This window comes from Mesorhizobium bavaricum, from assembly GCF_056781655.1.
This window is the reverse complement of the sequence record NZ_CM165566.1, coordinates 1,073,483-1,292,692: the sequence shown is the minus strand read 5'-3', so window position 1 is coordinate 1,292,692 and position 219,210 is coordinate 1,073,483. Positions and strand designations below refer to the sequence as shown.

Here is a 219,210-nt window from a genome sequence, read left to right as displayed (position 1 = left end):
CAGCATCGGCCCGGCGATGACATCGCCGATGGCGTAGATGCCGGGCACGTTGGTCTTGAGATGGCCATCGGTCTTGACCCGGCCGCGCTCGTCGACCTCGACGCCGGCCTCCTTCAGCCCGAGACTGTCGGCATAGGCGCGGCGTCCGGTGGCGATCAGCACCGCGTCCGCCTCGATGGTCTCGGCGGCGCCGCCCTTGACCGGCTCGAAGGTGACGGTCGCGCCCTTCCTGGCCTTGGCGACGCCGGTGACCTTGGCACCAAGCTTGAACTCGAAACCCTGTTTCGACAGCAGCCGCTGGAACTGTTTGGAGACCTCGCCATCCATGCCGCCGAGGATGGTGTCGAGGAATTCGACGACGGTAACCTTGGCGCCGAGCCGCGCCCAGACAGAGCCGAGCTCAAGGCCGATGACACCCCCGCCGACCACCACCAGATGGCCAGGCACTTTCTCCAGCGACAGCGCGCCGGTCGACGACACGATGACCTTCTCGTCGATGTCGACCTTGACGCCGGGAATGCCGGCAACGTCCGAGCCGGTGGCGATGACGATGTTTTTGGTCTCGATCTCCTCGACCTTGCCGTCTTCGCCGGTCACCGACAGCTTGCCGGCAGCGATCACCTTGCCCGTGCCGCGAAAGCTATCGATCTTGTTCTTCTTGAACAGGAAGGCGACGCCGTTGACGTTCGACGACACCGTCGCATCCTTGTGCGCCATCATCTTCTTCAGGTTCAATTTCGGCGCTGATACCTCGACGCCGAGCGTATCGAAGGAATGGCCGGCCTCGGCGAACATCTCGGAGGCGTAGAGCAGCGCCTTGGACGGGATGCAGCCGATGTTGAGGCAGGTGCCCCCGAAGGTCGCGTTCTTCTCGACCACCGCCGTCTTCAGTCCGAGCTGCGCCGCCTTGATGGCGCAGACATAGCCGCCCGGTCCCGATCCGATGATAACGACGTCATAAGCCATGATACTGTCCTTCTTCACTGGGGCTCAGCGGCCGCCGCTTACATTCAGGATGGCGCCCGTCGTATAGGACGCCGCGTCGGATAGAAGATAGAGAACCGCGCCGGCGACTTCATCAGCCGTGCCGGCTCTTTTCATCGGCAGCATATCCCGGAACCGCTCCACCCGGTCCGGCTGTCCGCCGGAGGCATGGATGTCCGTGTCGATGATGCCCGGCCGCACCGCATTGACGCGGATGCCTTCCATCGCCACCTCGCGGGCGAGCCCGATGGTGAACGTGTCGATGGCACCCTTGGAAGCGGCGTAGTCGACATATTCGCCTGGCGAACCCAATGTCGCTGCGGCCGACGAGATGTTGACGATCGATCCGCCCTTGCCGCCATGGCGGGTCGACATGCGCTTGACCGCCTCGCGGGCGCAGACAAAGGAACCCACGACATTGATGCGCATCATGCGCTCCAGACGCGAAACGTCCATCTCGTCGACGCGCGCCTTGACGTCGACGATGCCGGCATTGTTGACCAAGGCATCGAGCCGGCCATAGGCGCGATCGACGGCGTCGAACATGGCAACAATATCGGCCTCAACGCCGACATCGCCCTTGACGGCAAAGGCTTCGCCGCCGGCGGCCTTGATCTCGGCGACCAGCACATCGGCGGCGTCCTGATTCGCAGCGTAGTTGACCGCGACGCGGTAGCCGGACTTCGAGCCGAGCCGGCAGATCGCGGCACCGATGCCGCGGCTGCCGCCGGTGACCAGCAGCACCTTCCCGCTCATTCCTGGCATCCCTTCAAGGCAAACACATCCCACGGCACTTTCGAAAATCCGCTGCCGCCATAGGCCGTCGACTGACGCAACCACGATCCAAGATCCGGCAGGATCAGCGTCTTCGGCGCGTCGACACCTTCGGCTGGCAGCAGCCCGATGCTGCCCTTGTCATCCGACGTGTAGACGACACCGTGCCAGGACGTGCAGGCGGCAAGCTCCTCGCCGGTGACGTCGCCCTCCGGGCATTTGTACATCAGCGCGCCGTTCGGCCGCGACACGCCCTCGTTCCACATGACGATGCCATTCAGCACCACATTGTTGTCGAGGATCATCCGGAACGAATTGGTGACGGTCGCCGAGCCGCCGGTCGGGGTAAAATCGATCTCGCTACCGCTCTGGGCCTCGCCATAGACGGCAAGCTCGATCGGGCAGGCGGCGGTCGCGCCCAAGCCAGTGAACAAAGCTGCCAGAGACCCGGCTAGGCATGCGATTGCGGACGGCAACGGGCTTTGCATCGCGGCGACCTAACGGCTCTTGCGGCCATCGGCGTTTTCAAGCACTCCAAAATCGGTCATCAGGAGGAGCGGCTCGCCAGCGGCGCTGAGTCCCCAGAACGATGGATAGATTCCATCACCCCAGCCGCTCGAGAACATCGCAATGTTGGGGGGATTGCCGGCAACGGGGTGATGCATCACGAACCGATCCTGGTTGGGCGCAAACTCGGCTGCCAGCACGTCGTCATAGTAATTCTGCCCGGCTTCAAGCTTGTCCTGCTGCGCAGACATCAACGCCAGTGCCATCTTGTCCATGAACGAACCAAGACCGGCATCGACGGGATAGCCGAATACCTCGTCGCCTTTCAGGGTCGATGCATCCTGATCGGGCAAGGTTGCCAGTTCCCAGCGAAACGGCCTGCCGGGCCGGAAACGCAGGACTGCTGCGGCAACGCCGCCTTGTGCCTCAAGCAACGAAACAGGGTAGTGCCCTGGTTTGACCTTGCGGCTTAACGCTGGCCAGCCGGTTCCGGTAATCAGCGGATCGCAGGCGATAATTTCGCCTGTCGGCAAATCCAGCTCGCCGATCACCGTGACGGTTATCTCACGCTCCGCCATTTGCGCTTCGCTCAGGTCGAAGAGGCCGAGATTGCTGCTCGCCTGCGCCGGATCCCATTCGGCCGACACCACCGCCGGCGTGGACATAGAGGTCCAAGGCTCACGCCGTAAAATCCGTAGCGCACGGCCCAGCCTGAACCCTAACTGCTCCACCCAGCCGCTCATTGCGGATCAGCTCCGATCACAGGTCGAGAACCAGCCGCTCCGGATCCTCCAGGCTTTCCTTGACGCGCACCAAGAAGGTCACCGCTTCCTTGCCGTCGACGATGCGGTGATCGTAGCTGAGCGCCAGATACATCATCGGCCGGATCACGATCTGGCCGCCGACCACCACCGGCCGGTCCTGGATCTTGTGCATGCCCAAAATGCCCGACTGCGGCGCATTGAGGATCGGCGTCGACATCAGCGACCCATAAACGCCACCGTTGGAAATCGTAAACGTGCCGCCCTGCATGTCGGCAACAGACAGCTTGCCGTCGCGCGCCGCGATGCCCAGCCGGCCGATTTCCTTTTCGATCTCGGCGATCGACATCTGGTCGGCATTGCGCACGACTGGCACAACGAGGCCCTTTTCGGTGCCGACGGCAACGCCGATATGGGCATAGTTCTTGAAGATGATGTCGGTGGCGTCGATCTCGGCATTGACCGAGGGGATTTCTTTCAAGGCGTGGGTGACGGCCTTGGTGAAGAAGCCCATGAAGCCGAGCTTCACGCCATGCTTCTTCTCGAACACGTCCTTGTACTTCGTCCTCAGCGCCATCACCGCGCTCATGTCGACCTCGTTGAAAGTGGTCAGCATGGCGGCTGTCGACTGCGCTTCCTTGAGGCGGCGCGCGATGGTCTGGCGCAGCTTGGTCATGCGCACGCGCTCCTCGCGCGATGCATCGTCGCCCGAGGACGGCGCCCGCACCGCAACCGGCGCCGGGGCCGGCGCTGCCTTCGGCGTCTCGGCCGGCTGCGACGGCGCGCCCTTGGAGATCACGTCGAGCACGTCGCCCTTCAGCACCTGGCCGCGCTTGCCCGAGCCGGAGACCTGATCGACCGCCAGATTGTTCTCGGCGATCAATTTTGCCGCAGCCGGCGCCGGCGGCATGGAGCGCGGCTCGACCGCGCCGGCGTCGCCGGCGATCTTGGCGGTTTCGGCCGCCGCCTGCTTGCCGGTCGATGCCGCATCCGGCGACGAGGCCTGCGACACCGCCTGTGGCTTGGTCGCCGGAGCCGCGGCCCCGCCACCCGCCGAAATCGAACCCAGCAACGCGCCGACGCCGACCGTTTCACCTTCCTTGACGGTGATCTCACCCAGCGTGCCGGCGGCGGCGGCAGGCACCTCCACCGTCACCTTGTCGGTCTCGAGCTCGAGCAGTGGCTCATCGGCGGCGATGGTGTCGCCGACCTTCTTGAACCATTTGCCGACGGTCGCTTCGGTGACGGATTCGCCGAGAGTGGGAACGCGGATTTCGGTAGCCATTGTGCCTGTCCGTTTCTTTCGGTTCTGTTTTATTCGCCCGGATCTGTTCTATTCACCGAGCGCGTCTTCGAGCAAGGCGGCGAGCTGGGCAAGGTGCTTCGACATCAGTCCGGTCGCCGGCGAGGCGGCCGCCGGGCGGCCGGTGTAGCGCACCCGCTGATGCTTGGCGTCGATATGCGCCAGCACCCATTCCAGATACGGATCGATGAACGACCAGGCGCCCATGTTCTTGGGCTCCTCCTGGCACCACACCATCTCGGCGTTGCGGAAGCGCGACAGCTCGGTGATCAGCGCCTTGGCCGGGAACGGATAGAGCTGTTCGACGCGCAGCAGATAGATGTCGTTGATACCGCGCTTCTCGCGCTCCTCGTAGAGGTCGTAATAGACCTTGCCCGAGCACAGCACGACACGGCGGATCTTCGAATCCTTGGTGAGCTTGATCGCCTGGTTGGGCAGCAGCTGGGCATCGTCCCACAGCAGCCGGTGGAACGAGCTTTCGCCGGAAATTTCCGGCAGCGTCGACACCGCCCGCTTGTGGCGCAGCAGCGACTTCGGCGTCATCAGGATCAGCGGCTTGCGGAAGTCCCGCTTCAGCTGCCGGCGCAGGATGTGGAAGTAGTTGGCCGGCGTCGTGCAGTTCGCCACTTGCATGTTGTCTTCGGCGCAAAGCTGCAGGAAGCGCTCGAGCCGGGCCGAGGAATGTTCCGGACCCTGGCCTTCATAGCCATGCGGCAAGAGACACACGAGGCCCGACATTCTAAGCCACTTGCGCTCGCCCGAGGAGATGAACTGATCGAACACCACCTGGGCGCCGTTGGCGAAGTCGCCGAACTGCGCTTCCCACAAAGTCAGCGCCTTCGGCTCGGCCAGGCTGTAGCCATATTCGAAGCCCAGCACCGCCTCTTCCGACAGCATCGAGTTGATGACTTCGTAGCCGGCCTGTGCCGCCGACAGGTTGTTGAGCGGGATGTAGCGGGTCTCGTCGCGCTGGTCGTAGAGCACGGAATGGCGCTGCGAAAAGGTGCCGCGCTCGGAATCCTGCCCCGACAGGCGGATCGGATTGCCGTCGAGCAGGATGGCGCCGAAGGCCAGCGCCTCGGCCGTCGACCAGTCGATGCCTTCGCCGGATTCGATCGCCTGGCGGCGGTTCTCGAGGAAGCGGATAATCGTCTTGTGCGCCTCGAAATCCTTCGGCACCTCGGTCAGCTTCTTGCCGATTTCCTTCAGCGTCTTGACCGGCACGGCGGTCTTGCCGCGCCGCTGTTCGTCCTGGTTGTCGGCGGTGCGCAGGCCCGACCAGGCGCCGTCGAGCCAGTCGGCCTTGTTGGGCTTGTAGTGCTGGCCGACCTCCCACTCGGATTCCAGATGTGCCCGCCAGTCGGCCTTCAGCTGGTCGAATTCGGCCTGGGTGATGTGACCTTCAGCGATCAGCCGGTCGGCATAGATCTGCACCGTCGTCTGGTGGGTGCGGATGTTGCGATACATGATCGGCTGGGTGAAGGCCGGCTCATCGCCCTCATTGTGGCCGAAGCGGCGGTAACAGAACATGTCGACCACAACGGGCTTGTGGAACTTCATCCGGAATTCGATCGCCACCTTGGTGGCATGGACCACCGCTTCCGGGTCGTCGCCATTGACGTGGAAGATCGGCGCCTCGATCATCTTGGCCACGTCAGACGGATAGGGCGACGAGCGCGAGAAACGCGGATTGGTGGTGAAGCCGATCTGGTTGTTGATGATGAAATGCAGCGTGCCGGCGACGCGGTGGCCGCGCAGGCCGGACAGGCCGAGGATTTCGGCAATGACGCCCTGGCCGGCGAAGGCCGCATCACCGTGCAGCAACAGCGGCAGCACCTTGGCGCGCTCTTCCAGAGGCACGATCTCCTCGCGGCTGCGGCCGAACAGGTAGTCCTGCTTGGCGCGCGCCTTGCCCATCACCACCGGGTCGACGATTTCCAGATGCGAGGGATTGGCGGTCAGCGACAGGTGCACCTTGTTGCCGTCGAACTCGCGGTCCGACGAGGCGCCGAGATGGTACTTGACGTCGCCCGAACCTTCGACCTCGTCGGGTGCGGCCGAGCCGCCCTTGAACTCGTGGAAGATGGCGCGGTGCGGCTTGGCCATCACCTGGGAGAGCACATTCAGCCGGCCGCGATGCGCCATGCCGAGCACGATCTCCTTCATGCCGAGCTGGCCGCCGCGCTTGACGATCTGCTCCAGCGCCGGGATCAGCGCTTCGCTGCCATCGAGGCCGAAGCGCTTGGTGCCCTTGTACTTGACGTCGATGAACTGCTCGAAGCCTTCGGCCTCGACCAGCTTCTGCAGGATCGCCTTCTTGCCGGTGGCGGTGAAGGTGATCTCCTTGTCGGCACCCTCGATGCGCGCCTGGATCCAGGCCTTTTCCTCAGGATCGGAAATATGCATGAACTCGACGCCGAGCGTCGAGCAATAGGTGCGCGTCAGGATCTCCAGCATCTGCCGTATGGTGCCGAATTCGAGCCCGAGCACATTGTCGAGGAAGATCGGCCGGTCGTAGTCGGCTGACGTGAAGCCGTAATTCTCCGGCGACAATTCATTGTAGTCCTCGAGCGGCTTGGCGATGCCGAGCGGATCGAGATTGGCGTGCAGATGGCCGCGCATGCGGTAGGCGCGGATCATCATGATGGCGCGCACCGAATCGCGCGTCGCCTGGTGCACGTCGGCATCGGAAAGCGCGACACCGTTGACGACGGCCTTGTCCTTGACCTTCTTTTCGATGTGCTTCTCGACGATGCCCCAGTTGCCGTCGAGCGCCGACACCAGTTCGCCATTGGCCTGCAGCGGCCAGGAGGGCTTTGCCCAGGAGGCGCCCTTGGCATTCTTGCGCACATCCCCTGAATCGTCCTTCAGCCCGGCGAAGAACTCCTGCCATTCGGGATTGACCGAAGCTGGATCGTCCTCATAGGCGGCGTAGAGCGCGTCGATATAGTCGGCGTTGCCGCCATAGAGGAATGAGGTGAGCGAAAATTGGTCGTTGGCCTGATCTTGTCTTGCCATGTCTCTATCGAAGCCTTGGCTTCGTCTCCTTGTCAGAGCGAATAGGGAGTAGCGAATAGCGAGCAGGTTCCCCTGAGTCGCGCCGTTACTCTGTTTTCTCTATTCGCTATTCACTACTCACTTAACCCTTGATCGCCTCGACCAGCGTCGTGCCGAGCCTAGCCGGCGAGGGCGAAACTTTTATCCCGGCCGATTCCATCGCCGCGATCTTGTCCTCGGCGCCGCCCTTGCCGCCGGAGATGACCGCGCCCGCATGACCCATGGTGCGGCCGGCCGGCGCCGTGCGCCCGGCGATGAAGCCGGCCATCGGCTTCTTGCGGCCACGCTTGGCTTCGTCCTTGAGGAACTGCGCGGCGTCTTCCTCGGCCGAACCGCCGATCTCGCCGATCATGATGATCGACTTGGTCTCGTCATCGGCGAGGAACATCTCGAGCACGTCGATGAATTCGGTGCCCTTGACGGGGTCGCCGCCAATGCCGACGGCGGTGGTCTGGCCGAGGCCGACATTGGTGGTCTGGAACACAGCCTCATAGGTAAGCGTTCCCGAGCGCGAAACAACGCCGACCGAACCCTTGCGGAAGATGTTTCCCGGCATGATGCCGATCTTGCATTCGTTGGGGGTGAGCACGCCCGGGCAGTTCGGCCCGATCAGCCTCGAGGTCGAACGGTCGAGCCGCGCCTTGACCCTGATCATGTCCATCACCGGAATGCCTTCGGTGATGCAGATGATCAGCGGGATCTCGGCCTCGATCGCTTCCAGGATGGCTTCGGCGGCACCCGCCGGCGGCACATAGACGACGGACGCGTTGGCGCCGGTCTTTTCCTTGCCCTCGGCGACGGTGGCGAAGATCGGCAGGCTTTCGCCCTTCGAGCCGGTCCAGGTCTCGCCACCCTTCTTGGGATGGATCCCGCCGACCATTTTTGTCCCGTGATAGGCCAGCGCCTGTTCGGTGTGGAACGTGCCGGTCTTGCCGGTCAGGCCCTGCACCAGCACCTTGGTGTTCTTGTCGACGAGAATGGACATGGTGGCCCTTTTCTTAGAAATCGTTGATCGAGGAAGGTGAGACACGGCTGTAGACGCCGCTCACCATGTCTTGCCAGGAATTGCCGCCGGCGGGCTGGAACTCCAGCCGCATGCGGTAGCGGTCATTGCTGTCGAAATCGTAGGTCACCCGGGCCGACCCGCGCGGCGATGAGCGGAGCAGCATCAGCCTATTGCCATCCCACGTGCCCGTTGCCGGTGTCGCTGGCACCAAGCCCATCGAATCGAACTGATGCATGGTTACGGCACTGGTTTGTTGGTCGAAGCCGAACACGCTGTGCGCGCCGAACGAAACCGTGCCATCGCGGCGCTGGCGATAGCGCTGCACTACGAACAGGCCGCCAAATTCAGCCACGGCAACCGCTTCGGCCGTCGCTGTGCCGGCATCGGTCCATTGCGTGGCCGCCACCTGTTCTTCGCCACGCCACGTGCCGACCAGCGCCTGCAGGCGCTGGTGATCGGCCGAGAGCGAAGAAAAGGAGGCTGCGGTCATGGTCAGAGCCGCTTCAGATCGGCGACGGTGAGGTCGCTCTTGGCGTTGCCAGTGTTGAGCGTCGTCGCCGGTTCGAACATCAGCACGACAGGCTGTTCGCTCAGCGACCGCGGCCGATGCTCGACGGCGCGCGGCACGACGATGAACTCGCCGCTGGCAAGCTCCACCGTGCCATCGCGAAAATCGATGGCGATGCGGCCGCGCAGCACCAGGAAGGCCTCATCCTCGTTCTCATGCGCGTGCCAGTCGAAGACATCGCCAAACTTGGCGATCTTGACCTGCGATTCGTTGACGTCGCCGGCGATATGCGGATCGAAGACCTTCTTGATCTTTTGATCCGCCGCCTCGATGAGGTTTATCTTGTGCGGAGGCACCAGATCAGCCCTTCACCGCCGCCACGATCTTCTTGGCTGCGTCGTCGAGATCGTCGGCTGACACCACGTTGAGGCCGCTGTCGTTGATGATCTTCTTGCCGAGCTCGGCATTGGTGCCTTCCAGACGCACCACCAGCGGCACTTCCAGGCCGACTTCCTTGACCGCGGCAATCACGCCCTCGGCGATGATGTCGCACTTCATGATGCCGCCGAAGATGTTGATCAGGATACCCTTGACCGCCGGATCCTTGGTTATGATCTTGAACGCCGCCGTCACCTTCTCCTTCGATGCGCCACCGCCGACATCGAGGAAGTTGGCGGGTTCGGCGCCATAGAGTTTGATGATGTCCATCGTCGCCATGGCGAGGCCGGCGCCGTTGACCATGCAGCCGATATTGCCGTCGAGCGCGACATAGGCGAGGTCGTATTTCGACGCCTCGATTTCCTTCTCGTCCTCTTCGGTGGTGTCGCGCAGTTCGAGCACGTCGGGATGACGGAACAGCGCGTTGTTGTCGAACGACACTTTGGCGTCGAGCACGCGCAGCCGGCCGTTCTTCATGACGATCAGCGGATTGACCTCGAGCAGGCTCATGTCCTTCTCGACAAAGGCCTTGTAGAGGATCGGGAACAGCGTATCGCCATCCCGGCCCGCGTCGCCGTCGAGCTTCAGCGCGCCGTTGAGCGCCTTCAGATCGGCTGATGTGACGCCCTTTTCCGGGTCGATGGCGACGGTGATGATCTTTTCCGGCGTGTCATGCGCGACCGCCTCGATGTCCATGCCGCCTTCGGTTGAGACGACGAAGGCAACGCGGCCGACCGAACGGTCGACCAGGATCGACAGATAGAGCTCGCGCTCGATGTCGGCGCCGTCCTCGATATAGAGGCGGTTCACTTGCTTGCCGGCCGGGCCGGTCTGCTTGGTCACCAGAGTATGCCCAAGCATCTCGTTGGCGTTGGTGACCACGTCGGCCACCGACGTCGCCAGGCGCACGCCACCCTTGGCGTCGGGGCCGAGTTCCTTGAACTTGCCCTTGCCGCGGCCGCCGGCATGGATCTGGCTCTTCACCACATAGAGCGGGCCGGGCAGCGCCTTGGCCGCGGCTTCTGCCTCGCTCGCCTTGAACACCGGCACGCCTTCGGCCACCGGCGCGCCGAACGTCTTCAGCAGCGCCTTGCCCTGATACTCATGGATGTTCATCTTCGATATCTCCGGGTCGACTGCTGGGGGGTCACTTCGAGGCGAGATGCGGCGCGATCTTGACGCAGGCCTCGGTCAGGCCCTGCACCGTCGCCACCGAACTGTCGAACATCTTCTGCTCGCTCTTGTTGAGGTCGATCTCGATGATGCGCTCGACACCGCCGGCGCCGATCACCACGGGAACGCCGACATAGGTGTTCTTGACGCCATACTGGCCGGAGAGATGCGCGGCACACGGCAGCACGCGCTTCTTGTCCTTGAGATAGGCTTCCGCCATCGAGATCGCCGAAGCGGCCGGCGCGTAATAGGCCGAGCCGGTCTTGAGCAGGCCGACGATCTCGGCGCCACCGTCGCGGGTGCGCTGGACGATCTGGTCGAGCTTTTCCTTCGAGGTCCAGCCCATCTTGACGAGGTCGGGCAGCGGAATGCCGGCAACCGTCGAATAGCGGATCATCGGCACCATGGAATCGCCGTGGCCACCGAGCACGAAAGCGGTGACGTCCTCGACCGAGACCTTGAACTCCTCGGCAAGGAAATAGCGGAAACGCGCGCTGTCGAGCACGCCGGCCATGCCCACGACATGGCTGTTCGGAAGGCCCGAGAACTTCTGCAGGGCCCAGACCATGGCGTCGAGCGGGTTGGTGATGCAGATGACGAAGGCCTTCGGCGCATATTTCTTCAGGCCGGCGCCGACCTGCTCCATGACCTTCAAATTGATGCCGAGCAAATCGTCGCGGCTCATGCCAGGCTTGCGCGGCACGCCGGCGGTGACGATGCAGACGTCCGCGCCCTCGATGCCCGCATAGTCGTTGATACCGGTGAGGCGGCTGTCGAAGCCATCGACCGGCGACGACTGCGCGATATCGAGCCCCTTGCCCTGCGGGATACCCTCGGCGATATCGAACAACACCACGTCGCCGAGATCCTTGAGGCCGATCATGTGGGCGAGCGTGCCGCCGATCATGCCAGAGCCGATGAGCGCTATCTTGTTGCGTGCCATGTCAGGATGTTTTCCCTTTGTCAGTGACGGCGCCATACGGCGTCGAGGAAGAGGCCGGAATGCTGCGAGGAAACCGCGGAATTCGCCGCACCCAATAGCCCCAGCACGAAATAAATTCAAACGATTATTTCGGAGCTAGCGTTTTCAATCGGTTAGATAGATTGGGATTTACGTAAACGTCAAAGTTTGTGAGCTGACTTGGGAGAATTTAAACAGTGAAGATGGAAATCAGAAGGCTATTCCCAGGCGATGACGCCCTTGTGATGCAGGTCGCTGAGGACGTCTTCGACGAGCCGGTCAGGCCGGATCGGCTGCCAGCCTATCTCCGTGAACCCGGCCATTTCATGATCGTGGCGCTCGCTGATGGCCTGGTCGTCGGGCAATGCGCCGCGGTCGTCCATCGCCATCCCGACAAGGTCAGTGAACTCTATATCGACGAGGTCGGCGTATCGCCCGCCTTCCGGCGCCAGGGCATCGCGCGGAAAATGCTCGACGCGATGTTCGCGATCGGCAGAGAGCATGGTTGCGAGCAGGCCTGGGTCGGCACCGAGCCGGACAATGTGGCTGCCCGCGCGCTTTATGAGTCGCGCAGGGAGCCACATGCGCCGGCGGAGAGCTTCGTCATGTATGTGTATGAATTATAGGCGTCGGCGGGACAGCGCCCCCTCTGTCCTGCCGGACATCTCGATTGGCAGCTGCAGCGCCTCGCACACCCTGAAGACTATCTAGGCCTGCGCCTGTTGCGCCTCGGATAGATGCGCCTTCGGCTTCCGCCGCTCCGCCCAATCCTCCAGCCAGTCGCGGCTTTGCATCTCGATCAGGCGTGATGCGGTGCGTTCGAACTCGAAGACCTCGACGCCTCGCTTGGCCACGTAGAGCTGCGGCGGCGCAGCCTCGGCGCTGACCACCAGCCGCACATGATGGTCGTACAGCGTGTCGATCAAAAGGATGAAGCGTTTGGCCTCGTTGCGCTTGCCTTCGGCGAGCACCGGGATGTGATCGATGAAGACGGTCGAGAAGCGCCCGGCAATCGCCAGGAAATCGCGGGCGCCGAGCGGCTTTTCGCAGAGATCGGCGAAGGAAAACCGCGCCGCATCGCCGGCAGCACGCGGCACGACCACTTGCCGTCCCTTGAGGGTCAGCGAGGTCTCGGCTGTCGGCACGCCACGCGTCATGGTCTGCCAGGCGTCGTCGAGCATATGGTCGGCCGCCGCATCTGCCGGCGTGACGTAGACCGGTGTGCGGGCAAGCTTTTCCAGCCGGTAGTCCTTGTCGGCGTCAAGTGACAGCACCTGCGCGTGCCGCTCCAAAATGCCGATGAACGGCAGGAAAAGCTGGCGGTTCAGGCCGTCGCCATAAAGATTTTCCGGCGCCACGTTCGAGGTGGCGACCAGCACTACGCCGCTGGCAAACAGCGCCGAGAAGAGCCGCGACAGGATCATCGCGTCGGCAATGTCGGTGACCGAGAACTCGTCGAAGCACAGCACCCACGCCTGCTCGGCAAGCGCCTTGGCGACCGGCGGGATCGGGTCGTCCTCCTTGACCGTACCGTCCTTGCGCGCCTGCCGGTGCTTCTGGATACGGTCCTGCACATCGGCCATGAAGTCGTTGAAGTGGACGCGGCGCTTGCGCCGCACCGGCAGCAATTCGAAGAACATGTCCATCAGCATGGTCTTGCCGCGGCCGACGCCGCCATGGATGTAGAGGCCCTTGACGGGCTCATGCGTCTCGCGCTTGCGGGCAAACAGCCAGCCCAGCGCACTGGACTTGTGTGCCAGCCGCTTGGCCGAGATCTCGTCGGTCAGCCGGTCGAGCGCGGCGGCGATCCGTTCCTGCGCCGGATCGCGTTCGATCGCGCCGGTTTCCACCAGATGGTCATAGCGCTGCCTGACGGTCGCATGGGTCTGGAGGCCGTCACGCAGATGCATCGGTCACGTCGTTCTGGAGCAATTCCAGGAAAAGTGTGTAGCGGTTTTCCATCCGGAATTGCGTAAAAAACAAATGAGGGGCAGGTCAGCCTATCTTGTAAGGGAAATCGCCTGGCCGTTGGAAGTCTGGCCGTCGAATTTCGAGCCGCCCGACGAATAGAGCCGCGCTAGCGTGCCGCCATTTTCGTCATAGAGCGTCAACTGCTTGCCGGCGACGTTCCACGACTTGATGCCGTCGATCGGCGCCGGGCAGTGCAGCGGTCCGGCGCGGAAGCCGGCGCCGAACTTGGTCTGCGGCGTCGCCACCTTGCAGGTCTGGCCGGAAACGCTGGCGTTCCAGACACCGGCAACGGCGGCCGCGGTCAGATCCGCGGCACCGGCGGGCGCCGACCCGTCCGGCGGCAAGGATGCAACCTGCGTATTGGCCGGTGCGGTCGGGAATTGCGAGGGGTCGGTGGCGCCAGGTGCTGCCGGTGGCGGCAGCTGATTGGCGGTCACCTGGCCTGCCGGGGCCGGCTGCAACGGCGCCGGCTGCTGGTCATCCATCGACGAGAAGCGTGAGGTCGAACAGCCACTCGCAACGAGCGCCGCCAGCGATACGGCCATCAGGCCACTTTTCGAAAAAATCATTCCAACCTCCGTCGGATCCGGCTGGGGGGACGCCGTCCGCGCAATCTCACCCCCACCAAGATGGAGAAGGTGGCGAAATTTCAACCCGATATGGTTAAAATACGGTTTGCAGCAAAATCTGTTGCAAATTTATCGCAATCACGACGGCACTGGCCGCCCGGCTCGCCGGGATCCGGTCAACGCCGTGTTGCTCCTGGGCACTCGGCAAGCCGGAAGCCAAGCTTATGGTCTTCCAAATGCTTGCGCCGACCGGCATTGGTCCTATCTCTTGGAAACTGAAACCTGCCGGAGCCGCAAAATTGGCCGCGAGAAAGAGAGCTGCCAATCCCTACTACAGCGGCCCGCCAAGCGATCATTTCGACGGCACCTTGTTCTTCAATCCCGACGGCCAGCCACCTGGCCGTTTCGCCGACCTGCTGAAATGGCAGTTGAGCGGCAAGCGCTCGAAATGGCCGTCGACCACTCCAAGCCCCTTTCCGCAGGCAAAACCGGCGATACGGGTCGAGGGCGCCGCGCTGAACGTGACCATGGTCGGCCATTCCACCTTGCTGATCCAGACGGCCGGCCTGAACATCCTCACCGATCCGGTCTGGGCGCCGCGTGCTTCGCCGCTCTCCTTTGCCGGGCCGAAACGGATCAACCCGCCGGGCATCGCCTTCGCCGACCTGCCGCCGATCGACCTTGTTCTGGTCAGCCACAACCATTACGACCATCTCGACCTCGCCACGCTGAAGCGGCTGAAGGCCAGCCACGACCCGCTGGTGATCACCCCGCTCGGCAACGATGTCCTGATTGGCGATGCGGTTCCAGCGATGCGGCTGTCGGCGCATGACTGGGGCAACAAGGTCGAGGTCGGCAACGGCGTTGCTGTCCATGTCGAGCCGGTGCACCACTGGTCGGCGCGCGGCGCCCGCGACCGGCGCATGGCGCTGTGGGCTGGCTTCGTCATCGAAACGCAGGGTGGCAAGGTCTATTTCGCCGGCGACACCGGCTTCCACGATGGCATCAACTACCGGCTGATGGCTGAAAAGCATGGCGGCTTCCGTTTCGCCATCCTGCCGATCGGCGCCTATGAGCCGCGCTGGTTCATGGCGCCGCAGCACCAGAATCCGGAGGAGGCCGTACATGGCATGCAACTGTGCAAGGCCGCCTTCGCCGCCGGCTGCCACTGGGGCACCTTCCAGCTCACCGACGAACCGATCGACGAGCCGGCCCGGAAATTGACCGAGGCGCTGGAGGCGCAAGGCCTGCCGCAGGAACGCTTTCGCGCCCTGCGGCCCGGCGAGGTCTGGGACGTGCCAGCCATCTAGCCAGGCAGCTCACCAAGGAACCCAAATTGCTGAAACGCGTTGCTTCCCAACGCAATTTGGCTGGGAGCCTCTCCATGATCAAATGGATCATCATTCTGCTGATCGTCGCCGCGGCGGCGAGCCTGCTCGGCATGCCGGCGCTGGCAGGTGCCGCCGCCACCGGCGCGCGCATCCTCATCGGCATTGTCCTGGTCATCTTCCTGCTGGTGGTGCTCGGCATCTTCGCAGTGACGTGAGAGACCGTTTGGAAACTCTACTCTGGCGGCTATCTGAAGGCGTCTTTTTGCGCTTCCGGTGCTCACGGACCAAACGTCCGCTGTGCACCGGTTCTCGAAACCATCATCATATGGCTGCCAGAGCGAATTTCGAAACGGTCTCTAAGCCGCCTGCGCACTGGTAATTCCCGCCCGTTTCCGCCATATAGCGCCAAACGGACACGGAATTCGCGGAGCAATGGCCAGCACTGCCCCTTTCGCCAAGATGAACGGCATCGGCAACGAGATCATCGTTGCCGACATGCGTAGCCGTGCCGATCGGGTGACGGCGGCAGCGGCAATCGCGCTCAACGCCGATGCCGCGACCAGGTTCGACCAAATCATGGCGATCCACGACGCCAGGACGCCGGGCACCGCCTTTTTCATCGACATCTTGAATTCCGACGGCTCCAAGGCACAGGCCTGCGGCAACGGCATGCGCTGTGTCGTCCAGGCGCTCGCCGCCGAGACCGGCCAGAAGACCTTCACCTTCGAGACCGTGGCCGGCATCCTGAACGCACGCGAACATGCCGACGGGTCGATCTCGGTCGACATGGGCACGCCGCGTTTCGGCTGGCAGGACATCCCGCTGGCCGAGGAATTCCATGACACCCGCATGATCGAGCTGCAGATCGGCCCGATCGACGCGCCGGTGCTGCACTCGCCCTCGGCCGTCTCGATGGGCAACCCGCACGCCATCTTCTGGGTCGACCGCGACGTCTGGTCCTATGAGCTCGACCGCTTCGGTCCGCTGCTCGAAAACCACCCGATGTTTCCCGAGCGCGCCAACATTACCATTGCCCAGGTCACTTCGCCCGACACCATGGTCATCCGCACCTGGGAGCGCGGCGCCGGCCTGACCAAGGCCTGCGGCTCGGCCGCATGTGCATCGGTGGTCGCCGCGGCCCGCACCAACCGGACCGGCCGCAGCGTCAGCCTGTTGACCCCCGGCGGCGGCTCGCTGCATGTCGAATGGCGCGGCGACGACCACGTCATCCTCACCGGTGCCGCCGAATGGGAATTTTCGGGCAGCTTCGATCCGTCGACCGGCACCTGGGCCCGCGATACCGAAAGCGCGGCCTGATGACGTCCCTCTCCAAGGGTATCGATGTCGTCACCTTCGGCTGCCGGCTGAACACCTATGAATCCGAGGTGATGCGGCGCGAGGCGGAAAGCGCCGGCCTCGGCGCGCTTGAAGGCGGCGCCGTGATCTTCAATACCTGCGCCGTCACCGGCGAAGCGGTGCGCCAGGCCAGGCAGGCGATCCGCAAGGCGCGCCGCGACAACCCTGAGGCGCGCATCATCGTCACCGGCTGCGCCGCGCAGACCGAGCCGCAGAATTTCGCCGCCATGGACGAGGTCGATCTCGTGCTTGGCAATGAGGAGAAGCTGAAGGCGAACTCCTATCGCGCCCTGCCGGATTTCGGCGTCAACGACACCGAGAAGGCACGCGTCAACGACATCTTTTCGGTGCGCGAGACCGCCGGCCACATGGTCGACGCCATCGAGGGCCGGGCGCGCGCCTTCGTCCAGGTGCAGAATGGCTGCGATCACCGCTGCACCTTCTGCATCATCCCCTACGGCCGCGGCAATTCGCGCTCGGTGCCGATGGGCGCCGTGGTCGAGCAGGTCAAGCGGCTTGCCGGCAATGGCTATGCCGAGATCGTGCTGACCGGCGTCGACATGACCAGTTTTGGCGCCGACCTGCCGGGCGCCCCCAAGCTTGGCAGACTTGTAAAAACCATTCTCAAGCAGGTGCCCGATGTGAAGCGCCTGCGGCTGTCGTCGATCGATTCGATCGAGGCTGACGACGACTTGCTCGACGCCATCGCCACCGAACCGCGGCTGATGCCGCATCTGCACCTGTCGCTGCAGTCGGGCGACGACATGATCCTGAAGCGCATGAAACGTCGGCATCTGCGCGATCAGTCGATCCGCTTCTGCGAGGATGTTCGCAAGCTGCGCCCCGGCATCGTCTTCGGTGCCGACATCATTGCCGGCTTCCCGACCGAAACGGATGACATGTTCAAAAACTCGGAAAAAATCGTCGAGGAATGCGGGCTGACGCATCTGCATGTCTTTCCGTTCAGCCCACGCGAAGGCACGCCCGCCGCGCGCATGCCGCAGGTCCGCCGCGAGGTGGTCAAGCAGCGCGCCGCCCGGTTGCGCGCCGCCGGCGAAGCTGCGTACCGGCGCCATCTGTCGTCGCTTTCCGGAACGCGTCAGTCGATCCTGATCGAGCGTGACGGCCTTGGTCGCACCGAAGGGTTCACGCTTGCGGCACTCGGCGCGGGCGTGCCGGGTGAGATCGTCGAGGCCGATGTCACCGGCCACGATGGCGCCCGGCTGATCGCGGCGCCCCTTGCCGCCCGCGCCGCCTGAGAAACGCAAATCATGGCTGGTTTTTTCAAGAAGATATTTTCGTTCGGCAAGAAGGAAGTGGTCGAGGAGCGCGTCGACGAGACCGCCCCGCTGCCGCCGATCAAATGGGAAGCGCTCGATGCGTTGAAGCCGGCGGCCGAACAGGTTGTTCCGGAATTTTTGAAGCGCGACGAGCCGCAGCCCGAGGCGGAAATTGTGCCGACACCGCCGGCCGAGCCGGAAGTGCCGTCGCAGCCGGGGCCTGTCGAGGAACCAGCGCCCGAGCCGGCACCGATCGTTCCGCCCGAACCTGAAATCCAGCCCGAGCCTGCCCCGGTCGAAGAGCCGCAGCCGGTTGAACCGGAAGCGCCCGCCGAGGAGCCTGCGCCCGAGGAAATCCCACCCGCGCCTGTGGTGCCCGAGCCGGTTCCTGCACCGCAGCCGCAGGAAATTCCCGAGCCAAAGCGGCCGGAGGTCGTCCCGCCGCAACCGGAGAGACAGCCCGAGCCAGCGCCGGTCGAAGTGCCGGCACCGCCGGTCGAAGCTCCAGCCGAAACGCCGGCACCCGAAATCCCGCCGGCCGAAATCTCGCCACCCATTCGCCAGCCGGCTCCGTTCGAGCAGCAGCCGGTGCGCGCCGAGAGCGCGCCGGAGATCGAGATTGCACGGGCGCCCCGCACCCCCATCGAGGGGGAGGTACAGCCCGCGCCAGCGCCGGTCGAGGCTCCAGTCGAAACGCCGGCACCCGAAATCCCGCCGGTCGAAATCTCGCCACCCATTCGCCAGCCGGCTCTGTTCGAGCAGCAGCCGGTGCGCGCCGAGAGCGCGCCGGAGATCGAGATTGCACCGGCACCGCGCACCCCCATCGAGGGGGAGGTACAGCCCGCGCCCGAACCGCAGGCCGCCCCGCCACCTGGGCCAAAGCCCGTTCCCGCCCCCGGCAAGGTGACCGTCACCAAAAAGGTCGAGCAGAAAGCCGAACCGCTGAAGGCGCCGGAACCGGCACCGAGGCGTTCATGGTTCCAGCGCATGAGGGACGGGCTTGCCCGTTCGTCGCGCGAACTCACCGGCAACATCGCCGGCGTCTTCACCAAGCGCAAGCTCGACGAAGAGACCCTGCAGGACCTCGAGGACGTGCTGATCCGCGCCGACCTCGGCATGGAAACGGCGCTGCGCGTCACCGATGCGCTGGCTTCCAGCCGCTACGGCAAGGATGTCTCCGACACCGAAGTGCGCGCCATCATGGCGGCCGAAGTGGAAAAGGTGCTGACCCACGTCGCCATGCCGCTCGAGCTCGATCTCTCGCACAAGCCGCATGTCATTCTGGTGGTCGGCGTCAACGGCACCGGCAAGACCACCACCATCGGCAAGCTGGCGGCAAAACTGACCGATGGCGGCCTGTCGGTGATGCTTGCGGCGGGCGACACTTTCCGCGCCGCCGCGATCGAGCAATTGAAGATCTGGGGCGAGCGGACGAAATCGCCGGTCATTGCCTCCAAGATCGGCGCCGATGCCGCGGGCCTCGCCTATGACGCCTTCGAGAAGGCCAGGGAAGCCGGCTCCGACGTGCTGATCATCGACACTGCCGGCCGCCTGCAGAACAAGACCGAGCTGATGGCCGAGCTCGAAAAGATCGTCCGCGTGCTGGGCAAGCTCGACCCGGAAGCGCCGCACACGGTGCTGCAGACGGTCGATGCCACCACCGGCCAGAACGCGCTCAACCAGGTCGAGATCTTTCGCAATGTCGCCGGCGTCAACGGCCTGGTGATGACCAAGCTGGACGGCACGGCGCGTGGCGGTATTCTGGTGGCGATCGCGGCAAAGCACAAACTGCCGGTCTATTTCATCGGCGTCGGCGAACAGGTCGACGACCTCGAACCTTTTTCAGCCAGCGAATTCGCCAGGGCGATCGCTGGTGTGGCTTAACAAGCATATCCCAAAAAGTTGCAGACTTTTTGGATCAGATCATGCGCAAGAAAGAAACTCCATGAACCCACCCATTCTCGAACGCGATCCGTCCGACCCGCAAAAAGAGAAGAAGGAAGGCGTCAATCCGCTGCTCAAGCTGGTGCTGGAGCTGGGGCCTTTGATGGTGTTCTTCTTCGCCAATGCGCGCGGCGAATGGCTGGTGCGGAAATTCCCCGTCCTGGCCGAATTCGGCGGGCCGATCTTCGTCGCCACCGGCCTGTTCATGGCCGCCACGGCCATCGCGCTGATCGCCTCATGGCTGCTGATGCGCACCTTGCCGATCATGCCGATGGTGTCGGGCGTCGTCGTCTTCATATTCGGCGCGCTGACGCTCTATCTGCAGGACGACATCTTCATCAAGATGAAGCCGACCATCGTGAACACCCTGTTCGGCGGCGTGCTGCTCGGCGGCCTCTATTTCGGCAGATCGCTGCTCGGCTATGTCTTCGATTCCGCCTTCAGCCTCGACGCCGAAGGCTGGAGGAAGCTGACCTTCCGCTGGGGCTTGTTCTTCCTGTTCCTGGCCCTTGCCAACGAGGTGGTGTGGCGGAATTTTTCCACCGACGCCTGGGTTACCTTCAAGGTTTGGGGCATCATGCCGATCACGCTTCTGTTCACCTTCAGCCAGATGCCGCTGATCCTTCGCCATTCGCTCGAGGACAAGACCGGGAAGGAAGAGAGCGCCGGGAAATAGAGCAATTCCAGGAAAAGTGTGAAACGGTTTTCCGTCCGGAATTGTGCCAAACAAAGAGAAAGAGCGGCTCTGCGTTTTTGTGGAACGATGAACCGCTCTGGGGAGAGGGGCATGGAATTCGTCACCACGCGCGATGAGCTGCGGGCGATCTACAAGACGCCGCGCCCGACCGACGGCTCGATCCGCAAGGAATTGAAGGCGCTCGACGGCCATTGCCGCTCCTTCATCGGCAAGAGCCCGTTCGTGCTGATTGGCTCGTCCGACGGTGCCGGCAATGCCGACGTGACGCCGAAGGGCGACAGGCCAGGCTTCGCCGCCGTGCTCGACGACACAACCATCGCCATTCCAGACCGGCCCGGCAACAACCGGCTCGACACGCTGGAAAACATCCTCCTTAATCCGTCGGTCGGCCTGCTCTTCCTCATCCCCGGCATGAACGAGACGCTGCGCGTCAATGGCGACGCCCGCATCACCGTCGACGCGACCTTGCGCGAACGGCTCGCCGTCGACGGCAAGGAACCGCAAAGCGTCGTCGTGGTCACCGTCAAGGCCGCCTACATGCATTGCGCCAAGGCCTTCATGCGCTCGGATCTGTGGAAGCCGGAAACCTGGTACGACCGCGCGACGCTGCCGACGCTCGGCCAGATCCTGCACGACCAGCTGGCGCTGGCCGAGACTGCCGGCAGCATCGACCGCGAGCTGGACCAGGATTACCGCAAGACCTTGTGGTAGTTTTTCGCGTCACGATTCACCTGTATCCGGCCGCTCTCCCTTGATCGAAATCCTAGCCATTTCCGGCAGCCTGCGGGCGGCCTCCACCAATTCCGCACTGGTCTCGGCATTGGCGCGCAACGCCCCGCCCGGCTGTCGCGTCACCGTCCATGACCGGCTTGGCCGCCTGCCGATCTTCAATCCCGACGATGAGGGCGACCGGACGCCGCAAGAAGCCTCCGCGCTGATCGACGCCGTCACTCAAGCCGATGGCGTCATCATCTCCTGTCCGGAGTATGCCCATGGCGTGCCCGGCGGGCTGAAGAACGCCCTCGACTGGCTGGTGTCGCGCGACGCCGCCGTCGCCAAGCCGGCCATGCTGGTGCACGCCTCGCCGCGCTCGCTGTTCGCCCGCGCCGCATTGGCCGAGATCATGCGCACCATGTCGTTTGCGCTTTGCGAAGATGTGCTGGAGATCGCCCTGCTTGGCAGGAAGCCGCCGGAAGTGGAGGGCATCCTGGCTGAGCCGGAAAACCAGCTGGTGATGCGCAACACGCTATCAGCCTTCGCGGACTTTATCCGCTCGCATTGAGCGGCGGCCACATGCCCTCGTCGTTCCAGGAGCAGACGGGGCGCTGTCCCGCCACCCTGCGTCGAGGAATTAGCCCTTCCGTCTCAGCGTCTCGACATCGGTCTTGCCGACATACCAGTCGCGGGCGTTGACCTCCTCGAAGACCACCCAGACATCGTCATTGCCCAGTCCGGTGGCGTCCATGATGGCCGCAGTGACCCTTTTGGCAATGTCCGCCTTCTTGCCCGCCGGATCGGCGGCGATCACTTCCTTGACGATGCGGATGTTGACGAATGGCATTTGTGTCCTCCCAGGATGTTCCTATTCGCGATCGTTTGACCAAACCACCTGCGCCGTAATCGAGACAGTCTCAATAGGTCTTGGCGCCGTTGACCATCAGCCGCACCATGTAGAGCGAAGTGGTGCCGGCGATGTAGAGGCAATTCAGCTTGTTGCCGCCGAACACGCAATTGGCGGTCACCTCCGGCACCTTGACCTTGCCGATCAGCGTGCCGTCCGGATCGTAGCAGTGGATGCCGTCGGCCGCACTGGTCCAGATGCGGCCGTCCTCATCAAGCCTGAAGCCGTCGAACAGGCCGGCCGTGCAGTCGGCGAAGACCTTTTCGCCCGACACCTTCTTGCCGCCCTTGCCGACATTGAACACCCGCATATGGGCCGGATTCTGCGCGCCATGCGTACGGCCGGTGTCGACGACATAGAGCTTGCTCTCGTCGAGAGAGAAGGCAAGCCCGTTGGGCCTGACCATGTCGGTGATGACGGCTTCGACCTCACCGGTGCCGGGATCGACCCGGTAGACATTGCAGGCACCGATCTCGCTTTCCGCCTTGTCGCCCTCATAGTCGGTGTCGATGCCGTAGCTCGGATCGGTGAACCAGATCGAGCCATCGGATTTCACCACCGTGTCATTGGGTGAATTCAGCCGCTTGCCGCGCCATTTATCGGCGATGGTGGTGACCGAGCCGTCAAACTCGGTGCGGCTGACACGGCGGCCCGAATGCTCGCAGGTCACCAGACGGCCCTGCCGGTCGACCGTATTGCCATTGGAATTGCCGGATGGCTGGCGGAAGACGCTGACATTGCCGTCGGTCTCGTCGTAGCGCAGCATGCGGTTGTTGGGGATGTCGGACCAGACGACATAGCGGCCGGCGGCGAACCAGGCTGGCCCCTCCGCCCACTGGCATCCGGTGAAAAGCTTTTCCACTTGCGCGTTGGAACTGAAGAGCCGCGCGAAACGCGGATCGAGAATTTCATAATAGTCTGCGGCGGCCATGCTTTTCCTCCCGGCGTTCAGGCTAGCGCATGACCCCGAAAATCGATTCCGATTTTCGGAACGGATCCTGCGCAAAGTGAAAGTGCTACAGCGTTCCTTGCGCGTCCGGAAGGACGTGGCGCTGCAGGCTCGATCAAGCCAGCCGGAGATCGATCTGGCAAGATCGATGATGAGTGCTTCACCGCATCTTGAGGTCTCGCGACAGGCGGAAGTGATGCCACCTCGTCAGAACTGCCGGTAAGGGCCGGTTAACCGGCTATGCGCTGGGCGCAATGGTGCATTGCAACATCTTCTTTTTGCAACGCAGCATTACTATGTCATGCTTCGTATCGATCAAGGGAGGAAGAAACGTCCGCGAAAATGCGGCACCAAAAGGAACACCTTGCTATGATCATCGACAGCCTCATGACCCGCGCTCGTGCCAGCATTGCCAAGCGCAAGCACTACAACCGCCTGGTCGCCGAAATCGACAGCTTCACCAGCCGCGATCTGGCCGACATGCGCGCCGACCGCTCAGAAATGCTCTACCAGGTCCACAAGCAGATCTACGGTTGATCCTAAAATCCATCGACTCGGCGCCACCTGGGCGCGTTGAGATTCAGGTCAGGCCGAGCCGAAAACTGTGGCTTCCGAGAACCGGAGCGGAGCGTACTTTTCGTACGTGAGCACCTGAAGCGTAGGAAGCCGCCGTTTGCAGGCCGGCATCACCTGAATATCAATGCGCCGCCAGTGCCTTGTCGATCTGCGGCAACAGCAGCGTCTGCACCGCTTCGGCCGTCAACGGGCCGACATGTTTGTAGGCGATCTTGCCGTCCTTGCCGACGACGAAGGTCTCCGGCACGCCATAGACGCCCCAGTCGATCGCCGTACGGCCGGCTTCATCGACACCGATCGCCTGGAACGGATTGCCGAGATCGCCGAGGAAACGCCGGGCGTTTTCCGGTTGGTCCTTGTAGTTCAGCGCCGCCATGACGAAACGCTTGTCCTGCGCCAGCGCCAGCAGCACCGGATGCTCTTCGCGGCACGGCGCGCACCACGACGCAAAGACGTTGACCAGCGTGACCTTGCCGGCGAACGTTTTCGAATCGAGCCCGGGCAGGTTGATGCCATCCAGCGCCGGCAGGTTGGTCTGCGGCGCCGGCAGGCCGATCAAGGCCGACGGCACTTCCGAAACGTCGCGCCCCGACAACAGCTGCGCCAGGAACAGTCCGGCCAGGCCGAGGAAGATCAACAGCGGCAAGAGCACGAACAGGCGGCGACGGGGCGTCGGCGTTTCCGTCTCTGTACTCATGGCTTGGCGCCCTTGTCGGAACGACGCCGCACCCCGGCCGCCTCCAGCTCCGCGAGTTCCCGCTTGCGCGCCCGTTGGTCGAGCAGGATCCAGCCGACCAGCCCGGACAGCACCACGGCGGTGATCGTATAGGCGGCGGTCACATAGAGTGCGTGCGCGCTCATGCGGCAAGCCCCGCCAAAGCGCCACTTTCCAAACCGATCGTTTCGCCCAATTCGAACATGCCTTCCCTTAGCCCCGCGCCATCGGCTTCGCAATCGGTCGCCGCGCCGCAGCCTTTGACGTTGCGCAAACCACGACTGACGTCACTCAATCCGTGCCGTGGCGCAGGGCCAGCGCCGCCGAGACCGGCCCCAGCACAGCAAGAAACAAGGTCAGCGCGGCAAGAATGAGGAAGGGCTGCAGAAACGGATCGGGATTGGCTGTCGCGCCATAGCTCGCCGAAACGCCGAAGATCAGCACCGGAATTGTCAGCGGCAGCACCAGCACCGAGATCAGCAGTCCGCCACGCGGCAGCGCCACCGCCACCGCCGCACCCGCGGCGCCGATGAAGGTGATCGCCGGGGTGCCGACCAGCAGCGTCAGCGCCGTGGCGCCGATGGCCAGCGGCTCCATGTTCATGAACAGGCCGAGCAAGGGAGCGGCGATGACCAGCGGCAGCACGCTGCCCGCCCAATGCGCGAGGCATTTGGTCAGCACCGTCAAGGCCAGCATGTGGCGGTCGTTGCCGAGAACTAGCAGATCGAGCGAGCCGTCCTCGCGGTCGGCCTGGAACAGCCGGTCGAGACCAAGCAGGCAAGACAGCAACGCACCAATCCACAGGATCGCCGGGCCGATGCGGGCAAGCAGCTTGAGATCCGGCCCGACCCCGAACGGGATGGTGGCGATGACGGCGAGGAAGAAGATGACCCCGGTCAACGCTCCGCCGCCGGCGCGGATGTTGAGGCGGATGTCGCGCAGGAAGAGCGCTAGCATCTTACCCTCCCCCTCGTGGGGAGGGTGAGGCTCCCATCCTCAACGCTTCCGCCCCATCCAGCCCAAGCGGCAAATGCGTTGCCGCAACGATCATTCCGCCCGCTCCACAATGCTTCGTCATCAGCTCCGCGAAGCGCGCCTCCGAAGCCTTGTCCAGTCCCGCCGTCGGCTCATCCAGCAGCCACAGCGGCCGCTGGCTGACCAAAAGCTTGGCGATCGCCGCCCGCCGTCGTTGCCCGGTCGAGAGATAGCCGAATGGCAGATGGCCGATGCCCCCCAGGCCGACCGTTTCCAGCGCCTCTTCGACGCCGGCATCTCCATCGCCGTTGAAGTCGCGCCAGAAGCGCAGGTTTTCCGCAACGCTGAGCGCCGGCTTCATCGCGTTCTGGTGACCAAGATAGTGACAGGCTGAAGCGATCGACGGAAATGCCTCGCCCCCGTCTTCAATCTTCATAACGCCTTCGATTCGCACGCTGCCTTCCGCCACCGGCAGCAGCCCGGCGATGACCCGCAGCAAGGTCGATTTGCCCGCGCCGTTCGGCCCGGTGACGACCAGCGCCTGGCCGTCCTGCAGGGCAAAGCCGATGCCGGAAAACACCGTGTCGCCGCCGCGTTCGCCGCCCAGATTTTCGGCGATCAGCCGCATCCCTCGCCTGCCCTGAAAACCATCCGCCGCGGCAGCTGCCGCATCGCACAAATTTGCTTTGCAACTGTCTAGAACTATTCCAGAAAATTCTCTATATGCGGTGCATCCGTGCCAGCGGTCGGCGCGGGAACAGAATTAGCGCCGAACCAGCGCACGCGCCGCCTTGAACGGCTCGGGTTGCTTGGGAACGGACAGCGGAAATGGCCGTACCCGCACCTTTGCGCGTGATTGCATGCCATCGGCGTCCGTTCCCTTTCAGGCTGAACAGACAAGGATCGCACGTGTCAAAATCCCTCGATAGTTTCAATTGCCGCCGCACGCTGACCGCAAGCGGCACGGAGTATGTCTATTTCGATCTGATCGAGGCCGAGAAGAACGGCCTCACCGGCATCGCCCAGCTGCCCTATTCGATGAAGGTGCTGCTGGAGAACCTGCTGCGCAACGAGGACGGCCGCTCCGTCACCAAGGAATCGATCCAGGCGGTCGCCGGCTGGCTGACCGACAAGGGCACGGCGGGCGTCGAGATCGCCTATCGTCCGGCGCGCGTGCTGATGCAGGACTTCACCGGTGTTCCGGCCGTGGTCGACCTTGCCGCCATGCGCGACGCCATGGCCTCGCTCGGCGGTGACCCGCAGAAGATCAACCCGCTGGTGCCCGTCGACCTCGTCATCGACCATTCCGTCATCGTCGATGAGTTCGGCACGCCGATGGCCTTCGCCCGCAATGTCGAGCTCGAATACGAGCGCAACGAGGAACGCTACAAATTCCTGAAATGGGGCCAGCAGGCGTTCCGCAACTTCCGCGTCGTGCCGCCCGGCACCGGCATCTGCCATCAGGTCAACCTCGAATATCTCGGCCAGGTTGTGTGGACCAACACCGAGGACGGCGAAACCACCGCCTATCCCGACACCTGCGTCGGCACTGATTCGCACACCACGATGATCAACGGCCTTGGCGTGCTGGGCTGGGGCGTCGGCGGCATCGAGGCCGAGGCGGCCATGCTCGGCCAGCCCGTCTCCATGCTGTTGCCCGAGGTCATCGGCTTCCGGCTCACCGGCAGGCTGAAAGAAGGCGTCACCGCCACCGACCTCGTGCTCACCGTCACCCAGATGCTGCGCAAGAAGGGCGTCGTCGGCAAGTTCGTCGAGTTCTTCGGACCGGGCCTCTCCAACATGACGCTGGCCGACCGCGCCACCATCGGCAACATGGCGCCCGAATACGGCGCCACCTGCGGCTTCTTCCCGGTCGACAGCGAGACCATCCGCTATCTCACCATGTCCGGCCGCAGCGAGGATCGCATCGCGCTGGTCGAGGCCTATGCGAAGGCGCAAGGGTTGTGGCGCGACACCGGTTCGGCCGACCCCGTGTTCACCGACCTGCTCGAGCTGGAACTTGGTTCCGTCGTGCCGTCTATGGCCGGTCCCAAGCGTCCTGAAGGCCGAGTCGCGCTGGAAGGCATTCCGGAAGGCTTCGCCAAGGCGATGGAGACCGAATACAAAAAGGCGGCCGAGATCCACAAGCGCTACGCCGTCGAAGGCACCAGCCACGATCTCGGTCATGGCGACGTCGTCATCGCCGCTATCACCTCCTGCACCAACACCTCGAACCCGAGCGTGCTGATCGGTGCCGGCCTCCTGGCCCGCAATGCCAACCGCCTCGGTTTGAAGCAGAAGCCTTGGGTCAAGACCTCGCTGGCGCCAGGCAGCCAGGTGGTGGCCGAATATCTGGAGAAATCCGGCCTGCAGAAGGAACTCGACCAGATCGGCTTCAACCTGGTCGGCTTCGGCTGCACCACCTGCATCGGCAATTCCGGTCCGCTGCCGGCGCCGATCTCGAAAACCATCAACGAAAAAGGCTTGATTGCCGCCGCTGTCCTGTCCGGCAACCGCAATTTCGAAGGCCGCGTCTCACCTGACGTGCAGGCGAACTATCTCGCCTCGCCGCCACTGGTCGTCGCCCACGCGCTGGCTGGAACCGTCACCAAGGACCTCACCACCGAGCCGCTCGGCGAGGACAAGAACGGCAACCCGGTCTACCTCAAGGATATCTGGCCGAGCTCGGCCGAGATCCAGGAGTTCATCGAGAAGAACGTCACCCGCGAGCTGTTCGCCCGCAAATATGCCGACGTCTTCAAGGGCGACGAATACTGGCAGAACGTCAAGGCGCCGGAAGGCCAGACCTATGCCTGGGACGACAATTCGACCTATGTCCAGAACCCGCCCTATTTCGCCGGCATGACCGCTGGTTTCGGCAAGATCGGCGACATCAAGGGCGCCCGCGTGCTTGGCCTGTTCGGCGACAAGATCACGACAGACCACATCTCGCCGGCGGGTTCGATCAAGGCGGCCTCACCGGCCGGCAAATACCTCACCGACCATGGTGTCGGCGTCGCCGACTTCAACCAGTATGGCACGCGCCGCGGCAACCACGAGGTGATGATGCGCGGCACCTTCGCCAACATCCGCATCCGCAACCACATGCTGGGCGAGAACGGCCGCGAGGGCGGCTACACCATCCACTACCCGTCGAAGGAAGAGGAATCGATCTACGACGCGGCGATGGAATACAAGAAGGAAGGCGTGCCGCTGGTCGTCTTCGCCGGTGTCGAATACGGCAATGGCTCGTCGCGCGACTGGGCGGCCAAGGGCACCAATCTGCTCGGCGTGCGCGCTGTCATCGCCCAGTCCTTCGAGCGCATCCACCGCTCGAACCTGGTCGGCATGGGCGTCATCCCCTTCGTCTTCGAGGAGGGCACGTCCTGGGCCTCGCTCAATCTGAAGGGTGACGAGCTGGTCGAGATCGACGGGCTGAGCACCATCAAGCCGCGCCAGACGATGACAGCCAAGGTCACTTATGGCGACGGCACGGTGAAGAACGTGCCGATCATCTGCCGCATCGATACGCTGGACGAGCTTGACTACCTCAAGAACGGCGGCATCCTGCAATACGTGCTGCGCGATCTTGCGGCCTAATGCATGTCGCCCATAAGTGCGTAGCGGTTTTGGGACAACGATAAAAACAAAGACTTAAATGCCGAGCCGCCGGAGGAAACTCCGGCGGTTTTTCTTTGGCCGGACCTATCTGTATTCCGTGCGTGGCGCACCAAACCGCGCCGTTGCCGCCAGCAGCACGCCGAGCATCAGCCCGTTGAAAATATGCCAGAGGAAGTGCGTGCCGAGCGGGAAGCTGCCGCAGACCAGCGGGTCGATCATGCGGCAGATGACGGACACGACGAAGATCGCCGATCCCGCCAGATTGTACCAGCCGGCGCGATTGCCGCTCGCCGCCACCAGGGCGCCGAAGAAGGCGAGCGCCAGGAACGGCGGCAGATAGCCCGTCGTGCCGTTCGAGGCCTGGCGCAGCCAGTCCGGCACTGCGAAGGTTATCGCCCCGGCAATCACGTAGAAGATAAGGAAGATGGCAATCGCCTTGCCCCATCGCATGCCGAGGAAGCGGCGCAGGTTGAACAGCGTATAGGCCAGCGTGAAGCCGGCAATCGGCAGCACGTCGGCCCAGATCATGCCCCTCGTGGCGAAGGTATGGAAGATCGTCGAGCCGATGCCGATCGCCACCACCCACCAGGCCAGCACCTCGGCGAAGGTGCCGGTGCCCAGTCTTCGCACCTCGCGCACGCCCCACAGACCTGCGGCGATGAAGACAAGGTTTGTCAGCGCGTTAACAGGTTCGGACCAGAATTCCGGCCCGGTCCGCTCGCAATAGAGATCGACCGGCGCCAAAAGAGATTGCCACATCGTGATTGCCGCCCGAATCGATTTCTACCCTTAAGTGCAAGCCTTTTTCCTATTGCGCCGCCACAGTCGGTTGCAATGGCAAAATTTCACCGCAACGTGACTTCCCGTTGACTTCCGGTTCTGCCACATATTTTAGCAACCAAAATAAAGCCGGCGCCACCGGCGGGAATCGGAATGGCCATGGCATCGCGAAAATCATTGTGGCTGGCAGCCTTTGCGCTGGCCTTCTCGGCGTTTGCCGGCGCCGGGCAAACCGCCGAGCCCGACAAACCCTTGGGCGTGGTCGAGCTGTTCACCAGCCAGGGCTGCAATTCCTGCCCGCCGGCCGATGCGCTGTTCGCCGAGCTTGCCGCCAAGGAAGACATCATCGCGCTCGCCTATCATGTCGACTACTGGGACTATCTCGGCTGGCAGGACACGCTGAGCCGCAAGGAGAACACCGAGCGGCAATACGACTATATGCGCGCCTTCGGCAGCCGCTCGGTCTATACGCCACAGGCGGTCATCAACGGTCGCGTCCATGTCAACGGCGCCAGCCGCGGCGAGGTCGATGGGGCGCTTGCCCGCATGGCCAGGAGCGGCGAAGGTATGCGCGTCGCCGTCAAGGTCAGCCGCACCAGCGACCGCGTGATGATCGACGCTGGCGATGCCGGGGCCGGCCCCAGCGATGCTCATGTCGTCATCGTCTATTTCGACCCGCCGCAGACGATCAAGATCGCCGAGGGCGAGAACACCGGCCGCAAGATGACCTACTGGAACGCGGTCTCGGGCATCCAGACCGCCGGCATGTGGCACGGCAAGGCGCAGCGCTACGAATTGCCGATGAGCGAGATTTCCAAGAAGGGCGGCTGCGCCGTGCTGCTGCAGTCGGTCGGTAAGGACGGCCTGCCCGGCCCGATTCTGGGCGCCGCCTTCATTCACAAGCCTTAGAGCAATTCCAGGAAAAGTGTGAAACGGTTTTCCCCGGAAAAGCGCATAGCGCTTTCCCTTGGGAATTGCGTCAAAACAAAGAGATAGAGCGGTTCGGCGTTTCCGTGAAACGATAAACCGCTCTGGAAGCTTTCACATCTCGATCGAGGCGCTCCATTGAGATGTCGGCGGCGCAGCGCCTCCCTCTGTCCTGCCGGACATTTCCCCCACGTGGGGGAGATCGGCAGCTTGGCCGTCCAGCCCGTCCTTCCGCGTTGAAGATTGGCGAAGGTGGAGATGACGGCCAGATGTCCGGCAGGACAGAGGGGCGCGAAGGAGCGCCTGTGTTGGATAGAACAACCGAATGCGGGGTACTTCCGCCTCGCGCTCCACCCTGAAAACAAAAAACCGACGTCAGCTTGCTTCTGACGTCGGTCATTTAGGTTTTGGGATCGTCGCACCCGATCCTTCCGAAGAAAGACCGAGGTTGGTTCGATCCGACGCAGACCCGTGGGCGGGGGGCTTGGGGTTTACGAGCCGGTGCCGGACCGAACCGTCTCAGGCAACGCCGGTAAACTCGTCGGACATTGGGGCATGAGCGCGGATAAATAATGGCGAGAATGTGGCGAAGCATCACCAATTCCAACAGGGCGTTTCATAAAAGTGACTGGACGTTGCCAAAACAGCGCGGCGCCGCCCTCGCTTTGCCGGGTCTTGCAATTCAGCCGCGAACGCGCCAACTTTGGTTGGCAAAGATTCATTTTGAAGGATCGAGGCATGACTGATGACGGCAGCGGGACGGGGGATGGGGACGCATCCGCAATATTGATCCCGCTGCACGAGGCACGACGCGAGCGCCTCGATCAGCCGGTGCGCTTCGAGCGGCGTGAACTGGACCAGATCCTCAGGCTCTACGGACGCATGGTCGCCGCCAATGAATGGCGCGACTACGCCATCGACCATCTCACCGACAGGGCGGTGTTTTCCGTGTTCCGCCGCGCCAGCGAAGTGCCGCTGTTCCAGATCGTCAAGGATCCCAAACTGGCCCGCAAGCAGGGCGCCTTTGCCGTCATCGCCGCGGGCGGCCGCATCCTGAAGCGTGGCCAGGAACTCGGCCGCGTGCTGGGCATCTTCGACGGCAAGCTGAAGCTCGTCGAGGCTTAACTCTTTATTTTTGCTGGCGAAATTTTCGCTCCGGCAGCGAGTCGGGATCAGGCGGAGCGAGCGCCCCGCCATTCAGCGACAGCTGCATGAACACCGTGTCCAGCCAGCGTCCATGCTTGTAACCGGAGCCTTCGAGGCGTCCCGAATGGCGAAAGCCGAGCTTTTCGTGCAGCCGCACCGAAGCGCTGTCCGGCCGCCCGTCGCCGATCACCGCGATGATCTGGCGAAAGCCCGCAGCTCGGCATGCCTCGATCAGGCTTTGCATCAGCATCAGCCCGACGCCCTGGCCCTTGGCCTCGGGCGCGACATAGACGGAATCCTCGACGATGAAGCGGTAGGCCGGGCGCGGCCGGAAGGCGCCGGCATAGGCATAGCCGAGCATGGCGCCGTCCTTTTCCGCCACCAGATAGGGAAATCCGCCAGCCATCAAACTGTCGAATCGCGCGCCCATCTCGACGCGGCTGGGCGGCTCCAGCTCGTAGCTCGCCGTTCCTTGAGTGACCGCATCGGCATAGATTTCCGTGATTCGGTCGAGGTCGGCCGCAATTGCCGGCCGGATGATGATGCTGCTCATTATTTATGCATGCCATTGTTCTGCCCGCGATAACAGCAAAACTCGGCGCAAAAGAAAAGGGCGGCCGTTGGGCCGCCCTTCAAGAACCAGATGGTCCACCGCTGCTGATTAGCGGCGGTCGCCCATGAACTGCAGCAGGAACATGAACAGGTTGATGAAGTCGAGATAGAGCGTCAGCGCGCCCATGATCGCCTTGCGGCCGGCGACATCCGAAGCGTCGCCCTCGAAATACATCTCCTTGATCTTCTGCGTGTCATAGGCGGTGAGGCCCGAAAAGATCAGCACGCCGAGCGCCGAGACGGCGAAGGACAGCGCCGACGACTGCAGGAAGATATTGATCACCGACGCGATGATGATGCCGAACACGCCCATGATCAGGAACGAGCCGAAAGCGGTCAGGTCGCGCTTGGTGGTGTAGCCGTAGAGCGACAGCGCGCCGAAGGCCGCGGCGGTAGCGAAGAAGGTCTGCGAAATGCTGGCCGTGGTGTAGACCAGGAAGATCGACGACAGCGACAGGCCGACGAGGCCGGCATAGACCCAGAACGTCGTCTGCGCCGCCGAAACGCTCATCGACTGGACGCGGAACGACAGGAACAGCACGGCGGCCAACGGAGCCAGCATCACCACCCAGCGCAGCGGCGACCCGAAGATCGCGTAGCCGAAGGAGGTCAGCATCTCGCCGCTCGGCAGCGTAGCAACAGCCGAGGCCGGATCGGTAGTGGTGGCAAGCATGATCGTGCCAACGGCGGCAAGGCCGGTGATGAGGAGGCCAAGCCCCATCAGATTGTAGACCTTGATCATGTAGGCGCGCAGGCCCTGATCGATGCCTGCATCAACGCCGGCGCCGGGCACGGCGCGCGTCTGATAGTTGCGAATGGGTTCAGCCATGGGAGTCCTCTATTGCTTCTGCCCCGTCGGGTGTCAGGTCCATCGGACCCAGGCGCCGCTGGCGGGGCTCCAGCATGCCTGTGGCGAAATATGATGGTTATTCGCGTCAAGAACAAGTCCGTAACCGGGTGTAATGCTTCGTGAGGCACACACCATCGGGTTTTCCGGCCTTTGGCGGGGCAACATTACGCCGATTTAACCAAATCCCGGTCCCGACAGACGGGTTTCACAGGTTGCGCAGCACCGGCGCGGCCTTGTGGCCGAGCACCCGCCAGGTGCCGGCAAGTCCAATGCCGACCGTGATCACCAGCGCAAAGACGATGGTCGCCACCGCCACCTCGGGCATGAAATGCGATGGCAATGTCATGATGCGCGCGACGACGAACCAGGCAGCCGCACTGCCCGCCGCCAGGGCAAAGATCGCGGTGGCGAGCCCGATCAGCATGTATTCGAGCGAGAAGGCGGCAATCAGCGTCGTGCGTGTCGCGCCCAGCGTCTTCAGCACCACCGCGTCATGGATGCGCGCCCGGTTGCCGGCGGCAAGCGCGCCGGCCAGCACCAGCACGGAAGCGATCAGCGCCACGCCTGCCGCCGCCCGGATCGCCGTGCCGAGTTGCCCGACCAGCCGGTTGACGACATCGAGCGCATCCTTGACCCGGACCGTCGTCACCGCCGGGAAGGCGCGGGTGACGGCATTGAGGATGCGCGCGTCGTCGGCCGTCGAGGCATTCTTTTCGGTCAGGGTCGCCATCCAGCCATGCGGCGCGCCGGCAAATGTGTTGGGCGAGAACACCATGACGAAATTGATGCCCATCGTCTCCCATTCGACCTGGCGGAAATTGGCGATCCTGGCCGTCACGTTGCGGCCGAGCACGTTGATGGTGATGGTGTCGCCGAGCTTCAGGCCAATCTGTTTGCCTTCCTCGGCCGAAAACGAGACCAGCGGCTCGCCGGCATAATTGTCCGGCCACCAGCTGCCCTCGGTCAGCGTTGCGTTGTCCGGCTGCTTCGCGTCATAGGTCAGGCCGCGATCGCCCTTCAGCACCCAGGCGCCTTCCGCCGGCACCTTCACCTTGTCGACATCGACGCCGTTGAGCGCCATCACCCGGCCGCGCAGCATCGGCACCTTGGCCAGTGTTCCCTGCGGCGCTTGCCTGCCGATCAGGGCGGAGAACGCATCGACATCGCTGCTCTGGATGTCGACGAAGAAGAAGTTCGGCGCCCGCTCAGGCAGGCTGCCGGAAATCTGTTGCCTGAGATTGCCGTCGATCAGCGCCAGCGTCACCAGCAGCGTCAGGCCGAGCCCCAGCGACAGCACCACCGACGGCGTCAAGGCGCCGGGCCGGTGGATGTTGCCGACGGCGAGGCGCAGCGCCACGAAGCGCACGCGCGGGCTCTTCCTGGCCGCCCATTGCACCAGCGCGCCGACCAGCCGCAGCACCAGGAAGGCGAAGATGGTGGCACCGACGAAGATCGAGGCGATGCGGCGGTCGCCCGAAAACAGGATCGCCAGCGCCGCCAGCAGCAGCGTTATGCCGACGGCCGCCGCAACATAGACAGGGCGCGGAAAGCCGCGGCCCTCGAGCCCCATCTCGCGAAACAATGCGGTCGCCGGCACGTCGCGGGCGCGGCCGAGCGGCAGAAGCGCGAAGGCCAGCGTCACCAACAAGCCGAACAGCGCCGCCATGCCGAGCGCGCCGGGATAGAAGCCGCCTTCCGCCGGGACCGGAATAACAGACTGAAGTGCTGCACTGGCAGCGAACGGCATCAGCGCCCCGAGCACCAGGCCGAGAACAATGCCCAAGGCGGCGATGATCAGGATCTGCACCAGATACACGGCAAAGACGAAGCCACCCGAAGCGCCCAGGCTCTTGAAGGTGGCGATGACGCCGCGCTTGCCGTCGAGATACGCGCGCACCGCGTTGGCAACGCCAACGCCGCCGACCACCAGCGCCGTCAACCCGACCAGCGTCAGGAACTGCGAGAAGCGTTCGATGTTGGACGACAGCGCCGGCGCGGCATTGCTGCGCGTGCGGATCGACCAGCCGGCTTGCGGAAAATCCCTGGCCGCCTGATCCTGGATGGCCTTGAGCCGCGCCTCATCGGCATCAATGGGCAGCCGGATCTTGTAGGCATTTTCGACCAGGCTACCCGGTTGGACGAGACCGGAAGCGGCCAGGCCTTCGGTCGAGATCATCAGCCGCGGCGCGAAGCCGAACCCGTCGGACACGGCGTCCGGCTCGGTGACCAGCCTGGCGCGCAGTTCGAAGGTCGCGGTGCCGAGCTTCAGCCGGTCGCCGATCTGAAGATGCAGCCGCTCGAACAGCAGATCGGGGGCTGCGGCGCCGAAAACGCCGAACTCTTCGCCGAACAGTTCCTGCTTCGACAGTGCCGGCTCCGTCTCCAGCGCGCCATAGAGCGGATAAGCATGGTCGACCGCCTTGGCCTCGACCAGCGCCTGGTCGCTTCCGTCGGCAAGACGCGCCATCGAGCGCATGCTGGCGGTTCTGGAAATGACGCCCAACCCGTCAAGGAAGCCACCTTCGGCCTGGCTGGCGGCGCGCTGGTTGATCTGGAAGCGAAGATCGCCGCCGAGCAGCGTCTGGCCCTGATTGACGACACCGGCGGTGATCGAACGCGCCACCGAGTTGACGCCGCCGATGGCCGCGACGCCGAGCGCGATGCAGGCAAGGAAGATGAGGAAGCCCGACAGGCCGCCACGCATTTCGCGCAGCGAGAAACGGACGGCAAGCCTCAGCGTCCGTGACAACGGCATCAGGCGGTGACCTTGACGGCTGCCGGCGCCTCGATCCGCCCCGACCGCATCGAAACCTGGCGCGAGCAGCGCGCCGCAAGTGCCGGATCATGGGTGACCAGCACAAGAGTCATGCCGCGCTCGGCCGCCTTGGCGAACAGCAGGTCGGCAACCTGCCGCCCTGTCGCCTGGTCGAGATTGCCGGTCGGCTCGTCGGCGATCAGAATGCGCGGCGACGGCGCCAGCGCCCGGGCGATCGCCACACGCTGCTGTTCGCCGCCCGACAATTCGCCGGGATAATGGGTGACGCGGTCGCTGAGGCCAACGGCTGCCAGTTCGCGCGCCGCCACCGAAAACGGATCGGCGTGGCCGGCCAGCTCCAGCGGCACAGCGACATTTTCGAGCGCCGTCATGTTGGGAATGAGGTGGAAGGACTGGAACACGATGCCAATGTTTCGGCCGCGAAACGAAGCAATCTGGTCCTCGCTTTTGCCGTTGAGCAACTCGCCAGCGATTCGTACCGTTCCCGAATCGACCTTTTCCAGGCCTGCCAGAACCATCAGCAATGTCGACTTGCCCGAACCTGAAGGACCGACGATGCCGGTCGCCTCGCCTGGTGCCACATCGAGGCTGACACCCTTCAGCACATGCACGGACGACGCCCCTTCGCCAAGTGTCAGCGATACGTCTTTCAGCGCGATGACGGCTTCTGTCAAAATGAAAGCGTCCTATATGGGAGAATGAAGGCTCTGCTTGCCGGATGCCGTCGGAAGAATTCCTTGGTCATATGGGGCCTGCCGCATGTCTTTCAAACGCCTGATTGCCGCAGGCTTCGTCGTTTTCCTCGCCATTTGCGGCGCCATTTCGTCGACGCGTGCCGAACCGTTCAAGATCGTCGGCTTCGGCGACAGCCTGACGGCGGGTTATGGCCTTGGGCCGGACCAGGGCTTTACCGACAAACTGCAGGCTGCCCTTCGCGCCAAGGGCCATGATGTGACGGTCGCCAATGCCGGTGTTTCCGGCGACACGACGAGCGGCGGCCTGGCGCGGCTAGACTGGTCGGTGCCGGACGGCACGCGGCTGGTCATTCTCGAACTCGGCGCCAACGACATGCTGCGCGGCGTCTCGCCCGACATCGCCAGAAAGAACCTGGATGAGATGCTGGGCAAGCTCAAAGAGCGCGGGATTGCCGTGCTCCTGGCCGGCATGCGCGCCGCGCCCAATCTCGGCCCCGACTACCAGAACGCCTTCGACGCCATCTTTCCGGACCTTGCCAAGAAATACAGTGTTCCGCTCTATCCGTTCTTTCTCGACGGCGTCGCCGGCCAGCCTGGCATGCAGCTCGAGGACGGCTTGCATCCCAGCGTGCAAGGCGTCGGCCAGATAGTCGAACGCATCTTGCCGACGGTCGAAAAGGCGATCGCGGCAGTGCCGGGAGGTTCGTGAGATCAGACCGATTGCTTCCGTTAGGGAAGCTTTTAGCAAAGCCTGCGACCAACAAACCTCTTGCTCCGTTTGATTTTCGATGATTCGCTAGGGCTAATGTTTCGATTCGAGGAAGGGAGGCTCTTCATGCCGCGTCTTTTCACCGCCCTCGAAATACCGCGTGACGCCGCACTTTCGCTGTCCCTGTTGCGGGGCGGCCTGCCCGGTGCCCGCTGGATCGACGTCGAGAACTACCATCTGACGCTGCGCTTCATCGGCGATGTACCGGGTCACGTCGCCGACGAGATCGCCAACGCGCTCGACCGCGTCCATCGCCCCTCCTTCTCGCTAACGCTGTCCGGCGTTGGCGCTTTCGGCCAGAAGAAACCGCACGCGGTGTGGGCGGGCGCATCCGCCTCGCCCGATCTTGCCGCCCTTCAGGGCGAGATCGACCGCATCTGCCAGCGGCTCGGCATCCCCGCCGACCCGCGCAAGTTCATGCCGCATGTGACGCTGGCGCGCCTGCGCAATTCGACCCCCCTGGACGTCGCCCAGTATCTGTCGGCACGCGGCAATTTCTCGACGCTGCCGTTTCGCATCGGTCGTTTCGTGCTGATGTCGTCGCGCGATTCGGTCGGCGGTGGCCCCTATATCGTCGAGGAAGCCTGGCCGCTGTCGGGCACGGATGCCCGCGCCTCCAGCCTTGCCGCCAGCGCCTCCGACGCCTCGCGGATCATGCGGTAGACCGACGCAAAGGCATCCGCCCCGTCATAATAGGGGTCCGGCACGTCGCGCGCCTTCGCCGCGGCGAATTCCAGGAACAGATGGATACGGTCGTGCATGGCCGCCGGCGCCAGCGCTTTCAGGTCGCGAACATTCGCCCGGTCCATGCCGAGGATCAGGTCGAAGCGATGAAAATCCTGCGGCGTGACCTTGCGCGCCCGCTGCCGGGAAATGTCGATGCCGTGACGAACCGCAACCGCGATCGAGCGTGGATCGGGGGCAGAGCCGACCTCCCAGCCGCTGGTTGCGGCTGAATCGAGCAGCATATCGCGGCCCAATCCGCGCTCCGCCCAAACGGCGCGAAAAACGCCCTCGGCCAGCGGCGACCGGCAGATGTTGCCGAGGCAGACGAAAAGAATGGAATTTATGGGCTTCGCGCTCATCGATCCAGAATTGTTTTTGTGCATGTCGTTATCCCAAAACCGCAACGCACTTTTTGGCGACATGCATTATGGTGAGGGTCATTTTTCGATTAGCACAGGAAATGGATATGACGAGAGAGAAACTGGGCAAGGAAGCAGTCGCCGCGGCGTTGACCGGGCTCGAAGGCTGGGCGCCGGCCGCGGACGGGGCCTCCATCAAGCGTACATTCACCTTCGCGAATTTCTCCGAAGCCTTCGCCTTCATGACCCGCGTCGCGCTCGCCGCCGAAAAGATGGACCATCATCCCGACTGGTCGAATGTCTACAAGACCGTCGACGTGACGCTGAACACCCACGATGCCGGCGGCGTGACCGCGCTCGACATCGATCTGGCCAAGAAGATGAACCGCTATTTCGGTGGCTGAGCGCCTCCTGTCCGTGCTGCAATCGAGCAGCAAGACCCAAATCGGCGCCGGCATCTTGCAGCGGGGGTCGGGTTTCACCACATTTTCCCTCGCGGGCATGCGCCGGGATGCGCATGAGCCCTGCTAGGAGACATTGATGGCGCAACAATCCGGTTTTGATTTCTTCGGCTTTGGCGGCAAGCTGGGCGGCGAGAACGAAGTGCGCGAGAAATTCTGGCGGACGGTGAAGAAGGCCGCGCGGCAGATCCCCTTCATGGAAGAGGTCGTGGCCGCCTATTACTGCGCCATGGACAAGAACACGCCGATGCGCGCCAAGGGCATTCTGCTGGCTGCGCTCGGCTATTTCGTGCTGCCGGTGGACGTCATCCCCGACTTCGTCCTGGGGCTTGGCTTCACCGACGACATCGCCGTGCTCACCGCCGCGATCACCGCCGTCAGCGCCCACATCACGCCGGCGCACCGCCAAGCCGCCAAGGATGCCATCGCCGACAAGGGCTGAGCATCCCGTCGCGCGCCAAACGCCTTTGAAGCCGGCATTTGGCGGCAAAACAAAAAGTCAAACTCTTGCCGCTTTCGTGGCCTCCAAGTCGCCAAAGGGACGTCGCGCCACCCGCTCGCAAGGCGGCGGCGCGGGAATGGCGGCGGTTTCCTGGGGTGAGGATCCTTTTCTCAAAGGAAATTCACCGTTTGGTAACCCAGATTAAATCAAAATGAAGCGACGGGCAGGACGCCGAGCCGGCCTGCCTCCGCACCTTTGGAATACGGGAAAAGCGATGCGCGGATTGATTGCTATAGTTTCGAGCCTGGTCCTGGTGGCCGCGGCAGCGCCGGCACTGGCGCAGTCGGCAACCAAGATCGGCCAGCACAATGCCTGGGGCACCTACAGCTACCAGGCATCGGGCGGCAAGGTCTGCTATGTCCTAACCGTGCCGACCGACAAGCAGCCGCCGACGCTCGACCATGGCGACATGTTCTTCTTCGTCAGCCAGCGGCCCGGCCAGCAAGTGTCCTACGAGCCGCAATTCATCGCCGGCTACAATTTCCAGGAAGGCTCGAAGGCCACCGTCACCATCGACAAGAAGTCGTTCTCGATGTTCACGCGCGGCAAGTCGGCCTGGGTCGAGAATGCCGCCGAGGAGCCGGTGCTGATCGCCGCCATGAAGACCGGCACCGACATGAAGGTGACGGCAAAGTCCGGCCGCGGCAACCCGACCTCCTATGTCTTCTCGCTGAAGGGGATTTCGGCGGCTCTGTCATCGATCGCCAAGTGCAAATAGGCAAAGCTTTGTCCTGACCGACAGGCCGGGCCGCAAAGCCGGCCTTTTGCTTTTTGGGCCGATCAGTGGATCTCTGAAGAGGGTGCGTCACCGCACAGCGCATGACTCCGCCCTCAACCTGTGCTATGCGCCGCGCTCCATTTCCGGCACGATGAGTGAAATCGGCCGCAAACCGCTTATATCAGTGCAACCATGACCCTTTCATTCGATCTCACCACCGAGGGCGCCCGCGACGCGTTGCGCGCCCGCGCAGCACAGCCGGAAAAGCAGTCGCTGATCGGCCTGACGCGGGCCGAGCTCGGCGAGGCGCTGGTTGCTTCGGGCACCGTGCCGGAGCGCCAGGCCAAGATGCGCGCCCAGCAGCTGTGGCACTGGATGTATGGGCGCGGCGTTTCCGACTTCGCCGGCATGTTCAACATTTCGAAGGATCTGCGCGCCGAACTCGACAAGCACTTCACCGTCGCCAGGCCAGAGATCGTCGAGGAACAGATTTCCTCCGACGGCACGCGAAAGTGGCTGTTTCGCTTTCCGCCGCGCGGCGCCGGCCGGCCGGTCGAGATCGAGACCGTCTATATCCCGGAGGAAGGCCGTGGCACGCTCTGCATTTCCTCGCAGGTCGGCTGCACGCTGACCTGTTCGTTCTGCCACACCGGCACGCAGAAGCTGGTGCGCAATTTGACGGCCGAGGAGATCCTCGCCCAGTTGCTCACCGCCCGCGACCGGCTTGGCGATTTCCCCGACCGAGACACGCCCGACGGCGCCATCGTGCCGGCCGAGGGCCGCAAGGTGTCCAACATCGTCATGATGGGCATGGGCGAGCCGCTCTACAATTTCGAGGCGGTGAAGAAGGCGTTGCTGATCGCCTCCGACGGCGACGGCCTGTCCTTGTCGAAGCGCCGCATCACGCTGTCGACCTCCGGTGTCGTGCCGGAAATCTTCCGCACCGGCGAGGAGATCGGCGTCATGCTGGCAATCTCGCTGCACGCCACCAATGACGATCTGCGCGACCTTTTGGTGCCGATCAACAAGAAGTATCCGCTCAAGGAGCTGATCGCCGCCTGCCGCGCCTATCCCGGCCTGTCGAACGCCAAGCGCATCACGTTCGAATACGTGATGCTGAAGGACGTCAACGATTCCATCGAGGACGCCAAGGGCTTGATCAAGCTGCTCAAGGGCATTCCGGCCAAGATCAATTTGATCCCGTTCAACCCGTGGCCGGGCACCAACTACCAGTGCTCGGACTGGGAGACGATCGAGAAATTCGCCGACTACATCAACAATGCCGGCTATGCCTCGCCGATCCGCACGCCCCGCGGCCGCGACATCCTCGCCGCCTGCGGCCAGCTGAAATCCGACTCCGAGCGCATGCGCAAGGTCGACCGGCTGGCGCTGGAAGCAATGATGATTGCGGGGCACGGCGAGGCGTGAATCGCCTCTTCGCCTGGCCGAAGCGCCTCGCCATGATCGCTGTCGGCTATATCGCCGGTGTGCTGACCTCGATCCTGGTCCCCGTGCTGTTGATCGCTCTTTTGGAAGGCATAGAAGACGGCAACTGGTCGATCATTTTCGCCTTCGACTGGCTGGGCTCGTTCCCGCTCGCCGTGTTGACCGTGATGGTCGCCGCGCTGTTGATCGTCGGCCCGGCAATCCTTGTCGCCGAACGCTTCTCGCTTCGAGGATGGCTCTATTTTGCCATCACCGGTGCGGTCACGTCCACCGCCTTTGGTGTCTCCATGCCGCGCTCGGCCGGAGGCTTTGTCTTCAATCCGGGCTACCTCGGGTTTCTGGCCACGGCCGGCATTGCCGCCGGTTCGGTCTACTGGCTTCTGGCCGGGCGCAAGTCCGGCATGCGCCGAGATTTGCAATGAGCCGCCTCATTGCCTACCTCATCCGTTTTGCCGTCATCCTGTTCGGCTACACGGTCGCCTCGCTGGCGACGAGCGCCTTCCTCAACATCCTGTTCCTGGCCTCGCTCGCGCCGGAGCACGCGCATCCGACGGCGACCGCTTCGCTGTATTTTTCAATTCCCTTCGTCGCCCTGTTCGTCGCCTATTTCGCCCTGATGCCGGCCTGCGTCGTCATTCTGGTTGCCGAAATCCTCGGCCGGCGCGACTGGCTGTTCTACGCGCTGGCGGGTGCGGTGGTCTCGGCCGTTTTCCTGGGCCTGGTCGACCACGCCGGCGATGCCACCTTTGCGGTCAGGGAGACCAGCGCGATCATGGCGGTGATTGGCGGCGGCATGGTCGGCGGCATCTTCTACTGGCTCAGCGCCGGACGCTGGGCCGGAAGCTGGTGGTTGAAGAACGAAAAAACGCCTATTTCGCCTGGGCCGTCAGGATCTTGAGCGCAAAAGCCGAAAACACCCCGGCGAAGAGATAGTCGACCACCCGCGTGACGCGGGGGCTGGCCTTCATCGCAGCCGAGAATTTTTCCGCCGCCAGCACCATCGGCACGGTCACAGGGATCGACAGCACGATGAACATCGAGCCGAGGAAAAACAGCTTTCCCGGCGCATTCGGGTCATGCGCGGAAACGAACTGCGGCAGGAAGGTCATGAAGAACAGGATGATCTTCGGGTTGAGCAGATTGACGCCGAGCCCCGCCGCCCAGCTGCGCAACAGCGAAATCTCGGGTCCCGTCTTCTTCTCCGGCGAAAAGGCCGAGCCCTTGGTGATCGCCTGCCAGGCCAGGAAGACGAGATAGCCGGCACCAAAGATCTTCAACACGAAGAAGGCCATCGGCGAGGCGACGATCAGCGCCGAGATACCGACCACCACCAGCGTGGTGTGGATCAGCGTGCCGCACAGCGCGCCGGCCATCGAGGCGAAGCCGGTGGCGCGGCCCTGGCTCAGCGTGCGTGAGACGAACAAGGTCATGTCCGGCCCCGGCGTGATCGCCAGGATCACGGTGGCGATGGCGAACTGGATCAGCGTGGTGGTGTCAGGAATGAACGACATGAGCGGCCCCAGCGGAATGAAAGCGCCTATACAGGATGCGCCGTGCCGGTTCCAGATGCAGGGGCGCTTCGACGGTCGATCCAGCGGGCACGCAACGAGGGCGCCGACGGGCGGCCACCCGCCACAATCCTATGCCAGCCTGCTCAGGCGCATCCTGGCGGGTTCCTCGGCGACGGGCCGATCGTTCGGGACATCGAGGCCTGCCGCGCTGGGGAGCAGGATCTGATCGATCGGCTTGGGTCGGCCGAGGAAATAGCCTTGCGCCTCGTTGCAACCTTCGACCTGCAGGATGGTCAGCTGGACATCAGTCTCGACGCCCTCGGCGAGCACCGGAATGTCGAGGCTTCGGCCCAGCGTCAGCACCGCCCGGACGATCGCCTTGGCCTGCGGGCTTCGCTCGACATCGGCCATGAAGGAGCGGTCGAGCTTGATCTTGTCGAAGGGAAACGAGCGCAGCGTGTCGAGCGACGAATAGCCGGTACCGAAATCGTCGATCGCGATCGTCACCCCCAGCGCCTTGATCTGGCGCAGGACATGCAGCGTCCGCACCTTGTCGGCAACGATCGTCGATTCGGTCAGTTCCAGCTCCAGGCGCTTCGGCGACAGCCCGGTCTCGACCAGGATCTGGTGGACGAGCTTGGCCAGGTCGGCATGGGCGAACTGCACCGGCGACAGGTTGACCGCGATCTTGTGGCCATTGTCCCAGGAGGCCGCCTGGCGGCATGCGGTCCGCAGCACCCATTCGCCGATCGCCATGATGGAGCCGTTCTCCTCGGCAATCGGGATGAATTCAGCTGGCGGGATCATGCCATGTATGGGATGCGTCCAGCGCAGCAACGCCTCGTAGCCGCAGGTGGCGCCGGTCGGAACCGAGGTCTGCACCTGATAGTGGAGCGAAAGCTCGCCGCGCTCGATCGCCTGCCGAAGGTCGGTGGCCAGCGCGCGGCGCGCCCGAGCCGTCTCGTCCATGGCGGATTCGTAAAAGCAGACGGCCCGCGACACGTCGTTCTTTGCCCGGTACATGGCGAGGTCGGCGTTGCTGACCAGTCGCTCGCGGTCGGCCCCGTCGCGCGGATAGACGGCGACGCCGATGCTGGCGCCAGCGGCGATTTCGAAATCGTCGAGCAGCAAGGGCTGGAACAGCGACTTCTCCAGCCTCGAGACCAGGCCGAGAAGCTCGTTCTGGTCCTTGAAGCGCTTGATCGCGGCGAACTCGTCACCGCCGAGCCGTGCGACGAATTCGCCGTCACTGGTGAGTTTCCCCAGCCGGCGGGCGACGATCTTGAGAGCCTGGTCGCCGGCCGCATGTCCCCTGAGATCGTTGATCTCCTTGAAGCGGTCGAGATCGATGACGATAACGGCCGTCATCGTGACCTCGTCCTCCCGCGCCCGATCGATCTCATGGTCGAGGCGGTCGTTGAAGGAGACCCGGTTGGGAAGACCGGTGAGGGCGTCGTTGAGGGCGAGATGCTGAAGCCGCTCGAAGCTTTCCAGGCGGCCGCGCTCATCGATCAGATAGCTGGCGAAGCCGGTGGCGGCGACGATCAGGCCGACGACGGCGACGGCGACCGCCATTGCCACGAGAATGTCGGGATTGGTGCCGGTGGTGATGAAGGACAGCGGCGTTACCGCCACCGCCGCCATCGCCGTGAAATGCAGCCCGACGATTGCCAGCACCAGCAGCCCGATGGCGAGATATTGCGACCAGCGGTATGGCCGGCGCACGGCATGGCCGACAGCCACGGCGGAGAACACCGCCGAGATGAGCAGCGAGGCGACAACATAGGAACCGTCCCACTCGACGATGCCGGCAACGTGATAGGCCATCATGCCGGTGTAGTGCATGGCCGAGATTGCCAGTCCGACGACGCATCCGCCCCACTCCGGCGCAATACGCCGGCACTTGTCGGATGCAAGGGTGAAGCCCACTCCGGTTCCGGCGATGGCGATGACCAGCGACACCATGGTCAGGACCGGATCGAAGGTGATCGGCGCGCCGGGCTGGTAGGCCAGCATGGCGATGAAGTGCGTGCACCAGATCGACGAGCCGGCGGCGACCGCGGTCAGGAACAGCCAGCCTCTCATCTGCACGCCGGCGGTTTTCCTGGCACGGTCGAAGAGGCCGATCGTCACCCAGCAGCCGGTGACACACATCAGCGCCGCCAGCAGGACAAGCCACAGATTATGCTCCGTGGCGATACATGATATGACGCGCATCAAGAACGGTCCAAGCCGGAGGGTGCCCGTAACGAAGCAGGCAAGAGCCGCCCGGCAGGTGGCCAAGGCGGATTTGTCCGCATTGTTAGCGCCGGGGCGTGAAAACTTGATTAAATGCTGCAAGTAAATGCAGCCTTTGATTGCAGCAGGTTGTTTCCCTTGCCGGCACCACCCCTCGCCATGCGCTGGACCAGAAACCATGCGCGCACGCCTGCTTGCTCGCTCTGCCTTTCCTGCTAAAAGGCCCTCCGACAATCCGTGACGCTCGGTGAGGGCGTCCGCCATCGACGGGGTAAAAATGTCCAGCGCCAAAGACGTCAAGAAAGTCGTGCTCGCCTATTCCGGCGGCCTCGACACATCCATCATCCTGAAATGGCTGCAGACCGAACTCGGCGCCGAAGTCGTCACCTTCACCGCCGATCTCGGCCAGGGCGGCGAACTCGAGCCGGCCCGCCGCAAGGCCGAGATGATGGGCATCAAGGACATCCGCGTCGTCGACGTGCGCGAGGAATTCGTCTCCGACTTCGTCTTCCCGATGTTCCGCGCCAACGCCGTCTACGAAGGCACCTACCTGCTCGGCACCTCGATCGCGCGGCCGCTGATCTCCAAGCATCTGGTCGAGATCGCCAGGGAGACCGGCGCCGACGCGATCGCGCACGGCGCCACCGGCAAGGGCAACGACCAGGTCCGCTTCGAGCTTTCCGCCTATGCGCTGAACCCCGACATCAAGGTCATCGCGCCATGGCGCGACTGGTCGTTCAAGTCGCGCACCGACCTGATCAACTTCGCCGAGCAGCATCAGATCCCGGTGCCGAAGGACAAGAAGGGCGACGCGCCGTTCTCGGTCGACGCCAATCTGCTGCATTCGTCCTCCGAGGGCAAAGTGCTGGAAGACCCGTGGAGCGAGCCGCCGGAATTCGTCCACCAGCGCACCGTTTCGCCGATGGACGCGCCGGACGCCGTCACTGAGATCGAGATCGAATTCCTCAAGGGCGATCCGATCGCGCTCAACGGCAAGAAACTGTCGCCGGCGACGATGCTGGCGGCACTCAACGATCTCGGCCGCGACAACGGCATCGGCCGGCTCGATCTGGTCGAGAACCGCTTCGTCGGCATGAAATCGCGCGGCGTCTATGAGACGCCGGGCGGCACCATCCTGATATCAGCCCACCGCGCCATCGAATCGATCACGCTCGACCGCGGAGCCGCCCACCTCAAGGACGAGTTCATGCCGCGCTACGCCGAGCTGATCTACAACGGCTTCTGGTTCGCGCCCGAACGCCTGATGCTGCAGGCGATGATCGACAAGAGCCAGGAAGACGTCGAAGGCACGGTGCGCCTCAAGCTCTACAAGGGCAACGTCATCGTCACCGGCCGCAAGTCGAAGAAGACACTCTATTCCGATGCGCTGGTCACCTTCGAGGACGACCGCGGCGCCTACGACCAGAAGGACGCCGCCGGCTTCATCCGCCTCAATGCGCTGAGGCTGCGTACGCTGGCGGCACGCAGCCGCAACAAGTAATCCGGATGCGCGGGCTCGGTCGATGCCTGGCGCCGCTGGTTTTTCTGGCGACGCCAGCGGTGGCCGAGGATTTCGACCCGGCCTCCCTCGACCTTGCCGCGCTGATCGAATGCCGGGCCGACGTGCCGGCCTATAACGGTTTTGGCTTTTGGCTGGCCGGCGAGCCCGGCGCCGCGGAGAGGCTGGGCTGGAAAGAGGTCGCGGCCGGCAATCCGTTCCTCATTCAATACGAGTTGCCGACCAAGATTCGTGTCTTCGGGCGTGAGACGGCATCCATTGTCTTGACCGCAACCGGGCCGATGGCCGTGTTCGAAGGCGTTGCCGCGCCGGACCTGGCCAGAGAGCTCGATGTCCCGGCGACAGTCTCGACACCGGACAAATTCCTTGGCGAGAAAATTATTGTCGAAAGCACAGAGGACGCCAGCGGCGTCAACCTCGCCACGCGCATCACGCTCAACGTCTCGACCGTCGAGTCACACCCCGGCAAGACGCTGGCCGGCTGCTCCTACGCGCTCGACGTGAAATGAAAAGCCCGGCGCATGGCCGGGCTTTCTGTCGAAAAAACAAAGAGATAGAGAATCCTATCAGTCGCCGTCGATCGCCGTGGCAATGCGAGCGATGGCCTGCTGATAGACGCTGGCGGAATTCCAGCCGGCAATGGCGCCGAGATTCGACTGCGCACTCGCGCCGGCCCGCCAGCCATGACCCTTGAGGAAGTTGGCGGTGGAAGCCAACGCGGTGGCCTTGTCGCGCAGGTTTCCGCTGCCGACGCCATACTTCAAGACATTTCCGGGCAGGAACTGCGTGTGGCCGATCTCGCCATGCGCGGCGCCGACCGACGAGGCGGTCAACGCTCCACGATCGACCAGCTTCAGGGCTGCAATGGCATGCGGGTAAAAGAACTCCGGGCGGCGGCAATCATAGGCAAGCGTCAAAATGGCAGAAACCGTATTCTGGTTGCCCATGGCCGAACCGAAGCCGGTCTCCATTCCCCAGATGGCGAGCAACACACCTGGCGACACGCCGTAGTTGCTTTCGATTTTGCTGAACAGCGCCGCGTTCGATTTCTTCAGCGAACGACCCTTGGAAATGATCGCGGCGCCGCCACGGCGCTTCATGAAATCATCCACCGAGCCGCTGAACGCCTTGTGAATGCCGCGGTCGACGCTAATCGTCTTCGTCGCGTAGGTCGCGCCAGCCAGCGCGGCCAGACCTTTCGGGCCGACACCTTCGGACTTGGCCTCTGCGGCGAACTCCGGCTTCCAGGCTTCGAAACCGGCGCCGGTCTTGCCACAGCTGGCCGCCGCCTCCGCGCCCGTCGCCAGCGCAAGCACCGCCACCACCGAAGCCACAAAAATCTTTCCCTTGGCAAGTAATGCCATGCTTTTCTCTCCTGATTGCCTGAATCACGTCCCGGTTGCGAATTTGCCAGCGAAACCCGCACTTGTCACTGTCTCTGCTGCAGTGCTGGCGAATGCCGGGGAATTTGCCTACGATCAAGTGAATATTGTGGCGGGGTCGAAATAACCATGGAAGACGTTGATGTTGTGATCATCGGCGCCGGTTCGGCGGGTCTGGCTGCGGCCAGGACCTTGCAGGCAGCCGGCCTCTCCTTCAAGCTGCTCGAAGCGATGGGCCGCATCGGCGGCCGCGCATGGACCAGCGACCAGCATTTCGGCGTGCCCTTCGATATCGGCTGCGCCTGGCTGCATGCCGCCGACCGCAACCCGTATTTTCCCGAAGCCCGGGCTGCCGGCTGGACGCTGCATCATCACGACATGAATGTCGACCATCTCTACTATCGCCAGCGCAAGGCAAGCGAGGACGAGGAAGCGGAGATGAAGGCCGCCGACGCGCGGTTGTTCGAACTGCTGGCCGGGCATGAAGTGAAGGAGGGCGACGACGACCGGCTTTCGGCGCTGCTCGCAAAGGGCCACGCGCCGCGCGCCGCGGCCACCTTCGCCGGACCGATGGATTTCGGCGCCGATGAGGACGAAATCTCGATCCGCGACTTCCAGGCCGCCGCCGATCTCGACCCCAACTACTTCAGCAAGGAGGGCTTTGGCGCGCTGGTCGCCCGCTTCGGCGCCGACCTGCCGGTCGAATTGTCGACGCCGGTGCGCAAGATCCTCTGGGACGTGCCTGGTGTCGCCTGCGTCACCGATCGCGGCACCGTTCGCGCCAAGGCGGTCATCGTCACAGCCTCGCCGGCGGTGCTCGCCTTCGAGGAGATCGAATTCTCGCCGGCACTTCCCGACACGCATTTTGGAGCCTTCTTCGACCTGCCGATGGGCATGCTGACCAAATTGCCGGTCGAGATCCGGGGCACGCGGCTTGGGCTGCAGCCCTTCGACGACCTTCTGATCGAACGGATGGCCAGGCATGACATCTATTTCCTGTGCTTTCCCTTCGATCTCGACCTGATGGTCGGTTTCGTCGGCGGCGATTTCGCCTGGGAAATGTCGGCGGCGGGCGAGGCGGCGGGCATCGATTTCGTCGTCGACCGGCTGTGCGGCATTTTCGGCGGCGACACACGAAAGCACGTGGCGCGCGCCATGATGACCAATTGGGGTGGCGAGCGCTTCGTGCGCGGCGCCTATGCGGCGGCCCGCCCGGGGCGTTCGGCTGCGCGCGCCGCGCTGATGCAGCCGGTGGCCGACAGGATCTTCTTTGCCGGCGAGCACCTCGCCGGTCCGCTGATCCAGACTTGCGGCGGCGCACGGCTGTCAGGCGAAGCGGTGGCCAGACAGGTCGCCGCGCAGCTTGCGGCAAAATAGCCCCGATCGAAGACGGAACGCCGGCCGGCGGTTGGCCGTTGGGCACCTGCCGCCGCGCACCTATATGCTGGCTCTGAAGGTTCGAGACCGACATGAAACTCTTCGACTGCCCGCATTGCGGCCACCGTCTCTATTTCGAGAACGCCCAGTGCCTGAATTGCTCGAGCCTCGTGCTCTACGATCCCGAGCATGCGCGTTTTGCCTTGTCGGGTGTCGACGGCATCTTCCAGTGCATCAACGCCGACGAATGCGCCTGCAACTGGATGGCCGAGCCGGGACAGGCCTTTTGCCGCGCTTGCGTGCTGAACCAGCTGATCCCGGATCTCTCCGTCGACGGCAACCGCCGCCGCTGGATCCGCGTCGAGGCGGCGAAGAAGCGCGCCATCTATTCGCTGCTCGCCTCAGGGCTGCCGGTCGCGCCCAAGCAGAACCCTGCCGACGAGATCGGCCTTGCCTTCGACTTCCTGGCCGATCCGATCGGCGGCGGCCCCGGCGGCGAGCGCATCCTGACCGGCCACGACAATGGTCTGATCACGCTCAACGTCGCCGAGGCCGATTCCGCCGAGCGTGAAAAACGGCGCGTCGAAATGGGCGAGAACTATCGTACCTTGCTCGGCCATTTTCGCCACGAACTCGGCCATTACTACTGGGATCGCCTGATCCGCGACGATCCGCAAAGGCTGGAGGCTTTTCGCACCTTGTTCGGCGACGATCGCGCCGACTACGAACAGGCGCTGAAGACCTATTACGCCAATGGCGCGCCACCCGACTGGCAGCAAAGCCACATCTCGGCCTATGCGACCTCCCATCCATGGGAAGACTGGGCGGAAACCTGGGCCCACCATTTGCACATCACCGACACGCTGGAAATGGTCCACGCGCTGAACTTTCCGCTCGGCCGGCTGGAGACCGTGGAGGCCAACGACTTGCCGCAAGGCGACACCGGCGGTGGACTGCAGGCGGCGCCATCGGAACCGGCCGCAGCACCCGAGCCTTTCGAAAAGATCCTCGCCCGCTGGCTGGTGCTGTCGGAGGCCTCCAATTCGATCAACCGCTGCATGGGCCTGCCCGACCTGTACCCCTTCGTCATTTCGGACGTCACGGCGCGGAAATTGGCCTTCGTTCACGACCTTCTGACCGGTTTGCCGCAAGTTGCCGGAACAAATCGTGAGTTGGCGGGGGCATTTTAGCGGGAACGCATGCGCCGCTGCTCCGTTTTCGTGGCGAGGGATCATGAAAACGGAGAGAAACCATGAAATCCGTATTGTTTCCCGCGGTCGCCGGAATGCTGACGATCATGTCGGGCGCCGCGTTTGCCGACACCGCCGTATCCGCCGTCACCGATCTCAACGTGCGTGCCGGCCCCGGTCCGCAATATCCTGTGATCGGCGTGCTCGCCGCCGGTCAGTCGGCGACGCTCAATGGCTGCATCGAAAACAGCAAATGGTGCACCATCGCCGAAGCCGGTGGCCAGGGCTGGGTCTATTCCGACTATGTGACGGCTGATTTCGGCGGCAGCCGGGTGGTGCTGACGCAGCGCCCGCACGGATCCAGCATTGCCGTCGTCGCGCCGCCGGACGGCTACTCGACCGACTACACCGGAGCGATCATCGCCAGCGATCCGCTCAACGACGCCTTCCCGCCACCTCCGACCGAAGTCAGAACCTATGTCGACACGCATCGGCTCGACCCCGTCTATCTCGACGGCGAGGTGGTGACCGGCGCGACCTTGCCCGACACCGTCGAGCTGCGCGAAATCCCGGACTACAACTACCGCTATGTCTATGTGAACGGCCAGCCGGCGCTGATCGATCCGCAGACGCGGCGCATCATGTACGTGGTACGCTGACGCTGACGGGCTGACCGCTGCCAAGCGCAGCGGCGGTCGCCCTTCTCGCCGTGTCGCCACATCGGATCGGTCGGTGCGAATCGTCGAAGTCGGCGCTGCCTCTCATTGCCCTGGCCGGGCATTTCTTCCCGTAGAGCGGGAGAAAGACGCTCGCCGGCACGTCCGCGCCCTTTTTTGCAACTCTGGTAGGGCGCCAACGGTCTCCGACCAGGCACGATTGCGCCCAGGACGGCGATCCCCTAGATCATGCGACCTGAAGCACTTGCCCGGGAATTCGTGTGATCGACCCTGCCGCCTTCGAACGCTACCGGCATTCGCCGAACGCCAGGACGACAGTGCCGCGCCTGTTCCTGGGAGCGGCGATCGTGATCCTGCTCTGGGCCGCAACGACCGTGGCCGTGCTGATCGGCGGCACCTACCTCTTCCTTACCTGGCAGGCATCGGCGGCTCCGCCACCCGAAGGAGCGATGCAGGGGTTCCTCGCCTCGCCCATCGGCATCCTCACCGCGCTTACCTCTTTTGCCGGCATCTGGATTGGCCTTTGGATGGCCATGCGCTGGGTGCATGGCGAGCCCCTTTCGGCGCTCTTCGGTGTCAGCCGTCGCGTGTCGCTGTCAGGCTTCGTCAAGGGGCTGATCGCGGTGCTGATAACCTCGCTCGTGTCGGAGATCCTGCTCTATCTGCTGCAGCCCGAGATCGCCCGTGGCCCGATCAGCCTGTCGTCCTGGCTGCTGTTCCTGATCCCGATCGTCGCCCTCACCTTGCTGCAGACGTCTTCGGAGGAGGTGCTGTTCCGAGGCTATCTGCTGCGCGGTTTGGCCAACCGGTTCAGGAGCCCGTTCATCTGGGCGCTGCTGCCGGCCCTGCTGTTCACTTCGCTGCATTGGAGCAACAGCGCGTCGCCCGCCATCAGCGCCTGCGTACTGGCCTCGATCGTCGCTTTCGCGCTGCTGCTGACGGTTGTGGTCTTTGCCACCGGCAATCTCGGAGCTGCCTTCGGCGCCCATCTCGGCAACAATCTGACCGGATTCCTGCTCATCTCGCATCAGCAGAGCTACAATTCCTTCGCCTTGTTCGGCGCCAGGCCGCTCGAAGGACCGGGCTGGACGACGTCGGATGCCGCTCTCATTGCCTTCATCGGCATCGCCTGCAGCCTGCTGACGGTTGTACTGCTCCTGCATCCGCGCTCACCGCTGAACGTCGCGGCCAACAGATCGGAAGCGAGCAGCGCGAACTGATTCTGGCTCGGCGCGACACGATTGGCACGGGCATCACCCAGGCCTTGTCTTGACTCTGCCGCCGATTTCCTGTCTACACGCCCCGAATTCCGCGACGAGTATCCCTCCGAGCAAGCCGACCAGGACGCCGAAACCTCTAGGGGTGGAGTGCTGTAAATCGATCCTGGAGGCCAACACCCGGCAGCGCTGAGCGCCCCCGGGTGCTTTTTGGTTTTGGCTTTTGCTCGCCATGAGACTTGGACACCTGGCGCGAACGCATTACCTCTCCGGCACCATACGGGTGCCAGGGAAAAGGAAAACGAATGTTTGAATCGCTACAGGAACGTCTTGGTTCGATCCTGAACGGCCTGACCGGTCGCGGCGCGCTGTCGGAGGCGGATGTCTCGGCAGCACTTCGCGAGGTGCGCCGTGCGCTGCTCGAGGCCGACGTGGCGCTGGAAGTGGTGCGCTCGTTTACCGACAAGGTGCGCGAGAAGGCCGTCGGCGCTGCCGTCGTCAAGTCGATCAAACCCGGCCAGATGGTCGTCAAGATCGTCCATGACGAGCTGGTAGAGATGCTCGGCGCCGAAGGCGTCGCCGTCGACCTCAATGCGCCGGCGCCGGTCGTCATCATGATGGTCGGCCTGCAGGGCTCCGGCAAGACGACCACTTCGGCCAAGATCGCCAAGCGCCTTTCCGAGCGTCAGAACAAGAAGGTCCTGATGGCCTCGCTCGACACGCGGCGCCCGGCCGCGCAGGAGCAGCTCCGCCAGCTCGGCGAGCAGGTCAAGGTGGCGACGCTGCCGATCATCGACGGCCAGTCGCCAGTCGACATCGCCCGGCGCGCCGTGCAGGCGGCCAAGCTCGGCGGCCACGACGTCGTCATCCTCGACACCGCCGGCCGCACCCATATCGACGAACCGCTGATGGTCGAGATGGCCGACATCAAGAAGGTGTCGAGCCCGCACGAAATCCTGCTGGTCGCCGACTCGCTCACCGGCCAGGACGCCGTCAACCTGGCCAAGAGCTTCGACGAGCGCGTCGGCATCACCGGCCTTGTGCTGACCCGCATGGACGGCGACGGCCGCGGCGGCGCCGCTCTCTCCATGCGCGCCGTCACCGGCAAGCCGATCAAGCTGATCGGCACCGGCGAAAAGATGGACGGGCTGGAGGAATTCCACCCCAAGCGCATCGCCGACCGCATCCTCGGCATGGGCGATATTGTCAGCCTGGTCGAAAAGGCCGCCGAAAACATCGACGCCGAGCAGGCGGCGGCGATGGCCAGGAAGATGCAGTCGGGCAAGTTCGATTTGAACGACCTCGCCGGCCAGCTTCAGCAGATGTCGAAGATGGGCGGCATGGGCGGCATCATGGGCATGATGCCCGGCATGGGCAAGATGAAGGACCAGATGGCCGCCGCCGGTCTCGACGACAAGATGTTCGGCCGCCAGCTCGCCATCATCTCGTCGATGACCAAGGCCGAGCGCGCCAATCCCGATATTCTCAAACACTCGCGCAAGAAGCGCATCGCCGCCGGTTCCGGCACCGACGCTGCCGAGATCAACAAGCTGTTGAAGATGCATCGCGGCATGGCCGACATGATGAAGGCGATGGGCGGCAAGGGCAAAGGCGGTGGCCTGATGCGCGGCATGATGGGCGGCCTTGCCTCCAAGATGGGCCTCGGCGGCATGATGCCGGGCATGGGCGGCATGGGCGGCGGTATGCCCGACCTGTCGAAGATGGATCCCAAGCAGCTCGAAGCGCTGCAGAAGCAGGCACAGGCGGCCGGCCTCGGCGGCATGAAGGGCCTGCCCGGCGGTCTTCCAGGCGGCGGTGGCCTGCCCGGTCTGCCTGGCGGCATGAAACTTCCGGGGCTTCCCGGTCTGGGCGGCGGCGGGCTGCCCGGCCTTGGCAAGAAGAAGTGAGGACGCGATGAACGAAGAAAAGGACATGGCCGACGCACGTACCATCCTGGCCGACTATCGCGCCTCGATCGACAACATCGACGCAGCCCTCATCCACATGCTGGCCGAGCGCTTCCGCTGCACCAAGGCGGTTGGCGTGCTGAAGGCGACGCATGGGCTGCCGCCGGCCGACCCGGCGCGCGAGCAGCAGCAGATCGCCCGCCTTCGCCAGTTGGCGAAGGATGCACATCTCGACCCGGATTTCGCGGAAAAATTCCTCAACTTCGTCGTCCGTGAAGTGATCCGCCACCACGAACAGATCGCCGCTTCCAACGGCGTGATGAAAGCCGGCTGAGTAACCAGCCACAACCAACTAACGAAATCAGAGTTTTTAGGAGAAAAGAAATGCCCTTGAAGATCAGACTGGCCCGTGCGGGCTCGAAGAAGCGTCCTTACTACCACGTCGTCGTCGCCGACGCCCGTTCGCCGCGCGACGGCCGTTTCATCGAGTCGCTCGGCTCGTGGAACCCGCTGCTGCCCAAGGACGGCGAGCGCGTCAAGGTTGACGCCGACCGCGTCAAGCACTGGCTGTCGCACGGCGCCCAGCCGACCGACCGCGTGCTGCGCTTCCTCGACGAGGCCGGCATTGCCAAGCGCGACGCCCGCTCCAACCCGAAGAAGGCCGAGCCGGGCAAGAAGGCGCAGGAACGCGCCGCCCTTTTGAAGAAGGCGCAGGAAGACGCCGCCGCTGCCGTCGCGGCCGCCGCAGCTGCACCGGCCGAGGCGGAAGCCGCCACCGCCGAATAAGCATTGCCTTATCGCATCCAGGAAACGGCGGGCCCAGGCCCGCCGTTTTGCTATTTCGACGTCTTTTTAGGACGCGATCAATAGCCCTGAGGGCAGCGCGCGACATAGACCCGTCCATAGCGGTCGCGGTAACGGCAGCGATCCGGTTCGCTGGCTCTGCCAATCAAAGCGCCTGCCACGGCACCAACCGCGCCACCGACGACGGCGCCTTCCACCGGGTCGTTTGCTACGGCCGCGCCAATCGCAGCGCCGCCAAGGCCGCCGACAGCAGCGCCTTTTTCCGTTTGCGAGCATGCGGCAAGCGGCACCAACAGGGCCATTACAAGCATCGTTTTCTTCATTGTCGTTCCTCTCCTAGCAAGACAGACCTCCGCCGCCAGTGAGTCTCTAACTCCCGACCCGGCGATTTGATCCAAGGAGAGGAAAAGGATTGCCGGCTCAGGGATTGACCACGATCGTTTGCCAATGATCCCAATCACTGCCGTGCTGCCAAAATCCTGGCAGGGCACGTCACTTTTCGCCGAGGCGCTTCAGATTGGCGAGGCCGGCCTCGAAATCCTTGCCGATCAGCGTGTCGAAGTTCATGAACAGGCCCATCAGCTTGGCGATGAAGGGCCGGCTGCCACGCATCGCCCAGCTAACGCCGGTGTTATCGCCGGACGGCGTCAGGATGAAGTCGACGCTGTTGTTGGCCCTGAACGGCTTCTCGAAATCGAGCTTGAGCGACACCCGCGAGGACGGCACCGAATTGGTGATTTCCATGCGCCCCTTGCCGGCCTTGGCATTGCCATCCCAGGCATAGGCCGCGCCCTTGCCGCTTGTCGCGCCGGACAGCGTGCGCTTCATCTCAGGGTCGAGCTTTTCGTATGGCGACCATGTCGGCCAGCGGTTGAAATCGTTTATCAGCGGAAAGATCGCTTCCGGCGGCGCCTCGATGCTGGCCGAGCGGGTGACGACGAAATCATCAGGCCGTGTCGCGGCGTAGATGAGCACGGCGGCAATCAGGACCAGCAGGACGATGGCAATGGTGGTGAACATCTTCTTTTCCTTTGCAAATCTTAACGAGAAAACGGGATCAGCCCGCGCACCCGGGGGTCGCGCAGGTACAGGCCGCCCCAAAGGATGACACCGAGATAGACGCCGAACAGCGTGTGCGAGAACAGCGGATTGTCGACACGCACATTGGTGGCGATGGCGCCGCCCATATAGGCGGTGAGCAGGATGGCGCCGAGCACCGCTGTGCGCGGCAAGGCGTAGAGCGCGGTCGAGACCAGGCCGATGACGCCGAGCATGCGCGCGACATTCGCGTCGGCCGGCCAGCCAAGCGGCACCATGGTCTGGGTGACGATGTCGAGCGGCGGCAATTTGATGACGCCGTCGAAGATCATGAATAGGACGATGACGGCGCTGAGCGCGCGGCCGGTCCACAGGGCGCCTGATGAGACGGGCGCGGTTTCGGAAATGCTCATGGTGTTCCCTCCTGATGTTTCGAGCCCTTTTCACTGGGTCGAACCAAGGACGCGGCATGGGGTGGCAATCCTACAGGGTCCGGATTTTTTTGGCGCCGTAACGGCAAAAGAAGGCAGCGATGCAGATTGAGCCATGTAGCGATACTTCGCGCCAGCGTTCGCGCTTCACATTGCGGCGGCAGACAGAACGCCGTGTCGAACACCTACGAAAAATAGAACTTCTCGGGCGGCAGCATTTTCGGTGGCGTCTCGCCGAGCGCCTCGAACACCGAGATCTCGCAGACACGGCACAGACCGTCGAGGGCGAGGTCGTTAGCCTCGGTGCCGAACGGATCCTCCAGCTCTTCCGACAGCGCATCGAGGCCGAAGAAGGTGTAGGCGATCAGCGCCGTGAACAGTGGCGTCGCCCAGCCGGTGCTCGAGATCAGGCCGATGGGCAGAAGCAGGCAGACGATGTAGGCCGTGCGATGCACCAAAAGCGTATAGGCGAACGGCAAGGGCGTGCCGGCGATCCGCTCGCAGCCGGCCTGGATAGCGGTGAGCGATGCCAACCTTTCATCGAGAATGCGGAAGCCGATCGGATCGACCTCGCAGGCCCGGCGCTGCGCGTTGGCGCGGCGGCCCATGCGCCTGACCATCTCGTCCGCGGGGTTGGCGAAATTGGCGGCCGTGTCGGCCTCGGCGGCAATGAAGGCGCGAGCGTCCTTCATGCTGTCGATCTTGCGCAACTGGCCGCGCAGGAAATGACAGAAGGCAAGCGCCTCCATCAGCAGCGCACGCTGTTCGGCCGGATCGGCGATGAGGCTGGTGGTGGCGCGCGACAGATTGCGGATTTCGAAGACCAGCGTGCCCCACAGCTTGCGCGCCTCCCACCAGCGGTCGTAGGCGGCGTTGTTGCGGAACGACAGATAGATCGACAATGTCACGCCCACCAACCCGAACGGCGTGATGTTGAAGACACTGAAATCGAGACGGAACTGGCGCGCCACGGCAAGAATGACCGCGGAATAAAGCGCAAAACCCAGGATCTGCGGCAGGATGCGTGGCACCACCGAGCCGCGCATGACGAAGAACAGCTGCAGGAACGTCGGGCGCGGGCGAACGATCATGGGGAGGCCTTTCACGGACCGGCACTGGTCTCAGCCTTTCTATTGTGCGAGGCAACAGACGGGCAAGCTCAGCCGTCAGCGACATCGCCATGTCGCCCGTGCAGCGCGTGTCGGCTTTCGGCACCCGCCGGTCGCGGATATGAGAAGCATGTGGGCTGCGGCCCGTTCCTGCATCGGACGAGAGAAGACAAATGACCGGCGAGACCGATCTGAAAAAGCTGCTGGCGACAATGACGCCGGAACTGCTGGCCGGCACCTATGTCTTCGTCACGCTGGCGCCTGGCGTCGCCCAGCCGGAAGGCCTCGAACCGGTGATGGTGTTTCGCGAACGCGAGGGTGTGACGCTGATCTTGCATGAGGATGCCGCGAGGAAAGCGGGGCTGACCGCTTCCTTCCGCAGTCGCATGGTGACACTGAACATCCATTCGTCGCTGGAAGCCGTCGGCTTCCTCGCCGCCATCACCACGCGGCTGGCTGCTGCCGGCATGGGCGTCAACCCGGTCTCGGCTTTCTACCACGACCATCTGTTCGTCCCCGCCGAGCGGGCGGAAGAGGCGCTGGAACTGCTGCGCCGGCTGGCCAAGGACAACGCCGGCTGAATCAGCGCCTGCGGACATAGAGGAGGTCCGGCAGGCCTTCCTCGTTGTTGGTGCCGTCGCCAAAACCCTCGGCAATGAACCCATGCCGCTCATAGAAGCGCCGGGCGCCGGTGTTGGCTTGGAAGCAATGCAGCTTGACCACCGGCAGGGCGGCGGTCGCGTCCGTCAGCAACCGGCTGCCGATGCCGTGTCCCGTCCGGGCCGGCTCGAGATAGAGCTGCTCCACCCATTCATTGCTGACGGCGATGAAGCCGACAGTCTCCTTGCCGGCCTCGGCGACCGTCACCTGCTGCCCTGGCAGCACAATGTCGCGGATGAAGGCAAGATCCTCGTCCGGCGTATGCAGCACCGGCATCCAGTCGAACGCGCCAAGCGCCGCCCGCAAAAGCCGTGCAATGTCAGCTGCATCCGAGCCGATGGCCGGACGCAGCACGACTTTAGCGCTATCGCTCACAATTGATCACCAATCGGCCAAAGGCCGAGCCCGCGGGCCACCGGTCGTCCGGCGCCCCCGCGGAGGGCCCGCCGCGGCAGCGGCGATACGGCCCGTGAGCGAAAACTAAGCCGCCTTCTTCTTCGGCTGGATCAGGCCGCGCTCGACCAGCAGCTCGGCGATCTGCACCGCGTTGAGTGCCGCGCCCTTGCGCAGATTGTCGGAGACGATCCACATCGACAGGCCGTTGTCGATGGTTGAATCCTCGCGGATGCGCGAGATGAAGGTGGCGTCCTCGCCGGCCGATTCCAGCGGCGTGATATAGCCGCCGTCCTCGCGCTTGTCCAAGACCTGGCAGCCCGGCGCCTCACGCAGGATATCGCGCGCCTCGTCGGCGGTGATCGGCTTCTCGAACTCGATGTTGACCGCTTCCGAATGGCCGATGAACACCGGCACTCGCACGCAGGTCGCAGTCAGCTTGATCTTGGGGTCGAGCATCTTCTTGGTCTCGGCGACCATCTTCCACTCTTCCTTGGTGAAGCCGTCGTCGAGGAAGACGTCGATATGCGGAATGACGTTGAAGGCGATGCGCTTGGTGAACTTCTTGACGTCGACGCTGTCGGCGACGAACACGGCGCGCGTCTGCGTGAACAGCTCGTCCATGCCTTCCTTGCCGGCGCCCGACACCGACTGGTAGGTGGCGACAACGACGCGCTTGATGGTGGCGAAATCATGCAGCGGCTTCAGCGCCACCACCAGCTGCGCCGTCGAGCAGTTCGGGTTGGCGATGATGTTCTTGCGCGTGAACAGCGAGATCGCGTCCGGGTTCACTTCCGGCACGATCAACGGCACGTCCTGGTCGTAGCGGAAGGCCGACGAATTATCGATGACAACGCAGCCCTGCTTGCCGATCTTCGGCGACCATTCCTTGGAGACATTGCCGCCGGCCGACATGATGCAAATGTCGGTGTCGGAGAAATCATACTGGTCGAGCGTCCTGACCTTCAGCGTGCGATCGCCGAACGACACTTCGGTGCCCTGGCTGCGCCGCGACGCCAGCGCCACGACTTCACTCACTGGAAAGCCGCGCTCTTCCAGTATGTTGAGCATTTCCCGGCCTACATTGCCCGTGGCGCCGACGACTGCAACCTTGAAACTCATAAAGATCTCCTGTCCCTCTCCGCTCGGTTTTTGGAGAAACCCCGCCGGCCGATGCGGGTTTCAACCCCCGGGCCGGACCCGGGAGAGGGTGGTTAGGCCAAGGGAATCAGACCGTTTTGGTGGTCGTTTTGCCAGTTTTGGCCAAGAACATGGTTTTGCTGGAACGAGGAGACGCGCCGACGCGCCCGGCCCAATGATTTGCATTGTGGCCAGGGAAATCGAATGCAAGAACCGCCATCAAAAGGCCGCGCATCGAAAACTGTCCTGTTCGGTGCCGGCTTTTACGCGGTTTGCGTCAAGAGTCAATCACTGCCAGCCGCCCGCTTTCCCGCGTGCCCTGTACAATAGCGGCTGCGCGAAGTACGAACGGCAAGATCGTTCGGCTCGTGGCGCTGTCAGATGGCGCTCGCCGACGGATGACCCATTGCCGGGCATACAAGAATCCGAATTCCGAAAGAGTAAGATGTCCAACTTCGAAGCTATTGTTCCAGCGCTTGCCAGGGCGCTGGAAAAACGCGGCTATTCCGAACTGACGCCGGTGCAGAAGGCGGTTCTGGCTCCCGAGCTCGGTGAGGCGGATGCGCTGGTGTCGGCACAGACCGGCTCCGGCAAGACCGTGGCCTTCGGCCTCGCCTTGGCGCCAACCCTGCTGGGCGGCGCGGAGCGCTTTGCCCATGCTTCGGCGCCGCTGGCGCTGGCGGTGGCGCCGACGCGCGAGCTGGCCTTGCAGGTGACGCGCGAGCTGGAATGGCTCTACGAGCTGACCGGCGCCACGGTGGCGTCCTGCGTCGGCGGCATGGACATGCGCAGCGAGCGGCGTGTGCTGGAGCGCGGAGCCCATATTGTCGTCGGCACGCCCGGCCGCCTGCGCGATCACATCACGCGGCACTCGCTCGACATGTCGGCGCTCAAGGCCGTCGTGCTCGACGAAGCCGACGAGATGCTCGATCTCGGCTTTCGCGAAGACCTCGAATTCATCCTCGACGCCGCGCCGGCCGAGCGCCGCACGCTGATGTTCTCGGCCACCGTGCCGCGCTCGATCGCGACGCTCGCCCAGGGCTACCAGCGCAATGCCGTGCGCATTTCGGCCGCCGGCGAGGAAAAGCAGCATCTCGACATCGAATACCGGGCGCTGAGCGTTGCCCAGGCCGACCGCGAGAACGCCATCATCAACGTGCTGCGTTTTTATGAGGCGAAGAACGCACTGGTGTTCTGCAACACGCGTGCCGCCGTCAACCATCTGACCGCGCGCTTCAACAACCGCAACTTTTCCGTCGTGGCGCTGTCGGGCGAACTCAGCCAGAACGAGCGCAGCCATGCGCTGCAGGCGATGCGCGACGGCCGTGCCAAGGTCTGCATCGCCACCGACGTCGCGGCGCGCGGCATCGACCTGCCCAATCTCGAGCTGGTGATCCACGCCGACCTGCCGACCAACCCGGAGACGCTGCTGCATCGCAGCGGCCGAACCGGCCGCGCCGGGCGCAAGGGCGTCAGCGCGCTGATCGTACCCAACAGTGCCCGCAAGCGCACCGAGCGGCTGCTGCAGAATGCCGGTCTCAAGGCGACATGGGCCAGCCCGCCTTCGGCCGACGACGTTATCCAGCGCGACGACGAGCGCATCCTTGCCGATCCGGCTTTCGGCGAGCCTGTGAAGGACGACGAGCGCGGTTTCATCGACGCGCTTCTCGCCCGGCATGGCGCCGAACAGGTCGCCGCCGCTTTCGTGCGCCAGTGCCGCGCCAGCCGCTCTGCACCTGAGGATCTCATGGAGATCGCGCCGTTCACGCCATCGCGTGAAAAACTGGCGGGCGAAAACGTCGCGCGCCGGGACGAAGCGCCCAGCCGCCGCGAGGATTTCGGCGCCAGCGTCTGGTTCTCGCTGTCGATCGGACGCCGGCAGAATGCCGAGCCGCGCTGGCTGATCCCGATGCTGTGCCGCGCCGGCAGCATCAGCAAGCGCGAGATCGGCGCCATCAAGATGCAGCCGGAAGAGACCTTCGTGCAGATCGCTGCCGATTGGGCCGACCGCTTCCTGGCGGCGATCGGTCCCGATCTCAAATTGCAGAACAACATCGTGGTGAAGCGGTTGGACGGCACGCCCGACCTGTCGCGGGCCGGCTATCAGCCGCCAAGCCCTGACAAGAAACCGCATCGCGGCAAGGCGCCGTTCGACCCCAACGCACCGAAGCGCAAATTCGAGAAGCGTGCGCCGGCACCCGCATCGGCCGACCAGCGCCCCGCCGGCGCCTTCGCGGCAAAGCCCTGGGCCAAGAAGCCGGGCAAGCCGAAGTTCGAAAACACCGGCGCGCCGAAGCACAAGAAGGCGAAGAAGCGGCCCTCGTAGGATCCGGAAGCTGCTTCATCCGCCGCAGTGACGGCAGCCACGGCCTTGCCGATGGGCTCGGCCCTGTGCCACATCTTGGCCGGGACGTGGCGAGAGGGGTGGCAAATGCGCGGCGAAGTGCTTCACTATGACGAGGATCAGGGCTTCGGCTTCATCACCGGAGCCGACGGCAACCGCTACACCTTCACCCGCGAGAGCCTGCGCCGGAAAACCGCCATGCCCAAGGGCACGGCCGTCGAGTTCCAGCCGGGCGGCGGGCAGGCGCGAGACGTCTTTTCGATCGCCGTCCAGTCCGCAGCCCCGGCCGTCGACGCCGGCACGAGCGCTGCACAGCCTCAAGCCGGCCATAAAGCTGCCGCCGCTGCATCCCAGGCACAGCATTTCGGCCGTTCCTCCGAGCCTGCCGAACCCACCGATTTGTGGGGCTATTTCTGGCGCGGCGTGACGCGGAACTACTTCAACTTCGCCGGCCGCGCCCGGCGCAAGGAATATTGGGGCTACTGCCTTTTCTGGACGGTTTGCCTGCTGATCATTGGCGGCATCGGCCTGTTCACCGATATGGATATGGGCGATTTCGACAGCGATGTGTCGGCAGCGGTAACGGTTGGGCTTTGCGGCACCTTCATTTTGGCGACGTTCTTGCCCAGCCTCGGCATGATCGTGCGCCGGCTGCACGATATTGGCGTGACGGGCTGGCTCTGCCTGGTGATCCTCATTCCGACCATCGGCAGCCTGATCATCCTGGTCTGCGCGCTGATTCCGACGCAGGCCAGGGAAAACAAGTGGGGACCGGTACCGGCGGGCGTCAGGCTTTTACCATAACGTGTATATTGCAATCATCGGCAATCCTGAGTAGTATTTGTACGACGCAATGTGAGAGGGGCGGCGCATGCGCGGCACGGTGTTCCACTACGACCAAGACCAGGACTTCGGCTACATCAACGGAATCGACGCCAAGCGCTATACCTTCGCTCGTAGCGATCTGCGCCAGGACGTGGCCCTCGTCAGGGGCGCTCTTGTCGAGTTCGAACCGGGCGACGGTACGGCGCACAACATAGTCGCCGTGGCCTCAACCGCACCGTCGTCAAGCACCGCTCGGCCACGGCAGACAGGACGTTCTGCCCGAAGCCGGCCCGCCTACTCCACAGGGCTGTGGGCTTACTTCTGGCGCGCGGTGATTGCGGATTATAGCAATTTCAACGGACGCGCCCGCCGCAGGGAATTCTGGGCTTTTTGGCTGTTCTATATTCTCGGGATGTTCGCGCTTTTCGGCTTCGGGATACTTGTTGACCTGGCGATCAACGGCTTCGAAACCAATGCGGACAGGACGCCGATGGGGGTCATAGGGTTCATACCCGTCCTGGCTTTCTTTTCGGGATTGATCCTGCCATCGATTGCGCTCGTCGTGCGGCGTGTGCATGACGCCGGTCAGAGCGGCTGGTTTGCCCTGCTCTGCTTCATCCCACCCATTGGCAGCGTTGCGTTGCTGGTCTTCGGATTCATACCGTCTCAGGTGGGCGACAATCCCTGGGGGCCAGTGCCGGCGGGCGTCAAAATCTAGCCGCCTTCAGCGCTTCGCCTGAAAGCCTGAGAAAGACCTTTTGGCCGTGGCGCTCGGCGCCAAGCCGGTCATAGAAACGCAGCGCGCCCTCGTTCCAGTCCTCGGTGGTCAGGTCGATGCGGCCGATGCCTTCGCGCATGCAGTGGCCGGCGAGAAAGCCGATCAGCGCCCGGCCGACACCGGCGTTACGGGCACCGTCCCGCACGAACAGGTCCTTGAGGAACAGCAATCGCTCGAGATCGATGCCGGGATGCGCGATCGCCACCGAGGCCAAGCCGCTGACCTCACCCTCGACGAAGGCCAGCGCGAAATGCGGATAGGCCGGGCTTTCCTCGCCGAGCCATTTCCGCGCCGCGGACAAGGCGCGGTCGGCAGCAAGAGGCGGCTGCCGGTAGTGAACAGCCATCTCGCACAGCATATCGGCGAGCGCCGTCGCGTCCCCGGTCGTCGCCCAGCGGACGTCGACCGCCACGGTATCAGCCGAGGAACTTGGCGATGATCGCGTCGCCCATCTGAACGGTGCCGACCTCGGTCATGCCCTCGGACAGGATGTCCTTTGTCCGTAGGCCTTCGTCGAGCACGGCGGCGATCGCGGCCTCGACACGGTCGGCTTCATCAACCATGCCGAAGGAATAGCGCAAGCACATGGCGAAGGAGGCGATCATGGCGATCGGGTTGGCAATGCCCTTGCCGGCAATATCCGGCGCCGAGCCGTGCACCGGCTCGTACAGCGCCTTGCGCTTCTTGGTCTTCACATCCGGCGCACCGAGCGAGGCCGACGGCAGCATGCCGATCGAGCCGGTCAGCATGGCGGCGATGTCGGACAGCATGTCGCCGAACAGATTGTCGGTGACGATGACGTCGAACTGCTTCGGCCAGCGCACCAGCTGCATACCGCCGGCGTCGGCCAGCATGTGGTCGAGCTTGACGTCTGAATAGCGCGCCTTGTGGGTCTGGGTGACGACCTCGTTCCACAGCACGCCCGACTTCATGACGTTGCGCTTTTCCATCGAGGTGACGTGGTTCTTGCGCGTGCGCGCCAGTTCGAACGCGACACCCGAAATGCGCTCGATCTCGAACGTGTCGTAGACCTGGGTGTCGATGCCGCGCTTCTGGCCATTGCCGAGATCGATGATCTGCTTCGGCTCGCCGAAATAGACGCCGCCGGTCAATTCGCGCACGATCAGGATGTCGAGGCCCTCGACCACCTCCTGCTTGAGCGAGGAGGACGCGGCGAGTGCCGGATAGCAGATGGCGGGGCGCAGATTGGCGAACAGCTCCATGTCCTTGCGCAGGCGCAGCAAGCCGGCTTCCGGGCGCACCTCGTAAGGCACGGCATCCCATTTCGGGCCGCCGACGGCGCCGAAAAGCACCGCATCCGCGGCCATAGCCTTTGCCATGTCGGCATCGGAGATCGCCGCGCCATGCGCGTCATAGGCGCAGCCGCCGACCAGGCCGTCCTCGGTGGTAAAACCGCTGCCGAGCTTGTCGTTCATGGCGGCGATCAGCTTCTTGACCTCGGCCATCGCCTCTGGACCGATGCCGTCACCGGCGAGCAGGAAAAGATGCTTCGTTGCCATGGAGAACCGTCCCGGGAAAGAATTTGAACCGCGGCCTTGCTAAACGCCAAGCGACCGGCGCGCAAGCCTGCAGGTCACAACCGCAATCACCGATGCGAGAGAATGTTGACCAGCCTGCCGAACGGATCGCGGACATAGAAGCGCCGCACGCCCCAGGGCTCGTCCGCCGGGCCGTATTCGATGGCAAAGCAGGCGGTCTTCATCGCATCGAGCGCCGCATCGACATCGTCGACCTCGATCGAGAGATCCGGCACCGGCGAGCCGGAGCCGCCCTCGACGGCAAAGCTGATCTGGACGTCCATTTTTGCTTGCGAGCCGAAGGTCGCGATCCAGCCATGGTCCATGAGCACGTCGAGGCCAAGCACGTCCTGGTAGAAGGACTTCGCCGCCGCGATATCTGGTGTCTCGATGTTGGCAACGATCCGCCGGACTTTCATCGTCTGCCCGCCTTTCATGCCGTGCGCCGCAGCGCCGTCACTTCGATCTCGATCTTCATTTCCGGCTTGTTGAGCTGGCAGACGATCATTGTCGCAGCCGGCCTGACGTCACCGAACGTCTCGCCCAGGATCGGGAAGACGATATCCACGAAAGCGGCATCGGTGATGTAGTAATGCGCCCGCACCACGTCGGCGATCTCGAAGCCGCCATCCAGCAACGCCTTGCGGATGGTCGCCAGGCAATTGCGCGTCTGCGCCTCGACCGTGGCCGGCATCGTCATTGTCGCATAGTCATAGCCGGTCGTTCCGGACACGAAGCACCAGTCGCCCTGCACCACCGCGCGCGAATAGCCGGCTGTCTTTTCGAACGGCGAGCCGGTGGAGATAAGTTTTCGCATGGATCTCCTCGCAGGATGTGGCGCCCATTTTGAAAGGAAGGAGACTTTCCGACCATAGGCCACGCAGAGTTGACTGTTGTCCCGACGCTGGGTCAAGCCGAGGGTAATGACGGCGCGATAGGCATGCCGTGCAAAGGCCTAATTCGCCCACCCCAGCGCCCTGTCCATGGCTTCCGCCACATCAACCGGCCAAGTCTCTACCGCAGGCCACGCGTCCGGCTTTGGCTCGCCGCTCATTTGGGCAAAAAATAGCTTTTGATTGGTTGGATCGACCGCCATGAACGTATCGACCCCGCAATTGTGCGGTGCACAGCCGCTGGCAAAGAAGACTCCTGACCCCGTCTTTTTGATGCCATCGCTGACAATCATGTGGGTCGCTATCTCGGTAATTTTCTTGCCGAGCAGACTTTCGGCCTCCCTGTAAACCCCTTCGTTACGGAAAATTTCAATCATATCGATCTTGGATGAATCGATATCTTTCCACCCTGTGCCGGGTTCAGGCGTGTAGGTTACATTGCCCAAGGTGACGAGCCCCTCGACCGGTGACCATCGCAGCAGAGCGCTCGAAGCCCCCGGCAGCAGGTAAGGTACGAAATAGATCACACCATCGGATATCGCGGCCTCCGGCGCGCCGCATCGGTTCTGATCTACCGTCGTGCTCCGGATCATGCCGCCTTTCGGCTTCCATACAATCACCTTGGCCGGGCTGCACAGATTGCCGCCGTCGAAGACGTTGACAAGCGCCACCTTGACATTCCCAAGGTCGACGATCTTGTCGATGTCGACCACATAGTTGCGGGCCAACTCCTTGCCGTCGAAGGCCAGTAATTTTTCTCCGTATTGCTTCTGCTGGGTGATGGTCAGCTGACCGCCTTCGAACGGAACCGACGTCGGCTCGTCGGCAACGCCCAGCGCCTGCGTTTGCGAAAACGCACTCGCGACCAATATCAGCACAACAGCCAGCCCGCAGGTACCCGAGAGAAGTGTCCGCACCATCACATTCCTCCAAAGCGGCAGACACGCGCGCAAGAGATGCAATCAGTTCGCCGACCCCAGCGCCTTGTCCAGCGCCTCCTTCACATCCGCCGGCCACGTCGCCACCGCCGGCCAGGCGTCGGGCTCGGGCTTGTCGCCGCGGCGAGCGAAATAGAGCTTGTGGTTGGCTGGGTCGACCGCCATGAAGCCGTCATTGCCGCCGCAGTCATGCGGCACGCAGCCGCTGGCGTAGAAGGCGCCTGAGGCGGTCTTTTCCGTGCCGCCGCCGACCAGCAGGCTGGTCGCCATGTCGGGCATGTCCTTGCCGAGCAGCTTTTGCGCTTCCTTGTAGACGGCCTCGTTGTGGAAGGCGTCGATGATGTTCTGGTACTTTTCCGGATTGATGTCTTTCCAGTTCGTGCCGGGTTCCGGCATGTAGGACAGATTGCCGGCAGTCGTCAGCCCCTCGGTCGGCGACCATCGCAAAGCCGGCTTCTCATCACCCGGCAACAGATAGGGCACGAAATAGATGGCGTTGTCGGACACCGCCGACGGCGGCGCGCCGCACTCGTCCTGTTCGACCGTCGTGCTCTGGATGGTGCCGCCTTCCGGCTTCCAGACGATCACGGTGGCCGGGCCGCATTGGTTGCCGCCATCGCCGACATCGAACAGCGCCACCTTGACGCCGCCGACCTCGACTATTCTATCGAAGAATACGTCGTAATTGGTGGCCAGCTGCTGGCCATCATAGGCAAGCACTTTCTCACCGTCCTGTTCCGGCTGGGTGATGGTCAGCTGGCCGCCCTCGAACGGCACAGGCGCCTGCTTGTCATCGTCGGAAGCATCGGCGGCGCCCGTACCCTGATCGGCGGCAGGCTTCTCGGCCGATGGCGCCAGCTGCGCCGCGGGCGTCTGCGTCTGGGCCTGGCCTACAGCTGCCGTCAGCAGAAGAAACGCCAGCCCACAGGCGCCGGCAAGAAGCGAGCGAGTCATGATGATCCTCCGTTTCCTGAGATCATAGCCGGTCATCATGGAAACGAAACATCAGTCCGCACCGCAGCGCAGGAAAAGGCGCGCGGGGCGAAAACCTGGTCAGGCTGTGTGTTTCAAGCCCAAGGGCGCTGTTCAGCGTTGCGCTTCTCGAACGATGCGATGGCGCCGGCCTTCTCCATGGTCAGGCCGATATCGTCGAGGCCGTTGAGCATGCAGTGCCGTTTGAAGTCGTCGAGATCGAACGCGACCACGCCGCCATCGGGGCCGCGGATTTCCTTGGCCTCGAGGTCGATCGACAGGGTGGCGTTCGAGCCGCGCGAGGCGTCATCCATCAACTTTTCGAGATCCTCGGGGCTGACGGTGATCGGCAGCACGCCGTTCTTGAAGCAGTTGTTGTAGAAGATGTCGGCGAACGAGGTCGAGATGACGCAGCGAATGCCGAAATCGAGCAGCGCCCACGGCGCATGCTCGCGGCTCGAACCGCAGCCGAAATTGTCGCCGGCGACCAGGATCTGCGCCTTGCGGTAGGCCGGCTTGTTGAGCACGAAATCCGGATTTTCCGAACCGTCGTCATTGTAGCGCATTTCGGCGAACAGGCCGGTGCCGAGCCCGGTGCGCTTGATCGTCTTGAGATAATCCTTGGGGATGATCATGTCGGTGTCGACATTGACGATCGGCATCGGAGCGGCGACGCCGGTGAGCTTGGTGAATTTTTCCATGGCTTTTGCCCGTGTTTTCGTTGCGGGGGGATTGCTGACGCACCGTTTACACAAAGCCGCAGGCAAATAAAAGGCAACTGTTTGTGCATGGCGGCCAAGCCAGCCGCGCGAAACGACTTCGAATTCGCCGATCGATGGTACAGTCTGGCGGTCATGGCAGAAAACTCCCATGTGCTCTATGCACGCGAGCCCGCGCTCGACCTCGCCGAATTCCGCCGTGTGCTGGTGGAATCCGGCCTCGGCGAGACACGCCCCGTCGATGACGGCGCCCGCCTGCAGGAGATGCTTTCGAGTGCCAATCTGGTGCTGACCGCGCGTCTCGACGTGGAGGGCAAGCCGCTGATCGGCGTTATCAGGGCCCTCACCGACTTTTCCTGGGTCTGCTACATCTCGGAGCTCGCCGTCTCCCAATCGGCGCAGGGGCTCGGCATTGGCAAGGGCCTGATGGACGAGGCGCGGCGGCAGCTCGGGCCATCCGTCGCCATCAGCCTGATCTCGATGCCCGACGCCGTCGGCTTTTACGAGCGGATCGGCATGAAGCGCATGCCTGACGCCTTCTGGTTCTCCCGCAAGGGCTGATATTTTTTTCCCCTGTGCCCGCATCCAGCCGTCAAACGGCGTGGAAACTGTGCCTTGACATGCAACCAAATGGTTGCATATTAAAGCCATGAGCATGGATGCAGTCTTTCGCGCCTTGGCCGACCCGACACGCCGGCAATTGCTGGACAGCCTCCATGCCAGGAACGGGCAGACGCTGAACGCGCTGTGCGGTGAGATGGACATGACGCGCCAGGCGGTGACCAAGCACTTGGTGATCCTGGAGGAAGCCAACCTCGTCACCACCATTCGCAAGGGGCGCGAGAAGGAGCACTACCTCAACCCGGTTCCGATCAACGAGATCGCCGAACGCTGGATCGGCAAGTTCGAGCGCCATCGGCTGGATGCATTGAGTGACCTGAAGAAACGCCTCGAAAGGGAAGACTGATGAGCAACAGCTTCGTTTACGTGACCTACATCCGCACCACGCCCGAAAAACTCTGGGAGGCGCTGACCGATCCGGAGTTCAACCGGCAGTTCTTCCTCTGCTCCCATCAGGAGAGCGAGTGGAAGGTCGGCTCCAGCTGGAAACTCATCTTCCCCGACGGCAGCGTCGCCGACAGCGGCGAGATCCTCGAAATCGACCCGCCGCGACGCCTGGTCATCAAATGGCGCAATGAATGGATGCCGGAGGTCAAGGAAGATGGCTACACGCGCTGCACCTTCGCCATCGAACAGGACGGCGAGTTGATGAAGCTTGCCGTCACCCACGAGGCCGACGGCCCGCACCGGCTGATCCCGAATGTCACCAAGGGCTGGCCGCTGGTGCTGGCGAGCCTCAAGAGCCTACTCGAGACCGGCAAGGGTTTCGAGCGTCCGCCATCAAAAGGGTGAAGACTCGTTTCGATACCGAAACAAAACGGAGAGGCACCGATGATGCACGTCCTCGAGGTACAGAGCATGACGAATGGCGAGACGATCATGGCGTCAGCCGAGATCGAAGCGCCTGTGGAACGCATCTTCCGCGCGCTGGTCACGAGAGAAATCGAGCAATGGTGGGGGTCCGCCGACACCTTTAGCATGGCCGACTGGTCGGCCGACCTTCGCGTCGGCGGCCGCTGGACGGTTGTCGTCCGCACGGCCGACGGCAGGGACTTGCCGGTCGGCGGCGAATTCCTCGAGATCGAAGCGCCGCGCTGGATCGTGCAGACGCGAGCCTATGCCTGGGACCATCCGACGCTTGGCCGGCGGCAAACCACGGTCGCCTGGCTGCTGCAGCCGATCGCCACCGGCACGCGCCTCACCATCTGCCATGGCGGCTTTGCCGGGCTGGAGCAAGCGGCGGCTGAACATGCCGAAGGCTGGGGACGGGTGCTGAGCTGGCTGCAGGCTTATTTCGGGGCGGGTAGACGGGCGGCGGCTTAGCCGCGCGGCTCTCTCAAATCACATTCAATTCCCTAAACGCCCGCCCCTCCGCAACCCGGCCATACCCGAACGCCGAGCAGTCCACCGTGCGGTAGCCGCCATGCACGATCAGCTCGGCCAGCGCCTTGCCGACCGCCGGCGCCTGCTGCAGGCCGTGGCCGGAAAAACCGTTGGCGAACAGGAAATTGCCGGCTTGCGGGTGCGGGCCGATCACCGCGTTCTGGTCGAGCGTGTTGTAGTCGTAATGGCCGGCCCAGGCGCGCGTCGGCTTGATCGCCTCGAAGGCCGGGATGCGGGTCGCCAGCACTGGCCAGATGACCTCTTCGAACAGCGGCCAGTCGGGCTCGAAATCGGCGGGGTCGGCGGGACCGTCGCCCTCTTCCGGCTCGGCGCCGCCGGTGATGTAGACCGAGCCTTCCGGCCGCACATAGATGCCCGAAGGGTCGACCAGCAGCGGCATGTCGGCATATTTCTCGCGCGCCTCGAAGACGAAGACGTTGCGCTTGCGCGGCTCGACCGGCAGCACCAGCCCGGCCATCGCTGCCACCTTGCCGGCATTCGGCCCGGCGGCGTTGATGACGGTACCGGCTTCGAGCGTCTCGCCATTGTCGAGGCTGACGCTGGTGACGCGGTCGCCCTGCCGCTCGATGCCGGTGACATCGGCGGTGATGAAATCGATCTTCTTGCTGCGCAGTGCCTTGCGGAACAGCATCAGCATCGCGTGCGCATCGAACCAGCCCTCACCAGTTCGGCCATAGGCGCCAGCGGTGATGCCTTCGGCCGACAGCCACGGGAAGCGGCGCACCAGCGCATCCGCATCCTCGAGCACGATGTCGGCGCCCTCGGCCATCTGCGCCTCGTGATTGGCTTTCAGGATCGGCAATCCGTTTTCGCCGGCGAGGATGAGATAGCCGCCCTCGCGAAAGCCGATATCGGCATCGGTGCCGAACTCTTCCGTCAACCGCCGGAACAGTTTTAGCGTAAACTGCGACAGGCGGATGTTTTCGGGGATGGAGAACTGCTGGCGAATGGAGGCGCAGGACAGTGTCGTTGCCGCGTGCGCGAATTGCGGATCGCGCTCGATCAGCGCGATCGAGCCCGAAAACCCTTCCTCGCGCAGATAATAGGCGATCGAGGACCCGACGATGGCCCCGCCGATGATGACGATGTCGTAGCGCACGCTTTTATGCCCTTTCCGGTTCGAGCCGCTGATAGAAGATCACGCGACCGGCAAAACAATCTCGAAGCGCGTGCCGCGTTCGGAGTCAACCAGCCGGATCATACCATCATGCGCTTTCAGGAGGGCCAGCACGATGCCGAGGCCCATGCCGGTGCCACCGGAATCACGCCGAGTGGTGAAGAACGGCTCGAAGATGCGGCCCCGGTTGCTCGGCGAAATGCCGGCGCCATCGTCGCTGACCAGCACCGTCGCCTTGCCGCTTGCGCTCGCCGCAGCAATCGAAACCAGCGTTGCGCCGTGCCTGGCGGAATTGTCGATGAGATTGGCAAGCACGATTGCCGCGTTCTCGGCCGACATGCGCAGGCCGATCTCGCCGCCGGCCTCGACGCGAACCGCCAGCCTGATATCGGCGGGCAGCAGTGCCAGTGCGGCGCCAAGCGAGGTGCTCTCGCCGCTCGGCGCGAGATTTTCGGCCCGCGCCAGGTCGAGCAGCCGGCGCACCAGCAGGTTGAGCCGCCCCGCATCGGTGACGATATTGTTGGAGAAGCGCCGCCGCTCCGTCTCGTCCATCGCTGAACCGGAATCGCGCAGCAGCTCGGCCGCGCCCTGGATCGCCGTCAGCGGCGATTTGAGCTCGTGCGAGACATGGGTGGCAAAGGTCTGGATGCTGTCCGAGCGCGCCTGCAGCTTTTCGGCCATGTCGAGGAAGGCGGCGGACAGCTCCGCCATTTCGTAGGTGCCATGGTGGTCGAGCGGCCGGATCGCCGCGCGATCGCCGGCAGCGATACGCTCTGTGCGGTCGATCAGCGCATAGATCGGCCCGCTGACGGTGCGCAGGAAGACCAGCCCGATGAGCAGCGTGCCGCCAAGGATGGCGATTGCCGCCAGGGTCACCTTGCCGCGCTCGCCATAGAGATGCTTGACGATGTTGTTGGGCGTCCGTGACACATAGACCACGCCGGCGACCTGGCCGTCGACGGCCACCGGCAGGGCGACGAAGACACGCACCTTGGTGCCGCGGCTGACCGAATAGAGCGGCGGCGCCGGCTGGTCGGGGATGCGCAGCCTGAGGGCGCTGGCATAGCGGCCGGCAAGCGCCTCCCGCACCTCTTCGACCCCGCCCAGCGACTGCCCGACCTCGTTGCGCCCGGCAATGACGACGCCCCTGGGGTCGAGCAGCCGGAAGCCGGCCAGCGTGGTTTTCTGCGTCGCATCGAGAATGCCCGACAGGCGCGCGCCGATCGCCGCGAAGGCGGGATCGATGGTCGCGGTTTGTGCCGCCGGCCGGGTCGGGAGAACGTAGTCCGAGGCGAGATCGAGGCGGGGTTCGATCGGCCTGTACAAAGGATCCGGATTGACGCTGCGGCTCGCATCCTTGTGTGCCTCGGGCATCGGTGCGCCGAGCTTGGCGGCGGCAATGCCGGCGTCACGCACATCCTGCGCATAGATGGCGGCAATGGCAGCACCTTGCGCGATCAGCTCCGCCTCGGTCTGGCGGATCAGCTGGTTCTCGTAGAGCCGGAAGAAGAACAGGCCGACCAGCGGCAGCGCCATCACCAGGATCAGGATGGCGACGACAACCGTGGCGAGGCGAGGCCTCCATTTGCGGCCGATCCATTTGCGAGAGGCCGTCAGCCGCATCGGCCGAGCCGGAAGCCGACGCCATGCACGGTCTCGATGGCATCCAGGCAACCCGCCGCCGCCAGCTTGGCGCGGATGTTGCGGATATGGCTGTCGACGGTGCGGTCGGCGACGTGGATGTTCGCCGCATAGGCGTTTGCCATCACCGCGTCGCGGTCGAGCACATGCGTCGGCCGCGCCAAAAACCCCTTCAGGATCGAGAACTCTATGCCCGTCAGCGCAAGCGGCTTGCCGTCGAAGCTGGCGCTATGGCTGGCCGGCGCCAAGGCGAGCTTGCCCTGCGCGAATTGCCTGTCGTCGGCCGGTTCGGCCGGCGCCGGGCGGGCGCGCCGCAGGATGACGTTGACGCGGGCGACCAGCTCGCGCGGGCTGAACGGTTTTGTCACATAGTCGTCGCCGCCCATTTCGAGCCCGAGGATGCGGTCGATCTCCTCGTCGCGCGCCGACAGGAACAGCACCGGCACATCGGACGTGTGACGCAGCCGCCGGCAGACCTCCAGCCCGTCCATCTCCGGCATGCCGATGTCGAGCACGACGAGATCTGGCGCCCGGCGTCCGATCGCTTGCAAGGCGGCGGCACCATCGGCCACCGCCTGCGTTTTCATGCCGGCCTTCTCCAGCGCGAAGCAGATCACCTCGCGGATATGCGGATCATCGTCGGCGACGAGGATGTGATGCGGCATGGATCAGCGGCCCGGCCCTAAAGATTTGCTGGCGTCAGGAACCACGAGCGGCCCCCTCGTGTCGAGATAGGCAAGCAAACGCCAGTCACGAAAGCTCCAGGCCCGCCAGTTCTGCTGGAGGGTGCGATACCAGCCTTCGTCACTGCCGCGCCGCCCTGCCAGTTCGCGCAAGACGGGGTTGTTGGCGGCAGACGTCCGGCTTTGATGATCGAGGAAGCGATCCAGCGCCGGAAACGCGCCCGGGCCGAGCGAGCGTACATACCAGGCGTCGAGAGAAATGCCCTGGCCGGTCATTTCGAGGGAATGGTCGACATTGTAATTGGCGATCGTTGCTGCGAAATTGATGAAACAGCCGGCATAAAGCGTCAGAGATAACGTCAGAAGATTGGCGGACAGCAGCCATTCATTGGATTTTCCAAGCGCGATGCGGGCGATGATCAGGGCAAGGCCGGCCGCCACCAGCCCCATCCAGACGAAAGCGGCGACCCGCCAGTAGGTCAGCGCATAGATGCCGATATAGAGGTCGAGCCGCAGGATCGACGAGATGACCAGCATGATGTTCTGCGCCACCCAGGCATAGACCAGCCGGCGGATGAGCGGATCGGCCGATGTCGCGCTGCCCGGCCGCAGCGCCGCCAGCACAAAGCCGGCGGCAAGCAGCGCGGTGACGATCAAGGGATAGGCGCCGCGATGCGCATAGGCGGCGTAGCTCAGCCCGTCGGGAAGTGCTGCCCCGCCCCACAGATACGCGGCGTCGAGCCCGGTCTGCAGTGCAAACAGCATGTTGAAGATAACAAGCGCGCGCAGGATGGCGGCTTTGCCGAAGAGGATGTCCTCGATGGTGGTGGTTTTCTCTGCTTGAGTGCTGACCACCGCTGGTGCCGCGCGCGGGATGCGACGAACCAGGCGCGGCAGGCGTGGCCGCAGAAAGGCCCAGACACAGACCAGCACGAACAGCCAGAAGACAATCCGCGTGAGCTGGACGAGATCGAGCAGCTTCAGAAGGTCGATCAGCGACAGCCAGTAGTCGATGACCGGATTGGCGGCGCCGAACAGCGCCAGGAAGACCGCGCCCAGGGTCAGCGGCATCACCCAGACGGCGAGCGCCGCCAACCGGACGCGGCGGCGGCCGAATCGGCGCGCCGTCTTGCGCCAGCGGATGAAATCACCAATGAACCGGAACGGCGCCGCCAGCCCGAACAGCGCGATCTGGCCGGCGATGCGGGCGATCCGGTGCCGCAGCCGCCCGCTGAGCGAAAGCGCGAAGACGATCATGGCCGCAAGCGCGATCGACACCGACAAGGCGCTGACGTTTTCGGCGAGCGGCAGCAACGCGACAAGCAGCACGGCGGGCTTGATCCACAGCCGGCCGTCGCTGAAGGCAGCGGGATGCACGGCCACGACCGCGGCGGCAATCAGGATGGCGAACAGGAAAATCGTGATGCCGGCGGGCTGGCCGTAGAAGAGAAAATCCGCCAGTGCGACCAGCAGCACGGCAACGCCGAGGCGGGCGCAATAGCTCGGCGCGGCGGAGAAGAACGCTGTCATGATCGGGCCTTCCTGATGGCTTCCAGCCGGACGGTCGGCGGGCAATTGCGGGCAAAAGGGATGAGGATCTCCACGGGATTCGCGCGCTGCGGATCGACCAGCCACCAGCCTTCGCTGCGCAGCCTGCCGGGCAGGGACCAACGGGGTTTTGCTCGCTGTTGCATGCCGCCTTTCTCGCAGGCTGGCAGGGAGACGGCGCGGCGCATCCGAGGAGGTTTTCCGCAAGCGTGTGCAGTTTTCGTGCAGGGGCCGCCCCGTCATCCTCCCGGGCGTCTGCGCTGCCCCTCACCTGCCGGCATCCTCTCCCCGTAAACGGGGCGAGGGACGCTGTTGTCGATGGTTTCGCCAAGCTGCGGCCGGCCTCTTTCTCCCCGTTCTGCGGGGAGAAATGGCCGGCAGGGCAATGAGGGCTGCGCCAACTCTGACAATTGGTGGACTCAAAAGTGATGCCCTGCGCCGACTTGCCTCGACCACCTGCAGACGGCATAGATCACTCATGGAAACCTATCACCCGCGCCGTTCGGTGCTTTACGTCCCGGCCTCCAACGACAAGGCGCTGGCCAAGATCGCGCAGCTTGCCTGCGACACCGTTATCATCGACCTGGAGGACGCAGTCGCTCCGGCCGACAAGATTGCGACACGCGAAAAACTGTCCGGCATTCTCGCCAACCGCCCGGTTGCCAACCACCTTGGCCGCCGCTGCGAGATGGTGGTGCGCATCAATGTGCTGGCCAGCGAATGGGGCGCCGACGACCTGCTGGCCGCTGCGGGCTGCGAGCCCGACGGCATCCTGCTGCCCAAGGTCGACACGCCGCGTGACCTGCTCGAAGCCGGCGATGTGCTCGACGACAATTTTGCTCCCGACAGCGTCAAACTGTGGGCGATGATCGAGACGCCCAAGGCCATGCTCAACATCGGCGCCATCGCCGAGCTTGGCCGCGACCCGGCTTCGCGATTGGCTTGTTTCGTTGCCGGAACGAATGATCTGCTCAACGACACCGGCGTTCTGGCGACGCCCGACCGGCGCTATCTGGTGCCGTGGCTGATGCAGATGGTGCTGGCCGCGCGCGCTGGCGGCCTCGACATGCTCGACGGCGTCTTCAATGATTTCCGCGATCTTGACACTTTCGGCCGTGAATGCACGGAAGCGGCCGCCATGGGGTTCGACGGCAAGACCCTCATCCACCCGGCCCAGATCGAAGCCGCGAACCGCGCCTTCGCGCCGTCCACGCAGGCATTGGCCGAGGCGCGCCTGGTGAAAGATGCCTTCGCGCTTCCGGAGAACGCCGGCAAGGGCGTGATCGCGCTGAACGGCAGGATGGTCGAGCGGCTGCATCTGGCGCAGGCTGAAAAACTACTGGCGAAGGCGACCGCCATCGGCGCATGATATCGGCCCTATGCTCTCGGGCTATGGGCGCACATACGACAGGACTTGAGACATGAAACTCTACCGCTTTCTCACTGGCCCGGACGATGCCAGCTTCTGCCACAAGGTGACGGCGGCGCTGAACAAGGGCTGGCACCTGTTCGGCTCGCCGACCTATGCCTACGACAAGAAAGCCAAAACGATGCGCTGCGGCCAGGCCGTGGTCAAGGATATCGACGGTCAGGAATACGGGCCCGACACCAAGCTCAGCGACTGGTAGGCGCTCGCATCCACAACCACCCCGCCAGCCAGGCGATCGCTGCCGCAAGCGTTACCAAGCCCAGGTCAAGAGCCCACTCCGGCACGAACGCACGGAGCGCGATAGGCGCCGCGCCAATGAAATAGAGGGCGAGAGGAATGCGCGGCACGCCTCTTGCAACGACAAGAGAGATTACAAACGCGAGCGTTCCAAGCAGAAAAAGAACCGAACTGACGACCAGAGCCAGTCCGAGCGGCCCGGCTCGCAGGTCGATGATGGTCGTCAGCGGAAGTTTCGAAAATATGAGATTGATCACCACTTCCACGCCTACCAAGCTTGCCAATGCAACGAAGTTGATGACAAACGCGATAGTGCCGAACAAGCCCGCGCGCCGGCCAAACGCAAGAAACAAGCCTATGACAAGACCAAGCGCCAATATCTCGGCGACTGGTGCGAGAAGTTGCGTCAGATCGGTGGTCGCGATGAGCGAGCTGCGTTTAGCCGCGTTGACCAGAAGAATAAGCGCGCTTCCCATCCCTGCGACGGAGGCAAGCCGATAAAGCGTGACGCTGGGCACAGCCGCGCTCGACTGAACAATCGCGAAATTCTCCTCGTGCTGAGGTTCTTCGGCTGGACTCTTCGAAATGACCGATTGCGGACGGCGGGGTTCGGCGGTTCTGGCGAGCATGTTCATCTCCTCATCGGGAATTCGGGAGCCGCGAAGACCGCAGGCCTGTTCCGATCCCATCTGTAATCACTGCTTACATGGTCTCCTCAGAGATGTAAACAATGATTACATAAATCGCGAAATCATGCTACAGACGCGTGAAGTCAACGGAACGAAGGGAATGAGATGGCAAAAGCCAAGACGACTGGCCGCCCCAGCTACCACCATGGCAATTTGCGCGACACGCTGATCGATGCCGCGGTTCAACTAGTCGAGGAAGGTGGCCCCGACAATGTGAGCGTGCGCGAAGCCGCGAAGCGTGCCGGCGTTTCCCCCGGCGCCCCATTCCGCCACTTCAGCAACAAGACCGCATTGATGACGGCTGTCGCAGAGCAGGCAATGAGCCGATTCCGCTCGGAGATTACGAATGCAGTCGAGAACGTTGCGACGGACGACCCGATTGAGCGCTTTGCCGCTGTTGGAATCGCCTATTTGCGCTGGGCAATTCGAAACCCCACCCATTTCCAGATCATCTCGACACGCAGTCTTATTGATTGGGATAGTTCGGAGTCGCTGCGTCACGATAACGAAGCGGTACGTTCGCTAATGGAAGGGTCGATGGCAGAAGCGCAGCGACGAAACATGCTCCGGTCAGACGACATAACAGAGACCCAGATTGCCGCGAGGGCGCTCGTCTACGGGCTCGCACGCATGTACATTGATGGACACTTTGCGCAATGGGCAGTGGCCGGACATACTGAAGAGCAGACTGCGCAGAACGTACTAAAGCATTTCGTGACACTCATTGGGAAATGATGGCCCGACGTAGGAATTAGTTTACTCGGCCGCCTCTTCGATCTTCTCCATATCGTCATCCGAGAGACCGAAATGGTGGCCGATCTCGTGGATCAGCACGTGGGTGACGATGTCGCCCAGCGTCTCCTCGTTCTCGGACCAGTAGTCGAGGATGGCGCGGCGGTAGAGCGTGATGCGGTTCGGACCTTCGCCGGTCTGCGGATTCCAGCGTTCGGCAATGCCGCGTCCCTCGAACAGGCCGAGCAGGTCGAACGGCGTTTCCAGCGACAGGTCGTCCATGATTTCGTCGGTCGGGAATTCGGCGATCTGGATGACGATCTCGCCGGTCAGCTTGCGAAAATCCTCCGGCAGATGCGCGTAAGCCTCCAGCGCAAGGAACTCCATCTCCTCCATCGAAGGCGAGAGTTCGTCGTGCCAGGTGCGGGTCTTGTAGATGCGGGCCATGCTTTGTCCTTTGATCCCGGCATATAGGCTTTCGCACCGGAATCGGCAAATGATGCCGGCAATTCCGGCTTCGGGTGCTTTGCCGCCGCGGAGGAATCGCGTAGGGGTCAGTTCCGGCCATGTAACAGGAGTTCTCATGCCGGACCTTTCCATCATTGGACTTTTCGCCATTGCTTGCCTCGCTCTGACCGCGACGCCGGGGCCGGACATGCTGTTGATCGCATCCCGCAGCGCCAGCCAGGGGCGCGCCTCGGGCCTTGCGACCTATGCCGGCATCGCCACCGGCACCTATTGCCATGCGCTGGCCGCCGCCTTCGGCCTGTCGCAACTGTTCCTTGCCGCGCCCATCGCTTACGACATCGTCCGCTATGCCGGAGCGGCCTACCTCGCCTATCTCGCCTGGAAGGCGTTCCGCTCCGATGGAACAGCGCTTGCACCGGTCACTGGCCTGCCGCGCTACTCGCAAGGCCGCATCTTCCGGCAGGGATTGTTGACCAATCTGCTCAACCCGAAGATGGCGCTGTTCGTGCTGGCGCTTTTCCCGCAGTTCGTGCAGCCGCAGGCCGGTTCGGTGGCGGCACAGATCCTGGTGCTTGCGACCGTGCTCAACCTGATCGGGCTGGTGGTCAATGGCCTGGTCATCCTGACCGCAAGCCGGATCGGTGCGGCCTTGTCGAGGCGCATGCGGTTTCGGCGGGCGCCGCAGATTCTGCTGGGAACCGTCTTTGCAGGGCTTGCGGCACGACTGGCCTTGGGCGGCCAGCGCTAGATCAAACGACTGTAGAGGAATAAATTCCCCATGACTCTGCTTGACTCTTGGGGTCCCCTCTGGAATCTATAGGAACATAACAGGAACAATTGTGAGTGGAAGCTGACCGTCATGGCGATGACCGCCGTGGCGCAGGAGACTGTTTTTGCCCTGCGCCGCCAGATCGCGAAGATCGAGGGAACGCTACCCGAGCGCCTGCAGGCGCCGGTCGGCGCGACCCCTGATGCCGATGTCAGCGCCGATCTCACCATCATCCGGCGCGGCGTTGCCGCGGCTTTGCCGGATGCGTTCCTGCCCACCGGCGTCGAGCGGCTCGATGCCGCCCTGAGCGGCGGCCTGCCGAAAGCCGCCTTGAGCGAAATCCATGGCATTGAAACCCGCGATGCCGGAGCCGTCGCCGGCTTCGCTTTGTCGCTGACAAGCCTGATCCTCAAGCGGACACAAGGGCTGCCGGTGCTGTGGATCGGCACATCGGAGATTTTCCGCGAGGCGGGCTTTCCCTATGCCAGGGGGCTTCATGCCTCGTTCGGCATCGAGCCCGAGCAATTGCTGTTTTCCGAGGCGCCAAAACTTATCGATGCGCTGTGGGTCGCCGAAGAGGCTGCAAAGATGACGGCGCTCGCCGCCGTCATCCTCGAGATCCGCGGCAATCCGCAGCGGCTCGACCTGACCGCAACCCGCCGGCTGCATGCAAGGGCACAGAGTGCCGGCCGGCCGGTGTTCCTGCTGCGGCAGGCCGCCGGGCCCGAACCGACGGCGGCACCGGTTCGTCTCATTGTCGCGTCGGCGCCGGCTGTGCCGCGCGACACCATCGCCGGGCCACTGGCCGGCTCGATCGGCCGCCCGGCCTTCACCATCACCATCGGCAAGAGCCGCACGGCCCTGCCTGGACAATTCACACTGGAGTGGAACCCCGATGAACGCGGATTCGATGAAAGAAGGGGCGAGGAAAGAGCAAAGAATCCTGTCCCTGTGGTTTCCCTATCTGGCAGTGGAAAGGATCCTGCGGCAGCGTCTGGGGCGGTCCTGGCGTTCCCGGCCGTCGGATCACCTGCCGCTGGTGATCAGCCATCGCCGTGGGAACGCGCAGCGCATCTCGGCCCTCGACGAGCGGGCTAAAGCACTGCACCTGAAGCGCGACATGGGCATTGCCGACGCGCGCGCCATGCACCCCTCGATCGACATCGTCGAGGCCGATCCGCAGGCCGACCGTCGCCTGCTCGAAGGCCTTGCCGACTGGTGCGACCGCTACACACCGCTGGTGGCGCTGGACGCAACGGACGGCCTGTTTCTCGACGTCACCGGCTGCACCCATCTTTTCGGTGGCGAACGCGCCATGCTGGACGACATCCTGTCGCGCTTCTTCCATCAGGGTTTCGATGTCCGCGCCGGGCTTGCCGCGACACCGGGCGCGGCCTGGGCGGCGGCACGGTTTTCCGGCGACCGCATCGTCGCTGGCGGCGAGGAGGAAGCGCTGCTCGCGCCCTTGCCGCTGACAGCACTGCGCATCGAACCGGCGACCCGCACCAGCCTGGAAAGCGTCGGCCTGCGCACGGCGGGCGCCGTCATGGCGGCACCGCGCGCGCCGCTCGCCCGCCGCTTCGGCGCCTCGCTGCTTTTGCGCCTCGACCAGGCGCTTGGTCGTCTCGACGAGGCGGTCTCGCCGCGCCTTCCCGTCGCGCCGCTTTCGGTCGAACGCCATCTCAGCGAGCCCGTCACCCTGACCGAGGACATCGAACGGCTGGTCGGCATGCTGGCGACGGCATTGAAGACCGACCTCGAGCGTCGCGGCGAGGGTGCCAGGACGCTGGCGCTGCTCTTGTTTCGTGTCGACGGCGCCGTCAGCCGCATTGCCATCGGCACCTCGCGGCCGATGCGTGAACCCTCGCTGATCCAGAAATTGTTCCATGAAAGGCTGGCCGCGCTCGAGCAGGATATCGATGCCGGCTATGGCTTCGATCTGGTGCGGCTCTCGGTGCTGACGGCCGCCGCCTTCGACATGCAGCAGGCCGACCTTGCCGGCGAGGTAACCGACGACGGGGCCGATATCGCGCTGTTCGCCGACCGCATCCGCGCCCGGCTCGGCGAGGGCGCGGTCCTGCAGCCGGTCGTCGTCGAAAGCCATCTGCCGGAGCGCGCCGTCGCCACGATCCCCTTCACCGAGGCCCCGCGCCGGACCACGCCGCCGAAGAAGCCGGACAGGATGCAGGCGCCGACGACCATCTTCCCGCCGGAACGGCCGATCCGGCTTTTCCGCGCGCCCGAACCCATCGATGTGCCGGCCACCGAAATGCCGGAGGGACCGCCGCTGAACTTCCGCTGGCGCCGCGCGCTCTACCGGGTGACGCGTGCAGAGGGGCCGGAACGCATCGCCGCGGAATGGTGGCGCGAGGCCGCGAGCGACGAGGCGGCATCGACGCGTGACTATTACCGCATCGAGGATGCCGACGGCCGCCGCTACTGGCTCTACCGGCAAGGTCTTTATGGCGGCGCTCAAATCCCGCCGCGCTGGTTCATGCATGGGGTCTTCGCATGAACGCGCTGACCGTCATTCCCTATGCAGAATTCGGCATCCAGTCGAATTTCTCCTTCCTGCGCGGCGCCTCCAAGCCGGAGGAGCTGGTGGTCGCGGCCAAGCTGATGGGCTTCTCGGCGATCGGGCTTGCCGACCGCAACACGGTGGCCGGCGTGGTGCGCGCCTGGCAGCAGGCCAGGGTCGAGACGCTCTCCTATCACCCCGGTTGCCGGCTGGTTTTTGGTGACGGCACGCCGGACATTCTCGCCTATCCGCAGGACCGCAAGGGCTGGGGGCATCTCTGCCGCATGCTGACGCAAGCCAATCTGCGCGACGAAAACGAAAAGGGCGCCACCCTTCTCCGGCGCAGCGACCTGCTCGAATGGGGAGACCTGATGTCGCTCGCGGTCCTGCCCGATCTGTCGGCGGGCGTGGAAGACAGTCTCGCTTTGCTTCGCCGGCTCAAGGATCGTTTCGGAAGAAACCTCCGTCTGGCCGTTTCGCCGGACTATGCGGGCAATGACCGTTTCCGGATCGAGCAGGCAGCGGCGATGGCGGAAAGTGCCGGCATCCCGCTGATGGCGACCAACGACGTTCTCTACCACACGGCCGAACGGCGCCCGTTGCAGGACGTGCTGACCGCGATCCGCCTCAACACGCCCGTCGCCGAGGTCGGACTGCAGCTGGCCGCCAATGCCGAGCGCCATTTGAAGCCGCCGATGGAAATGGCGCGCCTGTTCCGCAGGCATCCACAGGCGCTGGCCGAGACCTTGCGCTTTGCGCAGGAGCTGACCTTCTCGCTCAGTGACCTCCAGTACAACTACCCCGACGAGCCGACGCAATCGGGTCTCGGGCCGCAGGCCGAGCTGGAACGGCTGGCGCGGGAAGGGGCGGCCAACCGCTATCCGGCGGGCGTGCCTGCATCCGTGACCGGGCGCATCGAGGAGGAACTCGCTCTGATCGAACGCCTCAACTACGCCCGCTATTTCCTGACGGTCCATGACATCGTCCAATTCGCCCGCAGCCAGGACATCCTCTGCCAGGGACGTGGTTCGGCCGCCAATTCGATCGTCTGCTTCTGCATCGGCATCACCGAAGTCGGACCGGAGCGGATCGACACGCTGTTCGAGCGCTTCATTTCCGAGGAGAGGAACGAGCCGCCCGACATCGACGTCGACTTCGAGCATGAAAAACGCGAAATCGTCATCCAGTACATCTACGAGAAATACAGCGCCAAGCGCACCGCACTGGCCGCCGCCGTCATCAGCTATCGCGGCCGCTCGGCGCTGCGCGAAGTGTCGAAGGCAATGGGCCTGTCCGAGGATGTCAGGGGGTCGTTGTCCGGCTCGATCTGGGGCTGGTCGACCTCGGAGCTCGGCGAGAAGGAAGCCCGCGCCGGCGGCCTCGACCGCACCGACCCGGTGTCGCGGCACGTGATCGAACGCGCCAACGAGATCATGGGCTTTCCCCGTCATTTGTCGCAGCATGTCGGCGGCTTCGTCATCACCAGGGACCGGCTCGACGAGATCGTGCCCATCGTCAAGACGGCGATGGACGAGCGCAAGATGGTCGAATGGGACAAGGACGATCTCGACGCGGTGAAGATCCTGAAAGTGGACGTGCTGGCGCTCGGCATGCTGACCTGCCTGAAGCGCGCCTTCACCTTGCTTACGGATCACTATCCAGATGCGCGGGATGCGTATGGGCAGCCCTATGTGCTGGCCACCCTGCCGCCGGAGGATAAGCAGGTCTACAAAATGATCTGCCGCGCCGACACGCTCGGCGTCTTCCAGATCGAATCCCGCGCCCAGATGTCGATGCTGCCGCGTCTCAAGCCAGAGAATTTTTACGATCTCGTCATCGAGGTGGCGATCGTCCGGCCGGGCCCGATCCAGGGCGATATGGTTCATCCCTACCTGCGCCGACGGCAAGGCAAGGAGGCAGCCGAGTATCAAAAGCCGGAGCTGGAGGCGATCCTTAGCAAGACGCTTGGTGTACCGCTGTTCCAGGAACAGGCGATGAAGATCGCCATCGTCGCCGGCGGCTTCAGGCCGGGCGAAGCCGACGAACTGCGCCGCGCCATGGCCACCTTCAAGCGCACCGGCACGATCGGCAATTATCGCCAGCGCATGATCGACGGCATGATCGGCAAAGGCTACACGAAGGACTTCGCCGAGCGCTGCTTCAAGCAGATCGAGGGCTTTGGCGAATATGGCTTTCCCGAAAGCCATGCCGCTTCCTTCGCGCTGCTCGTCTATGCCTCCTGCTGGTTCAAGACCTTCTATCCCGACGTGTTCTGCGCCGCGATCCTGAATTCGCAGCCGATGGGGTTTTACCAGCCGGCCCAGCTCGTCCGTGACGCGCGTGACCATGGTGTCGACGTCCGCGACGTCGACGTCAATTTCTCCGTCTGGGACTGCACTTTGGAAAAAGCGCCCTTCGACCCGGCCCGCATCCTCGAACGCCACGCCACGATGCGTGGTGTCATCGACACAGACCATGCGCTGCGGCTCGGCTTCAGGCAGATCAAGGGCCTGTCGGAGGAGCGCATGGACCTGTTCGTCGAGCGGCGCGGTTCAGGCTACGAGTCGGTCAGGGATGTCTGGCTGCGCTCCGGCCTCGATGTCGACGAGATCGAGAAGCTGGCGCAGGCCGACGCCTTCCGCTCGCTTGGCCTTGATCGTCGTGAAGCCTTGTGGGCGGTGCGCGCGCTCGACGGCAAGAGCGCTGCTGAAAAGCTGCCGCTGTTCGACCAGAAGGATATCCGCCTGCGCGAGCTGGAGCCCGAGACGAAGCTGCCCAAAATGCCGCTCGGCGAACATGTCATCCACGACTACCGCTCGCTCGGCCTGTCGCTGAAGGCGCATCCGGTCGCCTTCCTGCGCGAGCGGCTCGACCGGGCCGGCGTCACGCCCAATGCCCGATTGCCATCCGTGCGCGATGGCAGGCGTGTCTCCGTCGCCGGCCTCGTGCTGGTGCGCCAGCGCCCGGGCAAGGGCAACGCGATCTTCCTGACGCTGGAGGACGACAAGGCCGTCGCCAACATCATCATCTGGCAGAGAACCTTCGACCGCTATCGGCCCGTCATCATGGGCGCCAGGTTCGTCCGCGTCACCGGCAAACTGCAATCGGAATCGGATGTCATACATATCGTCGCGGAGAAGATCGAGGACCTGACGCCCTGGCTGACCGTGCTGCTGGAGAAGGTCAGCCAGGCCAGCCTGCCGGTCGCCGGTTCGCCGGACGCCAGGGGTCCGGATCGCGACAGCCGGCCCCCGCTAAGCAACGCGCCGATTAGACAGGACCTCGCAACGCTGTCGGAAGAGGCGGAAAAGGTCATGCCCAAGGGACGCAATTTTCAGTAGGGCACGGCCTCCGGGGTGAACGCCGGCGATCCTTCCGCCAGCCTCCGGCAACCTTTTGCGCCGCCGGCAAAGACGCCCTCGTTCAAGCCGGCCCACCCAAACGCGGCGGCGACAGCACGTCCTCCACGGAGAGCGTCCGCGCTTCGGAAGGCAGCATGATCGGGATGCCGTCACGCACCGGGTAGGCGAGCTTGGCGACCCTGGAGATCAGTTCGCCGCGCTCCGGATCCCAGCTCAGCGGCCCCTTGGTCAGCGGGCAGGCCAGCAGCTCCAGCAGCTTGGGGTCGACATTGATCTTCTTCCCGTCACGTCCATCCGCCGCCATGTGGTCACTCTCCCCCGGCCCCTATTGCAGGCTCGAACCAAAATCCTCATTCTCGCGCGCCAGCGCCATTTCGGTGATGGCGATCAGCGTTTCGGCCCGGGTCTTCAAATCCGCCGCTTCGAGCAGCGCCTGTTTCTCGGCCGGCCCGTAGGGCGCCATCATCGACAGCGCGTTGACCAGCATGGCGTTTTCGGCCCGGCTGACGCTTTCCCAGTCGGCCTCCAGGTCATTGGCCTGCAGATAGGCGCGAAATGCCTTGAGCAGCGATGGCCTGTCGATCTCGTTCGCCGCCTGGTCCTCGTCGAGATCGGCAAGGAAGGGCGCCAGCTTGCACTGGCGAAACGGGGTCTTGACCGTTAGCTCGTGGGCGATGCGGAACCGGCATACGCCTTGCAGCGAAATCAGGTAGCGGCCGTCGCCGGACTCGGACAGGGCGATGATGCGCCCGGCGCATCCGACATTGCAGAGCTCCGGCTCGCCGTCGTCGCGCAGCGCGCCGTCGAGACGGGGCTGGATGATGCCGATGAGCCGCGAGCCGGCGATGGCCTCGTCCACCATCTGCAGGTAGCGCGGCTCGAAGACGTTGAGCGGCATGCGGCCTCCCGGCAACAAAAGCGCACCCTCGAGCGGAAAGATCGGTATCGTCGACGGCAAATCCTTGGCGAGCCGGTAATGCGCGTTTCCCGCTTGCACCTCATTCCTCCGATCGCTTCCATAGGGAAGCGGGTGTTGTTCTGTGCATGTCGCTCTCACAAAACCGTGACCACTTTTGCGCGACATGCATTGAGGTCTGGTAATCTGGCGCAATCATCGCCCGCCGCAAGCCCGTACGGCAAAAACAACCCTCAGGAAAACAGCAGGGCCGACAATTTGCGGCGCGCCGCAAGCGTCGCCTCGTCGGTCATGCCCCAGGCCTCGAACAGCTGCAGCAATTGCGTCCTGGCGCCGTCCTCGTTCCAGCTCCGGTCAGCCTTGATGATGGCCAGCAGATTGTCGGCGGCGGCCGTGCGGTCGCCGTTGGCGTTCTGGATCATGGCCAGATCGAAACGCGCCTGATGGTCTTTGGGATTTTCCGCCAGGCGGCGCTCGAACTCGGCCGGGTTGCCGAGCGCTGCCGCTTGCGCCGCAAGCGCCATCTTGGCGCGCAGGGCCGCCAGCGGCGGCGCATCCTTCTTCGCCTCCGGCGCTGTTGCCAACAGGGCCTCGGCACCCTCGGTGTCGCCGGCCTCGAACAACAGGTCGCCCAGCCCGCCAATCGCCTCGATCGTCTCCGGCGCCTGCGCCAGGATGGCATCGTAGATATCGGCCGCCGTCTGCATGTCGCCGGCCTCGCGCGCTTCGGCCGCCGCGGCCAAGGCCTCGGCCACCGGCGGCGCGCCATTGCCCTTGCCGCCGACCTTGGTGATGAATTCAGCGATCTGGCTCTCGGGGATGGCGCCCATGAAGCCATCGACGGGCTGGCCGTCCTTGAAGGCGATGACCGCGGGAATCGACTGGATGCCGAGTTGGCCGGCGATCGAGGGATGGTCGTCGATGTTCATCTTGACCAGCTTGACCCGGCCGCCGGCGGCCTTGACCGCCTTTTCCAGCTGCGGCGTCAGCTGCTTGCAAGGTCCGCACCACGGCGCCCAGAAATCCACCAGCACCGGCTGGCGGCGCGATTCCTGGATGACGTCGGCGGCAAAGGCGGCGGTCGTCGTGTCCTTGATGACATCGCCTGTGGGGGCGCCAGCGGGGGCCAACGCCGTATCACTAGGCGCGGCCTTCTCGCGCGCAGCCGCGGCTCCGCCATACTGCACGGTGGTGGCATACTGGCCGCCAGTGCCGCCAAAGGGGCCGCCAAACGGATTGTTGTCGCTCATCTCTTTACCCTTCCGTGGCGCGGCCGCCACATCCTCTCAGACAATCGGTTTCAAGCCATCCATGTGGCGATCACGCGGAGACTTTCAAGATAGCAGCATCGTGCCCGGTTGCCTCGACGAATCTGATCAGGTCCGCCGCTGCGACCGACGTCGTCGCCTCATTGGTCAGCGGATGCGCGTTGATCACCGCATGCTGCATCAGCGCGCTGTCGAGCACGACCTTGACCCGGCCCGCCGTGTCGTTGATCAGGCCGAAGATCGTGACCGCGCCCGGCGTCACGCCGAGCAGCTCCATCAGCATCTCCGGCCTGCCGAAGGAAACGCGGCTCGCGGCGCCGATCAGCTGGTGGATCTGCTTCAGGTCGACGACGGCGTCCTCGCCGACGGTGACCAGGAAGAAATTGTCCTTCTTGTCCTTCAGGAACAGGTTTTTCGTGTGCCCGCCGGCGATTTCGCCACGCAGCGCCTGCGAATCGGCGACCGTGAACAGCGGCGGATGGCGCCGCGTCGAGGCAGCGATCCGGAGTTCGGCGAGAAATTCCATCAGGTCGGCTTCGGTCTTCGGCATCGGTTTTGTCTTCGTCCCGTTTCCTGCCAAGCCGTTTACGGCCAACAGGGCGGCCGACACAAGACCGTCATGCGACATCGCGGCGAACGCGCCGGTCGCCTAAAGCGCGTCGCGTTTGAACGGATTAGGGCGACGCGCTTTAGCCTCTTTGTCTTTATACATGTCGTTCTCCCAAAACCGGAGCCACTTTTGGGCGATATGCATTGGTGCCGGCGGCTTGCCGGCGCCGCCTGCCACCTTACAAAAAGCCTGACATTTCCCTGTTGCAATCGCCGCGCTCTTCAGCCATATAGGCCCGGCTTGCGGCCAAGACGCCGTGTGAGCGGGTGTAGCTCAGGGGTAGAGCACAACCTTGCCAAGGTTGGGGTCGAGCGTTCGAATCGCTTCACCCGCTCCAGTTTCCTCCTAGGGAATCAAGCATCGAAAAGCCGCGGTCCGCCGCGGCTTTTTCGTTTTTGAGACTGCCGGTCAGGCACGCGGATCATTGGTTTTGACATCGGACGACTGCAGGCTCCTGCGATAGCGGCCAGGCGCCCGGCCAGTGAGGCGGCTGAAAGCCTGCGAGAACGAACGCGCCGACTCACAGCCGAAGGCGCGGCCGATCTCGTCGATGGTCCGGTTGGTTTGCCGCAAGGCCCTGGCCCGCGATTGATCCGCCAGCGCGCGACTGCCGCCGGGCGTGGGGTTTCGCTAGAGAAGCGGGGCTTCCGGTGGTACCCTCCAGGGAAACCCGACGTCTTTGGGTAGGGAGGCAGAGTGGCGCGGCCGGAACGGAAGCTCGTGGCGGTCCTGGCTGCGGACGTTGTCGGGTACTCGCGTCTGATGGGGGCCGACGAGGCCGGAACCCTTTTGCACCTAAAGACACTGCGCGCCGAGGTGATCGATCCGAAGATTGCGCAATTCAATGGTCGGCTGGTCGGCACGGCGGGTGACAGCTTGCTGATCGAGTTTCGCAGCGCCGTCGATGCATTGCAGTGTGCAGTCGAGACTCAAGTGCGGATTGCGGCACGCAATGATGACCTTCCCGAAGAAAAGCGCATGGCCTTCAGAATGGGCGTCAACGCCGGCGAGGTTATCCTGGATGATACGACCATCCACGGTGACTGCGTAAACGTCGCTGCCAGGCTGGAAAAAGTCAGCGAGGCCGGAGGCGTTGTCATTGGCCGCAGTGTCTACGAGCACGTGAAAGGAAAGCTTGCCTACGAGCTCGTCGATCTCGGTGAGCAGGCGATGAAGAACATCGCTGGGGCTGTTCGTGCTTACCAGGTCCAAATGGGACAACGGGGACCGGAAGCTCCTCGCTCTATCGATTCGGCGGAGGATTTGCCGCTCCCGTTCAAACCGTCGGTGGCCGTGCTTCCCTTCACCAATATGTCGGCGGACCCTGAGCAGGAATACTTCTCGGATGGAATAACCGAGGACCTCATCACGGAACTTAGCCGTAGCCAGACCCTGTTCGTAATCGCTCGCAATTCCTCGTTCGTTTTCAAGGGGCAGTCCGTAAGCATTACCGAGGTCGGGAGGAAGCTCGGCGTACGCTACGTCGTCGAAGGAAGCGTTCGGAAGGCCGGAGCACGGGTGAGGATCACGGCGCAGCTGATAGAAGCATCATCCGGCAATCACGTCTGGGCTGAGCGATATGATCGAAGCATCGATGACCTCTTTGCCGTGCAAGACGAGGTGACAGAACGGATCGCTTGGGCGTTGGTCGGCAAGGTTGGAGCTGCCGAGATCGGCCGGACCCGACAGGCGAAAACGAGCCTTGGTGCCTATGACGCATTCTTGCGCGGACTCGAGGCTACGCACCGTTTACGGAAGACGACACCGTCGCTGCTGTCGAGTTCTTCAAGCGAGCTCTTGGCTGGGAGCCTGATTCGGCGCGGGTGCATGCATGCCTCGCGGACGCCTACGCGACGCTCTCTGCCTTCAGGGCTGACGGAGGTCTGAAAGCGCTGGCGATGCAGTCGGCCTTGCGGGCGATTGAGCTCGGCGATGCCAGCGGACTCGCAGAGGCAGTAGTTGCCGCTCTCCATGCATGGAAAGGCGACTTCGAGACGGCTGAGACCCATTGGCAACGCGCGCTCGTGCTCGGACCCACAAATGCGATGGCACTCAACTGGGTTGGCTACATCTCCCTTTGGGACGGTCAACTCGTCAAGGCCCGCGAGATAGGCGAGCGGCTGCGACGGCTCAATCCACTGGAAGACCGCGATATCCACGAGCTGCTCGCATTTACGCATTATCTGCTCGGCGACTATGAGGCGTCACTGCAGTCGTTCCGCCGCTGGGATAACAACAACTATGATCGGGGATTCGCCAATCTGGCTGCGTGTTTGGGCCAGCTGGGACGCGCCGAAGAGGCACGATTGGCCTGGGGCAGATGCCTTGAACGGACGCCAGGTTTCACTCTGTCTGATTACAGGCGCGACTCTCCATATCGTCGGCAAGGGGACGTAGAGCACTGGCTCGACGGGCTGCGGAAAGCAGGCATTTCGGACTGACGTGCTCACCTGAGCCGCTTCGACAGCATGTTGCGAGCCTTCCCTCGGAGAAGAACGGGCTCGTAGACGATCGCTCCATTCCCACAAGATCTGACATTGACGCGCGCGTGGGCACCTCGCCGCCTTCGAGTGTTACCTTGCTCTGGCGCGGCCGGAACAGGCCCGTGCGCGTCGATCCTTTCGTCCCTCGCGCGGGTGGCGTTGGCGCTGGGCAGGTAAATCAGATAGAACTAAATCAGGCAGAACCATTGTCCTGCGATTTCAGGAGACGACATGTCTGAGGAGCATGTTGAGCGTCGGCTGGCGGCGATCCTGGCCGCGGATGTGGTCGGCTATAGCCGTCTCATGGAGGTCGACGAAGAGCACACGCTCAATCTCCTTCGGCAGCATCGGCGGGAGTTCTTCGATCCGACCGTCACCAAGCACGGTGGGCGCATCTTCAAGGTGATGGGTGACGGCTTCCTGGTGGAGTTCGGCAGCGTAATCAATGCGGCGCGCTGCGCGGTCGAGATCCAACGCGGCATGTCCGAGCGGAATGCCGGCATCCCCGAGGACCGGCATTTCAAGTTTCGCATGGGCATCAACCTTGGCGACATCATCGTCGACGGCGATGATTTCCATGGCGACGGCGTCAACCTTGCAGTGCGGCTGCAGGGCCTCGCGATACCCGGCGGCATCGCCTGCTCGGAAGCGGTTCGCCAAGCGGTCGGCAACAAGCTGGGCGTCGACTTCGCCGATCAGGGCGCCAGGACCGTCAAGAACATTGCTCAGCCGGTGCACGTCTATTTCGCCAACTGGGACCAGGGCGTCCCGCATGTCGAGACGCATATTGCGGCCAGGAGCGCCCAGACGCTGGTGCGGTCCGACAAGCCGTCGGTGGCGATCCTACCCTTCGCCAATCTGAGCAATGATCCCGACCAGCAGTATTTCAGCGACGGCATCACTGAAGATATCATAACCGATCTCTCGAACGTCTCCGGCCTGTTCGTGCTTAGCCGCAACACAGTCTTCGCCTTCAAGGGCAGGACCGACAAGATGGAACGCATCGCCAGGGAGCTTGGCGTCGGCTACATTGTCGAGGGCAGCGTCCGCAAGGCGGGAAACCGGGTCAGGATCAATGCCGAGCTGATCGAGGGCGCCACAGACGGACACGTCTGGGCTGCCCGCTACGACCGCGACCTCACCGACATCTTCGCCGTGCAGGACGAAATCGCCAAGGCGGTCGTGGCGCAGCTCAAGGTCAGCCTCCTGCCCGCGGAGAAGAAGGCTATTGAGAAGGCGCCGACGGACAACGTGGAAGCCTATACGCATTATCTTCGAGGCCGCGATTACAGCCACATCGCGACCAGGGCGAACCACCTGATGGCCAGACAAAGTTATATCAGGGCCATCGAGCTTGATCCGGGATATGCCCGCGCCTATGCAGGCTTGGCGGTCAGCGACATACGCCTTCAGTCGATGTACGGCTCACCGATCCAGGTGGACAACATTCTCGCGACCGCCGACAAGGCCCTGGCTCTGGACGCGAATTTGGCCGAGGCGCATTCAGCCAGGGGCTTTGCCCTGTCCCTCGCCGACCGCCGTTCCGAGGCCGAGGCGGCGTTCGAACAGGCCCTCGCGCTCGACCCCAATTGCCACGAGGCCAACCGCTACTATGCCGAGTTCTGCGTAACCGGCGGCCAGTTCGAGCTCGCCGCGACGTACTTCATACGCGCGATGGAGATCAAACCGACCGACTACGGCGGACCGGTCATGCTGGTGAACGTCTTCAGCACTCTCGGCCGACAGAACGACGCCGAGCTTTATGCGCGGATCGCATTGGAGAGAGCTGAGGAGGAACTCCGTCTGCATCCGGAGAACGCCAATTGTGCCTGCCTGGGGGCGATCGTGCTGGCCTTCCTTGGAGAACGCGATAAGGCTGCGAAATGGCTTGACCGGGCTCTGGCGATAGACCCCAGCGATATCAACGTCCAATACAACGCCGCTTGTACCTATGCGTTGCTGGGGGAGTTCGAACGCTCGATCGACCTTTTGGAAGCGTGGCTGCCGCAGGCTGGCGCCGAGATGAGACTCTGGTTCCAGAACGATTCCGATTTCGCCTCTGTTCGCAGTCATCCTCGCTACCAAAAGTTGCTCCAGCTCCTGCAGTAGCGATACGCATTGTTCTTGAGGCAATTGCCGATAATCAAGAACGGCCTTCAGGATGATTTACCCGACAAACCAACGGCCTCGCCATTCCACGGATATTATGTTATGTTACTAATATAACCGAGAGGTGGGGAATGGGTACCCGGTTCAGGTTGTTCGTTCAGCCTCCGTTCGAAGACCCTACGTCAAGCCCTGAGATCATTACGGTTTCGTCCCCGCCAGGCAGCGTCGGACCTGGCCCATCCGACGATCGTATGTACGTCGTCGAGCCGGTCGACAAGACGCGGCCCTATGGCGTCAACCACGGCCCGTTGGGCACGCCCTTGATCTCCCTGCCGCCCTGGAAGCGAGCGATCCTCGATCCGGCCGTTCCCGACGAGGAAGGCAATTTCGATCACTATCAGCCCTCGACGCCCGGCTTCGAAGCGGCGCACGCGTTCGGTTGCGTGCGCTTCACGCTCGACGTTTGGGAGCGTTACATCGGCCAGCCGCTCACCTGGCATTTCGGCGATCACTACGACCGTCTGGAAATCTCGATCCTGCCGGGTTGGGATAACGCCCAATACGGCTATGGCTTCCTCGAGCTCGGCAGCCAAATCCTGAAAGACGGACGCGCGCTCCCCTTCAGCCTCGACTTCGATATCATCGCGCACGAGGTTGGCCATGCGTTTGTCTACAGCGTCCTCGGGATACCGGACTCGGGAGCTGAGTTCCCCGAATATCTGGGCTTTCAGGAGGCCTTTTCCGACTGCGTTTCGTTGATCGCGGCCATGCATTTTCCCTCCGTGATCGACAACGTTCTGATGGAGACGCGTGGGAATCTCTACATTGCCAACCAACTCTCCCGCTTCTCGGAATTCTCCCCGCACCGCCAGATACGCGAAGCCAACAACAAACTGACGATGGCCGATTTTGCGGATGGCTGGAGCGACGAGCATGCACTGTCGCAACCTCTCACGGGCGCAGTCTTCGACATTCTGGTCGATGTCTTTCACGAGAGCTTGGTGGCTCGAGGCCTGATCTCGCCGGAGGCCGAAGATCTTGCCGACCTCGCCGAGATCGACCCAGCTGCCGAGCTGCCGGTCCAGAAAGTCTTCGACCGCGATTTCGCCCGCAATCCGGAAGGTTTCGTCGAAGCGCTGCTCGACGCGCGGGATATCGTGGGTACCTATCTTGCCGAGACGCTGTGGGCTCTCGCCCCGGATTTCCTGGACTACGGCGACGTGGCGAGAGCGATGCTCGCGGTCGACGACAATATGACCGGAGGAGAACTATCAAGCATCATCTTCCGGGATTTCGACCGGAGAGAGATTTTTCGCTACCGTGCCGGGCCTCGCCTGACGAAGTCAGGCCGAAAGAGCCATGTCCATGAGGGCCGAATCGTTCGTCCACGGGACCAGGCGCGTCTGCCGGATATGAGCTATTTCGAGAAATACTGGATGTCCAGAAGTGGCGCCGATCTTTGATCGGCATGCAGAAGATGGGGTGATCCATGGTAACTGAAACCATCCTAAGTAGCTCGGCCATACATTTGTTCGGTCGAGTTCTTGAAGATTTGCAGCTTACGAAGAGGGTCGATGGGGGACGGCCTCCAAGGCTTGGTGACAACAGATTCCTGCAGAACCAGATCGACGCCTCCGGTAGCCTGCTGGCAAGGATTTATGCGTTCACCTTCGAAGCGCAGTTCTACGAGCTGGCCCGACCGACCATACTTCTTGTCCACGGGCCTGGCTCTGTCGTTGATTATCCAGCCCCGACGGAAACTGATCTCAAGGTCATGAACCGCGGTCCAAGCGACCCTGACTATACCGGACTCGCATCACAGATAGGCTCGTTTGCGCGCGGAATGCAGGTCTGGGTCTACGACAAGAGTGACCTGACATTGCGGCTGGAACTCGATACCGGCACGCTCGAGGATGTCCTGTTGAGTGCAGAGCTGGACCCGCGTTCGTTTGGTCGATCGGGTGGAGCAATGGGCAGATCCGGCGGTGCGATGGGGCGATCCGGTGGCGCGATGGGCAGGTCTGGTGGTGCGATGGGACGGTCCGGTGGTGCCATGAACCGCGGCGGGCGCGGCGATTTCGACTAGCGTTTCCGATCGTTATTTGAAAATGCCGAAGGGAGATGGACAATGGCAAGAGTAGATATAGTACAAGTCTCTACACCTGAAGGAAAGGCTGTGAGAGACGGAGATCCAGTTACGGTCAGCGTAAAAGTATACCCAGACCGTGATTGGTTTAACGACAAATACAAAAAAGACTTGGTAATTGACTTTATTTATGCTGACTCTTTAACCATCAAGAAGCATCTAGAGGTATACCAAGATGATGTAACCGTCAATGATACGACAATAATCACCTTCAAGGTTAAAGCAGAAGTTGACGCTACATCCGGAGTATACTATGTCCAAATCAAGAATAAACGCTTCAAGGAAATCGTCGTAAGTGGCCCTGAGGATGGAGTTATCACGGTGTCCTAAAGCTAGCCACTTCCAAAAAAGCTGTGACTAACCGCAAAAATCACAAGTCACATCGGTATCAGCGGCTTCTACCCTCACGCGGCAAAATCTTGCCGGGTTCATGATGTCTGCGGACCGAGCATCTGCTTGATCATGCGGTTTCCGCAGCTCCTCGAGTCTTTCATCTCGCTCCTTTGTTACGAACGAACCTGCCCTCCCGGGTCGGTCGACTTCGGGGCATACGTGAGAGCCCACAACCATGAGCGCGAGCAATCAGCCCGCCGGCAGCCCCGCCTTCCGCAGCGATGCCTGGTGGACCAGTGAGGTCCAGCTGTTGGTCGAGGCGAGGTGGCAGTAGAGCAGGCCGAGCGCGCCCGATTTGCGCAGATCGAGGAATGCCTCGTCGCTCAGTTTGTTGAAGGCCGGCTCGTCGATCACCTGGAAGTCGGTGAGGTTGAGCACCTCGCCGCCTTCGAGCGTCACCTTGCTCTGGCGCGGCGCGAACAGGCCGTGCGCGTCGATCCTTTCGACCATCACGCGGGTGGCGTTGAAATCGATCTGGAACTGGTTGCAGAAGGCGAGCGCCTGTTTCGTCGCTTCGGTCGCCTCGGTGCCGGCGAAGAACGGCAGCATCTTCTCGTCACGGAACGGCGCCAGCAACTGGTCGACGATGCGGTCGCTTGCCCGGTCGACGCACAGCGTCAGCCGGCCGGGGGCCTTCGGGTCTTCGGCCAGGATGAAGGGATAGCGGCGGACATAGGCGGGGATGTAATGCGGCCCGGTCCATTTGCCGTCGGCGCCGACGAACAGGTTCTCGTCCTGGCGCACGCCGGTGATGATCACCGGTGCCTTGGCCGGGCCGATGAAGACGATCGGGTAGGAGCGCATCGCCGCCGGCATTTCCGAGGCCACCACCGGGATGGCGTGCGCGGCGCGGGCAAAGCCGAAGTTGCTGCGCGCGGTCAGGCCGAGCGAGCCGTGCCGCACCGGGTTGAGCGCCTCCGGCGTCGAATAGAACAACGGCATCGTATCGCTTGCCACTTCCGTCTTTGCGCCAGTCTCTGCCATCCGTCCGTCCTTCTCCCGCAAGCCGCTCAGGCCGCCACTGCCGGACCCCGGAGGCCGGAATCCGTTTTGCTGCGCTGATCTTGTTCTGGAAACAATTCTGCTCAGGAACAAAGTACTACAGCGTCTCTTGCGCGCATAAAAGGACAGGCAGTGCTGTATTCTGGGGTTTGCGCCAGCGAATTGACTTGGGCGTCGCCCGGCAGCCGACGGTTTCCAACTTGTGGTGGAGACCACCAATTGTCGAAAGTTGGCGCCGCCCCTCATTAACCTGCCGGGCACGTCTGGAGAAGGGTGGGTGCATAACCTGAAGCGATTGTCCTGGCGGTCGTCACACAACCCGCCGACCAGCCGCCTGCCAGTCCGCCGGATGCGCGTCCGCAGCAGCCGCTTGCCCGGCATCTTGCCGCTTGATTGTCGACACCCGGAGTGCTCCGTTACCGCTTCGGACGGAGAAAATTCATGACAGGCTTTGTCGACCGCGAGCGCGCGGCTGAACTGATGGAGCGCGCCGGCATCGAGGCTCTGGTGCTTTGCGCGCCCGAGGCATTCCATTATGCGACCGGTGCCTGGATCGGCCCGGCGGGACTGTTCCGGCGGGCGGGCGCCGGCTTCGTCGTCATCCCGGCCCGGCAAGAACTGCCGATCGGCGTCGTGGTGGCGGACTTCAACGCGGCACAGCTGCAAGCGGCACTCCCCGACACTGTAATCCACAGCCACCCGATATGGATCGAAGCCGCGACGCTCGACGCCTCGACCTCCGGTCAAGCGCTGGCGCAACGTATCGAGGCCGGTCTCGCATCCTCTGGCCGTTCGCCCGACTTTTCCCGACCGGCGACGTTCGAGCTGGCCAATTCCGTCCGCGAGCTGAAGCAGATCTTGACCGGGTTCGGGCTCGACCGCGTGACGATCGGCCTCGATCTCGACTTCATTGCCGTCGCCGATTTCTCAGCCATGCAGGCGATGCTGCCGGGCTGTTCGATGGTCGACGGTTCGGCGGTGCTCGATCGGTTGCGAGCGGTCAAGTCGCAACGCGAGGTCGACCTGCTCCAGCAAGGCATCATCCTGTCGGAAGCCGGGCTCGACCGGCTGCAGGTGGATGCAATGGCCGGCATGCGCCAGGCCGATCTCATTTCCCTCTACCGGGAGGGCATCGCCACGGCTGCGGCGGGCCTGTCGCATCCAGTGACGACGGCCGAATATGTGACGCTGGGCGCCCGGGCCAAAGGCGCCGATGTGAAGGCCATGCCTGGCGATCCGCTGAAGTGCGACATGGTCTGCACGGTTGGCGGCTACGCCTCCGACATGTCGCGCAACTTCATTTTCGGGCCGCCATCCGCCGAACAGGCCGAGCTTCACGCCATCGCCGAGCAGGCCTTCGAGGATGGGCTGGCATCCCTCGTGCCTGGGAACAAGCTCGCCCACGTGCATCGCGTCGCCACCGAGAGCCTGGCCCGGCAAGGCCTGCACTCCTATCGCCGCGGCCATTTCGGCCATGGCGTCGGCCAGTCGGTGTTTTCCGAGCAATGGCCGTTCGTTGCGGCCGACAGCGATGTCGCGATCGAAGCCGGCATGGTGCTGGCCTTCGAGGTCCCGCTCTACATCGACGGCCTCGCCAGCTTCAATCTCGAGGACCAGTTCCTGATCACGCCGGACGGGCCTGTTGCCATGAACCGCTTGCCAAGGCGGCTGGAGACGATCGGCTAGTGAGGGCGGGTTGTTCGGGTCGCGCTCCACGTGGAGCCATGGCCTGCAATCATGCTAAGACGTGAGCCTCGCAACCCAGGGAAAGACTAGGACTTCATGAGCGAAGCTGGCAGCCAGGAAGGGCCTGTTCCAAACTACCAGGGGGAGGGCCACGAAGCGGAGGGCCGCGAGCCCGTCCGGCGCATCCCCGACATCATCTCGCTGGTCAAGGATTCCTACAGCGAGTTGCGCCCAGCCGAACGCCGCGTCGCCGATGTCGTGCTCGACGACGTCAAATACGCCGTCGACGCCTCCAATGCCGCACTCGCGCAGCGCGCCGGGGTCAGCGAGCCGACGGTGACCCGGTTCTGCCGCGCCATCGGCTGCGAAGGCGTGCGCGACTTCAAGCTGAAACTGGCACAGAGCCTCGTCGTCGGCGCGCTCTATCTGAGCAAGCCGCCGCAAGCCAGCGACGACAATGGCATGCCGTTCTGGAACGCCGTGTTCGGCGAGGCCCGCCGGGCGCTGCAGGAAGCCGAGCGGCAGCTCGATCCGGCACAGCTGCGGAAGGCGGCCGAGCTGATCGCCAAGGCGCGCCAGGTCACGGTGTTCGGCCTCGGCGGCAGCTCCTCGGCGCTGGCACAGGAAACCCAGTACCGGCTGTTGCGCTACGGCATCACGGTCAATGCCCAGTGCGACCCCTATCTGATGCGCATGACCGCTTCTACCCTGAAGCCGGGCGACCTGGTGATCGCCATTTCGGCGACGGGACGCACCCGCGAAGTGATCGAGGCGGTCGAACTCGCCAAGCACTACCGTGCCAACGCGATCGCCGTGACGGCGCCCGACACCGAACTCGCACGCGCCTGCGATGTCCGGCTGACGGTCGCGGTGCCCGAATATCCCGACACACTGAAGCCGACCGCATCGCGCTTTGCTTTCCTGGCCGCGATCGACCTGCTGGCGGTGGCGTCCGCCTACAGGCTCGACGGCTCGGCCCGCGAAACCGTGCGCCGCATCAAGTACAACGCCCAGATCCACCGCACTGGCAAGGAGATGGAGCCGCTCGGGGATTGAGGCGCCCCTTCCCTTCTCCCCTGGGGAGAAGGAGAGACCGGGCCGCGCCAATGTGAACAGGAAGAGGGAAGAAATGCTCGACATGGCACCATCGAAACAGGCAGCCGCATGGCTGGGGTCCTTTGCCAAGGCGCTCGAAACGGGCGACGTGGCGGCAGCGGGCAACCTGTTCGTCGACGACTGCTACTGGCGCGACCTCCTGACCTTCACCTGGAACGTCGCCACCATGGAAGGCCGCGAGGCGATCGCCGGCATGCTGGCGGCGACGCTGGCGGCAACAAAGCCGACGGCCTGGCAATTGACCGGCGAGGCGACCTCCGACGAAGGCGCCATCGAGGCCTGGTTCAGCTTCGAAACGGCGGTCGCTTCAGGCCAGGGCGTCATGCGCCTGCGCGATGGCCGCTGCCGCACCCTGTTCACCGCGATGACCGACCTGAAAGGGTTCGAGGAGCGCAAAGGACCGGCGCGGCCGCTGGGCGTGCGCCACAAGGCCGACCCCAACCGCGAAACCTGGTCGGAGGCGCGGGCGCGCGAGACGCGCGACCTCGGCGCCGGCGAACAGCCCTACTGCCTGGTCATCGGCGGCGGCCAGGGCGGCATCATGCTGGGCGCGCGGCTCAGGCAGCTCGGCGTGCCGACCATCGTCATCGAGAAGAACGCCCGGCCCGGCGATTCCTGGCGCAACCGCTACCGCTCGCTCGTGCTGCACGACCCGGTCTGGTACGACCATCTGCCTTACATTCCGTTTCCGGAAAACTGGCCGGTGTTCACGCCCAAGGACAAGATGGGCGACTGGCTGGAAATGTACACGCGCGTCATGGAGCTCAATTACTGGGTCGCCACCAAGTGCGTCAGTGCTTCCTACGACGAGGCGGAAAAGGTCTGGACCGTCGTCGTCGACCGTGTCGGCCGCCACATTACGCTGAAGCCCAAGCACATCGTCTTCGCCACCGGCGCCTATGGCCCACCGCGGCGGATCGATCTGCCGGGCGCCGACACGTTCAAAGGCGAGTTGCTGCACTCCAGCCAGTATTCCAGCGGCGAGAAATTTCGCGGCAGACGCGTCGCGGTCATCGGCGCGGCAAGCTCCGGGCATGATGTCAGCGTCGATCTCTGGGAGAGCGGCGCCAACGTCACCATGATCCAACGCTCGCCGACGACGGTGGTCAAATCGGACACGCTGATGGAAGTTGGCTTCGAGATCTTCTCGGAGAATGCACTGGCGCGCGGCATCACCACCGAGAAGGCCGACATGATCGTCGCCTCGACGCCCTTCGCGCTGGTGCCCAGGGGCCAGCGAGCGCTCTACGAGGTCATCAAGGCGCGCGACGCGGCGTTCTACGACCGCCTGCGCGCCGCCGGCTTCGCCATCGATTTCGGCGACGACGAGACCGGCCTCTTGATGAAGGCCTACCGCACCGGTTCCGGCTACTACATCGATGTCGGCGCTTCCGAGCTGATCATCGGCGGCGAGATCGGCGTCCGCAGCGGCGCCGCCATCAAATCGCTGACGCCGACCGGCATTCTTTTCGAGGATGGCAGCGAACTCGCCGCCGACGCGATCATCGCCTGCACCGGCTATCAGTCGATGAACGAGACGGTGGCCGCGATCGTCTCGCGCGAGGTCGCCGACAAGGTCGGTCCGTGCTGGGGGCTTGGCTCCGGCGTGAAAGGCGACCCCGGCCCATGGCAGGGCGAGCTGCGCAACATGTGGAAGCCGACGGCACAGCAAGCGCTATGGTTCCACGGCGGCAATCTGGCGCTGTCGCGCTTCTATTCGAAATACGTGGCGCTGCAGATCAAGGCGCGGATGGAAGGCATTGCGACGCCGGTTTATGGGGCGCCGAGTAACTCCGGCCGGTCGTAGGCTGATCTTCCCCCACGGTGTGGAGATCAGCTGTCACTCATGCCGGTGTCCGAAGTGCCGGGCCGCGACCTCGACATGGGTGTGGTGCGTCTGCGCTTCGAAACGCTCGGTTTCGCTGGCATCGTTCACCGTCTCATTCCGCCACCAGGTGCCGCCGACGACGATGCCTTCGCAGACCAGCCGCTGGTCGGCGACCAGCGAGGCGCCGACCGCGTCGACGAAGGTGAAGCGGCCCGGGCGCTGCCGGAGCACGGCGACGTCGCCGACGGTGCCGACCGCGAGCGTGCCGAGGTCGGGCCTGGCGATCGCCCGCGCCGGCGCTTGCGTCGCAGCGCGCAGAACCTCGACCAGCGGCATGCCGAGCGCCAGAAGCTTCGACATGCAGACCAGGATGTCGAAGGCCGGCCCGTCGACGCAGTAGAGATGCACGTCGCTGCTGATGACGTCCGGCGCCAGCCCCTCCTCGAGCATGGCCCGTGCGACGGCGAAATCGAACGAGCCCATGCCATGGCCGAGATCGAAGATGACGCCGCGCTCGCGCGCCAGCCGCATGTCCGGCCGCACTGCGCCGGAGGCGAAGACGGGCGCATTGGGAAACGGCCGGAAGCAGTGCGTGAGGATGTCGCCCTTGCGCAGCCGCGGCAGCACGTCGGAACGGCCGGGCGGCGGCTCGTCGATGTGCGCCATCAGCGGCAGGCCGGCCTGGTCGGCTGCCTCCAGCGCCAGGTCGACCGGGGCGATGCCGCTGGTGCCGCCGGCATGGCGTCCGGAACGGACTTTCACACCGACCACGACATCGCGGTGTTCGCGCGCCGCCGCGACGACCTCGCGCGGTTCGCACAGCCTGAGATCGCTACACTCGCCGACCGACACCGTCTGCGAGAAGCCGAAGATGCCGGCAAAGGAGATGTTGACATAGGCGAGGATGCGGACCTTCGAGCGCTCCATGACATGGCGGCGGAAGCCAAGGAAATTGCCGGCGCCTGCGCTGCCGGCATCGATGAAGGTGGTGGTGCCGCTCTTGGCCGCCAGCCGGTCGGCATCGACGCCGAGCGAAGTGCCGCCCCAATAGACATGGCTGTGCAGGTCGACGAGGCCCGGCGTGACCATGCAGCCGCCGGCATCGACGACCTGAGCGGCGCGATCGGCCGGAATGTCGGCGTCGACCGCGGCAATGCGGCCATTGGCAATGGCGACATCGCGCGGCGCGTCGAGCCCGGACGCCGTGTCGATCAGCCGTCCGCCCTTCAGCAGCAGGTCGAATTGCATTGAGGTCACCTCCGGTTCATTGTTTTGCCGGCTCAGTCTTTTAGACCGGCCGGTAGGCGACCGCCTCGACTTCGATCTTGATGTCGATCATCAGCCGCGACTCGACCGTGCTGCGGGCCGGCGGATTTTTCGGAAAATGCCTGGCATAGACAGCGTTGAAGGCGCCGAAATCGCGCGCGTCTTCCAGCCAGACCGTCGTCTTGACGACATCGTCCAGGGTACAGCCGGCGAGCGCCAGTGCTGCCTTCACGTTGGCGAGCACCTGCTCGGTCTGTTCTGTTATGCCGCCCTTGACCACGATGCCGTCGCTGCCGACGGGCACCTGGCCGGAGACATAGACCAGATCGCCGGCGCGCACTGCCGGCGACAGCGGCACATGCGACGTTCCAAAACACTGCTTCGGCAAGGGATGACCTCCTCTGATGACAGGACGGGATGCCGTGGCGGCTCCCGCTTCGGCCGACATTTACCCCGATCGGCGCGTTCCTCATAGGGGCCATGTTGGAAAGCAACATCCCCAGCAATTCATGTTGCTTTCTTACATAAGTGCTTGCATCGTGCGCGCCCGCGGGTTGCTTTGCAGCCGCAACGGACAGACGCATTTTCAGACCGGAGAAGACCGAGAATGACCTACGACAGGAACCCGTTTCCGGCCGGCGATGCCGATCGCCATGCGCTCTGGGAAATGCTGGTGCGGCGCGACATCGACGCCTTCATCGGCCAGGACTGGTCGATGGTCGAGCATGATTTCGTGGCTGAAAGCTTCTTCGGCATGCACGCGCATTTCCTTCACAACGCGGACGCCTGGCGGCTGCAGTTTCCGAGACTGGACATCTATCGCGACGAGTGGCTGCGCCAGGCCAAGGAGACGGCGGCGACGAAGTTTGCCGAGCCGCTGCGCGAGGCGCTGTTCCGCGTCACCAACATGCGCGACATCGATGTCGACGGCGACCGCGCGGTGCTGCACAAGAAATTCGACGGCTCCGTCGCCAAGGCGGACGGCAGCGTCGACAGGCTGAAATGGCAGACGCTGTATTTCTGCACCAAGGTCGGGGGAAACTGGAAGATCACGGGCTTCGTCGGCTACATGCCGCATCCGCTTGGTAGCTAAGCAATTCCAGGAAAAGTGTGGAAGCTGTTTTCCCGGGAAATGCGCATAGCGCTTTCCCTGGGGAATTGCGTCAAACAAAGAGACAGCAGCCGCTGATCAGTAGAGCGTGACAAAAGCCGGGAACAGCAGGCCGGTCGCCCGGAAATGCTCGACCAGTTCGATGGCCGGGAAGATGGCGAGGAAATAGAGCCCGTCAAAGAACGTGCGCTTCAGCGCCCGCGTCGAGAACTGCATCTGGTCATGATCATGGTACAGAAGCGGATTTGGCCAGAACCGGGGCGTGCTCTTGGCATAGGCTAGATAGGCCGGACCGAACTTGCCGAGCAGAAATCCGGCTTCCTTGCGCGCCGTGATGTGAAAGATGAAAAAACTGGCCAGGCCCAGCGCGACGGCGGCCAGCAGCGAGCCGAAGAGCAATCCGACGCCGACCGCCCCGACCGTCGAGAAGAAGTAGAGCGGATTCTGGGTTACCGAGAACGGTCCGGTCGAAACCAGTTCCTCGTTCTTCCTGCCCCCGACATAGAGGATGCTCCACAGCCGTCCGGCGACGCAGACGAGCACCAGGCAGAGGCCGACGAATTCGAGCGTTTCGTGCCCGTTCGAGCCCTCGCTGAGTGCCGGTTTGGTGAGAAACAGAAGCAGCACCGCGAGCGTCGCCGCAACCCGCACGAAGATCAGCCGCTTGCGCTGGTCGAAGGCCTGTGAAACCGGTTTTAGGGAAGCGTAGGTCATCGTGTTCCCTGGCGCGCTGGCAAGCGGGCGTTGGCAAGCTTGGGGATACTGGGCCACCACATTGATGGCGGATGCAAGGCACCCGGCTTCTATCGGCGCACCGCAAGGCATTCGTAAAGGCCTTTCGCGCCGCCGCGCCCAATCTTACGAATTTGTATGCCGCCGGACAGGCGGGCGAGAACTCTGCCGCCTACCGTGCGGATGCCGGATCGCTTCCGCTCCGCCGTATCATCAGGACGTCCGTCATGCTCTCGCCCGGCACGCAACACTCCGCCGCACCGGGCCACAACAGGGTCCCGGACGTCACCGTCGATTTCTGGCTGATCAAGCTGATGGCGGTGACCATGGGCGAGACAGCGGCCGACTACCTAGCCGTCAATCTCGGCCTCGGGCTGACCGTCACGTCGCTGATCATGACCGGCATCCTGATCGCCGCGCTTGTCCTGCAGTTCGCGCAGAAGCGTTACGTGCCCTGGGCCTACTGGCTGGCGGTGGTGCTGATCAGCATCGTCGGCACGCTGGTCACCGACAACCTCGTCGATAATTTCGGCGTGCGCCTGCAGACGACGACCATTGCCTTCTCGGTGGCGCTCGCCGCGACATTCGCGGTCTGGTACGCCAGCGAAAGAACGCTGTCGATCCACACCATCGTCACCACCCGCCGCGAGATCTTCTACTGGCTGGCGATCCTGTTCACCTTCTCGCTCGGCACCGCCGCCGGGGACCTTGTCGCCGAAAGCTTAGACATCGGCTATCTCGCCACCGGCCTGCTGTTCGGCGGCGTCATCGCGCTCATCGCGCTCGCCTGGTATCTGCTCAACCTGGACGGCATCCTGGCCTTCTGGCTCGCCTATATCCTGACGCGGCCGCTCGGCGCCTCCTTCGGCGACCTGCTTTCACGGTCGGCCAGACATGGTGGCCTGGGCTTCGGCACGATTTTCATCAGCCTGCTCTTCCTCGGCTGCATCATCGCCCTCGTCCTCCACATGACCCTGAACGGGACCACCGACAAGGCCGACGAGCTCTTGGTGGAATCGGACTGACTCCAGAGGAGAACAGGAGCCCATGGCTCATGCCATCCTAGGAACGGACTCATGCCGGTGCTAGCCTGTCGCCGATCTCGGCAACGGACCGGAACTGCCATGCGACTTCTTCTTGTCGAGGACGACCACAGGACGGCCGACTACATCGTCAGGGGATTGACCGAGGCCGGCCATGTCTGTGACCTGCTGCGCAACGGCCACGACGCGCTGTTCGCGGCGACCAGCGGCAGCTATGACGTGATCATCGCCGATCGCATGATCCCGGGCCTCGACGGCCTGTCGATGGTCAAGGCGATCCGCGCGGCCGGCGTGCGGACGCCGGCGATCTTTCTCACTTCCGTCGGCGGTGTCGATGACCGCGTCGAAGGACTCGAGGCCGGCGGCGACGACTACCTGGTCAAGCCCTTCGCCTTTTCCGAGCTTCTCGCCCGTATCAACGCGCTTGGCCGGCGGCCGGCCGCGCAAGAGCAGAAGACGGTTCTGCGGGTTGCTGATCTGGAGATGGACCTGATCATGCGGCGCGTCACGCGGCAGGGCCAGACGATCGACCTGCAGCCGCGGGAGTTCAGCCTGCTGGAGGTGCTGATGCGCGGCGAAGGCCGCGTCATCACCCGCACCATGCTTCTGGAGCGGGTCTGGGATTTTCATTTCGATCCCAAGACCAGCGTCGTCGAAACCCATATCAGCCGGCTGCGCACCAAGATCGACAAGCCGTTCGAAACCCAGCTCATCCACACGGTCCGCAACACCGGCTACAGCCTGCACGCACCCTCATGACCGGAACATGGACCCGCCTGCTGCGCAGCACGCCGTTCCGGCTCGCTCTGACCTTCGCCTTCCTGTTCATGCTGGCCTTCGTGCTGTCGGGCGCCATCGTCTACCAGATGATGAGCGCCGATCTTGCCGAGCGGCTCGACGACACCATCAAGGAGACCTACGCGGTCATCGCCGCGACCTATGCCGGCAATGATCTCAAGGAGTTGGTGGAGACCACCGAAAGCCACTCCATGCGCAGCCCCAGGAAGGAACAGCTGTTTTCGCTGACTGACGCGGCCGGGGATCGCCTGGCCGGCAATTTCATCGCGGCAGGGCTTCCCGACGGTTTCTCGATGTTCAACGCCGAAATGCCCGGCGTGCCCCCGGGTGCCGAATATCGGGCCTATTCCGGCTCGATCGGCGGTAACAATCTGACGGTCGCCTTCAGCCTCGACGAGACGGAGGAACTGGAGACGATCATGCTGATGAGCTTCGGCTGGGCAACGCTGATCATCACCGGGCTGGCGGTCGCCGGCGGCGCCCTGCTCGCCTCGCGCGTCCAGAGCCGACTCGACGGCATCGCCGCCACCATGGTCGATGTCTCGCATGGCCGGCTGGACACCCGTATTCCGCTGACCGGCAAGGGCGACGATATCGACATCGTCTCCAGCCAGGTCAATGCGGCACTCGACCGCCTGTCGGCGCTGGTCGAAGGCATGAAGCAGGTCAGCGCCAACATCGCCCACGATCTGAAGACGCCGCTCAACCGTCTGCAGATGATCCTCGACTCCGCTTCGGAAAAGAACCTGTCGGGCAAAACGATCTCCGGCGAACTGGCGGAGGCGCATGCCGAGAGCCTGCAAATCAACGAGACCTTCGACGCCCTGCTGCGCATCGCGCAGATCGAGGCCGGCGCGCGCAGGGCGCGGTTCACCGACGTCGATCTCGGCGAGATCCTGGAGACCATCGCCGAGATCTACACCGACGTTGCCGAGGATGACGGCAAGTCGCTGTCGTCGTCGCAACTGCATGAAAAGACGGAGCGGATCCACGGCGATCGCGAGTTGCTGACGCAGATGTTCGCCAATCTGGTCGAGAATGCGCTGCGCCATTGCCCGCCCGGCACGACGATCAAGCTGTCGGTGACGCGCCAGGGCGAACGCGTTGTCGCCAGCGTTGCCGACAACGGGCCCGGCATTCCCGCCGACGAGCGCGAGAAGGTGTTTCAGCGGCTCTATCGGCTCGACCACAGCCGGTCGACGCCGGGTAGCGGCCTCGGCCTCAGCCTTGTCAGGGCCATCGCCGATCTGCACGGTGCATCCATTGCCCTTGACGATTGTCGGCCGGGCCTCGCCGTGGTGGTGAGCTTTCCCCTGGTGATGGATTAGCCGGCGAAGTGCCTGGTGCTGCGGCGCTGGTTCAGCTTGGGTCCTCAGAAGTCCGCTTAGCGGTCGATGCGTGTCGACAGGATGATCGACGACAAGGTTCGCTCGACCCCGTCCATGGCGCCGATTTGGTCGAGCAGCATGTCGAGGTCCCGGATCGACGGCGCGTCGACGATGACGATCATATCGAAATTGCCGCTGACCGAATGCAGCGTCCTGACCGGCGCCAGCGCCTGCAGGCCGCGCACCACCTTGTCGGCGAGCTTGGGCGTCACGGTGAGCAGCACATGCGCCCGCACCAGCCCCTGTTCGTAGTCGAGCGCCAACCGGACGCCATAGCCGGTGATGATGCCGCGCTGCTCCAGCCGTTCGATCCGGCTCTGCACCGTCGTGCGCGAGACACCGAGCTTGCGCGCAAGTTCGGCGGTCGAGGCGCGCGCATTGTCGCGCAGCAGGGAGAGCAGGGCCTGTTCGGCGTCACTGAGCATTTCGACGGTTTCCATCGGCAGATTGCACAATCAGAGTTTCGTTTCGAACAATTCCACGCTTCCTTTCGACGGGCAAGCTGCGATTCTATCCATCAAGTTCAGCTTTTGGGTGAGGGACGTTTCATGAAGAAAATTGTTGTTGTCGGCGCCGGCAAGATCGGCTCGACCATTGCGGAGATGCTCGCCGCCACCAGTGACTACCACGTCACCCTCGTCGACCGCTCGGCGGCACAACTCACTGCAGCCGAGCTGCCGGCAACGGTTGCCACGCTGGAACTCGACATCGAAGCCGCGGGCACGCTCGAAGCGGCCCTGGCCGGCAAGTTCGCGGTGCTCAGCGCCGCCCCCTTCCACCTCACCACGCGCATCGCCGAAGCGGCGGCAAGTGCCGGCGTGCATTATCTCGACCTCACCGAGGACGTCGTCAGCACCAGGCGGGTCAAGGAACTGGCGCGTTCGGGCAAAGGCGCCTTCATCCCGCAATGCGGCCTGGCGCCGGGTTTCATCTCGATCGTCGCCAATGATCTGGCCAGCCGCTTCGATTCGCTGGAAAGCGTGCGCATGCGCGTCGGCGCCCTGCCGCAATACCCGTCCAATGCGCTGAACTACAATCTGACCTGGAGCACCGACGGCGTCATCAACGAATATTGCGAGCCTTGCGAGGCGATCGTCGAGGGCGAGCTGATCGAAGTGCCACCGCTCGAGGAGCGAGAGGAATTCTCGCTCGACGGCGTTACCTACGAAGCGTTCAACACCTCAGGCGGGTTGGGCACTTTGGCCGAAACGCTGAAGGGCAAGGTGCGCACGCTGAACTACCGCACCATCCGCTATCCCGGTCACGCGGCGATCATGAAGGCGCTGCTCAACGACCTTGGCCTGCGCCACCGCCGCGACGTGCTGAAGGACATCTTCGAGAGCGCCCTGCCGGCGACGCTGCAGGACGTGGTCATCGTCTTCGTCACCGTCTCGGGCCGCAAGAACGGCCGCCTGCTGCAGGAGACCTACGCCAACAAGATCTACTCAAAGCGGGTAGGTGACGTCGTGCGCAGCGCCATCCAGATCACCACCGCCTCCGGCATCTGCGCCGTGCTCGACATGCTTGCCGACGGGACTTTGCCCGCGACCGGCTTCGTCAAGCAGGAAGACATCGCACTCGACGCCTTCCTCGCCAACCGCTTCGGCCGCGCCTATGCGCAGCACGAGATGGTGAGCCGGCTCGCGAGCTGAGGCGCCACCTTCCCTTCTCCCCTTGTGGGGGTGAGAAGCGGTTCGCGCAGCGAACGAGAAGCCAATTGCTTGGCTTTTCGAGCTTCGAACGCCCTGAGCCTGCGAAGGGCCGGGAAATGAATGGCCAACCGCCCGCCGGGTCCCCGCTGCTTCGCAGCGTCCCGGCGTTCGCCGGCCTTTCATCGTGCCACTGGCACGATTAATTCGCTTCGCGAACCGGCTGCTCCCCCTCAAATATGCAACGCGTGCCCCAGCGCCTTGAGCGCCGCTTCCTGGAACCCTTCGCCTTGCGTCGGATGGGCATGGATGGTGCCTGCGATATCCTCCAGCCTTGCGCCCATCTCCAGCGCCAGCCCAAAAGCCGCCGACAGTTCCGACACGCCTTGCCCGACCGCCTGGATGCCGAGCACCAGATGATTGTCCGCGCGTGCCACCACGCGGACGAAACCATCCTCGCCGAGCTTCGTCATCGCCCGGCCGTTGGCGGCGAACGGGAACATGCCGATCTTGATTTCGCCGCCCAGCGCCTTCGCCTCCTCCGGCGACAGGCCAGCCGTCACCAGCTCCGGATCGGTGAAGCACACCGCGGGAATGGAGCGCTTGTCCCAGCTGCGTTTGTGGCCGGCGATGATCTCGGCGACCATTTCGCCTTGCGCCATCGCCCGATGCGCCAGCATCGGCTCGCCGGTGACGTCGCCGATGGCGAAGATGCCGCGCATCGAGGTCCGGCACTGATCGTCGATGCGGATGAACTTTCCCGCCATGTCGAGGTCGATCTGCTCGAGCCCCCAGCCTTCGGTCACCGGCTTGCGGCCGACCGTCACCAGAATCCTGTCGGCGGCGATTTTGGCGCTCTTGCCATCAGATGTCTCGACCAGCAGCGCGTCGCCCTTGGTCCCCTTGGCCTTGGCACCCAGCATCACGTCGATGCCGAGGGCGGTGAGCCGCTTGACGACGGGCCGCGTCAGCTCCGCGTCGTACTGCGCCAGCACGCGCGGCAAGGCCTCGACCACGGTCACTTCAGCCCCCATCTTGGCAAAGGCTATGCCGAGTTCGAGGCCGATATAGCCGCCACCGACCACGGCGAGCTTCTTCGGCACTTCGTTCAGCGCCAGTGCGTCGGTGGATGAAATCACCGGGCCACCGAACGGCAGGAACGGCAGTTCGACCGGCGCCGAGCCGGTGGCGATGACGATCGTTTCGGCCCGGATCACCTGCACACCGGTCTCGGTCTCGACCGCGACTGTCTTGCCGTCGCGAAACGCCGCCCAGCCATGCACCGTCTTGACCCCGGCCTTCTTGAGCAGGCCGGCGACACCGCTGTTGAGCCGGCTGACGATACCGTCCTTCCAGGCGACGGTCCTGCCGAGATCGAGCACGGGTGCAGTCACCGAGATGCCGAGCGGGCTGTTGCCGCCAGCCATATGCGAGACCTTCTCGAATTCCTCCGCCGCATGGATCAGCGCCTTGGAGGGGATGCAGCCGACATTGAGGCAGGTGCCGCCGGGCTTGCCAGCTTCGACGATCACCGTATCGACGCCGAGCTGGCCGGCACGGATGGCGCAGATGTAGCCGCCGGGGCCGGCGCCGATGACGAGCAGCTTGCAGGAGATCTCTTTCATGTCAGCTGTCCTTTCGGCGATGGCCAATGCGCGCGGTCCCTTCTCCCTTTGTGGGAGAAGGTGGATCGGCGCGCAGCGCCGAGACGGATGCGGGATGTTGTACGGAGTGCCGTTGTCGCCAAGCTGGAGCACCCCTCATCCGCCGCCTTCGGCGACATCTTCTCCCACAGGGGGAGAAGGGGGAGCCAGCGTTCCGTCGCCGCGGACTTCCAACGATCCTTCTCATGCTTCGGGACGTTCGGGATGAGGCCCATGGAATCAATCCACAAAGATCAGCGCCGGCGTTTCCAGCAGCGCCTTGATGCGCTGGATGAAGACCGCGGCGTCCCAGCCGTCGATCACCCGGTGGTCGAAGCTGGAGGACAGGTTCATCACCTTGCGCGGGATGAACTGGGTGCCGTCCCACACCGGCCGCACCATCATCTTGTTGACGCCGATGATCGCCACTTCCGGATGGTTGATGACAGGCGTCGTCGCCACCCCGCCCATGGCGCCGAGCGAGGTGATGGTGATCGTCGAGCCGGACAGCTCGTCGCGTGTCGCGGTGCCGGACTTGGCCGCCTCGGCAAGCCTGATCACCTCGGCGCCGCACTCCCAGATGTCGCGCGCCTCGGCATGCTTGACCACCGGCACCACCAGCCCCGACGGCGTCTGCGCGGCAATGCCGATATGGATGCCGCCATGCTGGTGGATGATGCCGGCCTCGTCGTCGAACAGCGAGTTGAGATTGGGTTGGTCGGCGATAGCCTTGACCATCGCCCGCATCAGGAATGGCAGCAGCGTCAGCTTCGGCCGCTCCGCCTTGCCCGCGCGCTTTTCCTTGTTGAGCGCGGCGCGCAGATCCTCCAGCGCGGTGACATCGATCTCCTCGACATAGGTGATGTGCGGGATGCGCGATTTGGACAGCGTCATCTTCTCGGCGATCTTGCGCCGCAACCCAACCACCTTGATGTCCTGGATGGCGTCGTTGCGGGCGAGGCCGGATGTCCTGGCGATCTGCGGACCACGCGCCAGGAAGGCCTCGATGTCCTCATGGCCGATGCGGCCGGCCGGTCCGCTTCCCGAAACTTGCCGCAGATCGATGCCGGCCTCTTTTGCCCGCAGGCGGACCGCAGGCGATGCCAGCGGCTTTTCACCTTCCGGGCGCGGCGCGCCGGAAAGGGAAGGCTGCTGCGCGCTTTTCGAGACGGCCGGTGCAGGTTTCACGTCCGTCCCGCCTGCCTTTGGCGGCGTCTTCGCGGTTGGCGCGGCGGCCTCGGGCTTCGGCGTCGGCAGCTTCGCCGGTGGCTCGGCGGCCACCGCTGCCACGTCGCCGCCTTGCGGCTTCACATTGCCCTCGCCCGCCACTTTCAGCCGCACGATGGGCGAGCCGATCGCCACCGTGTCGCCGATCTCGGCGCCGAGCCACAGGATTTCGCCATCGACAGGCGACGGGATTTCAACCGTCGCCTTGTCGGTCATGACGGCGGCGAGCACGGTGTCCTCGCGCACGATGTCGCCGATCTTGACGTGCCATTCGACGAGCTCGGCCTCGGCGACGCCTTCGCCGACATCGGGCAGCTTGATGATGTGTTCGCCCATCTCAGGCTCCCATGGTTTCGAGCAGCGCCCGGCCGACACGGGCCGGGCCGGGGAAATAGTCCCATTCCTGCGCATGCGGATAGGGCGTGTCCCAGCCGGCGACCCGCGCCACCGGCGCTTCCAGATGGTAGAAGCAGTTCTCCTGCACCAGCGCCGACAGCTCGGCGCCGAAGCCTGAGGTCAGCGTCGCCTCATGCACGATGACACAGCGCCCGGTCTTCGTGACCGAAGCGACGATGGTGTCGAGATCGAGCGGCAAAAGGGTCCTGAGATCGATGATCTCGGCGTCGATGCCGGTCTCCTCGACGGCGGCCTGCGCGACATAGACCATGGTGCCGTAGGCCAGCACCGTTACCGCCGAGCCCGCCCGGCGGATCGCCGCCTTGCCGAGCGGCACCGTGTAGTGGCCGTCGGCGACTTCGCCGAGCTCGTGCTTCGACCAGGGCGTCACCGGCCGGTCGTGGTGGCCATCGAACGGACCGTTGTAGAGCCGCTTCGGTTCGAGGAAGATCACCGGATCGGGATCCTCGATCGCCGCGATCAGCAGCCCCTTGGCGTCATGCGGGTTGGACGGCACCACGGTCTTCAGCCCCGACACATGGGTGAACAGTGCTTCCGGGCTCTGGCTGTGGGTCTGGCCGCCGAAAATGCCGCCGCCGGTCGGCATCCGCACCACGATCGGACAGGTGAAATCGCCGTTCGAGCGGTAGCGTAGCCGCGCCGCTTCCTGGGTGAGCTGGTCATAGGCCGGATACATGTAGTCGGCAAACTGAATCTCCACGCACGGCTTCAGCCCGTAGGCGGCCATGCCGATGGCCGAGCCGACAATGCCGGATTCGTTGATCGGCGCGTCGAAGCAGCGGCTCTTGCCGTATTTGGCCTGCAGGCCCTGCGTGCAGCGGAAGACGCCGCCGAAGAAGCCGACATCCTCGCCGAACACGACGACGCGTTCGTCGCGCGCCATCGACACATCCATGGCGTCGCGAATGGCCTCGATCATGGTCCGTCTTGGCATGGTCAGACCCCCGCCTGCTGGCGCTGGCGCCGCAGATGCGGCGGCATCTCGGCATAGAGCCCTTCGAACATGTCGCGGGTCGACGGCTTGCCGCCGGCATGCAGCGTGCCGTGGCTTTCGGCTTCCTTCTGCGCCGTGATCACCGTGTCGAGGATTTCCGCCTCGGCCTGAGCGTGCCGCTCGTCCGACCAGACCCCGAGCCCTATCAGATGGTTCTTCAGCCGCACGATCGGATCGCCGAGCGGCCAGGCGTCGGATTCGGTCTTTGGCCGGTAGGCCGAGGGGTCATCCGAACTCGAATGCGCGCCGGCGCGATAGGTGACATATTCGACCAGGGTCGGCCCGAGATTGCTGCGCGCGCGCTCCGCCGCCCATTTGGCCACCGAATGGACGGCGAGATAATCATTGCCGTCGACGCGCAGTGACGGGATGCCGAAACCGAGGCCTCGGGCCGCGAAAGTGCCCGAGCCGCCACGGGCGATGCCCTGGAATGTCGAGATCGCCCACTGGTTGTTGACGACATTGAGCACGACGGGCGCCTTGTAGGTGGAGGCGAACACCAGCGCCGAATGGAAATCGGATTCGGCGGTCGAGCCATCGCCGATCCAGGCGGCGGCGATCTTCGAATCGTTCGAGATCGCCGAGGCCATCGCCCAGCCGACCGCCTGGATGTACTGCGTCGCCAGATTGCCGGAGATCGAGAAGAAGCCGTGTTCCTTCGACGAATACATGATCGGCAATTGGCGACCCTTGAGCGGGTCGGCCTCGTTGGAATAGATCTGGTTCATCATCGTGACCATCGGATAGCCGTCGGCGATGAGCAGCCCTGCCTGGCGATAGGTCGGGAAATTCATGTCGCCCGGCGCCAGCGCCTTGCGGAAGGCGCAGGCCACCGCCTCTTCGCCCAGATGCTGCATGTAGAACGAGGTCTTGCCCTGGCGCTGCGCCATCTGCATGCGGGCATCGAATGTCCTCAGCGTCATCATGTGGCGCAGGCCGGCCAGAAGCTCGTCGCTGGAGAGCAGGCCGGCCCAGGGACCGACGGCTTCGCCATTGCGGTTCAGCACCCGGATGATCGAGAAGGCGAGATCGCGGATCGTGCGCGGATCGACATCGATATCGGGGCGCGGCACCGAGCCGGCCTTCGGGATGGGTACGTTGGAAAAGTCAGGCGTTCCGCCCGGCCGCACTTCCGGTTCCGGAACGTGAAAACGCAACGTCCCAGCATCGGCCATGACCTTTGTCCTCCAATGTTGCCTGGCGCTGATATTTGCATATCTGCGCCGCCAGACCAGTGCGATTCGTCGGGCAAACCTTCGGGCGTCGGTCCCGGCCGCACCGGCCGATGCAGCCTCCCCCCACAAAATGAAGATATGTCCGCGAAATTTCTTGTCGATCTTGGGCAGGGACGCGCAATTTGGCGCAAGATTGCGCCGCGTTTTCCGGAAGATAAGGTGATTGGGGGCGGATTGCGGCGACTTGTGCTGCGGTCGAACCTGCCAATCTCCCCCCGTGTGAGGGAGATCGCGCGCGCCGCGGTTTCGCTCGAACTCCGTTCACCCGGCGCTCGCGCTGTGCTAACCACCCTCCATGGCACAGAAGAAAGCTTTCGAGGTCGATTCCTGGCTGGCCCGACCGGACCAGCGCATCTCGATCGTCCTGCTCTATGGTCCCGACCGAGGCCTCGTCACCGAGCGCGCAAAAGCCTTTGCCGGGAAGACCGGCCTGCCGCTCGACGATCCCTTCTCGGTGGTCAGGCTGGACGGCTCGGAGGTTGACCGCGACGAGGGCCGGCTGCTCGACGAGGCACGCACCGTGCCGATGTTTTCCGACCGGCGGCTGCTCTGGGTGCGCAATGCCAGTGGCCAGAAGGCGCTGGCCGACGACGTCAAGGCACTCACGGCCGAGCCACCGCGTGACGCCATCATCCTGATCGAGGCCGGCGATCTCAAGAAGGGCGTCGGCCTGCGTGCCATCGTCGAAGCGGCTGACAACGCCATGGCGCTGCCATGCTATGCCGACGAGGCCCGCGACATCGACACCGTTATCGACGGAGAACTGCAGAAAGCAGGCATGTCGATGACCATGGAAGCCAGGCAGGCCCTGCGCCGCAATCTCGGCGGCGACCGGCTGGCCTCGCGCGGCGAGATCGAAAAGCTCATTCTCTACGCCCACGGCCGGACGGAGATCGGGCTGGAAGAGGTCAGGGCGATGTCGGGTGACGTGTCCGGGGCCTCCTTCGATGACGCGGTCGACGCGCTTCTCGAAGGCAAGATCGGCGATTTCGACACCGCCTTCACCCGCCATTGCCAGTCCGGCGGCCCGCCCTTCCTGGTACTGTCCTCGGCGATGCGCCAATTGCAGTCGATCCAGGCCATGCGTGGCCAGATGGACTCTGCCGGCCGCAACGCGGCTTCGGTGGTTGCCGCCGCCCGCCCGCCGGTGTTTTTCTCGCGGCGCAAGCTGGTGGAGAAAGCGCTGGAGCGCTGGAGCAGCGAAGCCCTCGGCCGCGCGCTGACCCGGCTGCAGACCGCGGTACTGCAGACGCGGCGGCGGCCGGATCTGTCGGTTGCGCTGGCACGCCAGGCGCTGCTCGGCATTGTGGTGGAGAGCAGCCGGCTTGCGCAGAGGTAGGGTTCTTCCCTTCTCCCCCTTGTGGGAGAGGGTGGATCGGCGCGCAGCGCCGAGACGGTTGAGGGGTGTTGGACGGAATGAGGCGCAGGTGTTTTCTGGAACACCCCTCATCCGTCGCTTCGGCGACACCTTCTCCCACAATGGGAGAAGGGAAGGGAGGACGGCGCGAGGCCTCAAGTCTGACTGGCCAAGCAAGCTTTCAAGTCAGAGCACTTCGTCGGCTAACTACCGCTCCTGCTTCAGCCGTCGACACAGCTCGTCGAGCTGCTCCAGCGACCGATACGCGACACGAAGTTCGCCGCCCTTGGCCTTGTGATCGATCGACACGATCATACCGATGGTGTTGGTCATCAGCCTTTCCAGCGCTAGCGTATCGGTATCCTTTTCCGGCGTACTTTGCGCTTGCTTCGGCTTGGCTGGGGTAGGGCCGGCCGGCATCTGCGCCAGCGCCTCGGCCTGGCGCACCGAAAGCCCTTCCTCGACGATGCGCTTGGCAAGGCCGGCCGGATCCTCCGCCGTCACCAGCGTACGGGCATGGCCCGCCGACAGCGCGCCATCGACCAGCATATCGCGGATCACATCCGGCAGCTTCAGCAGCCGCAGCGTGTTCGCGACATGGCTGCGGCTCTTGCCGATCACCTGGCCGAGGTCGGCCTGGGTATAGCCGTGATCGTCGATCAATTGCTGATAGCCAAGCGCTTCCTCGACCGCATTGAGGTCGGTGCGCTGGACGTTCTCGATGATCGCCAGTTCGAGCGCGGTGCGGTCGTTGACCTCGCGGACGATGACCGGGATCTCGGTCAGCCCGGCGCGCTGCGCCGCTCGCCAGCGCCGCTCGCCGGCGATGATCTCGTAGCGGCCAGCCAGCGTCGGCGAAGGCCGCGCCACCACCGGCTGCACCACGCCATGCTCGCGGATGGACTGGGCAAGATCGGTCAGCTCGGCCTCGCCGAAATGCCGGCGCGGATTTTTCGGATTAGGGGTCAGGAACTCGATCGGCACCTTGCCGTCGCCGCTCATACCAGGTTTTTCGGGTGCGGCCGGACGATCGATCTCACCGATCAGCGCCGCCAGCCCACGGCCCAGTCTTTTTCTCGAAAGGTCTTCGCTCATAACACTTCCAGTTGGCTATTCCAGATCGTTTCGGTATCGAATCGGCTATTAATTATGCATGTCAGCTAATCAAGCGGCGCGCAATTTGCGCTCGCGGCGGATCACTTCCGACGCCAACTGCAGATAGGCCTGGCTGCCCGAGCATTTGAGATCGTAGAGGATCGCCGGCTTGCCGTAGGATGGCGCCTCGGACACTCGCACATTGCGCGGAATGATGGTCTCGTAGACCTTGTCGCCCATATGCGCGCGCACGTCCTGCACCACCTGGTTGGCGAGATTGTTACGGCCGTCATACATGGTCAGCACGATGCCCTGGATGGTCAGGTCCGGATTGATCGAACGGCGCACCTGCTCGACGGTTTCGAGCAACTGGCTGAGGCCTTCGAGAGCGAAGAACTCGCATTGCAGCGGCACCAGCACCGAATCGGCGGCAGCCATCGAATTCAACGTCAGCAGGTTGAGCGACGGCGGGCAGTCGATCAGCACATAGCCGAAGCCGGCCGAGCGTTCGGCCGAGGCGCGCAAGGCGTTGCGCAGCCGCAGCACCCGGTCCGGCGCCGAGGCGATCTCCATCTCGATGCCGAGCAGGTCGAGGGTCGACGGCACGATCGACAGGCCTGGCACCGCCGTCGGGATGGCCGCGGCTTCCAGATCCAGCTCGCCGGTCAGCACGTCGTAAGACGAGACCGTCCGATCCTTGCGATCGATGCCGAGGCCGGTGCTGGCATTGCCTTGCGGATCGAGGTCGACGATCAGCACCTTTTCGCCGATTGCCGCCAGCGCGGTAGCCAGATTGATGGCGGTGGTCGTCTTGCCGACGCCGCCCTTCTGGTTGGCTACGGTGATGATTCGGGGGTCATTCTTCATCATGGGTCTATGCCAGGCATTCATGTCGTGGATCGCCAAACGCAAGTCAAACGGGTCGCACGTTCGACAGTTCAAGGATGACCCCATGCGGGTCGGTCACACTTGGATGTTCTACCAGATCGAAGGCCCATCGGTGAACGCTTTCTTGCACTTCCGCCCGGTAATCCCGGCCTTTGTGGAACAGGCCGCGCGCGCCTGACGTCAGCCATGGCGCCGACAGATCCAGCAAGGTAGAAAGCGAGGCCAAGGCGCGCGCGGTGACGATTTGTGGCGTCGAAACAAGCGCATGGCTGTCTTCGATGCGGCGCGCCACGACCCGCGCCGGCAGGCTGAACTGACCGATGACGGTCTGCAGGAACGATGCCTTTTTGCGATTGCTTTCAACCAGGTCGATGCTGGCGCCCTCGCGCTCGGCAAGCAGGAAGGCCATGACAAGTCCGGGAAATCCGCCACCCGAGCCTATGTCGACCCAGCGTATGGCCGTGGGCTCGATGCGCCCGAGTTGCGCGCTGTCCAATATGTGACGCTGCCAGACATCACCGGACGTCGACTGCGCAACCAGATTGATGCTGCGATTCCATTTCTGGAACATCTGCTCGAACGCCACCAGTCGATCGAATGTTTCACGTGAAACCGGGCCTGCCGCGTCCTGCAGGCTCTCCCATGAAAAGGAACTCACGCAACATCCCTTTGGTCAGTTCGCTGCGCACTCGCGGCATGGCGGACATGCGCGACGATGATCGCCAGCGCCGCCGGCGTCATGCCTTCCATGCGCTGGGCATCGGCGATCGAACGCGGCCGCCGCGCCTGCATCTTCTGCTTGAGCTCGTTGGAGAGGCCCGGCACGCCGGCAAAATCGACCGTCTCGGGAATCAGTCGGCTTTCCTCAAGCCGGATCTGCGCTACATCCGTCTTCTGACGATCGAGATAGACCGAATATTTCGCTTCCGTTTCGAGCCGCTCCGCCGTCTTGGCGTCGATGTCCCCAAATCTTGGCTCGACACGAGCCAGCCAGGCGACATCGACGCCGAGATAGGCCAGCAACTCATAGCCGGAGCGGCGCACGCCATCCCGGTTGATCTCCAGCCCAAGCCGCGCCGCTTCGTTGGGGGTCAAGCTCAGCGACACCGCCAACTGGCGCGCTTCGTCGAGCTGCCGCATCATGTCGCCATAGCGCTGCATCCGCTGCGCCGAAGCGATCCCGAGCTTCGCCGCCAAAGGCGTCAGCCGCTCATCCGCATTGTCGGCGCGCAGCGACAACCGGAATTCGGCCCGCGAGGTAAACATCCGGTAGGGCTCGGCAATGCCGCGGCTGGTCAGATCGTCGACCATGACACCGATATAGGCTTCAGTGCGGCTGAGCACGATTTGCTCGTCCCCTGCCGAACGCCGCGCGGCGTTCAAGCCGGCGAGCAGGCCTTGCCCGGCCGCCTCTTCATATCCGGTGGTGCCGTTGATCTGCCCGGCGAGGAAGAGACCGCCAACCCGTTTCGTCTCAAGCGTCTGATGCAATTCGCGCGGATCGACATGATCATATTCAATGGCATAGCCCGGCTGCAGCATGACGGCGCGCTCAAGCCCGGGGATGGTTTTGAGAATCTCGAGCTGCACATCCTGCGGCAGCGAGGTGGAGATGCCGTTGGGATAGACGGTATCGTCGTCGAGCCCTTCCGGCTCGAGAAAAATCTGGTGCCCGTCCCTGTCACCGAACTTGACGATCTTGTCCTCGATCGATGGGCAATAGCGAGGCCCGACGCCCTCGATCGAACCGGAATACATGGCCGACCGGCTGAGATTGGCGCGAATCAGATCATGCGTCGCCGTTGTTGTGCGCGTGATGCCGCACTCGATTTGTGGTGTTGTGATACGATCGGTCATCAGCGAGAACGGCACCGGATCCTCATCCGCCGCCTGGCTTTCCAGCGACGCCCAATCGATGGTTTTCCCATCCAGCCTTGGCGGCGTGCCCGTCTTCAGCCTGCCGAGCTTGAAGCCGGTACGGTCCATTGTTGCCGACAGGCCGAGGCTGGCCTGCTCGTTCATGCGGCCGGCGACGATCTTCTTGTCACCGATGTGGATGAGCCCGCGCAGGAATGTCCCGGTCGTCAGAACAACGGCGCCGCAGGCCAGCCGCCTGCCGTCGGCCAGGAGAACAGCGGCGATCTGCCCGTCGTCGATTTCGAAGTCGAGCACTTCGCCCTCGACCACGGCGAGATCGTTCTGGAGCCGAATCGCTTCTTGCATGGCAAGGCGATAGAGCTTTCGGTCAGCCTGCGTGCGCGGGCCGCGCACCGCCGGCCCCTTGCGGCGGTTGAGCAGGCGGAACTGGATGCCCGCGGCGTCCGCCACCCGGCCCATCAACCCGTCCATGGCATCGATCTCACGAACCAGATGGCCTTTGCCGAGCCCGCCGATGGCCGGATTGCACGACATCACGCCGATCGTGTCGAAGCGCAGCGTCACCAGGGCGGTTCTAGCACCGGCGCGCGCGGCTGCACTGGCCGCCTCGCACCCCGCGTGGCCGCCGCCCACCACAACCACATCAAAGTGATCGGTCATTTCCAAACGTCCTGGACTCAAAAGATTGAGCGACACATGTCCCCGCAAGGCGATGCTGTCAAGAAAACTCCGCGAGTCGTTTCACGTGAAACAGGTAGCGAGGCCTTGCAGCCATGTTCCACCTGATCAGCGCAAGGGGGATCCATTAGTGGTCAGCGTGTCCGCACCTGCCTGCCGGCATCCTCTTCCCATCTAGTGACGGGGAGAGGGGCGCGGTTATCGATGGCTTCGCTAACCCCAAACGTTGCGCGGGAGGCGACAGTCCGCCACCATGCGCGAAGAAATGCCCCGCAGCGCAATAAGGGGCGCCGCCAACATCTGCCACTACGTTTCACTACGTTTCACGTGAGTCATCCCGCCGATCTCTAAAGCGGGCTGCGATTGTTTCACGTGAGTCATTTCCCAATGCAGAACTGCGCGAAAATGACGTCCAGCATGTCCTCGACATCGATGGCTCCGACGATCCGGCCGAGCCGATCTGCCGCGAGGCGCAACTCCTCTGCGCGCAGTTCCTGCCCGATAGCCCGGTCGTCAATTGCTCGGCGCAGATGGCGGTTTGCTTCGCCGAGCAATTCGACATGGCGCAGGCGTGATGGAAGAATATCGCCGGTACTGCCGGCAGCGCTCGCGGCGCGCTGGCCGATTTCCGCCAGCAATGTCTCCACACCTGTCCCATCCACGACCGAGATGGCGTGATCGTAGCGCTTGCCCACATCGCGAACCGCCTGCCTGTCCAACAGGTCGAGCTTGGTGCCGACGCGCAAGGCCGGTATCCCCGCCGGCATCGAACCAACAGTCTTTGGATCAGCAACGTCCTGTAACGACAGCAAGAGATCGGCGCGATCGGCCTTGGCCCTTGCCTTCTCGATGCCGATCGCCTCGACCTTCCCGGCCGCATCGCGCAGTCCTGCAGTGTCGGTCAACCGGACGCGCAGCCCATCGAGATCGAGCACCACCTCGAGCAGGTCGCGGGTGGTGCCGGGCTCATCCGTTACAATAGCAGCATCGCGCCGCGCCAAGGCGTTGAACAGACTCGACTTGCCGGCATTGGGCGCGCCGAGAATGACGACCTCGAACCCATCGCGGATGATCTCGGCGGCGCGAAATCCGGCCATGTGCCGGTCGATCTCGCCGATCATCGCCCGAACGTCAGACCAGACCGTATCCGAAACAGAACCTGGCACATCGTCCTCGTCGGCAAAATCGATCTCGGCCTCGATCATGGCTCGGGCATGGATCAGCTGACGGCGCCAACCGAGATAGAGTTCGCTCTGCACGCCTTCAGCATTCTGGACCGCAAAGCGCCGCTGCGCCTCGGTCTCCGCATTGACGAGATCGGCCAGCGCTTCGGTCTCCACGAGATCGAACTTGCCGTTGAGGAAGGCGCGGCGTGTGAATTCACCGGGTTCGGCATGCCTGAGACCGTCGAAACGTGTGATTGTCTCCAGCATTCTGGCCACCACGGCGCGGCCGCCATGAACGTGGAATTCCGCCACATCCTCGCCCGTAAAACTTGCGGGGCCGGGAAAAAAGACCACCAGACCGTTGTCGAGCACAGTGCCATCGGGTGCTCTGAACTTGCGCAGAACCGCTGCGCGGTCCTTAACCATGCCGCCGGCAATCGTTTCGACTGCGAATCGAGTCTGTGGGCCGGAAATGCGGATGACGGCAACGCCAGCCGGCAGGCGGCCGCTCGACAACGCGACGATCGAATCCCTTGAAATCATTTGCCCGCTCTGTTGAACCGCCCTAGCTTCCCGTTCAATGATTGCCGGGTAGCCTGATCGTGACATTGCCTCCACAAAACCTGCTTGCTGAAGAAGCCAGCCCCTATCTGCGGCAGCACAGCGGCAATCCCGTCCATTGGCGGGCATGGTCGCCGGCTTCGCTTGAAGAGGCGAAGGCTCTGGACCGACCGATCCTGCTCTCGGTCGGCTATGCCGCCTGCCACTGGTGCCATGTCATGGCGCACGAAAGCTTCGAGAACGACGACGTCGCCGCCGTCATGAACCGTCTGTTCGTCAATATCAAGGTCGACCGCGAGGAGCGGCCCGACATCGACCAGATCTACATGGCGGCTTTGTCGTCGATGGGCGAGCAAGGCGGCTGGCCGCTGACCATGTTCCTGACGCCGGACGGCAAGCCGTTCTGGGGTGGCACCTACTTCCCACGCGAGCCTCGCTATGGCCGCCCGGGTTTCATCCAGGTGATGCAGGCGATCGACAAGGCCTGGCAGGAGAAGCGGGCGAGCCTGAACCAGAGCGCCGACGGCCTGACCACGCATGTCGAGGCCCGGCTCGCCGGTGCGCATCCGGCAACAGTGCTTGACCGCGACACGCTGGAAAACCTCGCCAGGGGCATCGACGGCATGATCGATCGCGATCTCGGCGGCCTGCGCGGGGCGCCGAAATTCCCCAATGCGCCGTTCATGCTGACGCTTTGGCTGTCCTGGCTGCGCGACGGCAACGCGACGCATCGCGACGATGTCCTGCTCAGCCTCGACCGGATGTTGAGCGGCGGCATCTACGATCATATTGGCGGTGGGCTCAGCCGCTACTCGACCGATGCCGAATGGCTGGTGCCGCATTTCGAGAAGATGCTCTACGACAACGCCCAGCTCGTCCGCTTCTGCAACTGGGCCTATGTCGCCAGCGGCGATGAGTTGTTCCGGGTACGAATCGAAGAGACGGTCGACTGGCTGCTACGCGAAATGCGTGTTGACGGCGGCGGCTTTGCCGCCAGCCTCGACGCCGACAGCGATGGCGAGGAGGGGCTGTTCTACACCTGGAGCAGGGAAGAGATCGAAGCCGCGCTCGGCGACGATTCCACCTTGTTTTTCAAACACTTCACGCTATCCAGCCCGCACGGCTGGGAGGGCAAGCCGGTCGTCCATCAAACCCGTTTCCAGCAAGCACAGGGTGTGGTCAATCGCGACCAACTCGTTCCGCTCAAGGCCAAACTCCTCGCCGTCCGGGAAAAGCGGGTCAGGCCCGGCCTCGACGCAAAGACCCTCACCGACTGGAACGGCCTGATGATTGCAGCCCTGGCCGAGGCTGGCCGGTCGCTGGCGCGGCGGGACTGGGTCGACGCCGCGGCAAAGGCCTTCGGCCATATCAGCGCCGCCAGCCGCGACAACCGTTTGCCGCATTCGATGCTCGGCGCCAGGAAATTGTTCCCCGCGCTGTCCAGCGACTACGCCGCCATGACCAACGCGGCGATCTCGCTGTTCGAGGCCACGGGTGATTGGAGCTACGTAGAACAGGCCAGCCAGTTCATCGAGCAACTCGACCATTGGCACGCGGGCGCCGATAAGACCGGCTACTATCTGACCGCTTCGGACAGCACCGACGTGCCGATCCGCATTCGGGGCGATGTTGACGAGGCCATTCCTTCCGCCACCGGCCAGATCATCGAAGCGCTGGTTCGGCTCGCTTCCATCACTGGCGATCTCGATCTGCAGGAGAGAGCCTGGAAGGTTGCCGAGCATGCTGCAGGCCGGGCCGCACAGCAGTCCTATGGCCAAGCTGGCATCGTCAACGCCTGCGCGCTGGCAATCGAGCCGTTTAAGCTGGTGCTGATAGACGATCTCACCAATCCCGGACTTGTTCCGGTTGCGAATCGAAACCCCGACCCTCGTCGGGTCGATATCGTCGTTTCGGTCGGTTCGGAAGCGAATCGACCCGTGCTGCCCGGCGGTATCTTGCCACCAACCGACAGGCCGGGTGCATGGTTGTGCACGGGGCAGGTGTGTTTGCCGGTGGTAATGGGTCCTGACGAACTCGAGCGTCTGTTGCGTCGGCGGTAGTCAGGCTGCCTCTGGCCGCTTCGCTTTGCTTCAAAGCGCTGGCGCTGCACTCACCTGCCTGCCGGCATCCTGTCCCCGCAAACGGGGCGAGGGACGCTGTCATCAATATTCGCACGAAAGGTGCCGGCGTTGCGGCCAGCCTCTTTCTCCCCGTCCCTATACGGGGAGTTGAGAAGTGGTCCGCGTCGCGGACGAAAAGCCAACTGCTTGGCTTTTTCAAACGACGAACGCCAGGCAGGGCAATGAGCGGCGGCGCCGGCTTTCGCGAGGTCGCCGCCAACCCTTACGTATTCATTGAATCGAAGAAGTCGGCATTGGTCTTGGTCTGCTTGAGCTTGTCGATCAGGAACTCGATCGCGTCGGTGGTTCCCATCGGCGCCAGGATGCGGCGCAGCACGAAGATCTTCTGCAGGTCCTGGCGGGCGACCAGCAGGTCTTCCTTGCGGGTGCCGGACTTCAGGATGTCCATGGCCGGATAGATGCGCTTGTCGGCAACCTTGCGGTCGAGCACGATTTCCGAATTGCCGGTGCCCTTGAACTCTTCGAAGATGACTTCGTCCATGCGGCTTCCGGTATCGATCAGCGCGGTGGCGATGATGGTCAGCGACCCGCCTTCCTCAATGTTGCGGGCGGCGCCGAAGAAGCGCTTCGGCCGCTGCAAGGCGTTGGCGTCGACACCGCCGGTCAGCACCTTGCCAGATGACGGCACCACGGTGTTGTAGGCACGGCCGAGGCGGGTGATCGAATCGAGCAGGATAACGACGTCGCGGCCATGTTCGACCAGCCGCTTGGCCTTCTCGATGACCATTTCGGCGACCTGGACGTGGCGCACCGCCGGTTCGTCGAAGGTCGAGGAAACGACCTCGCCCTTCACCGAGCGCTGCATGTCGGTGACTTCTTCCGGCCGCTCGTCGATCAGAAGTACGATCAGGTAGCATTCGGGATGATTGGTGGTGATCGAATGGGCGATGTTCTGCAAGAGCACCGTCTTGCCGGTGCGCGGCTGCGCCACGATCAAGGCGCGCTGGCCCTTGCCGAGGGGGGCCACCAGGTCGATGACGCGGGCCGAGATGTCCTTGGAGGTCGGAACCTCCATTTCCATCTTCAGCCGCGAGGTCGGGTAGAGCGGTGTCAGATTGTCGAAGTGGATCTTGTGACGGATCTTTTCGGGATCGTCGAAATTGATCGTGTTGACCTTGAGCAGCGCGAAATAGCGCTCGCCCTCTTTCGGGCTGCGGATCGGCCCTTCGACCGTATCCCCGGTCTTCAGCGAAAAGCGCCTGATCTGCGACGGCGAAATATAGATGTCGTCGGGACCTGGCAGATAATTGGCGTTGGCCGAACGCAGGAAGCCAAAACCGTCCTGCAGCACCTCGACCACACCGTCGCCGATGATCTCGACGTCCTGGGCGGCCAGCTTCTTCAGGATCGCGAACATCAGCTCCTGCTTGCGCATGACGCTGGCGTTTTCGACCTCGAGCGATTCGGCATAAGCGATCAGCTCTGGCGGTTTTTTGTTCTTGAACTCGGCGAGTTTCATTTCTTGCATAGACGGACCTTGAATAGATGGAGTCTGGGTAAGCTTTGGGAAAATATCGGCGGGATGCGACAAATGCCGGGCGCGGCCGAAAGCAACGAAGGGCGGCGCATGACGGGAAGGAAGACCCGTCTTTTATCGTCGGTCGGATGAAAGAGCAAGCTGCGTTTTACAAGGCCCAAAAGACCTAGAACGGCTTGACGACAACCAGGATCACGATTGCGATCATCAGCAATGTGGGGATCTCGTTGACGATCCGCCAGTGCCTCGCCGGTTTTTCGTTGCGGTCCTCGGCAAATTTGCGCACCGCGCCGGCGAGATAGCCATGAACGGCGGACAGTAAAAGCACCGCCCCGATCTTGGCATGCAGCCAGCCGCCCTGGAAACCAAAGCCTTTCCAGGCCAGCCACAGACCAAAAACCCAGGTCACGATCATCGCCGGATTGATGATGCCACGCAGCAGACGCCGCTCCATCACCTTGAAGGTCTCGGACTGTACCGAACCCTTCTCGGCATCGGCGTGATAGACGAGCAACCGCGGCAGATAGAGCATGCCGGCCATCCACGAGATGACGGCAAGGATGTGGATCGCTTTCGCCCATGGATAAAAGCCGTCGGGCGCGGCGAAATACAAAAGCGCCGTCAGCACAATCAAGACACCTATGCCTATGGTCATGCGCATCATCGCCTGGCCGGTGCTGTTCGTGTTGCCAGTGTTGTTCGATTGAGCCATCAGCGTGTCGCGCTCCTCACCAGTTTCACCATCGCCTCGACATGGGCTATCGGCGTCTCCGGCGTGATGCCGTGACCGAGATTGAAGATCAGCGGCCCGTCTCCGAGCGCCCCGAGGATCGCCTCGACACCATCGGACAGCGCTTTGCCGCCAGCCACGAGCCGCAAGGGATCGAGGTTGCCCTGGACCGCACCCAAGCGCTGCAAATCCTTCGCCGCTATCAGGGGCACCGTCCAGTCGATCCCCAGGGCCGTTACGCCGGTCTTCTGGCGATAAGTTCGGTAGCGCGCACCGGCCCCCTTCGGAAAACCGATGATCGGAACATCGGGATAAACCGCCCGAACCCGGCCAACGATCTCGGCCACCGGCTGAACGCAGAACAGATCGAACGATGCATCATCGAGCACGCCGGACCAGGAATCGAATATCTGCACCACATCCGCCCCCGCCTCGATCTGGCGAATGAGATAGGCGGCCGAATGATCGGCAAGCACTTTCAGCAAGTGTTGAAAGGCCGCTGGTTCACGATAGGCGAACAGCCGCGCCGGCGCCTGGTCGGGCGTGCCGTGGCCGGCGATCATATAGGTCGCCACCGTCCACGGCGCGCCGCAGAAGCCGATCAGCGTCGTCTCGTCCGGCAGTTTGGCTCGCAATCGCCGAACCGTTTCGTAGACCGGTTCGAGATTCACGTGAAACGTTTTGCTTTCCAGAGCCGCAATCTCGGCCACGGTGATCGGCGTCAGCAGAGGTCCTCGGCCCTCTTCGAAGCGTACGTCGCGGCCAAGCGCATGCGGAACGACGAGGATGTCCGAAAACAGGATCGAGGCATCGAAGCCGAAGCGCTCGATCGGCTGCAGCGTCACTTCGACGGCAAGGTCCGGATCGTAGCAAAGCTCGAGGAACGAACCGGCGCGCCTGCGTGTCTCACGATATTCCGGCAGGTAGCGCCCGGCCTGACGCATCATCCAGAGCGGAGGAGGGAACACCGCCTTGCCCTTCAGGACGTCCAGCATGATCCGGTTCTGGGGCATCGAGCGCTCGCTTCTCCAAGCCTCTCTATAATCAAATATTCTTATATCTAAGATTCTTCTGATTCTAAGAGTCTGTTGGTTGTGGTGGTTGTCACCTGTCCCGCTTTGCCCCGCAAAACACCAGCCAGCATATTGTCGCGCGCTTCGCTTTCCAAACTGTAGGGTTCTGGGGAAAGCCAGGAATCCGTCACTGGAGTCAAGGCGTTAGGAAATGCCGGAAAAAGCTCGTCCTGTGGACAGATGATAGTCAAAGGAAGCCATCCCCAGACTTGTCCCCAACCGCCCGACGAAGCTGACAGCACAACGAATTGTGGACAAACTGCCATCTGATACAGTCGCCTGTGACCGGCGCGTTTTTCCATCCCGCTTTATCCACAGCCGCCCACAGCCTGGAGTGACCCCCTGTGAACAAACCCCAGAGCTTCTTCCATCTGCACCTGATTTCCGACGCCACCGGCGAAACGCTGCTCGCCGCCGGCCGGGCGGCTTCCGCGCAATACAAGGATGCGCGCGCCATCGAGCACATCTACCCGCTCATCCGCACGGAAAAGCAGGTGGCCAAGGTGTTCGAGGACATCGAGGAGGAGCCCGGCATTATCCTCTATACGGTCGTCGACCAGAAGCTTGCGCGCGGCATCGACGAGCGCTGCGCGACCATGGGCCTGCCCTGTGTGTCGGTGCTCGAGCCGGTGCTGACCGTGTTCCAGTCTTATCTCGGCACGCCGGCCGGCCGCCGGGTCGGCGCCCAGCATGTCCTCGATGCCGAATATTTCCGCCGCATCGATGCGCTGAACTTCACCATGGAACATGATGACGGCCAGCTGCCGGCCAACATGGACGATGCCGATATCGTGCTGATCGGCATCTCGCGCACGTCGAAGACGCCGACCAGCATCTATCTCGCCAATCGCGGCATCAAGACCGCCAACATTCCCATCGTCCTCGGCGTGCCGGTGCCGGAAAGCCTGGTCAACGCCAAGACGCCGCTGATCGTCGGATTGATCGCGACCGCCGAGCGCATCTCGCATGTCCGGCAAAACCGCATTCTCGGCAACAGCAGCACCTACGAGGCGAGCGACTATGTCGACCGTGCCGCGATTACCGAGGAGCTTGCCTACGCCCGCCAGATCTGCACGCGCCATGGCTGGCCGATGATCGATGTCAGCCGCCGCTCGATCGAGGAAACGGCGGCAGCGATCGTTGCCCTGCGTGGCAAGACGCGCTAGGCGTGGCGATATTCAGGCGATGCCGGCCTGACCTGAATCTCAACAGACCTGGGCGGTGCCGGAAGTCAGGCGCGAAAAAATCATGACCGAGACAATCATCCTCGCTTCGGGCAGTCCGTTCCGCAAAGCGATGCTCGTCAATGCCGGTGTCGACGTCGAGGCGGTTGCGGCCGATGTCGACGAGCGTGCGCTCGAGGCACCTTTGCAGGACAGCGGTGTTTCACCGGAGGACGTCGCGCTTGTGCTGGCCGAAGCCAAGGCCACCGAGGTGAGCGAGCGCCGGCCCGGTGCCCTGGTGCTTGGCTGCGACCAGACGCTGTCGCTCGGCGACGAGGTGTTCCACAAACCGGAAGACATGGAAGGCGCGCGCCGTCATCTGCTGGCGCTGTCAGGCAAGACCCATCAGCTCAACAGCGCCGCCGTGCTGGTTCGCGATGGCGCGGTGCTGTGGCGGCATGTCGGCATCGCCAGCATGACCATGCGCAAGCTCGATCCAGCCTTCATCGGCCGCCATCTCGCCCGTGTCGGCGCCAGGGCGCTGGCCAGCGTCGGCGCCTACCAGATCGAGGGCGAAGGCATCCAGCTGTTCGAGAAGGTCGAGGGCGACCATTTCACCATCGTCGGCCTGCCGCTCCTGCCGCTTTTGGCCGAACTTCGTGATCTCGGAGCGATCGATGGCTGACGCGACAAAGAAGGCCTTCGTCACCGGCCATCCGATCAAGCATTCGCGCTCGCCGAAGATCCATGGCCACTGGCTGGCCAAGCATGGCATCGATGGCAGCTACCAGGCCATCGACATCGAACCGCAAGACTTTGCCGAGTTCCTGGCGACGTTGCAGGCGAACGGCTATCAGGGTGGCAATGTCACCATCCCGCACAAGGAAGCCGCCTTCGTGCTGGTCGACCGCCGCGATCAGGCGGCCGACGAGATCGGCGCCGTCAACACGTTGTGGTTCGAGGATGGCGCCCTGTGGGGCGGCAACACCGACGGCTACGGCTTTGCCGCCAACCTCGATGACCATGCGCCGGACTGGGCAAGCAACGGCCCTGCGGTGGTGCTTGGCGCCGGCGGCGCGTCTCGCGCCGTTATCCATGCGCTGAAGCAACGTGGTGTCGCCGACATCCGCATCGTCAACCGGACGCTGGCCCGGGCGCAGGAATTGCGCGACCGTTTCGGCGCCGGCGTTTCGGCACATGGCATGGCGCAGACCGGCGAATTGCTTGCCGACGCCGGCCTGCTGGTCAACACCACGGCGCTCGGCATGCATGGCAATGAAGGCCTGTCAGCCGATCCGGCGCTGCTGCCGGACCACGCCATCGTCACCGACATCGTCTATGTGCCGCTGGAGACGCCGCTGCTTGCCACTGCCCGCGCAAGGAAGCTGAAAACCGTCGATGGGCTTGGCATGCTGCTCAACCAGGCCGTGCCGGGCTTCGAGAGCTGGTTCGGCGTCAAGCCGCAGGTAACAACCGAACTGCGCGCGCTCATCGTGGCCGACCTGGTGCCGAAACCATGATCGTGCTTGGCCTCACCGGCTCGATCGGCATGGGCAAGTCGACCACGGCAAAGATGTTTGCCGAGGCCGGCGTGCCGGTTCATGATTCCGACGAGGCGGTGCATCGCCTCTATGCTGGCAAGGCCGCACCCCTGGTCGAGGCCGCCTTTCCCGGCACGACCGTTTCCGGCGTGGTCGATCGCGCAAAGCTTGGCGAGCGTGTGCTCGCCGACGCCGCCGCGCTGAAGCGGCTCGAGGCCATCATCCACCCGCTGGTGCGTGCCGATGCCGATGCCTTCCTCGCGCGCAATCGGGCCGCCGGCGCGCCGCTTGCCGTGCTCGATATCCCGCTTCTGTTTGAGACCGGCGGCCGCAACCGCGTCGACAAGGTCGTCGTCGTCACCGCGCCGGCCGAAGTGCAGCGCCAGCGCGTGCTGGCGCGGCCGGGCATGACGCAAGAAAAGCTGGCGTCGATCCTGGACAAGCAGGTGCCGGATGCGGAAAAGCGCCGTCAGGCCGATTTCATCGTCGACACCGGCCAGGGGATGGATGCCGCCCGCGCCGCCGTCGCGGCGATCATTGCCGAACTCTCCGGGGATAAGTCGGGCAGGGCCGGCTCCTGACGGCAGGCCGTCAGCATTGCCCATTGCCATTTTGTTCCAGTCTCATGATTCTGCTCGCTTGGAGCGGACTGATTCGATGCGCGAGATCATCTTCGATACGGAAACCACCGGCCTCGATTCGCGCGACGACCGCGTCATCGAGCTTGGCGGCATCGAACTGGTCAACCGTTTCCCGACCGGCAAGACCTTCCACCACTATATCAACCCTCAAGGGCGGGCGATCCACGCCGAAGCGCAGGCCGTTCACGGCATCAGCATGGCGGACCTCGCGGGCAAGCCGACCTTCGCCGAGATTGCCGAGGAGTGGCTGACCTTCATCGACGGCGCCAAGCTGGTCGCCCACAACGCGACGTTCGACGTCGGCTTCCTCAATGTCGAATTCGGCCGGCTGGGTCACCCGGTCATCGACAATGGCCGTGTTGTCGACACGCTGGCGCTGGCGCGCCGCAAGCATCCAATGGGCCCCAATTCGCTCGACGCGCTTTGCCGGCGCTACGGCATCGACAACACAAGGCGCACCAAGCACGGCGCCTTGCTCGATTCCGAATTGCTGGCCGAGGTCTATATCGAGCTGATCGGCGGCAAGCAGGCAGCTCTCATCCTCGACAGCGCGACAGCGCCGGCCCAGGGCAATGAGAATGTCCGCCAGATCGAAATCACCATCAGCCAGCGCCCGGCGCCCTTGCCGCCGCGCCTGACCGCCGCCGAGCGCGACGCGCATGCCGGGATGGTCGCCACGCTCGGCGAAAAGGCGCTGTGGCTGAAGGTTGCCTCCTGGACGCCATAGCGACGGGTAGAACCCGAATCCTTACCGGATTTGTGTTCTGGCATGCGGCAGCCGAGATCGTTGGTGACACCGATATAGATGATGCCGCCTTCTTCTGGCTCGCAGTCATGAGCGCGTCCCTGAACTCGCGCGGACACCCCGCGCGCCGCTGACACTGCGCTTCGGACCGGCCGTCGCCTCGACCAAGCCTTGAGTCGCATTTGCGCCTTGACCGACCACCTAGAGCGAGATCATGATCGAACTTGTATTAGCTATGCCATAAGTTTGCGCCCAGGTTGTCCCGCGTCAAAGGACTACCATTCATGAGCTGGCGGCGAGAAATCATTGCGGCTGTATTGATCGGCGTTTCGTCGTTCGCGCACGCTTCCATCATAGATGACGCTGAAGACGCAATCGCGCGCGCAGATTATGCAGCGGCAATGAGAATGCTGGAGCCGCTTGCAGACGCTGGGAACGCAGTGGCTGAGAATGATATTGGATGGCTCTACTATGAAGGTTTAGGCGTCGCTCGCGATGAAGCCCGTGCGGTGAATTGGTTCCTCAAGGCCGCAACCCAAGGCCAGCCGGCTGCGCAGTTGAACCTTTGGGATGCGTATCTGAATGGCCGCGGCGTTAGCGCTGATGAAGCCAAAGCGACAACTTGGCTTCGCGCTGCGGCAGACCAGCGTCTTCCCTGGGCGCTGGTTGAACTAAGTTTCGCTCACCTTGACGGCCGCGGCGTCCGACAAAACGCAGACGAGGCATTTCGTCTGATGCAATTGGCTGCCGATCAGGGTCTGCCATTTGCCCAGAATGAACTGGGTTGGATGTACGAAACCGGGCTTGGTACTTCGCCAAACGATGATCAGGCGATTGCCTGGTACCGACAAGCGGCAAAGAATGGCAACACATCCGCGGGCTGGAACGTGGAGTACATGTATCGGTCGGGCAGAGCCGCTCCCGTCGATCCCTCGGAGGCAAAGCAATGGAATAGGAGGCGAAATTTCCGTTAGGGTGCCACTCTGAGCGCTTGTGCGGATTGGGCGGCCGATGAAAACTCACATCCGTCGATTGGGCATGCGGTTAAATGTGGTCCTCCAAGCGGTGCTACGCCGAGGGATTCCGCATGATGGGGTGGCATCGGGCCGGCGCGTTTATGTGGTAAACGTGGTTGCGTTGGGAGCGGCTTCCATCTGTCTGTTTTTCTGCGGCTTCAATATGGTTGCAGGAGCCGTTCATCACGACAGGTTCCTAGCGATAAATCTTGTCGCCAGTTTGTTATTTCTGTCGGTGCCACTCACAAACGGCTTCTCAAACGCCGTTGCAGCTTACCTTCTGCTGGCTTTCATGTTCGTGATTGTGGTGCTGTTGGCGCTGCTGTCTGGGAGGGATTCCGGAGCACATTTCTTTCTAATTTCCGCCGGACCGATTCTACCGCTGCTACTGGGTACCCGGCGGCCGATACTTGTTGCAGCGTTTACATTTATTGCTATTTCGACGTTCTTGGTGCTTGAATTCACACTACCGACGCTGGTGTTCACCGGGCGCCCTTGGCTTCCGCAAATACGCAATCCGTTTTCCGAGTCGCTAGATATTGGATTTGACGATAGCGTGTTCATCTTGTCGATGTTCGCCCTTGAGGCAGTTTTGGCCTGCACAACGTTCGTTGCCTTCCGCCTGGCGGAGTCGGCCGAAGCGTCCCTGCAGCGAGAATACGCTCGGTCTGAGCTTCTCCTGCAGAACCTCCTGCCAAATCCCATAGCAACGCGCCTCAAGGAGCGTCCTGACAGCGTCATTGCGGACAAGTTCGATTCGGTGACCGTTCTTTTCGCAGATGTTGTCGGTTTCACTTCAAGCGCAGCGCGCAAGCGACCAGAGGAACTTGTGGCATTCCTTGAGCGCATTTTTGGGGAATTCGACCTGTTGGCAGAAAAGCACGGCCTGGAAAAAATCAAAACGATTGGCGACGCTTACATGGTGGCCGGAGGAATGCCGATTCCTGCTGAGGGGCACACAAACTCGGTCGCGAACATGGCTCTGGACATGATCAATGTGGCAGGGCGCCTGACCGTCGAATTCGGTGAGGAAGTCGCAGTTCGCATCGGATTCCACTCCGGGCCTGCTGTCGCAGGTGTCATAGGCCGTCGCAAGCCTTTCTACGATGTTTGGGGTGACACGATAAATGTAGCGGCTCGGATGGAATCCTCCGGTGTGCCCGGGCGTATTCAAATTACCCCAGAAGTGAAGCGCGTCTTAGGAGCAAGCTACACGTTCGAGGAGCGTGGAACGGTCAACGTGAAGGGTAAGGGCCAAATGCCACTTTTCTTCCTCACGGGTAGGTCCATCGACGATCCCGGCGTCGGAGGAGTTCGATAATTGCTTCGGCTACGGCGGCCGAGATCGATGGAGGATGACGAAGGCGTTGGGGGTCTGCTGCCAATCGCAAATGACGAAATTTGGGAACCGGTGACAGGCCTGCGTTCAGAAATTTGCCACACTCTTCTCAAGACAAAAAACCCGGCGCGAGGCCGGGCTTTTCAAACGCTACCGAGACAGCAGGCCTCAGCTCACCTTGACATTGGACGCGGCCTGGTCTTCGGCCAGCTTCTGCTGGAACATTTGCGCGAAATCGATCGGGTCGAGCATCAGCGGCGGGAAGCCGCCATTGCGCGTCGCCTCGGCGATGATCTGCCTGGCGAAGGGGAACAGCAGGCGCGGGCATTCGATGAACAGGATCGGCAGCATGTGTTCCTGCGGGAAGCCGGCGATCGCGAACACGCCGCCATAGACCAGCTCGACATTGAACAGCACTTCCTGGTCGAAGGAGGCCTTGGCGTTCAGCGTCAGGTTGACGTCGAACTGCTTGTCGGAGAGCGGGTTGGCGTTGACATTGACGTTGATGGCGATGCCGGGGGCCTTGTCGCGGCCGCGCAGCGAATTCGGCGCGCCGGGGCTTTCGAAGGACAGGTCCTTCACATACTGGGCCAGCACGTTGAGCGACGGCTGCGCCGCGGTGTTGCCGTTTCCGTTGGCCGCGCCGACCGGCGCGTCATCTTTGCTGGCCATAAGCCTTCGTCCTCTTGCCTGGGCAGCATCGCTGACCGAATTGAAATCGGGCGTTCGCTACCATGGTCGGCATGACAAGACAAGGTTTGCCGCCTTGCTTCGGGCGAAGCAGGCCAGACGCTGCCTACTCGTCCTTGAGGCGTCGCCAGGGAGAGTTGTGGTCCGGGCCGCGCGCATAGTCGTCGCTGCGCGAATAGTCGCCATCGTCGAGGTCGATGGTCTTGTCGCGCTGCCGGCCGCGGAAGCCGCCGGTGCTGAAATTGGTGGCCAGCACGACGCGGCCCTTCAAGGCCCGCCAGGCGAGATCCCGGATCGGCGGCAGGAGCAGCAGCAGGCCGATAATGTCGGTGATGAAGCCGGGGATGATCAAAAGGATCGCCGCCAGCACGATCATCGCGCCATGCGCGAGCTGGCGGCTCGGATCGCGGCCGGCGTCCATCTCGGCCCGGATCCGCGTCATGACGCTGAACCCCTGGTGTCGGAGCAGCAGCGCGCCGGCGATGCTCGACGCCAGCACCAGGCCGACAGTCGCCAGCGCGCCGACCTGGCGCCCGACAACCACGAAGCCGGCGATTTCCAGCAGCGGAAGCGCGAGGACAAAAAGCGGAAGGAACGAAATGCGCAAGTCTTGCCAACCCTCTCGATCGTTTGGCCGTTTCGATGTTTTGGCCGCCGGCGAGCAATCGCCGCTGGCACTGAGGCTGTTAGATAGGTATGCCTGCCTTTGATTTGAATGATTGCGCCTTGCGTTCTATATGCTTTGAATGTTGAACGCTATGCGACCGTGGCCTTTGGGGCCGGCGGTCTGGCCACGGGGCAGGGATTGATTGGCGGAAGATATGGGATTCTTCGACTTCGGCACGATTTTCTTCCTGATTGCGGCGGTGGTCATCTTTTTCCAGCTGCGTAATGTACTGGGCCGTCGCACCGGCAGCGAACGGCCGCCCTTCGACCCCTATACGGCGGCCCGCAGCGGCGACAAGGATGCCGCCCAGAAATCCGAGAATGTCGTGTCGCTGCCGCGCAAGCGGTTGCCGGGCGAGCCGGCGGCCGACACCTATGCGGCGATCGACGCCTTCGCCAAGCCCGACACCGACCTCAACAAGGGTCTACGCACGATCAAGGACAATGATCCGTCCTTCGAGCCGAAGGGCTTCGTCGACGGCGCCAAGATGGCTTATGAGATGATCGTCATGGCCTATGCCGACGGCGATCGCAAAACGCTGAAGAACCTGTTGTCACGCGAAGTCTTTGACGGCTTTGTCGCCGCGATCGGCGAACGCGAGGCCAAGGCGGAAAAGATCCAGTCCTCTTTCGTCGGCATCGACACGGCCGACATCGTCTCGGCCGAGATGAAGGGCGGCGAGGCGCATGTCACGCTGCGCATCATCAGCGAGTTGATTTCGGCGACCCGCGACAAGGCCGGCGCCGTCATCGACGGCGACCCCGAAACCGTGGCCGAGGTCAAGGATGTCTGGACCTTCGCCCGCGACACACGCTCGCGCGATCCGAACTGGAAGCTCGTCGCCACCGAGGAAGAAGACTGAACCCGGCACAAGCCGCGAGGCTCCGGTGTCGCTATCGCCTCTCTTTGTCGCCAGGTCTTTTGCCGATCTCCCCGGCTGGGGCGACGATGAGCATCTGGCGGCCTTCGCGGCCTTTCGCCGTTCCGCCTTTCATGTCCTGACCAAGCCCTATCGCAGCGGTTCGCTCGGCGTCGACTTCGACGCTTTTGCCGAGGCCTATGCCGAGGCGCGCTTTGTTTCGCCGGCGAATCGGTCGCAGGCCCGCGCCTTCTTCGAGCGCCATTTCACGCCCGTGCACATCCGCGCCGAGCATGGCGGCGCCGGCCTCGTCACCGGCTTCTATGAGCCCGAGGTCGAGGCATCACCGATACGAACGGACCGCTTTTCGGTGCCACTGCTGTCGCGCCCGGTCGATCTCGTCGATATCGATGACGCCAACCGGCCGCGCGGCATGGATCCCTACCTCGCCTTTGCCCGCCAGACGCCGGATGGACCGGTCGAATATCCCGACCGGGGCGAGATCGAGCGCGGCGCGCTTGACGGCAAGGGCCTGGAAATCGCCTGGCTGGCCGAGAAGGTCGATGCCTTCTTCATTCACGTGCAGGGTGCGGCACGGCTCGCCATGACCGATGGCCGGCTTCGCCGCGTCACCTATGCCGCCAAATCCGGCCAGCGCTTTACCGGGCCTGGCAAGATTCTCAGCGAGATTGGCGAAATTCCGCTGGAAAAGGTGACGATGCAGTCGATCCGCGCCTGGTTCAAGGCGCACCCTGATCGTATCGACGAGATCCTTTGGCAGAACCGCTCCTACATCTTCTTCCGCGAGGCTGATGTCGAGGACGCGGCCCTTGGCCCGATCGCCGCCGCCAAGGTGCCGCTGACACCGGGCCGCTCCATCGCCGTCGACCGCCTGCTGCACACATTCGGTACGCCGTTCCATATCGATGCGCCATCCTTGACGGCTTTCGACGCAAAACCGTTCCGCCGCCTGATGATCGCGCAGGACACCGGCTCGGCCATCACCGGACCGGCGCGCGGCGATCTCTTCGCCGGCTCGGGCGATGCGGCCGGCGAGATCGCCGGCGTGGTGCGTCATGCGGCGGATTTTTATGCGTTGATCCCGCGCGCGCTCGTTCCGGATGCGAATCGATGACCCGGCGCCCGGATAAGCTTAGCGAAGACGACCGGGTGCTGTGGAACCTGGTGGCGCGCACCGCCAAGCCGCTCAAGGGCAGGATCGCCGTCGATATTCCCGACATTCCTGCCGAGGCCAGGCCAACGCCGTCGCAGCCGGCCCAGCCCGTGGCCAATCAGCCAGGCGCGGCAAAGCCGAAGGCGCAGCATGTCGCCCATGCGCTCGACGAACCAACGCTGGACAAACTGTCGAAGGGCCGGCTGCCGATCGAGGGCCGCGTCGATCTGCACGGCCTGACCCAGGACGAGGCCTATTCGCTGCTGTTCTCGTTCCTGCACCGGGCGCATGCCGGCGGCATCCGCTATGTGCTGGTCATCACCGGCAAGGGCTCGTCCTCGGGCGGCGACGGGGTGCTGCGGCGGGCCGTGCCCGCCTGGCTGTCGACGCCTGCCTTTCGGCCGCTGGTCTCCAGCCACGACCATGCCGCCCGCAACCATGGCGGTTCGGGCGCGCTCTATATCCGGCTGCGCAGGCTGCGCGCATGAGGATGGGCGCATGACCCCGTTCGGCGAGAAGCTGCGGACGCTGCGAAGCGAGCGCGGCGTCAGCCAGAAGGACATGGCGGCGGCGATCGGCGTCAGCGCCGCCTATCTGTCGGCGCTGGAGCATGGAAGGCGCGGCGCGCCGACCTGGACGCTGATCCAGAAGATCATCGGTTATTTCAACGTCATCTGGGATGACGCCGAGGAACTGGCGCGGCTGGCCGAAGCTTCGCACCCGCGCGTGAAGCTCGACACGTCGGGCCTCAGTCCCGCCGCCACCGAGCTCGCCAATCTGCTGGCCGAGAACATCGAAAAACTCGACGAGGCGGAACTGCGCCGCATCACCGCGTCGATCCGCGCGGCACTGGGTCGCCAGGCGTAACCTGGCGGGTCCGCCAGGGGGCGCGAGTTTCCCGCGCGCGCGCCGGCGTTCGCTTCACCTGAAGGGCCCGCCGGCGTTCAGCAGTGATGAGATCATTTTTTGCCGGCAGCGCCATTATTTCCACGGCCGCCCTTGTCGCCATGGTCGTTGCCGTTGTTTCCACCGCCCAGGCAGTTCGAGTCGCCGGCACTGCAACAGCGCCCGCTCCACAAATCGTTGGTCGACGTCTTGGCGCAGCTTATGGTCTGATCGGCCAAGGCCGATCCGGCCATGCCAGACACCGCGACGGCGGCAAGCAGTGCATTACGCAAAAGTGCAGTCATTTGATGAAGTCTCCATGGTTGGTTTCCGTCTACGGCCATGTGTCGTCGGCCGGGAGGAAATGGTTCACGGAGAAATGCGAGATTTGTCGGAGGTTGGCATGATGCGCTCGGCGCTGAGCCAGTAGCAAGACGCCGGCGGGACAGCGCGAAGGATCGCCGACCCTTCGCCGAAGTCGCTCTGTTTGCCTAGGGCTACTGGACCGAGCCGACCAGGACCTGCTGGCCACCACGGATCGAGACCCAGCGGCCGGTGTTGTCGATCGCCTGCCGCTTGAGGAAGCGGTAGCCGGTCTGGTCCCACGCCTTGACCTTGTCGTTCAGATTGTCGAGCACATAGTCGCCGTCGTCGGTGCGCACCGTCAGCACCGCATGGCCCTCGCCGTCCGGCTTGCGCACGACCGTTATCAGAAGGTCGGCAAGCGATATGCCCATGCGCGAAAGCTGGCGCCGCTTCTCCAGCACGTAGTCCTCGCAGTCACCGACGCCCTTGTCGGGATAGGCCCAGACTTCGTCCTTGCCGTAGATTTCCATGTCGCTCATCGGCTTGACGGCGGCATTGACCCTGGCGGTGACGTTGATCAGCTTGCGCATCAGCCCGTCGGTCATCGCGGCCGGCGCGAGATTGGCGGGGCGGATCGAGCATTCGCCCGGATGGAGCTTGCAGAAATCATAGTGGCCGATCGGCTGTGAGGTGAGGCCCCCGGTCGCCATCGCTCCGGCCGCCAAAGCCGGTGCCACCCAGCCTCCCGTTACTGTCAGCCCGGCCGCCACATACGCGCGCAGCCTTCGCGCCATTGGTGAGGAAATCATTGTCCCCGCTCGCCCTTTGTTATTAACGAAAGGTTAAGGGGGATTTACAGTCCGTGTCAATTACGACGGCGGTCGGATTGATAGCATGGTTACCCGAGGGGTAGGACAGCGGCACTTGTGCAACAGAATCGGCCGGTCGGCCACATTTTGCCGGCCAATTGGCCCGGATTGTCGCTGCTGGGTCGCGTTGGCACGGTTTTAGCTTTTGTCCCTATGCATGTCGTTGTCCAAAACCGCTGCGCACTTTTGGGCGACATGCACTATCGCTTGGCGCTGCGGACCAGCTTCGGCCTCACTGCCACCCGGTCCTGGCGGCCATAGCTGGTGATGAAGTCGACGATGCGCGGCACGATTTCGGAGCGGAAGCGCGAGCCGTTGAACACGCCGTAATGGCCGACCGCCGGCTGCATGTAGTGGGCATGCCTGTCGGCGGGGATGTTGGGGCACAGATCATGCGCCGCCTTGGTTTGGCCAAGGCCGGAAATGTCGTCGTTCTCGCCTTCGACCGTGAACAGGGCGACGTTGCGGATGTCAGACGGATCGATCCTGGTGCCGCGATGCGTCATCTCGCCCTTGGGCAAGGCATGGCGCACGAAGACGGTGTCGACGGTCTGGAGGTAGAATTCGGCCGTCAGATCCATCACCGCCAGATATTCGTCGTAGAAATCGCGGTGCTTCTCGGCGTTGTCGCCATCATGCTTCACCAGGTGCATGAAGAATTCCTTGTGGGCGATGATGTGGCGGTCGAGGTTCATGCTCATGAAGCCGGACAGCTGCAGGAAGCCGGGATAAACCTCGCGTCCGAAGCCCGGCACCGGCCAGGGCGCCCGCATCACGACATTGTCGCGGAACCAGTCGATGCCTTTTTCCTCGGCCAGCAGATTGACCGCGGTCGGGTTGCGGCGGGTGTCGATCGGTCCGCCCATCAAAGTCATCGTCGAGGGCACGAAGGGGTCGCCGCGCGTTTCCATCAGCGCCACGGCAGCCAGCACCGGCACCGAAGGCTGGCACACCGCCATCACATGCGTATCGGGGCCCAGCGTGTGCAGGATGTCGATGATGTAATCGATGTAGTCGTCGAGATCGAAGCTGCCGTCGGCGAGCGGCACCATGCGGGCATCGACCCAGTCGGTGATGTGCACGTCGGCATAGGGCAGCATCGCTTCGACGGTGCCGCGCAGCAGCGTCGCGTAGTGGCCCGACATCGGCGCCACGATCAACAGCTTCGGATCCGGCCGGCGCCCGGCAGGCACGGCGCGTTCGAAGCGGACGAGATTGCAGAACGGCCGCGACCACACCGTCTTCTCGGCGACTTCGACGCTCTTCCAGTCGATCACCGTCTTGGTGAGGCCGAATGTCGGCTTGCCGTAGCGGCGCGTGGTGCGCTCGAACAGTTCGGCCGTCGCCGCGATCGAACGGCCCCAGGGCGTATGGGAAAACGGATTGAGCGGATTGGTGTAGAACAGGCGCACCGCGTCGGCATAGAGGCGCGCGGGCTGCACGGCGGCATGGTTCATTTCATAGAGCTGGTAGAACATCGAGAACCCCGCTGCTGCATGCGACCGAAGGGACGACGAGCAGCGCCATGCCTTTGATATCTCGCGGGGAGGTTAACAACTAATTGCTGCGATGCAATACGTCACTTGGCGTGACCAACGCTTCTTTCGTCCAAAGCCTTGAAAATCCGGCCCGAACGGCGCAGCCGGCTCACTGTGCGTTGCGAAGTGTGTACGAAATGTGTCCGGCCGGCCGGACACTCCGACCATGATCCCGAAAAGTGGATTGCGGTTTTCTCGGACAAACGGAAAACCGTTTTGTCCAGAGATCATGGTCCAGGCAACAGCTGCGTCAAACGCGCGCCATGCAGACGGAGGTATGACCGGAGCCGATGAAGCCGAGCTGGCCGGCGGCACCCTTCGACAGGTCGAGCACGCGTCCCCTGATGAACGGGCCACGATCGTTGATGCGCACGATGACGCTGCGGCCGTTGTTCTTGTTGGTCACCCTGAGCTTGGTGCCGAAAGGCAAGGTGCGATGCGCGGCGGTCATCGCCGAAGGATTCATGCGCTCGCCCGATGCGGTCTTCGAATGCAGCGCGTACCAGGAGGCACGGCCACACTGGCCGGCGGCGGTTGCCGAAGTGGCGGAAGCGCCGACCATCAGGCCAGCAGCGATCGTTACCGCGACAAGCGCGGTCTGTTTTGTAGTATTCATATTTGGGGGATTGCTCCGTTTTTGACAGACCCCAGCCGTTATGAGTCGAATAAGGCGACAAATGCGGCAAGTATCTGGCGGTTCCATGGCGGCGGCACACGTTTGGAGTCGCTGGGTAACAGTCTGTTAGGGATTTTCGCCAGGCCGGTAATCAATTCTCGATGATCTTGGTGCTGAAGTCGGGGACTTGTTTGACAAGATCGAGCGTTGATATCCAAGTAGAAGTGAAGGCGGTCTGGTCACTTCCTTCAGTTCTTTCATCGTGCCCATAACGCCGCAACCGATCGACTTCGAAAGGGAGATCCGTCAATGAGACTGACCAAAAATCTGCTGGCGTTGATTGTGCTTGCCATCGGCGTGCTGTGGTCGCTGCAGGGCGTCGGCGTGGTCGGCGGCAGCTTCATGACCGGCCAGTCGCAATGGCTCTATGTCGGCCTCGTCACCGCGCTGGTCGGTCTGGTGGGCCTGTTCTGGGCCAACCGTTCGCGGGTGTGAGTTGTGAACGGGCACTGGCGATCCTTCGCGCGGGCATCGCATCGCAAAGGGTGGTGTCTGTCCTCGAACAGCTGGTTTCGATTGGCGAAAACGCCCATCGAAGTTGGGAAGGGCTTCGGCCAATCCCGAATGCCTACAATGCTCCTGCCCCGAAGGAGCTAGCCGAACAGCCGATCCAAAATCCTGCCTTCGAGGCGGGCAAGTTCGACCGAACCGCGCCGCCGTGGCCGTTCCACCGGCACATCCAGGTCAAGCGCGATCTTGCCGGCATTGATCACCACGACCCGGTCGGCGAGCGCTACCGCTTCGGCGACATCATGCGTGACCAGCACGGCGGTGAACTTTTGCGCGAACCAGATGCGTTCAAGAAGCTGCTGCATCTCGATGCGGGTCAAGGCGTCGAGCGCCCCCAGCGGCTCGTCGAGCGCCAGGATCTGCGGGTGGCCGACCAGCGCGCGGGCCAGCGCCACGCGCTGCTTCTGACCGCCGGACAGTACCGACGGCCATTCGTCGGCGCGATCGGCGAGCCCGACCTCGCCAAGAATGGCGAGCGCGCGTTGCCTTGCGTCCGCGCCTGAGGCGATGCCGGTCAGCCCGACCTCGACGTTTTTCACCACGCTGGCCCAGGGCAGCAGCCGCGGCTCCTGGAACATGAAGCGCGTGCGGCTGTGACCTTCCTCTTCTGATCCAAACGTCAGCGACCCGGCCGTCGGCCGGTCGAGCCCGGCCAGCAGCCGCAAAAGCGTGCTCTTGCCGCAGCCGCTCTTGCCGATGACGGCGACGAACTGCCCGACCGGCACGTCGAGATCTATGCCGTCGAGCACGGCCTTGTCGCCGAAGCGCTTGCCGACATTCCTGAAGGCGAAGGCTCGCCGTCCTTCGACGGAGCCGATGGGCCGCGCTGGAGTGGCGACGAAAGAGCGGGCTGCGGTCAGGCTGGCGGCTGTCATGGGCACTGTCTCATCCGTTTTGGAACGCCGGATGCCAGCCGAGCGACAACCGCTCGAGCAGGCGGGCGAGGCTGTCGGCAAGCTTGCCGAGCAGCGCGTAGATCAAGATCGACAGCACGACGACATCGATCAGCAGGAACTCGCGCGCCTGCATCGCCATGTAGCCGAGGCCGGAGCTCGCCGAGATGGTTTCGGCGACGATCAGCGTCAGCCACATGATGCCGAGCGCATAGCGCAGGCCGACGAAGATTGCCGGCAGCGCGCCGGGCAGGATCACGCGGAAGAAAAGTGTCGAGCGGTCCATGCCGTAGACGCGGCCCATCTCGACCAGCTGCGGGTCGACGCTCTGGATGCCGAGCAGCGTGTTGACGTAGATCGGAAAGAACACGCCGAGCGCCACCAGGAACAGTTTTGCTTCCTCGTCGATGCCGAACCACAGGATGACCAGCGGGATTAGCGCCAGGTGCGGGATGTTGCGGATCATCTGCAGCGTCGTGTCGGTCAGGCCGCGGCTGAGCGTCGACAGCCCGTTGGCAAGGCCAAGCGCAAAGCCGATCGAGCCGCCGACGGCAAAGCCGGCAAGCGCGCGTGCTGTGCTGACCCCGATGTTGTGGATCAGCTCGCCCGACAACGTCAGTCGCCAGAAGGCCTCGGCGACGGCGCTTGGCGCCGGCAGCACGTTGGGCGGCATGACGCCGGCGCGACTGGCAATCTCCCAGCCTGCAATCACCAGCACCGGCAGCAGCCAGCCGATGCCGTTCCTGTGGAGGCGCGTGGAAAAACTCATGACGCGGCCTGCAGGCGGGCCGCGCCATGGAAGCCGACCGAAAATTCGTTGGCGATGTCTTCGCGCGCCCGCAGCCGTCTGCTGCCGAGCCCGAGCTTCGGAAACAACAGCTCGGCGACGCGATAGGCTTCCTCCAGATGCGGATAGCCCGAACCGATGATGGTATCGATACCGATCGCCTGGTACTCGCGGATGCGCTCAGTGATCTGCTCCGGCGTGCCGACCAGCGCCGTGCCCGCGCCGCCGCGCACCAGCCCGACGCCGGCCCACAGATTGGGCGAGACGACCAGCCGGTCGCGGCGGCCGCCATGCAGTTCGGCCATGCGGCGCTGGCCGACCGAATCCATCTGGTTGAGGAAGCGCGCCTGCGCATTTTCGATCTGGGCATCGGTGACGTGGCTGATCAGCCGGTCGGCGGCGCGCCAGGCTTCATCCTCGGTCTCGCGAACGATGAAATGCAGCCTGATGCCGAAGCGCAGCGTGCGGCCGCGCAACGCTGCCTTCTTGCGTGCCGAAGCGAGTTTCTCGGCCACCTGTGCCGGCGGCTCGCCCCAGGTCAGGTACATATCGACCAGATCGGCGGCGAGGTCCTGTCCGGCGTCCGACGATCCGCCGAAATAGAGCGGCGGCCGCTCCTGCAGCGGCAGAAGGTCGAGGCGGCCATTCTCGACGCGATAGTATTTGCCGTCGAAATTGACGCGTTCGCCCGACACCAGGCCGCGCCAGATGGTCAGGAATTCATGCGCCTGGGCATAGCGCTCGTCATGCGGCAGGAAGACGCCGTCGCCGGCGAGTTCGGTGGGGTTGCCGCCGACCACGACATTGAGCAGCAGGCGGCCATTGCTCAGCCGATCGAGCGCCGCCGTCTGGCGCGCGGCGAAGGTCGGCAGCGTCACGCCGGGTCTGAGCGCAACGAGGAATTTGAGTTTTTCGGTCAGCGTGGCGAGGCCTGTGGCAGTGATCCAGGAATCCTCGCAGTTCTGCCCGGTCGGCAACAGCACGCCGGGAAAGCCGAGCCGGTCGACCGCCTGGGCGATCTCCTTGAAATAGCCGAACTCCGGCGGCCGCTGCTGTTGCTCGGAGCCGAGATAGGAGCCGTCACCATGCGTCGGGATGAACCAGAAGAAATCGAGTGGTGCGGTGCTGGCTGACGCGGTCATGACGGCCTCTCGAAGATGCAGGCGAAAACGGGAAACGGCGCCGTGCGGTCTCACCCGGCGCCGCTTGGGCAAAATCAATTGCCTGGTGCGGTCCAAACCGCGTCGGAAATCCGCACCGCGTTCGGGATCAGCCCGAGTTTGTAGAAGCGGTCGGCGGTCGCCTGCTGGCCGGCGATGATCTCGTCGGTGATCGGAAAGATACCGAACTTGGTGCGGTTGGCGGCGATGGTCTGTGCGTCGAGCGGCACGCCGGTCACCTCGTGCAGCGCCGCGGCCACCTTGTCGCGGTTCTGGTCCGCCCATTTCGCCGCCTCGCCAAGGGCTGCAATCGTCGTGGTGACGATCTCGGGATGCGCCTTGGCGAAATCCTTGTTGGCGAGGAAATAGGTGTTGACCTTGAGCACCTCGCTGGCGCGGGCCAGCACGCGCGGCTGGTAGCGGGTTTCGGCGATGGCAAAGAACGGATCCCAGACGGTCCAGGCATCGATCTGGTCGCTGGCGAAGGCGGCGGCCGCGTCAGCCGGGCTGAGATAGACCGGCGTGATCTGGTCGAAGGGGACGCCAGCCTTTTCCAGGGCCGCAACGAGCAGATTATGCGCACTGGTGCCCTTGCCGACGCCGACGCGCTTGCCTTTGAGGTCGGCGACCGACTGGATCGGCGACGCCGGCTTGACGAAGATCGCCTCGCCGTCGCCATTGGAAGGCAATGCGGCCGCATAGACGATGTTGGCGCCGGCCGACTGGCCGAAGATCGGCGGGGCGTCGCCGGTCCAGCCGGCATCGACGGCGCCGACATTGAGCGCCTCCACCAGCGGCGGCCCGGCGGTAAACTCGACCCATTTGACCGTGACGCCCTTGTCGCTCAGCGCCTTTTCGATCACCTGCTGCTGCCTGGCGATCACCGGCAGGCCGGTCTTCTGGTAACCGATGCTGAACTGCTTGAGCTCCTGTGCCGCGGCACCAAACGACATGGCGACGCCCGCCGCCAGCAGGCCGATGCCGAAAACACGTCTTGTCAGATTGAACATGATCCCTCTCCTTCAAAGCGGATCGGCGTCGGGAAATGTCCTCGCCGGGTGGAAGATGGATCAGGCTAGGTAGGTCTATAAACTTAGTAGAGAAACGATTTTGCGAGTTGAATCTAGAAAGAGGAATCATTTTCCGCGATTGGCGGGACAGAGGGGGCGACAAGGATCACGGCGTTCATTCGAACCACCGCCTTGACCGCCCGTCACTGCGACCAATATTGCCAGGCCCAGTAAAAACTCGGCAGGCGGTTGTGCCCTGGCCGGCGGCTGGACTGGCATCGGCGACGCCGGGCCGTCCTCTTGCGGCCTGTCCTTGGGCGGATTGTCCCTGGAAAGGCTAAGCAGCCAGGCGCCGAAATGGCTGAACAGCACGGTGGTGGAATGCGTCATCGTCATTCTCCCTTTTCCGATCATTCGCGCCCCGCCCACGGGACGAGCACGCGCTCGATCCTGCGGATGGTGAATTCGAGCACGAAGGCGATGGCCGCGATCACCAGTATGCCCATCACGACGACGTCGGTGACGAGGAACTGGGCCGCCGACTGGATCATGAAGCCAAGCCCGCGCGTCGCCGCCACCAGTTCGGCGGCGACCAGCGTCGACCAGCCGGCGCCGAGCGCGATGCGCAATCCGGTCAGGATCGATGGCAGCGCGCTGGGCAGGATCACGTGGCGGAGCACTTGCGCGCGCGTCGCGCCAAGCGAGCGCGCCGCGTTGATGCGCTCCTGCGAAACGCCGCGAACGCCCGAGGCGGTCGACAATGCCACCGGCGCCAGCATGGCGATGGCGATCACCAGGATCTTCGACGGTTCGCCGATACCGAACCAGATGATGACCAGCGGCAGATAGGCGAGCGGCGGGATCGGTCGCAGGAATTCCAGCAGCGGATCGAAAATGCCGCGCCCGATGGTGCTGATGCCGATGGCCAGCCCGACCGGCACACCAATGAGGATGGCGGCGATCAGCGCGGCGAACACTCTGGCCAGGCTGGCGACGGCATGCTGCAGCAGCGTCGCATCGACGAAGCCGTCGCTGGCGACGACGATGAACTTGTTCCACACGGCGATCGGCGATGGCAGGAAGACCGGCGACACCAGCTGCAGGCGGGCCGAAAGCGCCCACACAGCCAGCACCACCAGAATGGTGACCGCGCTGATCATGCGCGCCGAAATGGCTTTGCGCTTCGGGCTGGGCCGCGACCATGGCACCGACAGGCCGTCGGCCTCGTCGATCTGGCGGCTCGGCCGTTCCGTATAGGAGGAAATGGTCACGCCGCTTCTCCCTCGAAGATCGCGTCGGTCAGTTCGCCGCGCGCCGCTGCGAAGGCCGGGTCGGCCTTGATGGTGCGAATGGCCTCGCCGGCGGCATAGCGACGGCTGAAGCCGGGCTCGAAGGTTTGCACCACACGGCCAGGTCCGGGAGCCAGCACGACGATGCGGGTGGCGAGCACTAGCGCCTCCTCGATGCCATGCGTGACCATCAGCACGCCGACATCGCTGGCCGACCACAAATCGAGCAGCGTCGTCTGCATGCGCTCGCGCGTCAGCGCGTCAAGCGCGCCGAGCGGCTCGTCGAGCAGCAGGAATTCGGGTTCGGCGGCCAGGGCGCGGGCCAGGCCGACACGCTGGCGCATGCCGCCGGAAAGCTCCCAGATGCGCTTGTCGCCGGCATCCGCGAGCTTCACCAGACCAAGCAAGTCATCGGCGCGGCGCGCCCGCTCGGCTGGCCTGACACCACGCAGCCGCAGCGCGAAGGCAACGTTCTCGCGCGCCGTCAGCCATGGGAACAAGGCATCGTTCTGGAACACCACCGCCCGGTCCGACCCCGGCGCTGTGATCGGCCTGCCACCGATCGTCGCGGTGCCACGCGCCGGTGCGACCAGGCCGGCGGCGACATTGAGCAGCGAGGTCTTGCCGCAGCCGGAACGGCCGACAAGCACGACGAAATCGCCCTTGGCGACATCGATCGACACCCGCTCGACGGCCGGCGCCGCTTGGCCGTCATAGTGGATCGAGACCTTGTCGAGCACGAGATGCGGCATGGAGCCTCGCAGGAGGTTCTAGAACATGATCCCGAAACGTGACGTCCGGTTTTCGCTAGAGATCATGCTCGAATGAAGGGACAATCCGACTGCCCCGGAACCGCTCCTCGTCAGCGGTTCCGGGGCAGGCAGCACGCGGCGTCAGGGAAGGAGATCCGCGCGCATTCCATGGCACGCAGGCGCTCAGTTCGAGGCCAGCGCCTCGGTGACATATTTCGAGGAGACGTATTTCGAATAGTCAGGCAGCACCGCGTCGATCTTGCCTTGCTCCTTGAGGAAGGCGGAGGTTGCCTCGACCGCCTTGACCGTTCCGCCGCCGAGGAACTTGTCCGAGGCCTGCTCTTCGAGTGTCGGGAAGACATAGCCCTTGAGCAGCTGCGGCACCTCTTCCAGCTTGGCGCCGGTGAGCTTGGCGATCTTGGCTGCCTGCGGCGACGACACCGACCACGCATCCGGCTTGGCCAGGAATTCGGCATAGGACGCGCCCGTCACCTTGACGAAATCACGCACGGCTTCCGGGTTCTTTTCGGCGAAGTCGGTGCGCACGATCCAGGCATCGAAGGTCGGTGCGCCCCAGGCGGCGACCTGCGAAGAATCCAGCACGACCTTGCCCGTCGTCTTGATCTGGCCGAGCGCCGGATCCCAGACATAGGCGGCGTCGATGTCGCCGCGCGCGAACGCCGCGGCGACTTCCGGTGGCCTGAGATTGAGGATCTCGACCGACTTCGGATCGACGCCCTCATGCTTCAGCGCGGCAAGCAGGCTGTAATGCGTCGTCGAGACGAAAGGCACGGCCACCTTCTTGCCGGCGAGGTCGGCAATTTTCTCGACGCCGGCGCCGTTCCGGGCGACCAGCGCCTCGGATTCGCCGATCAGGCCGACGATGAAAATGGTCTGGATCGGCAGCTCGCGGCTGGCCGCTGCCGCCAGCGGGCTCGAGCCGACATAGCCGATGTCGACCGAGCCGGAAGCGACCGCGGCGATGACATCGGCGCCGGAATCGAATTTGCGCCAGTCTATTGCTGCCTTGGTCGCCTTTTCATAGGTCCCGTCGGCCTGCGGCACTTTCGAGGGCTCGACCACCGTCTGGTAGCCGATGGTGATCTTGAGGTCGTCGGCAAAGGCCGGGCTGAGGAACGCAGCACCCGCAAGTGCCGCCGATGAGAGGAGAATGATGCGTCGCGAAATGGTGGACATGAAGGGCTCCTGAAAAAGAGAAAATCGGAATGCCCCATGATAGTCAGCTAATTCTATCGTTCTTGTAGAGTTAAATCCTTCTAGCCGAAGCGGTCTTGTTAGAAAAAAGCTACCGGTGGCGGGCTGCTGAAGCGGATAGGGTGGCTGCGGCCGACTTGTCCCGACGACCAGCCTGCCGGGAATGGGAGCGCTTTGCGAACCTCTCGACTGCGTCAGGAGGGGCTGGCCTATCGACAACGGTCCGCGCTACCCACCGCGAACGAGAATTCCTATCCCGCCCAATTTCAGGCAAATCCATGCCTCAAACAGCCGTGGAATTAAAACCCTCGTTTCGCGTGTTCGGGGGTAAGTATAGTAATCTTATATCGACATTGGGAACTGGAGGCGACGATGAGCGGCCACCACATCGCGATCTTCGCTGGCAACGCGCTTCGGGCGCCAAAATCGTACGCTTTTGTGTCCCCGCGGGCACAAAGTCCTGACAAAATGGCCGTAGCGGTTTGAAAACGAAGCAAAATCAACAACTCTCGGCTTGTACACCATGTCACTAGAATTTATGTGTCATGTGGGCTTGGACGTGGCGGAGACGCACGGCAGGCGTTTCGCAACCGATGGTTTCGCGCCGTCGCATGACAGAGAAATTTTGATTTCATGCTCACGAAAAAGGGCAAGTACGGCCTCAAGGCGCTCGTACACCTCGCGCAACTGCCGGTCGGACAGCTCGCTTTCGTCAACGACATCGCCACCGGCAACAACATCCCGAAGAAATTCCTCGACGCCATTCTCGGCGAGCTGCGCAATGCCGGCTTCGTCCAGAGCCGCAAGGGCAAGGATGGCGGCTATCGCCTGGCGCGGCCTGCCGATGAGATCAAGGTTGGCCACGTCGTGCGCGTGCTCGACGGGCCGCTGGCGCCAATTCCTTGCGCCAGCCGCACCCAGTACCAGCGCTGTGAAGATTGCAACGAGGCGACATGCCAAGTCCGACATCTGATGCTCGAGGTCCGGCAGGCGATCGCCGAGGTGCTCGATCAGCGCAGCCTCGCCGAAATGCGCGACATGGCTGGCGACGAGCTTTCGACGGCGCTGAAAATCCAGGCCTGACACCGGCACATCGGCCAAGGCAGTCCTGCGCATGACCGGGCGCGCCAACTCGATCATCATTGTCGGCGGCGGTGCCAGCGGCGTCGTGATGGCCGCGCATCTCCTGAAATCGCCCAATCCCGATCTGCGTGTCACGCTGATCGAAAAGCGCCCGCATTTCGGCCAGGGCATCGCCTATTCGACATTGCTGTCGGCGCATGTGCTCAATGTCAGTGCCGCCGGCATGAGCGCCTATGCCGACGATCCCGGCAATTTCTGGCGCTGGCTGCTGGAGCGCGGCCTGGCGACCCCCGACCAGGCGCCGGTCTACGCGCCGCGCAGCCTCTATGCCCGTTACCTCAAGGAACTGCTTGACGATCTGGAATCGCGCGAGCGCGAAACCGGCCGGCTGCGCCTGATCCGCGAGGAGAGCCTTTCGATCACGCCCACCCCGTCCGGCGTCGAGGTGGCACTCGCCAACGGCACCAGCGTCGTCGCCCATCTCGCCGTGCTGGCGACCGGCCATGACGAGGAGGCGGCGCAAGGGCATGCCATCAGAATGGGCTCGGAAGCCGACACGGCACTGCCCTCGGACAGCCGCGTCATGGTGCTGGGTACGGGTCTCAGCATGGTCGATGCCTTCCTCGCGCTGGAGCAGCGCGGCCATCGCGGCGACATCATCGCGGTGTCGCGGCGCGGCCTGCTGCCCTCGCCGCATCGCAAGGGCAACCCGATCAAACTCGACGTCGCCGACATTCCATTGGGCACCCAGCTGTCCTATTTCGTCGGCTGGTTCCGCGACCTGATCAAGGAGAACCAGAAGGCCGGCATCGACTGGCGCGACGTCGTCGACGGCTTGCGGCCGTTCAACCAGAAGATCTGGCAGAACTGGCCGGCTTCCGCCAAGCGCCGCTTTGTCGAGCACACCAAGGCCTGGTGGGACATCCACCGCCATCGCATGGCGCCCGAAGTCTATGCCCGCGTCACCGAGGCGGTGCAATCCGGCCGCATCCGCCTTGTCGCCGGGCGCGTCGTCGACATCGAGGGCAACGGCGAGTTCACGGTCCAGGTCCAGTCGCGCCACACGCAGCGTCTCGAAACGTTCGAGGTCGCCCGCATCTATGATTGCTCGGGCATCGTCAGGGACATCTCGACCTCGTCGAACAGCGTGGTGCGCTCGCTGGTCGATCGCGGCCTGGCGCGGCCGGATCCCTTGCGCATCGGTCTCGACGTGTCGGCCAATTGCGAGATCATCGCCAGCGACGGCGGCGTGTCCGCCAAGATCCTGGCGGTCGGCCCGCTGACGCGCGGCACCTTTTTCGAGATCGACGCCATCCCGGATATTCGCGTTCAATGCGCCAGGCTGAGCAAGCAGCTGCTGGGTTAGGGTGTGTCGATATTCAGGTGATGCCGGCCTGCGAATGGCTGTTTCCTCCGCTTCCGGTGCTCACGTACTTTAAGTACGCTCCGCTCCGGTTCTCGGAATCCACCATCTCGGCTCGGCCTGACCTGACTCTCGACGCACCCTCGGAGCCCTTGAGGCGAACCTGGAATTTCATTCCTCATCTGGCCGGTTGATTGGTACGATCTATCTTCTTTCCGACTGTAAAGGACTGGAGAAGAGGATACGCTGCCGCTCTGCCCCGAGGCGGTCGCTTGATCATGGAGCATCGGTATGAGCGAGCACAAGATCGCCGCGTCGGAAAGCACAATGTCCCGCCTGCGTCCGCCCTATGCGTCGGTTCTCGACCTGATCGGCCAGACGCCGGTGGTCGAGCTGACCAAGTTCGACACCGGCAAATGCCGGCTGTTCATCAAGCTCGAAAGCCAGAACCCCGGTGGTTCGATCAAGGACCGCATTGCGCTGTCGATGATCGCGGCGGCTGAAAAACAGGGCAAGCTCAGGCGGGGCGGCACCATTGTCGAGGCGACCGCCGGCAACACCGGGCTCGGCCTCGCCCAGGTCGGCATCCCCAAGGGCTACCGCATCGTGCTGGTCGTGCCCGACAAGATGTCGCGCGAAAAGATCCAGCATCTGCGTGCGCTCGGCGCCGAGGTGCGCATGACCCGCTCCGATGTCGGCAAGGGCCACCCCGAATATTACCAGGACATGGCCGAGAAGATCGCCGCCGAGGTGCCGGGCGCCTTCTATGCCAACCAGTTCGCCAATCCGGCCAACCCGCTGGCGCATGAGACGACGACCGGGCCGGAGATTTTCGCCCAGCTCGACGGCGATGTCGACGCGGTGGTCGTCGGCGTCGGCTCGGGCGGCACGCTGACCGGGCTTGGCCGTTACTTCGCCAAAGTGTCGCCGAAGACCGAGATGGTGCTGGCCGATCCGGTCGGCTCGGTGCTGGCGCCGCTGATCAAGACCGGCAAGATGGAAGAGGCCGGCAGCTGGACCGTCGAAGGCATCGGCGAGGATTTCGTGCCACCCAATGCCGACCTGTCGTTGGTGAAAAAGGCCTACGCCATTCCCGACAAGCAGAGCATGCTGGCGGTGCGCGATCTCTTGTCGAAGGAAGGCATCCTTGCCGGCTCGTCGTCGGGCACGCTGCTCTCGGCCGCCTTGCGCTATTGCCGCGAACAGACTGTGCCCAAGCGCGTCGTCACCTTCGTCTGCGACAGCGGCAACAAATATCTGTCGAAGGTGTTCGACGATTTCTGGCTGGCCGAGCAAGGCCTGGCCGAGCAGGAGCAGCACGGCGATTTGCGCGACCTGGTCATGCGCTCGCACCGCACCGGAGATACCGTCGCTGTCGGTCCGGACGAAAGCCTGCTCAACGCCTATGGCCGCATGCGCCGCTCCGACGTTTCGCAGCTGCCGGTGCTAGACAATGGCAAGCTCGTCGGCATCGTCGACGAAAGCGACATCCTGGCCAAGGTCGATGGCCCGCATGACGGCCGCTGGGAGCGCTTCAACGGTCCGGTGCGCACGGCGATGACCTCCAACCTTCACACGCTGCAGGCCAGCCAGACCCTGGACGCGCTGCTGCCGGTGTTCGACCGCAACGAGGTCGCCATCATCTTCGACGGCGACGAGTTCGTTGGCCTGATAACCCGCATCGACCTGATCAACCATCTGAGGCGCGCACGATGACCAGCAACACACCACCATCGGGCCCATCATCATCGGGCAAGAACCGCCTGGCCTTCTCGACGCGCACCATCCATGGCGGCCAGAGCCACGATCCGCTGACCGGCGCGGTGATGGTGCCGATCTACGCCACCTCGACCTATGGCCAGCAATCGCCCGGCGTGCACAAGGGTTTCGAATATGCCCGCAGCCAGAACCCGACCCGCTTCGCCTTCGAGCGCGCGGTGGCCGACCTCGAAAGCGGCACGGCGGCTTTCGCCTTCGCCTCCGGACTGGCGTCGATCGCCACCGTGCTGGAGCTGCTCGATGCCGGCGCCCATATCGTCGCCACCGACGACATCTATGGCGGCTCCTTCCGGCTGATGGAGCGGGTGCGCAAGCGCTCGGCCGATCTCAAGGTCAGCTTCGTCGATTTCACCGACCTCGCCGCCGTCGAGGCGGCGATCCGCCCGGAGACGAAGCTGCTCTGGGTCGAGACGCCGACCAACCCGCTGCTGCGCATCGTCGACCTCGAAGGTGTCGCCGCCCTTGCCAAACGCAAGGGTGTGCTCACCGTCGCCGACAACACGTTTTGCAGCCCTTATATTCAGCGGCCGCTGGAGCTCGGCATCGACATCGTCATCCACTCGACGACCAAATATCTCAACGGCCATTCCGACATGATCGGCGGCGTCGCCGTGGTCGGGGACAACAAGGACCTCGCCGCCCAGCTGAAATTCCTGCAGAACGCCATCGGCGCCATCTCAGGCCCGTTCGACAGTTTTCTGGCGCTGCGCGGGCTGAAGACGCTGGCGCTCAGGATGGAACGCCATTCGTCCAACGGCCTGAAGATCGCGCAATGGCTGGAAGGCCGCAAGGACGTGCGCCGCGTCATCTATCCGGGCCTCGCCAGCCATCCGCAGCACGACATCGCCAAACGGCAGATGCATGCCTTCGGCGGCATGATATCAGCCGTGCTCGACCGTGACCTTGCCGGCACAAAACGCTTCCTTGAACGTACGCAACTGTTCACACTGGCCGAAAGCCTCGGCGGGGTGGAGAGCCTGATCGAACACCCCGCGCTGATGACGCATGGCTCGATTCCGGCGGAGAAGCGGACCGAGATCGGCATTTCCGATTCGCTGGTACGGCTGTCGGCCGGTATCGAGGACGGCGATGATCTGATCGCGGATCTGGACCAGGCGCTGGGGGGCTAGAAAGTATTCGCGATCTAATGGCAAAGGGGCAGCGCCAACCTCTCACGTAATAGGGCCCACCAGCCCGGTTGACCCCGAACCCCATCTGCCCGAATTGTAGCGCCCCGATCCTCCCGGCTCCGGACGCCATGGCCACGCGCGAACCACCCAAACCCACGGAAACGCCCCTCACCTTCGCCGTGCTGGTGTTTCCCGGCTTTCCGATGATGGCGTTCAGTTCCGTCATCGAGCCGCTGCGCGCCGCCAATGTGCTGGCCAAGCGGCAGTGCTATCGCTGGATCATCGTCGGGGCTACGCAAGGGTCGGTCGAGGCCTCGAACGGCGTCGTCATCCAGCCGGGCTTTTACGCCGAGGCCGCGCCCAAGGTCGACCGCATCGTCGTCTGCTCGGGCGGCGATGCCGATCACCTCGTCGCCGAGGACGCCGCCAGCTGGATCCGCAAAAGCCTGCGCAACGGCGCCCATATCGGCGCGGTGGCGGATGCAGCGTTCTTCCTGGCGCGCGCCGGCCTGCTCGACGGCCATGCCTGCACCTTGCACTGGACCAGCCAGGCCGCCTTCACCGAGGCGTTCCCCAACATCGAGCTGCGGCGCGACCTCTATGTCATCGACCGCAAGCGCTTCACTTCGGCCGGCGGCGTCGGCAGCCTTGACATGATGCTGGAGATCATCACCCGCGACTATGGCGCCGAGCTCGCCGCCGGCGTCGCCGAATGGTTCGTGCACAGCCAGCTGCGCTCCAGCATCGACCGCAAGATGATGCCGCTGCGCCTGCGCACCGGCGTCCAGAACGAACTGGTGCTGTCGGCCATCGCCATCATGGAGGACGCGGTCGAGGAGCGGCTCGGCATGGCCGAACTCACCGCCAGGCTCGGCGTGTCGTCCGACAAGCTCGAGCGCTCCTTCCGCTCCGAACTCGCCATTTCGCCCAACGGCTACTACCGGCGGCTCCGACTGAAGCGCGCCGCCGACCTGCTGGCGCACTCGACGCTCGCCGTGCGCGACGTGGCGCTGGCCTGCGGGTTCGCCTCGATGTCGAGTTTTGCAAGGGCTTTTAGGGAGGAACATGGGCACCCGCCGAAGCTGGCGCGACGACACTAGGACCAGAACTCAACTAGCTGGTTGCCGCCAACGGCTGAAATGGGCGGAAAGTGGTCGCTTAGTTCTCGACGACAAAGGTGCCGTCTGTGTCTTGGTAGACGAACAACTCGACGGCGTCGTGTTTTGGCGGTCGATCGAGATCGCGACGAAGTCATCCCCGCCCAAGTGAAGGGTAATCTCTTGATCGGTGGATGTAACGTGTTCGATATACGATCCGCTTGCTGCGTCACTCATGCGCAGCGACACTTCTGTATAAACGGTAAGCCCAGTGCCGTCGGAGAAAAGAACGGTGATCCCAAACCCCGGCTTGCTCCTTTCAATGGAGCGGATCGATTTGCCGATCATTCTTTCTCCGAAAGTTTGCAAAGCACCCTTCCCGATCTGCTGTTAGCGGACGATGGGATCGGTTGGTGGCAGGCGAACGTTGGCTCTGGCAATCATCCATTCGACTACTTCAACAGGCACTTCAGCCTGACACAAGGTAATCGTCATCTTCCCATCGACATCTGAGAAGAAAATCTCGCCGACTATGTGACTATCTTGGTCGACAAGCTCCAGATACATGCCATCGCGTTGGACATCACTGCCAATCGTGGCTTCATAGTTCCGTCCTGCCAATTCAATCATGCCATCAATATCCGCGAATGACGCATGGCCCGCAATGGGGTGGTTAGCAGTCGTTCATCGCTAGCTTTTAGATGAAGCTGGCGTATCGATCTGACCCAGAGGTGCAGCGGCATCCCGCATAACCCACGCGGTTTTCCGCACAATCCCTCCGCCCCGTTTGCGCCATGCTCAGACCTCGCAACCCACGCAAGGTCAGGCACCCCCATGAGCATCGTCGTATTCGACCCCGACAGCACCGAGGACGTCGACTTCAAGGATCGCATGCGCCACCCGGCGGCGGCCGATCCGGCCGGCGGCATGTGGCTGTCCGACACCGAGCCGTCCTTCATCGATGCCGACGCCCTGCGTAAAGGCCGGCTGGCAAAACTGCGTGGCTGGATGCGCGCGGCCGGCTATGGCGGCGTGGTCCTGTTCGACCCCTACAACCAGCGCTACGCCACCGGCTCGCGCAACATGTTCGGCTATTTCCTGCGCAACTCGACCCGCTATTTCTTCATTCCGACCGAAGGGCCGATCGTGCTGTTCGAATACCCGCAGAGCTACCATGTCTCGATGGTGCTCGACACGATCGACGAGGCGCGGCCCTCCAAGCTGGTCTGGTCATCGGTCTCCGGCCGCGACGACGAGACCGCCGGCCCGTTCGCCGACGAGATCGCCGAGCTTCTCAAGCAGCATGGCGGCGGTTCGATGAAGCTCGGCCTCGACCGTTGCAGCCATCTGCAGGCGCTGGCCCTGGAAAAGCGCGGCTGCGAGGTCCGCGATTGCCAGGGCGAAATCCTCGCCGTGCGCGCGGTGAAGACGCCGGAGGAAGTCAAATGCCTGCAGGTGTCGATGGCCGGCGCCGAGGCCGCGGTCTATGCGGTGCGCGAGGCGATCAAGCCCGGCGTCTCCGAAAACGACCTGTTCGCCATCATGTATGGCGAGGTCATCCGCCAGGGCGGCGAGTTCATCGAGACGCGGCTCTTGACCTCCGGCCAGCGCACCAACCCGTGGTTCAACGAGGCCAGCGGCCGCAAGATCCGGCCCGGCGAATTGTTGGCGCTCGATACCGACACCATCGGCTGCTACGGCTATTACTCGGATTTCTCGCGCACCTTCCGCTGCGGGCCGGGCAAGCCGACGCCCTACCAAAAATCGCTCTACCGCATGGCGCACGACCAGGTTCAGCACAACATCGGGGTCGTCAAACCCGGCATGGCCTTTCGCGAGATCGCCGAAAAGGCCTGGAAAATCCCCGACCGCTTCGTCGACCAGCGCTACACCTCGGTCATGCACGGCGTCGGCATGCATGGCGAAACGCCCTTCATCGCCCACGCCATGGATTACGAGACCTATGGCCGCGACGGCCATATCGTGCCAGGCATGGTGGTCAGCGTCGAAAGCTATATCGGCGAGAAGGGCGGCCGCGAGGGCGTCAAGCTGGAGGACGAGATCCTGATCGCCGACACCGGCACCGAACTCCTGTCGCGCTTTCCTTATGAGGACGAGTTCCTCGCGTGAAGGCTCCCATCTCCATCAAGCGCGGCGCGGTGGCCGCGGTGTTCATCGACCTGCAGGAAGAGCACCGGCAGGACCAGCGCTATCTGGTCGAAGGCTTTGCCGGCATCCTCGCCAACGTCCAGCGCCTGCAGGCGGCGGCGCGGCAGAACCATGTGCCGCTCTACCACTGGGCTTACATCGTCGATCTCGACAAGCAGGACCGGCCGTTTCATCCGCTGGGTGCCGACGGCAAGTCGGCCTTTTCCGACAAGAGCGATCCGCTGACCGAAATCTGCCACGAGGTCGCGCCCGTCAATGGCGAGGCCCTGCTGATCAAGGCCGAGGCCAGCGCCTTCCGGTCGGGTCCGGCGGCCCGTGACCTCAAGTCTGGCGGCTTCGAATGGCTGGTCGTTGCCGGCGTGTGGACCGAGGCCTGCATCGACGCCACCGTGAAGGACGCCGTCGCCAAAGGCTTTCGCGTGCTCTTGGTCAAGGATGCCTGCGGCAGCGGCAGTGCCGCCATGCACCAGACCGGCATTCTCAACCTCGCCAACCGGCTCTATGGCGGCGCCGTCACCGACACCGACGGCGCCTGCCGGTTGCTGGCCGGTGAGACCGTCACCGCCTGGCAGGTCGAAGGCTCGGTGCCGCTGCGCTTCACTTTTGAAAACGCGGCGGAGCTCTACGCCGATCTATGACTCCCGCACCAAGCACGCGCGGAAAATACGCGGCCCGGCTCGACCCGGCCCTGTGGGCCTATATCGACGCGGTCAATGCCTGGTATCCGCCCGAGATCATCGGCCTGCCGATCGACAAGCAGCGCGCGGTCTACGACAGGATGTGCCGGGCCTTCCACCGGGGCCGCCCACCCGGGGTCAAGACCAGCGACGGCCTGATTGCCGCCGCCGGCCGCGACATCCCGGTCCGCCGCTACCAGCTTGCCGGCAAGGCCGCGCAGGCGATGGTGCTCTACTACCACGGCGGCGGCTTCATCCTCGGCGGGCTCGACAGCCATGACGACATCTGCGCCGAGATCTGCGCCGGCACCGGCTTCGACGTGCTGTCGGTCGACTACCGGCTGGCGCCGGAGCATGTCCACCCCGCCGCCTTCGACGATGCCGTCACCGCCTTCGAATGGGCGGCGGCGAGCACTGGCCTGCCGCTCGTGCTGTGCGGCGAAAGCGCAGGCGGCAACCTCGCGGCAGGGGTGGCGCAGGCGACGCGCCGTCACGCCCGCGCCGCGATCGGCCAGCTGCTGATCTATCCCGAACTCGGCGGCGACGAGAGCGCCGGCTCCTACATCGAGCACGCCGACGCGCCGCTGCTGTCGCTGCACGACATCGCCTTCTACCGCGACGTCCGCTCGGCCAAGCGCCAATCATCGGACGATCCGACCTTCTCGCCGCTGCGCGACACCGACTTTTCCGGCCTGCCGCCGACGGTGATCGTCACCGCCGAATGCGATCCGCTGTCGTCGGACGGCGAGACCTATCGCGACCGCCTTGTGGCTAGCGGTGGCAAGGCACGGTGGCACGAGGAGCCGAGACTGGTGCACAGCTTCCTGCGCGCCCGCGCGACCGTGCCGGCGGCGGCGGAAGCGTTTGGGCGGATCATTGCGGCGGTTGCGGCGCTGGGCCGAGGTGAATGGCCGTATTGAGCGGCTGAGGAGAGGCGCCGGTGGCTGAAACCCTGCGGAGCACCGCACAATCACTGCGGAAAACCGAACACTCCCCAGCGTCACCCCGCTCTATCATTCGCCTGCTCAGGCAACGGCGTCCTGGCGGTCCGCCCACACCGCGTTGGATGTGTCCGCCGGGGCGCCCAACGACAGGGGAACGACGATGAAATTCATGCTGACTGACCGCAAACTGCACCCGCAGGCCAAACCCGTCGCCGACGATTTCAGGACCGGCGGCATCAGCCGCCGCGAATATCTCGCTTTGATGGCCGGCCTTGGCGTCAGCGCCGCCGGCGCCCTGGCGCTTGGCGGCCTCGCCCCCACCCCTGCCCGCGCCGCCGAGCCCAAGCGCGGCGGCACCTTGCGCGTCGCCATGAACGTCAAGGGTTTCAAGGATCCGCGTACCTTCGACGGCGTCGAGATGTCCAACGTCGCCCGCCACTGCAACGAATACCTGGTGCGCTGGAACACCGACTTCTCTTTCGAGCCCTGGCTGCTCGAAAGCTGGGAGGCGAGCGACGACGCCAAGACCCTGACGCTGCATGTACGCAAGGGCATCACCTGGTCGAACGGCGATGCCTTCAACGCCGACGATGTCATCCACAACCTCACCCGCTGGTGCGACGCCTCGGTAGCAGGCAATTCGGTCGCCGCGCGCATGGGCGCGCTGGTCAATGCCGACACCAAGAAGCTGGTCGATGGCGGCATCGCCAGGGTCGCCGACTTCACCATAAAACTCAACCTGCCCAAGCCCGACATCTCGCTGATCGCCGGCATGGCCGACTATCCGGCGCTGATCATGCACCGCTCCTATGAGGGCGACGGCGACCCCAAGAAGGCCCTTTCCATCACCACAGGCCCCTGCGAGCTGGTCAGCTGGGATGCCGAGACCGGCGCCGAGGTGAAACGCAAAGAGAAATGGTGGAAGGGCGAGTTCTGGCTCGACGGCATTAAATGGGTCGACTACGGCTCCGACCCCAATGCCATGCTGTCGGCGTTCGAATCCGGCGAGATCGACACCGACCACGAAACCGCCTCCGACGCCGTCTCGCAGACCGAGCAGATGGGGCTCAAGAATTCCGAGATCGCCACCGGCTCCACCATCGTCGCCCGCTTCAATGTCGGCAACGCGCCCTATGACGACGCCAAGGTGCGCCGCGCCGCCCAGCTCGCCGTCGACAATTCCGCCGTGCTGGCGCTTGGTCTCGGCGGCCGCGGCAAGCCCGCCGACAACCACCATGTCGGCCCCATGCACCCCGAATATGCCGATATCGGCCCAGCCAAGCGTGACGTGGAGGGGTCGAAGAAACTGCTCGCCGAGGCCGGCAAGGCCGACCACGAGTTCGACCTCATCTCCGTCGACGTCGAATGGCAAAAGAGCACCGGCGACGCCATCGCCGCGCAGATGCGCGAGGCCGGCTTGAAGATCAAGCGCACCGTGCTGCCGGCCGCCACCTTCTGGAACGACTGGAGCAAATACCCCTTCTCCTGCACCGAATGGCTCGGCCGCCCACTCGGCGTCCAGGTGCTGGCGCTGGCTTACAAATCCGGCGCCGCCTGGAACGAAAGCGCCTACGCCAATCCCGAGTTCGACACCCTGCTCGACAAGGCGCTGGCGACCCCGGACGCCAAGGCGCGCAAGGAGATCATGGGAAAGATCGAGCAGAATCTGCGCGACAGCGGCATCATCATCCAACCCTACTGGCGCTCGGTCTACCGCACCTACCGCAAGGGCATCGAAGGCTGCGAGCAGCACCAGGCGCTGGAGCAGCATTTTGAGAAGGTGTGGATTGAAAGTTGAGCCTTCCGGGCGCGACAATCACCGAAGTCGGCGCCGCCCCTCATTGCCCTGCCGGGCATTTCTCCCCGTTTACGGGGAGAAAGAGGCTGGCCGCAACGCCGACGCCTTTCCTGTAACGCTGACAATTCGCGAAACCGGATGTGACAGCGTCCTTCTCCCCGTTCCACGGGGAGAAGATGGCGGCAGCCAGATGAGGGGCGGCGCCAACGTTCGCCTTCCTTCTCCCCCTGCGGGAGAAGGTGGCCGCGAAGCGGCCGGATGAGGGGTGTTCCAGAAAACACCGACGCCTCATTTCTTGCAGCACCCCTCAACCGTCTCGGCGCTACGCGCCGATCCACCTCTCCCACAAGCAGAGAAGTCAGGGCGCATCACCGCCCAGGCCTGAGCAGGGTCCAGATCCAGCCGATGAAGGTCAGCACCAGGAACGGATAGCCGGCGGCGGGCAGCGGCGACGAGGTCGGCAGCAAGGGTGCGCCCCACAGGATCATGCCCACTGAGGCGACAAACAGCGCGGCGGCCACGACACCGGTGAGCCGCATCCACAGCGCGAAGGTTTTCGGCGCGCTGACCATGACCAGTGCGGCCGCCCAGAGTGAGATGCCGCCGACATAGGAGGGAACGCTGGCCTGCAGGCCCGCCGCATTGCCGGCAAGCAACAGGCTCTCGCCGGCGAGGAAGGTGAGGAATCCGGCCGCGACGCAGTCATTGCCCAGCCGCTGATATCTGATCGTCAGCAGCGCGGTCGCGACCACGAGGGCCACACCGTCGATCGTCCACAGCGTTTCGCGCAGCGCGTCGCTGCCAACGAAAGTGCCGGCAAGGCCTAGTGCGCCGCCGATCGCCAGGCCGATCGCGGCGACGGTGTCCAGAGAATTGGAACGCATGTGAAATCTCCCCCAAGCCGTGCCGAGGATACTTCAGGGCGGGGCGTTCTCAAAGAGTGGCGCGAAACGAAAAGCGGCAGTGTCGGGAGGTCGCCACCTGCTTCGGGTGATCGCCACCCATCCGCACCGTCCGGGGAAATGGCCGGCGCGATGCCGGTGAGACAATTGCCTGAGCCTCGCGCCGGCCACTGGCGAACTGATTAAGGTCCGCCGCGCGATTTTTCTAGCCCGCCATTGTGGCACGAGCAACCAACTCAGGGTTGGAGTGGGTTCGTACCAACCCTTCCACGCCATCATTTCTTATTCGGGACAGAAGGGCGCGTTCGACTTAACGAGCCATTCCATTTTGAAGCCATCATTTTTCGAGCCGGCGACAGAATCGGTCCAGCTGAGTTGCTGACCCGCTTATCTCAAGGCCTTGCGCCGTTTTCTTGGTGGTGGCGCCCGCTGAGATTGCCGCGTTTCTTGTTGCGTTCGATCCCATCAGCGACATCCGTTGGACAGGGTTGCAGCACTGCCGCAACCCCCGGGGTGGGACCCGCTGCCTTCGGCAGCTCCCACCCGGACTTGCGCTCGCATCGACCCGCCGGGTCGATGCGTCCGGCCAAGGGCCGGACCGCTTAGTCCCCCATCTTCAGCGCCTGGATAAACGCCTCCTGCGGGATATCCACCTTGCCGAACTGGCGCATCCGCTTCTTGCCTTCTTTTTGCTTGTCCAGCAGCTTGCGCTTGCGCGAGACGTCGCCGCCGTAGCACTTGGCGGTCACGTCCTTGCGCAGCGCCGAGATGGTTTCGCGCGCGATCACCTTGCCGCCAATCGCGGCCTGGATCGGGATCTTGAACAGATGGTTCGGGATCAGCTCCTTCAGCTTCTCGCACATCTGCCTTCCGCGCTTTTCCGCCGCCGTGCGGTGCACCAGCATCGACAGCGCGTCGACCGGCTCCTCATTGACCAGGATCGACATCTTCACCAGGTCGCCTTCCTTATAGTCGGTCAAATGATAGTCGAACGAGGCGTAGCCTTTCGAAATCGACTTCAGCCGGTCGTAGAAATCGAAGACGACTTCGTTGAGCGGCAAATCGTAGATCAGCATGGCGCGCTTGCCGACATAGGACAGGTCGGCCTGGATGCCGCGCCGGTCCTGGCAGAGTTTCAATATGCCGCCGAGATAGTCGTCGGGGGTCAGGATGGTGGCGCGGATCCACGGCTCCTCGATGGCCGAAATCTTGACCACGTCGGGCATGTCGGCCGGGTTGTGCAGTTCCTTCATCGAGCCGTCGGTGAGCAGCAGCCGGTAGACGACTGATGGCGCCGTGGCGATCAGGTCGAGGTTGAACTCGCGCTCCAGCCGCTCCTGGATGATTTCGAGATGCAGCAAGCCAAGGAAGCCGCAGCGATAGCCGAAGCCGAGTGCTGCACTGGTTTCCATTTCATAGGAGAAGGACGCGTCGTTGAGGCGCAGTTTCCCGACCGCGGCGCGCAGATCCTCGAAATCGGCGGCGTCGACCGGGAACAGGCCGCAGAACACCACCGGCTGCGCCGGCTTGAAGCCGGGCAGCGCCTTGGCCGTCTGGCGTTTGTCCTCGGTGATGGTGTCGCCGACGCGGGTGTCGGCCACTTCCTTGATCGAGCCGGTGAAGAAGCCGAACTCGCCGGGGCCGAGTTCGTCGACATTGATGCGGGCCGGTGTGAACACGCCGGTGCGCTCGACCAGGTGCTTGGCACCGGTGCCCATCATGCGGATGGTCTGGCCCTTCTTCAGCACGCCGTCGATGATGCGCACCAAAACGATGACGCCGAGATAGGCGTCGTACCAGGAGTCGACCAGCATCGCCTTCAACGGGGCCGTGGCGTCGCCCTCGCGCGGCGGCGGCAATTGGTGGACGATCGCCTCCAGCACATCGGGAATGCCAAGCCCGGTCTTGGCCGAGATCAGCACGGCGTTGGAAGCGTCGATGCCGATCACCTCCTCGACCTGCTCGCGGATGCGTTCGGGCTCGGCGGCCGGCAGGTCGACCTTGTTCAGCACCACGACGATCTCGTGGTTGTTGTCGATCGCCTGGTAGACATTGGCCAGCGTCTGCGCCTCGACGCCCTGCGAGGCGTCGACGACCAGCAGCGAGCCCTCGCAGGCGGCGAGCGAACGCGACACTTCATAGGCGAAGTCGACATGGCCGGGGGTGTCGATCAGGTTGAGGATATAGTCCTCGCCATTGTTGGCGCGGTATTTCAGCCGCACCGTCTGCGCCTTGATGGTGATGCCGCGCTCGCGCTCGATGTCCATCGAGTCCAGCACCTGTTCCTTCATGTCGCGCAGCTCCAGCCCGCCGGTCAGCTGGATCAGCCGGTCGGCAAGCGTGGATTTGCCATGGTCGATATGGGCGACGATGGAGAAATTTCGGATGTGGTCGAGGGGCGTGCTCATGTCGCGCGCTTTAGCAGGGGCAGCTTGCCCGGGCAAGCGGCGCAGCCCGCCGCCAGCACGGGCACTTGTCGGCTTTTCCCTGGGATTTGTCAGAAAGTCGATAAATTTTAACCAAGTCCGTTAGAGCATAATTTGTGAGTGGCATGTTAGCGACAGGAGATATTCGGTTGTAAGGATTACGGCATGCGGGGGTTAGCAGGCAGGTTTATCAGGTCGAGGAGCGGCTCGTTCGCGCCGATACTCGTCCTCAGCATGATGCCGATACTTGCCGCCATCGGCTTTTCGGTCGACTACACCTCGGCGGTACAGACCCGGTCGAACATGCAGGCAGCGCTTGATGCCGCGATCCTGTCGATCACCACGATGGCGACGAATTCGACGCTGGCGCAGCGCCAGGTGGCGCTGCAGACTTCCTACGACGCCAACGGTGGACAGGGCACCACGACGCTGAAGAACTTCGTGGTTGACGCCGGCGGCACCGCCACCGCGCAGGCCACGGCAAGCTTCTCCATGCCGACCGTCTTCATGCAGATCGCCAGGATCACCGCTGTGCCGGTCGCCGTCGGGTCGGCGGTGAGCAAGACGCCGGCGCTGGTGCAGAGCACCTTCAAGGTCGAGAAGGTGTCGGGCTGGTGGAACAAGACGATGACGCTGTACGGCACGCAATTCGGTGCGACCGTGGCCAAGCCGCTGATGACGATCACCTACACCTATAATGGCGCTGGCGATCCGAAAGGCTACGGCACGACCACCGTATCCACGATCACCAACAATGGCGGCGCCGACATCAGCACGGTCGTCCAGTCGCAGGTTTGCTCGACCAGCACTGTGAACAACTTCAACAATGTGCCCACCGGCGGGATCACCCAGACCAGCGGCAACAAGAAATACCTGACCACCTGCGCCAACACCATGTACCCGGCCAACAGCGCCGGCGCGGCGATCGACGTCAGCCAGATGGGCGGCCTCTACCTGCAGATGAACGTGCCGTCGGGCAACCCGCAAAACCTCAAGTCGAACGATCCGGCCACTTCCAACCGGCTCTATATCGACGGCACCGAGGTGGCGACCGGCCAGATCGTCGACATCTTCACCGCAGTGCCCTGCGGCCAGCCCAGCAGCCAGGCCTGGGAAGACGGCGGCTCCACGGTGCCGACGAGTGCCGCGGTCGGCACGACCCAGGCCGACTTCTTCTACAACGTCACCGGCAAGTGCGACTTCAACAAGCGGCCCTCCGATACGCTGCTGACGCAGTAGGGCCGACGCTGCCGATCTCCCCTCTTGTGGGGCCAAAGGGCGGGCGAGACCCGTGACTCGCCCAGGGCGGTGGATCGGCGCGCAGCGCAGAGACGGATGAGGGGGTGCCGGACGGAACGCAACGGCCGGTTAATCTGCCACTATCCCGCATCAACCTGTCCCTCCGGCCAAACGCAGCTTTGCCCGTTCGCTCCGACGCGAAATGACAGAGGCGGAAGACAGGCTGTGGCATGAGCTGCGTGACCGCAGGCTCGAGCGGATGAAAATTCGTCGCCAGGTTCCAGCTTGGCACCGACGGCACTCCGTCCAACACCCCTCATCCGTCTCGGCGCTGCGCGCCGATCCACCTTCTCCCACAAGCGGGAGAAGGGAAACGAACCCGATCACAAACCGGTGAGCGCTGTAACGAAATCCGCGGCAGCGGCGAAGTGGGGATATCAGCGGCGCATCCGGGCGTCGCCACCCACGGAGCAAGCCGATGTCGGGATCCAGAAAGTTCGTCGCAGTGTCCAGCCTGGGAGCGCTTGCGCTGGCAGTGTCGCTTGGCGCGGCCGCTGCCCAGACGCTCACCGTGGTCGAGCTGTTCACCAGCCAGGGCTGCTCGTCCTGCCCGCCGGCCAATGCCAATCTGATCAAGGTCAAGGACCAGCCCGGCGTGCTGGCACTGTCGTTCAACGTCACCTACTGGGACTATCTCGGCTGGAAGGATACGTTCGGCCGCCAGGAGTTCACCCAGCGCCAGGTCACCTACGAGCCGCCGCTCGGCCATGACGGCCCGTTCACCCCACAGGTGGTGGTCAACGGCCATACCGATGTCGTCGGCGCCGCATCCGGCGAAATCCAGAACCTGATCTCGAGCGCCGGCCATATCAGCGGCCCGTCGCTGTCGCTTGATGGCGGCAAGGTCAGCATCGGCGCCGGTTCGGCGCCGGGTGGCCGGGCCGATGTCTGGCTGGTTAGCTATGCCAAGGGTGTGATCGAGGTGCCGGTGGCGCGTGGCGAAAACACCGGCCGCACCTTGCCGCACGCCAATGTCGTACATGCGCTGAAGAAGCTCGGCAGCTGGACCGGCACCGCGACGGCGCTGGATGTGCCGGCGGCCTCGGACGGACTGAGCACCGCCGTGCTCGTGCAGTCGCCAGGCGGCGGACCGATCCTCGCCGCCGCCACCAACTGAAGTTCCCCTGCGCATGATCCCGGAAAGGATCATGCGCAGACAACGGCCCGCGCTACGCCGCAAGAGCGGCGCCGCAACAGCCCGGCCACCGAAAGGTGGGCCATCAATGACCAACCCCCAAAGGAGACCATCATGACCACTTTCTCCCGCCTGACGCTGCCGGCGCTCGCTCTCGCTCTGTGCTCGACGGCACTGTTTGCCGGCGGCATCGCTCGTGCCGACGACGCGGCCAACGCCATGAAGCCCGCCGTCAATGCGATGAAGCCGGCGACCGATGCGATGAAACCGGCCGGCGCGATGGCGCCCGACGCGATGAGCACGAACGCGATGAAGCCCGCCGCCGACGCGATGAAGCCAGCGGCCGATGCGATGAAGCCTGCCGGCGCGATGGCGCCCGACGCGATGAGCACGAACGCCATGAAGCCCGCCGCCAAGGCCATGAAGCCAGCGGCCGATGCGATGAAGCCTGCCGTCGACGCCATGAAACCGGCAGCGGATGCCATGGCTCCGGCCAATTAGCGCGGTTTCCGGATTCGGTCCCGACCAGGGCTGAATCCGGACGCACGTGAAAGTGAGGCCTCGCCCACGACTCACCCGTCGCATGATCCACTCTTATCCAATAGACTCCACAGGATGGACGTCACAGGAGCTCAGCCATGACCGACATGCAAAAACCAGCTGCCAGATCGTCGAATGTCTTCAGGAGCGCGCTCGCAGCCCTCGCCCTTGCCGCCGCGGGCGCCGCCTTCTGGCTGACGCCGGCCGTTTCCGCGGAGGACGCGGTGGTGATCCCGCCGCCGTCGATCGATGAAAAGGCGGCCAGCGGCAGTGAAAAGGCAATCTTTGCCGGCGGTTGTTTCTGGGGCGTGCAAGGCGTGTTCCAGCACGTCAAGGGCGTCAGCAAGGCCGTCTCCGGCTACACCGGCGGCAGCAAGGATGAAGCCGTCTACGAGACGGTCGGCTCAGGCCGCACCGGCCACGCCGAATCCGTCGAGATCACCTACGACCCTTCAAAGGTCACCTATGGCCAGCTGCTGCAGGTCTATTTCTCGGTCGCCCACAACCCGACCCAGTTGAATTTCCAGGGTCCCGACTCGGGCACGCAGTACCGCTCGACGATCTTTGCCGAAAACGATGCACAGACGAAGATCGCGCAGAGCTACATCGCCCAGCTCGACCAGGCCAAGGTCTTCTCCAAGCCGATCGTCACCACGCTGGAAACCGGCAAGACCTTCTATCCGGCCGAGGACTATCACCAGGACTTCCTGACGCTGAACCCGACCTATCCCTACATCGTCTACAACGACCTGCCCAAGGTGGCGAACCTGAAGCAGCTGTTCCCGGCGCTCTACAGCGAGAAGCCGGTGCTGGTGCTGTCGGCCAGCAACTGAGCCGGCTTATCGAAGAGATATCGGCGGGACAGCGCGTCCCTCTGCCCTGCCGGGCAGAGGGGGTACCTCGCTGCGAAGGTCAGTGCTTTCAACCACTCTCAGTCGTAGGTCAGGTCAGTCGCCTTGCCGCCGAACACCCGGTAGGCATAGAACGAATAGAAGATGATGACCGGCAGCACGACCACGGTGCCGGCCAGGATGATGGCGAGGCTTTCCGGCGCCGAAGCCGCCTGCCAGATGGTCAGACGATCGGGCACCACGAACGGATAGAACGACCAGGCGAGCCCGGCAAAGCCGAGCGCGAAGATGGCGGCCAGCGTCAGGAACGGCGTCAGCGAATGGCGGTCGTCGGGCCTCGGCAGATGGAAGGTTTGCCGCCACAGCCACAGGAACAGCAGCGCCGACAGGATCGGCAGCGGCGACAGATAGAGCATCGACGGCCAGACGAACCATTTGTCGAAGATGCGCGGGCTGGCGAAGGGCGTCGCCAGCGACACCGCGGCCATGCCGAGCGCGGTCACCACCAGTGCGGTGCGCAGCCAGCGCACCGCCTTCTTCTGCAACTCGCCTTCGGTCTTGTAGATCACCCAGGCGGCGCCCATCGCCGCGTAAGCCGCGGCAAGGCAGAACGCCACCAGCACGCCGAACGCAATGCCGCCCAGGCCGACGTCGAGGCCGAGCACATAGACGCCCAGCATATAGCCCTGCGCCAGCGAGGCGATGACGGAACCCAGGAAGAAAATACGGTTCCAGCGATGCTTCTTGCCGCTCGGCACCTTGGCACGAAAATCGAAGGCGACGCCACGCAGGATCAGCCCGATCAAAAGCACGAACACCGGAATGTAGAGCGCGGACAGGATGACACCGTGCGCCAGCGGGAAGGCGACCAGCAGCAGGCCGACGGCCAGCACCAGCCAGGTCTCGTTGGCGTCCCAGAACGGACCGATCGCGGCGATCATCGTGTCCTGTTCGGCGTCCTCGGCGGCGGCGAACAGAATGCCGATGCCGAGATCGAAACCGTCGAGAATGACGTAGATCAGGATGGCGAGGCCCATCAGGCCGGCGAAGATCAGCGGCAGCAGGGTTGGCCAGTCGAAGGTCATTTTCTTCTCCTCACTCGCCCGCCGCCGGCTGCGACAGAGCTGCGTTCATCACGCCCGGCAGCGGCGATGAATCACCGTCCTTCGCCGCCTTCAGCGCCAGATGCACCAGCACGCCGAGATAGGCGATCAACAAGAGCACATAGAGAATGAGGTAGATCGCAAGCGTCAGCGCGACATGGCTGCCGGCCACCGGGCCGACGGCGTCGGCGGTCTTCAGCACGCCGGTCACCAGCCAGGGCTGGCGGCCGATTTCGGTGGTGTACCAGCCGGCCAGCGTCGCCAGCCAGCCCGATAGCGCCATCGGCACCATCAGCATGGCGAGCGGCTTCGGCAGGCTGTGCCGGCGCTTGAGGAAGAAGGCGGCCGACCAGGACACGGCGAGCATCAGCAGTCCCGTGCCGACCATGATGCGGAAGCTCCAGAAGATTGGGAAGACCGGCGGATGGTTGCCGGGATAGTCGTTCAGCCCCGGCACCACGCCGCTGATGCTGTGCCGCAGCACCAGGCTGGCGCCGTCGGGAATGGCGATCTCGAACCTGTTCTCCTTGGCCGCCTCGTCGGGCAGGGCAAAGAGCACCAGAGGCACGTTGGGGCCGGTGTTCCAGTTGGCCTCCATGGCGGCGATCTTTTGCGGCTGGTGCTCCAGCGTGTTCAGCCCGTGCTGGTCGCCGGCCAGGATCTGGATCGGGATCAGGATTGCGGCGGTGAAGACGCCGGTGCGCAGTGCCTTCCACATCGATTCCGAACGGTCGCCATTGAGATAGCGCAGCGCCGACAGGCCGGCGACCAGGAACGATACCGTCAGCCCGGAGGCGAGCAGCATGTGGACCAGCCGGTAGGGCATCGACGGGTTGAAGACGATCGCCCACCAGTCGACGGCGTGCGCCACGCCGTCGCGCATCTCGAAGCCGGCCGGCGTCTGCATCCAGGAATTGAGCGCGATGATCCAGAACGCCGAGAGGGTCGTGCCGCCGGCCACCAGCACGGTCGCCATCGTGTGGATACGGTTGGAGACGCGGCGGAAGCCGAACAGCATGATGCCGAGGAAGGCGGCTTCCAGGAAGAAGGCGGTGAGGATTTCGTAGGCCAGCAGCGGCCCGGCAATGTTGCCGACCTTTTCCATGTAGCCCGGCCAATTGGTGCCGAACTGGAAGCTCATGGTGACGCCCGACACCACGCCCATGGCGAATGACAGCGCGAACACCTTCACCCAGGTGAAATAGGCGCGCATCCAGGCGGAATCGTTTGTCGCGTTGTAACGGAGCTTGAAGAACAGCAGCACCCAGCCAAGCGCAATGGTGATCGTCGGAAACAGGATGTGGAACGAAATGTTCGCGCCGAATTGCATGCGCGACAGGATGAGCGGGTCCATGCTGGGCTCCGGCTGCTTCTAATGACGCAAGAATAGGCCTGTCGCGTTGGTCGGTCAAAGCGGCGTCCCGCCGCGAGGCGGAACGCCGCAGCGCTCGGCCAAGATGACGCATGCGCCGCAGAGCCCAGCCTATGCGCCAGTGGCCGGCGCCTCGCCAAGTGCATCCGCCGCACCGTGTTCACGCCGGACGGACAGCATGCCTGATCTCGGCCGTCTTCTGGTCATGAACGGACTGTAACCGCCGCCGCACTGGCCGTCCTGCAACGATTGTCGAGAACTGTCAGCAGCGGCACCGACTTGCGGTTGCACGCACCGACATACAGCCTATATCAGGGGACCTCTTTCAGGCAGCCGTTTTCAAACATGCCCTCCATCCTGTCCATTTCCGGGGTCTCCAAGACCTACGCCACCGGCTTCACTGCGCTCAAGGAAGTCAACCTCGATATCGAGCGCGGCGAGATCTTCGCGCTGCTCGGCCCCAATGGCGCCGGCAAGACGACGCTGATCTCGATCGTCTGCGGCATCGTCAACCGCTCGTCGGGCACCGTCACCGTCGACGGCCACGACATCAACAAGGATTACCGCGCCGCGCGCAGCCTGATCGGACTGGTGCCGCAGGAACTGACCATCGACGCTTTCGAGAGCGTCTGGGCGACGGTCAATTTCAGCCGCGGCCTGTTCGGCAAGCCGGCCAACCCGGTTTTCGTCGAGAAGGTGCTGCGCGACCTTTCGCTGTGGGACAAGAAGGACGCCAAGGCGATTACGCTGTCGGGCGGCATGAAGCGCCGGCTGATGATCGCCAAGGCGCTGTCGCACGAACCGCGCATCCTGTTCCTCGACGAGCCGACCGCCGGCGTCGACGTCGAATTGCGCCAGGACATGTGGGCGATGGTGCGTCGGCTGCGCGAGGACGGCGTCACCATCATCCTCACCACCCACTACATCGAGGAAGCCGAAGCGATGGCCGACCGCGTCGGTGTCATCAATCGCGGCGAGATCATCCTGGTCGAGAACAAGGCCGAACTGATGCACAAGCTCGGCCGCAAGCGGCTGGTGCTGGAACTGCGCAGCCCGCTGACGGCCATTCCGGAGGCTTTTTCGCGCTACGCGCTGGAGCTGTCGCCGGATGGCGGGCAGCTGACCTACACCTATGACAACCAGGCCGAGCGGCCGGGCGTCGCCTCGCTGATCCGCGACCTCGAGGCATCAGGCATCCAGTTCCGCGACATCGAAACGCAAAACAGTTCGCTCGAGGAGATCTTCGTCAATCTGGTGAGGAGAGAGCCATGAACCTGCGCGCAGTCTGGGCGATCTACCGGATGGAAATGGCGCGTGCCTTCCGCACCGTGCTGCAGAGCATCGTCTCGCCGGTCATCTCGACATCGCTCTATTTCGTCGTCTTCGGCTCGGCCATCGGCTCGCGCATCACCGAGATCGACGGCATCAGCTACGGCGCCTTCATCGTACCGGGGCTGATCATGCTGTCGCTGCTGACGCAGTCGATCTCCAACGCCTCCTTCGCCATCTACTTTCCGAAATTCGTCGGCTCGATCTACGAACTTCTGTCGGCGCCGGTCTCCTATCTCGAGATCGTCATTGCCTATGTCGGCGGCGCTGCAACCAAGTCGATCATTCTCGGCCTGATCATCCTCGCCACCGCCTCGCTGTTCGTGCCGCTCACCATCCTGCATCCGTTCTGGATGGTCGCCTTCCTGGTGCTGACGGCGGTGACCTTCAGCCTGTTCGGCTTCATCATCGGCATCTGGGCGAAGAGTTTCGAGCAGCTGCAGCTGGTGCCGCTCTTGATCATCACGCCGCTGACCTTCCTCGGCGGCAGCTTCTATTCGATCAACATGTTGCCCGGAATCTGGCGCACGGTGACGCTGTTCAACCCCGTCGTCTATTTGATCAGCGGCTTCCGCTGGAGCTTTTACGGCAAGTCCGATGTCGCGGTCGGCATCAGCCTCGGCATGACCATCGTCTTCCTGGCTGTCTGCATCGCGATCGTCGCCTGGATCTTCAGGACCGGCTACCGGCTGCGCAACTGAGGGGGGTCCCGCTCAGACCTCAAATGGCCTTGACCAGCCGCAGCAGCCCCAGCATCTCGATATAAGTCCCCTCGCGGAAGGCGATGTAGACCGGCTCTTCGACACCGTGGAAGCGGCGCTTGAACGCCGCCTGGCCCTGCAGGTTGAACCTGCGGCGGTTGACCCATGGCGACGAGTAGGCGCGCTGGAAGGTGTTGCGCCAGAAATCGCTTTCGGCAAATCCGCTTGGCCCGATGTCGACGAGCGGCGACAGGCCAAGCGTGACCACCGAGATGCCTTGCTCGCGGAAACGGTCGACGGCGAATTTGGTCAGGCCGATCTCGGCATGCGGCGAGGCGTCGATGTGCTTGCGCTTGAAAGCCGTGGTGTAGCCAATGACCTTGCCGTCGGCAAACAGGGGGTCGAAGTCGAGCAGGGCGATCAGCTCGCCATCGGGGCCATGCAGGACGAAACGGCGCATGTCGATGCCGAGATGGTCGGCGAACGGGCGGTTGAGAAAGCCCATCTCCCAGCGCTTGACGATGCGGTCGCCGCGCCAGTTTTCGGAGAGCCGGGCAATTTCATCCAAAAAGACCGTCCGTCTGTCCTCGGCGAACGAAAAGCCCTTCTTCAACAGCCAGCGCTCGGAATACCGCACGGTCTCGTTGCGCTTGCCGGAAAAATCATGGTCGGGCAGGTTGAGGCGGGTGTCGATGCCGAGACGATTGACCTTGTAGCCGAGCCCGGCCAGCACCCGCGCTGTCGGTTCGCCGATCTGCACGAACCACGGGCTGCCGGCGCTCTCGACGAAGCGTCTGATGTAATCGGGCCGCAGCAGTGGGTCCGCCACCGGATCGCCGAGCGCGAAATGATGCTTCATCTTGGTGCCGAAGGCGATGTAGCCGTCGGCATCGCCGAAATAGGAAAGCTTGTTTTGGACCGCGGTCGAATAGGCAAGCGAGAAGTCGCCATGGCGGCGCACGAGCGCCAGGCGCTCGACATGGGACAGCTCCTGCCGCGCCACCTTGGGTGCGGCGCCCTCAAGGATTTTGTCGAAATAGATCCGCAAGGAGGGCATGGTCGAGATTCCGGTGCCGCCTACAGCGCCGCGCGTCGAGGACGCGCAAAGGTGCTGTAACACTTTGATTCTGCGTATGACCTCGGAAATCTAACGCGATTTCGGGCATGCGCGTGGGGGATAACAGAGACCCGCCAGCCCCCCGAGGCCTCGAATCAATCACATTGCCGCGACCTGATTACCGCTGGTATCGCGCATATGCCATATAGTGCGCAACCGCGGCCCCGGCGTGTGGCTCGAAAATCGGCAGCGGTTTGTTATATGGATCCCTCCCTGCGGGGGATCAAACGGTTACAGCGTCCTGCGACGCTTTGGCCGCGACGGTCGAACAGGGAACTCGAGAGTGAATGGCTGATACGACAATCAGATGGGCGGCTGACCAGCCGGTGACAATTGAGCCGGCAATCGTCGTCGGCGCCGGTGCTGCCGGATTGGCCGTCGCGCATGCCCTGATGAACGCCGGCGTGCCGACGGCGATCCTGGAAAAGGAAAGCCGGCTGGCCGAGCCGTGGCACCGGCGGCACCGGCAGTTGCACCTCAACACACATCGGGATCTTTCTTCGCTGCCAGGTCTTGCCTATCCGCCGGGAACCCCTGCCTTTCCGCACAGGACGGTCGTCATCAGCCATATGAATGATTTCAGAGAGGAGAACCGGCTGCCGGTGCAGTTTGGCGTTGCCGTCGAAGAGATCGCCTTCAAGGGCGATCACTGGGCGGTGCTGACCAGCGCCGGACTGCGCCTGGCCCGCCATGTCGTCATCGCCACCGGGCGCGACAGGCAGCCCTTCATTCCCGAATGGAAGGGGATGAAGGGTTTCGCCGGCCGCATCATCCACGCGGCGGATTTCGGCGACGCGCAGGACTATGCCGGCAAGAAGGTGCTGGTCGTCGGCGCCGGCAATTCGGGCTTCGACGCTCTCAATCATCTGGCCGGCATAGACACGGCCGCCATCTGGCTGTCGGCCCGCAACGGCCCCGCCATCCTGCCCAAGCGAATCGGCAAGATCGCCGTGCACCGGCTTTCGCCGTTTATGGCGCGCTTGCCCTTGCGAGCCGCCGATGCGTTGATGGCAGCAACGCAGCGCCTGGTTTTCGGCGACCTGACCAAGTTCGGCATGCCGCCCGCTCCGTCGGGCGGCGCCAGCCGACTGACCTCGGACTATATCGCGATCGCTGCGGATGATGGCGCCGTCAGCGCCATCAAGGCCGGCAAGATCACCGTGGTGCCGGCCATACGGGATTTCATCCGCGACGGCGTGATCCTGGCCAATGGCAACCTGATCCACCCCGACATCGTCATTGCCGCGACAGGCTACCGCACCGGGCTGGAGCCCATGGTCGGCAAGCTCGGCGTGCTCGACGGCAAGGGCGTTCCGCTCTTCAACGGTGGGCAAGCCGATCCGAACTTGCCCGGCCTGTGGTTCACCGGCATGCGGCCAAGCATTCGCGGCTGCTTCGCCAATGCCGGCATCATGGCCAAGGCGATCGCCAAGCGGATTGCCGGCTCAGCCGGTGTGTCCCGCCAATCCGGCGCTTGACGCTGATTTCGGCGTGAGCGCGGCGAGATACCCGTCTTCACGCCTATGCCAGCAACGCCGCAGCCATAGGATTGTACGAGACCATCGGCTTCAGCTTGAGAAGCATGATGAATGCAGCTGTGGTTCGGCGCGCAGGATGAGCGAACCCGCTTGTCCGGCTTCAGGCCGACTTCGGTTCGAGCCGGCGGAAGCCGACGGCTTCCATCAGCATGTCCTCTTCGACCATACCGGCATTGTGCAGCGCTAGCAGGGTGAGAGCCAGTTCGCGCGCCTCGGCCGATTCGGGATGCGCTTCGCGCTGCCGGCAGGCTTCGTCGAACACACGTTGCAAGGTGGCGACTTCGGCAGGTTTGAGCAGGCCACGGTCATAGACGGACTTCGGCATGGCGATCTCCTGGTAAAGACCTAGGGCGCCCTGTGTAAATTGCCAATCTTTCCTGAGGCTTGACTGATTTCACACGAAAAGGAGGAGCCACGGGTCACCGAAGCCCCTCCTTCAGATTGCGAACCGGCGTTTCAGACCGCGATCTTGCCGCCGCCCTGTTTGGTGATGGCGACGACCGCCGGCCGCACCGGCATGTCGGGCTTGAAGTCGGGCCAGCGCGTCGACAGGTCCTCATAGTAGGACGGGCGGCCGAACGCTTCCCAGTCTTCGCCGCCGTCGCCCGGATGCTGGACGGCGACGAAGGCGGTCTGGTCATCGGGCGCAAACAGCGGGCCGCACATTTCGGCACCGATCGGCACACGGAAGAACAGTTTTGAGGTCGCCCGTGCCGACCCTTCGGTGTCGACCGCCCACAGGCCGTCGGTGCGGCCAGTGGCTTCCGGGCCCTGGCCGTCGGTGGCCACCCACAGGCGTCCAGCCGAATCGACCGCGCAATTGTCGGGCATGCCGAACCAGCCATTGGCCGTCGTTGCCGTCGAGAAGGTGGCGCCGACATCGGCAACCGCCGGATCGCCGCACTTCAAAAGCACTTCCCACTTGCCCGTGGTGGCAGCGAAATCGCCACCATCCTCGGCGATCTCGATGATATGGCCGAAGGCGTTTTCGGCGCGCGGATTGGCGGCGTCGATCTGGTCTGCCTTGCGCTTCGAATTGTTGGTCAGCATGACATAGACCTTGCCGTTGACGCCGTTGGGCTGGATGTCCTCGGGGCGGTCCATCTTGGTGGCGCCGAGCAGGTCGGCGGCGCGCCGTGTCTCGATCAGCACGTCGGCCTGGCTGGCAAAGCCGTTCTCGGGGGTCAGCGGGCCCTGGCCGAAGACGATCGGCAGCCATTCCACCGAGCCGTCCTCGGCGAACTTGGCGACATGCAGCGTGCCGTCGTCGAGCAGATCCTTGTTGGCGGCGCGGTCGTTCGGATTGAAGGCCGCCTTGGTGACGAACTTGTAGGCATAGTCGAAGCGCTCGTCGTCGCCGAGATAGAAGACCACGCGGCCATCCTTGGCGACGATCGATTCTGCGCCCTCATGCTTGAAGCGGCCCATGGCGGTGCGCTTCCTCGGCGTCGAGGTCGGATCGTTGACGTCGACTTCGACGATCCAGCCGAAACGATTGGCCTCGTTCGGCTCCTTGGACAGGTCGAAACGGTCATGGTGTGCCGCCCATTCATAGGCGCCTTCGGGAATGCCGAGGCGCTTGTAATTGGCGGCTTCCTTGTGGCCCTCGGGCAATTCGCCGGAGAAATAGCCGTGGATGTTCTCCTCGGCCATCACATAGGTGCCCCAGGGCGTGACGCCGCCGGCGCAGTTGTTGATGGTGCCGAACACCTTGGTGCCGGACGGATCGGCGTTGGTCTTGACGCGGTCATGGCCGGCAACTGGACCGGACAGCGCCATTTCGGTGTTGGAGGTGATGCGGCGATTGAGCCTGCCGTCGCGCACCACCTTCCATTTGCCGCCGTCCTTGCGGATCTCGACGATGGTGCCGCCATGCGCGGCCATCTCGACATCGACCTGCTCCTTGCTGAGCGGCGCGACGTCGGCCGATTTCTTGCCGTCCTTCTCGACGATCTTCACGATGCCGGGGAACATCAGATGCGGGGTGGTGTATTCGTGGTTTACGACCAGCAGGCCGTGTTCGGCCGAGCCGTCGATCGCGATGTAGCCGACATAGTCGTTGTTGTAGCCAAACTGTCTGGACTGCGCTTGCGCCGTCTGTCTGGTCGGGTCGAACTCCGGCGAATCGGCAAACAGCGGATCGCCCCAGCGCAGCAGCACATCGGCATCGTAGCCCGGCGCGACATGATGCTTGTCGTCGATGCCGGCCTCCAACTCGTCGAACGCGAAGGCCGAGCCTTCGGCGGCCCGGGCCTGGTCGGCGCTGACCAGCGCCAGTGGGCTGACGGTGGCGGCAATGGCCGAGACGGCCAGCGAGCCCTTGAGGAAACCACGCCGCGAGAACCGCGCGGCGATGATCTCGCCCATGGTGCGGTTGTCGGTGGGATTGGTGGCCGGGCCGTCATTTTCCTCAAGCAGGCTGGTGCGGAATTTGGCGTCGGGGGAGCGGTGTTCGGTCATCGGGCTTGCCTCTGGCTTAGGGTGGCTGGAGCGGGTTGCCTGTTCAACCCCTTATAGTCGCCGGATCACATTTTCGTGACACCAAGGACCCTTCAGCCGCAACAGGCATTGCGCGCCGTTGGCCAAGCATTCTGCGAGCAGCAGGAAGCGCTGGGACAAAGGTCCCTTGTCAGACCCGGCAAAGGTCCCTTGGCGGCATCGCATCGGTCGTGGGCCGGTTACGCGAGGCGGCGATGTCGGCGATGGTCGGCCGCTTGCGAACACCGGCCCTGAAATCCGCCTGCCTGAATCCGCCGGCCCGATTGAAGAGGAGACCAGGATGCGCAGATCGATCACGATCCGTTATTGCTGGCTGGCGCTGAGGGCGACGTCGGCATTGGCGCTGGCCGTCGCCCCCTGTCAACTCGCTTTCCACGGCGCGGCTCCTGGCATCGTTGCGGCAAGCGCGCATGCCAAGGATGGCGGACAAGGTGGCGGCAGCGGCGGGATTGGCAACAGCAACAACGGAAACGACGGGGATGGCGGCAATTCCGGTCCCGGCGAAGGACACGACGATGCTGGGCGTCATGTCAATGCGGCAACCGGCGACAGGGTCGAAGTGGAAGGCGACAAGATCGAGGTCGAGCATCCCGACGGCATCACGGAGGAGATCGAGAACGGTCGCTTCGAGATGAAGGATGCACTCGGCCGCACGATTGTCGAACGTCCGGCGACGGCGGACGACATCAGTCGTCTCCAAGCTTTGTGAAGGTTTTACAAGTCACCTCCGCCGCCCCCGGCGGAGGTGACTTGATGTTCGGCGTCTGCCGCCGCTCGGCGTCAGGAAAGCCAGTTTCCCGTCGGCGATGGCGGTCGCCGCCGTTCATAGAAGGCATTTATTATCACACTCTTGGGACTTTAGTCCAATCTTGCGCTTGCAAAGGTCCTAGGTGACAAGCGCAACGGTCGGATGCGGCTTTCGGGGATCGTTTCTTTCGGCGATGCTGCTGCAACTGCAACGTCGACGGTGGGCGCGCCAGCTCAATCGACGGAGATCAGGATGCACAGATCGACCACGCCCCGTTGTTGCCGGCTGGCACTCAGATCGGCAGCCGCGCTGGCGTTGATCATCGCTCCCTATCAGATTGACTTCCACGGCTACGCCCCGGGGATCCACGCCGCGAGTGCACAGGCCGGCAAGGGCGGTGGTGGCGGCGGCGGAAACGGCGGCGGGGGCGGTGGCGGTGGCGGAAACGGCAATGGTGGCAACAGCGGCGGCAACAGCAGCGGCGGCAACGGCAAGGGAAACAGCGCAGGGGCCGGCAAGGGGCAGAACGACAACGGCCATCATGTCAACGCCAAGACCGGTGACGAGGTTGACGTGGACGGCAACAAGATCACGGTCCAGCATCCCGACGGCATAACGGAAACGATCGAGAACGGCCGTTTTAGGATGGAGGATGCGCTCGGGCGTACGATCATCGATCGCCAGGCCACGCCGGCGGATGTCAGCCGCCTCAAGGCCTTGTGAAGTCGGCCAACAGGCAACGGCCGGCTTCACACGTCACCTCCGCCGCCCCCGGCGGAGGTGACCTCGTTTTTGTCCGGCGTCACCCGGTTTTCCAGCAGTGCGCTGACGGAAGCCTCTACGAATGGTTCCGGTCTCGGTCGCGCGCCTCACGCATCATCAAGGCGGCTTCAGTGCGGTTTCGCACGTTGAGTTTCGAGAGCACGCCGGTCATGTGATGCTTCACGGTCTTCTCTTGCAACGCCAGCCGCAAGGCCACTTCCTTGTTGCTCAGCCCCTCCGCCACCAGCCGCAGAATTTCTGCCTGTCGCTCGGTGAGTTGCCGCAGCCGGTCCTCTATGCCGTTGGTCGGCTGCAGGGACTGGAGATCCGAAAGCAGGCGGGCCGACAGCGTCGGCGAAAGATAGCTTTCGCCGGCCGCCACGTTATGCAGAATGTCGGCCAGCGCGCGCGACCCGATACCTTTGAGGACATAGCCACGCACCCCTGCATTCAGGGCCCTGGTCACATCGGCATTGGCCTCCGAAACGGTCAGCATGACGATCTTCTGGGCGGGATGGCCGTCAAGGATGGCCGCAACTGCGGCCAGACCGCCGCCCGGCATGGAGATGTCGAGCAGCAATATGTCGGGCTGTATCGTCGAGACGATGCGTTCGGCATCCTGCGCAGTGGCACCCTCGCCAACCATCTCGAAGCCTCCGAGTTCCGTCAGGCTGCGCGTCACGCCTTCGCGGAAGAGGGGATGATCGTCGATAATGGCGATACGAATGGCACCAATCATGCTTGCTCCTCGACCGATAAACGGATCACCAATCGCGTGCCTTGCGGCCCGGTCACGGTTTCGAACTGGCCGCCAATACTTTCAACCCGCTCTCTGAGGCCAGCGAGGCCAAGCCCCTCGACCCGTGCCGGATCGAAGCCTGGCCCACCGTCCGATACTTCGACAAAGAGCCTGCCACCTTTCATCCCGGCAGTCACCGCCTGATCCTTGCCTCGCCCGTGGCGATAGGCATTGTTCAGCCCTTCCTGCACGAAGCGGTAAATGCTGATCTTCTCAGAGGCGCCGGGCTCTCGCAACTGTCCGGCCAGCGTGAGTCTCACGGACGTTCCCGTCCTCGCCTCGTGTTCGTTGACGGCCAGCCGTAGAATGTCCGTTGCGGCAGCCGTCTCTATCTGCGGCAGGACGAGGCCGGTGCAGATACCGCGTATTTCGCGCATCGCATCCTCCAGTGTCTTGCGGATCATCGCGACCTCGGTCGTTCGGCTTTCGCTTGAATGGCCATCGCCGGAAAATACCGGACTGTCCATGCGCAGCGCCGCCAGCGCCACAAGTTGGGCCGGACCGTCATGGAGGTCGGCGCCGATGCGACGCAGGTAGCTTTCGTTGAGCGCGGTGGCGCGGCGGGACGCCCGCTGCACGCGCAGCCGCAAGGCGCTGTTTTGCGCCACCAGGCCCTGCAACTCCGACACCTGGCGGCGCAGCGCCCCGCGCTGATCGTCGATGGTGCGACTGCCGCGCAAGACTATGCCGGACAGCAGCAGAAATGCCGCCAGGGTGGCACTGGCCACGATCAGCCAGCTTGACAGGAGAGCGGAAGCCAGTGTGGCTTTGAAGTCGTCGGCGATCTCATAGAATTCGGTGACGGCCACCACTTCGCCGGACCAGGGCTCGCGCACGGGATTGTAGATCTCCAGCAACGGCACGCCGATCGCCTGTTCCTGGCTTTCGTTCTCATCGAACGTATCGAATTGGGCGACGACGTTGCCCTGGAAGGCGGACCGCAGACCGACGCTCGGATCGAAGCGGCGGCCAATCAAGGCCGCCTCCTTCGCATAGAGTACCGTGCCGTCACGGCGCCAGAGCCTGAACGACACGATGCGCTTGCCGAGCGCGCCTTGGCCAAGCGTTTCGTCGAGCGCCTGCTTGACGGAGTCGCTGAGCTCCTGGCTCTTGCGCAAGTCGGGCAGCAGCGGCGCAATCACGCTGTCGACATAGAGGGCCGTCGTGGCGGCTGAATTGCGCATGACGCCTTCCCGGATCTGTGTCGTCACCCAGGCGCCCACCACCAGCATGACGGCCAGCAGGCCAAAGCCGCCGGCAATGACGAATTGCAGGGCAAGAGAAAGCTCGCTCCAGCGCCGCGCCAAGTCTTGAAAAAAACGAATCATGGCCCCCTGACCGCCCTTCAATCGATAGCTGGGCGATGCCAGCACATTGAGCTTCCCTCTTGCTGTTGCCAAGACCTACGTTTGATCAACGTCGCTTGACGTCCCGGCGCGCTTCGGAAACAAGGTCCGCGAGACACGCGGCGCGAGCCGCTTCGAGAGGGGTGGGACGTGAGCTTTTCGGGGTTGCTGCAGCTTGGTTTTTCGACGGTGATCTTCCTGCTGGCGGCGACGGCGGCCAAGCAATGGGGTCTGGCGCCGAGCCTCGGCAAGATCCTGCTGACGCTGGCGCTCTATTCGCTGGGCAATCTGGTCATGCTGCGGCTGATCCGCGAATTCGGCATGTCGGTGTCGTTCAGCCTCTCGGCCGTCATCCAGCTGGTGTCGGTGAATGTCGTCGCCCTGGCCTTCTTCGGCGAGCGCGTCAACGCGCTGCAGGCGACCGGCATCGTTCTGGCGATCGCCGCCGTGGCGCTGATCACGCTCGGGCCCTATCTGCAAGGGCGGTTGTAACAGGCGAGTTGCCGATGAAGAACGCCGCGAACGCTTTCATGAACCGGGTCGAATTCCCGGTGCTGCTGGCCGGTCTGGTCATCGCCGGCTGCCTGTGGGGGTTCGAGGAGCTGATGGAGGTGGCGCGGGCCACCACGCCGCACGCCTTCGACACCGAAATCCTGCTCGCCTTCCGCCAGCCGGGCCGCCCGGGGGTGCCGATCGGCCCGCTTTGGCTGGAGGGCGCGATGCGCGACATCACCAGCCTTGGCAGCTCAGCCGTGCTGGTGCTGATCACGGCAGCGACGATCGTCTATCTTCTGTTGATCCGCCGGCCGGCGACGGCGCTGCTCATCTTCGTTGCTGTGGCGGGCGGCCAGGTGCTGTCGAGCCTGCTGAAGCTCGGCGTCGACCGGCCGCGGCCCGAGCTGGTTTCGCATCTCGTCAACGAGACGTCGCTCTCATTCCCAAGCGGGCATGCCATGCTGTCGGCGGTGACCTATCTGACCCTCGGCTCGCTGGCGGCCCGCTTCCTGCCAGGCCGGGTGACGAAGATCTATGTGTTGTCGCTCGCCGTGCTGACGGCGGTGCTGGTCGGCGTCAGCCGCATCTATCTCGGCGTCCACTGGCCATCGGATGTGCTGGCCGGCTGGTGCGCCGGCTTCGCCTGGGCGATGCTGTGCTGGCTGGCGGCGCGGGCTCTGCAACGATGGCGCGGGCAGGGCGATAGCGCCTGACCGGTCGCCGTCAGATAAGCCTGTTGATCAGGTGTCCGCAGCCCGTCAGCAGGAAAACCACCGACAGCAACCATGCCGATCTCATGATGGTCCTCAAGCTAGTCAACCGCGTTACCCCCCTGCCCCAGATGGAACATCTCTAACTCGCATTCCTCAGGAAGTATCTGAAAAAATGGTCATGCAGGCAACGGCAGTTACGTCTCAAACATTCCTATTGATGCTTGAAACATCACAATGATGGTATTATACGCTAGATCTGCAGACTCAGACGGGGATTTCGGCCGATGATCACTGCCGCGCAGATGCGCGCCGCAAGGGCGCTGGCCGGCATCGATCAGAAGACGCTCGCCGAACGCGCCGGCGTTTCGCTTCCGACCATCCAGCGCATGGAGGCGAGCGACGGCGTGGTCAGGGGCGTGGTCGATACGCTGATGAAGGTCATCCAGGCTCTCGACGAGGCCGGGGTGGAACTGATCGGCGAGAACCAGACCAGCGAGCGCGGCGGCAGGGGCGTGCGCCTCAAGCCAGTCGTGCCGCCAGATCCGAAAGCTGAGCCGGCATAAAGTCGCGACGGCGACCGCCGACAGTCCTGCCGACGATCCCGCCGCCTTCTGGAGCCGAAGGCCATGGATCAGACACAGCGGGCAGTGCATCAACCGGCCCAGAAGTCGGCCCAGAGGTCGGCAAAGCCGACATTTTCCGAATTGTTCACGCCAAAACTGGTGACGGTCTGGCGCGAGGGTTACCGCCTGCCGCAGTTCAAGGCCGACTTCATGGCCGGCCTGACCGTCGCTATTGTCGCGTTGCCGCTGTCGATGGCGATTGCGATTGCCTCGGGCGTGACGCCGGAGCGTGGCCTGTTCACCGCCATCGTCGGCGGCTTCATCGTCTCGGCGCTGGGGGGCAGCCGCTTCCAGATCGGCGGGCCGGCCGGCGCCTTCATCGTGCTGGTAGCGGCAACGGTTCAGCGCGAAGGCGTCGACGGGCTGCTGCTGGCGACAATGATGTCGGGCGTCTTCCTGCTTGCCATCGGCTATCTCCGGCTTGGCACCTACATCAAATTCATCCCCTATCCGGTGACGGTCGGCTTCACCGCCGGCATCTCGATCATCATCTTCTCCGGCCAGATCGTCGAACTGTTCGGACTGAAACTCGGCCGGCCGGAGCCCGGGCCGCTGCTGCCGAAACTGGTGGCGATCGGCGAGGCGGCCGGCACGCTCAACATCTCGGCGACGCTGGTGGCGGTGCTGACCATCGTCACCATCGTCGCGGTGAAACGCTGGCGGCCGGGCTGGCCGGGCATGCTGATCGCCGTTGGCCTCGCCTCGCTGGTGGTGGCGCTGCTGGCGCTGCCGGCGGAAACGATCGGCACGCGCTACGGCGGCATTCCGCGCAGCCTGCCGTTTCCGGCGCTGCCGGCGCTCAGCCTGGACAAGGCAATCGCCGTGCTGCCGGACGCCGTCGCCTTCGCGCTGCTCGGCGCCATCGAATCGCTGCTGTCGGCGGTCGTCGCCGACGGCATGACGGGACGTCGGCACCGTTCCAATTGCGAACTGGTGGCGCAAGGCTTCGCCAACATGGCCTCGGCCCTGTTCGGCGGCATCTGCACCACCGGCACCATCGCCCGCACCGCGACCAATGTGCGGGCCGGCGCGCACGGGCCGGTTTCGGGCATGCTGCACTCTGTCTTCCTGCTGGTCTTCATGCTGGTGGCCGCACCGCTCGCCAGCTACATCCCGCTTGCCGCCCTTGCCGGCGTGCTGGCGGTGGTCTGCTGGAACATGTTCGAGAAGCAGGCCTTCGCCACGCTGCTGCGCGCCTCGCGCGGCGACGCGCTGGTGCTGCTGGCGACCTTCTTGATCGTCGTCTTCCGCGACTTGACCGAAGGCATCGTCGTCGGCTTCGCGCTAGGCTCGATCCTGTTCATCGACCGGATGGCCAAGTCGATTGCGGTGGAGGCGGATTTGCCACTGGTGCAGGACGATGTCGCCGACAGCAGCGGCCGCGCCTATGATGCCAGCGAGGCCAGCGACGCGGACACCGTCGTCTACCGCATTTCGGGCGCCTTCTTCTTCGGCGCCGCCTCTACCGTCGGCACCGTGCTCGACCGCATCGCCGACCAGCGCAGGAATTTCATCCTCGATTGTTCCGCGGTGCCGTTCTTCGATTCGACGGCGGCCAATGTCATCGAGGGCGCCGCGCACAAGGCCAAGCGCGCCGGCGTCCGCTTCATCATATCAGGCGCCTCGCCGCAGACACGGCGCATGCTGATCAACCACGGCGTCAAGCGGCCGCTGGTGACCTACGCCGCCTCGATCCGGGATGCACGGGCGCAGCTGAACGGGAAATTGGAGACGGAATAGCAAGCAGGATCTGCCGGCCGGTGGTTGCACCATCAGCATGAATCACCCGCCCTACATTAGGGCCAGCTAACGCTTCATTGTCCGGAAGCATGCGATCTGCTACTGTTTTGCTACCGACAAACGGCTCTGGATAGCCGCGCGTCCGACATCATGCACAAGACCAACTCAAACCGGAGAACGGCCATGAAACGGCTTCTGACGGTCGCTGCCCTTTTGGCGGCGAGCAGTTTGTTTGCAATGCATAGAGCAGCGGCCGATGATGCTGCGATGATCAAGAGCGCTGAATCCGCCGCGCCCGCCACAGTGGGAAGCGGCGCTGCGATCTACGCCATGGATGAGAAGGGTGCCATGCGCACGCTGCGCGAGGGCAAAAACGGCTTCTGGTGCATGCCGGACAGCCCGTCCACGCCTGGTCCCGATCCGATGTGTGGCGATGCCAACTCCATGGAATGGGCAATGGCCTGGATCGAAAAGAAGGAACCGCCCAAGGGCAAGGTCGGCTTCATGTATATGCTGTCCGGCGGCACCGACGGCAGCAACACCGACCCTTATGCGACGAAGCCCGAGGAAGGCAACAATTGGGTAGAGACCGGCCCGCACGTCATGATCGTCAACGCAATGGACATGATGCAGGGCTATCCGACGGATCCCAAGCCTGACACGTCCAAGCCATATGTGATGTGGGCGGGCACTCCCTACGCACATCTCATGATCCCGGTTAAGTAGCTGAACAGAGCGCCACGCGGGCGCAAACGCGACGGAGCATTCCCGCTCAAGACGATCGCGGCGGTCAAGGCTGAACTGAAGCGCGTGGGCTATTAGCCGCCGCGGAGGTCGTAGAATGCTGCCGTGGTCGCCTCGCTTGCCGGCACAAATTGTCCGCCGGTTGAATGTCAACTTTCGAACCCACAACCGCGTTCATCAGCCAGTCGATGCGGCAGTGAAAACCGCCAATTGAGCGTCGAAAGCACGCCTGAAGGCGGGCCGCGCTTCGCCGCGGGCGACATAGGCGGCGAGGTTCTGATCCAGCAGGCCCGATCCGTTCAACCGGCGCAGGACACCCACCATCACGAGGTCGCCCGCGCTGAACGCACCATCGAGCCAGTCGGCATCACCCAGGCGATTGGAAAGCTGGCTCACCCGGTCACGGATGCGCTTCTCGACAAGCAGCAGACGCTGCTCGTACCAGATCTCGTCGCGCTCGAGGAACCTCGCGGTTTCCCGTTCAAGGATCGGCGGCTCAACCGTGCTGAGCGCGGCAAACATCCAGGTGATCGCGCGCGCCCGGGCATCGGCATCATCCGGCAGCAGGCCCGCATGGCGCTGCGCGATATGGAACACGATCGCGCCCGACTCGAACAGAGCGAGATCGCCGTCTTCATAGGTCGGAATCTGCCCGAAGGGATGCAACGCACGATGCGCGGGCTGCTTCATCTCGGCGAACGAAACAAGACGAACGCTGTAGGGCTGGCCCACTTCTTCGAGCGCCCAGCGAACACGCATGTCACGTGCCTGTCCCCTGCCGCGGTCGGGCGAGCGCTCAAAGGCTGTGATGGTGGGTGTCATTGGAAGGCTCCGGGTGGTTGCTCGGTGAGGTGTCCAGTTCTTGCTTGCCCACAGGACGAACGACCGGCATGATTTCCGACAACCAGGCTGCTTTTTGCCGACTGTTTCGTCGCTCGAACCCGAGTGCCCCCGGCTCCGCTTACGACCGCGCTAGCGCAGCAGTCCCTCGTCTTCGAACGCGTCCCAGCCTTCCAGTCTTGGCCGTGCGGTATCTGCTTCGCGGGCATTCCTGGCATCGGCGGTCTTGCCCTTTCCTGCACGCGTCAGCGCCGCCTTTCCGGCCGCGCGCCGCCTGTTTTCAGCGGCTTCCCGTACGTCCTCCTCTCTCCAGATGGCCGGCAGGTCGCGATCCAGGACGTCCTCGATGTGTCGCGGGTCGAAGACGTGGAAGGTGACGGCCTTGGCTCGGCCGCGCAACTTGACGGTGCGCGTGCCGATGCTGGGCAGGCGACCGTCCTTGAGCCATTTGTGACGCTCTCGGGCAGAGATCGTCAAAATGTCCTCCGCCTCGCGCGGAAGCACGGGCAGTTCCTCGATGCCGTGCAACGTCCTCAAGATTTTCGCCGAGGCCGCGCTGAACTCAGCCGCCGCGGCTTGCGGCATACGCAATGCAATGTGCCCGGCCTCGGCCTTGACGCATTTGCTCGCGGCCCACGGCAGACGTGCCCGTATCTCGCGTTCGATCCCCTTCACACGCACCGACGACCCAAGCGTCGCCGATGGCGGTAGCGGCCATTCGGCAATCAACAGCGGGGGTTTACTCATGCTTTGCCCGGACGTTACCGGTCCAACCTACGATTCCGGATGCAGAATTCAACTCAGCCTACGCTTTCCGGTTCCTCAATGTCGATTTCTGTTCCGAAAATGCCGCATGTATCGGCGAGCTTTGACGACGCCGGGAGAACTGCGCATGCTATGCAGAATTGAGCCTGAGCGGAGAGGAAAATTGACCCTGACCAATCGAGACGTCGTCGAGCTTACGGCGTGGCGGCGCAAGCTGCACCAGCATCCGGAAATCTCGAATGAAGAGGAGAGGACCGCCAGGGAAGTCGTCGACTTCCTCGCCGATACAAGGCCGGACGCGGTGCTGACCGGATTGGGTGGGCACGGCGTGGCGGCGATCTACGAAAGCGGCAAGCCGGGACCGACCGTGTTGTTCCGCTCGGAACTCGATGCGCTGCCGATCCACGAACTTTCGGGCGCGCCCCATTCATCACTGGTGCCAGGCAAGTCGCATATGTGTGGCCATGACGGACACACCGCGATCCTCGCGGCACTTGGCCGCCAGCTGGGGCGCGAGAGGCCGGCTCAAGGGCGTGTCGTGCTGATGTTTCAGCCGGCGGAAGAAACCGGCAATGGTGCTGCCGGCGTCGTCGCCGATCCGCGCTTCGGCGCGATCGCGCCGGATTTTGCGTTCTCATTGCATAACCTGCCCGGCGTGCCGCTCGGCGAGGTCCGGCTCAAGACGGGCGTGGTGAACTGTGCCTCACGCGGCATGCGCATCGTGTTGGAGGGGAAGACCGCGCATTCGTCCATGCCCGAGACTGGCATCTCACCCATGATGGCTGTCAGCCAGCTGATGCCGGCACTGCCTGCGCTCGGGCGCGGAACCTTCGCCGACGACGAATTTAGCATGGTGACCGTCACGCATGCCACGATGGGTGAAGCCGTGTTCGGCATCGCGCCCGGTCATGCCGAGGTTTGGGCGACGTTGCGCACCCGGCGCGACGACCGCATGGCCAGCCTGTGCGCCGCTGCTGAATCGCTGGTCACTGAGATCGCTGGCCAGCATGATCTTGCTGCTCGCTGGGGCTACCACGAGATCTTCGTTGCCAGCGTCAACGCACCGGAGGCGGTGGAGCATCTGCGGCGAGCGCTCGATGAGGAGGGCGTCTCGCACGGAGAGGAAAACCTGCCGATGCGCGCTTCGGAAGATTTTGGCGTGTTCGGCCACACAGCGGCGTCGGCGATGTTGTTTCTTGGTGCGGGCGAACGGCACCCGGCGCTGCACAATCCCGACTACGACTTTCCGGACGACCTGATCCCGATCGGCTCGAGGGTATTCATGCGCACAGTGCGCAACCTTCTGGCTTGACGTCAGCCATGTCACAGCAAGTGCAGAAACCCCGACATTCCGCCGGCTCGTAGGGACATCGTTCGTGGCCTGGGGGCGGAACATCAGATGGCCTGAGTGCATTCTATGTTCGTGGGGCGCCGCCGAGGCCGACTGTGAACCGCCCCCGGGGGCGCGGGAAACCGGGCCGGAATGGCTTCAGAAGCGAAAGGGACAAGCAATGGCAATTGCCAAGAACACGATCTGCCTGTGGTACGACAAGGACGCCGAGGCTGCAGCCCGCTTCTACGCCGAGACTTTTCCTGACAGCTCGGTGAGTGCTGTCCACCGTGCTCCCAGCGACTATCCTTCCGGCAAGGCGGGCGATGTGTTGACGGTCGAATTCACGGTCGCCGGCATCCCCTGTCTCGGCCTCAATGGCGGACCCGCGTTCAAACCCAACGAAGCATTCTCGTTCCAAATTGCCACTGACGATCAGCAGGAAACCGACCGCTACTGGAACGCCATCGTCGGCAATGGCGGCCAGGAAAGTGCATGTGGTTGGTGCAAGGACAAATGGGGCGTCTGCTGGCAAATCACGCCGCGCGTGCTGACCGAGGCGATGGCTGCCGGCGGCGACGAAGCAAAACGCGCGTTTGATGCGATGATGGACATGAAGAAAATCGACGTCGCCGCGATCGAGGCGGCGCGGCGCGGCTGACGGTGTCAGGCGGGATAAGGCTTCAGGCAGGTTCACGCGCCTATTCGACTTCGCCAAACCATCGCGACGCGGTCTGGGCGGCGTCCTGATAGTCAAAGGCACTGTCAGCGGCCCAGGCGACGAAGCCATCGGGGCGCACGAGCACAGCGCTCAGGCCCAGCCGATCCTTGGCGTCGCCTGCTGCATAATTGATCCGCCCACTCCAGCGGCTTGCAAGCGCTTGAAGCGGCGCACCCGCGTCAAAGTCCAGCAACAGGCCTCTTCCCTCCCTGAGCAGCTCGCCGAGCCTCGTCCCGTCGGCCAGCTCGAAGTCGGGAGCGCTGCGGCCTATCAGCGGGTGACTGCCGCCAAGATCATGGCGCAGAGAAACGCCCCACACGCGCTCGGCGAAATAGGTAGCGCCGTCGCGCGTGTCGATGAGATCGCGGATGACGGCTTCGAGCGCGCGCGAACTCCGGCTCGGCCGCATGAGCGCGACCTGGGCGCGCGACCAGTCGAGAACCTGCGCGCCCACTGGATGTCGTTCATCCAAATAGCTGTCGAGCAGGCCGACCGGCGCGTCGCCTCGGATGGTGGAAGCCAGCTTCCAGCCGAGGTTCATCGCGTCGCCAAGCCCGAGGTTGAGCCCCTGGCCGCCCAAGGGGGAATGGATGTGCGCGGCGTCGCCGGCGAGCAGCACCCGCCCCCTGCGGTAAGCGGTCGCCTGATAGGCGCGATCCGTCCAGGTCGTGGCAGACCGGAGGGCCGTCAAGGTGATGTCGGCACCGGAGACGCGGCGCAACACCGCCTGCGCATGCTCGATCGTGATTGGCTGGGTTCTGTGGAAAGCGCCCCCATCGAACTCGACCATCGCGATCGTCCCGGGCAGTGAGTAAGTATACATGCCCGTCGGGGTGTAGTGGCGACCCAGGCGGAGCTTCTCCGGATCGGCCATCTCGACTTCAACGGAATAGCCGGTGAACTCGGGATCGGTGCCGACGAACTCAAAGCCGCCAGCTTTGCGAACCGTGCTGCGGCCGCCATCACAACCGACGAGCCAGCGTCCGCGAAAAGTCTCGCCACCAGCGCGAATGGTCACCTCCTCGTCCGCCTGTTCGAAGTCTTCGACGCCGAGCCCGCGCCTGATCTCGACGCCCATCGCGCTTGCGCGAGCGGCCAAGGCGGATTCGAGATATTCCATCTCGACCGCCATGCTGGTGCCGGCCGGGTCTGGCAGGCGATAACGCCACTTCGAGGTGTCAACGATGTCGTGGTAGAACTGGATGCCGGCGAAATGGCCGCCCGGGCGGCGCGGCTGTTGCATCCAATGCGCAGCAGCCGAAGCGCTGCTGCGACCCGGGTCATCGTTCGAGCGTTGCGGCGCCGCGATGTCGTTCAGCAGGCCGCGGCGGTAGAAGGCCTCGATGGTGGGGGCGGAAAGGCCGCGCATGCCGAACGGAAGCCGCTTTAACGGAGAGCGCGGGTCTTTGGCCTGCTCCAGCACCAGGACCGAGAGGTCTGCGAGGCGAAGCTCACAGGCGAGAAACAAGCCGACGGGGCCGGCGCCAGAGATTACGACGTCATAAAGTGGGGGATGTCGGTCGTGCATGGACTACTCCTTGGTCGATGTTCGACCGGAGCGTTCCTCGAGTTTGAACACCACACGGACGAACGATTAGACGCTTGAGAAGCGTCCGATGTTCGTCGTGGGGATCTCGTGCACGAAGCCAAAGACCAGAGCTTTCGTTACCGAAAGGACTTGGGCTTACCAAACCAAGTCTGCCTTTTCCGACGCTGGCTATATAACGGTGTGGCGATTGATCCGCAACGGGCACGGGTGCCGCGGTGGCCAGGGGCAACGCCATCGGGGGCGCTGCCCGTCAGACGCGACGACCGTCAGCTTTGCGCCAAAAGCATCAGGGATTCCGGTTCTGCGTTGTGAAAAATGACTGACAACGATAACCGTTTCTCCGGCTGCCTCATCGGAGATATCTCCCTGTGGAAGAAGAGAGGAGAGATTCGAGGACTCAAGAACTATGCTTTGGGAAGGCTTTCGGATGAGAATTGCAATCTTGGTCGCTTTGGCCGCGACATTGGCTGGATGTGTGACCTCTCCGGTCGTCTACGAAGCGTCGCTTTCGCAGCAGGATCCGAAATGGGTGTCGCCGGAATGCCAGCAAGCGCGCATGGCGGCCTCGGACTACGAAACTCGCGAAAAAGAGCACCCGGGGTGGGGCTTCGGCGTCTTGCTTGGCCCGTACTCTTGGGGCTCGTGGCGGCCATCAAGGAGCACGAGCAGAAGCAACGAAAATTGTTCTCTCGCGAGGTGCACCTGCGCTGCTCGAGTCTTCCCCTGCCGGGGGAGCTGCAGGGCGATTCAAGCGCCCAGGACGCGATCGCAAATCAGACGAAGTATCCGTAGACATCACGATCGGCCTCTTTCGAGACGAAGCGGAGATGCCCGCACTATGCTGGATGGCTTGGGTGCTTCAGGATACGCGGGAGCGGTTCCAGGGCCCGTGCTCCAATCGCGTGCGGTAACCTTTCGCCAGGGAAGACAGGCTTGCTCAAACTGTCGCTTCGATCGGCTCGGCAAGCTTCGGATTGGCGCGCGCAGCGATCAGGCAGCCGGCGACGATCAGGCATGCTCCTGCCAGCGTGGTCCAGGCTGCCTCCTCGTCGAAAAAGAACCAGCCAAGCGCGATCGCCCAGATGAAGGCCGAGTATTCCGTCGGGATCAGATATTGCGCCTCGGCGCGGGCGTAGGACCAGCTCATCAGGAATTGCCCGGCAAGCGACAGCACCGTCACCCCGGCTAGAGGAAGCCAAAGGTGGGTTGGCAAGGCAACGGCAAGCCACGGCGCGGCGAGGCCGAGGATGATGGCAACGCAAAGGTTCTGGAACAGCATGATCTCGATCGGCTTGGCCAACTGCGCCTGTTGCCGCGCCAGGATCAGATTGTAGCCGTAGAACACCGTCGACACGAGCACCGCTGCCGTGCCGAGCATGGCATCTTGAGAGTAGCTTGCCTGGCCGAACTGGCCGGCCATGATGATTGCGACGCCGGCAATGCCGGCCAGCGATGCCCAGATTGCCTGCCGCCGGATTCGTTCGCCCAGCAACAGCGCGGCGAGGAAGAGAGCGAACAACGGCGCGATGAAGCTGAGCCCGATCGCCTCCGCCAGCGGCAGCCTGGCGAGCCCCCAGAAGAAGCATATCAGAACGATGCCGACAACGGCGGCACGCAGCGCATGCAGCCGCAGCACCGCAAGGGTTGGCCGGGAGCGCGGCCCTGCCGACCAGGCAGCGCCCGCGACGACAGTCGCGACCATGCTGCGCCACAGCACCGTGTTGTAGACGCCTACGGCAATAACCAGGGTCTTCATCGCCGCATCCATCCCCGACAGCAGGAAGATCCCGAGCGCGCATACGAGCACAGGGATCATCGGGGAAACGGCGCCGGTCAGGCTGGGTGTCTTCACGGCTTCACTCATGTGGCAGCCGGATATCTCAGGGCGAACCGCAGGGCCAGATGGCAGCACCGCCGATATGGCGGTCCAATCCGCAGGGATGGAGCGCCGGTCCCCGTGAGGGGGGGCGCGGCTGCGGGGGGTCCCTTACGCGTTGAGCGATCCTGGACCGCTGACGAACGGACTCTTCCTGACATAAAATCGCAGCAGGCGGTTCGCATCTTTTGAAATGCCGATCCTGGTGCTTTGCCCGATTTCGTCGGCTTCGTGGCCATCGCCTGCGAGCCATAGCGGGCCTTTCCGGCAAAGGTCGTGTCCGTCGAGTGAACGATCTATCCGCAACGCCTGGGCCAGCCTTCCCGGTCCCCGCGCCAGGTCGCGCAAACGCTCGATGCCGCGATTGAGCCGCATGACCCCGATGCCCTCGAGCGGCTTGAGGGCCCGGATCAGGACGCCGGTTCCGATCCCCTGCATCTCGCTCGAGACATTCAGCATGGTGGAGATGCCGTACGCGAGATAGACATAGGCGTGCCCGCGCTCGAGAAACAGCGAACGGTTGCGCGGGGTCATCCCCCGGTAGCCATGCCCGGCGGCGTCGCCGACGACATAGGCCTCGGTCTCGACGATGCGACCGCTGGCGATGCCTTCAGGCAGCTCCCGCACCACCAGCTTGCCAATGAGATAGCGGGCGAGGGAGACCGTATCCGCCGGCAGCTCCGCGCGGGCGAGCGGCGGATGGTCATCCCTGTAGCGGTTCACGGTATCCGCTCGACCCATTGCGCGCGCGAAGGCCCCGGCTCGAACGGATCGCCGAAATACTGCGTCTCGCGAGCCACCTTGCCATCGAGGAACTCCATAATGCTCACGGTGTAAGATGGCTGCCCGTCATAGGCCAGGACATATTCAGTGACCCAAAAGTCACCCGCGCCGACGATCCGCCGCACCGTGAAGCGCTTCCGGTTCGGCTGCGCGGCGCGAGACGACTGGATGTTTCGCCGCCCGCGGACGCGCTCGCCCGATTGCGGATAGTCGAGCACCGCGTCCTCCCGGTAGATCTGATGCTCCTCCTCGAAATCGTTCGCGTCGGAGGCAGCCCAGTGGCGATCCAGAGCCGCTCGTATCTCACGGTCGTCCATGTCAAACCTCCCTTCGCCCTCGATACTGGGCCGGCGCACCATACGCCGGCCTGGAGCGGCCCTTCCAGAGGGGGGAGGGGAGTGCCAAGCAAGGTTGGATGGCCCATTCGCTAAGTCGGCTAATTAACCTGGGAGATGGCTCTCAGTCGAGCTTCAGCGCTGCGACTTCGCCCTCGTTCATCAGCGGCACATAGAGGATCGACTTGCCGTCGGTACCGATGTCGGCGCTGCCCGGCTTGAAATGCGCCACCACTTCCGGAGCGCCGCCGGCATGATAGCGGTAGAGCGTGCCGGTCATGTAGGCGGTGGCGTAGACGGTGTCGCCGATGGCGATGACGCCGTCGAGGTCGGCGAATTTCTGCGCGCCTGGCAATGGCGAAACCACCTTGCTGGCGAGATCGACCGACAGCAGCCCGCCCGGCTCGGCGGTGCTGAAGTCGGGCTTGATGCCCTTGCCCCAGGAGGCGACGATCAGCCGGTCGCCGTCGGCGAAGACGCCGTTGGGCGAAGCCAGCGCCGCGTCTTTGATGAACAGTTCCGGCCGGTCGCCGTCGATGCGGTAAATCGCGTCGGCCAGCATGTCGGTGACATAGACCTTGCCAGACTGGTCCGATGTCATGTCGTTGAGGAAGACTGCATTCGGCACCGTGATGCTGGCGACGAGCTTGCCGCTGGCCAGATCGACGACGCGGACCTTGGTGATGTCGGCGACATAGAGCTTGCCGCCCGAAATCGCCATGCCCTTGGGCGCGTCCATGCCGTCGGTCCAGTGCTGGGTGACTGTCTTGCCGTCGATCGAAAGCACCGACAGATAGCCGTTGCCGTCGGCGTCGCCGGGGTTGCCGACGAGGTTGGAAACGATGATGCGGTTGTTGGCGGCGTCGAACAGCGCTGATTCCGGTTGTTCGAGGCCCGTCGCGCGCCAGAGCTCGCCCGCCTGGGCGGCAGGGCCCGCTGCGACGCCGATGACTGCGAAAAGGGCTGAGGTGATGAGGCGGTTCATGAGTGCTCTCCTGTGATGACGGGTGGAGAGCTATGATTTTCGATACTTTTCGGAAAGGCTGATTACCGCTAGTATTGAAAGTCGATACGAAACTGACGGCAAGAGGTGCATCCGATGAACGGTCTGATCTTCGAGGCGCTGAAGCGGACGCTGAAGGCGAAGGGCGTCACCTATCGCGAACTGGCCGAACGCATGGGCGTTTCCGAGCCGACGGTGAAGCGCATCTTCCACGAGCGCAACTGCAAGCTCGACCGGCTGATGGAGATCTGCGCGGCTGCCGGGGTCGAGCTGGAAAACGTGCTCGGCTCGATGAACCGGGGGCCAGGGCCTGTCAACCACATCGCGCCGGAGATCGAGCGCAAGCTCGCCGGCCGGCCGGCGCTGCTGTTCATCTTCGTCATGCTGTCGGAGAAATTCACGCCCGAAGGCATCATGCGCTCGCAAGGCCTGAGCGAGGCCTCGATGTTTCTTTATCTGCGCGATCTGGAGGAGCTCGGCCTGATCGCGCTCGGCCGGGGTCTCACCGCGCGATTGCTGGTCGAGACGCCGATCCAGTGGAATTTCGAAGGGCCGCTGCGGCCGCTGTTCGAGATGACCAACAAGAATTTTGTCGGCTGGGCCATCACCCATATCGACAAGGAAGCGACCTTTGTCAGCTTCTCGAGGCGGATGCGGCCGGAGACGGCCGAGATGGTGCGTCGCGAGGCGGAGGAACTGGCGAACCGCGCCAAACTGCTTGCCCATCACGACCAGCACACCACGCCGGAGGACGGGTTGGTCGGCTACAAATGGACATTTGCTTTTGGCGCAACCCCGTTTCCGGCGATCATGCCGATCGGCCCGCACCCGCGCGATGCCGGCGCGTTCGATCGGCCCGCCACTCCTGCAAAGGGACGCCGCCGGTTACCGGCCTGACACGGCCAATTATCCCGAGCAGGATAGGGCGCGTTGGGACAGAACAGATCCGGCACCAACACGGTTAGCCCTCTGCAGCCATGCGTTCCGCCATGCCGCCCAGCGCCGGCCGCGGGCCGAACGCATCCATGCAGAGAATGACGCCGGGCACTGCGGTTTTTTGGTGACCTGAACAGGGAAGCGTCCGCCTGTCCTGCTTTGGTTTTCACCATGATCTTTTGTCCGGACATTTTTGCTCTTTGCAGCCGCGTTTCAAAAATGAAATCACATTCATGATAGAGTTCGCGCACTGATTTGCCAGACTGTAGAGTGCGGGTTTGCCGAGTGCGTGACACGTCCCCCTGAAATCGAAGTGTTCCTATGCCGACCGCGCCAACACTTGAACTTCGCCGCTATTCGCGCCTGAAAAATTTGCGGGCCCGCGCAGAACGCCAGGGTGCTGCATTGCAGTTCTGGGCGCGTACGGCATCGCTCGCTGCGATCTCCTGCTTCTTTTCATTGATCAGCCGCTGGGATGCTTCGCTGCTCTTCGTGCTGGCGGGCCTCGCGCTGTTCCAGCTCGTCGGCCTGATCCAGTTTCTCTTTGCGCGCCGTCGCACGGCGCGATGGTGGATCGGTTACGTCGTCGGTACGCTGGACATCATTCTTTTGACCGTTCTGTTGGTAACGCCCAACCCGTTTTCCCTGGAGGTCGCGCCGGCCGCGATGCAACTGCGCGAGGGCAGCTTCAAATTCCTGCTGATTTTCGTATGCCTTGGCGCGCTGACCCTTTCGACACGATTGGCGCTCTATCTCGGCGCGCTCGCTGCCTTGACATGGGCGATCGGGGTGGGATGGGTGATTTCTCATCCGGGAACCGTCATTCCGGCGACGAACCTCTATTCGCTGCCGATGACAGAGCAACTGAACCTCTATCTCAACCCCAATTTCGTCGATACATTTGCGCAGGCGACCAACGTGTTGATTGTGCTGATTATCGGCGCGATCATGGCGCTGGTCGTCTATCGTTCCCGACATCTGTCGGAAGACTATGTCAAGGCAGAGCGCGCCCGCGCCAATCTCGCCCGGCATTTTTCCCCCAATGTCGTCGACCAGCTCGCCACCGATGACGAGCCCTTCGGCCCGGTCCGCCGACAGGATATCGCGGTGCTGTTCGCCGACATCGTCGGTTTCACACACTATTCCGAGGATCATCCGGCCGAAGCAGTGTTCGAACTTCTGCGTCAGTTCCACCGTCGCATGGAACAGGTCGTTTTCGACCACCAGGGCACCGTCGATAACTATATCGGCGATTGCATCATGGCGACATTCGGGGTTCCGCAAGCTAGCCATGACGACGCGAGTCGGGCCATCCAGTGCGCTGAAGCTATGGTCGCCGCTCTCGAAGACTGGAATGTACAGCGGGTGTCCAGGGGATACCCGCCGCTGGACGTTCGGATCGGTGCACAATATGGCGCAGTGGTCATCGGCGCGGTCGGCAGCGAGCGCAACCTGTCCTTCGCGGTGGTGGGCGACACCGTCAACGTCGCCAGCCGTTTGCAGTCGCTCTGCCGTGAGCTTCAGGCGAGTATTTGCTTTGGGTCACGACTGATTGAGGCCGCGAAGGCGGAATCGCCCACGACACAGTTGAATGCGCGCGATCATGGACCGGTGAGCATCCGCGGCCGGGACGAACCGGTCCATGTCTGGGTCGAACACAGAGCCGAAAACCAGGGTGCTATTGCGGTTTCGGCGTGATATGGGCCGCCATGTGAAACGCGGCACCTCGGCTGGAGGCCGAGCCATAGGGGCATGTCCTGACCTGGGTCGAAAGCGATCACGTGTCTGAGGCGATTGCGCCAGCCTTTGCGGCTGCGGCGTCTGTGCTTACCTTGTCGTCCCAGGTCACCGCCCGGTAATCGAAGCCATATTCCAGCGTCGGCTTGACGATGCGGAAATAGGGCGACAGGTCGAAGTCACGCGGCGTGTACAGCGAGTGGTGGCGGATGTGCAGGATTTCCTTGCGCGAATAGTTCGACTGCGCTGAAGCGCGGCCGGGCGCGCGGGTGATTTCGGGCAGGATCGGATAGCGGATCTGGCCATAGGCCTCGGCGATCAGCGAGGAACAGATGGCCCGTGTCGGGTCGCCTGAGCCAAATGCCAGCATGCGGCGGCGCCAGCGCACCGGCACCGGCGGCGCCGGCAGGAAATAACGCAGCATGTCGAGGATGTTCTTGAGATCGTATTTCAGGCCAAGCTTGCCGATCATGAAGGCGACGACCCTGTCGCGGTCCTCAGGCGCCAGGCCGCTCGCCCGGCAGATGCGGGTGTTGTAGGTGCGATAGCGCGATAGCGGTACGGCGACGCAGCCTTCGCCCATCGAGACTTCGATCAGCCGTGGCCGCTCCGTTCCGTCTTGCGGCTCGGGCAACGCATCGCCGACATAAAGGGCCGCATGCGACCAGGTCGACTGGGTCAGGTACTTGATCACCGCCGAGATCTTCTGGTTGCCCTCGATCAACAGGATGTCGCCGGGCTCCAGCGCACGGCGCAGCGTCTCGGCATCGGACGGGGTATAAGGTTCGTAGCCGGAAGACTCTTCCTGCAGCGCGCCGGCGAGCCGGCGGCCAAGTCGATCCAGAAGCGTGTCTCTGAGCTCGGTCATGCCATATGGCGATTAACATATGCAGGCGGCTGGACGCCAGCCGTCCGTCCGTCAACTGGCGGTCGCCACGGCATCTTCCTGCAATGGGGCGGCACCCAGGTCGTCGCGCGCCTTGCGGGCCAGTTTGCGTGTCGAGCGTTTGGGACTGTCGCCGAACAGCTCGGACGCCTCGGCGAGACAGCTCTTCTTCAGCTGCTTCTCCGACCGCTTCAAAAGCTTGCCCAGAAGCTTGGTGTCCTCGGACGGTCCGAACGGACGGTCATCGGCCTCGAGCAGCGCGCGCATCACCAGCACATCGTGCAGGTCGCCCAGCCGCTCCCCCAGGTCGTCGACCGCCTTGCGCCTGGCCTTGATCGGCGTCGGCCACAGCCTGCCGAGCAGCGACAGATGCATGCCGTGGGTCTTGGCCGCCTTGCGCAGGTCGTGGAAATCATTGGCCGCGCCGCGCGATCCGGCCTTGTCGAGCGCCTTCCTGGCCCGGCGCAGGGTGATGCGGGCGCCTTGGGCAAGCACGTCGGCTGCCTGTTCCGGCTGATCGGGCAGGGCGAGTGCGTCGATCCGGTGCAGGCCCTCCTCGCAAGCGGCGGTCGCAGCAGCTATCGCCGCCTCGAGCCCGGCACCTTCATGCAATTCATGCTGGTGCGCGATCAGCCTGTCGCGCACCGCGCTCAGTCCATCGCCGGCACTCTCCTTGGGAAAGCTTGCCGTCAGCCGGTCGATGGTCTCGATCAGCGCGGTCGCCTCGCGCGGCCCGGCAAGCAGGGCCGCCACGTTGCGGTAGCACTGGTTCTCCGTCTCACAGAATGTTTCGTCACCGGAACGAACCAGACGTAGCAATGCCCGCGCGCTCTTCAGCCGCTTGCGGCATTTGTGCAGCGCCTGTTCCGGCCGGCTGCGCGCGGCGTCAAGATGGGCCAATGCCTTGCCGATCTCCTCGGCAAGGATACGCCTGACCTCGCCGGTCAGCGGCAGGCGCGGATCGATACGAAAACTCATGCGGCGATCTCCGGAATCCCCCCGAGGGCGAGCGACGCGTTGTAGAACTCAGACTCGCCGGTGACTTCGCGGCCGAGCCAGTCAGGCAGCATTTCGTCCGGCACGTCCTCCGGCGTCTCGAGTTCGGCGACCACAAGTCCCGCAAGCGGGCCGCCAAAGACATCGACCTCATAGAGATAGCCGCGATGCCTAACATGGTGGCGTGTCTTCTCTATGACACGCCCAAGCGCGAAGGCCAGCATCTCCTCGGCCTCCGCCAGCGGGATCGGATACTCGAATTCATCGCGCTCGCGCGCCCTGCTGCCGAATTTGAGCGTCAGCTTGGCGGACGTGTCATCGCTGATGCGGACGCGCAGGGTTCGACCGGGTGACGCGGCGAGATAGAACTGACGAATGCGGATATCCGCCTCGGCCAGTTCTTGCCATGCGGTGCTGGAGACCAGGAATTTGCGTTCGACTTCCTTGCCCATGGCCGCGCACTAAAGCGTTTGCCGCCGACGATGGCAAGACAGTCGCGCGCACGGATTGACTCATGGATTGACTTTAATCAATCGATTGATTAAATAGCGCTCATGATCCAATTGCCGGACACACAAACCCAAAACCCTCGCCGCGAAGCGTCTCCCGCCGACATGACGCGCGCCGCCCTTGTCCAGGCAGCGCTGAAACTGTTCGGCCGGCAGGGTTTCGACGGCACCTCGACGCGTCAGATCGCGGCGGAAGCGCAAGCCAATATCGGTTCGATCGCCTATCATTTCGGCGGCAAGGAAGGTCTTCGCACCGCCGCCGCCGACTTTATCGTCGAGACCATCCAGACGGTTGCCGGCCAGGCGCTCGGCAATGTGCAGGCACCTGCGCCGGGACCGGCCAGTCCAGAGGCAGCGCAAGCGCAGCTCTTCGCGGCGCTGGAGCGGATGGTCGGCTTTGTCGTGGCAAGTCCGCAGGCCGGCGAGATCGTTCAGTTCGTGTTGCGCGAGCTTTCGCACCCGACGGCAGCGCTCGACCGCATCTATGACGGTGTCTTCGAGCCGACGCACCGCCGGCTGTGCCAGCTCTGGGAACAGGCGACAGGGGAGCCAGCCGAAAGCGTGGCCACGAGGCTCACCGTGTTCACGCTGATCGGCCAGGTCATCTATTTCCGCATCGGCCGCGAGGCGGTGATGCGCCGCATGGGCTGGAACGACATTGGCGCCGCCGAGGCGGCCAAGGTGGTGGCGGTCACGTCGGGCAATCTCAAGGCCATATTGGCTGCCAGGAGGGGGCAAAGATGAAGGGGCAAACACCATGAGCTTTCTGTGTTCGCTGCCGCTCGCCGCGCAGCTTTTCAGTGCCTGCGCGCCGGCGGCACCGCTGGCCGTCGGCTATGTCGAGGGCGACTATGTGCTGCTGGCGCCGATCGAGGTGGCGCAGGTCGAGACCGTCACGGTCAAGCGCGGCGATCGTGTCACACCCGGCACGACCGTGGTGACGCTCGAAAGCGCCGATGCCAAGATCGCGGTCGCGCAGGCCGAGGCCGGCCTTGCCCAGGCGCAGGCGCAGTTGGCCGACCTGCAGATCGGCAAGCGTCCGGAAGAAATCGCGGTGCTCAGGGCCGAGGTCGACATGGCCAGCGCGCAGGCCGCCGACGCCAAGCGCAAATACGACCGGGCCGCCGATCTGTTCAAGCGCGGCGCCGGCACGCAGGCCGATTTCGACACCGCTTCGGCGACGCTGGAGACGGCCAACGCCCAGGTCGGCCAGGCCAATGCCAATCTCGCGGTCGGCGGCCTGCCGGCGCGGCCGGAGACGATCAAGGCCGCCGACAATCAGGTCAAGCAGGCGCAGGCAACCCTGGAGCAGGCGCAATGGCGGCTGTCGAAACGGGTGCTGGCGGCGCCTTCACCAGGCCGCGTCAACGATGTCATCCGCAACCCAGGCGACACCGCCGGCCCGACCGCGCCGGTCATTTCGATCCTGCCCGACGGCGCGGTGAAGCTCAGCGTCTACATCCCGGAAGCCGCCTTCTCCTCGGTCAAGGTCGGAACCTTGCTCGGCGTCCACTGCGACGGCTGCGGCCCGGACGTCAAGGCGCGGGTCAGCTATGTCTCGCCGGATCCCGAATTCACCCCGCCGGTGATCTATTCCTTGGAGAACCGGCAGAAGCTGGTCTACCTGGTCGAGGCGCGGCCGGAGGGCAATGCCGGCCCGTTGCAGCCCGGCCAGATCGTCGATGTCGATCTCGCGGACGCCGGAAAATGAACGCCATCGATGTCCACGGCCTGGTCAAGCGCTTTGGCGACAAGACCGTCGTCGACCATGTGACGATGTCGGTCGCCGAAGGCGAGATCGTCGGCTTCCTCGGACCCAACGGTTCGGGCAAGACCACCACCATCCGCATCATGTGCGGCCTGCTGACGCCCGACGAGGGCGAAGGCACGGTGCTCGGCTTCGACATCCGCACCGACAGTCTGCGCATCAAGCGCGAAGTCGGCTACATGACGCAGAAATTCTCCTTCTACGAGGATCTGACGATCGGCGAGAATCTCGAGTTCGTCGCGCGGCTCTACCGGTTGAAGCCGGTCGAGGAACATGTAGCACGCACATTGGAGGACCTCGGCCTGACCTCGCGCCGCAATCAGCTGGCCGGCACCCTGTCCGGCGGCTGGAAGCAGCGGCTGGCGCTGGCCGCCTGCATCATGCACAAGCCGAAGCTGCTGTTGCTCGACGAGCCGACGGCGGGCGTCGATCCGAAGGCGCGGCGCGAATTCTGGGACGAGATTCATCGCCTCGCCAGCGGCGGGCTGACCGTGCTGGTCTCAACCCACTACATGGACGAGGCCGAGCGCTGCCACCGCATCAGCTACATTTCCTACGGCAAGATGCTGGCCACCGGAACCGTTGCCGAGGTGGTGAAGAATGCCGGGCTAACCACCTTTGTCGTGCAGGGCCCGCGGCTCGACCAGGTGGCTGAAGCGCTTCAGGGTCGCCCCGGCGTCGACCAGGTGGCACCGTTCGGCGCGACGCTGCATGTCGTCGGCTCCGACGGCAAGAAGCTCAAAACAGCACTCGCCGATGTCGAGAAGCAGCACGAGGGCGTGACGGTGACGCCGGGCGAGACCAGCCTCGAGGATGTCTTCATCCAGTTCATGTCCGGCTCAAAGGACAACATGGCATGAACAGCATCTTTTCCTTCGCCCGGCTCGGCGCGCTGCTGATCAAGGAGTTCATCCAGATGCGGCGCGACCGCATCACCTTCGCCATGATGCTCGGCGTGCCGCTGATGCAGCTGGTGCTGTTCGGCTACGCCATCAACAATGACCCGAAGAGCCTGCCGGCGGCGCTGGTGGCAACAAGCAGCGACCCCTATACGCGGGCCATGGTCTCGGCCCTGCAGACCACCGGTTACTACCGCTTCGACCATGTCTCGCAAAGTGCGGCCGACGCGGAATTCCTGATGTCGCGTGGCGATGTCGCCTTCGTCGTCACCATCCCCGCCGATTTCGCCCGGCGGGTGGAGCGCGGCGACAGCCCGCAGATCCTGATCGAGGCCGATGCCACCGACCCCGCCGTCGCCAGCGGCGCCATCTCGACGCTCGGCACCGTCGCCAGCCAGGCGCTGCTCCGGGCGCGCGGCATGCAGGAGGCGGCCGCCGAGGCCGCCCTTGGCCAGCTCGAAGTGGTGGTGCACCGGCGCTACAATCCCGAAGGCATCTCGCAATACAACATCGTGCCCGGCCTGCTCGGCGTCATCCTGCAGATGACGATGGTGATGATGACCTCGATCGCGCTGACGCGCGAGACCGAGCGCGGCACGATGGAAAACCTGCTGGCGATGCCGTCCAGCCCGCTCGAGATCATGATGGGCAAGGTGCTGCCCTATCTGGCGGTCGGCGGCGTGCAGGTGGTGGTGGTGCTGGCGGCGGCCAAGCTGTTGTTTGCCATTCCCTTCACCGGGTCGATGTCGTTGCTGTTGAGCGCCGTGCTGATCTTCGTGCTGGCGCTGGTGCTGCTCGGCTATACGATCTCGACCATCGCCCGCACGCAGATGCAGGCGCTGCAGCTCACCTTCTTCTTCTTCCTGCCGTCGATCATGCTGTCGGGCTTCATGTTCCCCTATCGCGGCATGCCGGGCTGGGCGCAGGTGTTCGGCGAGATCCTGCCGCTGACGCATTTCCTGCGCATCATTCGCGCGGTGATGCTGAAGGGCGCCGAACTGCCGGCTGTGGCGACGGAGATCGGCTGGCTGGTGGTATTCGTCGCGCTGTTTGCCGGCGTCGCGCTGGTACGATTCAGACGGACGCTTGACTAAGGCAATTCCAGCAAAGCGCCCTCATCCAAGACTGCCGGCGAAACGCTCGGCAAGGCGTTCGCGCCGAAAGGCGTCGACGACGAAGTCGATGAAGACGCGGGTTTTGGCCGGCAGCAGCGTGCGGCTGGAGAAATAGATCGAGAGCGCGCCGGCGTCGGCATACCAACGCGGCAGCAGGCGGACGAGCTTGCCGCTTTCAAGATGGGCCAGTGCGTCCGGCAGGGCGATCATGGTGACTCCAAGCCCGAGCAGGGCGGCTTGCCGCATGGCAGCCGGATCGTTGACCACGATGGTCTCGCGGGGCGAGCCGGCCATCTCGGTGCCTTCCGCATCCCGCATCGTCCAGTGACGGATGCGGCCGGTACCGAGCGACCGCATGAGGATGCCGTCGAAGGCGGCAAGGCCGGCCGGATCGGTCGGCGGTGTTCGCCCTGTCATATAGGCGGGCGAGGCAACGGCGATGACATGGACGGGCGCCAGCGACCTCGAGACGACGCCCGGCGACAGGTCGAAGCCGCCGCCGATTGCGGCGTCATAACCCTCGGCCACCAGGTCGACCTGCCGGTTCTCGAAATGCCATTCCGGGCGGATGAGCGGATAGCGCATGAGGAATGTCGGCAGCAAAGGCAGGCAATAGGCGATGCCAAGCGTTGGCGACAGGCTGAGCTTGAGTACGCCGGCAGGTTCGCTGCCGCCGCTGGACGCCGCGGCAATGGCGTCCTGCAGCGCTTCGAGATTGCCGCCAATGTCATGCAGGAAACGTTCGCCGGCTTCGGTCAGGGCCAGTTTGCGTGTCGAACGCTGGAACAGACGCTGGCCGAGATTGCGCTCCAGCATGGCAACGTTGCGGCTGACGGCGGCCGGCGTCAGCCCGAGCAGGCGCGCGGCGGCGGAAAAGCCGCCGGCCTCGGCGCTGCGAACGAAGGATTCGAGATTGGCGAGCGTCTCCATCGGCTCCTGATCTTCAACGGACGCTTGAGAATAAAACAAGCAAATACCGGCTAATCCTAGACCAATAAAAGAGCGATATCCACTTCAACAAACCCAACGGATTGAGATCACCATGAACAGCATCGGCATCATCGGCGCCGGCAATATCGGCCAGGCATTCGCTCGCACGCTCGCCAGGAAGGGTATCGAGGCCACCATCGCCAACAGCCGCGGCCCGCAGACACTGGCCGAACTCGTCGCGTCGATCGGCCCCTCGATCAAGGCCGGCACGCTGCAAGACGCGGCAGCGAAGGACATCGTGCTCGTCGCCGTCAACTGGTCGAAGCTTCCAGCAGCGCTCGCCGGCCTGCCCGACTGGAATGGGCGCATCGTTGTCGATGCCAACAATTCGATCGAGGCACCGTTGTTCAAGCCAGTCGATCTCGGTGGGCGTTTCTCAAGCGAGGTGTTTGCAGGTCTCGTACCCGGCGCAAGGGTGGTGAAGGCGTTCAACCATTTGCGGGCGCCCCTGCTGGCGGGTGACCCGGCGGCGGAGGGTGGCAAGCGCGTGCTGTTCTATTCGGGTGACGACGTGCAGGCCAAGGCCGAGGTCGGCGCACTGATCGACAGGCTTGGCTTCCACGGCATCGATCTCGGCTCGCTGGCGATCGGCGCGCGTCTCGCCCAGTTCCCCGGCGGTCCGTTGCCGGTCCTCAATCTCGTCCGCTTCGAGTGATGCGCCCGGTGGCGTGGCACCGATAGCGATTCTAGGCCGCCGCCATGATCTCGGCATAGGTACCGAAATCGACATTGCCGCCGGACAGCACCACGGCAACGCATTTGCCTGTCAGCTCGATCTCGCCCGATGACAGCGCCGCCAGCGCCACGCAGCCGCCGGGCTCGACCACCAGCTTGAGATAGGCCATGGCGTCGCGCATCGCCTGCGCAGTCGCCTTGTCGGAGACGGCAATGCCGCCGGCGAGGTTCCTGCGGTTGATCTCGAAGGTGATCACGCCGGGTTCGGCAGTCAGGATCGCATCGCAGATCGAACTGTGGCCCGGCTCGTTCGAAACCCTGGCGCCTGCAGCCAGCGAACGGCGGGTGTCGTCGAAATGCTCGGGCTCCACCGCCCAGACCGCGGTGTCCGGCGAGGCGTCCTTGACTGCAACGGAAATGCCGCTCGACAGGCCGCCGCCGCCGCAAGGGATGATCACCGCGTCGAGGCTGACGCCAAGCGCTTTGGCCTGGCGCATCAATTCGAGGCCGATCGTGCCCTGGCCAGCGATGATGGCCGGGTCGTCGAAGGGCGGCACCAACACCATGCCTTTCTCGATGTAAGGGCGCACCACGCTCATGCGGTCGTCGCGAAAGCGGTCGAACGGCACCACCTCCGCGCCCATCTTGCGGACATTGCCGATCTTCATCGCCGGCGCGTCGGCCGGCATGGCGATGACCGCCTTGACGCCGAACATCGCCGCCGACGCTGCGACGCCTTGCGCATGGTTGCCCGACGAGAAGGCGACGACGCCTCGGCTGCGCTCTTCCTCGCTCAGCGACGACAGCTTGTTGTAGGCGCCGCGGAACTTGAACGAACCGGTGCGCTGCAGCGTCTCCGGCTTGAACAGGATGCGGGCGCCGAAACGCTTGTTAAATTCCTGCGATTCGATCAGCGGGGTTTCGACGATCAGCCCGGAAAGCCGGGCCGCGGCTCGGTGGATGTCTTCTATGCCGGGAGCGGTGGTCATGGCGATCCTGCGAAGCTGTGGTCCGGTCATGGTGCACGGAAAGGGCCGCGCGACACCAACGAAAAAATGTGACCGTTACAAAGTTTGGGAAGTCATGACCGGCGTTTGCGCTGCCCCTAGCCTGCCTGCCGGCATCCTCTCTCCGAATAAGAGACGGGGAGAGGGACTGTCGCCGGCGGCTTCGCCAAACGGCCAACCACCGCTCACCCCAACAGTGCCCGCTGCCGCTTTGTCCCACCCAGTTTGCGCCAGGTGTTGAAGCGATGCGTGGCGGCGGCGAAGGAGATCTTCATCTGCTGGGCGACCGAGTAGCGCGACTTGCCGTCGTCGAACATGCGGTAGCAGCATTCGACGCCCTCTTCGGTCAGCTTGCCGTCCGGGGCCTTGTTGTGCGGATTGGCAGGATCGAATTTCTCCACCTGCTGCTCGACCAGGCCTTTCAGGCGCTGCAGGTCAGCCTCGATGCTGGCGATGAGATCGAGAACGGGCTTTGGGTCATAGTGGTGCGGAGGCTGCTTTGCCGTCATCTGCGGATTCCCTTTTTTAGCTCGGTCCCACATATAGGCGAACATTACCTGATAATGAAGAGGTGAGCCTCGTGCACTGGCTTCAACAATTCTTGACCGCTACCCAAGCGCGCAATTGACCTTGGGCATGTCAAACCCTAGTTTAGAATAATTCTAAACTAGGGTGAATTCCTCATGCTTTCCCGTGTTTTCGGCTTCGGCCGCCGCCCCTTCGAATCGCTCTCCGAACAGGAGATCCTGGCGTTGGCCATTTCGTCCGAGGAAGATGACGGGCGTATCTACCGGGCCTACGCCGACGGGCTGGCGGAAAACTTTCCGCAATCGGCAAAAGTGTTCGAGGAGATGGCCGAGGAAGAAGATGGCCATCGCGACGCGCTGATCGAGCTTTTCCGCAAGCGTTTCGGCGAGCGCATTCCGCTGATCCGGCGCGAGCATGTGAAAGGTTACTTCGAGCGCAAGCCCGACTGGCTGGTGAGACCGCTCGGCATCGAGCATGTGCGCAGCCAGGCCGAGGCGATGGAGCGACGCGCCTTTCTGTTCTATGTCGAAGCGGCCAAGCGCACCACCGACGCCTCGACCCGGAAACTGCTCGACGACCTGGCAGTGGCCGAGCAGGGCCATGAGACCCTGGCGCAGCGCCTGGAGCAAAAGCACGTGCCGGGCGAAGTGAAGGACGAGGAGGCCGTTGCCGAGCAGCGCCAGTTCATCCTCACCTATGTGCAGCCGGGACTGGCCGGATTGATGGATGGATCAGTGTCGACGCTGGCGCCGATCTTCGCCGCCGCGTTTGCCACGCATGACACCTGGCAGACACTCCTGGTCGGCCTTGCCGCCTCGATTGGCGCCGGTATTTCGATGGGCTTCACCGAAGTCGCGTCCGACGACGGCAAGCTGTCGGGCCGCGGCTCACCGGTCAAGCGCGGCCTGACCGTCGGCATCATGACGACGCTGGGCGGGCTGGGCCACGCGCTGCCCTATCTCATCCCGCAGTTCTGGACGGCGACTGTCGTTGCCGCCGTGGTGGTGTTCTTCGAATTGTGGGCCATCGCCTTCGTCCAGAACCGCTACATGCAGACGCCCTTCCTGCGCGCCGCCTTCCAGGTGGTGCTAGGCGGCGCCCTGGTGTTCGCGGCGGGTGTGCTGATCGGGAATGCTTAGCTTGAGAAGGAAGGGCAGTCACCCATTCACCGCCCGGCTATCCTCGGGCGCCTCGGCCCTCGCCGTCAGCCCATAATCGCGCACGACATGGGCGATGCGCAGACGGTAGCCGGCAAAGATACCGCCACGACCGGCTTTCTGCGCCTGCCGGTGCTCCTCGGTGTTGCGCCAGGCCTTGACCGCTTCCTCGTCGCGCCAGAACGACAGCGACAGGATCCGGTTCGGGTCGACCAGGCTCTGGAAGCGCTCGATGGAGAGAAATCCGTCAATGCCGTCGAGCAGCGGCCGCAAGTCGGCGGCGATGCCGAGATAGGCGTCGCGTTTGCCGGCCGCTGGCTCGACTTCGAAGATGACGGCGATCACGGCAGCACCAGTTTCGCGTGCGGGCCGGAGGCCAGTTTCAGGAACATGCGATCCTCCCTATGGATGAACTTTTCGCGGCGGGCGAACTCGTAGTTTGCCTTGCCGGCTGGGTCGGCGGCAAGGCGCGCGCGGTAGGCCTCGTAGGCCGCCAGGCTCTCGATGTTGTAGGCGGCATAGGCAGTCGTCGCCGAGCCCTCATGAGGCGCGAAATAGCCGATCAGATCGGCGCCGCAGCGCGGAATGGCCTGGCCCCAGTTGCGGGCATACTCCTCGAAGGCGGCTTTGCCGAACGGGTCGATCTCGTAACGGATGAAGCAGGTGATGGTCATGGTCGTCTCCTTGGCGGGTTGATTTCGTCTTGCGGCGACATTTCGAGCGGGGTCGAAGCATCCCCAGGGTCGGTGTGCTAGGCAATTCCCTCGCGGGTCATGCCTGCCAGAAGGGTTTCGCGCATTCGCGGCGCACGTCCTGTGGCGTCAGGCCAAGGTCGCGCAGCAAATGATCGTCGATCTCGGCAAGGTCGAGGCGCTGCAGGCGGCGATCATACCAGCGGGCCAGCAGCCGCGAACGGAACCAGGTGACGAACGGGAACCATTGGCGGCTGGGGAGGGGCGCGGAGGTGATAGCGGTTCGTGCGGTCATCGTCGTCTCCTTGATCTGGTTGGAGAATAGTGGTTATCTGACAAGAATGCTTCGATGAGGAACGAACTATGCGTGAAGGACCCGATATTGCCCGCATCGCCAGCCTGGTCGGCGATCCGGCGCGCGCAAACATGCTCAACGCGCTGATGGGCGGCACGGCACTGACGGCGAGCGAACTGGCGCTCGAGGCCGGCGTGTCGCTGCCGACCGCCAGCTCGCATCTGTCCAAACTGATGGAGGGCGGGCTGCTGACGCTGGCGAGCCAGGGCCGGCATCGCTATTACGGCCTCGCCGGTCCGCAGGTGGCGGGCATGATCGAAGCCATCACCGGTGTCGCGGAAGCCGTTGGCCCAAAGCGCGTACGACCGGGTCCGCGCGATGGAGCCATGCGCGTGGCAAGGGTGTGCTACGACCACCTTGCCGGCGAGCAGGCCGTGGCGATGCTTGATCGTCTGGTCGAGAAAGACATACTCTTGCGCGACGATAAGGAGATCAGGCTCGGCCAATCGGCGGCATCGCATTTCGCGGCAATAGGCATCGACGTCGATGCCAAGCCGCGTCGGCCGGTCTGTCGCGCCTGTCTTGATTGGAGCGTGCGCCGCTCGCACCTCGCCGGCACGCTGGGTGCCGCCATCCTCGACAAGATCCTCGCCGAAAAATGGGCGCGCCGCGAGAAAGACAGCCGCGCGGTCATTTTCTCGCCGCCGGGCAAGCAGGCTTTCGAGAAGGTGTTTCTGGGCTGAGATGCCGGGGCGAAGGATCGCCACGCTTGCGCGTATGCGGAAGAAACTAACCGCGCTTCAACACCTTCCCCTGCTTGAAGAAATCCGCCCACGGATCGGCCTCCGCCAGCCGCTTCGACGTCGTCTTGTCGCCGATTGGAAAGGCATTCGGCGCCAGCCCGGCCTCGATCTCGTCCCAGGTCACCGGCATCGACACGGTGGCGCCCTTCTTGGCGCGCGACGAATAGGGCGCGACGGTCGTCGAGCCCCGGCCATTGCGTAGATAGTCGACGAAGATCTTTCCGGTGCGCGCCTTCTTCGACAGCGTCGCCGTGTAGCGGTCGGGGGAGGCCTGTTCGAGCGCCTTGGCGAAATCATGGGTGAAGGTCTTCACCGCTTCCCAGTCCGCCGATGGTTTCAGCGGCACGACGACATGAAAACCCTTGCCGCCCGATGTCTTGACGAAGTTCGGCAACGACAGCTCGTTGAGCTTGCCCCTGATATCGAGCGCCGCCTCGCGCACCGCCTTCACGTCGACGCCTTCATCGGGGTCGAGATCGAAGATGATCTGGTCTGGCCTCTCCAGCTCATCGATCGTGCAGCCCCAGATGTGGATCTCGACCACGCCATACTGAACCAGTGCTGCAACGCCGTCGAAATCGCGGATGAACAGGATCTCCTCGCCGTCCGTCGGGTCCTTCATTCGGGCGATCTTGTCGCTCATGCCGGCCGAGGCATGTTTCTGGAAGAAGCGCGGGCCGCCGACGCCGTCCGGCGCGCGCACCAGGCTGAGCGGCCGGTTGACGATAAATTGCTCCATCCGCGGCCACACCAAGGCGTAGTGATCGAGCAAGCCCTGCTTGGAGATCTTTTCCTCGGGCCACAGCAGCTTGTCGGGATGAGAGAGTTTAACCGTGGTCGTCATTGCTCCGGCAGGATAGGTGGCGCCGCTTGCCGCCGGCTTCGTTTTGGCCGGGTTCTTGTCTGTCGATGCCTTGCCTGTCGATGCCTTGGGCTTTTCCTGCACGACTTCCTCCGCCGGCTTGTCCTCGCGCAATCCCTGGAACGAGGCATGGCGTATCATACGGTCGGATGTCCAGCTGCGGAACTCCACTTCGCCGACCAGTTCGGGCTTCACCCAGACCAGGCCCTTGCCCTTCGGCACGGCCGCATCGAACGGCGAATCCTCCACCTTCAGCGCATCGAGTTTTGTCTTGAGGTCGATGGCGCCTTTGGTGGAGAAGCCGGTGCCGACGCGGCCGGCATAGTGAAGCTTGCCGCCCTCGTGATAGCCGACCAGCAGCGAACGCAAGCCACGCCCGGTCTTGTCCGACGGCAGAAAGCCGCCGATGACGAACTCCTGCCGCGCCGTGCATTTCGATTTCACCCACGAAGGACCACGCCCGCTGCGATAGGGCGCATCGGCGCGCTTGGAGACGACGCCTTCCAGCCCCATGCGGCAGGCGTGCTCCAACATGATCTTGCCGGGCTCGGCGAAATGGTCGGAGAAACGGACCGCCGCATTCTCCGGCTGCCTGCCAAGCAGGTCCTGCAAGGCCTGCTTGCGCTCGACCAGCGGTTCGCGGCCCAAATCCTTCCCATCGAGCCGCATCAGGTCGAAGGCATAGTAGACGAAGCGATCCGTTCGTTTCGCCGACAGATCGGCCTGCAGCAGCGCGAAGGAGGAAACACCGCTGTCGGCGAGCACGACGATCTCGCCGTCGATGATGGCGTCGCTGCATTTCAGTCCGGCGAGTTCCGCGACGATCGCCCTGCCGAATTTTTGCGTCCAGTCGAGGCCGGTACGGGTGAGCAGCCGCACCTCGGTGCCGGCAATCTGGGCCTGCATGCGATAGCCGTCGAACTTCACTTCGTGCAGCCAGTCCTTGCCCGGCGGTGCCTCCCGCTCCAGCGTCGCGAGCTGCGGCTCGACAAAGTCGAGCCGGCCGCCGGCTTTCGCGTTGCCGGCGGCCGGCTTGTTGGAATGCCAGACCTTTGGTTTCTTGCCCTTGGCAGTCTTGCCCTCGCCGACCTCCTCGATCGTCAGGCCCGACTTCACCGATTCCGGCGCGTCCTTGAGAATATCCTCGCCTGGGCGCGCGGCGGCATCGTCCGACTTGATCAGCAGCCAGTTGTCGCGTTTTTCGCCGGCGCGCGGCTTCAACCGTACCAGATGCCAGAGCCCATGCAGCTTGTGGCCCTTGAGCTCGAAGCTGATGTGGCCCTTCTTCATCGCTTTGGCCGGGTCGATTTCGGGCGTCCAGGTGCCCTCGTCCCAGACGATGACCGAGCCGCCGCCATATTCGCCCTTGGGAATGGTGCCCTCGAACGGCGCATAGTCGATCGGATGGTCCTCGACATGAACGGCCAGCCGTTTCTCATGCGGGTCGAGGCTCGGGCCGCGCGTCACCGCCCAGCTCCACAGCACGCCGTCATGCTCGAGGCGAAGGTCGTAATGCAGCCGGGTCGCCGCGTGCTTGTGGATGACGAAGATACCGCCCGCCTTGGCGTTCTCGCCGCGCGCGACCTTGCCTGCCGGCTCGGCGGTCTTCTTGAAATCGCGCTTGGAGTGGTACTGTTCGAGGCTGGCCATCTCTACAGTGTCCTCAGGCCGATTTGTGCTTGGCAGCAGCGGCTCTCGGCTTGGCGCGCTTGGCCGCCGGCTTGGCTTTCGCCGACGTGGAAGCCTTCGACGAGCCGGCATCCGACGACAGGCTCTTCTTCAACGCGTCGAACAGGTTGACGACATTGGACGGCCTGGGCACTGCCTTGGCCTTCGGCGCCTTCTTGCCGGCCTTCCGGGCGCGGATCAGCTCCAGCAGCGCATTCTCGTATTTGTCTTCGAATTGCGATGGATCGAACTTGGCCCTCTTCTTGTCGATGATCCGCTCGGCCAGATCGGTCATTTCGTGATCGCTCTTCACCTCCTCGATGTCGCCGAAGACAGTAGCCGCCTCGCGCACCGTGTCGTCGTAGCGCAGTGTCGTTAGCACCATGCCCTTGCCGCGCGGTTCGATGACCACCGGGTGTTCGCGGCTGTAGAGCACGATGCGGGCCAGCCCCGCCATCTTCTTGTCCGCCATGGCGTCGCGGATGACAGCGAAAGCCTCTTCCGACATCTTGTCGGCCGGCGCCACATAATAGGGCGTGTCGAGATAGATCTGCTGGATCGAGGTTTTGTCGACAAAACCTTCGAGGCTCAACGTGTGCGAGGACTCGATCTGCATCGCCTCGATCTCGTCTTCCTCGATTTGAAGGAAATCGCCGTCGTTGACTTCATAGCCCTTGATCTCGTCGCCATCGCGCAACGGCTTGCCGCTTTCCGCATCGACATAGATGCGCTTCACCGTGTTGCCGGTCTTGCGGTTCAGCACCCGGAACGAGACCTTCTCGGCGTGGCTGACGACGTTGGTCAATTCGACGGCACAGGTGACCAGCGACAGCTTCAGATAGCCCTTCCAGGCCGGACGCGGCGCCATGATTTTTTTCCCTTCAACAACCCGATGAGGGTGAGAACGGACAGACGCCGCTCCAGTTCCGCGCCAGCACGCTGATTGGGAGGACCAGGTTCGCCTGGGGCTTTGTGGCGGCCAGCATGGAAATTTCCTGGGCGCGGCAGAAATTGAAACAGAACCGCGCGCGGGCGACATCCAAACGAAACATATGTGATGCAAAAGTCACATTGGCAGAAATGTTGACGGACTACACGCAAAGACCCCGAATCAGCCGCATTCCGGCCACGAACCAAGGCCTTTTCGACCAGATATTAACATCGTGTTCACCGACTATTCACGCCTCGACGCTATGATGACCGCAATTCGGAAGGGACATCCGAAAATCGGGACAGGGACAGGTAAAATGAACTTCCTCACGCACCTCATCGGCTATGCCGCCGCCATCCGCGAATTCGTTTCGCCGACCTATCGGCCGGAGCGCTACTACATGCGCGGCCCCGGTCCGGCTAGCGCCCGTCGCGGCAATTCGCTGGGCGCGCGCTGACCATGACCTTCGAGAGCCGCCACGATAGCCGGATCTGCAGGCCGGCCGCAGAATCCCGCGCCACCACCTATCGCGCCGAGCGTTCGGTTTTCGCCGACAGACGGCGTGCGACATCGCCACGGCTTTGATGCCGCCTCTGGCTGGCTTAGTGTCTCAGGGCACAAGCAGCCGAGGCCCGCGTGACCGACCTTCGCCATTCAAGTCGGCTCCATCCAAGTCGACCCAAGTCAAGCCATCCCTCTGAACCTCGAAGCACGCCACCCGCTGATCGTTTTCGACGGCGTCTGCGTGCTGTGCTCCGGCTTCGTGCGCATGGTTGTCAGGGTCGACCGCAAAAGCCGCTTCCGTTTCGCCACCGCGCAGTCGCCGTTTGGCGAGGCGCTGTTCAAAAAGCACGGGCTGCGTACGAACTCCTACGAAACCAATCTCGTCCTGGTCGACGGCGCCGCCTTCACGCAGCTCGACAGCTTCGTTGCCGTCATGGCGGAGCTCGGCTGGCCATGGCGGGCGGCCAAGCTGCTGTTGCTGCTGCCGCGCCCGCTTCGCGACTGGCTTTACAACCGCATCGCCAAAAACCGCTATGCCTTGTTCGGCCGGAAGGAGAGCTGTGACATTCCTTCGGCGGAGCTGCGGGGACGGCTGATCGACTAATGCTTGTCGCTCAAAAGTGGCCCCGGTTTTGAGACAACGTCGCGCATCGAAACAAAGAGGCGCTTGGGGGAACGGCGGATGAAGCTTCTCGTTGTCGGCGGCTACGGCATTTTTGGCGGCCGCATCGTCCAATTGCTGGAGAACGAACCGCGCCTGACCGTGATCGTCGCCGGACGATCCTTGGCCAGGGCCGAGGCGTGGTGCGGCAGGCGTGGCGCTGTCGCAGCGCGACTGGTGCCGGCGGTGTTCGACAGGGATGGTGAGCTGGCCGCACAACTGGCGTCGATGCGCCCCGATACGCTGGTCGATGCCAGCGGTCCGTTCCAGGCCTATGGCGAGGGGCGCTATCGCCTGATCGAGGCCTGCATCGGGCAAGGCGTCAACTATCTCGATCTTGCCGACGGGTCTGATTTCGTCGCCGGCGTGCCGGCTTTCGACGCGGCCGCGAAGCAGGCCGGGTTGTTCGTGCTGTCAGGTGTTTCCAGCTTTCCTGTGCTGACGGCGGCGGTGGTGCGCCGGCTGGCATCCGAAATGACACGGGTCGACGCCATCCGTGGCGGCATCGCGCCGTCGCCCTATGCCGGCGTCGGCGAAAATGTCATTCGCGCCATTGCAGGCTACGCCGGCCAGCCGGTCGCACTGGTGCGCGACGGCGGCAAGGCGCAAGGCCATCCGCTCACCGAACAGATGCGCTATACGATCGCGCCGCCCGGCCGCGTGCCGCTCAACGATACGCTGTTCTCGCTCGTCGACGTGCCGGACCTGCGGGCTTTGGCGGAACTCTGGCCGCAGGCGAAAACCATCTGGATGGGCGCCGGTCCGGTTCCCGAGATCCTGCATCGCGCCCTGATCGGACTTGCCTGGCTGGTGCGTCTGCGGCTGCTTCGCTCGCTGTCGCCAATGGCTCCGCTGATGCATTGGGCGACCAACCGGCTGCGCTGGGGCGAGCATCGCGGCGGCATGTTCGTCGCGGTGGAGGGGGCAGACCAGTCCGGCGCGCCGGTCAAACGCTCATGGCATCTCCTGGCCGAAGGCGACGACGGGCCGCTGATCCCGTCGATGGCGGTCGAGGCCTTGGTTCGCAAAGCGCTGGACGGTCATGCGCCCGCGGCCGGCGCTCGGGCGGCGGTACGCGATCTCGAATTTGAGGACTACGAAGCCCTGTTTGCCGGCAGGACGATCTACACCGGCTTTCGCGACGACAGCGCCGCCAGTGCCGATAAACCGCTCTATGCCGCCTTGCTCGGCGAGGTCTGGCAGGGCATCCCCAAGGAAATCCGCTCCATGCATGACCGCGCGAGCATGGCCGAGGGCCGCGCCAGTGTCGAGCGCGGGAACAATATCCTTGGCCGGCTAATGGCATCGCTGGTCAGATTTCCCAAGGCGAGCGCCGATATTCCGGTGCAGGTCCGTTTCGACGTCGACAAGGATGGCGAGACCTGGACGCGGACATTCGGCACGCACCGCTTTTCCAGCCGCCAGTTTGCTGGCCGTGGCCGTTCGCAGCGGCTGCTGTGCGAGCGATTTGGCCCGCTGACCTTTGCCATGGCGCTGGTGACCGAGGACGGAAAACTGTCGCTGGTCCTGCGCCGCTGGAGCATCCTCGGGCTGCCATTGCCGATGTGGCTCTGTCCGCGTTCGACATCGTTTGAGACTGTGAAGGATGGACGCTTCCGCTTTCATGTCGAGATTTCGCATCCGCTCACTGGGCTGATCGTGCGCTATCGCGGCTGGCTGGAACCGGTGGATTCGGATGGCTCCAGCCGGGCCGTGTCCGCAGCCGCCGGCTAGCGCAGTCGGCGCATCTCCTTGCACAATGGCCGGCCAGGGGCGAAAAGTTTTTTCTGGCGCCTGTCGAAATCGGGCAATGCCGCGCGACATACGTCCGGCTCGCAACGACGCGGCCCTGTAACCACGGGAGATGACCATGCAGTATCTGCTTCTTATCTATTCGAACGAAGCCGGAATGGCAGCCGCGCCCAAGGAGGCGGCCGTTCAGATGAGCGCCGCCTATGGCGCCTATACCGAAGCGATGAAGAAGGCCGGCGTGTTCCTGGCCGGTGAGCGATTGAAACCGACAAAGATAGCAACCACCGTACGCGTGGCCGGTGGCAAGACCAATGTGATTGATGGCCCTTATGCCGATACCAAGGAGCAACTCGGCGGCTACTATTTGATCGAGGCGGCCGACATGGACGCGGCGATCTCGTGGGCGGCGCGCTGTCCCGGTGCCAGCACCGGCACCATGGAAGTGCGGCCGATCTGGCCGATGGCAGAATACATGCCAGAATACACTGCGTGACGGCTGTGAGCGCAGACACGGCCCGGGCGGCCGCCGAGGCCGCCGCCCGGCAGAGCTATGGCAAGCTGGTTGCCTGGCTCGCGGCGCGCACGCGTGACGTGGCCGCCGCCGAGGATGCGCTGGCCGACGCCTTTGCCGCGGCACTCGAGCGCTGGCCGCGAACCGGCGTGCCCGAAAAGCCGGAAGCCTGGCTGCTGGCGGTGGCACGGCGGCGGCGTGTCGATGCGGTGCGGCGGCGGCTGACCAGCGAAGCCGGCCGCGAGCATCTCAAGCTGATCGCGCAGGAGATGGAGGCGCGCATGACCGATGAGGACCTGCCCGACGAACGGCTGCGGCTGATGTTCGCCTGCGCGCATCCGGCGATTGAATCGAGTGTGCGGGCGCCGCTTATCCTGCAGACCATCCTGGGCTTCGATGCCTCGACGATCGCCTCTGCCTTCCTGGTATCGCCGGCAACGATGGGACAGCGTCTGGTACGTGCCAAGGCCCGCATCCGGGAAACCGGCATTCCGTTCCGCGTGCCGGAACGGGCCGAACTCGGCGAGCGGCTGGATGCGGTGCTGGAGGCGATCTACGCCGCCTTCGCCGAAGGCTGGTCCGATCCGGCAGGCACCGAAACGCAGCGCCGCAACCTGGCGACCGAGGGCATCTGGCTTGGCCGGCTGGTGGCCTCGCTGATGCCCGATGAGCCGGAGGCGCTCGGCCTGCTGGCGCTGATGCTGTTTGCCGAGGCGCGCCGCCCGGCGCGCCGTGACGGGGCCGGAGATTATGTGCCGCTGGCCGAGCAGGATTGCGCGCTTTGGGATCACGATTTGGTCGACGAAGCGGAAT

At 63.7% G+C, this 219,210-nt stretch carries 228 protein-coding genes, 1 tRNA gene and 1 pseudogene (2 of these 230 only partly in view); 115 read left to right on the top strand and 115 right to left on the bottom strand.

The genetic code is table 11. The annotated features are described in order from the left end of the window. The 11 genes from lpdA (AC1RZR_RS06250) to mdh form a co-directional block, all read right to left on the bottom strand. A protein-coding gene (lpdA, locus tag AC1RZR_RS06250; protein ID WP_481827981.1) for a dihydrolipoyl dehydrogenase crosses the window boundary here: on the bottom strand, positions 1 to 966 show its 5' portion. Its footprint begins 441 nt before the window's first position; 966 of the gene's 1,407 nt are visible here — the first part of the coding sequence; the start codon lies at positions 964 to 966; the stop codon falls past the left edge of the window. A gap of 24 nt (positions 967 to 990) precedes the next feature. After that, positions 991 to 1,740, bottom strand: coding sequence for an SDR family oxidoreductase (locus tag AC1RZR_RS06245; RefSeq protein WP_481827980.1), 750 nt, complete (start codon positions 1,738 to 1,740; stop codon positions 991 to 993). Beyond that, on the bottom strand, positions 1,737 to 2,246 hold the full coding sequence (locus AC1RZR_RS06240; RefSeq protein WP_481827979.1) for a hypothetical protein: 510 nt from the start codon (positions 2,244 to 2,246) through the stop codon (positions 1,737 to 1,739). Before AC1RZR_RS06240 ends, AC1RZR_RS06245 begins: the two co-directional genes overlap by 4 nt. Before the next feature lie 9 nt (positions 2,247 to 2,255). Next, complete coding sequence (locus AC1RZR_RS06235; protein ID WP_481827978.1) at positions 2,256 to 3,008, bottom strand: DUF4241 domain-containing protein; 753 nt, start codon at positions 3,006 to 3,008, stop codon at positions 2,256 to 2,258. 16 nt (positions 3,009 to 3,024) lie between these two features. Further along, entirely contained in the window at positions 3,025 to 4,311 is a 1,287-nt protein-coding gene (gene odhB, locus AC1RZR_RS06230; protein WP_481827977.1) for a 2-oxoglutarate dehydrogenase complex dihydrolipoyllysine-residue succinyltransferase, read from the bottom strand. Positions 4,312 to 4,359: 48 nt separating this feature from the next. Further along, entirely contained in the window at positions 4,360 to 7,347 is a 2,988-nt protein-coding gene (locus AC1RZR_RS06225; protein ID WP_477268894.1) for a 2-oxoglutarate dehydrogenase E1 component, read from the bottom strand. Positions 7,348 to 7,468: 121 nt separating this feature from the next. Then, the gene (gene sucD, locus AC1RZR_RS06220) at positions 7,469 to 8,371 is read right to left on the bottom strand and encodes a succinate--CoA ligase subunit alpha (protein ID WP_136622138.1); all 903 of its coding nucleotides are present in this window, start codon (positions 8,369 to 8,371) and stop codon (positions 7,469 to 7,471) included. 13 nt (positions 8,372 to 8,384) lie between these two features. Continuing rightward, positions 8,385 to 8,882 (bottom strand): DUF1579 family protein, encoded by a 498-nt coding sequence (locus AC1RZR_RS06215; protein ID WP_477268892.1) that lies wholly within the window; start codon positions 8,880 to 8,882, stop codon positions 8,385 to 8,387. Between the two features lie 2 nt (positions 8,883 to 8,884). Beyond that, complete coding sequence (locus tag AC1RZR_RS06210; RefSeq protein WP_379094525.1) at positions 8,885 to 9,256, bottom strand: cupin domain-containing protein; 372 nt, start codon at positions 9,254 to 9,256, stop codon at positions 8,885 to 8,887. Positions 9,257 to 9,260: 4 nt separating this feature from the next. Next, positions 9,261 to 10,454 (bottom strand): ADP-forming succinate--CoA ligase subunit beta, encoded by a 1,194-nt coding sequence (gene sucC, locus AC1RZR_RS06205; protein WP_481827976.1) that lies wholly within the window; start codon positions 10,452 to 10,454, stop codon positions 9,261 to 9,263. 31 nt (positions 10,455 to 10,485) lie between these two features. Further along, positions 10,486 to 11,454 carry a malate dehydrogenase gene (gene mdh, locus AC1RZR_RS06200; RefSeq protein ID WP_379094521.1) on the bottom strand — a complete coding sequence of 323 codons (969 nt, stop codon included), beginning with the start codon at positions 11,452 to 11,454 and terminating at the stop codon, positions 10,486 to 10,488. 221 nt (positions 11,455 to 11,675) lie between these two features. Here mdh and AC1RZR_RS06195 point away from each other — a divergent pair, with 221 nt between their 5' ends. Next, on the top strand, positions 11,676 to 12,098 hold the full coding sequence (locus AC1RZR_RS06195; protein ID WP_481829028.1) for a GNAT family N-acetyltransferase: 423 nt from the start codon (positions 11,676 to 11,678) through the stop codon (positions 12,096 to 12,098). 81 nt (positions 12,099 to 12,179) lie between these two features. Here AC1RZR_RS06195 and zapE read toward each other — a convergent pair whose 3' ends face one another. Continuing rightward, a complete protein-coding gene (gene zapE, locus AC1RZR_RS06190) occupies positions 12,180 to 13,382 on the bottom strand; it encodes a cell division protein ZapE (RefSeq protein ID WP_481827975.1) in 1,203 nt (400 codons plus the stop codon). 90 nt (positions 13,383 to 13,472) lie between these two features. After that, on the bottom strand, positions 13,473 to 14,012 hold the full coding sequence (locus tag AC1RZR_RS06185; RefSeq protein WP_477268888.1) for an AprI/Inh family metalloprotease inhibitor: 540 nt from the start codon (positions 14,010 to 14,012) through the stop codon (positions 13,473 to 13,475). A 299-nt stretch (positions 14,013 to 14,311) separates the two neighbouring features. On the opposite strand from AC1RZR_RS06185, the gene AC1RZR_RS06180 reads away from it, so the two are divergent. From AC1RZR_RS06180 to AC1RZR_RS06145, 8 genes are all read left to right on the top strand, one after another. Continuing rightward, positions 14,312 to 15,322, top strand: a complete 1,011-nt coding sequence (locus AC1RZR_RS06180; protein ID WP_481827974.1) for an MBL fold metallo-hydrolase — start codon at positions 14,312 to 14,314, stop codon at positions 15,320 to 15,322. 74 nt (positions 15,323 to 15,396) lie between these two features. Beyond that, on the top strand, positions 15,397 to 15,558 hold the full coding sequence (locus AC1RZR_RS06175) for a DUF1328 family protein (protein ID WP_010912345.1): 162 nt from the start codon (positions 15,397 to 15,399) through the stop codon (positions 15,556 to 15,558). A 217-nt stretch (positions 15,559 to 15,775) separates the two neighbouring features. Next, the gene (dapF, locus tag AC1RZR_RS06170) at positions 15,776 to 16,660 is read left to right on the top strand and encodes a diaminopimelate epimerase (protein ID WP_481827973.1); all 885 of its coding nucleotides are present in this window, start codon (positions 15,776 to 15,778) and stop codon (positions 16,658 to 16,660) included. Continuing rightward, a complete protein-coding gene (gene mtaB / locus AC1RZR_RS06165; RefSeq protein ID WP_477268886.1) occupies positions 16,660 to 17,958 on the top strand; it encodes a tRNA (N(6)-L-threonylcarbamoyladenosine(37)-C(2))-methylthiotransferase MtaB in 1,299 nt (432 codons plus the stop codon). The genes dapF and mtaB overlap by 1 nt, the downstream gene beginning before the upstream one ends. Positions 17,959 to 17,970: 12 nt before the next feature. Then, positions 17,971 to 19,863, top strand: coding sequence for a signal recognition particle-docking protein FtsY (ftsY, locus tag AC1RZR_RS06160; protein WP_477268885.1), 1,893 nt, complete (start codon positions 17,971 to 17,973; stop codon positions 19,861 to 19,863). 61 nt (positions 19,864 to 19,924) lie between these two features. Next, positions 19,925 to 20,599, top strand: a complete 675-nt coding sequence (locus tag AC1RZR_RS06155) for a septation protein A (protein ID WP_477268884.1) — start codon at positions 19,925 to 19,927, stop codon at positions 20,597 to 20,599. Positions 20,600 to 20,710: 111 nt separating this feature from the next. Next, positions 20,711 to 21,331: a pyridoxamine 5'-phosphate oxidase family protein gene (locus tag AC1RZR_RS06150; protein WP_481827972.1), complete on the top strand. Its 621-nt coding sequence runs from the start codon at positions 20,711 to 20,713 to the stop codon at positions 21,329 to 21,331. A gap of 40 nt (positions 21,332 to 21,371) precedes the next feature. Continuing rightward, positions 21,372 to 21,902 carry an NADPH-dependent FMN reductase gene (locus tag AC1RZR_RS06145; protein WP_477268882.1) on the top strand — a complete coding sequence of 177 codons (531 nt, stop codon included), beginning with the start codon at positions 21,372 to 21,374 and terminating at the stop codon, positions 21,900 to 21,902. 69 nt (positions 21,903 to 21,971) lie between these two features. Here the strand turns inward: AC1RZR_RS06145 and AC1RZR_RS06140 are convergent, their stop codons facing one another. Both AC1RZR_RS06140 and AC1RZR_RS06135 read right to left on the bottom strand, forming a co-directional pair. Further along, entirely contained in the window at positions 21,972 to 22,181 is a 210-nt protein-coding gene (locus tag AC1RZR_RS06140) for a tautomerase family protein (RefSeq protein WP_379094498.1), read from the bottom strand. 70 nt (positions 22,182 to 22,251) lie between these two features. Then, the gene (locus tag AC1RZR_RS06135) at positions 22,252 to 23,172 is read right to left on the bottom strand and encodes an SMP-30/gluconolactonase/LRE family protein (RefSeq protein ID WP_477268881.1); all 921 of its coding nucleotides are present in this window, start codon (positions 23,170 to 23,172) and stop codon (positions 22,252 to 22,254) included. Positions 23,173 to 23,559: 387 nt separating this feature from the next. Here AC1RZR_RS06135 and AC1RZR_RS06130 point away from each other — a divergent pair, with 387 nt between their 5' ends. Continuing rightward, positions 23,560 to 23,727 (top strand): hypothetical protein, encoded by a 168-nt coding sequence (locus AC1RZR_RS06130; protein WP_379094494.1) that lies wholly within the window; start codon positions 23,560 to 23,562, stop codon positions 23,725 to 23,727. 160 nt (positions 23,728 to 23,887) lie between these two features. Here AC1RZR_RS06130 and AC1RZR_RS06125 read toward each other — a convergent pair whose 3' ends face one another. The 5 genes from AC1RZR_RS06125 to ccmA are packed head-to-tail and all read right to left on the bottom strand — an operon-like array spanning position 23,888 to position 26,084. Then, positions 23,888 to 24,463, bottom strand: coding sequence for a DsbE family thiol:disulfide interchange protein (locus AC1RZR_RS06125; RefSeq protein ID WP_481827971.1), 576 nt, complete (start codon positions 24,461 to 24,463; stop codon positions 23,888 to 23,890). Next, positions 24,460 to 24,627: a heme exporter protein CcmD gene (ccmD, locus tag AC1RZR_RS06120; RefSeq protein ID WP_481827970.1), complete on the bottom strand. Its 168-nt coding sequence runs from the start codon at positions 24,625 to 24,627 to the stop codon at positions 24,460 to 24,462. The genes AC1RZR_RS06125 and ccmD overlap by 4 nt, the downstream gene beginning before the upstream one ends. Next, the gene (locus tag AC1RZR_RS06115; protein WP_481827969.1) at positions 24,624 to 24,776 is read right to left on the bottom strand and encodes a hypothetical protein; all 153 of its coding nucleotides are present in this window, start codon (positions 24,774 to 24,776) and stop codon (positions 24,624 to 24,626) included. The genes ccmD and AC1RZR_RS06115 overlap by 4 nt, the downstream gene beginning before the upstream one ends. After that, positions 24,773 to 25,438 (bottom strand): heme exporter protein CcmB, encoded by a 666-nt coding sequence (gene ccmB, locus AC1RZR_RS06110; RefSeq protein ID WP_481827968.1) that lies wholly within the window; start codon positions 25,436 to 25,438, stop codon positions 24,773 to 24,775. The genes AC1RZR_RS06115 and ccmB overlap by 4 nt, the downstream gene beginning before the upstream one ends. A gap of 1 nt (position 25,439) precedes the next feature. Next, positions 25,440 to 26,084 (bottom strand): heme ABC exporter ATP-binding protein CcmA, encoded by a 645-nt coding sequence (gene ccmA, locus AC1RZR_RS06105; protein ID WP_481827967.1) that lies wholly within the window; start codon positions 26,082 to 26,084, stop codon positions 25,440 to 25,442. Positions 26,085 to 26,365: 281 nt separating this feature from the next. On the opposite strand from ccmA, the gene acnA reads away from it, so the two are divergent. Then, complete coding sequence (acnA, locus tag AC1RZR_RS06100) at positions 26,366 to 29,056, top strand: aconitate hydratase AcnA (RefSeq protein ID WP_481827966.1); 2,691 nt, start codon at positions 26,366 to 26,368, stop codon at positions 29,054 to 29,056. Between the two features lie 105 nt (positions 29,057 to 29,161). On the opposite strand, the gene AC1RZR_RS06095 is transcribed toward acnA, so the two are convergent. Then, positions 29,162 to 29,836, bottom strand: coding sequence for a ceramidase domain-containing protein (locus AC1RZR_RS06095; protein ID WP_481827965.1), 675 nt, complete (start codon positions 29,834 to 29,836; stop codon positions 29,162 to 29,164). Positions 29,837 to 30,010: 174 nt separating this feature from the next. Between AC1RZR_RS06095 and AC1RZR_RS06090 the strand changes: the two genes are divergently transcribed. Both AC1RZR_RS06090 and AC1RZR_RS06085 read left to right on the top strand, forming a co-directional pair. After that, positions 30,011 to 30,766: a DUF1223 domain-containing protein gene (locus AC1RZR_RS06090; protein ID WP_477268874.1), complete on the top strand. Its 756-nt coding sequence runs from the start codon at positions 30,011 to 30,013 to the stop codon at positions 30,764 to 30,766. A gap of 756 nt (positions 30,767 to 31,522) precedes the next feature. Then, positions 31,523 to 31,909: a DUF2794 domain-containing protein gene (locus tag AC1RZR_RS06085; RefSeq protein ID WP_481827964.1), complete on the top strand. Its 387-nt coding sequence runs from the start codon at positions 31,523 to 31,525 to the stop codon at positions 31,907 to 31,909. 4 nt (positions 31,910 to 31,913) lie between these two features. Here the strand turns inward: AC1RZR_RS06085 and AC1RZR_RS06080 are convergent, their stop codons facing one another. The 4 genes from AC1RZR_RS06080 to AC1RZR_RS06065 form a co-directional block, all read right to left on the bottom strand. Then, complete coding sequence (locus AC1RZR_RS06080) at positions 31,914 to 32,483, bottom strand: GNAT family N-acetyltransferase (protein WP_481827963.1); 570 nt, start codon at positions 32,481 to 32,483, stop codon at positions 31,914 to 31,916. 108 nt (positions 32,484 to 32,591) lie between these two features. Then, positions 32,592 to 33,371 carry a Bax inhibitor-1/YccA family protein gene (locus AC1RZR_RS06075; protein WP_379094478.1) on the bottom strand — a complete coding sequence of 260 codons (780 nt, stop codon included), beginning with the start codon at positions 33,369 to 33,371 and terminating at the stop codon, positions 32,592 to 32,594. 226 nt (positions 33,372 to 33,597) lie between these two features. Further along, on the bottom strand, positions 33,598 to 36,147 hold the full coding sequence (locus tag AC1RZR_RS06070; protein ID WP_477268871.1) for an ABC transporter permease: 2,550 nt from the start codon (positions 36,145 to 36,147) through the stop codon (positions 33,598 to 33,600). Continuing rightward, positions 36,147 to 36,842 carry an ABC transporter ATP-binding protein gene (locus tag AC1RZR_RS06065; RefSeq protein WP_477268870.1) on the bottom strand — a complete coding sequence of 232 codons (696 nt, stop codon included), beginning with the start codon at positions 36,840 to 36,842 and terminating at the stop codon, positions 36,147 to 36,149. The genes AC1RZR_RS06070 and AC1RZR_RS06065 overlap by 1 nt, the downstream gene beginning before the upstream one ends. Before the next feature lie 85 nt (positions 36,843 to 36,927). On the opposite strand from AC1RZR_RS06065, the gene AC1RZR_RS06060 reads away from it, so the two are divergent. Both AC1RZR_RS06060 and thpR read left to right on the top strand, forming a co-directional pair. Continuing rightward, complete coding sequence (locus AC1RZR_RS06060; RefSeq protein WP_477268869.1) at positions 36,928 to 37,572, top strand: arylesterase; 645 nt, start codon at positions 36,928 to 36,930, stop codon at positions 37,570 to 37,572. A gap of 126 nt (positions 37,573 to 37,698) precedes the next feature. Beyond that, on the top strand, positions 37,699 to 38,295 hold the full coding sequence (gene thpR, locus AC1RZR_RS06055; protein WP_477268868.1) for an RNA 2',3'-cyclic phosphodiesterase: 597 nt from the start codon (positions 37,699 to 37,701) through the stop codon (positions 38,293 to 38,295). Here thpR and AC1RZR_RS06050 read toward each other — a convergent pair. Next, positions 38,199 to 38,717 carry a low molecular weight protein-tyrosine-phosphatase gene (locus AC1RZR_RS06050; protein WP_477269822.1) on the bottom strand — a complete coding sequence of 173 codons (519 nt, stop codon included), beginning with the start codon at positions 38,715 to 38,717 and terminating at the stop codon, positions 38,199 to 38,201. The genes thpR and AC1RZR_RS06050 overlap by 97 nt on opposite strands. 107 nt (positions 38,718 to 38,824) lie before the next feature. On the opposite strand from AC1RZR_RS06050, the gene AC1RZR_RS06045 reads away from it, so the two are divergent. The 6 genes from AC1RZR_RS06045 to AC1RZR_RS06020 all read left to right on the top strand — a co-directional run bounded on the left by AC1RZR_RS06045 (position 38,825) and on the right by AC1RZR_RS06020 (position 42,742). Next, positions 38,825 to 39,121 carry a 4a-hydroxytetrahydrobiopterin dehydratase gene (locus AC1RZR_RS06045; protein WP_477268867.1) on the top strand — a complete coding sequence of 99 codons (297 nt, stop codon included), beginning with the start codon at positions 38,825 to 38,827 and terminating at the stop codon, positions 39,119 to 39,121. Between the two features lie 136 nt (positions 39,122 to 39,257). After that, positions 39,258 to 39,620, top strand: a complete 363-nt coding sequence (locus tag AC1RZR_RS06040) for a YkvA family protein (protein ID WP_477268866.1) — start codon at positions 39,258 to 39,260, stop codon at positions 39,618 to 39,620. Between the two features lie 274 nt (positions 39,621 to 39,894). Further along, positions 39,895 to 40,398, top strand: coding sequence for an invasion associated locus B family protein (locus AC1RZR_RS06035; RefSeq protein ID WP_091575980.1), 504 nt, complete (start codon positions 39,895 to 39,897; stop codon positions 40,396 to 40,398). Between the two features lie 192 nt (positions 40,399 to 40,590). Next, positions 40,591 to 41,826 carry a dual-specificity RNA methyltransferase RlmN gene (gene rlmN, locus AC1RZR_RS06030; RefSeq protein ID WP_481827962.1) on the top strand — a complete coding sequence of 412 codons (1,236 nt, stop codon included), beginning with the start codon at positions 40,591 to 40,593 and terminating at the stop codon, positions 41,824 to 41,826. After that, on the top strand, positions 41,823 to 42,266 hold the full coding sequence (locus AC1RZR_RS06025) for a hypothetical protein (protein ID WP_481827961.1): 444 nt from the start codon (positions 41,823 to 41,825) through the stop codon (positions 42,264 to 42,266). The genes rlmN and AC1RZR_RS06025 overlap by 4 nt, the downstream gene beginning before the upstream one ends. Then, on the top strand, positions 42,263 to 42,742 hold the full coding sequence (locus AC1RZR_RS06020; protein ID WP_481827960.1) for a hypothetical protein: 480 nt from the start codon (positions 42,263 to 42,265) through the stop codon (positions 42,740 to 42,742). The genes AC1RZR_RS06025 and AC1RZR_RS06020 overlap by 4 nt, the downstream gene beginning before the upstream one ends. Here AC1RZR_RS06020 and AC1RZR_RS06015 read toward each other — a convergent pair. Both AC1RZR_RS06015 and AC1RZR_RS06010 read right to left on the bottom strand, forming a co-directional pair. Further along, positions 42,714 to 43,355, bottom strand: coding sequence for a LysE family translocator (locus AC1RZR_RS06015; RefSeq protein ID WP_481827959.1), 642 nt, complete (start codon positions 43,353 to 43,355; stop codon positions 42,714 to 42,716). The two genes, AC1RZR_RS06020 and AC1RZR_RS06015, sit on opposite strands and share 29 nt — an antisense overlap. Before the next feature lie 129 nt (positions 43,356 to 43,484). Beyond that, on the bottom strand, positions 43,485 to 45,572 hold the full coding sequence (locus AC1RZR_RS06010) for a putative bifunctional diguanylate cyclase/phosphodiesterase (RefSeq protein WP_481827958.1): 2,088 nt from the start codon (positions 45,570 to 45,572) through the stop codon (positions 43,485 to 43,487). A gap of 298 nt (positions 45,573 to 45,870) precedes the next feature. On the opposite strand from AC1RZR_RS06010, the gene AC1RZR_RS06005 reads away from it, so the two are divergent. Further along, entirely contained in the window at positions 45,871 to 47,094 is a 1,224-nt protein-coding gene (locus tag AC1RZR_RS06005; protein ID WP_477268861.1) for an argininosuccinate synthase, read from the top strand. Positions 47,095 to 47,099: 5 nt separating this feature from the next. Next, positions 47,100 to 47,621, top strand: a complete 522-nt coding sequence (locus AC1RZR_RS06000; protein WP_477268860.1) for a hypothetical protein — start codon at positions 47,100 to 47,102, stop codon at positions 47,619 to 47,621. A gap of 57 nt (positions 47,622 to 47,678) precedes the next feature. On the opposite strand, the gene AC1RZR_RS05995 is transcribed toward AC1RZR_RS06000, so the two are convergent. Continuing rightward, the gene (locus AC1RZR_RS05995; protein WP_477268859.1) at positions 47,679 to 48,476 is read right to left on the bottom strand and encodes a lytic murein transglycosylase; all 798 of its coding nucleotides are present in this window, start codon (positions 48,474 to 48,476) and stop codon (positions 47,679 to 47,681) included. Between the two features lie 147 nt (positions 48,477 to 48,623). Between AC1RZR_RS05995 and AC1RZR_RS05990 the strand changes: the two genes are divergently transcribed. The 7 genes from AC1RZR_RS05990 to rpsP all read left to right on the top strand — a co-directional run bounded on the left by AC1RZR_RS05990 (position 48,624) and on the right by rpsP (position 55,648). Beyond that, entirely contained in the window at positions 48,624 to 49,871 is a 1,248-nt protein-coding gene (locus AC1RZR_RS05990; protein WP_481827957.1) for a flavin monoamine oxidase family protein, read from the top strand. Between the two features lie 92 nt (positions 49,872 to 49,963). Then, entirely contained in the window at positions 49,964 to 51,061 is a 1,098-nt protein-coding gene (locus AC1RZR_RS05985) for a zinc-binding metallopeptidase family protein (protein ID WP_481827956.1), read from the top strand. A 62-nt stretch (positions 51,062 to 51,123) separates the two neighbouring features. Beyond that, on the top strand, positions 51,124 to 51,720 hold the full coding sequence (locus AC1RZR_RS05980; RefSeq protein ID WP_481827955.1) for a DUF1236 domain-containing protein: 597 nt from the start codon (positions 51,124 to 51,126) through the stop codon (positions 51,718 to 51,720). Between the two features lie 278 nt (positions 51,721 to 51,998). Next, entirely contained in the window at positions 51,999 to 52,958 is a 960-nt protein-coding gene (locus tag AC1RZR_RS05975; protein ID WP_481827954.1) for a CPBP family intramembrane glutamic endopeptidase, read from the top strand. Between the two features lie 302 nt (positions 52,959 to 53,260). Continuing rightward, a complete protein-coding gene (gene ffh, locus AC1RZR_RS05970) occupies positions 53,261 to 54,862 on the top strand; it encodes a signal recognition particle protein (protein WP_477268854.1) in 1,602 nt (533 codons plus the stop codon). A 7-nt stretch (positions 54,863 to 54,869) separates the two neighbouring features. Further along, positions 54,870 to 55,196 (top strand): chorismate mutase, encoded by a 327-nt coding sequence (locus tag AC1RZR_RS05965; RefSeq protein WP_111544094.1) that lies wholly within the window; start codon positions 54,870 to 54,872, stop codon positions 55,194 to 55,196. A 50-nt stretch (positions 55,197 to 55,246) separates the two neighbouring features. Next, on the top strand, positions 55,247 to 55,648 hold the full coding sequence (gene rpsP, locus AC1RZR_RS05960) for a 30S ribosomal protein S16 (protein ID WP_184872646.1): 402 nt from the start codon (positions 55,247 to 55,249) through the stop codon (positions 55,646 to 55,648). Positions 55,649 to 55,725: 77 nt separating this feature from the next. On the opposite strand, the gene AC1RZR_RS05955 is transcribed toward rpsP, so the two are convergent. The 4 genes from AC1RZR_RS05955 to AC1RZR_RS05940 form a co-directional block, all read right to left on the bottom strand. Further along, on the bottom strand, positions 55,726 to 55,989 hold the full coding sequence (locus AC1RZR_RS05955; RefSeq protein ID WP_477268853.1) for a YMGG-like glycine zipper-containing protein: 264 nt from the start codon (positions 55,987 to 55,989) through the stop codon (positions 55,726 to 55,728). A gap of 169 nt (positions 55,990 to 56,158) precedes the next feature. Continuing rightward, a complete protein-coding gene (locus tag AC1RZR_RS05950; RefSeq protein WP_481827953.1) occupies positions 56,159 to 56,686 on the bottom strand; it encodes an SRPBCC family protein in 528 nt (175 codons plus the stop codon). 20 nt (positions 56,687 to 56,706) lie between these two features. Next, positions 56,707 to 57,117, bottom strand: coding sequence for a DoxX family protein (locus AC1RZR_RS05945; RefSeq protein ID WP_481827952.1), 411 nt, complete (start codon positions 57,115 to 57,117; stop codon positions 56,707 to 56,709). 203 nt (positions 57,118 to 57,320) lie between these two features. Then, a complete protein-coding gene (locus AC1RZR_RS05940; RefSeq protein WP_481827951.1) occupies positions 57,321 to 58,226 on the bottom strand; it encodes a bestrophin family protein in 906 nt (301 codons plus the stop codon). Positions 58,227 to 58,417: 191 nt separating this feature from the next. Between AC1RZR_RS05940 and AC1RZR_RS05935 the strand changes: the two genes are divergently transcribed. Then, entirely contained in the window at positions 58,418 to 58,825 is a 408-nt protein-coding gene (locus AC1RZR_RS05935; protein ID WP_477268849.1) for an ACT domain-containing protein, read from the top strand. 1 nt (position 58,826) lies between these two features. Here the strand turns inward: AC1RZR_RS05935 and AC1RZR_RS05930 are convergent, their stop codons facing one another. Both AC1RZR_RS05930 and AC1RZR_RS05925 read right to left on the bottom strand, forming a co-directional pair. After that, the gene (locus AC1RZR_RS05930) at positions 58,827 to 59,279 is read right to left on the bottom strand and encodes a GNAT family N-acetyltransferase (RefSeq protein WP_477268848.1); all 453 of its coding nucleotides are present in this window, start codon (positions 59,277 to 59,279) and stop codon (positions 58,827 to 58,829) included. 105 nt (positions 59,280 to 59,384) lie between these two features. Beyond that, the gene (locus AC1RZR_RS05925; RefSeq protein ID WP_379094426.1) at positions 59,385 to 60,419 is read right to left on the bottom strand and encodes an aspartate-semialdehyde dehydrogenase; all 1,035 of its coding nucleotides are present in this window, start codon (positions 60,417 to 60,419) and stop codon (positions 59,385 to 59,387) included. Positions 60,420 to 60,882: 463 nt separating this feature from the next. On the opposite strand from AC1RZR_RS05925, the gene AC1RZR_RS05920 reads away from it, so the two are divergent. From AC1RZR_RS05920 to AC1RZR_RS05910, 3 genes are all read left to right on the top strand, one after another. Further along, positions 60,883 to 62,763, top strand: coding sequence for a DEAD/DEAH box helicase (locus AC1RZR_RS05920; RefSeq protein ID WP_481827950.1), 1,881 nt, complete (start codon positions 60,883 to 60,885; stop codon positions 62,761 to 62,763). A 105-nt stretch (positions 62,764 to 62,868) separates the two neighbouring features. After that, on the top strand, positions 62,869 to 63,585 hold the full coding sequence (locus AC1RZR_RS05915; protein ID WP_481827949.1) for a DUF805 domain-containing protein: 717 nt from the start codon (positions 62,869 to 62,871) through the stop codon (positions 63,583 to 63,585). A 67-nt stretch (positions 63,586 to 63,652) separates the two neighbouring features. Next, positions 63,653 to 64,324 (top strand): DUF805 domain-containing protein, encoded by a 672-nt coding sequence (locus AC1RZR_RS05910; protein WP_481827948.1) that lies wholly within the window; start codon positions 63,653 to 63,655, stop codon positions 64,322 to 64,324. Here AC1RZR_RS05910 and AC1RZR_RS05905 read toward each other — a convergent pair. The 7 genes from AC1RZR_RS05905 to leuD all read right to left on the bottom strand — a co-directional run bounded on the left by AC1RZR_RS05905 (position 64,314) and on the right by leuD (position 69,426). Then, positions 64,314 to 64,796, bottom strand: a complete 483-nt coding sequence (locus tag AC1RZR_RS05905) for a GNAT family N-acetyltransferase (RefSeq protein WP_481827947.1) — start codon at positions 64,794 to 64,796, stop codon at positions 64,314 to 64,316. The two genes, AC1RZR_RS05910 and AC1RZR_RS05905, sit on opposite strands and share 11 nt — an antisense overlap. A gap of 4 nt (positions 64,797 to 64,800) precedes the next feature. Next, positions 64,801 to 65,904, bottom strand: coding sequence for a 3-isopropylmalate dehydrogenase (gene leuB / locus AC1RZR_RS05900; protein WP_477268843.1), 1,104 nt, complete (start codon positions 65,902 to 65,904; stop codon positions 64,801 to 64,803). Positions 65,905 to 65,990: 86 nt separating this feature from the next. Beyond that, on the bottom strand, positions 65,991 to 66,341 hold the full coding sequence (locus tag AC1RZR_RS05895; protein ID WP_481829027.1) for a VOC family protein: 351 nt from the start codon (positions 66,339 to 66,341) through the stop codon (positions 65,991 to 65,993). A 14-nt stretch (positions 66,342 to 66,355) separates the two neighbouring features. After that, positions 66,356 to 66,739 carry a RidA family protein gene (locus tag AC1RZR_RS05890; protein ID WP_481827946.1) on the bottom strand — a complete coding sequence of 128 codons (384 nt, stop codon included), beginning with the start codon at positions 66,737 to 66,739 and terminating at the stop codon, positions 66,356 to 66,358. A gap of 138 nt (positions 66,740 to 66,877) precedes the next feature. Then, positions 66,878 to 67,735, bottom strand: a complete 858-nt coding sequence (locus AC1RZR_RS05885) for an Ivy family c-type lysozyme inhibitor (protein WP_477268840.1) — start codon at positions 67,733 to 67,735, stop codon at positions 66,878 to 66,880. Positions 67,736 to 67,777: 42 nt separating this feature from the next. Further along, a complete protein-coding gene (locus tag AC1RZR_RS05880; protein ID WP_481827945.1) occupies positions 67,778 to 68,707 on the bottom strand; it encodes an Ivy family c-type lysozyme inhibitor in 930 nt (309 codons plus the stop codon). A gap of 113 nt (positions 68,708 to 68,820) precedes the next feature. Continuing rightward, positions 68,821 to 69,426, bottom strand: coding sequence for a 3-isopropylmalate dehydratase small subunit (gene leuD, locus AC1RZR_RS05875; protein ID WP_481827944.1), 606 nt, complete (start codon positions 69,424 to 69,426; stop codon positions 68,821 to 68,823). Positions 69,427 to 69,579: 153 nt separating this feature from the next. Here leuD and AC1RZR_RS05870 point away from each other — a divergent pair, with 153 nt between their 5' ends. The 4 genes from AC1RZR_RS05870 (at position 69,580) to AC1RZR_RS05855 (ending at position 71,388) form a co-directional block, all read left to right on the top strand. After that, entirely contained in the window at positions 69,580 to 70,005 is a 426-nt protein-coding gene (locus AC1RZR_RS05870; RefSeq protein WP_481829026.1) for a GNAT family N-acetyltransferase, read from the top strand. A 94-nt stretch (positions 70,006 to 70,099) separates the two neighbouring features. Next, positions 70,100 to 70,411 carry an ArsR/SmtB family transcription factor gene (locus tag AC1RZR_RS05865; protein WP_481829025.1) on the top strand — a complete coding sequence of 104 codons (312 nt, stop codon included), beginning with the start codon at positions 70,100 to 70,102 and terminating at the stop codon, positions 70,409 to 70,411. Beyond that, positions 70,411 to 70,857 carry an SRPBCC family protein gene (locus tag AC1RZR_RS05860; RefSeq protein WP_481827943.1) on the top strand — a complete coding sequence of 149 codons (447 nt, stop codon included), beginning with the start codon at positions 70,411 to 70,413 and terminating at the stop codon, positions 70,855 to 70,857. The genes AC1RZR_RS05865 and AC1RZR_RS05860 overlap by 1 nt, the downstream gene beginning before the upstream one ends. 39 nt (positions 70,858 to 70,896) lie before the next feature. Continuing rightward, on the top strand, positions 70,897 to 71,388 hold the full coding sequence (locus AC1RZR_RS05855; RefSeq protein ID WP_481827942.1) for an SRPBCC family protein: 492 nt from the start codon (positions 70,897 to 70,899) through the stop codon (positions 71,386 to 71,388). Positions 71,389 to 71,401: 13 nt separating this feature from the next. Here the strand turns inward: AC1RZR_RS05855 and AC1RZR_RS05850 are convergent, their stop codons facing one another. Genes AC1RZR_RS05850 through AC1RZR_RS05830 form a run of 5 tightly spaced genes read right to left on the bottom strand, consistent with a single transcriptional unit; the run spans position 71,402 to position 76,646 of the window. Further along, a complete protein-coding gene (locus AC1RZR_RS05850; protein WP_481827941.1) occupies positions 71,402 to 72,568 on the bottom strand; it encodes an NAD(P)/FAD-dependent oxidoreductase in 1,167 nt (388 codons plus the stop codon). Positions 72,569 to 72,607: 39 nt separating this feature from the next. Then, positions 72,608 to 74,209 carry an ATP-binding protein gene (locus AC1RZR_RS05845; protein WP_481827940.1) on the bottom strand — a complete coding sequence of 534 codons (1,602 nt, stop codon included), beginning with the start codon at positions 74,207 to 74,209 and terminating at the stop codon, positions 72,608 to 72,610. After that, entirely contained in the window at positions 74,200 to 74,892 is a 693-nt protein-coding gene (locus AC1RZR_RS05840; RefSeq protein ID WP_481827939.1) for a response regulator, read from the bottom strand. The genes AC1RZR_RS05845 and AC1RZR_RS05840 overlap by 10 nt, the downstream gene beginning before the upstream one ends. Positions 74,893 to 74,895: 3 nt before the next feature. Then, positions 74,896 to 76,440: a DUF4153 domain-containing protein gene (locus tag AC1RZR_RS05835; protein WP_481827938.1), complete on the bottom strand. Its 1,545-nt coding sequence runs from the start codon at positions 76,438 to 76,440 to the stop codon at positions 74,896 to 74,898. Further along, on the bottom strand, positions 76,437 to 76,646 hold the full coding sequence (locus AC1RZR_RS05830) for a hypothetical protein (protein ID WP_481827937.1): 210 nt from the start codon (positions 76,644 to 76,646) through the stop codon (positions 76,437 to 76,439). The genes AC1RZR_RS05835 and AC1RZR_RS05830 overlap by 4 nt, the downstream gene beginning before the upstream one ends. Before the next feature lie 290 nt (positions 76,647 to 76,936). Here AC1RZR_RS05830 and AC1RZR_RS05825 point away from each other — a divergent pair, with 290 nt between their 5' ends. Further along, a complete protein-coding gene (locus tag AC1RZR_RS05825) occupies positions 76,937 to 77,827 on the top strand; it encodes an HpcH/HpaI aldolase/citrate lyase family protein (protein ID WP_481827936.1) in 891 nt (296 codons plus the stop codon). A gap of 52 nt (positions 77,828 to 77,879) precedes the next feature. After that, the gene (locus tag AC1RZR_RS05820) at positions 77,880 to 78,086 is read left to right on the top strand and encodes a DUF1737 domain-containing protein (protein ID WP_027032001.1); all 207 of its coding nucleotides are present in this window, start codon (positions 77,880 to 77,882) and stop codon (positions 78,084 to 78,086) included. On the opposite strand, the gene AC1RZR_RS05815 is transcribed toward AC1RZR_RS05820, so the two are convergent. Next, entirely contained in the window at positions 78,073 to 78,753 is a 681-nt protein-coding gene (locus AC1RZR_RS05815) for a hypothetical protein (protein ID WP_481827935.1), read from the bottom strand. The two genes, AC1RZR_RS05820 and AC1RZR_RS05815, sit on opposite strands and share 14 nt — an antisense overlap. A gap of 165 nt (positions 78,754 to 78,918) precedes the next feature. Here AC1RZR_RS05815 and AC1RZR_RS05810 point away from each other — a divergent pair, with 165 nt between their 5' ends. Then, positions 78,919 to 79,548 carry a TetR/AcrR family transcriptional regulator gene (locus AC1RZR_RS05810; RefSeq protein WP_481827934.1) on the top strand — a complete coding sequence of 210 codons (630 nt, stop codon included), beginning with the start codon at positions 78,919 to 78,921 and terminating at the stop codon, positions 79,546 to 79,548. A 21-nt stretch (positions 79,549 to 79,569) separates the two neighbouring features. On the opposite strand, the gene AC1RZR_RS05805 is transcribed toward AC1RZR_RS05810, so the two are convergent. Next, a complete protein-coding gene (locus AC1RZR_RS05805) occupies positions 79,570 to 79,992 on the bottom strand; it encodes a metallopeptidase family protein (RefSeq protein ID WP_111544069.1) in 423 nt (140 codons plus the stop codon). 136 nt (positions 79,993 to 80,128) lie between these two features. On the opposite strand from AC1RZR_RS05805, the gene AC1RZR_RS05800 reads away from it, so the two are divergent. The 4 genes from AC1RZR_RS05800 (at position 80,129) to AC1RZR_RS05785 (ending at position 86,641) form a co-directional block, all read left to right on the top strand. Next, entirely contained in the window at positions 80,129 to 80,761 is a 633-nt protein-coding gene (locus tag AC1RZR_RS05800) for a LysE family translocator (protein WP_481827933.1), read from the top strand. A gap of 111 nt (positions 80,762 to 80,872) precedes the next feature. Beyond that, positions 80,873 to 81,880, top strand: coding sequence for an ImuA family protein (locus AC1RZR_RS05795; RefSeq protein WP_481827932.1), 1,008 nt, complete (start codon positions 80,873 to 80,875; stop codon positions 81,878 to 81,880). Further along, positions 81,822 to 83,297, top strand: a complete 1,476-nt coding sequence (locus AC1RZR_RS05790; protein WP_481827931.1) for a DUF6504 family protein — start codon at positions 81,822 to 81,824, stop codon at positions 83,295 to 83,297. Before AC1RZR_RS05795 ends, AC1RZR_RS05790 begins: the two co-directional genes overlap by 59 nt. Next, positions 83,294 to 86,641, top strand: coding sequence for an error-prone DNA polymerase (locus AC1RZR_RS05785; protein ID WP_481827930.1), 3,348 nt, complete (start codon positions 83,294 to 83,296; stop codon positions 86,639 to 86,641). Before AC1RZR_RS05790 ends, AC1RZR_RS05785 begins: the two co-directional genes overlap by 4 nt. A gap of 82 nt (positions 86,642 to 86,723) precedes the next feature. On the opposite strand, the gene AC1RZR_RS05780 is transcribed toward AC1RZR_RS05785, so the two are convergent. The 4 genes from AC1RZR_RS05780 to AC1RZR_RS05765 all read right to left on the bottom strand — a co-directional run bounded on the left by AC1RZR_RS05780 (position 86,724) and on the right by AC1RZR_RS05765 (position 89,396). Continuing rightward, a complete protein-coding gene (locus AC1RZR_RS05780; protein ID WP_477268825.1) occupies positions 86,724 to 86,966 on the bottom strand; it encodes a Trm112 family protein in 243 nt (80 codons plus the stop codon). Between the two features lie 21 nt (positions 86,967 to 86,987). Beyond that, positions 86,988 to 87,659: an LON peptidase substrate-binding domain-containing protein gene (locus tag AC1RZR_RS05775; protein WP_477268824.1), complete on the bottom strand. Its 672-nt coding sequence runs from the start codon at positions 87,657 to 87,659 to the stop codon at positions 86,988 to 86,990. Positions 87,660 to 87,811: 152 nt separating this feature from the next. Continuing rightward, positions 87,812 to 88,828, bottom strand: coding sequence for a thioredoxin (trxA, locus tag AC1RZR_RS05770; protein WP_481827929.1), 1,017 nt, complete (start codon positions 88,826 to 88,828; stop codon positions 87,812 to 87,814). Between the two features lie 70 nt (positions 88,829 to 88,898). Continuing rightward, positions 88,899 to 89,396 (bottom strand): prolyl-tRNA synthetase associated domain-containing protein, encoded by a 498-nt coding sequence (locus AC1RZR_RS05765; RefSeq protein WP_481827928.1) that lies wholly within the window; start codon positions 89,394 to 89,396, stop codon positions 88,899 to 88,901. Positions 89,397 to 89,718: 322 nt separating this feature from the next. On the opposite strand from AC1RZR_RS05765, the gene AC1RZR_RS05760 reads away from it, so the two are divergent. Continuing rightward, positions 89,719 to 89,793: transfer RNA gene (locus AC1RZR_RS05760), tRNA-Gly, on the top strand. 71 nt (positions 89,794 to 89,864) lie between these two features. Here the strand turns inward: AC1RZR_RS05760 and AC1RZR_RS05755 are convergent. Continuing rightward, on the bottom strand, positions 89,865 to 90,029 hold the full coding sequence (locus AC1RZR_RS05755; protein WP_481827927.1) for an AraC family transcriptional regulator: 165 nt from the start codon (positions 90,027 to 90,029) through the stop codon (positions 89,865 to 89,867). A 123-nt stretch (positions 90,030 to 90,152) separates the two neighbouring features. Between AC1RZR_RS05755 and AC1RZR_RS05750 the strand changes: the two genes are divergently transcribed. The 6 genes from AC1RZR_RS05750 (at position 90,153) to AC1RZR_RS05725 (ending at position 96,524) form a co-directional block, all read left to right on the top strand. Further along, positions 90,153 to 91,343, top strand: a complete 1,191-nt coding sequence (locus tag AC1RZR_RS05750; protein ID WP_481827926.1) for an adenylate/guanylate cyclase domain-containing protein — start codon at positions 90,153 to 90,155, stop codon at positions 91,341 to 91,343. 11 nt (positions 91,344 to 91,354) lie between these two features. Next, on the top strand, positions 91,355 to 91,897 hold the full coding sequence (locus AC1RZR_RS05745) for a tetratricopeptide repeat protein (RefSeq protein ID WP_481827925.1): 543 nt from the start codon (positions 91,355 to 91,357) through the stop codon (positions 91,895 to 91,897). 273 nt (positions 91,898 to 92,170) lie between these two features. After that, positions 92,171 to 94,048, top strand: a complete 1,878-nt coding sequence (locus AC1RZR_RS05740; protein WP_481827924.1) for an adenylate/guanylate cyclase domain-containing protein — start codon at positions 92,171 to 92,173, stop codon at positions 94,046 to 94,048. A 131-nt stretch (positions 94,049 to 94,179) separates the two neighbouring features. Beyond that, positions 94,180 to 95,511 carry a gluzincin family metallopeptidase gene (locus tag AC1RZR_RS05735; protein ID WP_481827923.1) on the top strand — a complete coding sequence of 444 codons (1,332 nt, stop codon included), beginning with the start codon at positions 94,180 to 94,182 and terminating at the stop codon, positions 95,509 to 95,511. A gap of 26 nt (positions 95,512 to 95,537) precedes the next feature. Further along, positions 95,538 to 96,134, top strand: a complete 597-nt coding sequence (locus AC1RZR_RS05730; protein ID WP_481827922.1) for a hypothetical protein — start codon at positions 95,538 to 95,540, stop codon at positions 96,132 to 96,134. A 42-nt stretch (positions 96,135 to 96,176) separates the two neighbouring features. Next, positions 96,177 to 96,524 carry a hypothetical protein gene (locus AC1RZR_RS05725; RefSeq protein WP_481827921.1) on the top strand — a complete coding sequence of 116 codons (348 nt, stop codon included), beginning with the start codon at positions 96,177 to 96,179 and terminating at the stop codon, positions 96,522 to 96,524. Positions 96,525 to 96,776: 252 nt separating this feature from the next. On the opposite strand, the gene AC1RZR_RS05720 is transcribed toward AC1RZR_RS05725, so the two are convergent. Then, complete coding sequence (locus AC1RZR_RS05720; RefSeq protein WP_481827920.1) at positions 96,777 to 97,571, bottom strand: SapC family protein; 795 nt, start codon at positions 97,569 to 97,571, stop codon at positions 96,777 to 96,779. Between the two features lie 459 nt (positions 97,572 to 98,030). Here AC1RZR_RS05720 and AC1RZR_RS05715 point away from each other — a divergent pair, with 459 nt between their 5' ends. From AC1RZR_RS05715 to AC1RZR_RS05705, 3 genes are all read left to right on the top strand, one after another. Next, complete coding sequence (locus AC1RZR_RS05715) at positions 98,031 to 99,275, top strand: M24 family metallopeptidase (RefSeq protein WP_481827919.1); 1,245 nt, start codon at positions 98,031 to 98,033, stop codon at positions 99,273 to 99,275. A 96-nt stretch (positions 99,276 to 99,371) separates the two neighbouring features. Then, on the top strand, positions 99,372 to 100,331 hold the full coding sequence (locus AC1RZR_RS05710; protein ID WP_481827918.1) for a MurR/RpiR family transcriptional regulator: 960 nt from the start codon (positions 99,372 to 99,374) through the stop codon (positions 100,329 to 100,331). 73 nt (positions 100,332 to 100,404) lie between these two features. Further along, a complete protein-coding gene (locus AC1RZR_RS05705; RefSeq protein ID WP_481827917.1) occupies positions 100,405 to 102,198 on the top strand; it encodes an NAD(P)-binding domain-containing protein in 1,794 nt (597 codons plus the stop codon). Positions 102,199 to 102,231: 33 nt separating this feature from the next. Here AC1RZR_RS05705 and AC1RZR_RS05700 read toward each other — a convergent pair whose 3' ends face one another. Both AC1RZR_RS05700 and AC1RZR_RS05695 read right to left on the bottom strand, forming a co-directional pair. Beyond that, positions 102,232 to 103,467, bottom strand: a complete 1,236-nt coding sequence (locus AC1RZR_RS05700) for an amidohydrolase/deacetylase family metallohydrolase (protein WP_481827916.1) — start codon at positions 103,465 to 103,467, stop codon at positions 102,232 to 102,234. A gap of 40 nt (positions 103,468 to 103,507) precedes the next feature. Continuing rightward, the gene (locus AC1RZR_RS05695; protein ID WP_379094349.1) at positions 103,508 to 103,873 is read right to left on the bottom strand and encodes a RidA family protein; all 366 of its coding nucleotides are present in this window, start codon (positions 103,871 to 103,873) and stop codon (positions 103,508 to 103,510) included. 219 nt (positions 103,874 to 104,092) lie between these two features. Between AC1RZR_RS05695 and AC1RZR_RS05690 the strand changes: the two genes are divergently transcribed. Further along, a complete protein-coding gene (locus AC1RZR_RS05690) occupies positions 104,093 to 104,578 on the top strand; it encodes a hypothetical protein (protein ID WP_481827915.1) in 486 nt (161 codons plus the stop codon). Positions 104,579 to 104,674: 96 nt separating this feature from the next. Here AC1RZR_RS05690 and AC1RZR_RS05685 read toward each other — a convergent pair whose 3' ends face one another. Continuing rightward, the gene (locus AC1RZR_RS05685) at positions 104,675 to 105,310 is read right to left on the bottom strand and encodes a methyltransferase family protein (protein ID WP_481827914.1); all 636 of its coding nucleotides are present in this window, start codon (positions 105,308 to 105,310) and stop codon (positions 104,675 to 104,677) included. A gap of 245 nt (positions 105,311 to 105,555) precedes the next feature. Between AC1RZR_RS05685 and AC1RZR_RS05680 the strand changes: the two genes are divergently transcribed. From AC1RZR_RS05680 to AC1RZR_RS05670, 3 genes are all read left to right on the top strand, one after another. Further along, entirely contained in the window at positions 105,556 to 106,353 is a 798-nt protein-coding gene (locus tag AC1RZR_RS05680) for a COG4705 family protein (protein ID WP_481827913.1), read from the top strand. Between the two features lie 99 nt (positions 106,354 to 106,452). Continuing rightward, on the top strand, positions 106,453 to 107,130 hold the full coding sequence (locus AC1RZR_RS05675) for a winged helix-turn-helix domain-containing protein (protein WP_481827912.1): 678 nt from the start codon (positions 106,453 to 106,455) through the stop codon (positions 107,128 to 107,130). Further along, the gene (locus AC1RZR_RS05670; protein ID WP_481827911.1) at positions 107,127 to 108,497 is read left to right on the top strand and encodes a HAMP domain-containing sensor histidine kinase; all 1,371 of its coding nucleotides are present in this window, start codon (positions 107,127 to 107,129) and stop codon (positions 108,495 to 108,497) included. Before AC1RZR_RS05675 ends, AC1RZR_RS05670 begins: the two co-directional genes overlap by 4 nt. 56 nt (positions 108,498 to 108,553) lie before the next feature. Here the strand turns inward: AC1RZR_RS05670 and AC1RZR_RS05665 are convergent, their stop codons facing one another. Then, complete coding sequence (locus tag AC1RZR_RS05665; protein WP_481829024.1) at positions 108,554 to 108,982, bottom strand: Lrp/AsnC family transcriptional regulator; 429 nt, start codon at positions 108,980 to 108,982, stop codon at positions 108,554 to 108,556. 123 nt (positions 108,983 to 109,105) lie between these two features. Here AC1RZR_RS05665 and AC1RZR_RS05660 point away from each other — a divergent pair, with 123 nt between their 5' ends. Next, complete coding sequence (locus AC1RZR_RS05660) at positions 109,106 to 110,209, top strand: saccharopine dehydrogenase family protein (RefSeq protein WP_481827910.1); 1,104 nt, start codon at positions 109,106 to 109,108, stop codon at positions 110,207 to 110,209. Positions 110,210 to 110,439: 230 nt separating this feature from the next. On the opposite strand, the gene lpdA (AC1RZR_RS05655) is transcribed toward AC1RZR_RS05660, so the two are convergent. From lpdA (AC1RZR_RS05655) to AC1RZR_RS05640, 4 genes are all read right to left on the bottom strand, one after another. Continuing rightward, complete coding sequence (gene lpdA, locus AC1RZR_RS05655) at positions 110,440 to 111,831, bottom strand: dihydrolipoyl dehydrogenase (RefSeq protein WP_481827909.1); 1,392 nt, start codon at positions 111,829 to 111,831, stop codon at positions 110,440 to 110,442. Between the two features lie 258 nt (positions 111,832 to 112,089). Continuing rightward, complete coding sequence (locus AC1RZR_RS05650; RefSeq protein ID WP_481827908.1) at positions 112,090 to 113,412, bottom strand: dihydrolipoamide acetyltransferase family protein; 1,323 nt, start codon at positions 113,410 to 113,412, stop codon at positions 112,090 to 112,092. A gap of 1 nt (position 113,413) precedes the next feature. Further along, complete coding sequence (locus tag AC1RZR_RS05645; RefSeq protein WP_477268777.1) at positions 113,414 to 114,427, bottom strand: alpha-ketoacid dehydrogenase subunit beta; 1,014 nt, start codon at positions 114,425 to 114,427, stop codon at positions 113,414 to 113,416. A gap of 2 nt (positions 114,428 to 114,429) precedes the next feature. After that, positions 114,430 to 115,662, bottom strand: a complete 1,233-nt coding sequence (locus AC1RZR_RS05640) for a 3-methyl-2-oxobutanoate dehydrogenase (2-methylpropanoyl-transferring) subunit alpha (RefSeq protein WP_481827907.1) — start codon at positions 115,660 to 115,662, stop codon at positions 114,430 to 114,432. Between the two features lie 355 nt (positions 115,663 to 116,017). Between AC1RZR_RS05640 and holA the strand changes: the two genes are divergently transcribed. Continuing rightward, entirely contained in the window at positions 116,018 to 117,061 is a 1,044-nt protein-coding gene (holA, locus tag AC1RZR_RS05635; protein ID WP_481827906.1) for a DNA polymerase III subunit delta, read from the top strand. Positions 117,062 to 117,286: 225 nt separating this feature from the next. On the opposite strand, the gene AC1RZR_RS05630 is transcribed toward holA, so the two are convergent. The 5 genes from AC1RZR_RS05630 to mnmE all read right to left on the bottom strand — a co-directional run bounded on the left by AC1RZR_RS05630 (position 117,287) and on the right by mnmE (position 123,327). Continuing rightward, positions 117,287 to 118,174 (bottom strand): ParB/RepB/Spo0J family partition protein, encoded by an 888-nt coding sequence (locus AC1RZR_RS05630; protein ID WP_481827905.1) that lies wholly within the window; start codon positions 118,172 to 118,174, stop codon positions 117,287 to 117,289. 69 nt (positions 118,175 to 118,243) lie between these two features. Next, positions 118,244 to 119,044: a ParA family protein gene (locus tag AC1RZR_RS05625; protein ID WP_481827904.1), complete on the bottom strand. Its 801-nt coding sequence runs from the start codon at positions 119,042 to 119,044 to the stop codon at positions 118,244 to 118,246. Between the two features lie 43 nt (positions 119,045 to 119,087). Continuing rightward, positions 119,088 to 119,720 (bottom strand): 16S rRNA (guanine(527)-N(7))-methyltransferase RsmG, encoded by a 633-nt coding sequence (gene rsmG / locus AC1RZR_RS05620; protein ID WP_481827903.1) that lies wholly within the window; start codon positions 119,718 to 119,720, stop codon positions 119,088 to 119,090. Next, positions 119,717 to 121,600: a tRNA uridine-5-carboxymethylaminomethyl(34) synthesis enzyme MnmG gene (gene mnmG, locus AC1RZR_RS05615; RefSeq protein WP_481827902.1), complete on the bottom strand. Its 1,884-nt coding sequence runs from the start codon at positions 121,598 to 121,600 to the stop codon at positions 119,717 to 119,719. Before mnmG ends, rsmG begins: the two co-directional genes overlap by 4 nt. A gap of 395 nt (positions 121,601 to 121,995) precedes the next feature. Next, positions 121,996 to 123,327, bottom strand: a complete 1,332-nt coding sequence (gene mnmE / locus AC1RZR_RS05610; protein WP_481827901.1) for a tRNA uridine-5-carboxymethylaminomethyl(34) synthesis GTPase MnmE — start codon at positions 123,325 to 123,327, stop codon at positions 121,996 to 121,998. Between the two features lie 59 nt (positions 123,328 to 123,386). Here mnmE and AC1RZR_RS05605 point away from each other — a divergent pair, with 59 nt between their 5' ends. After that, on the top strand, positions 123,387 to 125,405 hold the full coding sequence (locus tag AC1RZR_RS05605; RefSeq protein ID WP_481827900.1) for a thioredoxin domain-containing protein: 2,019 nt from the start codon (positions 123,387 to 123,389) through the stop codon (positions 125,403 to 125,405). A 283-nt stretch (positions 125,406 to 125,688) separates the two neighbouring features. Here AC1RZR_RS05605 and rho read toward each other — a convergent pair whose 3' ends face one another. From rho to AC1RZR_RS05585, 4 genes are all read right to left on the bottom strand, one after another. Next, positions 125,689 to 126,954, bottom strand: coding sequence for a transcription termination factor Rho (gene rho / locus AC1RZR_RS05600; protein ID WP_109663581.1), 1,266 nt, complete (start codon positions 126,952 to 126,954; stop codon positions 125,689 to 125,691). A 175-nt stretch (positions 126,955 to 127,129) separates the two neighbouring features. After that, positions 127,130 to 127,675: a protoporphyrinogen oxidase HemJ gene (gene hemJ, locus AC1RZR_RS05595; RefSeq protein ID WP_477268769.1), complete on the bottom strand. Its 546-nt coding sequence runs from the start codon at positions 127,673 to 127,675 to the stop codon at positions 127,130 to 127,132. Then, entirely contained in the window at positions 127,675 to 128,706 is a 1,032-nt protein-coding gene (gene hemE, locus AC1RZR_RS05590) for a uroporphyrinogen decarboxylase (protein ID WP_477268768.1), read from the bottom strand. Before hemE ends, hemJ begins: the two co-directional genes overlap by 1 nt. A gap of 47 nt (positions 128,707 to 128,753) precedes the next feature. Further along, a complete protein-coding gene (locus AC1RZR_RS05585) occupies positions 128,754 to 129,068 on the bottom strand; it encodes a hypothetical protein (protein ID WP_477268767.1) in 315 nt (104 codons plus the stop codon). Between the two features lie 42 nt (positions 129,069 to 129,110). Here AC1RZR_RS05585 and AC1RZR_RS05580 point away from each other — a divergent pair, with 42 nt between their 5' ends. The 7 genes from AC1RZR_RS05580 to AC1RZR_RS05550 all read left to right on the top strand — a co-directional run bounded on the left by AC1RZR_RS05580 (position 129,111) and on the right by AC1RZR_RS05550 (position 135,193). Continuing rightward, positions 129,111 to 129,932, top strand: a complete 822-nt coding sequence (locus tag AC1RZR_RS05580) for a pyruvate, water dikinase regulatory protein (protein WP_477268766.1) — start codon at positions 129,111 to 129,113, stop codon at positions 129,930 to 129,932. Between the two features lie 82 nt (positions 129,933 to 130,014). Then, the gene (locus tag AC1RZR_RS05575) at positions 130,015 to 130,614 is read left to right on the top strand and encodes a Maf-like protein (protein ID WP_477268765.1); all 600 of its coding nucleotides are present in this window, start codon (positions 130,015 to 130,017) and stop codon (positions 130,612 to 130,614) included. Next, the gene (locus AC1RZR_RS05570; protein WP_481827899.1) at positions 130,607 to 131,449 is read left to right on the top strand and encodes a shikimate dehydrogenase; all 843 of its coding nucleotides are present in this window, start codon (positions 130,607 to 130,609) and stop codon (positions 131,447 to 131,449) included. The genes AC1RZR_RS05575 and AC1RZR_RS05570 overlap by 8 nt, the downstream gene beginning before the upstream one ends. Then, positions 131,446 to 132,051: a dephospho-CoA kinase gene (gene coaE, locus AC1RZR_RS05565; protein WP_481827898.1), complete on the top strand. Its 606-nt coding sequence runs from the start codon at positions 131,446 to 131,448 to the stop codon at positions 132,049 to 132,051. The genes AC1RZR_RS05570 and coaE overlap by 4 nt, the downstream gene beginning before the upstream one ends. A 76-nt stretch (positions 132,052 to 132,127) precedes the next feature. Further along, on the top strand, positions 132,128 to 132,838 hold the full coding sequence (dnaQ, locus tag AC1RZR_RS05560; protein ID WP_477268762.1) for a DNA polymerase III subunit epsilon: 711 nt from the start codon (positions 132,128 to 132,130) through the stop codon (positions 132,836 to 132,838). A 302-nt stretch (positions 132,839 to 133,140) separates the two neighbouring features. Further along, entirely contained in the window at positions 133,141 to 133,830 is a 690-nt protein-coding gene (locus AC1RZR_RS05555) for a tetratricopeptide repeat protein (protein WP_481827897.1), read from the top strand. A 37-nt stretch (positions 133,831 to 133,867) separates the two neighbouring features. After that, the gene (locus AC1RZR_RS05550) at positions 133,868 to 135,193 is read left to right on the top strand and encodes an adenylate/guanylate cyclase domain-containing protein (RefSeq protein WP_477268760.1); all 1,326 of its coding nucleotides are present in this window, start codon (positions 133,868 to 133,870) and stop codon (positions 135,191 to 135,193) included. Positions 135,194 to 135,379: 186 nt separating this feature from the next. Here the strand turns inward: AC1RZR_RS05550 and secB are convergent, their stop codons facing one another. Beyond that, entirely contained in the window at positions 135,380 to 135,883 is a 504-nt protein-coding gene (gene secB / locus AC1RZR_RS05545; RefSeq protein WP_379094290.1) for a protein-export chaperone SecB, read from the bottom strand. Positions 135,884 to 136,007: 124 nt separating this feature from the next. Continuing rightward, positions 136,008 to 136,508: an FxsA family protein gene (locus AC1RZR_RS05540; protein ID WP_477268759.1), complete on the bottom strand. Its 501-nt coding sequence runs from the start codon at positions 136,506 to 136,508 to the stop codon at positions 136,008 to 136,010. Positions 136,509 to 136,722: 214 nt separating this feature from the next. On the opposite strand from AC1RZR_RS05540, the gene AC1RZR_RS05535 reads away from it, so the two are divergent. From AC1RZR_RS05535 to AC1RZR_RS05520, 4 genes are read left to right on the top strand one after another with little or no spacing between them, the layout of a single operon-like run. Continuing rightward, entirely contained in the window at positions 136,723 to 137,430 is a 708-nt protein-coding gene (locus AC1RZR_RS05535) for a Tim44/TimA family putative adaptor protein (protein ID WP_481827896.1), read from the top strand. 25 nt (positions 137,431 to 137,455) lie between these two features. After that, the gene (mltA, locus tag AC1RZR_RS05530; protein WP_481827895.1) at positions 137,456 to 138,562 is read left to right on the top strand and encodes a murein transglycosylase A; all 1,107 of its coding nucleotides are present in this window, start codon (positions 137,456 to 137,458) and stop codon (positions 138,560 to 138,562) included. After that, positions 138,559 to 139,089, top strand: a complete 531-nt coding sequence (locus AC1RZR_RS05525) for a Smr/MutS family protein (protein WP_477268757.1) — start codon at positions 138,559 to 138,561, stop codon at positions 139,087 to 139,089. The genes mltA and AC1RZR_RS05525 overlap by 4 nt, the downstream gene beginning before the upstream one ends. Positions 139,090 to 139,099: 10 nt before the next feature. Beyond that, positions 139,100 to 139,468: a helix-turn-helix domain-containing protein gene (locus AC1RZR_RS05520; protein ID WP_379094280.1), complete on the top strand. Its 369-nt coding sequence runs from the start codon at positions 139,100 to 139,102 to the stop codon at positions 139,466 to 139,468. Positions 139,469 to 139,560: 92 nt separating this feature from the next. On the opposite strand, the gene AC1RZR_RS05515 is transcribed toward AC1RZR_RS05520, so the two are convergent. The 4 genes from AC1RZR_RS05515 to AC1RZR_RS05500 all read right to left on the bottom strand — a co-directional run bounded on the left by AC1RZR_RS05515 (position 139,561) and on the right by AC1RZR_RS05500 (position 142,815). After that, positions 139,561 to 139,791: a hypothetical protein gene (locus AC1RZR_RS05515; RefSeq protein WP_481827894.1), complete on the bottom strand. Its 231-nt coding sequence runs from the start codon at positions 139,789 to 139,791 to the stop codon at positions 139,561 to 139,563. Between the two features lie 192 nt (positions 139,792 to 139,983). After that, entirely contained in the window at positions 139,984 to 140,601 is a 618-nt protein-coding gene (locus AC1RZR_RS05510) for a transglutaminase-like cysteine peptidase (RefSeq protein ID WP_477268755.1), read from the bottom strand. A 260-nt stretch (positions 140,602 to 140,861) separates the two neighbouring features. Beyond that, on the bottom strand, positions 140,862 to 142,139 hold the full coding sequence (locus tag AC1RZR_RS05505) for a polyhydroxyalkanoate depolymerase (protein ID WP_481827893.1): 1,278 nt from the start codon (positions 142,137 to 142,139) through the stop codon (positions 140,862 to 140,864). A 310-nt stretch (positions 142,140 to 142,449) separates the two neighbouring features. Beyond that, a complete protein-coding gene (locus AC1RZR_RS05500) occupies positions 142,450 to 142,815 on the bottom strand; it encodes a septal ring lytic transglycosylase RlpA family protein (RefSeq protein WP_477268753.1) in 366 nt (121 codons plus the stop codon). A gap of 309 nt (positions 142,816 to 143,124) precedes the next feature. Here AC1RZR_RS05500 and AC1RZR_RS05495 point away from each other — a divergent pair, with 309 nt between their 5' ends. Next, positions 143,125 to 143,310, top strand: coding sequence for a hypothetical protein (locus AC1RZR_RS05495; RefSeq protein WP_477268752.1), 186 nt, complete (start codon positions 143,125 to 143,127; stop codon positions 143,308 to 143,310). Between the two features lie 158 nt (positions 143,311 to 143,468). Here AC1RZR_RS05495 and AC1RZR_RS05490 read toward each other — a convergent pair whose 3' ends face one another. The 8 genes from AC1RZR_RS05490 to tauA form a co-directional block, all read right to left on the bottom strand. After that, complete coding sequence (locus AC1RZR_RS05490) at positions 143,469 to 144,260, bottom strand: ATP-binding cassette domain-containing protein (RefSeq protein ID WP_481827892.1); 792 nt, start codon at positions 144,258 to 144,260, stop codon at positions 143,469 to 143,471. Positions 144,261 to 144,270: 10 nt separating this feature from the next. After that, complete coding sequence (locus AC1RZR_RS05485) at positions 144,271 to 145,047, bottom strand: ABC transporter permease subunit (RefSeq protein WP_477268750.1); 777 nt, start codon at positions 145,045 to 145,047, stop codon at positions 144,271 to 144,273. After that, positions 145,044 to 146,207, bottom strand: a complete 1,164-nt coding sequence (gene ssuD / locus AC1RZR_RS05480; protein ID WP_481827891.1) for an FMNH2-dependent alkanesulfonate monooxygenase — start codon at positions 146,205 to 146,207, stop codon at positions 145,044 to 145,046. The genes AC1RZR_RS05485 and ssuD overlap by 4 nt, the downstream gene beginning before the upstream one ends. Before the next feature lie 74 nt (positions 146,208 to 146,281). Then, positions 146,282 to 147,178: a sulfonate ABC transporter substrate-binding protein gene (locus tag AC1RZR_RS05475; RefSeq protein WP_481829023.1), complete on the bottom strand. Its 897-nt coding sequence runs from the start codon at positions 147,176 to 147,178 to the stop codon at positions 146,282 to 146,284. 183 nt (positions 147,179 to 147,361) lie between these two features. Beyond that, complete coding sequence (locus tag AC1RZR_RS05470) at positions 147,362 to 147,625, bottom strand: hypothetical protein (protein WP_481827890.1); 264 nt, start codon at positions 147,623 to 147,625, stop codon at positions 147,362 to 147,364. 20 nt (positions 147,626 to 147,645) lie between these two features. Continuing rightward, positions 147,646 to 148,506 carry a taurine ABC transporter permease TauC gene (gene tauC, locus AC1RZR_RS05465; RefSeq protein WP_481827889.1) on the bottom strand — a complete coding sequence of 287 codons (861 nt, stop codon included), beginning with the start codon at positions 148,504 to 148,506 and terminating at the stop codon, positions 147,646 to 147,648. Beyond that, positions 148,503 to 149,276: a taurine ABC transporter ATP-binding protein gene (locus tag AC1RZR_RS05460; RefSeq protein WP_481827888.1), complete on the bottom strand. Its 774-nt coding sequence runs from the start codon at positions 149,274 to 149,276 to the stop codon at positions 148,503 to 148,505. Before AC1RZR_RS05460 ends, tauC begins: the two co-directional genes overlap by 4 nt. Before the next feature lie 183 nt (positions 149,277 to 149,459). Continuing rightward, complete coding sequence (tauA, locus tag AC1RZR_RS05455; protein ID WP_481827887.1) at positions 149,460 to 150,473, bottom strand: taurine ABC transporter substrate-binding protein; 1,014 nt, start codon at positions 150,471 to 150,473, stop codon at positions 149,460 to 149,462. A 651-nt stretch (positions 150,474 to 151,124) separates the two neighbouring features. Between tauA and AC1RZR_RS05450 the strand changes: the two genes are divergently transcribed. The 5 genes from AC1RZR_RS05450 to AC1RZR_RS05430 all read left to right on the top strand — a co-directional run bounded on the left by AC1RZR_RS05450 (position 151,125) and on the right by AC1RZR_RS05430 (position 156,946). Next, positions 151,125 to 151,574 carry an RrF2 family transcriptional regulator gene (locus AC1RZR_RS05450; RefSeq protein ID WP_477268744.1) on the top strand — a complete coding sequence of 150 codons (450 nt, stop codon included), beginning with the start codon at positions 151,125 to 151,127 and terminating at the stop codon, positions 151,572 to 151,574. Positions 151,575 to 151,605: 31 nt separating this feature from the next. Further along, a complete protein-coding gene (locus AC1RZR_RS05445; RefSeq protein WP_481827886.1) occupies positions 151,606 to 152,940 on the top strand; it encodes an FAD/NAD(P)-binding protein in 1,335 nt (444 codons plus the stop codon). 288 nt (positions 152,941 to 153,228) lie between these two features. Next, the gene (locus tag AC1RZR_RS05440) at positions 153,229 to 154,653 is read left to right on the top strand and encodes a pyridoxal-phosphate dependent enzyme (protein ID WP_481827885.1); all 1,425 of its coding nucleotides are present in this window, start codon (positions 153,229 to 153,231) and stop codon (positions 154,651 to 154,653) included. Next, on the top strand, positions 154,650 to 155,846 hold the full coding sequence (locus AC1RZR_RS05435) for a trans-sulfuration enzyme family protein (protein WP_477268741.1): 1,197 nt from the start codon (positions 154,650 to 154,652) through the stop codon (positions 155,844 to 155,846). The genes AC1RZR_RS05440 and AC1RZR_RS05435 overlap by 4 nt, the downstream gene beginning before the upstream one ends. A gap of 128 nt (positions 155,847 to 155,974) precedes the next feature. Next, a complete protein-coding gene (locus tag AC1RZR_RS05430; protein WP_481827884.1) occupies positions 155,975 to 156,946 on the top strand; it encodes a GlxA family transcriptional regulator in 972 nt (323 codons plus the stop codon). A gap of 9 nt (positions 156,947 to 156,955) precedes the next feature. On the opposite strand, the gene AC1RZR_RS05425 is transcribed toward AC1RZR_RS05430, so the two are convergent. Then, entirely contained in the window at positions 156,956 to 157,291 is a 336-nt protein-coding gene (locus tag AC1RZR_RS05425; protein ID WP_481827883.1) for a hypothetical protein, read from the bottom strand. A gap of 42 nt (positions 157,292 to 157,333) precedes the next feature. Continuing rightward, positions 157,334 to 157,573 (bottom strand): hypothetical protein, encoded by a 240-nt coding sequence (locus AC1RZR_RS05420; protein ID WP_481827882.1) that lies wholly within the window; start codon positions 157,571 to 157,573, stop codon positions 157,334 to 157,336. Between the two features lie 204 nt (positions 157,574 to 157,777). Between AC1RZR_RS05420 and AC1RZR_RS05415 the strand changes: the two genes are divergently transcribed. The 4 genes from AC1RZR_RS05415 to AC1RZR_RS05400 all read left to right on the top strand — a co-directional run bounded on the left by AC1RZR_RS05415 (position 157,778) and on the right by AC1RZR_RS05400 (position 162,531). Beyond that, the gene (locus tag AC1RZR_RS05415) at positions 157,778 to 159,073 is read left to right on the top strand and encodes a M24 family metallopeptidase (protein ID WP_481827881.1); all 1,296 of its coding nucleotides are present in this window, start codon (positions 157,778 to 157,780) and stop codon (positions 159,071 to 159,073) included. Continuing rightward, positions 159,070 to 159,750 (top strand): isochorismatase family protein, encoded by a 681-nt coding sequence (locus AC1RZR_RS05410; RefSeq protein WP_481827880.1) that lies wholly within the window; start codon positions 159,070 to 159,072, stop codon positions 159,748 to 159,750. Before AC1RZR_RS05415 ends, AC1RZR_RS05410 begins: the two co-directional genes overlap by 4 nt. Further along, positions 159,747 to 160,709 carry an alpha/beta hydrolase gene (locus AC1RZR_RS05405; RefSeq protein WP_481827879.1) on the top strand — a complete coding sequence of 321 codons (963 nt, stop codon included), beginning with the start codon at positions 159,747 to 159,749 and terminating at the stop codon, positions 160,707 to 160,709. Before AC1RZR_RS05410 ends, AC1RZR_RS05405 begins: the two co-directional genes overlap by 4 nt. A gap of 184 nt (positions 160,710 to 160,893) precedes the next feature. Then, positions 160,894 to 162,531 carry an ABC transporter substrate-binding protein gene (locus AC1RZR_RS05400; RefSeq protein WP_481827878.1) on the top strand — a complete coding sequence of 546 codons (1,638 nt, stop codon included), beginning with the start codon at positions 160,894 to 160,896 and terminating at the stop codon, positions 162,529 to 162,531. 368 nt (positions 162,532 to 162,899) lie between these two features. On the opposite strand, the gene AC1RZR_RS05395 is transcribed toward AC1RZR_RS05400, so the two are convergent. Beyond that, positions 162,900 to 163,415, bottom strand: a complete 516-nt coding sequence (locus AC1RZR_RS05395) for a hypothetical protein (protein ID WP_481827877.1) — start codon at positions 163,413 to 163,415, stop codon at positions 162,900 to 162,902. 620 nt (positions 163,416 to 164,035) lie between these two features. After that, positions 164,036 to 165,841: a translation elongation factor 4 gene (gene lepA, locus AC1RZR_RS05390; protein WP_477268734.1), complete on the bottom strand. Its 1,806-nt coding sequence runs from the start codon at positions 165,839 to 165,841 to the stop codon at positions 164,036 to 164,038. 183 nt (positions 165,842 to 166,024) lie between these two features. Between lepA and AC1RZR_RS05385 the strand changes: the two genes are divergently transcribed. From AC1RZR_RS05385 to msrA, 5 genes are all read left to right on the top strand, one after another. Continuing rightward, positions 166,025 to 167,098: a TadE/TadG family type IV pilus assembly protein gene (locus AC1RZR_RS05385; protein WP_477268733.1), complete on the top strand. Its 1,074-nt coding sequence runs from the start codon at positions 166,025 to 166,027 to the stop codon at positions 167,096 to 167,098. Positions 167,099 to 167,240: 142 nt separating this feature from the next. Continuing rightward, positions 167,241 to 167,495, top strand: coding sequence for a DUF559 domain-containing protein (locus AC1RZR_RS05380; RefSeq protein WP_481829022.1), 255 nt, complete (start codon positions 167,241 to 167,243; stop codon positions 167,493 to 167,495). A gap of 81 nt (positions 167,496 to 167,576) precedes the next feature. After that, complete coding sequence (locus AC1RZR_RS05375) at positions 167,577 to 168,275, top strand: DUF1223 domain-containing protein (RefSeq protein ID WP_481827876.1); 699 nt, start codon at positions 167,577 to 167,579, stop codon at positions 168,273 to 168,275. A 132-nt stretch (positions 168,276 to 168,407) separates the two neighbouring features. After that, entirely contained in the window at positions 168,408 to 168,794 is a 387-nt protein-coding gene (locus tag AC1RZR_RS05370) for a hypothetical protein (protein ID WP_477268731.1), read from the top strand. A gap of 137 nt (positions 168,795 to 168,931) precedes the next feature. Next, positions 168,932 to 169,666: a peptide-methionine (S)-S-oxide reductase MsrA gene (msrA, locus tag AC1RZR_RS05365; protein WP_481827875.1), complete on the top strand. Its 735-nt coding sequence runs from the start codon at positions 168,932 to 168,934 to the stop codon at positions 169,664 to 169,666. Between the two features lie 98 nt (positions 169,667 to 169,764). On the opposite strand, the gene AC1RZR_RS05360 is transcribed toward msrA, so the two are convergent. Continuing rightward, a complete protein-coding gene (locus AC1RZR_RS05360; RefSeq protein ID WP_481827874.1) occupies positions 169,765 to 170,769 on the bottom strand; it encodes a cytochrome d ubiquinol oxidase subunit II in 1,005 nt (334 codons plus the stop codon). Between the two features lie 10 nt (positions 170,770 to 170,779). Then, entirely contained in the window at positions 170,780 to 172,141 is a 1,362-nt protein-coding gene (locus AC1RZR_RS05355) for a cytochrome ubiquinol oxidase subunit I (RefSeq protein WP_477268728.1), read from the bottom strand. A 363-nt stretch (positions 172,142 to 172,504) separates the two neighbouring features. On the opposite strand from AC1RZR_RS05355, the gene AC1RZR_RS05350 reads away from it, so the two are divergent. Together AC1RZR_RS05350 and AC1RZR_RS05345 are read left to right on the top strand one after the other, a co-directional pair. Beyond that, positions 172,505 to 173,431 carry an ABC transporter ATP-binding protein gene (locus AC1RZR_RS05350; protein WP_481827873.1) on the top strand — a complete coding sequence of 309 codons (927 nt, stop codon included), beginning with the start codon at positions 172,505 to 172,507 and terminating at the stop codon, positions 173,429 to 173,431. Beyond that, complete coding sequence (locus tag AC1RZR_RS05345; protein WP_481827872.1) at positions 173,428 to 174,189, top strand: ABC transporter permease; 762 nt, start codon at positions 173,428 to 173,430, stop codon at positions 174,187 to 174,189. The genes AC1RZR_RS05350 and AC1RZR_RS05345 overlap by 4 nt, the downstream gene beginning before the upstream one ends. Positions 174,190 to 174,208: 19 nt before the next feature. Here the strand turns inward: AC1RZR_RS05345 and AC1RZR_RS05340 are convergent, their stop codons facing one another. Beyond that, positions 174,209 to 175,246: a phosphatidylglycerol lysyltransferase domain-containing protein gene (locus tag AC1RZR_RS05340; RefSeq protein ID WP_481827871.1), complete on the bottom strand. Its 1,038-nt coding sequence runs from the start codon at positions 175,244 to 175,246 to the stop codon at positions 174,209 to 174,211. 347 nt (positions 175,247 to 175,593) lie between these two features. Here AC1RZR_RS05340 and AC1RZR_RS05335 point away from each other — a divergent pair, with 347 nt between their 5' ends. Continuing rightward, on the top strand, positions 175,594 to 176,784 hold the full coding sequence (locus tag AC1RZR_RS05335; protein ID WP_481827870.1) for a flavin-containing monooxygenase: 1,191 nt from the start codon (positions 175,594 to 175,596) through the stop codon (positions 176,782 to 176,784). A 160-nt stretch (positions 176,785 to 176,944) separates the two neighbouring features. On the opposite strand, the gene AC1RZR_RS05330 is transcribed toward AC1RZR_RS05335, so the two are convergent. After that, positions 176,945 to 177,169 (bottom strand): hypothetical protein, encoded by a 225-nt coding sequence (locus AC1RZR_RS05330; RefSeq protein WP_481827869.1) that lies wholly within the window; start codon positions 177,167 to 177,169, stop codon positions 176,945 to 176,947. 131 nt (positions 177,170 to 177,300) lie between these two features. Further along, positions 177,301 to 179,304: a PhoX family protein gene (locus tag AC1RZR_RS05325; RefSeq protein WP_481827868.1), complete on the bottom strand. Its 2,004-nt coding sequence runs from the start codon at positions 179,302 to 179,304 to the stop codon at positions 177,301 to 177,303. 319 nt (positions 179,305 to 179,623) lie between these two features. On the opposite strand from AC1RZR_RS05325, the gene AC1RZR_RS05320 reads away from it, so the two are divergent. Both AC1RZR_RS05320 and AC1RZR_RS05315 read left to right on the top strand, forming a co-directional pair. Next, positions 179,624 to 180,052 carry a hypothetical protein gene (locus AC1RZR_RS05320; protein WP_481827867.1) on the top strand — a complete coding sequence of 143 codons (429 nt, stop codon included), beginning with the start codon at positions 179,624 to 179,626 and terminating at the stop codon, positions 180,050 to 180,052. Between the two features lie 291 nt (positions 180,053 to 180,343). Then, positions 180,344 to 180,814 carry a hypothetical protein gene (locus tag AC1RZR_RS05315; RefSeq protein WP_481827866.1) on the top strand — a complete coding sequence of 157 codons (471 nt, stop codon included), beginning with the start codon at positions 180,344 to 180,346 and terminating at the stop codon, positions 180,812 to 180,814. A gap of 115 nt (positions 180,815 to 180,929) precedes the next feature. On the opposite strand, the gene AC1RZR_RS05310 is transcribed toward AC1RZR_RS05315, so the two are convergent. Continuing rightward, positions 180,930 to 181,592: a response regulator gene (locus AC1RZR_RS05310; protein ID WP_477268719.1), complete on the bottom strand. Its 663-nt coding sequence runs from the start codon at positions 181,590 to 181,592 to the stop codon at positions 180,930 to 180,932. Continuing rightward, positions 181,589 to 182,980, bottom strand: a complete 1,392-nt coding sequence (locus AC1RZR_RS05305; RefSeq protein WP_477268718.1) for a sensor histidine kinase — start codon at positions 182,978 to 182,980, stop codon at positions 181,589 to 181,591. Before AC1RZR_RS05305 ends, AC1RZR_RS05310 begins: the two co-directional genes overlap by 4 nt. A gap of 168 nt (positions 182,981 to 183,148) precedes the next feature. On the opposite strand from AC1RZR_RS05305, the gene AC1RZR_RS05300 reads away from it, so the two are divergent. The 5 genes from AC1RZR_RS05300 (at position 183,149) to AC1RZR_RS05280 (ending at position 187,295) form a co-directional block, all read left to right on the top strand. Beyond that, the gene (locus AC1RZR_RS05300) at positions 183,149 to 183,490 is read left to right on the top strand and encodes a hypothetical protein (RefSeq protein ID WP_477268717.1); all 342 of its coding nucleotides are present in this window, start codon (positions 183,149 to 183,151) and stop codon (positions 183,488 to 183,490) included. Positions 183,491 to 183,504: 14 nt separating this feature from the next. Continuing rightward, a complete protein-coding gene (locus AC1RZR_RS05295) occupies positions 183,505 to 184,206 on the top strand; it encodes a phosphatase PAP2 family protein (protein WP_481827865.1) in 702 nt (233 codons plus the stop codon). 284 nt (positions 184,207 to 184,490) lie between these two features. Beyond that, on the top strand, positions 184,491 to 184,769 hold the full coding sequence (locus AC1RZR_RS05290) for a helix-turn-helix domain-containing protein (protein WP_183446797.1): 279 nt from the start codon (positions 184,491 to 184,493) through the stop codon (positions 184,767 to 184,769). Positions 184,770 to 184,832: 63 nt separating this feature from the next. Then, positions 184,833 to 186,569, top strand: coding sequence for a SulP family inorganic anion transporter (locus AC1RZR_RS05285; protein WP_481827864.1), 1,737 nt, complete (start codon positions 184,833 to 184,835; stop codon positions 186,567 to 186,569). A 183-nt stretch (positions 186,570 to 186,752) separates the two neighbouring features. Further along, the gene (locus tag AC1RZR_RS05280; RefSeq protein WP_477268713.1) at positions 186,753 to 187,295 is read left to right on the top strand and encodes a hypothetical protein; all 543 of its coding nucleotides are present in this window, start codon (positions 186,753 to 186,755) and stop codon (positions 187,293 to 187,295) included. A 195-nt stretch (positions 187,296 to 187,490) separates the two neighbouring features. Here the strand turns inward: AC1RZR_RS05280 and AC1RZR_RS05275 are convergent, their stop codons facing one another. Next, positions 187,491 to 188,135 (bottom strand): glutathione S-transferase family protein, encoded by a 645-nt coding sequence (locus AC1RZR_RS05275; protein ID WP_481827863.1) that lies wholly within the window; start codon positions 188,133 to 188,135, stop codon positions 187,491 to 187,493. 150 nt (positions 188,136 to 188,285) lie between these two features. Beyond that, positions 188,286 to 188,900: a hypothetical protein gene (locus AC1RZR_RS05270; protein ID WP_477268711.1), complete on the bottom strand. Its 615-nt coding sequence runs from the start codon at positions 188,898 to 188,900 to the stop codon at positions 188,286 to 188,288. Positions 188,901 to 189,081: 181 nt separating this feature from the next. Between AC1RZR_RS05270 and AC1RZR_RS05265 the strand changes: the two genes are divergently transcribed. Then, positions 189,082 to 190,230, top strand: coding sequence for an amidohydrolase (locus AC1RZR_RS05265; protein WP_481827862.1), 1,149 nt, complete (start codon positions 189,082 to 189,084; stop codon positions 190,228 to 190,230). Positions 190,231 to 190,435: 205 nt separating this feature from the next. Beyond that, positions 190,436 to 190,909 (top strand): VOC family protein, encoded by a 474-nt coding sequence (locus tag AC1RZR_RS05260; protein ID WP_481829021.1) that lies wholly within the window; start codon positions 190,436 to 190,438, stop codon positions 190,907 to 190,909. 40 nt (positions 190,910 to 190,949) lie between these two features. Here AC1RZR_RS05260 and AC1RZR_RS05255 read toward each other — a convergent pair whose 3' ends face one another. Further along, on the bottom strand, positions 190,950 to 192,497 hold the full coding sequence (locus AC1RZR_RS05255; RefSeq protein ID WP_481827861.1) for an FAD-dependent monooxygenase: 1,548 nt from the start codon (positions 192,495 to 192,497) through the stop codon (positions 190,950 to 190,952). Positions 192,498 to 192,945: 448 nt separating this feature from the next. Here AC1RZR_RS05255 and AC1RZR_RS05250 point away from each other — a divergent pair. Then, positions 192,946 to 193,310 (top strand): annotated as a pseudogene (locus tag AC1RZR_RS05250) (hypothetical protein). A 145-nt stretch (positions 193,311 to 193,455) separates the two neighbouring features. Here the strand turns inward: AC1RZR_RS05250 and AC1RZR_RS05245 are convergent. The 4 genes from AC1RZR_RS05245 to AC1RZR_RS05230 form a co-directional block, all read right to left on the bottom strand. Beyond that, positions 193,456 to 194,382 (bottom strand): DMT family transporter, encoded by a 927-nt coding sequence (locus AC1RZR_RS05245; protein WP_477268707.1) that lies wholly within the window; start codon positions 194,380 to 194,382, stop codon positions 193,456 to 193,458. A 123-nt stretch (positions 194,383 to 194,505) separates the two neighbouring features. After that, positions 194,506 to 195,135: a DNA-3-methyladenine glycosylase gene (locus AC1RZR_RS05240; protein ID WP_481827860.1), complete on the bottom strand. Its 630-nt coding sequence runs from the start codon at positions 195,133 to 195,135 to the stop codon at positions 194,506 to 194,508. Then, on the bottom strand, positions 195,114 to 195,494 hold the full coding sequence (locus AC1RZR_RS05235) for a nuclear transport factor 2 family protein (RefSeq protein WP_481827859.1): 381 nt from the start codon (positions 195,492 to 195,494) through the stop codon (positions 195,114 to 195,116). The genes AC1RZR_RS05240 and AC1RZR_RS05235 overlap by 22 nt, the downstream gene beginning before the upstream one ends. A gap of 142 nt (positions 195,495 to 195,636) precedes the next feature. Continuing rightward, a complete protein-coding gene (locus AC1RZR_RS05230; RefSeq protein ID WP_481827858.1) occupies positions 195,637 to 196,497 on the bottom strand; it encodes an SMP-30/gluconolactonase/LRE family protein in 861 nt (286 codons plus the stop codon). 114 nt (positions 196,498 to 196,611) lie between these two features. Here AC1RZR_RS05230 and AC1RZR_RS05225 point away from each other — a divergent pair, with 114 nt between their 5' ends. Then, positions 196,612 to 197,412, top strand: a complete 801-nt coding sequence (locus AC1RZR_RS05225) for a helix-turn-helix domain-containing protein (protein ID WP_481827857.1) — start codon at positions 196,612 to 196,614, stop codon at positions 197,410 to 197,412. Between the two features lie 360 nt (positions 197,413 to 197,772). Beyond that, a complete protein-coding gene (locus AC1RZR_RS05220) occupies positions 197,773 to 199,149 on the top strand; it encodes an adenylate/guanylate cyclase domain-containing protein (protein ID WP_481827856.1) in 1,377 nt (458 codons plus the stop codon). Positions 199,150 to 199,228: 79 nt separating this feature from the next. On the opposite strand, the gene AC1RZR_RS05215 is transcribed toward AC1RZR_RS05220, so the two are convergent. From AC1RZR_RS05215 to AC1RZR_RS05205, 3 genes are read right to left on the bottom strand one after another with little or no spacing between them, the layout of a single operon-like run. Beyond that, on the bottom strand, positions 199,229 to 200,056 hold the full coding sequence (locus AC1RZR_RS05215) for a C40 family peptidase (RefSeq protein WP_481827855.1): 828 nt from the start codon (positions 200,054 to 200,056) through the stop codon (positions 199,229 to 199,231). A gap of 51 nt (positions 200,057 to 200,107) precedes the next feature. Beyond that, entirely contained in the window at positions 200,108 to 201,052 is a 945-nt protein-coding gene (locus tag AC1RZR_RS05210; RefSeq protein ID WP_481827854.1) for a CHAD domain-containing protein, read from the bottom strand. Then, positions 201,049 to 201,522, bottom strand: coding sequence for a CYTH domain-containing protein (locus AC1RZR_RS05205; protein WP_481827853.1), 474 nt, complete (start codon positions 201,520 to 201,522; stop codon positions 201,049 to 201,051). Before AC1RZR_RS05205 ends, AC1RZR_RS05210 begins: the two co-directional genes overlap by 4 nt. A gap of 102 nt (positions 201,523 to 201,624) precedes the next feature. On the opposite strand from AC1RZR_RS05205, the gene AC1RZR_RS05200 reads away from it, so the two are divergent. The 4 genes from AC1RZR_RS05200 to AC1RZR_RS05185 are packed head-to-tail and all read left to right on the top strand — an operon-like array spanning position 201,625 to position 205,340. Continuing rightward, positions 201,625 to 202,323: a CerR family C-terminal domain-containing protein gene (locus tag AC1RZR_RS05200; protein WP_481827852.1), complete on the top strand. Its 699-nt coding sequence runs from the start codon at positions 201,625 to 201,627 to the stop codon at positions 202,321 to 202,323. Between the two features lie 13 nt (positions 202,324 to 202,336). Continuing rightward, positions 202,337 to 203,290, top strand: a complete 954-nt coding sequence (locus tag AC1RZR_RS05195) for an HlyD family secretion protein (protein ID WP_477268697.1) — start codon at positions 202,337 to 202,339, stop codon at positions 203,288 to 203,290. Next, the gene (locus tag AC1RZR_RS05190; protein ID WP_481827851.1) at positions 203,287 to 204,207 is read left to right on the top strand and encodes an ABC transporter ATP-binding protein; all 921 of its coding nucleotides are present in this window, start codon (positions 203,287 to 203,289) and stop codon (positions 204,205 to 204,207) included. Before AC1RZR_RS05195 ends, AC1RZR_RS05190 begins: the two co-directional genes overlap by 4 nt. After that, on the top strand, positions 204,204 to 205,340 hold the full coding sequence (locus tag AC1RZR_RS05185) for an ABC transporter permease (protein ID WP_477268695.1): 1,137 nt from the start codon (positions 204,204 to 204,206) through the stop codon (positions 205,338 to 205,340). Before AC1RZR_RS05190 ends, AC1RZR_RS05185 begins: the two co-directional genes overlap by 4 nt. A gap of 21 nt (positions 205,341 to 205,361) precedes the next feature. Here AC1RZR_RS05185 and AC1RZR_RS05180 read toward each other — a convergent pair whose 3' ends face one another. Further along, positions 205,362 to 206,291: a LysR family transcriptional regulator gene (locus AC1RZR_RS05180; RefSeq protein WP_477268694.1), complete on the bottom strand. Its 930-nt coding sequence runs from the start codon at positions 206,289 to 206,291 to the stop codon at positions 205,362 to 205,364. Between the two features lie 112 nt (positions 206,292 to 206,403). Here AC1RZR_RS05180 and AC1RZR_RS05175 point away from each other — a divergent pair, with 112 nt between their 5' ends. Further along, a complete protein-coding gene (locus AC1RZR_RS05175; protein ID WP_481827850.1) occupies positions 206,404 to 207,006 on the top strand; it encodes an NADPH-dependent F420 reductase in 603 nt (200 codons plus the stop codon). Positions 207,007 to 207,037: 31 nt separating this feature from the next. Here the strand turns inward: AC1RZR_RS05175 and AC1RZR_RS05170 are convergent, their stop codons facing one another. Beyond that, complete coding sequence (locus AC1RZR_RS05170) at positions 207,038 to 208,015, bottom strand: threonine/serine dehydratase family protein (protein ID WP_481827849.1); 978 nt, start codon at positions 208,013 to 208,015, stop codon at positions 207,038 to 207,040. A gap of 203 nt (positions 208,016 to 208,218) precedes the next feature. Further along, positions 208,219 to 208,542: a hypothetical protein gene (locus AC1RZR_RS05165; RefSeq protein ID WP_477268691.1), complete on the bottom strand. Its 324-nt coding sequence runs from the start codon at positions 208,540 to 208,542 to the stop codon at positions 208,219 to 208,221. A 174-nt stretch (positions 208,543 to 208,716) separates the two neighbouring features. Here AC1RZR_RS05165 and mbfA point away from each other — a divergent pair, with 174 nt between their 5' ends. Then, positions 208,717 to 209,700 (top strand): iron exporter MbfA, encoded by a 984-nt coding sequence (mbfA, locus tag AC1RZR_RS05160; protein ID WP_481827848.1) that lies wholly within the window; start codon positions 208,717 to 208,719, stop codon positions 209,698 to 209,700. An 18-nt stretch (positions 209,701 to 209,718) separates the two neighbouring features. Here the strand turns inward: mbfA and AC1RZR_RS05155 are convergent, their stop codons facing one another. The 3 genes from AC1RZR_RS05155 to AC1RZR_RS05145 all read right to left on the bottom strand — a co-directional run bounded on the left by AC1RZR_RS05155 (position 209,719) and on the right by AC1RZR_RS05145 (position 210,705). Next, positions 209,719 to 210,063, bottom strand: coding sequence for an antibiotic biosynthesis monooxygenase family protein (locus AC1RZR_RS05155; protein WP_481827847.1), 345 nt, complete (start codon positions 210,061 to 210,063; stop codon positions 209,719 to 209,721). Continuing rightward, entirely contained in the window at positions 210,060 to 210,392 is a 333-nt protein-coding gene (locus AC1RZR_RS05150; protein WP_379094105.1) for an NIPSNAP family protein, read from the bottom strand. The genes AC1RZR_RS05155 and AC1RZR_RS05150 overlap by 4 nt, the downstream gene beginning before the upstream one ends. A gap of 97 nt (positions 210,393 to 210,489) precedes the next feature. After that, positions 210,490 to 210,705, bottom strand: coding sequence for a DUF1127 domain-containing protein (locus tag AC1RZR_RS05145; protein ID WP_481827846.1), 216 nt, complete (start codon positions 210,703 to 210,705; stop codon positions 210,490 to 210,492). Between the two features lie 68 nt (positions 210,706 to 210,773). On the opposite strand from AC1RZR_RS05145, the gene AC1RZR_RS05140 reads away from it, so the two are divergent. Continuing rightward, on the top strand, positions 210,774 to 211,448 hold the full coding sequence (locus AC1RZR_RS05140; protein ID WP_477268687.1) for an ArsR/SmtB family transcription factor: 675 nt from the start codon (positions 210,774 to 210,776) through the stop codon (positions 211,446 to 211,448). Between the two features lie 46 nt (positions 211,449 to 211,494). Here AC1RZR_RS05140 and ligD read toward each other — a convergent pair whose 3' ends face one another. After that, on the bottom strand, positions 211,495 to 214,020 hold the full coding sequence (gene ligD / locus AC1RZR_RS05135) for a DNA ligase D (protein ID WP_481827845.1): 2,526 nt from the start codon (positions 214,018 to 214,020) through the stop codon (positions 211,495 to 211,497). A gap of 13 nt (positions 214,021 to 214,033) precedes the next feature. After that, positions 214,034 to 214,906, bottom strand: coding sequence for a non-homologous end joining protein Ku (gene ku / locus AC1RZR_RS05130; protein ID WP_481827844.1), 873 nt, complete (start codon positions 214,904 to 214,906; stop codon positions 214,034 to 214,036). Between the two features lie 379 nt (positions 214,907 to 215,285). Between ku and AC1RZR_RS05125 the strand changes: the two genes are divergently transcribed. From AC1RZR_RS05125 to AC1RZR_RS05105, 5 genes are all read left to right on the top strand, one after another. After that, complete coding sequence (locus AC1RZR_RS05125) at positions 215,286 to 215,426, top strand: hypothetical protein (RefSeq protein ID WP_379094091.1); 141 nt, start codon at positions 215,286 to 215,288, stop codon at positions 215,424 to 215,426. Positions 215,427 to 215,738: 312 nt separating this feature from the next. Continuing rightward, a complete protein-coding gene (locus AC1RZR_RS05120) occupies positions 215,739 to 216,077 on the top strand; it encodes a thiol-disulfide oxidoreductase DCC family protein (protein WP_481827843.1) in 339 nt (112 codons plus the stop codon). A gap of 78 nt (positions 216,078 to 216,155) precedes the next feature. Next, positions 216,156 to 217,868 (top strand): saccharopine dehydrogenase family protein, encoded by a 1,713-nt coding sequence (locus AC1RZR_RS05115; RefSeq protein WP_481827842.1) that lies wholly within the window; start codon positions 216,156 to 216,158, stop codon positions 217,866 to 217,868. A 136-nt stretch (positions 217,869 to 218,004) separates the two neighbouring features. After that, on the top strand, positions 218,005 to 218,379 hold the full coding sequence (locus tag AC1RZR_RS05110; RefSeq protein WP_477268681.1) for a YciI family protein: 375 nt from the start codon (positions 218,005 to 218,007) through the stop codon (positions 218,377 to 218,379). Beyond that, positions 218,376 to 219,210, top strand: partial view of an RNA polymerase sigma factor gene (locus AC1RZR_RS05105; RefSeq protein ID WP_481827841.1) — the 5' portion only. It continues 413 nt past the right edge of the window; the window shows 835 of its 1,248 coding nt (coding positions 1–835); the start codon lies at positions 218,376 to 218,378; the stop codon falls past the right edge of the window. The genes AC1RZR_RS05110 and AC1RZR_RS05105 overlap by 4 nt, the downstream gene beginning before the upstream one ends.

What these genes read in the sequence shown, in the direction of transcription:
- AC1RZR_RS06245 (WP_481827980.1), bottom strand. Translation starts at nt 1,740, where the DNA reads ATGAGCGGGAAGGTGCTGCTGGTCACCGGCGGCAGCCGCGGCATCGGT.
- AC1RZR_RS06240 (WP_481827979.1), bottom strand. Translation starts at nt 2,246, where the DNA reads ATGCAAAGCCCGTTGCCGTCCGCAATCGCATGCCTAGCCGGGTCTCTG.
- AC1RZR_RS06235 (WP_481827978.1), bottom strand. Translation starts at nt 3,008, where the DNA reads ATGAGCGGCTGGGTGGAGCAGTTAGGGTTCAGGCTGGGCCGTGCGCTA.
- odhB (WP_481827977.1), bottom strand. Translation starts at nt 4,311, where the DNA reads ATGGCTACCGAAATCCGCGTTCCCACTCTCGGCGAATCCGTCACCGAA.
- AC1RZR_RS06225 (WP_477268894.1), bottom strand. Translation starts at nt 7,347, where the DNA reads ATGGCAAGACAAGATCAGGCCAACGACCAATTTTCGCTCACCTCATTC.
- sucD (WP_136622138.1), bottom strand. Translation starts at nt 8,371, where the DNA reads ATGTCCATTCTCGTCGACAAGAACACCAAGGTGCTGGTGCAGGGCCTG.
- AC1RZR_RS06215 (WP_477268892.1), bottom strand. Translation starts at nt 8,882, where the DNA reads ATGACCGCAGCCTCCTTTTCTTCGCTCTCGGCCGATCACCAGCGCCTG.
- sucC (WP_481827976.1), bottom strand. Translation starts at nt 10,454, where the DNA reads ATGAACATCCATGAGTATCAGGGCAAGGCGCTGCTGAAGACGTTCGGC.
- mdh (WP_379094521.1), bottom strand. Translation starts at nt 11,454, where the DNA reads ATGGCACGCAACAAGATAGCGCTCATCGGCTCTGGCATGATCGGCGGC.
- AC1RZR_RS06195 (WP_481829028.1), top strand. Translation starts at nt 11,676, where the DNA reads ATGGAAATCAGAAGGCTATTCCCAGGCGATGACGCCCTTGTGATGCAG.
- zapE (WP_481827975.1), bottom strand. Translation starts at nt 13,382, where the DNA reads ATGCATCTGCGTGACGGCCTCCAGACCCATGCGACCGTCAGGCAGCGC.
- AC1RZR_RS06185 (WP_477268888.1), bottom strand. Translation starts at nt 14,012, where the DNA reads ATGATTTTTTCGAAAAGTGGCCTGATGGCCGTATCGCTGGCGGCGCTC.
- AC1RZR_RS06175 (WP_010912345.1), top strand. Translation starts at nt 15,397, where the DNA reads ATGATCAAATGGATCATCATTCTGCTGATCGTCGCCGCGGCGGCGAGC.
- dapF (WP_481827973.1), top strand. Translation starts at nt 15,776, where the DNA reads ATGGCCAGCACTGCCCCTTTCGCCAAGATGAACGGCATCGGCAACGAG.
- mtaB (WP_477268886.1), top strand. Translation starts at nt 16,660, where the DNA reads ATGACGTCCCTCTCCAAGGGTATCGATGTCGTCACCTTCGGCTGCCGG.
- ftsY (WP_477268885.1), top strand. Translation starts at nt 17,971, where the DNA reads ATGGCTGGTTTTTTCAAGAAGATATTTTCGTTCGGCAAGAAGGAAGTG.
- AC1RZR_RS06155 (WP_477268884.1), top strand. Translation starts at nt 19,925, where the DNA reads ATGAACCCACCCATTCTCGAACGCGATCCGTCCGACCCGCAAAAAGAG.
- AC1RZR_RS06150 (WP_481827972.1), top strand. Translation starts at nt 20,711, where the DNA reads ATGGAATTCGTCACCACGCGCGATGAGCTGCGGGCGATCTACAAGACG.
- AC1RZR_RS06140 (WP_379094498.1), bottom strand. Translation starts at nt 22,181, where the DNA reads ATGCCATTCGTCAACATCCGCATCGTCAAGGAAGTGATCGCCGCCGAT.
- AC1RZR_RS06135 (WP_477268881.1), bottom strand. Translation starts at nt 23,172, where the DNA reads ATGGCCGCCGCAGACTATTATGAAATTCTCGATCCGCGTTTCGCGCGG.
- AC1RZR_RS06130 (WP_379094494.1), top strand. Translation starts at nt 23,560, where the DNA reads ATGATCATCGACAGCCTCATGACCCGCGCTCGTGCCAGCATTGCCAAG.
- AC1RZR_RS06125 (WP_481827971.1), bottom strand. Translation starts at nt 24,463, where the DNA reads ATGAGTACAGAGACGGAAACGCCGACGCCCCGTCGCCGCCTGTTCGTG.
- ccmD (WP_481827970.1), bottom strand. Translation starts at nt 24,627, where the DNA reads ATGAGCGCGCACGCACTCTATGTGACCGCCGCCTATACGATCACCGCC.
- ccmB (WP_481827968.1), bottom strand. Translation starts at nt 25,438, where the DNA reads ATGCTAGCGCTCTTCCTGCGCGACATCCGCCTCAACATCCGCGCCGGC.
- ccmA (WP_481827967.1), bottom strand. Translation starts at nt 26,084, where the DNA reads ATGCGGCTGATCGCCGAAAATCTGGGCGGCGAACGCGGCGGCGACACG.
- AC1RZR_RS06095 (WP_481827965.1), bottom strand. Translation starts at nt 29,836, where the DNA reads ATGTGGCAATCTCTTTTGGCGCCGGTCGATCTCTATTGCGAGCGGACC.
- AC1RZR_RS06090 (WP_477268874.1), top strand. Translation starts at nt 30,011, where the DNA reads ATGGCCATGGCATCGCGAAAATCATTGTGGCTGGCAGCCTTTGCGCTG.
- AC1RZR_RS06085 (WP_481827964.1), top strand. Translation starts at nt 31,523, where the DNA reads ATGACTGATGACGGCAGCGGGACGGGGGATGGGGACGCATCCGCAATA.
- AC1RZR_RS06080 (WP_481827963.1), bottom strand. Translation starts at nt 32,483, where the DNA reads ATGAGCAGCATCATCATCCGGCCGGCAATTGCGGCCGACCTCGACCGA.
- AC1RZR_RS06075 (WP_379094478.1), bottom strand. Translation starts at nt 33,371, where the DNA reads ATGGCTGAACCCATTCGCAACTATCAGACGCGCGCCGTGCCCGGCGCC.
- AC1RZR_RS06070 (WP_477268871.1), bottom strand. Translation starts at nt 36,147, where the DNA reads ATGCCGTTGTCACGGACGCTGAGGCTTGCCGTCCGTTTCTCGCTGCGC.
- AC1RZR_RS06060 (WP_477268869.1), top strand. Translation starts at nt 36,928, where the DNA reads ATGTCTTTCAAACGCCTGATTGCCGCAGGCTTCGTCGTTTTCCTCGCC.
- thpR (WP_477268868.1), top strand. Translation starts at nt 37,699, where the DNA reads ATGCCGCGTCTTTTCACCGCCCTCGAAATACCGCGTGACGCCGCACTT.
- AC1RZR_RS06050 (WP_477269822.1), bottom strand. Translation starts at nt 38,717, where the DNA reads ATGAGCGCGAAGCCCATAAATTCCATTCTTTTCGTCTGCCTCGGCAAC.
- AC1RZR_RS06045 (WP_477268867.1), top strand. Translation starts at nt 38,825, where the DNA reads ATGACGAGAGAGAAACTGGGCAAGGAAGCAGTCGCCGCGGCGTTGACC.
- AC1RZR_RS06040 (WP_477268866.1), top strand. Translation starts at nt 39,258, where the DNA reads ATGGCGCAACAATCCGGTTTTGATTTCTTCGGCTTTGGCGGCAAGCTG.
- AC1RZR_RS06035 (WP_091575980.1), top strand. Translation starts at nt 39,895, where the DNA reads ATGCGCGGATTGATTGCTATAGTTTCGAGCCTGGTCCTGGTGGCCGCG.
- rlmN (WP_481827962.1), top strand. Translation starts at nt 40,591, where the DNA reads ATGACCCTTTCATTCGATCTCACCACCGAGGGCGCCCGCGACGCGTTG.
- AC1RZR_RS06020 (WP_481827960.1), top strand. Translation starts at nt 42,263, where the DNA reads ATGAGCCGCCTCATTGCCTACCTCATCCGTTTTGCCGTCATCCTGTTC.
- AC1RZR_RS06015 (WP_481827959.1), bottom strand. Translation starts at nt 43,355, where the DNA reads ATGTCGTTCATTCCTGACACCACCACGCTGATCCAGTTCGCCATCGCC.
- AC1RZR_RS06010 (WP_481827958.1), bottom strand. Translation starts at nt 45,572, where the DNA reads ATGCGCGTCATATCATGTATCGCCACGGAGCATAATCTGTGGCTTGTC.
- AC1RZR_RS06005 (WP_477268861.1), top strand. Translation starts at nt 45,871, where the DNA reads ATGTCCAGCGCCAAAGACGTCAAGAAAGTCGTGCTCGCCTATTCCGGC.
- AC1RZR_RS06000 (WP_477268860.1), top strand. Translation starts at nt 47,100, where the DNA reads ATGCGCGGGCTCGGTCGATGCCTGGCGCCGCTGGTTTTTCTGGCGACG.
- AC1RZR_RS05995 (WP_477268859.1), bottom strand. Translation starts at nt 48,476, where the DNA reads ATGGCATTACTTGCCAAGGGAAAGATTTTTGTGGCTTCGGTGGTGGCG.
- AC1RZR_RS05990 (WP_481827957.1), top strand. Translation starts at nt 48,624, where the DNA reads ATGGAAGACGTTGATGTTGTGATCATCGGCGCCGGTTCGGCGGGTCTG.
- AC1RZR_RS05985 (WP_481827956.1), top strand. Translation starts at nt 49,964, where the DNA reads ATGAAACTCTTCGACTGCCCGCATTGCGGCCACCGTCTCTATTTCGAG.
- AC1RZR_RS05980 (WP_481827955.1), top strand. Translation starts at nt 51,124, where the DNA reads ATGAAATCCGTATTGTTTCCCGCGGTCGCCGGAATGCTGACGATCATG.
- ffh (WP_477268854.1), top strand. Translation starts at nt 53,261, where the DNA reads ATGTTTGAATCGCTACAGGAACGTCTTGGTTCGATCCTGAACGGCCTG.
- AC1RZR_RS05965 (WP_111544094.1), top strand. Translation starts at nt 54,870, where the DNA reads ATGAACGAAGAAAAGGACATGGCCGACGCACGTACCATCCTGGCCGAC.
- rpsP (WP_184872646.1), top strand. Translation starts at nt 55,247, where the DNA reads ATGCCCTTGAAGATCAGACTGGCCCGTGCGGGCTCGAAGAAGCGTCCT.
- AC1RZR_RS05955 (WP_477268853.1), bottom strand. Translation starts at nt 55,989, where the DNA reads ATGAAGAAAACGATGCTTGTAATGGCCCTGTTGGTGCCGCTTGCCGCA.
- AC1RZR_RS05950 (WP_481827953.1), bottom strand. Translation starts at nt 56,686, where the DNA reads ATGTTCACCACCATTGCCATCGTCCTGCTGGTCCTGATTGCCGCCGTG.
- AC1RZR_RS05945 (WP_481827952.1), bottom strand. Translation starts at nt 57,117, where the DNA reads ATGAGCATTTCCGAAACCGCGCCCGTCTCATCAGGCGCCCTGTGGACC.
- AC1RZR_RS05940 (WP_481827951.1), bottom strand. Translation starts at nt 58,226, where the DNA reads ATGATCGTTCGCCCGCGCCCGACGTTCCTGCAGCTGTTCTTCGTCATG.
- AC1RZR_RS05935 (WP_477268849.1), top strand. Translation starts at nt 58,418, where the DNA reads ATGACCGGCGAGACCGATCTGAAAAAGCTGCTGGCGACAATGACGCCG.
- AC1RZR_RS05925 (WP_379094426.1), bottom strand. Translation starts at nt 60,419, where the DNA reads ATGAGTTTCAAGGTTGCAGTCGTCGGCGCCACGGGCAATGTAGGCCGG.
- AC1RZR_RS05920 (WP_481827950.1), top strand. Translation starts at nt 60,883, where the DNA reads ATGTCCAACTTCGAAGCTATTGTTCCAGCGCTTGCCAGGGCGCTGGAA.
- AC1RZR_RS05915 (WP_481827949.1), top strand. Translation starts at nt 62,869, where the DNA reads ATGCGCGGCGAAGTGCTTCACTATGACGAGGATCAGGGCTTCGGCTTC.
- AC1RZR_RS05910 (WP_481827948.1), top strand. Translation starts at nt 63,653, where the DNA reads ATGCGCGGCACGGTGTTCCACTACGACCAAGACCAGGACTTCGGCTAC.
- leuB (WP_477268843.1), bottom strand. Translation starts at nt 65,904, where the DNA reads ATGGCAACGAAGCATCTTTTCCTGCTCGCCGGTGACGGCATCGGTCCA.
- AC1RZR_RS05895 (WP_481829027.1), bottom strand. Translation starts at nt 66,341, where the DNA reads ATGAAAGTCCGGCGGATCGTTGCCAACATCGAGACACCAGATATCGCG.
- AC1RZR_RS05890 (WP_481827946.1), bottom strand. Translation starts at nt 66,739, where the DNA reads ATGCGAAAACTTATCTCCACCGGCTCGCCGTTCGAAAAGACAGCCGGC.
- AC1RZR_RS05885 (WP_477268840.1), bottom strand. Translation starts at nt 67,735, where the DNA reads ATGGTGCGGACACTTCTCTCGGGTACCTGCGGGCTGGCTGTTGTGCTG.
- AC1RZR_RS05880 (WP_481827945.1), bottom strand. Translation starts at nt 68,707, where the DNA reads ATGACTCGCTCGCTTCTTGCCGGCGCCTGTGGGCTGGCGTTTCTTCTG.
- leuD (WP_481827944.1), bottom strand. Translation starts at nt 69,426, where the DNA reads ATGGAAAAATTCACCAAGCTCACCGGCGTCGCCGCTCCGATGCCGATC.
- AC1RZR_RS05870 (WP_481829026.1), top strand. Translation starts at nt 69,580, where the DNA reads ATGGCAGAAAACTCCCATGTGCTCTATGCACGCGAGCCCGCGCTCGAC.
- AC1RZR_RS05865 (WP_481829025.1), top strand. Translation starts at nt 70,100, where the DNA reads ATGGATGCAGTCTTTCGCGCCTTGGCCGACCCGACACGCCGGCAATTG.
- AC1RZR_RS05860 (WP_481827943.1), top strand. Translation starts at nt 70,411, where the DNA reads ATGAGCAACAGCTTCGTTTACGTGACCTACATCCGCACCACGCCCGAA.
- AC1RZR_RS05855 (WP_481827942.1), top strand. Translation starts at nt 70,897, where the DNA reads ATGATGCACGTCCTCGAGGTACAGAGCATGACGAATGGCGAGACGATC.
- AC1RZR_RS05845 (WP_481827940.1), bottom strand. Translation starts at nt 74,209, where the DNA reads ATGCGGCTGACGGCCTCTCGCAAATGGATCGGCCGCAAATGGAGGCCT.
- AC1RZR_RS05840 (WP_481827939.1), bottom strand. Translation starts at nt 74,892, where the DNA reads ATGCCGCATCACATCCTCGTCGCCGACGATGATCCGCATATCCGCGAG.
- AC1RZR_RS05835 (WP_481827938.1), bottom strand. Translation starts at nt 76,440, where the DNA reads ATGACAGCGTTCTTCTCCGCCGCGCCGAGCTATTGCGCCCGCCTCGGC.
- AC1RZR_RS05830 (WP_481827937.1), bottom strand. Translation starts at nt 76,646, where the DNA reads ATGCGCCGCGCCGTCTCCCTGCCAGCCTGCGAGAAAGGCGGCATGCAA.
- AC1RZR_RS05825 (WP_481827936.1), top strand. Translation starts at nt 76,937, where the DNA reads ATGGAAACCTATCACCCGCGCCGTTCGGTGCTTTACGTCCCGGCCTCC.
- AC1RZR_RS05820 (WP_027032001.1), top strand. Translation starts at nt 77,880, where the DNA reads ATGAAACTCTACCGCTTTCTCACTGGCCCGGACGATGCCAGCTTCTGC.
- AC1RZR_RS05815 (WP_481827935.1), bottom strand. Translation starts at nt 78,753, where the DNA reads ATGCTCGCCAGAACCGCCGAACCCCGCCGTCCGCAATCGGTCATTTCG.
- AC1RZR_RS05810 (WP_481827934.1), top strand. Translation starts at nt 78,919, where the DNA reads ATGGCAAAAGCCAAGACGACTGGCCGCCCCAGCTACCACCATGGCAAT.
- AC1RZR_RS05805 (WP_111544069.1), bottom strand. Translation starts at nt 79,992, where the DNA reads ATGGCCCGCATCTACAAGACCCGCACCTGGCACGACGAACTCTCGCCT.
- AC1RZR_RS05800 (WP_481827933.1), top strand. Translation starts at nt 80,129, where the DNA reads ATGCCGGACCTTTCCATCATTGGACTTTTCGCCATTGCTTGCCTCGCT.
- AC1RZR_RS05795 (WP_481827932.1), top strand. Translation starts at nt 80,873, where the DNA reads ATGGCGATGACCGCCGTGGCGCAGGAGACTGTTTTTGCCCTGCGCCGC.
- AC1RZR_RS05785 (WP_481827930.1), top strand. Translation starts at nt 83,294, where the DNA reads ATGAACGCGCTGACCGTCATTCCCTATGCAGAATTCGGCATCCAGTCG.
- AC1RZR_RS05780 (WP_477268825.1), bottom strand. Translation starts at nt 86,966, where the DNA reads ATGGCGGCGGATGGACGTGACGGGAAGAAGATCAATGTCGACCCCAAG.
- trxA (WP_481827929.1), bottom strand. Translation starts at nt 88,828, where the DNA reads ATGAGCGACAACAATCCGTTTGGCGGCCCCTTTGGCGGCACTGGCGGC.
- AC1RZR_RS05765 (WP_481827928.1), bottom strand. Translation starts at nt 89,396, where the DNA reads ATGCCGAAGACCGAAGCCGACCTGATGGAATTTCTCGCCGAACTCCGG.
- AC1RZR_RS05745 (WP_481827925.1), top strand. Translation starts at nt 91,355, where the DNA reads ATGCAGTCGGCCTTGCGGGCGATTGAGCTCGGCGATGCCAGCGGACTC.
- AC1RZR_RS05740 (WP_481827924.1), top strand. Translation starts at nt 92,171, where the DNA reads ATGTCTGAGGAGCATGTTGAGCGTCGGCTGGCGGCGATCCTGGCCGCG.
- AC1RZR_RS05735 (WP_481827923.1), top strand. Translation starts at nt 94,180, where the DNA reads ATGGGTACCCGGTTCAGGTTGTTCGTTCAGCCTCCGTTCGAAGACCCT.
- AC1RZR_RS05730 (WP_481827922.1), top strand. Translation starts at nt 95,538, where the DNA reads ATGGTAACTGAAACCATCCTAAGTAGCTCGGCCATACATTTGTTCGGT.
- AC1RZR_RS05725 (WP_481827921.1), top strand. Translation starts at nt 96,177, where the DNA reads ATGGCAAGAGTAGATATAGTACAAGTCTCTACACCTGAAGGAAAGGCT.
- AC1RZR_RS05720 (WP_481827920.1), bottom strand. Translation starts at nt 97,571, where the DNA reads ATGGCAGAGACTGGCGCAAAGACGGAAGTGGCAAGCGATACGATGCCG.
- AC1RZR_RS05715 (WP_481827919.1), top strand. Translation starts at nt 98,031, where the DNA reads ATGACAGGCTTTGTCGACCGCGAGCGCGCGGCTGAACTGATGGAGCGC.
- AC1RZR_RS05710 (WP_481827918.1), top strand. Translation starts at nt 99,372, where the DNA reads ATGAGCGAAGCTGGCAGCCAGGAAGGGCCTGTTCCAAACTACCAGGGG.
- AC1RZR_RS05705 (WP_481827917.1), top strand. Translation starts at nt 100,405, where the DNA reads ATGCTCGACATGGCACCATCGAAACAGGCAGCCGCATGGCTGGGGTCC.
- AC1RZR_RS05700 (WP_481827916.1), bottom strand. Translation starts at nt 103,467, where the DNA reads ATGCAATTCGACCTGCTGCTGAAGGGCGGACGGCTGATCGACACGGCG.
- AC1RZR_RS05690 (WP_481827915.1), top strand. Translation starts at nt 104,093, where the DNA reads ATGACCTACGACAGGAACCCGTTTCCGGCCGGCGATGCCGATCGCCAT.
- AC1RZR_RS05685 (WP_481827914.1), bottom strand. Translation starts at nt 105,310, where the DNA reads ATGACCTACGCTTCCCTAAAACCGGTTTCACAGGCCTTCGACCAGCGC.
- AC1RZR_RS05680 (WP_481827913.1), top strand. Translation starts at nt 105,556, where the DNA reads ATGCTCTCGCCCGGCACGCAACACTCCGCCGCACCGGGCCACAACAGG.
- AC1RZR_RS05675 (WP_481827912.1), top strand. Translation starts at nt 106,453, where the DNA reads ATGCGACTTCTTCTTGTCGAGGACGACCACAGGACGGCCGACTACATC.
- AC1RZR_RS05670 (WP_481827911.1), top strand. Translation starts at nt 107,127, where the DNA reads ATGACCGGAACATGGACCCGCCTGCTGCGCAGCACGCCGTTCCGGCTC.
- AC1RZR_RS05665 (WP_481829024.1), bottom strand. Translation starts at nt 108,982, where the DNA reads ATGCTCAGTGACGCCGAACAGGCCCTGCTCTCCCTGCTGCGCGACAAT.
- AC1RZR_RS05660 (WP_481827910.1), top strand. Translation starts at nt 109,106, where the DNA reads ATGAAGAAAATTGTTGTTGTCGGCGCCGGCAAGATCGGCTCGACCATT.
- lpdA (WP_481827909.1), bottom strand. Translation starts at nt 111,831, where the DNA reads ATGAAAGAGATCTCCTGCAAGCTGCTCGTCATCGGCGCCGGCCCCGGC.
- AC1RZR_RS05650 (WP_481827908.1), bottom strand. Translation starts at nt 113,412, where the DNA reads ATGGGCGAACACATCATCAAGCTGCCCGATGTCGGCGAAGGCGTCGCC.
- AC1RZR_RS05645 (WP_477268777.1), bottom strand. Translation starts at nt 114,427, where the DNA reads ATGCCAAGACGGACCATGATCGAGGCCATTCGCGACGCCATGGATGTG.
- AC1RZR_RS05640 (WP_481827907.1), bottom strand. Translation starts at nt 115,662, where the DNA reads ATGGCCGATGCTGGGACGTTGCGTTTTCACGTTCCGGAACCGGAAGTG.
- holA (WP_481827906.1), top strand. Translation starts at nt 116,018, where the DNA reads ATGGCACAGAAGAAAGCTTTCGAGGTCGATTCCTGGCTGGCCCGACCG.
- AC1RZR_RS05630 (WP_481827905.1), bottom strand. Translation starts at nt 118,174, where the DNA reads ATGAGCGAAGACCTTTCGAGAAAAAGACTGGGCCGTGGGCTGGCGGCG.
- AC1RZR_RS05625 (WP_481827904.1), bottom strand. Translation starts at nt 119,044, where the DNA reads ATGATGAAGAATGACCCCCGAATCATCACCGTAGCCAACCAGAAGGGC.
- mnmG (WP_481827902.1), bottom strand. Translation starts at nt 121,600, where the DNA reads ATGACCGATCACTTTGATGTGGTTGTGGTGGGCGGCGGCCACGCGGGG.
- mnmE (WP_481827901.1), bottom strand. Translation starts at nt 123,327, where the DNA reads ATGATTTCAAGGGATTCGATCGTCGCGTTGTCGAGCGGCCGCCTGCCG.
- rho (WP_109663581.1), bottom strand. Translation starts at nt 126,954, where the DNA reads ATGCAAGAAATGAAACTCGCCGAGTTCAAGAACAAAAAACCGCCAGAG.
- hemJ (WP_477268769.1), bottom strand. Translation starts at nt 127,675, where the DNA reads ATGGCTCAATCGAACAACACTGGCAACACGAACAGCACCGGCCAGGCG.
- hemE (WP_477268768.1), bottom strand. Translation starts at nt 128,706, where the DNA reads ATGCCCCAGAACCGGATCATGCTGGACGTCCTGAAGGGCAAGGCGGTG.
- AC1RZR_RS05585 (WP_477268767.1), bottom strand. Translation starts at nt 129,068, where the DNA reads ATGGAAAAACGCGCCGGTCACAGGCGACTGTATCAGATGGCAGTTTGT.
- AC1RZR_RS05575 (WP_477268765.1), top strand. Translation starts at nt 130,015, where the DNA reads ATGACCGAGACAATCATCCTCGCTTCGGGCAGTCCGTTCCGCAAAGCG.
- AC1RZR_RS05570 (WP_481827899.1), top strand. Translation starts at nt 130,607, where the DNA reads ATGGCTGACGCGACAAAGAAGGCCTTCGTCACCGGCCATCCGATCAAG.
- coaE (WP_481827898.1), top strand. Translation starts at nt 131,446, where the DNA reads ATGATCGTGCTTGGCCTCACCGGCTCGATCGGCATGGGCAAGTCGACC.
- dnaQ (WP_477268762.1), top strand. Translation starts at nt 132,128, where the DNA reads ATGCGCGAGATCATCTTCGATACGGAAACCACCGGCCTCGATTCGCGC.
- AC1RZR_RS05555 (WP_481827897.1), top strand. Translation starts at nt 133,141, where the DNA reads ATGAGCTGGCGGCGAGAAATCATTGCGGCTGTATTGATCGGCGTTTCG.
- AC1RZR_RS05550 (WP_477268760.1), top strand. Translation starts at nt 133,868, where the DNA reads ATGAAAACTCACATCCGTCGATTGGGCATGCGGTTAAATGTGGTCCTC.
- secB (WP_379094290.1), bottom strand. Translation starts at nt 135,883, where the DNA reads ATGGCCAGCAAAGATGACGCGCCGGTCGGCGCGGCCAACGGAAACGGC.
- AC1RZR_RS05535 (WP_481827896.1), top strand. Translation starts at nt 136,723, where the DNA reads ATGGGATTCTTCGACTTCGGCACGATTTTCTTCCTGATTGCGGCGGTG.
- AC1RZR_RS05525 (WP_477268757.1), top strand. Translation starts at nt 138,559, where the DNA reads ATGACCCGGCGCCCGGATAAGCTTAGCGAAGACGACCGGGTGCTGTGG.
- AC1RZR_RS05520 (WP_379094280.1), top strand. Translation starts at nt 139,100, where the DNA reads ATGACCCCGTTCGGCGAGAAGCTGCGGACGCTGCGAAGCGAGCGCGGC.
- AC1RZR_RS05515 (WP_481827894.1), bottom strand. Translation starts at nt 139,791, where the DNA reads ATGACTGCACTTTTGCGTAATGCACTGCTTGCCGCCGTCGCGGTGTCT.
- AC1RZR_RS05510 (WP_477268755.1), bottom strand. Translation starts at nt 140,601, where the DNA reads ATGATTTCCTCACCAATGGCGCGAAGGCTGCGCGCGTATGTGGCGGCC.
- AC1RZR_RS05505 (WP_481827893.1), bottom strand. Translation starts at nt 142,139, where the DNA reads ATGTTCTACCAGCTCTATGAAATGAACCATGCCGCCGTGCAGCCCGCG.
- AC1RZR_RS05500 (WP_477268753.1), bottom strand. Translation starts at nt 142,815, where the DNA reads ATGAATACTACAAAACAGACCGCGCTTGTCGCGGTAACGATCGCTGCT.
- AC1RZR_RS05495 (WP_477268752.1), top strand. Translation starts at nt 143,125, where the DNA reads ATGAGACTGACCAAAAATCTGCTGGCGTTGATTGTGCTTGCCATCGGC.
- AC1RZR_RS05490 (WP_481827892.1), bottom strand. Translation starts at nt 144,260, where the DNA reads ATGACAGCCGCCAGCCTGACCGCAGCCCGCTCTTTCGTCGCCACTCCA.
- AC1RZR_RS05485 (WP_477268750.1), bottom strand. Translation starts at nt 145,047, where the DNA reads ATGAGTTTTTCCACGCGCCTCCACAGGAACGGCATCGGCTGGCTGCTG.
- ssuD (WP_481827891.1), bottom strand. Translation starts at nt 146,207, where the DNA reads ATGACCGCGTCAGCCAGCACCGCACCACTCGATTTCTTCTGGTTCATC.
- AC1RZR_RS05475 (WP_481829023.1), bottom strand. Translation starts at nt 147,178, where the DNA reads ATGTCGTTTGGTGCCGCGGCACAGGAGCTCAAGCAGTTCAGCATCGGT.
- AC1RZR_RS05470 (WP_481827890.1), bottom strand. Translation starts at nt 147,625, where the DNA reads ATGACGCATTCCACCACCGTGCTGTTCAGCCATTTCGGCGCCTGGCTG.
- AC1RZR_RS05460 (WP_481827888.1), bottom strand. Translation starts at nt 149,276, where the DNA reads ATGCCGCATCTCGTGCTCGACAAGGTCTCGATCCACTATGACGGCCAA.
- tauA (WP_481827887.1), bottom strand. Translation starts at nt 150,473, where the DNA reads ATGTCCACCATTTCGCGACGCATCATTCTCCTCTCATCGGCGGCACTT.
- AC1RZR_RS05450 (WP_477268744.1), top strand. Translation starts at nt 151,125, where the DNA reads ATGCTCACGAAAAAGGGCAAGTACGGCCTCAAGGCGCTCGTACACCTC.
- AC1RZR_RS05445 (WP_481827886.1), top strand. Translation starts at nt 151,606, where the DNA reads ATGACCGGGCGCGCCAACTCGATCATCATTGTCGGCGGCGGTGCCAGC.
- AC1RZR_RS05440 (WP_481827885.1), top strand. Translation starts at nt 153,229, where the DNA reads ATGAGCGAGCACAAGATCGCCGCGTCGGAAAGCACAATGTCCCGCCTG.
- AC1RZR_RS05435 (WP_477268741.1), top strand. Translation starts at nt 154,650, where the DNA reads ATGACCAGCAACACACCACCATCGGGCCCATCATCATCGGGCAAGAAC.
- AC1RZR_RS05430 (WP_481827884.1), top strand. Translation starts at nt 155,975, where the DNA reads ATGGCCACGCGCGAACCACCCAAACCCACGGAAACGCCCCTCACCTTC.
- AC1RZR_RS05425 (WP_481827883.1), bottom strand. Translation starts at nt 157,291, where the DNA reads ATGATCGGCAAATCGATCCGCTCCATTGAAAGGAGCAAGCCGGGGTTT.
- AC1RZR_RS05420 (WP_481827882.1), bottom strand. Translation starts at nt 157,573, where the DNA reads ATGATTGAATTGGCAGGACGGAACTATGAAGCCACGATTGGCAGTGAT.
- AC1RZR_RS05415 (WP_481827881.1), top strand. Translation starts at nt 157,778, where the DNA reads ATGAGCATCGTCGTATTCGACCCCGACAGCACCGAGGACGTCGACTTC.
- AC1RZR_RS05405 (WP_481827879.1), top strand. Translation starts at nt 159,747, where the DNA reads ATGACTCCCGCACCAAGCACGCGCGGAAAATACGCGGCCCGGCTCGAC.
- AC1RZR_RS05400 (WP_481827878.1), top strand. Translation starts at nt 160,894, where the DNA reads ATGAAATTCATGCTGACTGACCGCAAACTGCACCCGCAGGCCAAACCC.
- AC1RZR_RS05395 (WP_481827877.1), bottom strand. Translation starts at nt 163,415, where the DNA reads ATGCGTTCCAATTCTCTGGACACCGTCGCCGCGATCGGCCTGGCGATC.
- lepA (WP_477268734.1), bottom strand. Translation starts at nt 165,841, where the DNA reads ATGAGCACGCCCCTCGACCACATCCGAAATTTCTCCATCGTCGCCCAT.
- AC1RZR_RS05385 (WP_477268733.1), top strand. Translation starts at nt 166,025, where the DNA reads ATGCGGGGGTTAGCAGGCAGGTTTATCAGGTCGAGGAGCGGCTCGTTC.
- AC1RZR_RS05375 (WP_481827876.1), top strand. Translation starts at nt 167,577, where the DNA reads ATGTCGGGATCCAGAAAGTTCGTCGCAGTGTCCAGCCTGGGAGCGCTT.
- AC1RZR_RS05370 (WP_477268731.1), top strand. Translation starts at nt 168,408, where the DNA reads ATGACCACTTTCTCCCGCCTGACGCTGCCGGCGCTCGCTCTCGCTCTG.
- msrA (WP_481827875.1), top strand. Translation starts at nt 168,932, where the DNA reads ATGACCGACATGCAAAAACCAGCTGCCAGATCGTCGAATGTCTTCAGG.
- AC1RZR_RS05360 (WP_481827874.1), bottom strand. Translation starts at nt 170,769, where the DNA reads ATGACCTTCGACTGGCCAACCCTGCTGCCGCTGATCTTCGCCGGCCTG.
- AC1RZR_RS05355 (WP_477268728.1), bottom strand. Translation starts at nt 172,141, where the DNA reads ATGGACCCGCTCATCCTGTCGCGCATGCAATTCGGCGCGAACATTTCG.
- AC1RZR_RS05350 (WP_481827873.1), top strand. Translation starts at nt 172,505, where the DNA reads ATGCCCTCCATCCTGTCCATTTCCGGGGTCTCCAAGACCTACGCCACC.
- AC1RZR_RS05345 (WP_481827872.1), top strand. Translation starts at nt 173,428, where the DNA reads ATGAACCTGCGCGCAGTCTGGGCGATCTACCGGATGGAAATGGCGCGT.
- AC1RZR_RS05340 (WP_481827871.1), bottom strand. Translation starts at nt 175,246, where the DNA reads ATGCCCTCCTTGCGGATCTATTTCGACAAAATCCTTGAGGGCGCCGCA.
- AC1RZR_RS05335 (WP_481827870.1), top strand. Translation starts at nt 175,594, where the DNA reads ATGGCTGATACGACAATCAGATGGGCGGCTGACCAGCCGGTGACAATT.
- AC1RZR_RS05330 (WP_481827869.1), bottom strand. Translation starts at nt 177,169, where the DNA reads ATGCCGAAGTCCGTCTATGACCGTGGCCTGCTCAAACCTGCCGAAGTC.
- AC1RZR_RS05325 (WP_481827868.1), bottom strand. Translation starts at nt 179,304, where the DNA reads ATGACCGAACACCGCTCCCCCGACGCCAAATTCCGCACCAGCCTGCTT.
- AC1RZR_RS05320 (WP_481827867.1), top strand. Translation starts at nt 179,624, where the DNA reads ATGCGCAGATCGATCACGATCCGTTATTGCTGGCTGGCGCTGAGGGCG.
- AC1RZR_RS05315 (WP_481827866.1), top strand. Translation starts at nt 180,344, where the DNA reads ATGCACAGATCGACCACGCCCCGTTGTTGCCGGCTGGCACTCAGATCG.
- AC1RZR_RS05310 (WP_477268719.1), bottom strand. Translation starts at nt 181,592, where the DNA reads ATGATTGGTGCCATTCGTATCGCCATTATCGACGATCATCCCCTCTTC.
- AC1RZR_RS05305 (WP_477268718.1), bottom strand. Translation starts at nt 182,980, where the DNA reads ATGATTCGTTTTTTTCAAGACTTGGCGCGGCGCTGGAGCGAGCTTTCT.
- AC1RZR_RS05295 (WP_481827865.1), top strand. Translation starts at nt 183,505, where the DNA reads ATGAAGAACGCCGCGAACGCTTTCATGAACCGGGTCGAATTCCCGGTG.
- AC1RZR_RS05290 (WP_183446797.1), top strand. Translation starts at nt 184,491, where the DNA reads ATGATCACTGCCGCGCAGATGCGCGCCGCAAGGGCGCTGGCCGGCATC.
- AC1RZR_RS05285 (WP_481827864.1), top strand. Translation starts at nt 184,833, where the DNA reads ATGGATCAGACACAGCGGGCAGTGCATCAACCGGCCCAGAAGTCGGCC.
- AC1RZR_RS05280 (WP_477268713.1), top strand. Translation starts at nt 186,753, where the DNA reads ATGAAACGGCTTCTGACGGTCGCTGCCCTTTTGGCGGCGAGCAGTTTG.
- AC1RZR_RS05275 (WP_481827863.1), bottom strand. Translation starts at nt 188,135, where the DNA reads ATGACACCCACCATCACAGCCTTTGAGCGCTCGCCCGACCGCGGCAGG.
- AC1RZR_RS05270 (WP_477268711.1), bottom strand. Translation starts at nt 188,900, where the DNA reads ATGAGTAAACCCCCGCTGTTGATTGCCGAATGGCCGCTACCGCCATCG.
- AC1RZR_RS05255 (WP_481827861.1), bottom strand. Translation starts at nt 192,497, where the DNA reads ATGCACGACCGACATCCCCCACTTTATGACGTCGTAATCTCTGGCGCC.
- AC1RZR_RS05245 (WP_477268707.1), bottom strand. Translation starts at nt 194,382, where the DNA reads ATGAGTGAAGCCGTGAAGACACCCAGCCTGACCGGCGCCGTTTCCCCG.
- AC1RZR_RS05240 (WP_481827860.1), bottom strand. Translation starts at nt 195,135, where the DNA reads ATGGGTCGAGCGGATACCGTGAACCGCTACAGGGATGACCATCCGCCG.
- AC1RZR_RS05235 (WP_481827859.1), bottom strand. Translation starts at nt 195,494, where the DNA reads ATGGACGACCGTGAGATACGAGCGGCTCTGGATCGCCACTGGGCTGCC.
- AC1RZR_RS05230 (WP_481827858.1), bottom strand. Translation starts at nt 196,497, where the DNA reads ATGAACCGCCTCATCACCTCAGCCCTTTTCGCAGTCATCGGCGTCGCA.
- AC1RZR_RS05225 (WP_481827857.1), top strand. Translation starts at nt 196,612, where the DNA reads ATGAACGGTCTGATCTTCGAGGCGCTGAAGCGGACGCTGAAGGCGAAG.
- AC1RZR_RS05220 (WP_481827856.1), top strand. Translation starts at nt 197,773, where the DNA reads ATGCCGACCGCGCCAACACTTGAACTTCGCCGCTATTCGCGCCTGAAA.
- AC1RZR_RS05215 (WP_481827855.1), bottom strand. Translation starts at nt 200,056, where the DNA reads ATGACCGAGCTCAGAGACACGCTTCTGGATCGACTTGGCCGCCGGCTC.
- AC1RZR_RS05210 (WP_481827854.1), bottom strand. Translation starts at nt 201,052, where the DNA reads ATGAGTTTTCGTATCGATCCGCGCCTGCCGCTGACCGGCGAGGTCAGG.
- AC1RZR_RS05205 (WP_481827853.1), bottom strand. Translation starts at nt 201,522, where the DNA reads ATGGGCAAGGAAGTCGAACGCAAATTCCTGGTCTCCAGCACCGCATGG.
- AC1RZR_RS05200 (WP_481827852.1), top strand. Translation starts at nt 201,625, where the DNA reads ATGATCCAATTGCCGGACACACAAACCCAAAACCCTCGCCGCGAAGCG.
- AC1RZR_RS05195 (WP_477268697.1), top strand. Translation starts at nt 202,337, where the DNA reads ATGAGCTTTCTGTGTTCGCTGCCGCTCGCCGCGCAGCTTTTCAGTGCC.
- AC1RZR_RS05190 (WP_481827851.1), top strand. Translation starts at nt 203,287, where the DNA reads ATGAACGCCATCGATGTCCACGGCCTGGTCAAGCGCTTTGGCGACAAG.
- AC1RZR_RS05185 (WP_477268695.1), top strand. Translation starts at nt 204,204, where the DNA reads ATGAACAGCATCTTTTCCTTCGCCCGGCTCGGCGCGCTGCTGATCAAG.
- AC1RZR_RS05180 (WP_477268694.1), bottom strand. Translation starts at nt 206,291, where the DNA reads ATGGAGACGCTCGCCAATCTCGAATCCTTCGTTCGCAGCGCCGAGGCC.
- AC1RZR_RS05175 (WP_481827850.1), top strand. Translation starts at nt 206,404, where the DNA reads ATGAACAGCATCGGCATCATCGGCGCCGGCAATATCGGCCAGGCATTC.
- AC1RZR_RS05170 (WP_481827849.1), bottom strand. Translation starts at nt 208,015, where the DNA reads ATGACCACCGCTCCCGGCATAGAAGACATCCACCGAGCCGCGGCCCGG.
- AC1RZR_RS05165 (WP_477268691.1), bottom strand. Translation starts at nt 208,542, where the DNA reads ATGACGGCAAAGCAGCCTCCGCACCACTATGACCCAAAGCCCGTTCTC.
- mbfA (WP_481827848.1), top strand. Translation starts at nt 208,717, where the DNA reads ATGCTTTCCCGTGTTTTCGGCTTCGGCCGCCGCCCCTTCGAATCGCTC.
- AC1RZR_RS05150 (WP_379094105.1), bottom strand. Translation starts at nt 210,392, where the DNA reads ATGACCATCACCTGCTTCATCCGTTACGAGATCGACCCGTTCGGCAAA.
- AC1RZR_RS05145 (WP_481827846.1), bottom strand. Translation starts at nt 210,705, where the DNA reads ATGACCGCACGAACCGCTATCACCTCCGCGCCCCTCCCCAGCCGCCAA.
- AC1RZR_RS05140 (WP_477268687.1), top strand. Translation starts at nt 210,774, where the DNA reads ATGCGTGAAGGACCCGATATTGCCCGCATCGCCAGCCTGGTCGGCGAT.
- ligD (WP_481827845.1), bottom strand. Translation starts at nt 214,020, where the DNA reads ATGGCCAGCCTCGAACAGTACCACTCCAAGCGCGATTTCAAGAAGACC.
- ku (WP_481827844.1), bottom strand. Translation starts at nt 214,906, where the DNA reads ATGGCGCCGCGTCCGGCCTGGAAGGGCTATCTGAAGCTGTCGCTGGTC.
- AC1RZR_RS05125 (WP_379094091.1), top strand. Translation starts at nt 215,286, where the DNA reads ATGAACTTCCTCACGCACCTCATCGGCTATGCCGCCGCCATCCGCGAA.
- AC1RZR_RS05120 (WP_481827843.1), top strand. Translation starts at nt 215,739, where the DNA reads ATGGTTGTCAGGGTCGACCGCAAAAGCCGCTTCCGTTTCGCCACCGCG.
- AC1RZR_RS05115 (WP_481827842.1), top strand. Translation starts at nt 216,156, where the DNA reads ATGAAGCTTCTCGTTGTCGGCGGCTACGGCATTTTTGGCGGCCGCATC.
- AC1RZR_RS05110 (WP_477268681.1), top strand. Translation starts at nt 218,005, where the DNA reads ATGCAGTATCTGCTTCTTATCTATTCGAACGAAGCCGGAATGGCAGCC.